176 protein-coding genes, 9 tRNA genes, 3 riboswitches and 1 other annotated feature are annotated in these 176,405 nt (G+C 38.3%); of the genes, 139 read left to right on the top strand and 46 right to left on the bottom strand.

What is annotated here, in order from left to right; translation table 11 throughout:
• The first annotated feature begins 73 nt into the window (after positions 1 to 73).
• The 7 genes from lysA to RZ55_RS05425 all read left to right on the top strand — a co-directional run bounded on the left by lysA (position 74) and on the right by RZ55_RS05425 (position 7,292).
• Entirely contained in the window at positions 74 to 1,390 is a 1,317-nt protein-coding gene (gene lysA, locus RZ55_RS05455) for a diaminopimelate decarboxylase (RefSeq protein WP_057175926.1), read from the top strand.
• 5 nt (positions 1,391 to 1,395) lie between these two features.
• Positions 1,396 to 2,100 (top strand): 2,3,4,5-tetrahydropyridine-2,6-dicarboxylate N-acetyltransferase, encoded by a 705-nt coding sequence (dapD, locus tag RZ55_RS05450; RefSeq protein ID WP_053792934.1) that lies wholly within the window; start codon positions 1,396 to 1,398, stop codon positions 2,098 to 2,100.
• A 4-nt stretch (positions 2,101 to 2,104) separates the two neighbouring features.
• The gene (locus RZ55_RS05445) at positions 2,105 to 3,250 is read left to right on the top strand and encodes an N-acetyldiaminopimelate deacetylase (protein ID WP_057175925.1); all 1,146 of its coding nucleotides are present in this window, start codon (positions 2,105 to 2,107) and stop codon (positions 3,248 to 3,250) included.
• 1 nt (position 3,251) lies between these two features.
• Complete coding sequence (gene dapA / locus RZ55_RS05440; RefSeq protein WP_057175924.1) at positions 3,252 to 4,166, top strand: 4-hydroxy-tetrahydrodipicolinate synthase; 915 nt, start codon at positions 3,252 to 3,254, stop codon at positions 4,164 to 4,166.
• The gene (gene dapB / locus RZ55_RS05435; RefSeq protein WP_057175923.1) at positions 4,166 to 4,924 is read left to right on the top strand and encodes a 4-hydroxy-tetrahydrodipicolinate reductase; all 759 of its coding nucleotides are present in this window, start codon (positions 4,166 to 4,168) and stop codon (positions 4,922 to 4,924) included. Before dapA ends, dapB begins: the two co-directional genes overlap by 1 nt.
• Positions 4,925 to 4,935: 11 nt before the next feature.
• Complete coding sequence (locus tag RZ55_RS05430) at positions 4,936 to 6,117, top strand: aminotransferase class I/II-fold pyridoxal phosphate-dependent enzyme (RefSeq protein WP_057175922.1); 1,182 nt, start codon at positions 4,936 to 4,938, stop codon at positions 6,115 to 6,117.
• Positions 6,118 to 6,215: 98 nt separating this feature from the next.
• Positions 6,216 to 7,292 (top strand): aspartate-semialdehyde dehydrogenase, encoded by a 1,077-nt coding sequence (locus RZ55_RS05425; RefSeq protein ID WP_057175921.1) that lies wholly within the window; start codon positions 6,216 to 6,218, stop codon positions 7,290 to 7,292.
• Between the two features lie 53 nt (positions 7,293 to 7,345).
• On the opposite strand, the gene RZ55_RS05420 is transcribed toward RZ55_RS05425, so the two are convergent.
• The 4 genes from RZ55_RS05420 to RZ55_RS05405 all read right to left on the bottom strand — a co-directional run bounded on the left by RZ55_RS05420 (position 7,346) and on the right by RZ55_RS05405 (position 10,673).
• The gene (locus RZ55_RS05420; RefSeq protein WP_225351435.1) at positions 7,346 to 7,807 is read right to left on the bottom strand and encodes a Fur family transcriptional regulator; all 462 of its coding nucleotides are present in this window, start codon (positions 7,805 to 7,807) and stop codon (positions 7,346 to 7,348) included.
• A gap of 84 nt (positions 7,808 to 7,891) precedes the next feature.
• Positions 7,892 to 8,311, bottom strand: coding sequence for a hypothetical protein (locus RZ55_RS05415; RefSeq protein WP_057175920.1), 420 nt, complete (start codon positions 8,309 to 8,311; stop codon positions 7,892 to 7,894).
• A 75-nt stretch (positions 8,312 to 8,386) separates the two neighbouring features.
• Positions 8,387 to 9,307 carry a homocysteine S-methyltransferase gene (gene mmuM, locus RZ55_RS05410; protein WP_057175919.1) on the bottom strand — a complete coding sequence of 307 codons (921 nt, stop codon included), beginning with the start codon at positions 9,305 to 9,307 and terminating at the stop codon, positions 8,387 to 8,389.
• Positions 9,300 to 10,673, bottom strand: a complete 1,374-nt coding sequence (locus tag RZ55_RS05405) for an amino acid permease (RefSeq protein ID WP_034532622.1) — start codon at positions 10,671 to 10,673, stop codon at positions 9,300 to 9,302. The genes mmuM and RZ55_RS05405 overlap by 8 nt, the downstream gene beginning before the upstream one ends.
• Before the next feature lie 41 nt (positions 10,674 to 10,714).
• Positions 10,715 to 10,960, bottom strand: a binding site (T-box leader).
• A 140-nt stretch (positions 10,961 to 11,100) separates the two neighbouring features.
• On the opposite strand from RZ55_RS05405, the gene RZ55_RS05400 reads away from it, so the two are divergent.
• Complete coding sequence (locus tag RZ55_RS05400; RefSeq protein WP_057175918.1) at positions 11,101 to 12,135, top strand: lactonase family protein; 1,035 nt, start codon at positions 11,101 to 11,103, stop codon at positions 12,133 to 12,135.
• Between the two features lie 40 nt (positions 12,136 to 12,175).
• Here RZ55_RS05400 and RZ55_RS05395 read toward each other — a convergent pair whose 3' ends face one another.
• Positions 12,176 to 14,539 carry an ATP-dependent DNA helicase gene (locus RZ55_RS05395; protein ID WP_057175917.1) on the bottom strand — a complete coding sequence of 788 codons (2,364 nt, stop codon included), beginning with the start codon at positions 14,537 to 14,539 and terminating at the stop codon, positions 12,176 to 12,178.
• Between the two features lie 111 nt (positions 14,540 to 14,650).
• Between RZ55_RS05395 and RZ55_RS05390 the strand changes: the two genes are divergently transcribed.
• Entirely contained in the window at positions 14,651 to 15,124 is a 474-nt protein-coding gene (locus RZ55_RS05390; protein WP_053796845.1) for a DUF2798 domain-containing protein, read from the top strand.
• 134 nt (positions 15,125 to 15,258) lie between these two features.
• Positions 15,259 to 16,107, top strand: coding sequence for a DegV family protein (locus tag RZ55_RS05385; protein ID WP_057175916.1), 849 nt, complete (start codon positions 15,259 to 15,261; stop codon positions 16,105 to 16,107).
• Here RZ55_RS05385 and RZ55_RS05380 read toward each other — a convergent pair.
• Positions 16,082 to 16,792, bottom strand: a complete 711-nt coding sequence (locus tag RZ55_RS05380) for an MIP/aquaporin family protein (protein WP_034532633.1) — start codon at positions 16,790 to 16,792, stop codon at positions 16,082 to 16,084. The genes RZ55_RS05385 and RZ55_RS05380 overlap by 26 nt on opposite strands.
• A gap of 97 nt (positions 16,793 to 16,889) precedes the next feature.
• Positions 16,890 to 17,150, bottom strand: coding sequence for a hypothetical protein (locus RZ55_RS05375; RefSeq protein WP_057175915.1), 261 nt, complete (start codon positions 17,148 to 17,150; stop codon positions 16,890 to 16,892).
• A 219-nt stretch (positions 17,151 to 17,369) separates the two neighbouring features.
• Between RZ55_RS05375 and RZ55_RS05370 the strand changes: the two genes are divergently transcribed.
• Positions 17,370 to 18,869, top strand: coding sequence for an MFS transporter (locus RZ55_RS05370; protein WP_057175914.1), 1,500 nt, complete (start codon positions 17,370 to 17,372; stop codon positions 18,867 to 18,869).
• A 27-nt stretch (positions 18,870 to 18,896) separates the two neighbouring features.
• Here RZ55_RS05370 and RZ55_RS05365 read toward each other — a convergent pair whose 3' ends face one another.
• Both RZ55_RS05365 and RZ55_RS05360 read right to left on the bottom strand, forming a co-directional pair.
• A complete protein-coding gene (locus RZ55_RS05365) occupies positions 18,897 to 19,268 on the bottom strand; it encodes a hypothetical protein (RefSeq protein ID WP_053791993.1) in 372 nt (123 codons plus the stop codon).
• 62 nt (positions 19,269 to 19,330) lie between these two features.
• Complete coding sequence (locus tag RZ55_RS05360; protein ID WP_034535235.1) at positions 19,331 to 20,638, bottom strand: nucleobase:cation symporter-2 family protein; 1,308 nt, start codon at positions 20,636 to 20,638, stop codon at positions 19,331 to 19,333.
• 71 nt (positions 20,639 to 20,709) lie between these two features.
• Positions 20,710 to 20,809, bottom strand: a riboswitch (purine riboswitch).
• A gap of 121 nt (positions 20,810 to 20,930) precedes the next feature.
• Here RZ55_RS05360 and RZ55_RS05355 point away from each other — a divergent pair.
• Together RZ55_RS05355 and RZ55_RS05350 are read left to right on the top strand one after the other, a co-directional pair.
• Positions 20,931 to 21,911 carry an asparaginase gene (locus RZ55_RS05355; protein ID WP_272946543.1) on the top strand — a complete coding sequence of 327 codons (981 nt, stop codon included), beginning with the start codon at positions 20,931 to 20,933 and terminating at the stop codon, positions 21,909 to 21,911.
• Between the two features lie 14 nt (positions 21,912 to 21,925).
• Positions 21,926 to 23,086 (top strand): hypothetical protein, encoded by a 1,161-nt coding sequence (locus tag RZ55_RS05350; RefSeq protein ID WP_057175913.1) that lies wholly within the window; start codon positions 21,926 to 21,928, stop codon positions 23,084 to 23,086.
• Between the two features lie 38 nt (positions 23,087 to 23,124).
• Here the strand turns inward: RZ55_RS05350 and RZ55_RS05345 are convergent, their stop codons facing one another.
• The 4 genes from RZ55_RS05345 to RZ55_RS05330 form a co-directional block, all read right to left on the bottom strand.
• Positions 23,125 to 23,307: an LBP_cg2779 family protein gene (locus RZ55_RS05345; RefSeq protein WP_034530908.1), complete on the bottom strand. Its 183-nt coding sequence runs from the start codon at positions 23,305 to 23,307 to the stop codon at positions 23,125 to 23,127.
• A 72-nt stretch (positions 23,308 to 23,379) separates the two neighbouring features.
• Positions 23,380 to 24,015 carry an energy-coupling factor transporter transmembrane component T family protein gene (locus RZ55_RS05340; RefSeq protein ID WP_053792919.1) on the bottom strand — a complete coding sequence of 212 codons (636 nt, stop codon included), beginning with the start codon at positions 24,013 to 24,015 and terminating at the stop codon, positions 23,380 to 23,382.
• Positions 24,015 to 25,427 (bottom strand): ATP-binding cassette domain-containing protein, encoded by a 1,413-nt coding sequence (locus RZ55_RS05335; protein WP_054483772.1) that lies wholly within the window; start codon positions 25,425 to 25,427, stop codon positions 24,015 to 24,017. Before RZ55_RS05335 ends, RZ55_RS05340 begins: the two co-directional genes overlap by 1 nt.
• Positions 25,428 to 25,442: 15 nt before the next feature.
• On the bottom strand, positions 25,443 to 25,997 hold the full coding sequence (locus RZ55_RS05330) for an ECF transporter S component (protein WP_054483771.1): 555 nt from the start codon (positions 25,995 to 25,997) through the stop codon (positions 25,443 to 25,445).
• Between the two features lie 77 nt (positions 25,998 to 26,074).
• Positions 26,075 to 26,169, bottom strand: a riboswitch (TPP riboswitch).
• 149 nt (positions 26,170 to 26,318) lie between these two features.
• On the opposite strand from RZ55_RS05330, the gene RZ55_RS05325 reads away from it, so the two are divergent.
• From RZ55_RS05325 to RZ55_RS05315, 3 genes are all read left to right on the top strand, one after another.
• On the top strand, positions 26,319 to 27,329 hold the full coding sequence (locus RZ55_RS05325) for a D-alanyl-D-alanine carboxypeptidase family protein (protein WP_057175912.1): 1,011 nt from the start codon (positions 26,319 to 26,321) through the stop codon (positions 27,327 to 27,329).
• A gap of 88 nt (positions 27,330 to 27,417) precedes the next feature.
• Positions 27,418 to 28,035 carry an LVIS_2131 family protein gene (locus tag RZ55_RS05320; RefSeq protein WP_054483769.1) on the top strand — a complete coding sequence of 206 codons (618 nt, stop codon included), beginning with the start codon at positions 27,418 to 27,420 and terminating at the stop codon, positions 28,033 to 28,035.
• 131 nt (positions 28,036 to 28,166) lie between these two features.
• On the top strand, positions 28,167 to 29,540 hold the full coding sequence (locus RZ55_RS05315; RefSeq protein WP_057175911.1) for an MFS transporter: 1,374 nt from the start codon (positions 28,167 to 28,169) through the stop codon (positions 29,538 to 29,540).
• A 35-nt stretch (positions 29,541 to 29,575) separates the two neighbouring features.
• On the opposite strand, the gene RZ55_RS05310 is transcribed toward RZ55_RS05315, so the two are convergent.
• Complete coding sequence (locus tag RZ55_RS05310) at positions 29,576 to 30,976, bottom strand: APC family permease (RefSeq protein ID WP_057175910.1); 1,401 nt, start codon at positions 30,974 to 30,976, stop codon at positions 29,576 to 29,578.
• A 107-nt stretch (positions 30,977 to 31,083) separates the two neighbouring features.
• Here RZ55_RS05310 and RZ55_RS05305 point away from each other — a divergent pair, with 107 nt between their 5' ends.
• A complete protein-coding gene (locus RZ55_RS05305) occupies positions 31,084 to 31,953 on the top strand; it encodes a LysR family transcriptional regulator (protein WP_034530914.1) in 870 nt (289 codons plus the stop codon).
• 30 nt (positions 31,954 to 31,983) lie between these two features.
• Here RZ55_RS05305 and RZ55_RS05300 read toward each other — a convergent pair whose 3' ends face one another.
• Entirely contained in the window at positions 31,984 to 33,840 is a 1,857-nt protein-coding gene (locus RZ55_RS05300) for an FAD/NAD(P)-binding protein (RefSeq protein ID WP_057175909.1), read from the bottom strand.
• 122 nt (positions 33,841 to 33,962) lie between these two features.
• Between RZ55_RS05300 and RZ55_RS05295 the strand changes: the two genes are divergently transcribed.
• Positions 33,963 to 34,292 (top strand): hypothetical protein, encoded by a 330-nt coding sequence (locus tag RZ55_RS05295; RefSeq protein WP_034531427.1) that lies wholly within the window; start codon positions 33,963 to 33,965, stop codon positions 34,290 to 34,292.
• A 37-nt stretch (positions 34,293 to 34,329) separates the two neighbouring features.
• On the opposite strand, the gene RZ55_RS05290 is transcribed toward RZ55_RS05295, so the two are convergent.
• Together RZ55_RS05290 and RZ55_RS05285 are read right to left on the bottom strand one after the other, a co-directional pair.
• Entirely contained in the window at positions 34,330 to 34,839 is a 510-nt protein-coding gene (locus RZ55_RS05290; RefSeq protein WP_057175908.1) for a YbhB/YbcL family Raf kinase inhibitor-like protein, read from the bottom strand.
• Between the two features lie 11 nt (positions 34,840 to 34,850).
• Positions 34,851 to 35,312, bottom strand: coding sequence for a hypothetical protein (locus RZ55_RS05285; protein WP_057175907.1), 462 nt, complete (start codon positions 35,310 to 35,312; stop codon positions 34,851 to 34,853).
• Positions 35,313 to 35,442: 130 nt separating this feature from the next.
• Here RZ55_RS05285 and RZ55_RS05280 point away from each other — a divergent pair, with 130 nt between their 5' ends.
• Entirely contained in the window at positions 35,443 to 36,306 is an 864-nt protein-coding gene (locus RZ55_RS05280; RefSeq protein WP_057175906.1) for an NAD(P)-dependent oxidoreductase, read from the top strand.
• 38 nt (positions 36,307 to 36,344) lie between these two features.
• On the opposite strand, the gene RZ55_RS05275 is transcribed toward RZ55_RS05280, so the two are convergent.
• The 5 genes from RZ55_RS05275 to RZ55_RS05255 form a co-directional block, all read right to left on the bottom strand.
• Complete coding sequence (locus RZ55_RS05275; RefSeq protein WP_034531433.1) at positions 36,345 to 37,115, bottom strand: ABC transporter ATP-binding protein; 771 nt, start codon at positions 37,113 to 37,115, stop codon at positions 36,345 to 36,347.
• Positions 37,108 to 38,004, bottom strand: a complete 897-nt coding sequence (locus tag RZ55_RS05270; protein WP_057175905.1) for an ABC transporter permease — start codon at positions 38,002 to 38,004, stop codon at positions 37,108 to 37,110. Before RZ55_RS05270 ends, RZ55_RS05275 begins: the two co-directional genes overlap by 8 nt.
• Positions 38,001 to 38,996, bottom strand: coding sequence for a tryptophan ABC transporter substrate-binding protein (trpX, locus tag RZ55_RS05265; protein ID WP_057175904.1), 996 nt, complete (start codon positions 38,994 to 38,996; stop codon positions 38,001 to 38,003). The genes RZ55_RS05270 and trpX overlap by 4 nt, the downstream gene beginning before the upstream one ends.
• A gap of 375 nt (positions 38,997 to 39,371) precedes the next feature.
• Positions 39,372 to 41,012, bottom strand: coding sequence for an APC family permease (locus RZ55_RS05260; RefSeq protein WP_057175903.1), 1,641 nt, complete (start codon positions 41,010 to 41,012; stop codon positions 39,372 to 39,374).
• Between the two features lie 166 nt (positions 41,013 to 41,178).
• Entirely contained in the window at positions 41,179 to 41,553 is a 375-nt protein-coding gene (locus RZ55_RS05255) for a VOC family protein (RefSeq protein WP_034535202.1), read from the bottom strand.
• A gap of 197 nt (positions 41,554 to 41,750) precedes the next feature.
• Here RZ55_RS05255 and RZ55_RS05250 point away from each other — a divergent pair, with 197 nt between their 5' ends.
• Both RZ55_RS05250 and RZ55_RS07240 read left to right on the top strand, forming a co-directional pair.
• Positions 41,751 to 43,304, top strand: coding sequence for an ABC-F family ATP-binding cassette domain-containing protein (locus RZ55_RS05250; RefSeq protein WP_081034518.1), 1,554 nt, complete (start codon positions 41,751 to 41,753; stop codon positions 43,302 to 43,304).
• Positions 43,305 to 43,368: 64 nt separating this feature from the next.
• Complete coding sequence (locus RZ55_RS07240; RefSeq protein WP_143444197.1) at positions 43,369 to 43,551, top strand: hypothetical protein; 183 nt, start codon at positions 43,369 to 43,371, stop codon at positions 43,549 to 43,551.
• A 41-nt stretch (positions 43,552 to 43,592) separates the two neighbouring features.
• Here the strand turns inward: RZ55_RS07240 and RZ55_RS05245 are convergent, their stop codons facing one another.
• The 3 genes from RZ55_RS05245 to RZ55_RS05235 form a co-directional block, all read right to left on the bottom strand.
• Positions 43,593 to 44,402: a hypothetical protein gene (locus RZ55_RS05245; protein ID WP_034535201.1), complete on the bottom strand. Its 810-nt coding sequence runs from the start codon at positions 44,400 to 44,402 to the stop codon at positions 43,593 to 43,595.
• A gap of 134 nt (positions 44,403 to 44,536) precedes the next feature.
• On the bottom strand, positions 44,537 to 45,448 hold the full coding sequence (locus RZ55_RS05240; protein WP_057175901.1) for a proline iminopeptidase-family hydrolase: 912 nt from the start codon (positions 45,446 to 45,448) through the stop codon (positions 44,537 to 44,539).
• A gap of 36 nt (positions 45,449 to 45,484) precedes the next feature.
• Positions 45,485 to 47,905, bottom strand: coding sequence for a Xaa-Pro dipeptidyl-peptidase (locus RZ55_RS05235; RefSeq protein WP_054483760.1), 2,421 nt, complete (start codon positions 47,903 to 47,905; stop codon positions 45,485 to 45,487).
• Between the two features lie 141 nt (positions 47,906 to 48,046).
• On the opposite strand from RZ55_RS05235, the gene RZ55_RS05230 reads away from it, so the two are divergent.
• On the top strand, positions 48,047 to 48,463 hold the full coding sequence (locus RZ55_RS05230) for a bis(5'-nucleosyl)-tetraphosphatase (RefSeq protein ID WP_034535195.1): 417 nt from the start codon (positions 48,047 to 48,049) through the stop codon (positions 48,461 to 48,463).
• Positions 48,464 to 48,466: 3 nt separating this feature from the next.
• Positions 48,467 to 49,021, top strand: coding sequence for a guanylate kinase (locus tag RZ55_RS05225; RefSeq protein WP_057175900.1), 555 nt, complete (start codon positions 48,467 to 48,469; stop codon positions 49,019 to 49,021).
• A 33-nt stretch (positions 49,022 to 49,054) separates the two neighbouring features.
• Here RZ55_RS05225 and RZ55_RS05220 read toward each other — a convergent pair whose 3' ends face one another.
• Genes RZ55_RS05220 through hflX form a run of 3 tightly spaced genes read right to left on the bottom strand, consistent with a single transcriptional unit; the run spans position 49,055 to position 51,375 of the window.
• Positions 49,055 to 49,378, bottom strand: coding sequence for an AzlD domain-containing protein (locus RZ55_RS05220; protein ID WP_054483758.1), 324 nt, complete (start codon positions 49,376 to 49,378; stop codon positions 49,055 to 49,057).
• The gene (locus RZ55_RS05215) at positions 49,365 to 50,072 is read right to left on the bottom strand and encodes an AzlC family ABC transporter permease (RefSeq protein WP_053792899.1); all 708 of its coding nucleotides are present in this window, start codon (positions 50,070 to 50,072) and stop codon (positions 49,365 to 49,367) included. Before RZ55_RS05215 ends, RZ55_RS05220 begins: the two co-directional genes overlap by 14 nt.
• Before the next feature lie 25 nt (positions 50,073 to 50,097).
• Entirely contained in the window at positions 50,098 to 51,375 is a 1,278-nt protein-coding gene (gene hflX, locus RZ55_RS05210; RefSeq protein ID WP_431354842.1) for a GTPase HflX, read from the bottom strand.
• A 312-nt stretch (positions 51,376 to 51,687) separates the two neighbouring features.
• Here hflX and RZ55_RS05205 point away from each other — a divergent pair, with 312 nt between their 5' ends.
• The 5 genes from RZ55_RS05205 to RZ55_RS05185 all read left to right on the top strand — a co-directional run bounded on the left by RZ55_RS05205 (position 51,688) and on the right by RZ55_RS05185 (position 57,401).
• Positions 51,688 to 53,313: a peptide ABC transporter substrate-binding protein gene (locus RZ55_RS05205; protein ID WP_053792897.1), complete on the top strand. Its 1,626-nt coding sequence runs from the start codon at positions 51,688 to 51,690 to the stop codon at positions 53,311 to 53,313.
• Positions 53,314 to 53,441: 128 nt separating this feature from the next.
• Positions 53,442 to 54,371 carry an oligopeptide ABC transporter permease gene (gene opp3b, locus RZ55_RS05200; protein WP_053792896.1) on the top strand — a complete coding sequence of 310 codons (930 nt, stop codon included), beginning with the start codon at positions 53,442 to 53,444 and terminating at the stop codon, positions 54,369 to 54,371.
• A gap of 1 nt (position 54,372) precedes the next feature.
• A complete protein-coding gene (locus RZ55_RS05195) occupies positions 54,373 to 55,392 on the top strand; it encodes an ABC transporter permease (protein ID WP_057175898.1) in 1,020 nt (339 codons plus the stop codon).
• Positions 55,393 to 55,401: 9 nt separating this feature from the next.
• Positions 55,402 to 56,448: an ABC transporter ATP-binding protein gene (locus tag RZ55_RS05190; protein ID WP_057175897.1), complete on the top strand. Its 1,047-nt coding sequence runs from the start codon at positions 55,402 to 55,404 to the stop codon at positions 56,446 to 56,448.
• Positions 56,449 to 56,459: 11 nt separating this feature from the next.
• Positions 56,460 to 57,401 carry an ABC transporter ATP-binding protein gene (locus RZ55_RS05185; protein ID WP_057175896.1) on the top strand — a complete coding sequence of 314 codons (942 nt, stop codon included), beginning with the start codon at positions 56,460 to 56,462 and terminating at the stop codon, positions 57,399 to 57,401.
• 45 nt (positions 57,402 to 57,446) lie between these two features.
• Here the strand turns inward: RZ55_RS05185 and RZ55_RS05180 are convergent, their stop codons facing one another.
• Positions 57,447 to 58,109 carry a histidine phosphatase family protein gene (locus tag RZ55_RS05180; protein WP_318531782.1) on the bottom strand — a complete coding sequence of 221 codons (663 nt, stop codon included), beginning with the start codon at positions 58,107 to 58,109 and terminating at the stop codon, positions 57,447 to 57,449.
• Positions 58,110 to 58,261: 152 nt separating this feature from the next.
• On the opposite strand from RZ55_RS05180, the gene helD reads away from it, so the two are divergent.
• The 3 genes from helD (at position 58,262) to guaA (ending at position 63,228) form a co-directional block, all read left to right on the top strand.
• Complete coding sequence (gene helD, locus RZ55_RS05175; RefSeq protein ID WP_057175895.1) at positions 58,262 to 60,562, top strand: RNA polymerase recycling motor HelD; 2,301 nt, start codon at positions 58,262 to 58,264, stop codon at positions 60,560 to 60,562.
• A 117-nt stretch (positions 60,563 to 60,679) separates the two neighbouring features.
• Positions 60,680 to 61,603 (top strand): type I pantothenate kinase, encoded by a 924-nt coding sequence (gene coaA / locus RZ55_RS05170; RefSeq protein ID WP_057175894.1) that lies wholly within the window; start codon positions 60,680 to 60,682, stop codon positions 61,601 to 61,603.
• Positions 61,604 to 61,680: 77 nt separating this feature from the next.
• A complete protein-coding gene (gene guaA, locus RZ55_RS05165; protein ID WP_081034517.1) occupies positions 61,681 to 63,228 on the top strand; it encodes a glutamine-hydrolyzing GMP synthase in 1,548 nt (515 codons plus the stop codon).
• A 52-nt stretch (positions 63,229 to 63,280) separates the two neighbouring features.
• Here the strand turns inward: guaA and RZ55_RS05160 are convergent, their stop codons facing one another.
• Both RZ55_RS05160 and proB read right to left on the bottom strand, forming a co-directional pair.
• Positions 63,281 to 64,525: a glutamate-5-semialdehyde dehydrogenase gene (locus RZ55_RS05160; RefSeq protein WP_057175892.1), complete on the bottom strand. Its 1,245-nt coding sequence runs from the start codon at positions 64,523 to 64,525 to the stop codon at positions 63,281 to 63,283.
• A complete protein-coding gene (proB, locus tag RZ55_RS05155; protein WP_241772053.1) occupies positions 64,518 to 65,333 on the bottom strand; it encodes a glutamate 5-kinase in 816 nt (271 codons plus the stop codon). Before proB ends, RZ55_RS05160 begins: the two co-directional genes overlap by 8 nt.
• Before the next feature lie 129 nt (positions 65,334 to 65,462).
• On the opposite strand from proB, the gene RZ55_RS05150 reads away from it, so the two are divergent.
• The 4 genes from RZ55_RS05150 to RZ55_RS05135 all read left to right on the top strand — a co-directional run bounded on the left by RZ55_RS05150 (position 65,463) and on the right by RZ55_RS05135 (position 69,414).
• The gene (locus RZ55_RS05150; RefSeq protein ID WP_057175891.1) at positions 65,463 to 66,368 is read left to right on the top strand and encodes a DMT family transporter; all 906 of its coding nucleotides are present in this window, start codon (positions 65,463 to 65,465) and stop codon (positions 66,366 to 66,368) included.
• A 175-nt stretch (positions 66,369 to 66,543) separates the two neighbouring features.
• Complete coding sequence (gene adhP, locus RZ55_RS05145; protein WP_034535094.1) at positions 66,544 to 67,560, top strand: alcohol dehydrogenase AdhP; 1,017 nt, start codon at positions 66,544 to 66,546, stop codon at positions 67,558 to 67,560.
• A gap of 76 nt (positions 67,561 to 67,636) precedes the next feature.
• Entirely contained in the window at positions 67,637 to 69,025 is a 1,389-nt protein-coding gene (locus RZ55_RS05140) for a flavocytochrome c (protein ID WP_057175890.1), read from the top strand.
• A 32-nt stretch (positions 69,026 to 69,057) separates the two neighbouring features.
• Positions 69,058 to 69,414, top strand: a complete 357-nt coding sequence (locus RZ55_RS05135; protein WP_051592270.1) for a hypothetical protein — start codon at positions 69,058 to 69,060, stop codon at positions 69,412 to 69,414.
• 28 nt (positions 69,415 to 69,442) lie between these two features.
• Here RZ55_RS05135 and RZ55_RS05130 read toward each other — a convergent pair whose 3' ends face one another.
• Positions 69,443 to 70,075, bottom strand: coding sequence for a carbonic anhydrase family protein (locus RZ55_RS05130; protein WP_057175889.1), 633 nt, complete (start codon positions 70,073 to 70,075; stop codon positions 69,443 to 69,445).
• Between the two features lie 97 nt (positions 70,076 to 70,172).
• On the opposite strand from RZ55_RS05130, the gene RZ55_RS05125 reads away from it, so the two are divergent.
• From RZ55_RS05125 to RZ55_RS05105, 5 genes are all read left to right on the top strand, one after another.
• The gene (locus RZ55_RS05125; RefSeq protein WP_057175888.1) at positions 70,173 to 71,063 is read left to right on the top strand and encodes an RluA family pseudouridine synthase; all 891 of its coding nucleotides are present in this window, start codon (positions 70,173 to 70,175) and stop codon (positions 71,061 to 71,063) included.
• On the top strand, positions 71,056 to 71,817 hold the full coding sequence (locus RZ55_RS05120; RefSeq protein WP_057175887.1) for a DUF1003 domain-containing protein: 762 nt from the start codon (positions 71,056 to 71,058) through the stop codon (positions 71,815 to 71,817). Before RZ55_RS05125 ends, RZ55_RS05120 begins: the two co-directional genes overlap by 8 nt.
• Positions 71,817 to 72,215: a hypothetical protein gene (locus tag RZ55_RS05115; RefSeq protein ID WP_054605736.1), complete on the top strand. Its 399-nt coding sequence runs from the start codon at positions 71,817 to 71,819 to the stop codon at positions 72,213 to 72,215. Before RZ55_RS05120 ends, RZ55_RS05115 begins: the two co-directional genes overlap by 1 nt.
• Before the next feature lie 175 nt (positions 72,216 to 72,390).
• Positions 72,391 to 72,933 carry a GNAT family N-acetyltransferase gene (locus tag RZ55_RS05110; protein ID WP_057175886.1) on the top strand — a complete coding sequence of 181 codons (543 nt, stop codon included), beginning with the start codon at positions 72,391 to 72,393 and terminating at the stop codon, positions 72,931 to 72,933.
• A 74-nt stretch (positions 72,934 to 73,007) separates the two neighbouring features.
• The gene (locus RZ55_RS05105; protein ID WP_057175885.1) at positions 73,008 to 73,922 is read left to right on the top strand and encodes a cation diffusion facilitator family transporter; all 915 of its coding nucleotides are present in this window, start codon (positions 73,008 to 73,010) and stop codon (positions 73,920 to 73,922) included.
• A gap of 70 nt (positions 73,923 to 73,992) precedes the next feature.
• On the opposite strand, the gene RZ55_RS05100 is transcribed toward RZ55_RS05105, so the two are convergent.
• Complete coding sequence (locus RZ55_RS05100) at positions 73,993 to 74,337, bottom strand: hypothetical protein (RefSeq protein WP_053792884.1); 345 nt, start codon at positions 74,335 to 74,337, stop codon at positions 73,993 to 73,995.
• Positions 74,338 to 74,495: 158 nt separating this feature from the next.
• On the opposite strand from RZ55_RS05100, the gene RZ55_RS05095 reads away from it, so the two are divergent.
• From RZ55_RS05095 to RZ55_RS05085, 3 genes are all read left to right on the top strand, one after another.
• Positions 74,496 to 75,152: a metal-dependent transcriptional regulator gene (locus tag RZ55_RS05095; RefSeq protein WP_034531476.1), complete on the top strand. Its 657-nt coding sequence runs from the start codon at positions 74,496 to 74,498 to the stop codon at positions 75,150 to 75,152.
• Positions 75,153 to 75,237: 85 nt separating this feature from the next.
• Positions 75,238 to 76,002, top strand: a complete 765-nt coding sequence (locus RZ55_RS05090) for a threonine/serine exporter family protein (protein ID WP_167540462.1) — start codon at positions 75,238 to 75,240, stop codon at positions 76,000 to 76,002.
• 6 nt (positions 76,003 to 76,008) lie between these two features.
• Positions 76,009 to 76,470 carry a threonine/serine exporter family protein gene (locus tag RZ55_RS05085; RefSeq protein ID WP_176589803.1) on the top strand — a complete coding sequence of 154 codons (462 nt, stop codon included), beginning with the start codon at positions 76,009 to 76,011 and terminating at the stop codon, positions 76,468 to 76,470.
• Positions 76,471 to 76,494: 24 nt separating this feature from the next.
• Here the strand turns inward: RZ55_RS05085 and RZ55_RS05080 are convergent, their stop codons facing one another.
• Positions 76,495 to 76,863 (bottom strand): DUF1634 domain-containing protein, encoded by a 369-nt coding sequence (locus RZ55_RS05080; RefSeq protein WP_034531479.1) that lies wholly within the window; start codon positions 76,861 to 76,863, stop codon positions 76,495 to 76,497.
• 11 nt (positions 76,864 to 76,874) lie between these two features.
• Positions 76,875 to 77,720 carry a sulfite exporter TauE/SafE family protein gene (locus RZ55_RS05075; protein WP_057175884.1) on the bottom strand — a complete coding sequence of 282 codons (846 nt, stop codon included), beginning with the start codon at positions 77,718 to 77,720 and terminating at the stop codon, positions 76,875 to 76,877.
• Positions 77,721 to 77,875: 155 nt separating this feature from the next.
• Here RZ55_RS05075 and RZ55_RS05070 point away from each other — a divergent pair, with 155 nt between their 5' ends.
• Positions 77,876 to 78,544 (top strand): phosphatase PAP2 family protein, encoded by a 669-nt coding sequence (locus RZ55_RS05070; RefSeq protein ID WP_034531481.1) that lies wholly within the window; start codon positions 77,876 to 77,878, stop codon positions 78,542 to 78,544.
• 32 nt (positions 78,545 to 78,576) lie between these two features.
• Here RZ55_RS05070 and RZ55_RS05065 read toward each other — a convergent pair whose 3' ends face one another.
• Complete coding sequence (locus RZ55_RS05065; RefSeq protein WP_054483727.1) at positions 78,577 to 79,386, bottom strand: alpha/beta hydrolase; 810 nt, start codon at positions 79,384 to 79,386, stop codon at positions 78,577 to 78,579.
• A 55-nt stretch (positions 79,387 to 79,441) separates the two neighbouring features.
• Here RZ55_RS05065 and RZ55_RS05060 point away from each other — a divergent pair, with 55 nt between their 5' ends.
• The 16 genes from RZ55_RS05060 to rpoC all read left to right on the top strand — a co-directional run bounded on the left by RZ55_RS05060 (position 79,442) and on the right by rpoC (position 95,657).
• Positions 79,442 to 79,939, top strand: coding sequence for a GNAT family N-acetyltransferase (locus RZ55_RS05060; RefSeq protein WP_057175883.1), 498 nt, complete (start codon positions 79,442 to 79,444; stop codon positions 79,937 to 79,939).
• A gap of 39 nt (positions 79,940 to 79,978) precedes the next feature.
• Positions 79,979 to 80,158, top strand: a riboswitch (Lysine riboswitch).
• Between the two features lie 105 nt (positions 80,159 to 80,263).
• Positions 80,264 to 81,721, top strand: coding sequence for an amino acid permease (locus tag RZ55_RS05055; RefSeq protein WP_034531484.1), 1,458 nt, complete (start codon positions 80,264 to 80,266; stop codon positions 81,719 to 81,721).
• 117 nt (positions 81,722 to 81,838) lie between these two features.
• Entirely contained in the window at positions 81,839 to 82,480 is a 642-nt protein-coding gene (locus RZ55_RS05050; RefSeq protein WP_034531485.1) for a deoxynucleoside kinase, read from the top strand.
• Between the two features lie 276 nt (positions 82,481 to 82,756).
• Complete coding sequence (serS, locus tag RZ55_RS05045; RefSeq protein ID WP_054605729.1) at positions 82,757 to 84,040, top strand: serine--tRNA ligase; 1,284 nt, start codon at positions 82,757 to 82,759, stop codon at positions 84,038 to 84,040.
• Between the two features lie 232 nt (positions 84,041 to 84,272).
• A tRNA-Val gene (locus RZ55_RS05040) sits at positions 84,273 to 84,345 on the top strand.
• A gap of 3 nt (positions 84,346 to 84,348) precedes the next feature.
• A tRNA-Lys gene (locus RZ55_RS05035) sits at positions 84,349 to 84,421 on the top strand.
• A gap of 35 nt (positions 84,422 to 84,456) precedes the next feature.
• Positions 84,457 to 84,540: transfer RNA gene (locus RZ55_RS05030), tRNA-Leu, on the top strand.
• 21 nt (positions 84,541 to 84,561) lie between these two features.
• A tRNA-Thr gene (locus tag RZ55_RS05025) sits at positions 84,562 to 84,635 on the top strand.
• A 4-nt stretch (positions 84,636 to 84,639) separates the two neighbouring features.
• Positions 84,640 to 84,711: transfer RNA gene (locus RZ55_RS05020), tRNA-Gly, on the top strand.
• Between the two features lie 13 nt (positions 84,712 to 84,724).
• Positions 84,725 to 84,810, top strand: a tRNA-Leu gene (locus RZ55_RS05015).
• Positions 84,811 to 84,834: 24 nt separating this feature from the next.
• Positions 84,835 to 84,908 (top strand) — tRNA-Arg (locus RZ55_RS05010).
• Between the two features lie 12 nt (positions 84,909 to 84,920).
• Positions 84,921 to 84,994 (top strand) — tRNA-Pro (locus RZ55_RS05005).
• 125 nt (positions 84,995 to 85,119) lie between these two features.
• On the top strand, positions 85,120 to 85,587 hold the full coding sequence (locus tag RZ55_RS05000) for a CtsR family transcriptional regulator (protein WP_034531487.1): 468 nt from the start codon (positions 85,120 to 85,122) through the stop codon (positions 85,585 to 85,587).
• 15 nt (positions 85,588 to 85,602) lie between these two features.
• A complete protein-coding gene (locus RZ55_RS04995) occupies positions 85,603 to 88,101 on the top strand; it encodes an ATP-dependent Clp protease ATP-binding subunit (protein ID WP_054605728.1) in 2,499 nt (832 codons plus the stop codon).
• Between the two features lie 267 nt (positions 88,102 to 88,368).
• Positions 88,369 to 91,977 carry a DNA-directed RNA polymerase subunit beta gene (locus RZ55_RS04990; RefSeq protein WP_034531489.1) on the top strand — a complete coding sequence of 1,203 codons (3,609 nt, stop codon included), beginning with the start codon at positions 88,369 to 88,371 and terminating at the stop codon, positions 91,975 to 91,977.
• Positions 91,978 to 91,994: 17 nt separating this feature from the next.
• A complete protein-coding gene (rpoC, locus tag RZ55_RS04985) occupies positions 91,995 to 95,657 on the top strand; it encodes a DNA-directed RNA polymerase subunit beta' (protein ID WP_034531490.1) in 3,663 nt (1,220 codons plus the stop codon).
• A 38-nt stretch (positions 95,658 to 95,695) separates the two neighbouring features.
• Here rpoC and RZ55_RS07355 read toward each other — a convergent pair whose 3' ends face one another.
• Positions 95,696 to 96,331 carry a prepilin peptidase gene (locus RZ55_RS07355; protein ID WP_424580158.1) on the bottom strand — a complete coding sequence of 212 codons (636 nt, stop codon included), beginning with the start codon at positions 96,329 to 96,331 and terminating at the stop codon, positions 95,696 to 95,698.
• Positions 96,332 to 96,527: 196 nt separating this feature from the next.
• Here RZ55_RS07355 and rpsL point away from each other — a divergent pair, with 196 nt between their 5' ends.
• From rpsL to RZ55_RS04785, 39 genes are all read left to right on the top strand, one after another.
• On the top strand, positions 96,528 to 96,941 hold the full coding sequence (gene rpsL, locus RZ55_RS04975) for a 30S ribosomal protein S12 (protein ID WP_034531492.1): 414 nt from the start codon (positions 96,528 to 96,530) through the stop codon (positions 96,939 to 96,941).
• Positions 96,942 to 96,981: 40 nt separating this feature from the next.
• On the top strand, positions 96,982 to 97,452 hold the full coding sequence (gene rpsG / locus RZ55_RS04970) for a 30S ribosomal protein S7 (protein WP_034531493.1): 471 nt from the start codon (positions 96,982 to 96,984) through the stop codon (positions 97,450 to 97,452).
• Positions 97,453 to 97,560: 108 nt separating this feature from the next.
• On the top strand, positions 97,561 to 99,651 hold the full coding sequence (gene fusA, locus RZ55_RS04965; protein ID WP_034531494.1) for an elongation factor G: 2,091 nt from the start codon (positions 97,561 to 97,563) through the stop codon (positions 99,649 to 99,651).
• Between the two features lie 444 nt (positions 99,652 to 100,095).
• Entirely contained in the window at positions 100,096 to 100,404 is a 309-nt protein-coding gene (gene rpsJ, locus RZ55_RS04960) for a 30S ribosomal protein S10 (RefSeq protein ID WP_034531495.1), read from the top strand.
• A 34-nt stretch (positions 100,405 to 100,438) separates the two neighbouring features.
• Positions 100,439 to 101,074, top strand: coding sequence for a 50S ribosomal protein L3 (gene rplC, locus RZ55_RS04955; protein WP_034531496.1), 636 nt, complete (start codon positions 100,439 to 100,441; stop codon positions 101,072 to 101,074).
• Positions 101,075 to 101,091: 17 nt separating this feature from the next.
• Positions 101,092 to 101,715 (top strand): 50S ribosomal protein L4, encoded by a 624-nt coding sequence (rplD, locus tag RZ55_RS04950; protein WP_034531497.1) that lies wholly within the window; start codon positions 101,092 to 101,094, stop codon positions 101,713 to 101,715.
• Positions 101,715 to 102,002: a 50S ribosomal protein L23 gene (rplW, locus tag RZ55_RS04945; protein ID WP_034531498.1), complete on the top strand. Its 288-nt coding sequence runs from the start codon at positions 101,715 to 101,717 to the stop codon at positions 102,000 to 102,002. Before rplD ends, rplW begins: the two co-directional genes overlap by 1 nt.
• Positions 102,003 to 102,027: 25 nt before the next feature.
• A complete protein-coding gene (gene rplB, locus RZ55_RS04940; RefSeq protein WP_034531499.1) occupies positions 102,028 to 102,867 on the top strand; it encodes a 50S ribosomal protein L2 in 840 nt (279 codons plus the stop codon).
• 63 nt (positions 102,868 to 102,930) lie between these two features.
• Positions 102,931 to 103,206 carry a 30S ribosomal protein S19 gene (gene rpsS, locus RZ55_RS04935; RefSeq protein WP_034531502.1) on the top strand — a complete coding sequence of 92 codons (276 nt, stop codon included), beginning with the start codon at positions 102,931 to 102,933 and terminating at the stop codon, positions 103,204 to 103,206.
• Positions 103,207 to 103,222: 16 nt separating this feature from the next.
• Positions 103,223 to 103,570, top strand: coding sequence for a 50S ribosomal protein L22 (gene rplV, locus RZ55_RS04930; RefSeq protein ID WP_034531503.1), 348 nt, complete (start codon positions 103,223 to 103,225; stop codon positions 103,568 to 103,570).
• 12 nt (positions 103,571 to 103,582) lie between these two features.
• On the top strand, positions 103,583 to 104,254 hold the full coding sequence (gene rpsC / locus RZ55_RS04925) for a 30S ribosomal protein S3 (RefSeq protein ID WP_034531504.1): 672 nt from the start codon (positions 103,583 to 103,585) through the stop codon (positions 104,252 to 104,254).
• A gap of 2 nt (positions 104,255 to 104,256) precedes the next feature.
• Positions 104,257 to 104,691, top strand: coding sequence for a 50S ribosomal protein L16 (gene rplP / locus RZ55_RS04920; RefSeq protein ID WP_034531505.1), 435 nt, complete (start codon positions 104,257 to 104,259; stop codon positions 104,689 to 104,691).
• Positions 104,681 to 104,875, top strand: a complete 195-nt coding sequence (gene rpmC, locus RZ55_RS04915) for a 50S ribosomal protein L29 (RefSeq protein WP_034531506.1) — start codon at positions 104,681 to 104,683, stop codon at positions 104,873 to 104,875. Before rplP ends, rpmC begins: the two co-directional genes overlap by 11 nt.
• Positions 104,876 to 104,899: 24 nt before the next feature.
• A complete protein-coding gene (gene rpsQ / locus RZ55_RS04910; RefSeq protein WP_034531507.1) occupies positions 104,900 to 105,160 on the top strand; it encodes a 30S ribosomal protein S17 in 261 nt (86 codons plus the stop codon).
• A gap of 52 nt (positions 105,161 to 105,212) precedes the next feature.
• Positions 105,213 to 105,581: a 50S ribosomal protein L14 gene (gene rplN / locus RZ55_RS04905; RefSeq protein ID WP_034531509.1), complete on the top strand. Its 369-nt coding sequence runs from the start codon at positions 105,213 to 105,215 to the stop codon at positions 105,579 to 105,581.
• 32 nt (positions 105,582 to 105,613) lie between these two features.
• A complete protein-coding gene (gene rplX / locus RZ55_RS04900; protein WP_034531511.1) occupies positions 105,614 to 105,922 on the top strand; it encodes a 50S ribosomal protein L24 in 309 nt (102 codons plus the stop codon).
• 28 nt (positions 105,923 to 105,950) lie between these two features.
• On the top strand, positions 105,951 to 106,493 hold the full coding sequence (rplE, locus tag RZ55_RS04895; protein ID WP_034531513.1) for a 50S ribosomal protein L5: 543 nt from the start codon (positions 105,951 to 105,953) through the stop codon (positions 106,491 to 106,493).
• An 18-nt stretch (positions 106,494 to 106,511) separates the two neighbouring features.
• Complete coding sequence (locus tag RZ55_RS04890; protein WP_034531514.1) at positions 106,512 to 106,697, top strand: type Z 30S ribosomal protein S14; 186 nt, start codon at positions 106,512 to 106,514, stop codon at positions 106,695 to 106,697.
• A 33-nt stretch (positions 106,698 to 106,730) separates the two neighbouring features.
• Complete coding sequence (rpsH, locus tag RZ55_RS04885; RefSeq protein WP_034531516.1) at positions 106,731 to 107,129, top strand: 30S ribosomal protein S8; 399 nt, start codon at positions 106,731 to 106,733, stop codon at positions 107,127 to 107,129.
• Between the two features lie 31 nt (positions 107,130 to 107,160).
• On the top strand, positions 107,161 to 107,700 hold the full coding sequence (gene rplF / locus RZ55_RS04880; RefSeq protein ID WP_034534417.1) for a 50S ribosomal protein L6: 540 nt from the start codon (positions 107,161 to 107,163) through the stop codon (positions 107,698 to 107,700).
• Between the two features lie 54 nt (positions 107,701 to 107,754).
• Positions 107,755 to 108,111 carry a 50S ribosomal protein L18 gene (gene rplR / locus RZ55_RS04875; protein ID WP_080695536.1) on the top strand — a complete coding sequence of 119 codons (357 nt, stop codon included), beginning with the start codon at positions 107,755 to 107,757 and terminating at the stop codon, positions 108,109 to 108,111.
• Positions 108,112 to 108,131: 20 nt separating this feature from the next.
• Complete coding sequence (gene rpsE, locus RZ55_RS04870) at positions 108,132 to 108,635, top strand: 30S ribosomal protein S5 (RefSeq protein WP_034531520.1); 504 nt, start codon at positions 108,132 to 108,134, stop codon at positions 108,633 to 108,635.
• A 14-nt stretch (positions 108,636 to 108,649) separates the two neighbouring features.
• Complete coding sequence (gene rpmD / locus RZ55_RS04865) at positions 108,650 to 108,832, top strand: 50S ribosomal protein L30 (RefSeq protein ID WP_034531522.1); 183 nt, start codon at positions 108,650 to 108,652, stop codon at positions 108,830 to 108,832.
• 25 nt (positions 108,833 to 108,857) lie between these two features.
• Positions 108,858 to 109,289: a 50S ribosomal protein L15 gene (gene rplO, locus RZ55_RS04860; protein WP_034531523.1), complete on the top strand. Its 432-nt coding sequence runs from the start codon at positions 108,858 to 108,860 to the stop codon at positions 109,287 to 109,289.
• Positions 109,290 to 110,606 carry a preprotein translocase subunit SecY gene (gene secY / locus RZ55_RS04855; RefSeq protein WP_034531525.1) on the top strand — a complete coding sequence of 439 codons (1,317 nt, stop codon included), beginning with the start codon at positions 109,290 to 109,292 and terminating at the stop codon, positions 110,604 to 110,606. It abuts the gene before it with no gap.
• A 30-nt stretch (positions 110,607 to 110,636) separates the two neighbouring features.
• Positions 110,637 to 111,290 (top strand): adenylate kinase, encoded by a 654-nt coding sequence (locus RZ55_RS04850; RefSeq protein ID WP_277813667.1) that lies wholly within the window; start codon positions 110,637 to 110,639, stop codon positions 111,288 to 111,290.
• 156 nt (positions 111,291 to 111,446) lie between these two features.
• Positions 111,447 to 111,665: a translation initiation factor IF-1 gene (gene infA / locus RZ55_RS04845; RefSeq protein WP_034531529.1), complete on the top strand. Its 219-nt coding sequence runs from the start codon at positions 111,447 to 111,449 to the stop codon at positions 111,663 to 111,665.
• Between the two features lie 33 nt (positions 111,666 to 111,698).
• Positions 111,699 to 111,815 carry a 50S ribosomal protein L36 gene (gene rpmJ / locus RZ55_RS04840; RefSeq protein WP_034531530.1) on the top strand — a complete coding sequence of 39 codons (117 nt, stop codon included), beginning with the start codon at positions 111,699 to 111,701 and terminating at the stop codon, positions 111,813 to 111,815.
• Positions 111,816 to 111,842: 27 nt separating this feature from the next.
• Entirely contained in the window at positions 111,843 to 112,208 is a 366-nt protein-coding gene (gene rpsM, locus RZ55_RS04835) for a 30S ribosomal protein S13 (RefSeq protein ID WP_034531532.1), read from the top strand.
• 23 nt (positions 112,209 to 112,231) lie between these two features.
• Positions 112,232 to 112,621 carry a 30S ribosomal protein S11 gene (gene rpsK / locus RZ55_RS04830; RefSeq protein ID WP_034531534.1) on the top strand — a complete coding sequence of 130 codons (390 nt, stop codon included), beginning with the start codon at positions 112,232 to 112,234 and terminating at the stop codon, positions 112,619 to 112,621.
• 73 nt (positions 112,622 to 112,694) lie between these two features.
• Entirely contained in the window at positions 112,695 to 113,645 is a 951-nt protein-coding gene (locus tag RZ55_RS04825) for a DNA-directed RNA polymerase subunit alpha (protein WP_034531535.1), read from the top strand.
• Between the two features lie 21 nt (positions 113,646 to 113,666).
• A complete protein-coding gene (gene rplQ, locus RZ55_RS04820; RefSeq protein WP_034531537.1) occupies positions 113,667 to 114,050 on the top strand; it encodes a 50S ribosomal protein L17 in 384 nt (127 codons plus the stop codon).
• A gap of 176 nt (positions 114,051 to 114,226) precedes the next feature.
• Positions 114,227 to 115,054, top strand: coding sequence for an energy-coupling factor transporter ATPase (locus RZ55_RS04815; RefSeq protein WP_081006663.1), 828 nt, complete (start codon positions 114,227 to 114,229; stop codon positions 115,052 to 115,054).
• Positions 115,024 to 115,899, top strand: coding sequence for an energy-coupling factor transporter ATPase (locus tag RZ55_RS04810; protein WP_057175882.1), 876 nt, complete (start codon positions 115,024 to 115,026; stop codon positions 115,897 to 115,899). Before RZ55_RS04815 ends, RZ55_RS04810 begins: the two co-directional genes overlap by 31 nt.
• A complete protein-coding gene (locus tag RZ55_RS04805) occupies positions 115,892 to 116,686 on the top strand; it encodes an energy-coupling factor transporter transmembrane component T family protein (protein WP_054605724.1) in 795 nt (264 codons plus the stop codon). Before RZ55_RS04810 ends, RZ55_RS04805 begins: the two co-directional genes overlap by 8 nt.
• Before the next feature lie 9 nt (positions 116,687 to 116,695).
• On the top strand, positions 116,696 to 117,496 hold the full coding sequence (truA, locus tag RZ55_RS04800; RefSeq protein WP_054605723.1) for a tRNA pseudouridine(38-40) synthase TruA: 801 nt from the start codon (positions 116,696 to 116,698) through the stop codon (positions 117,494 to 117,496).
• 121 nt (positions 117,497 to 117,617) lie between these two features.
• Complete coding sequence (rplM, locus tag RZ55_RS04795) at positions 117,618 to 118,061, top strand: 50S ribosomal protein L13 (protein ID WP_034534424.1); 444 nt, start codon at positions 117,618 to 117,620, stop codon at positions 118,059 to 118,061.
• A gap of 13 nt (positions 118,062 to 118,074) precedes the next feature.
• Positions 118,075 to 118,467, top strand: a complete 393-nt coding sequence (rpsI, locus tag RZ55_RS04790) for a 30S ribosomal protein S9 (protein ID WP_034531546.1) — start codon at positions 118,075 to 118,077, stop codon at positions 118,465 to 118,467.
• Positions 118,468 to 118,605: 138 nt separating this feature from the next.
• Positions 118,606 to 119,205 (top strand): ECF transporter S component, encoded by a 600-nt coding sequence (locus RZ55_RS04785; RefSeq protein ID WP_054605722.1) that lies wholly within the window; start codon positions 118,606 to 118,608, stop codon positions 119,203 to 119,205.
• 19 nt (positions 119,206 to 119,224) lie between these two features.
• Here the strand turns inward: RZ55_RS04785 and RZ55_RS04780 are convergent, their stop codons facing one another.
• Entirely contained in the window at positions 119,225 to 119,494 is a 270-nt protein-coding gene (locus RZ55_RS04780) for a hypothetical protein (RefSeq protein ID WP_034534428.1), read from the bottom strand.
• A 240-nt stretch (positions 119,495 to 119,734) separates the two neighbouring features.
• Between RZ55_RS04780 and RZ55_RS04775 the strand changes: the two genes are divergently transcribed.
• The 17 genes from RZ55_RS04775 (at position 119,735) to RZ55_RS04695 (ending at position 143,166) form a co-directional block, all read left to right on the top strand.
• The gene (locus RZ55_RS04775) at positions 119,735 to 120,301 is read left to right on the top strand and encodes a glycoside hydrolase family 73 protein (RefSeq protein WP_080997743.1); all 567 of its coding nucleotides are present in this window, start codon (positions 119,735 to 119,737) and stop codon (positions 120,299 to 120,301) included.
• Complete coding sequence (locus RZ55_RS04770; protein ID WP_053792870.1) at positions 120,282 to 120,857, top strand: xanthine phosphoribosyltransferase; 576 nt, start codon at positions 120,282 to 120,284, stop codon at positions 120,855 to 120,857. Before RZ55_RS04775 ends, RZ55_RS04770 begins: the two co-directional genes overlap by 20 nt.
• Positions 120,858 to 120,963: 106 nt before the next feature.
• On the top strand, positions 120,964 to 123,225 hold the full coding sequence (gene pcrA / locus RZ55_RS04765) for a DNA helicase PcrA (protein ID WP_143444194.1): 2,262 nt from the start codon (positions 120,964 to 120,966) through the stop codon (positions 123,223 to 123,225).
• Positions 123,226 to 123,236: 11 nt separating this feature from the next.
• The gene (ligA, locus tag RZ55_RS04760) at positions 123,237 to 125,255 is read left to right on the top strand and encodes an NAD-dependent DNA ligase LigA (protein ID WP_054605720.1); all 2,019 of its coding nucleotides are present in this window, start codon (positions 123,237 to 123,239) and stop codon (positions 125,253 to 125,255) included.
• A gap of 18 nt (positions 125,256 to 125,273) precedes the next feature.
• A complete protein-coding gene (locus RZ55_RS04755; RefSeq protein WP_081034511.1) occupies positions 125,274 to 126,374 on the top strand; it encodes a CamS family sex pheromone protein in 1,101 nt (366 codons plus the stop codon).
• A 63-nt stretch (positions 126,375 to 126,437) separates the two neighbouring features.
• Positions 126,438 to 126,743: an Asp-tRNA(Asn)/Glu-tRNA(Gln) amidotransferase subunit GatC gene (gene gatC, locus RZ55_RS04750; protein WP_034531556.1), complete on the top strand. Its 306-nt coding sequence runs from the start codon at positions 126,438 to 126,440 to the stop codon at positions 126,741 to 126,743.
• 5 nt (positions 126,744 to 126,748) lie between these two features.
• On the top strand, positions 126,749 to 128,209 hold the full coding sequence (gene gatA, locus RZ55_RS04745; RefSeq protein ID WP_053791924.1) for an Asp-tRNA(Asn)/Glu-tRNA(Gln) amidotransferase subunit GatA: 1,461 nt from the start codon (positions 126,749 to 126,751) through the stop codon (positions 128,207 to 128,209).
• Positions 128,209 to 129,630 carry an Asp-tRNA(Asn)/Glu-tRNA(Gln) amidotransferase subunit GatB gene (gene gatB, locus RZ55_RS04740; RefSeq protein ID WP_034531560.1) on the top strand — a complete coding sequence of 474 codons (1,422 nt, stop codon included), beginning with the start codon at positions 128,209 to 128,211 and terminating at the stop codon, positions 129,628 to 129,630. Before gatA ends, gatB begins: the two co-directional genes overlap by 1 nt.
• A 19-nt stretch (positions 129,631 to 129,649) precedes the next feature.
• Positions 129,650 to 130,630, top strand: a complete 981-nt coding sequence (locus RZ55_RS04735) for a diacylglycerol kinase (RefSeq protein WP_053792865.1) — start codon at positions 129,650 to 129,652, stop codon at positions 130,628 to 130,630.
• An 84-nt stretch (positions 130,631 to 130,714) separates the two neighbouring features.
• Complete coding sequence (gene rlmD / locus RZ55_RS04730) at positions 130,715 to 132,082, top strand: 23S rRNA (uracil(1939)-C(5))-methyltransferase RlmD (protein ID WP_054605716.1); 1,368 nt, start codon at positions 130,715 to 130,717, stop codon at positions 132,080 to 132,082.
• A 139-nt stretch (positions 132,083 to 132,221) separates the two neighbouring features.
• Entirely contained in the window at positions 132,222 to 135,416 is a 3,195-nt protein-coding gene (locus RZ55_RS04725; RefSeq protein ID WP_057175880.1) for a helicase-related protein, read from the top strand.
• Entirely contained in the window at positions 135,417 to 135,977 is a 561-nt protein-coding gene (locus tag RZ55_RS04720; RefSeq protein ID WP_054605714.1) for a hypothetical protein, read from the top strand. It abuts the gene before it with no gap.
• A complete protein-coding gene (locus RZ55_RS04715; RefSeq protein WP_054605713.1) occupies positions 135,977 to 137,827 on the top strand; it encodes a site-specific DNA-methyltransferase in 1,851 nt (616 codons plus the stop codon). Before RZ55_RS04720 ends, RZ55_RS04715 begins: the two co-directional genes overlap by 1 nt.
• 32 nt (positions 137,828 to 137,859) lie before the next feature.
• On the top strand, positions 137,860 to 140,964 hold the full coding sequence (locus RZ55_RS04710) for a type III restriction-modification system endonuclease (RefSeq protein ID WP_054605712.1): 3,105 nt from the start codon (positions 137,860 to 137,862) through the stop codon (positions 140,962 to 140,964).
• A 133-nt stretch (positions 140,965 to 141,097) separates the two neighbouring features.
• Complete coding sequence (locus RZ55_RS04705) at positions 141,098 to 141,763, top strand: type 1 glutamine amidotransferase (protein ID WP_054605711.1); 666 nt, start codon at positions 141,098 to 141,100, stop codon at positions 141,761 to 141,763.
• 77 nt (positions 141,764 to 141,840) lie between these two features.
• Entirely contained in the window at positions 141,841 to 142,200 is a 360-nt protein-coding gene (locus RZ55_RS04700; RefSeq protein ID WP_054605710.1) for a VOC family protein, read from the top strand.
• Between the two features lie 48 nt (positions 142,201 to 142,248).
• Positions 142,249 to 143,166: a helix-turn-helix transcriptional regulator gene (locus RZ55_RS04695; protein ID WP_054605709.1), complete on the top strand. Its 918-nt coding sequence runs from the start codon at positions 142,249 to 142,251 to the stop codon at positions 143,164 to 143,166.
• A 34-nt stretch (positions 143,167 to 143,200) separates the two neighbouring features.
• Here RZ55_RS04695 and RZ55_RS04690 read toward each other — a convergent pair whose 3' ends face one another.
• Together RZ55_RS04690 and gntK are read right to left on the bottom strand one after the other, a co-directional pair.
• Complete coding sequence (locus RZ55_RS04690) at positions 143,201 to 144,529, bottom strand: APC family permease (RefSeq protein ID WP_041152898.1); 1,329 nt, start codon at positions 144,527 to 144,529, stop codon at positions 143,201 to 143,203.
• A gap of 87 nt (positions 144,530 to 144,616) precedes the next feature.
• Positions 144,617 to 146,167 carry a gluconokinase gene (gntK, locus tag RZ55_RS04685; RefSeq protein WP_053792862.1) on the bottom strand — a complete coding sequence of 517 codons (1,551 nt, stop codon included), beginning with the start codon at positions 146,165 to 146,167 and terminating at the stop codon, positions 144,617 to 144,619.
• 220 nt (positions 146,168 to 146,387) lie between these two features.
• On the opposite strand from gntK, the gene RZ55_RS04680 reads away from it, so the two are divergent.
• From RZ55_RS04680 to RZ55_RS04630, 11 genes are all read left to right on the top strand, one after another.
• Positions 146,388 to 147,137: a GH25 family lysozyme gene (locus RZ55_RS04680; protein WP_054605708.1), complete on the top strand. Its 750-nt coding sequence runs from the start codon at positions 146,388 to 146,390 to the stop codon at positions 147,135 to 147,137.
• 75 nt (positions 147,138 to 147,212) lie between these two features.
• Positions 147,213 to 148,532: a DEAD/DEAH box helicase gene (locus RZ55_RS04675; protein WP_054605707.1), complete on the top strand. Its 1,320-nt coding sequence runs from the start codon at positions 147,213 to 147,215 to the stop codon at positions 148,530 to 148,532.
• 51 nt (positions 148,533 to 148,583) lie between these two features.
• Positions 148,584 to 148,656 (top strand) — tRNA-Arg (locus RZ55_RS04670).
• 143 nt (positions 148,657 to 148,799) lie between these two features.
• The gene (locus RZ55_RS04665; RefSeq protein WP_054605763.1) at positions 148,800 to 149,663 is read left to right on the top strand and encodes a phosphate ABC transporter substrate-binding protein PstS family protein; all 864 of its coding nucleotides are present in this window, start codon (positions 148,800 to 148,802) and stop codon (positions 149,661 to 149,663) included.
• A gap of 156 nt (positions 149,664 to 149,819) precedes the next feature.
• Positions 149,820 to 150,677 (top strand): phosphate ABC transporter substrate-binding protein PstS family protein, encoded by an 858-nt coding sequence (locus RZ55_RS04660; protein WP_057175928.1) that lies wholly within the window; start codon positions 149,820 to 149,822, stop codon positions 150,675 to 150,677.
• Positions 150,678 to 150,691: 14 nt separating this feature from the next.
• Positions 150,692 to 151,606 (top strand): phosphate ABC transporter permease subunit PstC, encoded by a 915-nt coding sequence (gene pstC / locus RZ55_RS04655; protein WP_053792859.1) that lies wholly within the window; start codon positions 150,692 to 150,694, stop codon positions 151,604 to 151,606.
• A 2-nt stretch (positions 151,607 to 151,608) separates the two neighbouring features.
• On the top strand, positions 151,609 to 152,496 hold the full coding sequence (gene pstA / locus RZ55_RS04650) for a phosphate ABC transporter permease PstA (protein WP_054605706.1): 888 nt from the start codon (positions 151,609 to 151,611) through the stop codon (positions 152,494 to 152,496).
• A 12-nt stretch (positions 152,497 to 152,508) separates the two neighbouring features.
• Positions 152,509 to 153,303 (top strand): phosphate ABC transporter ATP-binding protein PstB, encoded by a 795-nt coding sequence (pstB, locus tag RZ55_RS04645; RefSeq protein WP_041152893.1) that lies wholly within the window; start codon positions 152,509 to 152,511, stop codon positions 153,301 to 153,303.
• A gap of 9 nt (positions 153,304 to 153,312) precedes the next feature.
• Positions 153,313 to 154,068 carry a phosphate ABC transporter ATP-binding protein PstB gene (gene pstB, locus RZ55_RS04640; protein ID WP_054605761.1) on the top strand — a complete coding sequence of 252 codons (756 nt, stop codon included), beginning with the start codon at positions 153,313 to 153,315 and terminating at the stop codon, positions 154,066 to 154,068.
• An 11-nt stretch (positions 154,069 to 154,079) separates the two neighbouring features.
• Positions 154,080 to 154,787, top strand: a complete 708-nt coding sequence (gene phoU, locus RZ55_RS04635) for a phosphate signaling complex protein PhoU (RefSeq protein WP_054483684.1) — start codon at positions 154,080 to 154,082, stop codon at positions 154,785 to 154,787.
• A 15-nt stretch (positions 154,788 to 154,802) separates the two neighbouring features.
• Positions 154,803 to 155,510, top strand: a complete 708-nt coding sequence (locus tag RZ55_RS04630; RefSeq protein WP_054483682.1) for a winged helix-turn-helix domain-containing protein — start codon at positions 154,803 to 154,805, stop codon at positions 155,508 to 155,510.
• A gap of 47 nt (positions 155,511 to 155,557) precedes the next feature.
• Here the strand turns inward: RZ55_RS04630 and rbsU are convergent, their stop codons facing one another.
• Positions 155,558 to 156,442, bottom strand: coding sequence for a ribose/proton symporter RbsU (gene rbsU / locus RZ55_RS04625; RefSeq protein ID WP_053792856.1), 885 nt, complete (start codon positions 156,440 to 156,442; stop codon positions 155,558 to 155,560).
• Positions 156,443 to 156,728: 286 nt separating this feature from the next.
• Between rbsU and RZ55_RS04620 the strand changes: the two genes are divergently transcribed.
• The gene (locus RZ55_RS04620) at positions 156,729 to 158,084 is read left to right on the top strand and encodes a gluconate:H+ symporter (protein ID WP_034534841.1); all 1,356 of its coding nucleotides are present in this window, start codon (positions 156,729 to 156,731) and stop codon (positions 158,082 to 158,084) included.
• Positions 158,085 to 158,137: 53 nt separating this feature from the next.
• Here RZ55_RS04620 and RZ55_RS04615 read toward each other — a convergent pair whose 3' ends face one another.
• Positions 158,138 to 158,557 (bottom strand): GtrA family protein, encoded by a 420-nt coding sequence (locus RZ55_RS04615; protein WP_051592250.1) that lies wholly within the window; start codon positions 158,555 to 158,557, stop codon positions 158,138 to 158,140.
• Positions 158,557 to 159,492 (bottom strand): glycosyltransferase family 2 protein, encoded by a 936-nt coding sequence (locus RZ55_RS04610; protein WP_034531593.1) that lies wholly within the window; start codon positions 159,490 to 159,492, stop codon positions 158,557 to 158,559. Before RZ55_RS04610 ends, RZ55_RS04615 begins: the two co-directional genes overlap by 1 nt.
• A gap of 188 nt (positions 159,493 to 159,680) precedes the next feature.
• On the opposite strand from RZ55_RS04610, the gene wecB reads away from it, so the two are divergent.
• Both wecB and RZ55_RS04600 read left to right on the top strand, forming a co-directional pair.
• Positions 159,681 to 160,808, top strand: a complete 1,128-nt coding sequence (wecB, locus tag RZ55_RS04605; RefSeq protein WP_057175927.1) for a non-hydrolyzing UDP-N-acetylglucosamine 2-epimerase — start codon at positions 159,681 to 159,683, stop codon at positions 160,806 to 160,808.
• Positions 160,798 to 161,688, top strand: coding sequence for a YihY/virulence factor BrkB family protein (locus RZ55_RS04600; protein ID WP_057175879.1), 891 nt, complete (start codon positions 160,798 to 160,800; stop codon positions 161,686 to 161,688). Before wecB ends, RZ55_RS04600 begins: the two co-directional genes overlap by 11 nt.
• A gap of 46 nt (positions 161,689 to 161,734) precedes the next feature.
• Here RZ55_RS04600 and RZ55_RS04595 read toward each other — a convergent pair whose 3' ends face one another.
• Entirely contained in the window at positions 161,735 to 162,190 is a 456-nt protein-coding gene (locus tag RZ55_RS04595; protein WP_176589797.1) for a flavodoxin, read from the bottom strand.
• 79 nt (positions 162,191 to 162,269) lie between these two features.
• Between RZ55_RS04595 and recX the strand changes: the two genes are divergently transcribed.
• The 4 genes from recX (at position 162,270) to RZ55_RS04575 (ending at position 166,348) form a co-directional block, all read left to right on the top strand.
• Positions 162,270 to 163,073, top strand: coding sequence for a recombination regulator RecX (gene recX / locus RZ55_RS04590; protein ID WP_057175878.1), 804 nt, complete (start codon positions 162,270 to 162,272; stop codon positions 163,071 to 163,073).
• Positions 163,074 to 163,104: 31 nt separating this feature from the next.
• Positions 163,105 to 164,214: an AI-2E family transporter gene (locus RZ55_RS04585; RefSeq protein ID WP_034531601.1), complete on the top strand. Its 1,110-nt coding sequence runs from the start codon at positions 163,105 to 163,107 to the stop codon at positions 164,212 to 164,214.
• Positions 164,215 to 164,251: 37 nt separating this feature from the next.
• Entirely contained in the window at positions 164,252 to 164,662 is a 411-nt protein-coding gene (gene tagD / locus RZ55_RS04580; protein WP_034531602.1) for a glycerol-3-phosphate cytidylyltransferase, read from the top strand.
• 108 nt (positions 164,663 to 164,770) lie between these two features.
• Positions 164,771 to 166,348, top strand: coding sequence for a peptide chain release factor 3 (locus tag RZ55_RS04575; protein ID WP_053791907.1), 1,578 nt, complete (start codon positions 164,771 to 164,773; stop codon positions 166,346 to 166,348).
• Positions 166,349 to 166,367: 19 nt separating this feature from the next.
• Here RZ55_RS04575 and RZ55_RS04570 read toward each other — a convergent pair whose 3' ends face one another.
• Together RZ55_RS04570 and RZ55_RS04565 are read right to left on the bottom strand one after the other, a co-directional pair.
• Positions 166,368 to 167,405: a MucBP domain-containing protein gene (locus tag RZ55_RS04570; RefSeq protein ID WP_057175877.1), complete on the bottom strand. Its 1,038-nt coding sequence runs from the start codon at positions 167,403 to 167,405 to the stop codon at positions 166,368 to 166,370.
• 101 nt (positions 167,406 to 167,506) lie between these two features.
• Positions 167,507 to 169,678, bottom strand: coding sequence for an ATP-dependent Clp protease ATP-binding subunit (locus RZ55_RS04565; protein WP_057175876.1), 2,172 nt, complete (start codon positions 169,676 to 169,678; stop codon positions 167,507 to 167,509).
• A gap of 479 nt (positions 169,679 to 170,157) precedes the next feature.
• On the opposite strand from RZ55_RS04565, the gene RZ55_RS04560 reads away from it, so the two are divergent.
• The 5 genes from RZ55_RS04560 to RZ55_RS04540 all read left to right on the top strand — a co-directional run bounded on the left by RZ55_RS04560 (position 170,158) and on the right by RZ55_RS04540 (position 176,000).
• Positions 170,158 to 170,424 (top strand): phosphocarrier protein HPr, encoded by a 267-nt coding sequence (locus RZ55_RS04560; RefSeq protein ID WP_034531608.1) that lies wholly within the window; start codon positions 170,158 to 170,160, stop codon positions 170,422 to 170,424.
• Positions 170,425 to 170,663: 239 nt separating this feature from the next.
• Entirely contained in the window at positions 170,664 to 171,851 is a 1,188-nt protein-coding gene (locus RZ55_RS04555; RefSeq protein ID WP_034534830.1) for a glycosyltransferase family 4 protein, read from the top strand.
• A gap of 8 nt (positions 171,852 to 171,859) precedes the next feature.
• On the top strand, positions 171,860 to 172,882 hold the full coding sequence (locus tag RZ55_RS04550) for a glycosyltransferase family 4 protein (RefSeq protein ID WP_053792851.1): 1,023 nt from the start codon (positions 171,860 to 171,862) through the stop codon (positions 172,880 to 172,882).
• Positions 172,883 to 172,884: 2 nt separating this feature from the next.
• The gene (locus RZ55_RS04545; RefSeq protein WP_057175875.1) at positions 172,885 to 173,898 is read left to right on the top strand and encodes a lysylphosphatidylglycerol synthase transmembrane domain-containing protein; all 1,014 of its coding nucleotides are present in this window, start codon (positions 172,885 to 172,887) and stop codon (positions 173,896 to 173,898) included.
• Between the two features lie 41 nt (positions 173,899 to 173,939).
• On the top strand, positions 173,940 to 176,000 hold the full coding sequence (locus tag RZ55_RS04540) for an LTA synthase family protein (RefSeq protein WP_053792849.1): 2,061 nt from the start codon (positions 173,940 to 173,942) through the stop codon (positions 175,998 to 176,000).
• The last annotated feature ends 405 nt before the right edge of the window (positions 176,001 to 176,405 follow it).

Genomic DNA, 176,405 nt, shown 5'->3' with positions numbered 1-176,405 from the left:
TTTTTTTTTTTTTTTTTCAATCTGTCGAGTTTAAAACGACCTAAAAATCATTCGATTAGAAAGGCTGTTTATTATGACAAATCAAATTACAGATAATGACATTAATGCAGATGGACATTTGCAGATAGATGGTTGCGATGCAGTTGAACTTGCTCACCAATTTGGAACTCCATTGATGGTTTACAACGTTTCAGCTATCCGCGATCAATTCCATCAGTTCAATAAGATTTTTGAACAAAACGATATTGATTACGAGATCTCATATGCCAGCAAGGCGTTTGCCAATACAGCGATGTACCAATTGGTGAACCAAGAGGGCGGACACATCGATGTTGTTTCCGGAGGTGAAATTGCAGTTGCTTTGCATGCCGGTTTCCCAGCCGCAAAGATGAGTTTCCACGGTAACAACAAGTCTTTAGAAGAATTAAGACTAGCGATAAGAAATCACGTTGGCGTCATCATGGTTGATAACTTCCATGAAATTGAACTAATCAACCAAGTGGTTGAAGAATTGGATGAAACCACCAACGTCATCATGAGAATTACTCCCGGAATTACAGCTCATACTCATGAATTTATCCAAACCGGTCAGGTTGATAGTAAGTTTGGTTTTGATCTTGCATCTGGCCAAGTTGAAAAAGGGTTTGAACTACTGCATAAGAACCCACGAGTTCACTTATTAGGTTTCCATGCTCACATCGGTTCACAAATTTCATCACCAGATGGTTTCAATGCATTAGCCGTTAAGATGATGCAACTAGCTAACAAGTTCAACACTGAACACGACTTTACTACAGAAGTCTTGGACTTGGGTGGCGGATTTGGAATTCAATATGTTTCAACCGATGGCTACCTAGCTCCTGAAAAGTTTGTTGAAAGTATCATCAACACCATCAAGGAACAAGCCAGTCAATATAACCTACAAATTCCAGCTATCTGGATTGAACCAGGTCGAAGCATTATTGGCTCAGCCGGTCTGACACTTTACACCGTTGGATCACAAAAGAGAGTCGACGGCATCAAGCCATACGTCGCAGTCGACGGTGGAATGGGCGATAACATCAGACCAATGTTATACGACGCTGAATACGAAGTTGTTTCAGCAAACAATCCACGCGCACAACCCGTTGAAAAGGTTCGCTTAGTTGGTAAGTACTGTGAATCAGGAGACGTCCTAATCAAGAACGCATCCGTTCCTAGTCTAAACGCCGGAGACGTTGTCGCTGTCTTAGACACAGGGGCTTACGGATACTCAATGGCTTCCAACTACAACTTGAACCTAAAGCCAGCAATTGTCTTTGTTGAAAAGGGCAAGGCTCAATTAGTCACAAAGCGTCAATCATTTGAAAACTTATACGAACTAGATAATAACTTAGAATTAGGAGATTAATTATTATGGCAGAATTAAACGCACAAGAAATCATTAGCTACATTCAAAACGCAGAAAAGAAGACACCAGTTAAGGCATATATTAATGGAAGAATTGCACAAATTGATTTTCCGCAATCAGTAAAGGTATTCGGAAACGATCAAAGCGCCACAGTATTTGGTGACTGGAAAGACATCGAACCAATCCTGAAGTCAGATTTAGTGACTGAATACGAATTGGAAAACGATGCTAGAAACTCAGCCGTACCATTATTAGACATCAAAAACGTTAACGCTCGTATCGAACCGGGTGCTACTATCAGAGACCAAGTTAAGATTGGTGACCGAGCCGTTATCATGATGGGTGCCGTTATCAACATCGGTTGTGAAATCGGTGAAGACACCATGATTGATATGGGAGTTGTCATGGGTGGACGTGCCATCGTTGGAAAGCACAGTCATATTGGTGCCGGTGCAGTCTTAGCCGGAGTAATCGAACCAGCTTCAGCTACTCCAGTTCGCATTGACGACAACGTATTAATCGGTGCTAACGCCGTTGTAATCGAAGGAGTTCACGTTGGTGAAGGTGCCGTTGTTGCAGCCGGATCAATTGTTTTACACGATGTTGAACCAAACACATTAGTTGCCGGAAACCCAGCACGAAAAATTAAAGATATTGACGATAAAACCAAGGGAAAGACTCAATTAGAAGACGCACTAAGAAAGTTGTGATGATATGACCTTAGATTTAATTGCGGTGAGACGCCACTTGCATCAGATTCCAGAATTGGCGATGCACGAAAGTCAAACCCATCAATACCTATTAGAATTAATCAACGAATTTGCTACAGATAATATGGAAGTTTTTACTCCTGAACAATTACCAACTGCGATTTTGGTAAAGATTAAAGGAAGCAATTCAAGTAAAACTATTGGTTACCGTTGTGATATGGATGCCCTACCGGTTAGTGAAAAGACTGGATTAGAGTTTTCATCAAAGCACGAATCGGTGATGCACGCATGTGGACATGATATCCACATGACGGTTGCAATCGGATTGTTGGAACACTTTACTCAACACCAACCAATCGACGACTTGATTTTCTTCTTCCAACCAGCCGAAGAAAGTGAAAGTGGCGCCAAGGTAGCAGTCGACAGTAACCTATTTTCAGGTGACTGGCATGTCGATGAATTCTACGGACTACACGATACGCCAGAGCTACCAGCCGGAACCATTGGCTGCTGTTATCCAACCTTGTTTGCCGGAACCAGTGAAGTCGATATTACCTTAATTGGTAAGAGCGGCCACGCTGCTTATCCACACCAAGCAAACGACATGGTGGTAGCTTCAGCAATGCTAATTACCCAATTACAAACCATCGTTTCAAGAAACGTTGATCCAATCCAAGGGGCAGTATTAACCTTTGGCCAAATCAACGGTGGAACAATCAGAAACGTAATTGCCGGTAGGGTAGATATTAAAGGAACCATTCGTGGTTTGAACCAAGAAATGATTCAAACCGTTAAGACCAGAATTATTGAAATATGTAAGGGAATTGAAGTTGGGTTCAACTGCCAAGTTAAGGTTGATATCAACCAAGGTGGTTACTACCCAGTTAACAATAACCAAAAGTTGACCGACCGTTTTATGAACTTTATGCAAGCAAATCCAGATGTGGATTTCACAGTCACAATGCCAGCAATGACCGGAGAAGACTTCGGCTACATTCTTCATCACTTCGATGGAACCATGTTTTGGTTAGGTGTTGGTAACACTTCAGCACTGCACACCGACACATTCAATCCTGACGAAAGCTGCATTGAAAAGGGGATTAACGCAATTAGTTCATTTTTAGAATTCGAAATGAGAGAAGACGATTAAAATGACACAAAATATTGATATTATGACCGCCATCATCACACCGTTTGATGACAATGGCAACATTGATTACGCTGCATTAGAAAGAGTCACTCAACACTGTTTAGAAAATGGCAGTCGTGGATTTGTGATTGGTGGAACCACAGGTGAAACACCAACACTAACCACTGAAGAAAAGATTGAACTATACACTCGCTTTGGTGCCATGGTTGGCGATAGCGCATACGTAATCGCCGGAACCGGTAGTAACAACACAGAAGCGACCATCGAATTTAATCGCCAAGTGCAAACCATCGACGGTATCGACGCCTTGTTAGTAGTCGTACCTTACTACAACAAGCCCGACCAACGTTCAATGATTGCTCACTTTACGTCAGTTGCTGATCAAGCAAACCTACCAATTTACATCTACAATATTCCAGGTAGAACCAGCGTTACCATGGCTAACGACACCGTGGTTGAACTATCACACCATCAAAACATCATCGGTGTAAAGCAATGTACATCAATGGAAGACCTGGAATACTTGGTTGACCATACCGAAGATGATTTCCACGTCTACAGTGGTGAAGATGCTCAATCACTATTCGCCAAAGCCATCGGCGCAGACGGAATCATCTCAGTAGCTTCTCACATCTATGGCGCTCAAATGCGTGAAATGTATGAAGCACTAGAAAATGGTGACTACCGTCATGCCGGTGAACTACAAAGATGGTTAACCCCACGTATGAACGCATTATTCATGTATCCTTCACCATCACCAGTTAAGGCCGTGTTAAACGCACAAGGATTTGCAGTTGGGGGATGCCGTCTACCAATCTTGCCATTGAATGACGAAGAACGCAGAAACTTAGCGCGTCACTTGGAACTACCAGAAGACGCATTACTACATGACTTAGGTTTGGAGATGAGAAACTAATGAATATTTTTCTAGCAGGAGCAACCGGATCAATGGGCCAAAAGGTGGTCCATTTACTAGCGGATAAACCAGGATACGACATCACAGGAATTCTAACCACTAAAACTGATGTGAACCCAAGTGAATACAACCTATCTGACGACGTGAATGTCTTTAACAGTTTAGATGCGATTGAAGGTGACTACGACGTCTGGATTGACTTCACTCAACCAAATGTCGTCTTTGATAACGTCAAATACGCAATTGAACACCAGATCTCACCAATCGTTGGTACCAGTGGATTATCAGAAGATCAAAAACACGAACTAATCATCCTAGCTGATGGTGAAAACGTCAACGGACTAATCGCCGCTAACTTCGGTTTATCAGCAGTGCTATTAATGCAATTTGCTCAACAAGCTGCTAAGTACTTCTCAGACGTAGAAGTCATCGAAATGCACCATGAAGACAAGACCGATTCACCATCAGGAACTGCCATTCACACAGTCGACATGATGAGTGAAACCAAACAAGGTGACAACATCAACCAAGAAGACGAACCAGCTAGAGGGATGTACTACAAGGGTGTTCCCGTTCACGCTGTTCGCTTGCCAGGTTACGTGGCCCACGAACAAGTATTATTCGGTGGACCCGGTGAAGCATTAACCATTCGACAAGATTCATTTGATCGTGAATCATTCATGCAAGGGGTATGGGTAGCATTAGAAAAGCTTCCTGAACTACACGGATTAGTCGATGGTCTAGAAAATATTTTGTAGGAAGTGATTGTATGCCAAGAACCAATCCACAGCTTTTGAGAACTTATAACCACCGTTTGAACGGAATCGCACCATCCGGAATTCGTCATTTCGATGAAACGATTTCTAAGAACAAGGACCTAATCAAGTTAACTTTAGGGGAACCTGATTTAGACACCCCGGAACATATCAAACAAGCTGCGATTCAAGGAATTAACGACAATGACTCACATTACTCAGCCCAAGCTGGGAAGGTCGAATTAAGACAAGCAATTACCAATTACTTATCTACCCGCTGGAATCTAGAATACGATGCTGAAGAAGTCGTGGTTACCAACGGTGCGACTCAATCAATTTATTCAGCACTACAAGCAATCGTGAACCCAGGGGATGAGGTTATCATTCCAACCCCAATCTTTTCATTGTACGAACCAATCATTGAAATCTTGGGTGGTCACGTGATTGATGTTGATACCAGTGATACTGATTTTAAATTGACACCATCATTGCTAGAAGATGCCCTAAAACAACATCCAGGCGTCGTTGCATTAGTAATTAACGACCCTAACAATCCAACCGGTGTGTCTTACACCGCAGACGAAGTTAAACAGTTAGGACAAGTTATCGCAAAATCACCAATCTGGGTACTTTCAGATGAAATCTACGGTGAATTAACCTTTGATCACGACCATTACTCATTAGCACGCGAAATTCCAGACCAAGTGCTATACATCAATGGTTTATCAAAATCACACGCGATGACCGGATGGCGTTTTGGATATATATGTGGTCCAAGCGAAATTATGCAACGAGTAAAAATGATTAACGCCTACATGGTGACCTGTGTCGCTGATAACGTGCAAGACGCAGCGCTAGAAGCAATGGCAAATGGTCAAGAAGACGCTTATGAAGCCAAGGCGATTTATCAAAAACGTCGTGACTTAGTCTCAACTAAGTTAGATGAAATGGGTGTTGAATACGTGATGCCAACATCAACATTCTATTGTTTCATCAAAATCGATGATAGTTATGGTAAAGATGACTATCAATTTGGTTTAGACCTAGCCGAAAAGGTTGGCCTAGGGGTAATTCCTGGTCGCATGTTTGGTAAGAGTGGGGAAGGCTACATCAGAATTTCCTTCGCCGCTAGTGAAGCAAAACTAAGAGCCGGTCTCGATCGACTAAATAAATTTATTCAATTATTAGAAAAATGAATTGACAAATCTGAAAAATAAAGTATATTAATAATAAAGTGTATGCATATAAAAGACAGATGTCTATTCAAAATAGATAAAAAGTGAGGTTTGTAAAAATGAGAGAGTATAACGTAGCAATTTTAGGAGCAACAGGTGCAGTAGGTATGAGAATGGTCAGACAATTAGAGGACTCCACCGTCCCAGTTAAGAATTTGAAGTTACTTGCTTCAAGCCGTTCAGCTGGAACTAAGATTGAATTCAAGGGTGAAGAAATCGAAGTTGAAGAAACTACTCCAGATTCATTTGAAGGAGTCGACATTGTGCTAGCTTCAGCCGGTGGTGGTACTTCCAAGAAGTTCCTGCCAGAAGCTGTAAAGCGCGGTGCCGTATGTATCGATAACACCAGTGCATACCGTATGGACCCAGACGTCCCACTAGTTGTTCCAGAAGTAAACGTTGATCAATTAGCTAACCATCGCGGAATTATCGCCAACCCTAACTGTTCAACCATTCAAATGGTGGTTGCCTTACAACCTGTCTTTGAAAGGTTTGGTTTAAACCAAATTGTTGTATCCACTTACCAAGCCGCTTCAGGTGCTGGCCAATCAGCATTAAATGAATTTTATGGCCAGGCTCAAGACTACCTAGATGGTAAGGAAATGAGCGCAGACATTTTACCTACTAAGGGTGATGAGAAGCACTATCCTTTAGCATTTAACCTATTACCACAAATTGACGTCTTTGAAGAAGACGGTTCTACTCATGAAGAATGGAAGATGGTTCATGAAACTAAGAAGATCATGTTAAACGACATGGATGCAACTGACATCAAGGTCAACGCTACCTGTGTTCGTGTACCGGTTGCCATTTCTCACGGTGAATCCGTATACTTCGAAGTAGAAGACAAGTCAGCTACTAAGGAAGATATTCAACGCGTTATCGATCAATTCGATGGTGCAGTTCTACAAGACGATCCAGATCATCAAGTATATCCACAACCAATTACCGCAGAAGGCAAGCGTTCAACTTTCGTTGGTCGCATTCGTGCAGACCAAGAAAATCCTGGATGCTTTAACATGTGGGTGGTAGCGGATAACTTGTTAAAGGGTGCCGCTTGGAACACTGTTCAAAACGCCGAAGAATTAGTAAAGCGTGATTTAGTGCGCGTCCCCGAAGACTACTATCGTGGTTAAAAAGGGTAAATAAAAAGAGTCGCATTCAACCGAATGTGACTCTTTTTTTGTTGTTATTGATTATCTTTTTTAGCTAATTCTTCTCGGCAATTTTTGCAAAGGCCAAAGACTTCAATATGAATCTTGTTGGTTTGAAAACCAGCTTGATCCATCGCTTCCTTGGCTAATTCTTGTTTTAATTGCTTATAGTTAGGGAAGTCGATATCTTCGATTTCACCACAATTATCACAAATAGCGTGGAAGTGAGGAGAACCAAAGAAATCGTATCTAATTCCACCATCTTCAGCAGGTAGTGCAATGATAATATCTAACTTTTCAAATAATTGTAACGTGTTGTAAATGGTTGCAATACTTAGGTTAGAAAATTCTTGCTTCAAAGCTTCGTAGATAGTGTCTACGGAAGGGTGATTATCATGATTAATTAAATACTTTAGGATAATCTGTCTTTGAGGTGTAATTCTTACATTATTGTTGCGTAAGGTTTCTAAGGCCTTTTCGTACATTTCGTTAGACAAACACTCTACCTCCTTTGATTATTACTTTATAACTATTCTATCTTAATAATAAGATTAAAAAGCCCAGAAAGCAAATAAAATCAACTATAAAGCGTCAATTGCAGCCTTAATTTTATCATTTGATGGTGAAATGTTGAATTGAGCTGTTTTATCTGGCCAGTATTGATGTTTGAATTGGACAATTCGTCTAATTAATTCCAATTCGGCATCGGTAGAAATGTTTAAAACATTCACGTATACAATGGGGGAATCGCTTTGTAGGTTTGAGATACCCGAGACACCGACGAAATGTTTAGTTTCCTTATCCATGACACCCCATAACAATCCCTTTTGACTCATGATGTCGTTCATGATGGCATTGATGAAGTTGGAAGTGCTCATAATGTCTGCTTTTTCATCTTGTTGCTTTTGGAAATCGATTACTGATTGAAGCTTAAATTCTGTTAACCAATCCATGTAAAAGTGTTCAGTGATGATTGGTCTTAATCCTTCAAAACTACGCATAATAAGTCTCCTTAAATTTACTAGACTTTATTATAGTAGAGAAAAACTAAATTTGAAAGAAATCAGTCGCGAAAACTACTTGAAAAACTTGTCGTAGATGTGTTGTTCTTGGGCTTCTGTCATGCAACAACAGCCACCGACAAACTTAAGATCTAAGTCGAACCATTGAGCAATTAGTTCGTCGAATTCTTCAAATGATAAATCATCGTGATTCCATTCCTTAATTTCTGGGTTGTAGGTCGCACCGGAATTAGGGAAGGCAATGAAAGGTTTGTGAGCAGGGTGACTTTGTTTCAACACCTTTAATGCAGGAATAACTAGTTGTGGCTTGGTACAGTTCAAACCATAAGCGATTACGTGTGATTGGGATTCTAAAAATGATGCCACTTCAATTAGTGAGCTGCCATCGGCTAGGTGGGATTCGTCTCTCAATGACGCGGCCACAATCACTGGAATATCGAATTGCTTAGTGTATTCGGTAATCGCCTTTAATTCATTGATATTAGGGAAGGTTTCCAATATTAATACATCGATGCCTGCTTCAACCATGGCCTTGATACGACCCTCGTGAAAAGCGATGTATTCTTCATCAGTCAATGAATAATCCCCGGTGTATTCGGAACCGTTGGCTAAAAAGGCACCGTAAGGGCCGACACCACCCAATAACCACTTGGGGTTTGGATTAGTTGCTTCATTACGGCCGCGGTCTGCTAATTTGACAGCTTTTTTAATTAATGCGATGGCTTGATCTTCACTGTAGCCGGCCTTGACTAAACCAGGCACACTGGCTTGGTAGGTGTTAGTTGTAGTCATTGATGAACCGGCGTTAAAGTACTTCTTGTGAACGTCGACAATTAGGTCTTCGTGTGATTCTAAGGCAGCTGCGGTCCATAGGTCTGAGTTTAGTTTTAAGCCACGTTCTTCCAAACCTGTTGACATTGAGCTGTCGATTAAGATGTGGTCTTGTTGATTAATCCAATTAGTTACTTTATTCATGATGATCCTTCTTTCTATATACTAATGCGTGCCAGATGTAGCAAATGATGGCAAATGGCACTCCGATGATGATGGCAATGCGTTGGTTAGGGTCAAACGCGATTCCGACCAATGAAAGCAAACAAATTACGATGACTAGAATTGGTAAGAGTGGGAATAGTGGTGCCTTGTATTTTAACTCGCTAGTGGAGTGACCAGCCTTAATAAATTGGCGTCTGAAGTTGAAGTGCGCCCAACCAATTACCAACCAGACGAAGACAACGGCAAACGCTGAAATCGCGGTTAACGCAAGATAAACGGTGTTTGGTGCGTAGATACTTGAGAATAATGCTAATAGTCCACCGGCAATAGTTAGGATTAGTCCATAGACGGGAATTCCGTTCTTGGATAGTTTTGCCAATCCCTTTGGTAGGGTGTTCTTGTCGGCCAGTGACCATAGCATTCTAGAAGCAGCATAGACTCCTGAGTTAGCACCAGAGAAGATGGTGATAAATAGGATTAGGTTCATTATGTCGGATGCGTATGGGACGTTGATGTTAGATAAGATAGTGACAAATGGACTTTGCGCAAGTGATGAATCACTTTGTGGCAAGATGGAACCCAACGCCACGATGGTTCCGATGAACAAAATTACCAAGATGATTAGGGTGTGCTTGATTGATTGTGGCACGGTCTTTTCCGGATTTTGACTTTCACCAGCACCGACGGCAATCATTTCCGCTCCTGAAAAGGCGAAGTTGGCTGATAGCACGATTGAGATGACTGGAATTAAACCATTTGGAAAGATGCCGTTAGCGGTTAGTTGACCGAAGAATGGTTTGAAATGGGTGTGGTGAATTGGGATGATCTTAAAGATGATTAGAATCCCAAGCCCTAAAAATACGACCAACGCTAATACCTTAATCAATGACATCCAGAATTCACTGGAAGAAAATAGGTTCATGTTGATGATGTTTAACAACAAAATGATGACGGTGAAGATTAGGCTGAAGCCCCAAACGGGGATGCTTGGGAAGTATTGTTGACCAATGGTTGAAAGAGCGATGAACTCGGAACCCAGCGCAATCGTCCAGGTTAACCAATACATCCAGGCGGTGATAAAACCGACACCGGGATTTATGTATTTACTTGCGTATGTATGAAATGCTCCCGTGTTTGGATCGTGAACGGATAATTCACCCAGACAAGCCATTACCATACAGACTAAAATTGAACCAATCACGTAGGCGAGAATGGTCCCGATTGGACCCGCCGTTTGGATTGAGTATCCGGTACTCATGAAGATACCAGTTCCAATCACACCACCAAGTGACATGGTGATAAGATTTCTGGCCTTTAGACTTTTTGAAAAATGATGCGAACTCATAAATAAACCTCCTTAGAAATAAAAAAAGCATCCGCCCTTACAAAAAGGGCGAATGCTTCGCGGTACCACCTTAGTTTTATAGCTGAAATGATACATTAATATCATTAACTATCTTATCCAGAACCTGTTGATTCCTTCGTGTTGTAACATACACAAATGTCGGGAGCTAAACAATTCACCCCCGAAGGTTCAGAGACCATTTTCGATAACTTCGAAACGTTCATTTCCACCAACCATGAACTCTCTTGGCAATCTCCGTTATGTACTTTTTTCATCAAAACCTAATATATTATTATGTATTTTTAATTATAGATACATTATAAAATTTTTCAAGGGAAAATTTTTGAATTAACTGTTTAGCATTATTGGCAAAATATGCAATAATAGAAAGGAGATATTAAATTTTAAGCGAAAGTGAGATTTAATTATGACTGAAAAATTCTTAATTGGTACTTACACTAGAGATACAAGTGAAGGAATCTATGAAATCGAATTAGATGAAAACAAAAAGCAATTACAAAACCTACAATTGGTTGCCAAAGCCGGTAACCCAACATATGTAGCCGTTTCAAAGGCCAACCGTTTATACGCCATCGACAAGGGTGACAACGGTAAGGGTGGTGCACTAGCACTAGATAACTCAACTCGTCCTGCTAAGGAAATCAACGTTTGTCTAAACGAAGATACCAACCCTGCCTACATCACAGTTGATGAAGGTCGCCAATTCGTTTACACTGCCAACTACCACACCGGTGAAGTAATGGTATACAAGATTGAAGATGACGGATCACTAACTTACCTAAACAAGGTAGTGCATGAAGGAAACGTGGGCCCACGTCCAGAACAACAAAGTGGTGCTCATCCCCACTACGCTGACCTAACTCCAGATGGTCGTTTAGCCGTTGTCGACTTAGGCCAAGACATGGTTTACGTATACGACATCGCAGATGATGGTGCCTTAACCGAAGTTTCTACATTGAAGATGGAAGCCGGCTTTGGTCCTCGTCACGTTGTCTTCGACGAACAAAAACACGTTGCATTCATCGTTGGTGAATTAAGCAGTAAGCTAGCCGTTGTGAACTACGATAAAAATGATGGTAGCTTCCACCTAGACCACATCGTTGCCACTATTCCAGACGACTGGACTGAACACAACGGTGCCGCTGCCATCCGTTTATCAAGTGATGGTAAGTTTGTCTACGTTTCAAACCGTGGTAACAACAGTATTGCCGTCTTTGAGGTTAAAGACAACGGTAAGGTCGAACTAATTCAATTAGCAAGCACTGAAGGTGACTTCCCACGTGACTTTAACTTCAGTAGCGATGAAAAGTTCATGGTTGTTATTAACCAAAACACTAACGACGCTACCTTATACGAACGCGATGCTAACAGCGGTAAGTTAACCGTTGTGCAAAAGGATGTTCATGTTCCAGAAGGTGTCTGTGTCGCACGCGAAAAATAATTAATTAAAAAAAGACTTACGGATTTTCCGTAAGTTTTTTTTAGTGTTGTTGCCAAAAGTGATTCAATTTTTGTTTGGTCTGATTAATGTTAAACGCAGTCGATAACTGACCCTGGTGCCAATTTCTTGGGAATAACTTTTGGTAACGATTTTGTTTGAATCGTTGATCCATTAAGACGACGTTTCCGACATCCTGGTTGGTTCGAATGAGTCGACCGGCGGCCTGAAAGACATTGTTTAATCCCGGTAGTTGGTAGGCAAAGTCAAAGCCATGACCGTTTTCGGCATCGAAGAAGTACTTGATTAGGTCGTTTTCCGGGTTTAATCCTGGGAGGCCAACCGAGACTATCCCGACACCAATGAGGTGACTACCCTTAAGGTCGATTCCTTCACAGAAGATGCCACCCAGTAGGGCAAAGCCAACCAACGTGTCATCGTCATCACGTTTAAACGTATTGATGAATGATTGACGTTCCTCGGGACTCATGTCACTTTCTTGCACGAGGACGTCGACGGTTGGATTTTGTTTTTCAAACGCTTCGACAACATCGTTTAGATACTTACTAGAGGGCAAGAAGATGAGGTAATGACCACTCTTGCTGTTAATCATGGCATTGATAGTATCAACAATTGGTTGAATGCTACTCTTTCGCTTGGCGTAGGTGGTTTGAATGTAGTTGGTAATAATCACCTGTTGGTTGTTTGGATTAAACGGCGAATCGATTTCATAAACTAAGCTGTCTTCTTCGTCCCCTAAGACTCGTTGATAGTAGTCCATTGGTGAAAGGGTGGCCGAGAACAAGACGGCACTACCACCGAGCTTGAGTGATTCACCAATAAACGGACTGGGGTCCATGCAAAATAGTTTGATGATGACGTTTTGATCACAGTCGTAAAACATTCTGGTCTTAAACGTGTCGTCGTATAGTTCGGCAATTCGTTGAAAACTAAGGAGGGTGAAGTAGTAATCGACAATCGCGTTGTTTAACTCTTCATCCTTTTCGTCCTTACCGAGCCAATCGGAAATGACGTCGCAAAGCTTGTTGAGCTGTTTAACAAACGCACTTGGCGGATTATCCAAGTGGACGTATTCCTCGTCACTTTCGGTCAGCGGCTTAACGTTTAATGTGAATGAACGACGGAATGATTTCAATGCCTTATGCAGTCTTTCGTTGTCCTCTTGGTCCTTGGTGGCCTTGATTAAGTCGGGCAACACCTTGTTGGAGATTGCCGCCGAGTACATGTCACGGGAACGGTTGACCAGATTGTGGGCTTCGTCGATTAAAAAGATGTTGTCGGGCTCTTCGACCGTGAAGAAACGTTGGAGGTGCACCTGTGGATCGAATAGGTAGTTGTAGTCACAAATGATTACGTCACAGAATTGACTGAGGTCGAGTGAGAATTCAAACGGGTCAATCTTGTACTGCTCGGCGTATTGTTGAATGACATCGAAGTCGATTTGATCGACATGTTCCAACACGTCCTTGATGGCTGGTTTCAAACGGTCATAGTACCCAATCATGTATGGGTTATCTTCGGGTTTCAAATCCTTTTCGGCTTCAAAGGTAATCTTTTCCTTGGCGGTTAATGTGATGGTCTTGGCCTTTAGTCCTTTATCCATCATTAAGTCCATTGCTTCCTTGGCAACAATACGCGTACTTTGTTTAGCGGTCAGGTAAAAAATGCGATTAGACAATTCTTGGCCCATCGACTTAACGGCGGGAAAGAGCGTCGAAATCGTCTTCCCGGTTCCAGTCGGTGCTTGGGCAAACAAGTGCTTGTGATTGGCAATCGTCTTGTAGACGACCGCGGAGAAGTTGCGTTGGCCGTGTCGAAATTCCTTAAACGGAAAGGCCATTTGATTGGCGGTCTTGTTTCTTTCCTTAATAATATCGGTTCTAAGCTTTAGCCATTCTTCGTATTCGCTGATGAGGTCATCGAAGAACTTTTGGGCCTCATCTCGACTGATGGTGATTTCGTTATCAGTGATGATTTCATCGGGCGTTTGAACGTAGGTGAGAGTTAGTTTAACCGCATCTAGCTCATCGAATTTTTGCATCAAGAAATAGGCGTAGACCTTCACTTGGCCCCAGTAGAGCGCCATGATGCTTGCCGGTAAGTCATTAAATTCGACGTCGGACGTCTTAATCTCTACGATTTCGGCATCCTTACCATCGATTAAGACACCGTCGGCACGACCTTCGACGTGAAAGTCGATGTCATTGATCTTTAGTTTGGTATCCAGATAGTATTCACTTTCAAAGTGCATGTACTTGCTCTTTTGGAGTTTGCGGTGAATTTGGGCGCCTTTTCTTGCGGTATTGGAGCTATTCAAACGGGCGTTTAAGTCACCGCTTCTCAGTGTGAACTCAACTAGGTCTCTGATTCCAATTCGATTCAAGATGGTTCCTCCTTTCGTTTAGCATTGATATGTAATTTGTAACAGAATTGTAACTTATGAAAAAATTTTTGATGTGCTAGGCTAAATAATAGAGATAAAAGAAAGGGGTATATTATGCCTAGAGGATTTAAAGAAGAATTAATGTTTACAGGGATGATGGCCGGACTTATGGTTATCGTTATGGAAGCATATAACATCGCGATGGCCAGCGGAATTCACGCCGGTTTTATCGTCGAAGTATTAGTGGGATACCCACTAGCATTAGTAGTTGCCGCCATCTTAGATTTAGTGTTGGTTGGCCCACTCGTTAAAGCTATCTTTTTCAATTATATATTCAAACCAGAATGGGAACAAACACCAATTAAGATTGCGCTATGCATTTCAACCATGATGGTACTTGGCATGGTGACCTTAATGTCACTATTTGGTATCATCGTTACCTTTGGTTTTGAAAACATCACATGGGCAATGTATGGTCGTGCATGGATCTTAAACCTATGCCTAGCATTACCACTACAATTAGTGATTGTTGGCCCAATCTGTCGCTTACTATTAGGTAAGATTCAAGCCGCAATTGATGAAAAATAATCATGAAAAGCTACCGGTTATACGGTGGCTTTTTTTATTTCCTAGAATAAATCTAAATTTAGATAAATAATTACTGAAAAATATTCAAAATACCGTTATTATATAGGTAGAATAAGAATTCGAGGAGATATAACATGATTAAAATTGTGACGGATTCAACAGCACTAATTCCAGAAGAAACTGTTAACAAGTACGACATTAAAGTAATTCCATTGAACGTCAACATTGGTACTCAAGCTTACCAAGATGGCATTGATATGGATGGTCAAAAACTAATTAAATACATCAAAGACAATCCAAAGGGTGACTTTCCTACTACCAGTCAACCTTCAATCGGTCAATTCGTTGAAGTATACAACGAACTAACTAAGGACGGTGACACTGTTTTGTCACTACACATGACCGATTTATTAAGTGGAACTGTTCACGCCGCCAGCCAAGCTAGTGAAATCGCTGACGGAGACGTTAAAGTGGTTAACACTCACTACATCGACCAAAGTTTAGGTTTCCTAGTGGTTGAAGCAGCTAAGATGGCTCAATCAGGTGATTACACTCGTGATCAAATCATCGACCACGTGAACCACGACATTGAAAACTCCGAACTATACATCGGTGTAAGTACATTGGAAAACCTAGTAAAGGGTGGTCGTATCAGCAAGGCAACTGGTATCATTTCAAAGATGATGAACTTACACGTTGTCTTCCAACTACTACCAGATGACCTAAAGCTACAACTAAAGGGTCGCGGTAAGAAGACCATTACTAAGTGGTTAGACCAATTCTTTGAAACTAACGTTAACACCAACTACAAGTTCATCGGTATCAGTTACACTGGTAGTGACGAATTTGCGATGGCATTAAAAAAACGTCTGGAAGAACAATTCCCAAACGTTAACGTATTAGTTCAATATACTTCATCAATTGTTTCAGTTCATACCGGTGAAAATGCATTTGCCATCATGACTTGTAAACAAGATGACTAAAGACAACTGAAAAGATAATTCCTAAAATGGCACCAATGATAGGTCCTAAGAAAGGGACCACCGCGTATCTCCATTGTGATAGACGTTTGTCGTAAGTTCTAGAAAAGAAGAAACGAGGAACCAAATCACGAGTGGGGTTAAATGCGGCCCCAGTGATTGGAGCAACGATACTTATGATAATCATCATTAATAATGATGAGAATAAGGTCTTGATCCACCATTGGGCATTGATGTCATTTTGCATTTCTGTATTAACGATAATCAAGAAGGTCCCGATGATTTCCCACTTGAAGTTGCGCTTCCAATTATTGACGTCACGAGGGACGGTCGCATAGAAGTTCAAGTTCAAGGGAAGACTAGCCAACCATTTTGACCAAACGGCCTTAACGGTTAGTGATGCTAGCCAAGCACCGAGGATTTGGGTGATTACTTCACCAATCATTAGCCACCAGTGAATTTGGTGGTTAACGGCTAGGGTGAGTGAGACGACCGGATTGTATTCGGCGGTTCCAAAGAAGAAAGTCGTTAGCAGGGATGGAAGCAGGATACTGATACCCCAGTAAAAGCCGGTAATAAAACGGTTTTGTCCTTTGGGGAATAAGAAGTAGTTAATGATAACACTGGTTACTAATCCCAAGGATAACATTATGTAGGTTCCGATAAATTCACCTAATAGTAGTTTCATTTCCATCCCTCCTTTAGCTGTCTACAACTGATAGATTATCACTTATTGAAATAAAATTAAAACCATATCAGATAAAAAGTGAAATCATTTTTTGGTTTCACTTTTTGTTTGTGTTTAGTTGGTTAATGATGTTGATAACGTCTTGTTTGTTCACGAGACGGTGTTCTAAGGTGTTATAAAACATGGGTTGGTGCTGTTCGATGATTTTGCAATCGGACTCGTTTCCTGATAGATAGGCGACGTCACAGGCATCCTCAATGTTGTCGATTTTTGGAAAACCAGCCGCACTCATGACACTACCTAAGACAGTATCGGCATCTTCGTAGTTTAAATCATCCAAGTATTTATCGTAATTCATCAATCCACCACCTAATCTTTAATAGAAGATTATTATACAAATAGGTGGAACAAGTTGCTAGCAAATAGCTTTTACTAGTCTAAAATATAATAATACGGTAATATATTATATTAGTTAAAACAGTATAGTATTCCTCGGCGGGAACAATCGATAGGCATATCGACAGGTGGGCTCGCGTTAGATAGGCGCGAAGGAAATACTATACGAAGGAGACTTGTTATGCAAAGTCGAAATAAATGGTTTGCATTGGTCGCAGTCTGTCTAGGTTTCTTTATGGGTCTATTGGACGTGACCGTTGTAAACGTTGCTCTACCAACCATTCAGACTAGCTTTAACAGTAGTTTTAGTCAGTTACAATGGGTCATTAATGCTTATACATTAATGTTTGCGGCCGTGTTGTTCCTAATTTCTAAGTTAGGGGACTTAATAGGGAGAAAACGCATTTTTATCATTAGTTTGGTACTATTCTCTGCTTTCTCACTAGCATGTAGTGTCGCACCAAATATTACTTGGTTAATCATCTTCCGTGGTATTCAAGGAATCGGTGGTGCCGGAATGCTTAGTCTTTCTATGAGTATCATTGCTGACATCTTTGAAGGCCCATCAAGAGGACTAGCTCTTGGAATCTGGGGAAGTGTCGCTGGACTATCCACCGCACTTGGCCCATTGTTCGGGGGAATTCTACTTAGCTTCTTTAGTTGGGAATCCATCTTTTGGATGAATATCCCAATCGGAGTGATCGCACTATTCATGAGTGTTAGATACATTCCAACTTCCAAGACATTCAATAGTGGCAAAATTGATTTTATTGGAATGCTATTATCATTTGCCTTTATGTTCTGCATTATTTTAGGTTTAATTCAAAAAGAAACCCACTATGGTTACTCTTGGTTCGATATGCACGTATTTGCCTTATTGGCTGCTGGTGTTATTCTAATCGCGATTTTTGCCGTTTGGGAAAAGCACTTTTCAAGTCCAATGCTAGATCTTAGTTTGCTTAAAAACAGACAGGTAGTTGGAAGTGCCATTTCCAATTTAACATTGGGAATTGCCATCTATGCAGCATTTAGTTACATCATCGTGTTATCACAAAACTACATGGGATATTCCGCACTACAAAGTGGGGCGCAACTAATGTTAATTAGTGCCTTTTCACTTGTGATTGGCCCCATCTCAGGAAAGATTGCCACTAAGATTAATCCGGGACTAATCATCAGTTTCGTATTAATTCTAGCCGGTGTCGGAATGTTCGTTCTACCAGTCTTCTTGGGTAACCAAAACCACTGGTACGGTTTGATTCCTACCTTTGTCACCCTAGGTTTGGCCAATGCATTTGTTAATCCACTATCATCTAACATTGCCGTTAGTTCCGTTGAACCAAAGGAAATTGGGATGACATCTGGATTACTAAACGTCGGTAAACAATTCGGGACTAGTCTGGGACTTGTCGTATTAGGATTAGCCTTGACCGATAGCTACAACGATCACTTAGTTACATCTAAGATGGGTGATTCCTTGATGCACGTGTTCCAAAACGCTGGACCATTTTCGGGGAGTGAAATCGCTGAAAAGATGTACAACTCATCGTTGTTATCTATCGTGCACAATGCCTTTTATCGAGGTATTGATAGCGTGGCGGTTACAGATGGTTTCATCTTTATCGTTGCCGGAATTCTTTGCTACATCTTGTTATGTATGAGAAGCAAAAAGAGTAAATAAAAAAGTCGCTTGTAAAAGCGACTTTTTTTAGTGGCGACTTGATTGGTGACCACCGTTATTTGAAAGTTTGATGTTGTTTCGCTTGAACTTTTGTTGGGCTGAGTCTGGTTGGAAATCAAAGTGGTGCATACGACCGTTATAAGGCTTGCCGGCCATCTTGATTTGAACCCAGTCAGCCATGATGCGTTGCATGTTTTGCGCTGCTTTAACGCGGCTTTCAATGCCTTCGGTCTTAGCAGCTGGTTCGATATTATCTCTCAATTGATTGATCAACTTTTGGTGGTAGACCAATAGTGATTGGGTCAAAGGAGAGTCCTTGTATGAGTTGAATAGGCGTTCGATAAAACGCATCGCGTCTTTTGAGTTTTTGGGTTCGTAAAATCTTTCGTTATTATCCATAATTGCCTCCAAAAAAATAACCATCATGCATATTATACATGATGGTTATCATTTTACATTGATTAGTCTTCCAATTCAATTTGACCAGTTAAGCTGAATAAGAAACTTAATAGGACGGCTAGGAAACCACCAACAACGATACCGTTGTCTAAGATGATTTGAGCAGCTTGTGGAAGTGATCTGAAGATTTGTGGATAAACTGTTACACCAATCCCAGTACCAACTGATAGGGCAACGATTAATAGGTTTGCATTCTTGCTGAAGTCAACGTTTTGTAGAATACGGATACCTTGAACCCCAACCATACCAAACATTACGACCATAGCACCACCAAGCACTGAACTTGGAATTACTGTTGCCACAGCACCTGCCTTAGGAAGTAGACCTAAGATTAATAGGAATAATCCGGCGTAGTAAATTGGGCGTTTAGTCTTAATACCTGATAATTGAACCACACCAACGTTTTCTGAGAAAGTTGAGTATGGGAAGGTGTTGAAGACACCACCAAGCATAGCGGCGATACCTTCAGCACGGTAACCGTTAGCTAGGTCTTTTTCGCTTAGCTTACGACCAGTTAAATCACCCAGTGCCAAGAAGACACCGGTTGATTCCACCATGGTAGTAAGTGATACTAAAATCATGGTTAGAATAGCTGACCAACTAAAGTGTGGTGTACCGAAGTAGAAAGGTTGTGGGAAGTGAAACCAGCTTGCTTGTGCGACTGAAGCAAATGAAATCATGCCAAGTGCATAAGCAATCACGGTTCCGACTACCATCCCAACCAATACAGAGATTGATCTGAAGAAACCCTTTCCAAAGATGTTAATCAAGATAATAACGGCCATGGTAATTAGACCGACGATTAAATCGTGAGGGTCAGCGAAGTTCTTAGCTGAAGCATTTCCACCACCCAAGTTTTGAACGGCAACTGGTACTAATGAGAAACCAATGATGGTAATTAGTGAACCAGTAACCACTGGTGGAAAGAACTTACGTAGTTTTGCGAAAAGCCCTGAGATTAGAAATACGAATAAACCAGAACAAATAATAGCTCCATAAATATATGCGACACCTAAAGTACCACCGATAGTTTCAAGTGGTGTAATAACTTGTACCGCACATCCCAATACAACGGGAAGACCAATCCCAGTAAGTGGGGTCTTCTTAAGTTGTAGTAGTGTGGCAATCCCACACATAAAAATATCTGCAGAAACCAGGTAAGTCATTTGAGCTGCATTGAAGTGTAAGAAAGCACCGATTAGCAATGGAACGATAACGTCACCTGAATACATTGCTAACAAGTGTTGGAAACCTAAAATGGCAGCCTTGAATTGAGATACCTGTTGCAAATTGCTTTCATGATTATCCAAACAAAATTCCTCCTAATATTTAATTATTACCCTGAAAAATAAAAAAGCCTCAATGCTAGAAAAAGCAAAGAGACCTTCATCTTTTTGCTTATAGTCCGAACTTTACGGTTCCGGGTAGAAACTTACCAACCTTATTATGGTAAATATATAGGCAATAACTGATTTAATTTTGTAAATTCAATATTAGACGAATTTTGCGAAAAAAGCAATCCTTATAATGAATATAATTGTTCAGTTTCACAATTATAAGGTACAATGGAAAGTACTATTTGATAGATACGAGGGGGGAATAATCTTGAAGCATATTTTAGCAATTCACACCGGTGGAACTATTTCAATGTCTCAAGACGAAAGCGGGGAAGTTGTTCAAAATGAACAAAATCCAATCGCTAATCAACAAGATAATTTATTAGATCAAGGAATCGATATTACAAATGAGGAGATTTTTAACTTACCATCTCCACATATGACCCCTGATAGAATGCTTGAAATCGCTAATCGAATTAAGGAAGCAAGAAAGCAAGGATACGACGGTGTCGTAGTTACCCATGGTACCGATACCCTAGAAGAAACTGCATACTTCTTGGACTTAACTTTGGCCAACGATTTTCCAGTCGTCGTAACTGGTGCCATGCGTTCATCAAACGAAATTGGTTCAGATGGTCTATACAACCTATTGAACGCTGCAGCAACCGCTGCTAGCCCACAAGCTAAGAACAAGGGTGTCTTGGTGGCAATGAACGATGAAATTCACACCGCCAGATACGTTACTAAGACCCACACTACTAACGTGGCGACTTTTAGAACACCAACATTTGGTCCAATCGGAATTATTTCTAAGCATGAACCAACATTTTACCAAGAACTAATCCAAAGTGAAGTCGTCGACGTTGATTCTCTAGTTGATCACGTTTACTTAATCAAGGCCTTTGCCGGAATGGACGGCACCTTGTTTGACGCTTTAGATAATGATCAAACTAATGGTCTAGTAATCGAGGGACTAGGTGCTGGTAACCTACCTCCTGAAACATTAGATTCAGTAAAACGTTTAGTCGACAGAAATATTCCTGTCATTTTGGTTTCCAGATGTCTAAGTGGGGTTGCCCAAGACATTTACGCCTACGAAGGTGGAGGAATCCAACTGGAAGAAATGGGCTTAGAATTCTGTCACGGTCTAAACGGACAAAAAGCACGTATTAAATTAATCATTGCGTTAAGTGCGCACAAGTCTGGTGAAGAGTTAGCTAGATTTATGAGTAACGCAATATCATAGAGTGAGGGATGTTTATGAACTCTATCATTGCAGATTTAAATGCAGCAATGAGCAAGAAACAACTGGTGAATATCTACCTAAATACAGGTGATATTTTCTATACCGGCTATATTCAAACTTATAACGATGAAGAGGTCATCATTGCCACATACGAATCAAGCGGTTTGGCCGATGGATACGTCGCTATGAAGACCGCCATCATCGAGAGTGTGGAACGTCAAAGTGAAGACCTAGACAGCATCAAAGAAAAAATGTTAATCGCCAAGGATGAAGGATTAATGGAATCCAAACCCAGCGAATTACACTTTGATTCCAATAACAACTTGTTCCCACAAATTTTAATTCAAGCATACTTAAACCAAGAGGTTATCCTAATTCACGACAATGAAGCGGAACGTTTCTACACAGGGATGGTTAAGAAAATCAGCAATGATTCCTTTAAGTTCTTACGCATTAACAAGTTTGACTTCATGCAAAATGAATTGGTCACCATGGGCTTTAACCAAAGCATGATTATTGAATTCCAAGGTCGTGAACTAAGTGTCATGAGCAAAGTAATGGGCAAGGTCAAAGAGCAAAACATTGCCAAGACCGCCGAATCAATCAACAACATCATCGATTTGTTGAACGATTCATTCCATCATCACAACCTAGTCGAAGTACGTTGTAGATACAATGACCACTTCTTCTATGTCGGGGAGGTCATCATGTTAAACGACAGTGGTGCCATCCTGAAGGTGGTCGACATGTCTGGTCAATTTGGTGGCTATGTCTTCATTCGAATGAATGGCATCCAACGAGTCACCGTTGGCAACGACTACCTTGAATTGGTTCAATTAATGAAGGACCAAAACATTGCTGATCATAATGCATCACAACCGGTATTAAACGATTCAAGAGAATTCGACAGTACCGAAGATAATTTAAATGCTATCTTGACGCAATCAATGAACAAGCATCAATTGATTCGTTTACAATTGAAGTCCGGTAGTAACTTCTTAGGTTACCCGGAAAAGATTGGCCCCGAATCAATGAAGTTCAGTCTATTGGATGAAACAGTCAACTTCTTCATTTACGGACAAAAGATTCCGTTAAATGACATCGTTGAAGTTGGTTTTGAATACATCTATGCTTATTTAGATGAACAACGTCTAAGAAGAAAAGGCGATATGTAATAAAAAAAGGAACCCGATATTTCGGGTTCCTTTTTTGCTTAGCCTAATTTTTGTTTGATAATATCTACTTCATCTTGATTTGGGGATCTGCGCATGCTCTTAATGTCATGCAATTCCTCTACACTAAAATGTAGGTTATAAGCCAATAATGTATCTGGCATATCATTATTCTTTTGATAAGTAACAATTTCTTCAGCAATCTTATTCAATTTACGATTCATAAGAACCCTCCTAACAAAATCCATCCGACAACTACATTATAACTTATTTTAGTATAAGAAGAAAAATAAAGTCTAAAAAATTAGGATAATTTGGATAGCGACAACCACAACAACGAAGATTAGATAATCGGTTGCTTTGATTGTGATCTTTTTGAAATGGGTTCGGCTGTTTCCTTCAACGAATAAATGTGAATTCATTCCTTGAGCTAGTAGGGTGGACCAGTTCATGGCAGCTAGGATTGACTTGAAGTAAAGGGTTGGAGAAACATAGGATAGATGCACGTTTCTCATTTTAGCGGATAACTTGATGTCGACAATCTCTTGTTTGATGGTTTCAATCAAGTTAAAGGCGCCCATTACTCCGTAGGCAAACTTGCTGGGTACGTGAAAGTTTTGTTCCAGACTACCAGCCAAATCCTCGATGGAGGTCTTACATGTGTAAGTTCCACCCAGTGTGACAAACGCGTATAGACGAGTCACCAATAAGATACCGTATTGATAGTCGCCATTTATCTTTTGGGCGAAATAGATTCCGACCGCAGGAATTAAAGTGACGAATAATAAGTATAGAATTCGCTTAAATGAAGCGAAGAAGATTAGATAGATTAGACTAACAACGAAGATAACTAGGTTTAGTCTAACTGATGTTGTAAATGAAATCTCCAAGGCAATCACTAACATCATCAGTAGTTTTAATACGGGATTCATTAAAAGGCCTCCTGATAAGTTAGTTTGTGATCATCAAATGCTAAATGATAATCAACTAGGTTCTCTAGACCATGAGTTTGATGAGAGATTAGTAGTTGTGTTTGACCCTTATCCTTTGCGTGATTCAATAAATCAACGACAACGGTAACATATTCAATGTTGATACCATTAAAAGGTTCGTCTAAAAGAAGAAGTGAGTGCCCCATCATGACCATGCTTAGGATTTGTAGTCGTTTCTTTTGGCCATCACTTAAAGAGTAGATGACACGATCAGATAGATCATCTAGACCGAGTTTGCAAGTGTATTCAGCGATTTGGTCTTCGTCCAACCAGTTGTTGAATGCATTCTTCTTGGATAGTTCTAGTTCGTCGTCGACGGTGATTTTAATGAATTGCTTGGTTGATTCTTGGAAAATCATTCCAACACTTTGTAAGTACTTGTTTAAACGGATTTTACGAATTGATTTGTGGTTTAAATTAATTTCTCCATCAAAATCATGTTGCTTGATAAATGTTTTGAACAGACTTGATTTACCACATCCGTTGGGACCGGTAATTAAGGTCGTTTTTTGTTTCATCAAGTCTAAATCTAAATGATTGATTAATTGCATGTCGTAGTTGGCAATTGATAAATCTGCACAGTTAATAATTGGTTCTCCAACAACTTCGTTTGATAGTGGACGATTTGTGGAATCATTGAATTGATTGAACAATTCTTTGGCCGCCGCATCATCTAAAGGCTTAAACGTTGTGTTGTCTTCATCGAAACCAATTAACTGGTCGATTTGATTTTCGTAGCCCATAAGGTCGTGATCGATACCGATGACAATCTTGCCTGATTCCTTTAGCTGGCTCAATAGACTAATCAGTTCCAGACGAGACTTGATATCGACATTGGCAAATGGTTCATCCAATAGAATAACAGGAGCGTTAATTGCTACGATGATACTTAGTGCAACCTTTTGTTTTTCACCACCGGAAAGAGTCTTGAATTCGCGCTTTCTTAACTCATTGGTATTGGTGAAAGAAAGGGCATCTTCCATAATTTGATCCATTTTATCAGGTTCAACTTGAAGATTTTCTAGTGTGAAGATGAATTCATCTTCCACGGTAGCCATACAAAATTGTTGCATTGGATCTTGGAACATCATGGAAATGGTTTGGCGTAATTTCCATTCTGAAAATTCAGCGATGTTTTGGTGATTAAAATTGATAACGCCGTCGATTGTACCGTCGTTATATTGTGGATAAAATCCTGCGATTGTTTTCAAAAGCGTTGATTTACCAGACCCAGAAGGACTGTATATCAATGCCATTTGATTAGATTCGAAATCCAGGCTAACCCCTTTAAAAGTCGGCTTCGAACTACCAGTATATTGGTATGTCAAATTGTTAATTGATAAGTTATTCAAAAAGTGACACTCCTATTATTTGATAACGTGACTCTTTTCTAACATGTTGGCGATTAGTTTTGATAACACGCCACCAAAGATGAAGATTGAAATGAATCTTGCGATGAATAAGATGATTAGCATGTTGATGGCATAAGCATTGTAACCACTCTTGAACCAGTCATAGATAAATGTGATGACAGTAGTTGAGATGGTAGTAGCGAATACACCTAACCAATCGAAGTGCTTGTATTTAGTAGCAACGAAACCTAATTCAGTTGCGATACCTTGTTCAATACCAGAGATGATGGTTTCAACACCCCATTGTCCACCTAAGAACATTTCAACGATGGCACCGATTACCTCAGCTAGTAATGGAGCACCTGGACGTTTGAAGATAAAACCAGCAAGTGGAGCTGCCATTACCCAAAGACCAAGTAGTAAATCGTTAGCAAGAGGTGCTAGACCATAAGGAGTAAGTGCAAGACTTACTGCGTTGTATAGAAAACCTGTGGCAAAAAAGATAATTCCACAGATAATTGAGATTAATGTAAGTAAAATGATGTTTCTAAGTGACCATGTGTTTTTCATAGTTTCCTCCAGAAAAAAAGGACCCCAAACAACACGTGTTTGGAGTCCAATTTATTTTTATAATTTGTAAAGCATTAAAAATAAAAGGGTTGTTTTCCTTCGCAGGGATTATCCTGAATCAGGTACTATGGGTATGAATCTCAGCCGAATTCCGGCACCCCAAACATTAATTATCAATTTAAATTAACTATACTATTGATTAAATTTAAATTCAATGCTTATATTTTTATTAACATTTTTAAAAAACTGAATACCTTGTCGTAACGGCGATTTCGTGGTAACTTTAGATAGTGAAATTATGATAAATGGAAGTAAAAATGAATGAAGAAATCAGTGAAAAGACTAACAATAATATTCGTCGCGGCGATTGGATTAGGAGCTTACGAACAATTCAGTAATCCATTCTCATTTATTCGCGAAGAATACACCAAAATTACAAATGCAAAACATGGTTATCAACCAGACTACCAACAAGATCAACAAACTTATAAGACCGACTTAATTAAGGTGTCACAGGATAAAGTAAAGAATGCGAGTGCTGCTGTGGCATTGGATGCTACCAAGAATAAGGTAGTTTATTCCCAAAACGGGGACAAGAAGATTAAGGTCGCATCATTAGCCAAACTAATGACCTTATATCTAACGATTCAAAAGGCCGAAAATACCAACGGCTGGAATCAAGTAGTCGACACCAGTAACAAGGGACTAAAGAAACTAGGTGACGACGTTGAACTAGGTGGATTTAAGTTCAAGGACGGCCACAAGTACACCGTCAGAGATTTATATAAGGCCGCTTTAGTCCAATCATCCAACAATGCGGCAATTGCATTGGGTCAATGGGTGGCAGGCTCTAACGTTAAGTTCATCAAGATGATGAATGAACAAGCCAAGGCATGGCATCTAGACGCTAATTTTGTGTCATCATCAGGACTAGAAAATAGTGACTTAGCTAAATTTGGTTATGCTCAAGTTGGTGGCGAGGACGATGCCAACATGATCTCAGCTAAGAGTATCGCAATCATTGCCGACCACGTCCTATCAATTTATCCAAAGGCAATCGATGACGCCAAACAAGTATATGAAAAAGTTGACGGTCAAACTTTATTTAATGAAAATAGTTTACTACCCGGTAGACCATTCTACGATGAAAGTTTGCATGTCGATGGATTAAAGACAGGATATACTGTTGCCGCTGGATTATGCCTAGTTTCGACAGCTCAACAACCAGGAAAAGATCGAGTTATCACCGTCGTGGTTAACGATTATGCCGAATTTTCCGATACTGCGAAATTGATAAAACTGGTTAATAACCACGATTCAGCATTGAAATAATAATAGTTAGCATAAGAATTTTGTATTTTTTCCAAAATAGTGTAGAATAGTAAAGTATCTTTGATTACTAGTATAAAGGAGAAGATTTATGGAATCGGCCTGGAATATAGTTGGCCTACTTCTTTGGATAATTTTGGTTATTTATGCAATTTTTATTATTCATAACATCGGGGTAAGAAGAAGTAGACTAATCATAAATGGGCACTACGACTTTTCATTAACTCACCATTTAAAGACGGTTGCACAAATCGTCGTGTTATTTGCTGGGATTGGATTCATGTCTTTTGAGACATTCTATCCAAACGTTAATGGATCAAACGTTGTCACAACACGTGACTTCAAGCCATTAATTTTGGATACCAATGGTAACAGCTCTTACTATGTGAAGGTCAAAAGTGGGAATAATTCATCTTTGAATCAGTCTTACTCATATTTGGTTAATGGACAACGTCTATCAGTATCAAGTTCAGCATCAAGTGTGCTAGTCGGTACTAATAGCGAAATTAATGTTCAAAAGTCAGCGGTTAGATGGAATGATAATGAAGCTAAGACGCTAGACAAAAAATACCAAAGAGCGTGGGTTGCCGACGTAACCGTTACGTATAAAGACAGTTTTTGGAATGGAATCGGATTACACGCTGGACGTCAGTTCAAGAGTTATACTCTAATCCGTATTCCTGATAATTCATTTATTTATAACGAATAATAAAAAGCCGCTGGATTTAATCCAGGGCTTTTTTTCGTCATAAGTTTGCTTTTTTATAATTTTTCCATTATACTTTTTAATCGTTATCATTTATACAAATTTTATAGGAGAAGAAATATAATGATTATTTAATGAAAGATAGAATTTCTAGAAGTGTATTATTATCGATTTTAGCCGTTGGGGTAATGACGTTTGGTGGGGTCACTGTTGAGACTTCCATGAACATCACTTTCCCAACCTTGATTAATGAATTCCACATTGGTTTAAATGTGGTTCAATGGATAACAACTAGTTATCTACTGGTCTTATCAAGTGTTATTCCAATCTCTAAGTTTTTAAAGGAACGTTATACCGTTAAATCACTATTTGTATTTTCCGGGATTATGTTTTTGATTGGTTTAATTGTTGATGCCACCGCACCATCCTTTGCGTTTATATTGTTAGGTCGAATCATCCAAGGAATTGGAACCGGGATCGCTTTACCATTGATGTTTAACATCATTTTGGATAATGTTCCTGTAAGTCGACTAGGTTTTATGATGGGAGTGGGATCGTTAATCACAGCGGCTGCCTCTGCCATCGGGCCAACCTTTGGAGGAGTTATCGTAAATACGCTGGGATGGCGTTATATTTTTATTTTCTTAATTCCAATACTATTGATTGCTTTGGCATTGGGAATTTATTCAATTCCTAAGATTAATCAGGGTGATTTAGCCAGGAATCGTTTTGACTATGGAGGCTTCATTTTAGTAGTGATTACATTCTTTGGTTTGATTATCGGAATCAGCAACATCAGTACTGCTGACATTATTAGTGTGAACACACTATTGCCAATCTTGATTGGTATCATTTCATTGGTAATTTTCATAAGAACCCAATCAAGAAAACACCAACCATTATTAAACGTTAATATCTTGAAGAATGGTGCTTATTCTAAGTATCTATTAGCATTCTTCATTAACCAATTAATTATCTTGGGCCTTGCTTTTATAGTACCAAACTATGTGCAAATCATTAACCATAGTTCATCTAGTGTTGCTGGTTTAATCCTGCTACCTGGTGCCATTTTGGGCGCAATTATTTCACCATTATCTGGTGCATTGCTTGATAAACTAGGTGCCAAGAAACCAATTCTTTCTGGATCTGGACTTATCATCATTTCATTGTTGATTTTAACGTTTACATCAAGTCACATTAGTGATGGCATGTTTTTAGCATTGTATTCACTAATCATGATTGGAATTGGTTTGTCATATGGGAATATTATGACCAAGGCGTTGAGTTTCTTACAAAACGAGATTCAAGCCGATGGAAATGCAATCCTAACTACGATCCAACAGTTTGCCGGTGCAATCGGAACGGTGATTGTCGCTACCATCATTACCAAGGTGGACAACCTAAACTTGGGTAGTGCTACGATTGGGTTTGCGGTCGCATTATTATTCTTATTAATAATTATGATTATTCAATTCGTGGTTGTCTTAACAACACGAGATAAAAAATAAAAAAAGACCAAGTCGATTCGACTTGGTCTTTTTGTTTAGTCTTGTTTTTGTAGTTTAGAATGGTGAACTCCGTAAACGAAGTAGAAGATAAATCCAATCACAATCCAGATACCAACTGAAATCTTGGTGACGTCTGGAAGCATGATGATAAAGAAGATGCTGAATACACCAGCTACAATTGGTAGGAATGGATACCATGGCATCTTGAATCCTGTGTTTTTAATATCTTTTCTACGACGAAGTTTAATAACACCAAATGAGATGAATGCGAATGCAATCAATGTTCCGGCGTTAATCAATGATGCTAGTTGAGTCAATGGAACCAAACCAGCAAAGAAAGCTTGAACGATGGTTGCGATGATAATCGCATTCTTTGGTACTGAGTGCTTAGAGTTAACACGACCGATGAATTTAGGCAAAAGGCCGTCTCTACCAAGTGCGTATACTAGGCGAGAACCACCGATGAACATAGTCACCATGGCGGTGAAGATTCCAAACAAAGCACCGATAGTAATTAGTTTGTTAAACGCTGACAAGTGAATGATTTGAAGAGCGTAAGCGGCGGGATCGTCAACGTTTAGTTCCTTGTAGTTAACGATTCCAGTAAGTACCATTGAAAATGCGACATATAGAAAGACGGCGAAAACCACAGTTCCGATGATTCCCTTGATAACGTTCTTACCTGGGTCAATGGTTTCAGCGGAGTTAGAAGCTAATGCATCAAAACCGATGAAAGCAAAGAAGACAGTGGCAGCTGCTGTGAAGATACCACCCATACCAAATGGAGTTGAGTGGAATTGAGCAGGGTAGAAAGGAATATAGTTACTTGTCTTAACGTAGAAAGCACCGATGACGATGAAAATAATGATAATGGCGACTTTGACGATTACGGCGAAGTTTTCAACTCGTTTAGACATTTCTGAACCCATTAGTAGAATTCCGGCGATGATTACCACAATCACGACGGCTGAGATGTTAATCACGCCACCTTCCATTGGACTAGCTTGTAGCGCAGCTGGTAAATGAATGCCGATGGCGGCTAAGATATTATTGTTAAAGTAAGCAGCAAACCCGGTCGCTTCAGCCGATACTGCTAAGAAGTATTCAAGGATTAAGGCCCAACCCAAAATCCAACCAACAATTTCACCGTAAACAACGGAACCAAATGAGTAAGCAGATCCAGCTATTGGCATGGCTGATGAAAATTCAGCGTAGGCCATACCAACTAATCCAGAAACGATGGCTGCCATTAAAAAGGCAATCGCAACGGCAGGACCAGCATGACTGGCAGCTTCATGGCCGGGAAGGATGAAAATTCCGGTACCAATCACGGCACCGATACCCAAGCCAATTAAGTCTTTAGTGGTCAAAGACTTGGATAATCGTGAATCGGCCTCTAAATAATTGCTAACCGATTCCTTTTTAAAAATTTGCATAGATATCAACACCTTTTCTTGTTTATTTGTACTATTAACTATATAATGAGTACCAACATAAGTAAAATTAATAAATTCAATATTTACATAAGAAAAGATGATATAAGATGAATCGATTTATTGTACTAGAAGCAGTATTACAGAATAAGAGTTTCACCAAAGCAGCAGAACAACTAGGGTATACCCAATCTTCCGTCAGTCAAATGATGTCCAATCTGGAAAAGGAATTCAACATGCACATTCTAAAACGTTCCAGATCTGGGGTGGAATTGACACCGGATGGGGAAAAACTTTATCCACACATCAGACAAGCGCTTCGTCAATACCGTGGATTAATCGACACCGCCAACGCCATCAATGGCCTTCAATCAGGAACGGTCAGAATCGGGGCAATTACCAGTGTTAGTTGTTACTGGTTGCCAGACCTCTTCAAAGAGTTTAAGGCGCTTTATCCACAGATTAATTTCGTTTTAAACCAGGGTGACTATGGAACCATCATCGATTGGTTGAAAACCGACCAAATTGATTTCGCCATCATGACTGCTGAATACGGAGAAGGTTTTAATAAGACAATTGTCCACAACACTAACATGAATGCATTTATTCCCGTTGACCATCCATACGCCAACGCAGATGCTGTGCCAATTGAAGCACTCGCCGATGATCCATTCATCCTAGTTGAGGGTGGTGGCTACAGTGAACCGCTTGAAGCATTTAAAAAAGCCGGTGTTAAACCCAACGTGCGCTATAAGATTCAAGATGACTACACCATCATGGCGATGGTCGAAGCAGGACTAGGGGTCAGCATCCTATCTGAACTAGTTTACCGTCGAACCGATTTCAATATCGTCAGCAAGCCAGTCGAACCCAACGTGACTAGACCGGTCGCAATTGTTTATAAGAATAAGGATGAACTACCAATCGCCAGCCAACATTTTGCGAAGTTCATTATCGATAGAAAAGAAGAACTAAAATAAAAAAGCCATTCGATTGAATGGCTTTTTTGTTTACATGTAAATGGTTGGGTTTTCAACAGGGATGTCTAATAGCCCTTTTGCGATATCGTCTCCGGCGAGTAAGATTGAATCATTCACACCTGGACGAGGGATGGCTGAGGTAACGAAGTATAATCCTTCGGTATTTAATCCCCATGTGTATAAGTTTGGTTGGCCGACCACTTGGTCAGTCTTAATGTCGATATCCACAGATGAGTTATCCACTGTTTCACCATCAGATAAGGTGATTGGAAGTGGCTTGATTAAGCCTTTGTCCATCATGCTAGTGATAACAGGGTTTGCGGAAACCTTGGTAACAGGAGCGTTGGTACGTGCTTCGATTAAAGCATCACCGTGGATAATTTCTTCACCGTAGAATGCTGAACGGGTGATGAACTTGTGGTTGGCACCGATGACTTGCATTTGAGGACCGATAATCTTGACGATACCAGCATCCATCAATGCTAGGATTTCTTGGCTTCGAACGGCTGGAGCACCTTGGGATAGGAACTTCATGTCAGAAGAGAAACGTCCTAGGTACTTGTGCACTAAATCATCGTTTGTGAATAAGTGATTGGATAAGACGTAACGGATGTTGTCACGAAGATCACGTAGCATTTCTAGTGAACCGATGACAGGACCGGTCTTAGAGCCTAGTAGGGCGTCGTCAATCATTTCTTTTAACCAAGTCTTGATGTGTTTTTGATAGTTATCCAGTGTGGATATCTTTACACCAGCAACTGGGTTTAAAATCTTATCCCAATCAAAGACTTCTTCAGTTTGTAGGTGGTAACTACCGATTAAAGCGTTGTGGTTGTAAGTTTCTCTGAACTTCTTTTGGAAGTCTTCAACATCAATTTCGGGATGTTGAAGACTGAATAAGAAGCTGTAGTAACGATATTCGATGTCCAATCTTAATAACATGTGGAAATCTTCAAAGGAGATGTGACCATCCTTTAGATGTTTATCCACATTTTCGTTGGTTAGAAAGACTGCTGGATAGTTTTCATTGAATGCCTTTTGGCTAATTGCCTTAGGATAGTAAGGTACCCCACGTCTAGAACCAGCGTAAATAGTAGGTTCATCACCTGATGCGTGGTAGGTTAAGGTGTCGTCACCGTTGTCGGTAAAGTATCCACCGCGACCTTCGGTTAGACGGGATACGAAGTCATTAAAACTAAGACCCATTCCACGGATAATCACATTTTGATTACTGGTGATTGTTGATAAGTCTGCCTCATCAGCTTCACCGGGTAGAATGTAGGTTAGACCGTAGTCCTTAGCGTATTTTTGCAGTGATTCTTGGTCTTTGGTTAACTTGTTTTCTTGTTGACCTAGACTGAATACTAGCTTATCAACAGGGTAATCCACATCACCCACAGATACGACGAAAGAATCATCCTTGACCTTTTCGACGTTATCCACATTTTGGTTGAAGTGAACAGCCAATTTGATGTTGTCGTAGTCCTTGATTTGTTCAACTAGTTGTTGGAAGAACCATTGGCAGTATGCACCGCAAATGGCACGAGGCACGTAACTTCTGTCGTTAATCTTATCAACAGCTGTTAGTAACTCGTCTTTGTTATCAACATCGAGACTGTTGATAAATTTGTTTGAGATATCTGATTGGCACCATTCTGAGACACTTAGTGCGTCTTCTTGTCCATCATCGAATAATGAAAGTTCATTGGCAGGGGTATTCATAATTAGACTAATTGGTTGTTTGACTTTCCAGACACGGCCACCTGCAACGGCACGGTCGAAAAGATGAATTGTTAAATTGTCATGATCAGATGATTCAAAGTTTTGAATCAAATTGTTAAGCATTAACAGACCACGAGGGCCTGCACCGATAATTCCGATTTTCATTTCGAACACTCCTTTATAATAAGATAATAACATGATTGAAAAAGTGATTTCATTTTTAACGCATTATTTTCTAAAAATGATTATGGATTATGATAAAATAATAGCTAAGGATGGTGTTAATAATGAGTGAATTAATTCCAGAAAACATGGACGAAGTAAAATTAAAGATGGCTCGTATGTTAATCGACGGACATAAGGTAACCGAAGAAGAAGTAATTTTCCAAGCGGTTGCAGATTTATTCCAAGATTACCTAGAAGAAGCAGAAGAAGGTCACTACGACACTTCTAAGCTTGCTGATGATGGAGTAACTTTCACAGTTACCGGTATCAGTGGTCGTCAAATTGCTGAATTTAAATCAAATGGAGAAAGCTTTGTTGAGGACTTCAGAAAAGACGCATTAGACTTGTGTTTTAGACTAGAAGACGAAGCCCAACGAATTGCTCGACTATAAAAATAAAAAGCGTTGCCAAATCGGCAGCGCTTTTTTATTAGTTTTCAACAGGCAAATCGACTTTTACTTGTTCGATAATGTGACCATCAATGTTATGAAGTAGTTCGTTGTACCAGAAGCCATCCTTGAAGTTTAGTTTTTGGTCTAACGCATAAACTGTCAATGTGTAGTCATGAACACCACTTGGTGGTTTAGGGCCCATGTACTTATGACTAATAGGTTGATCACCTAGGTTATAGATGTGACCGGCTGAACTGTTGTTACCTTGAGTCCAATGTAATGGATTTTCTTGACTGGCGTTTTCAGGAACAACCACGTCCTTACCATCTAGTCCAGCGACTAACCAGTGAATCCATTCAAAACCACATACGGGAATTGAATCTAAATCGGTTAGCGCAAAGGCGATTTCCTTGGTGTCGGCAGGAACATTCTCAATTGAGAAGGGAAATGATACGATTGGAAAATCGTTTTGCTTAAATTCCTCAGCCGCATGACGAGTGTACTTGTCGGGTAGACGGTTGTTGTCTAACTTAACGTTTACTTTCATGAATATTCCTCCTATCTAACGAATTTTAAGATGTAATAACCTTGTGAATCGGCTGAAACAGTATAGGTTTGATAACCAGCCTGGATCCACTGACTTTGCGTTGCCTTAGCGTAGTTTTGCGCATCAGCAACGGAACTAAAGATGTGAGTACCATCAAACATAGTTTTCTTCTTTGATTGGTTTGATGAGTTACTCTTAGTTTGGTTATTCTTACTTTGTTCGGATGTGTTTGATTCATCCATACTTGAACTACTTTGATTACTTGATTGAGTCATCTTAGTGGTTTGATTGTCATGGCTGCTAGTGAAGTAGGTAACGGCTTTTACCCCGCCTAAGATTAGCGCTGCCACAACGACGATAAAGATAATAATTGGCCAAATGTGATTTGAATTTGACTGATTATTTTCGGAGTTCATAAATGTATCATCGAAAGTATATTTACGAATACGGTTGTCATTGTCACCATTATTCATAATAATAATCCTCCATTCGGAAAAAATTTACATATCTATTATAACAAATATTGGACCTGATAGGAATTAAGCTAAATGTTTGAAGATATCGATAAATAGCTATAGTGTTTTATTTAAGGAGGGATGAAACATGACAATTGGATTTATCGGAACCGGTGTAATGGGTTCCTCAATGATTAATATTTTATTGAAAGCAGGATATGAGGTAAACGTATTTAACCGTACCAAGGCGCACGCACAAAGCGTAATCGATAACGGAGCTAAGTGGTTAGATACGCCTGAACAAATTGCTCAATCTTCAGATGTTGTGATCACAATTGCTGGTTTCCCTGATGATGTAAAAGAAATTTACTTTGGTGATAACGGATTATTTAAGGGTGCAGATTCAGACACTATCTTGATTGATTCAACTACTTCAACACCAAAATTAGACGAAGAAATCTTTGCTGAAGGACAAAAGAAGGGTATCGAAACATTGGATGCACCAGTATCCGGTGGTGACGTCGGTGCCAAGAATGGTACCTTAACCATCATGGTCGGTGGTAATCAAGAAACCTTTGATAAGGTCAAACCAATTCTAGATACTATGGGCGGCCAAGTAAAACTATTTGGCGGTGCCGGCAAGGGTCAACATACCAAGATGGCAAACCAAATCATGATTGCTGGTACAATGACTGGAATGGTTGAAATGTACGAATACGGTAAGGCAGCCGGATTGGACTTAGCTTCCATGATGGACACCGTCTCAAGTGGTAGTGCTGACAACTGGAGTCTAGACAACTACGGTCCTCGTGTGTTGAAGGGTGACTTTAAGCCAGGCTTTTCAGCTAAGCACTTCTTGAAGGACTTACGAATCGCTCTTCAAGGTGCTGAAGAAATGCACATTGATTTACCAGCTACAAAATTAGCTAAACAATTATACGACAAGATGGTTAACGATTATCAATTAGGTGATGACGGAACCCAAGGCCTTGTCAAAATTTACGAAAAATAAGCAAAACAAAAAGAAGGCACCGATTGATGCCTTCTTTTTTATTGAATATCGTTGAAGAATGTAAGTAGTTCTTCTTTGGTTAGTTTTTGCTTTTCTTCACCTGAGATGTCGTATGAAATCTTTCCTTGGTGTAGTACCAATAGGCGGTTTCCATACTTCAATGCATCTTCTAGGTGGTGGGTAATCATAAGACAGGTTAGGTTTTGTTCCTTGATGGTTTCATCGGTAATGTCCATTAGGTTTTGGGATGTCTTAGGATCCAATGCAGCGGTATGTTCATCTAGTAGTAAGATGCCAGGCTTTTTGATGGTTGCCATTAAAAAACTCAATGCTTGTCGTTGACCACCAGATAGACTACCGGTGGCGGTGTTTAAACGATGATCTAAGTTGTTGTTCATCTTAGCGGTGATGTCTTTGAAACGTTTCATTTCACCTTTTAGCTTACGAGGTACTAGGTGATGGTGATCACCACGTTTTTCCGCAAGCAATAGGTTTTCAGCAACTGTCATACGAGGAGCAGTTCCTAGTTTAGGGTCTTGGAAGACACGGCTTAAAAATGATGTCCGTTTAACAACTGACATGTTAGTGATGTCTTTATCCTTGTAGATAACTTGACCAGAAGTAGGGCGAAGGTTACCACCAATGGTGTTGAATAATGTTGATTTACCAGCACCGTTGGAACCTAGAATTGTGATGAAGTCACCTTCATGAATGTCTAGGTCAACGTGATCTAAGATGTTTAATTCTTCTGGAGTATCTTCGTTAACAGTCTTTACGACGTCTTTTAATTGAAAGATTGTCTTAGTCATTTTTTAGCCCCCTCTTCAAGACATGTTTTAGATGGAAACGACTTTCGAATGCAGGAAGACCCATGAAAATCGCAAGTAGGATTGATGAGATTAAGTTCAAGTCGTTGGCGTTGAAACCAAGTTGTAGAACTAGTAGTAATACTAGACGGTATAAAATACTACCGACGATTACGGCAACTAGACGTTGGTTCATGGTTAAGTCACCGAAGATAACTTCACCAATGATGATTGATGCTAGGGCAACAACGATGATACCGATACCCATGTTAACATCTGAGTAACCGTTGTTTTGGGCAACTAAAGCACCTCCTAAGGCGATTAGACCGTTAGATACACTCACACCCATGATTTTCATGTTATCTGTGTTGATACCTAGTGATTCGGCCATGTTTTCGTTATCACCAGTGGCGATGAAGGCTTGTCCTAAATCAGTTTGTAAGAAGTAAATCAAAATTAAAGTTACGACGGTGATGACGATAAAACCAACGAAGACACCATCGAAGTAAGGTGGTAATGATTCTAGGAACTTACCACTTAGTAAGGTAGGTAGACCTAATAGCGATTGGTTAGGCTTACCCATGATGCGAAGATCGATTGAGTATGAAGCAGTCATTACTAAGATTCCGGCAAGTAGTACAGGAATTTTTGCTTTAGTGTATAAAAGACCGGTAACAAGACCAGCGACACATCCAACCAAGAAGGCTAAGATGGTAGCTAAAACAGGATTGACACCATGAGCAATTGCTGTAACAGCGGTTGCAGCACCCATTGGGAAAGTTCCTTCAACGGTCATATCAGGGAAGTCTAGAATTCTAAATGTTAGGTAAAGACCAATTCCGATTACGGACCATAATAGTCCTTGTCCGATTGCTGAAATAATTAAACTCATTTGTAAATCACTCCGTTTCTTTTGGCTTCCTTAAGAAGGTAGTCAGGAATCTTGATACCAAGTTTCTTTGCTTGGCCTAAGTTGATTGCTAGGTCACCATGACTTAGTTTTTCGATTGGCATGTCTGCTGGGTTCGCACCCTTTAGAACACGAGCGGCCATCTTACCAGTTTGCACACCTAACTTGTATTGGTTCAAACCAATGGTAGCTAATGCACCTTGCTTAACAACAGTTGAAGCAGTAGGGAAGACTGGCACGTTCTTAGTGTTCGCAACGTTTACTAGTGTTTGGATTGCTGAAGCAACGGTGTTGTCGTTTGGTACGTAGACAGCATCAACGTTTTGCACCATTTGAGTAGCAACCTGGTTTAAGTCGTTAGTGTTTGAGATTGAGTATCCCTTAACGTTAACGTGTTCCTTCTTGCATAGTTCAACGAATTGATGGTATTGAGATGTAGCTGAGTCATCGCTTGATGTGTAAATTACCCCTAGAGTATGTAAATTAGGCATAATTTCCTTGATTAGTTTTAATTCTTCCTTCATTGGAGGAAAATCTGAAACACCGGTAACTTGGCGGCCAGGGTGTTCGTTTGAATCAACCAAGCCAGCTGACTTAGGATCAGTAATCGCACCTAGAATAAGTGGGGCGTTTTTAACTGTGTTAGCTAGGACCTGTGCTGATGGTGTGGTGATACCGATTGACATGTCGACGTTTTCGGTCGCGAACTTAGAACTCATTGTCTTTAAGTTTCCTTGGTCACCTTCGGCATTTTGGAAATCGATGTTGATGTTCTTACCTGGAGTATAGCCAGATTCCTTTAATCCATCGATAATTCCCTTATGAATAGCGTCTAGTGCGGGATGTTCTGTAAGTTGTAAAATCCCAACAGTAGGGGTGTGATCACGACTGATCTTATGCGGTTGTTTTTCTTGGTAAAAACCAAATCCTAGTAAGACGACTAGGACAAAGATGACTGTGTAAAGTCTTTTCATAACTCATTCTCCTTTTGGTATAAAGTTTAAATGGTAAATAAATGCAATAAAAAAACGGATAACCCAGACACTACAGGTTACCCGTTCTTATGGCCTGTGGTGTTCGAATCATATCCGCACAGGCTTATTTATTCGTGAGAAAGAAGCCGGTACAGATGCGCTTAATGATTGCATCATAAGTCGCATCTATACTAGTAATGCGACCTATAGGCACCAGCTTTGCCAACGAGAACTTAGACTTGTTGATAAAATATTCTTCATTGGTTCTTTCTCCTCTCAATTTAAGTTAAGTTCATTTTAAGTTTAAGAATTACAATTGTCAAGAAATAAAACATCGAGCAAATAAAAAAGAACACCAAATGGTGTTCCTATGCTTTATTTGTCTTCTTTATTTTCGTCAGTTGGTTCGTCTTCATATGCGTCTAGATTGATTTGGTCATTGACCACTTTTGCATTATGAAGATCAGTACTTACCATTGAACTGGAAATTCCCCATCTGTAGAAGGCTAGGGAAACAATAATAATCACAACGAAGTCCAATGGATATGGAATCCAGTTTTGACCACCGAATGGTGCTGAACCTACGTATGACATTACTGAGATGAAGATTAGGTAACCAATCATCCAGAAACTACCGGTGAATTGGGTCTTAGTCTTCTTCCAGTTAGTTTTCCATTCGAAGTAGAAGTAGAATGGAAGACCTAATAGAATAACTAGAATAACTTTAACAGTTGTTGGCCACATTGCCCAGTATGCAGCTAAACTAGCTAATACGAAGGCGAAAGGTGCCATGAATTGTAGCATTCTCATTCTAATTGGACGTTTGAAATTAGGTGCCATCTTTCTCAATGATGTTACTGTAACTGGACCAGTTAAGTAAGCAATCAAAGTTGAAGTAGAGATAACACTAGCAAGTGTACCCCAACTTCTGAATAGAGAAACTAATAGAACAGAGATGATCATATTAACAACCATCGCAATTCTTGGGACACCCCAACGTTCATTCATTTTACCTAAGAACTTAGGCATGTGTTCATTTTGTACCATGGCAGCAAGAGTACGACTTGTTTGAGCAACAAATGAAACCCCTGTACCGAATGGTGAAATGAATGCGTCAAAGTATAGCAATACGGCAAGCCAGTGTAGGCCTAACATGATTGCTAAGTCGGCAAATGGTGATTCGAAGTTGATACCATGCCAACCTACCTTGGCAAGTACTGATGGTTCTACGGCACTAATGAATGTAAATTGTAGGGCAACGTAGATAACAATACTAATAGCCAATGAAATGGTAATACCTAAAGCGATATTACGTTTAGGGTTCTTAATTTCTTTTCCCATGTTAATAACAACTTGGAATGCATTGTATGAGAAAATAATTCCTGAAGCTGTTGTTGCTGAGAAAATAGCGGCGCTACCATAAGGCATAAAGCCTTGTGATGCGAAGTTTCCACCATGGAATCCTGATAGGAGTAACATGATGATAGTAAGTAGCGGAATTCCTAGTTTGAAAATTGAAATGAAACTAGTGAATTTAGCTAGTAAATTAACAGACCAATAATTTAATAGCGTGAAGACTAATATGAAAAGAAAAACGACAAATAAACCTAGATTAGAAATTTCTCCATTTACGATAAAACCGTGAGTCCAATGAGCCCATTTCCATGGCCATGAACCCATGTATTGGGTTGCGGCAACGGCTTCGATTGGAATCAAGGTAACTAATGATACCCAGTTAGACCAGGCAGCAATAAAACCTAATAGAGACCCGTGGGTGTATTGAGCGTACTTACTCATACCACCACTTTCGGGGAACATTGAACCTAGTTCGATGTAGTTAAAGGCGATAGCACCGATAACAATAGCACCGATTACCCATGAGATGATAGCGGCTGGACCAGCAACACGGGAAGCTTCCCATGAACCGAATAACCAACCTGAACCAATAATGGAACTAAGTCCCAACATTACAATTTGAAATAAACCTACTTTTCTTGATTTCTTATTTTTTTTCATAAAACTCCTTTCATGGTCTTTGAGTATACTAACAAAAATCCATGTCCATGTAAAATGTTTAAAGACCTACCATGACACAGTTTTTGCTGCTTATCGGGCATAATAATAACGTTTGTTAGCACTTAAAAATAATTAAAAAAAGTGTGATATTGATTATAATTCTTAATTAATATTCACAAATCTCAATTACGTTTTTTTCTGGATCATTTATGAAAAGTGAATTCATTGGTCCATTTGAACCATGAATTTTTTTAGGGCCGTCGATGATGGTGACACCATAGTTGGCTAAATGGGCACTTAAGTCCGTTAATGAGTCCTTCACAATGATGCAGAATTTAGATGAACCCGGCGTAGGATTTTCCGGGACATTATCGTCACTGTCATTTTGAAGGAAGATTAGTTTTTGTTTGCCAAGTTGAAATTCAAGTCTGTCATCTGTGAATTCAATGATTGGTAAATCTAAAACTTCATGGTAAAAACGCATGCATAGCTTTAGATCATTGGCAAAGATTGTAATATGGTCAATATCTTTGACCTTCATTATGATCATTCCTTTTTTTAATTTTTACACATTCAATTATACCATTATCGATGGCTTTGCAACGATTTAATATTGCTGAAAACGCCGAAAAATTGACGTTTAGCCCTAAAATGTGTTAATTTTGTAATTATATATAAGTACGGAATAGAAAAAAGGAGAAAAAGACTGTGGCTTTATTAGATGTTAAAGATATCAGTATGGGTTTTGCCGACAAAAAGCTATACGATGAAGCAAGTTTTACCCTTAATAAGGGTGAACATATGGGAATTGTTGGACAAAACGGGGTAGGAAAGTCTACATTGATTAAGATTATTACCGGAGTGGAATTGCCAATCTCAGGTTCAGTGAAGTGGCAAAACAATGTGAGCGTTGGTTACTTGGACCAATACGCTGATATTCCAGAAGGAATGACATTGATTGATTTCTTGCACACTGCTTACCAAGACCTATACGATAAATCAAAGCACATGCAAGAATTGTATGAACAATATGCGGAAAACTTTGATGACAAGTTATTGGAACAAGCGGGAAGAATTCAAGAAGAACTAGAAGCAAAACGCTTCTATGATATTGAGACCGAAATTGAACGAGTAATCACTGGTTTAGGTCTAGATGATGTCGAACGTGATCAACAAATCACCAACATGTCAGGTGGACAACGTTCAAAGATTATCCTAGCTAAGTTAATTCTAGAAGATCCAGACGTTATCTTACTTGATGAACCTACTAACTACCTAGACGTTGCCCACATTACGTGGTTGGAAGACTACATCAATGGCTTTGACGGTGCCGTAATGGTAATTTCCCATGATTACGACTTCTTGGAAAACGTTACTAACTGTATCGTAAACATTGCCTTTGGTAAGATTACCAAGTACCGTGGTGACTTCAAGTCAGCCATGCGTCAAAAAGCTGAACGTGAAATGGTTCAACAAAGAGAATACGATAAGCAACAAGTTGAAATTGAAAAGGCCAAAGCCTTCATTAGAAAGAACAAGGCCGGTTCAAGATCAACAATGGCTAAATCAAGAGAAAAGATGCTATCACATATGGAATTGGTTGATCCACCTTCGACTAACATCCATGCATCATTTAACTTCCCATACGAAGACACTGGTTCACAAAATGCGTTGGTCGTCGACGAACTATCAGTTGGTTATGACAAACCACTACTAAAACCAGTTAGCTTCTCAGTTAATACTGATGAAAAGGTTGGTTTCCAAGGATTTAACGGGGTGGGTAAGTCAACTCTAATCAAATCCATTTTAGGAATTCTAGAACCAAAGGGTGGAAAGGCAACATTCTCACCATCAGCTAAGGTTAGTTACTTTAGCCAAGATTTGGTATGGAGCAATAACAATGAAACTCCAATGCAAATCATTCAAAACAAGTTCCCTAAGTTGGAACAAAAAGAAATCAGAACAAAACTTGCTAAGTGTGGTTTGGACTCAGCAAATGCTTCCAAGCCAATCGGTGAATTATCCGGGGGAGAACAAACCAAGGTTAAGTTAGCGATGTTGGAATTCACTCCATCTAACTTCTTGATCATGGATGAACCTACTAACCACTTGGATGACGAAACCAAGGAATCATTAAAACACGCAATTAATAATTTCCCAGGAAACGCAATCATCGTATCTCACGAAACTAGCTTTTATAATGGACTAGTGGACAAGGTCTTAGATGTTGAAAAACTAAGTCTAAGGGATGCCGACGAAATTGCAAAAGCACAAGGACAAGTAAATAACTAATTAAAATAAGGAGGCGGACAACATCTATAATAGTCGAAAAGTATGGCTGATCATCGCAGATATTATGATGTTGATTTGGGCGCTTATATGTATCGAATGGTTAACCGTTAAAATTATTTTCATCGCCTTAGTATTATTCTTCGGCGGTCGCAATTTATACATTGACGATGGCCAATTAATTGATACAAGATACAGCGTCATAACAGCTGCCTGTTTTGCTTTATTTATCTTAATTAGTTTGTTTTAAACCAAAAAAAGAACCTACCAGAATATGGTAGGTTCTTTTTTTTACATAAAGTTGCTTGGCTCGTCAGCGTAGTCATTCATGAAGTTCTTAGCGTCACTGTATGAGGCGAACTGACTGATGATGGTGATATCTTCTTTGTGTTGTCTGTCGTTTCGATAGTTGACCTGTTTAACCAAGAAGTATTCCTTAATATCATCTAGTGCCTGTGATTCATTATTTCTTACGTAAATTTGGAGGTAAACGTGTTGGTTGGAGAATTCCAATTCGCGTTTTGATAGCTTGATGTATCCCTTGGAATTCAATTGATTTTGACGGGGATGCTTTTCTGCAAGGGCGTTATCGCTGTTACAGAAGTAAACTAAGAACCAGTAAATATTTAAGAAGAACATGAATAAAGCAAAGCAGTTTCTAAATAGGGTTGGCCAGAAGTTAGAACCGGCCGCAAATGATCTTGCTTCGACGATGAACTTGAAGTCGATTAGACTTTCCAAGTTAGTAGCAAGCAAACAAACGGTGAAGACGATAATCCACACGTATTTGTATAGCTTGATTAGTTGGCGCCAGAAGTTGTGATGCAGGTTATCAAGATAGCGATGGTGCATCGAGGCTTCCGATACCAGGAATAATCCGCACAATAGAATGAAACAGATTAATGGGATTTTATAACTTGTAATTAAGTAGAAAATACTTAATAGGAAGTTATTCATTGAATTAGTTAGAAAAGACGGTACTCGATATCCAAAGATTTCAAGGACAACAAGGATAATTGCGCCTTCTCTGAATAAGTTGATGAATCGTTCAACGCTGTTGCTGTTGGTTCGATTCAACACGATATTATAGACGTTTTGCATTTTGATGAACTCCTTTAATTCATTAAAGATAGTTATACCACGAAAACATTAAAATTAGTATAAAAAAAAGACCTAGTAGGTCTTTTTTTCAGAACCCCGTGGGTTCTTTTTTCAGACCCGTTGGGTCTTTTTTATTACTTATTAAATGTATAGTTTTCCACTTCACGAATGAAAGTAGCCAAGTGATCGTAGTAAACGGGAGCATTATCAATCATGTGATGATGACCAGCATTAGGAGTTGATACAAACTTAGCGTTTGGAATCATCTTAGCCATACGTTTACCAGTTTCAACAGGCATTGATTCATGTTCACCGAAGGTAACTAGGGTAGGTACATGGTTTTCTGATAGGTAATCAGTGTTGTGCCATTCACCTAATTTACCAGTGATAACGAATTCGTTGTCACCTTGGAACTTGTTGTAAATATCAGTGTTGGATACGCCAATTAAGTGTTCCAACTTAGATGGTTGTTTACGGTCGATGTAACCCTTGTTTAGTTGGTCAACATCGTTTTGGTAACGTTCGTTGTCGTAGTCGTTTTCGGCTTCGCACTTCTTCATGAATGCTAATTCGTCTGGAGCAAATTCCTTTTCACGAATTTCATCTAAGTGCTTAGTGTAATCATCAATGTCATCAACCATTGATGAGATGATGGCACCCTTTAGGTGGTCACCATATTTTTGTGCGTATAGTTGAACTAACACACCACCCCAAGATTGACCGATTAAGTAGAAGTCATCTAGACCTAATTTTTGTCTAACTTCTTCAACTTCGTCAACGTAGTAGTCGTAAGTTAAAATCTTGTCAGCAACCTTAGGGTCTGAAAAATCAGGGGTATCGGAGTACCATGAACCTAATTGATCGTAGTAGGTAACGGCAACATCTAGACCTTGCTTCTTCAATTGGTCAGCTGAGTCTTCCCAGTATTCGTGGGTTCCACCAGGGCCACCGTGTAGGGCAAGTAAGTTAATCTTACCTTCACCAGAAGTGTGGGTCCATAAATGATAGCCATTATCTAAAGTGATAATTTTTGTTTGTTGTTTCATGACAATCCCTCGTTTCAATCTAAATTATTATTAATCTTAGTCCTTGTTGAAGGGTAGTTCAACCGCTGAGTCTGATAAATCGATGGTGTACTTCACATCTTGGTTACCACGAATTGATTTGTCGAAGTCGGTTGCGTAGATGACAACAGCTAATTGATGACCGGCCTTAACCTTGTAGACGTTTGGTTGTAAGTCAAAGTTAACTTCGTAGAATTCGTCAGCCTTTAGATCACTTACTTGGTAAGCGTTGTTTCTGTTTTGCATGTTGATGTGACCTTCAGCAATCTTCTTGAATGGAGTCTTCTTACGACTCATCTTGAATTCGCGAAGGGTATCTTCACGCCATAGGTAGCCTAATTGAATCTTAGCGTGGTCAACGGATTCTGGTTGAGCGTTTAATCTGAAGTCTTCACCTAAATCGATTAGTTGAGCACTCAACATACCGAAGTCTTTTGATGATGATGCGGTCAAGTGGATGTGAGCCTTACCATTGATAGTTACATCCTTTAGGAGTTTGTCGAAGGTAAAGATGACACGGTTGTCGTTGATAGGAGCATCGCTTCCGCCGATTACCAAGTCGTTTTCCCACTTGTTGACGTCATTGCAGTATGCTTCAAAGTCCTTTTCATCTAGTGAGTCTGAGAAACTAACCTTGTCGTCAGTAACTTCAGAATCATCTGATGGTTTAGCTAATTCGAAACGTTTTAGGTTTTCATCTTCGTCGAATTCATCGATTGCATACCAGTTTTGGTCGGTCGCATTGTCTTGAACCAAGATGTTAGGGATTAGGTTGTCGGCGTCGTTTTCAACTTCCATCAACTTGTTGGTGAACCATAGGTTGACCATGTCAGTGAAATCAAGTGATTGGAATGCGTTGATGTAGATGTGTTGACCTTGATGTAAAATCATCTTCTTTGAGATGTTTAATGGGTCAACGGCATGCCAGATGTTTGCGACGTTAATTGGTTTGACGTTTTCGTCGTTTAAACCGTGAATGAAGAACATGTCAGCCTTAATCTTCTTAGCGTCGTTTAGGTAGTTACGCTTGTTCCAAAAGGCGTTGTAATCACCAGAATTACGATCTTGTTCATTAGTGATGTTAGTTAGTTGGATTTCCCATTTCTTTTCGTTCTTGATGTCTTCGGCAGCTGACTTTTTACGACTGTAAGTTTCGGCAGCTAATACATCGGCATCTTCACCTTGGAAGCCACCAGGAGCCATTACTAGTCCGTTTTCACGGTAGTAGTCATACCAACTAGAAATAGCGGCTTCAACTAGGCAGGCCTTTAGTCCTGCAACACCGGTTGTGGCAGCGGCGATTTGTAAGGTACCTAGGTAAGAACGGCCAGACATTGCGACGTTTCCGTTTGACCAGTATGCTTCGATTTGGTTGTTGTCGGTACGGTTGGTAAATGCAACACGGTTGCCGGCAAGCCATTCGATAACGGCAGTTGCTGAGATGGTTTCATACTTATCACCAGTGGTTCTAAAGCCATCTGATTCGTAAGTTCCGATTCCAGCGGAGTAGACAATGGCGTATCCACGAGCCAAGAAGTAATCGTTTAGAGTGTATGATTGTTCACGGCTAAATGTCTGTTCAGCCTTTCTAGTCTTACCTTCAACGTTACGTGCGGCAGGTAGTTCGGGTTCTTTTTCCTTCTTATTAATGTCCGATAGAGACACAGTGTTAGGTTCTTTGTGCTTAAGACCTAGGTTAACGTTGTGGGTTAACTTTTCACCGTCGGCATCGTTGGTGCCTTGGTTGTAAGGACTAGCAGTAAAGATGACCGGAACGGTTTTCTTGTTGCTTTCTTTTGGGCGAACGATTTCAGTCTTTAGTAGGTCTAACTTACCGTCATTGTCGGTATCCATTGGTGCTTCAACGTAGACAACTTCACGAATTAGGTTGTTAGTGTCATAGACTGGCATACTCTTACCGTTGAAGATAAGTGGTTTGTCGAATTGGTTGTAGTTTTGGGCGAAGTAACCTTCACCGGCTAGGTGGTCGATTAAAGTCACACCGTATTTAGTGTGGGTATTCAATAGAAGATACCATGCACAAATCACGTCGTATAGGCTCATTGGATCGTGAACGTCGGCGACTGGTAGGTTTAGAGTTTGCATCTTAGTGATTGAGTTATCGATTAAGAAGTCTTCACCGACTGTGAATTGTAGAAGTTGTAACGCAATGTTGTAAAACGCAATCTTGGATAGTGGGGCGTTTTTGTCTAGGTAGGTTAATGCGTCATCTTCAAAACTAGCCATGATTTGTGAAATTTTTTGTCCTCGGATGGCTAAACTTTGTGAATCTAAAAAGTAAGTCATCAAGAAGTGTTTTAATAATGCTGATGGGTTGTCAATTTTATCAGTTTCTTCATCTAAGAAATGAATAGCGCGTAATTCGTTCTTAGCAACTTTTAAATTGTAATCAGCAATTGCATATTGATGATTTTTCATAATTATTCTCCTAACTTATGTATAGGTTTGTTTTCATTATATCAGATTAAGCGAAACATCTATTCAGTTTTACTGATAAATACTTAATGATAATCTATCAAAATGATATAATGATAGCAAATCAAATGTGGAGGGATGATTATGGTAACAGAGATTGACGGAGGTGCCATCGTGTACCGCGTAGTTGATAATAAGCCAGTCTACCTATTAGAAAAAAGTGCTACTAGTGACTTCTGGGGATTTCCTAAGGGACACGTCGAAGGCGATGAAACTCTAGAACAAGCAGCAATTAGAGAAATTAAGGAAGAAACCGGCATTGACGCCACTATTGATACCGAATTCAGTATTGATGCAAACTATGACATGAAAAATGGTCACCATAAAGTGGTTACTTTCTATACTTCTCAAGTTGATAGTGATAAAGTAACGCTACAAGCTGAAGAAATCAGCGACTATGTCTGGGCTCCTTTTGATGAAGCAATGAAGATCGTTACCTTCGATAACCTAAAAGACATTTTGAAACATACTAACGAATACATCGTAGAAAAGCTGGGATAGCCAATGGATGCAAAGAAATTAATAGTGATTACCGGTCCGGCGGGAAGTGGTAAGACTTCTCTTCGCGACTACGTGATTGACAAATACCACGCAGCTAAAGTAATTACGCATACCACAAGAGCGCCACGAGATGGTGAACAAAATGGTATTGATTATTATTTTGAAAATAACGAATCATTTAATCAATTGCATTTATTGGAACACGTTGAATATTCACATGCCAAGTATGGATCCTCAATGGAAGGGATTAACGAAGCATGGACTAAAAATGATTTAGCAATTATTGTTTTAGATACATTGGGTGCAGCTACATATAAGGAAAAACTAGGGGATCAAGCAATCGTTTTGTTTGTCCAAGTCAACGACCCAGTTATCTTACGTGAACGAATGATTAAACGCGGTGATGACATCGAACGTGTCAATCAACGAATTCGCAGTAATGAATACAAACGCGATATTGAAATCCCAGACAACTTAAAAGATGTAGCAACCATCATTGAAAATAATGATTGGCAAAAAGCACAAAACCAAGTTGATGAATTAATCAAAACAATCTAAAAAAAGACCTAACGTAAAGTTAGGTCTTTTTATTTATATTAATCGAATAATTGCTAATGAGATAATTCCGACAATCACGACCACCAATAAACTCTTGGTGAGAATGGCAGCAATAACCGATGGAATTGATGCGATTAGGTTTTCCCAGTTGATTGAAGGTAAGTGGCCCAGGTGTTGGACGAACAGTTGTGAGAACCACAACGTTGCCATGATCACGATAGGGACGAAACTTAGAAACTCTTCAACCGGTTTCGATAGTTTAAATTTCTTTAATAGGATGAACGGCATCACACGTGACAACCAGGTAACTAGCATACATCCAATCACGGTTAGTAGGACGAAATTAAAAGAAGACATGTTTGATAATCACTCCAATCAGACAAGTAATTAGTGTTACTAGTAGGATTAATAGGTTGCTTGGAATAAAGATTAATCCAATAAATACCATGATGAAGGTGATTAAAATCATCAGTAGTTTTAATTTCAATGGCATACCGTTTTTGGCAATCACTTGTAGGTATAATAACCCGATAAACATAGCGACAAGGGCAAAGTCTAACCCAATCGCGTATGGATTATGAATGAAACTACCGGCGATGGCGCCGACAAATGAAGCACCGGCCCAAGTTAGGTAAGAAACGATGTTAGCGGTATTGAACCAGGTAAACGTTAACTGATTATCGGTGTAGTTGACCTTATTCATACCCAACGCAAAACTCTCGTCGGTTAAAAACGAGCCGATTAAGATGTTTTTGAGCATTGAATCGTTTTTGAAATATGGCGCCGTGGTAATGCTCATTAGGATCATTCTGGAGTTGACCAGAAAAATCGCTAGCACAATCGAGAAAACGGGATTGTGTAAAGCCATCATTGAGACCAAAATGAATTGCGCTGATCCAGCATAAACGGTCAACGATAAGATGGCCACTAGCCATGGACTAAAGCCAAGGGACTTCCCAATAATCCCAAAGGCCAGACCAATTCCGATGTAGCCAAACATGGTGGGAATACTATCTTTGATTGCTGCTCTTGCAGTTAGCTGATTGTCGATACCTCATCACATCCTTATAAAAAAGTTAGTTGTTAATAAGATATTGTTTAAAACGTTGACTGTCAACTGCGGTTAGTTCTGCTTTAACCTTGGTTCCTTCGGCAACATATTCTGTTGAAAGCACGTTGGCCTTAGTGTTTAGGTAGTTGACGATGTCACCTTTATCAAACGGAATTAAAAATTCTTCGGTGACATAATCCTTGTAGCTGTTTTCTCTAATAATTTGAACCAATTCATCGATGGAGTCTTCTTCAAGGGCGGCCATGATTAGGTTGTCACCGGCACGTTGTGGACGGGGTTCATCTAGGATGTCGGCCTTATTGAAGACGGTAATCATTGGAATGTTTTCAACCCCGATTTTCTTCAATGTTTGTTCAGTGGTCTTCATCATTAGTTCCTTATTTTCATCGGCTTCGTCGACTACTTGGACCAATAGATCTGCGTTGGCTGCTTCTGCTAAAGTAGAACGGAAGGCCTTTACTAATTGGTGAGGTAACTTACTTACGAAACCAACGGTGTCAGATAACAACATTGTTTTGTTGTCGTCGAAAATTAGTTTTCTAACGCTGGTATCCAAGGTAGCAAACAACATGTTTTTAACCATGACTTGCTTTTCTTGGTTTTCGCCGTAGCGGTTAACCAGTTGGTTCATGATGGTTGACTTACCAGCATTGGTGTATCCAACTAGGGCAATAGTAGGGATGTTTTTACCATCACGTTGCTTTCTTTGTGTTAAGTCTGATTTTTGGATATCCTTTAGTTCTTGTTTAATGTGAGAAATATCCTTTTCAATCACACGACGGTTTAATTCCAGTTGAGATTCACCGGAACCACGGTTGGTGAATCCACCACCACCGCTACCAGTTTGTTGATCTAGTCGTTGACTAGCACTGGTGTGCAAACGGGGTAGCTGGTATTGCAACTTGGCCAATTGAACTTGAAGTTTGGCTTCGTGAGTTCTGGCACGGTTGGCAAAGATTTCCAAAATTAGACCTGTACGGTCGATGATTTTTGTTTCAGTTTGCTTTTCTAGGTTTCTAATTTGGCTAGGTGATAGTTCATCGTTAACAATGACCATGTCAGCGTCTTTATCCAAGACGGTCATCTTTAGTTCTTCAACTTTACCTTTACCGAAGTATGTGGCTTTATCGGGATGATCTAGCTTTTGAACCAGACGAGCCACAACTTCTAGGTTATTAGCTTCAGCTAGGGCAGCTAATTCAGTCATTGAGTACTCGAATTGCTCATTGTCTAGGTTTAAACCGATGATAACGGCAGTTTGTTGTTCTGTATCCAAATGAATACCTCCTTGTTATTTTTATCCATTATACCATTTACGTATCATTAATAAGAATGGTTATAAAAAAAGAGAAAATCTAACAAAAATTAGAGAGTTTTAATATAATTATGAGCATATCTTTTATAATGATTAGATTATCTAAACCATTCATATACCTTGATATCTTAAGATTTTCTTTACTTTTGAATTTAAAAAAATTCAACTAAATTAGAATTAAATTAGAAAAAGTATTGCATTTTATAATGAGATGGTGGTATTATTTTCTCAATCCTTTTAAACAAAAACTTATTAGTAAGGAAATTGGGGGTAATGGAAATGAAAATGAAATCCGTAGTAAAGCTAGGGGTTGTTGGTGCAGCATCAGCATTCCTACTAGCAGCTTGTGGTAATTCTTCAAAAGAATCTACAAGTAAGTATATTAACTGGCAAGAAAATTCACAGTTACCTACACTAGATGCTTCAAAGGCAACTGATACACTTAGTTTTAGTACATTAAACAATAGTAATGAAGGACTATTACTTAATGCTGCTAACAACAAGGTAAAACCTGGTGTAGCCGAAAGTTACAAGGTATCAAAAGACGGTAAGACATATACATTCAACTTACGTCACTCAAAATGGAGTGATGGTAAGCCTGTAACTGCCAAAGACTTCGTCTACGGTTGGCAACGTACTGTAAACCCTAAGACAGCTTCACAATACTCATACCTATTCTCAGATGTTAAAAATGCTGATGCAATCGGTAAGGGTAAGGCACCTGTTTCATCATTAGGTATCAAAGCTGACGGTGATTACAAAGTTGTAGTTACATTAGACAAACCTCAAGATTACTTCAAGTACTTAGTAACCATGGCACCATTCTTACCACAAAGCGAATCAGCTGTTAAGAAGTTCGGTTCAGCTTACGGTACTACAAGTAAGGACATGGTATACAACGGACCATTCAAGGTTGAAGGATGGACTGGTACAAACAACTCATGGAACTTAATCAAGAACAAGGACTACTACAACGCAAGCAAGATCAAGGTTGCTGGTATTAAGATTAATGCTCAAAACGATGCTAACACTTCACTAAACCAATATGAAACTGGCCAATTTGATTCAGTTCAATTAGCTGGTGCACAACAAGTTGGTAAGTACAAGAACTCAAGTGAATACCACGCATTAAAACAAGCGTCAACTTTCTACATCGAATTAAACGAAAAGAAAGATCCTATCTTTAAGAACGCAAACATTAGAAAAGCTATCTCATTAGCAATTGACCGTAACGAATACACTAAGAACACCTTAGGTGACGGATCAATCTCTGCTGTTGGTTACGTATCACCAGGTATGTCAAAACGTGACGGTAAGGACTTCACTGAAGATGCCGGTACTAAGACTGGTGTAACTTACAACTTAGCAGAAGCTAAGAAATTATGGGCTAAGGGTCTAAAAGAAGTTGGTAAGAAGTCAGTTAACTACTCAATCCTATCTGATGACACTGATTCAGGTAAGAAGACTACTGAATTCCTACAAACTGCTCTAGAAAAACTACCTGGCCTAAAGGTATCTACACAAAACATTCCATTCAAGTCAAGATTGAACCGTTCACAAAATGGTCAATTCGACATGGTTGTTAGTGCATGGGGTGCTGATTTCCCAGACCCAATTTCATTCCTACAACTATTTACTTCTGATGGTTCATACAACAACGGTAAGTGGAGTAACGCTAAGTTCGACGCAGATGTTAAGAATGCTGAAGGCGTAGACGCAAACAACCCTGCAAAACGTTGGAACGATCTAGTAAATGCTGAAAAAGAACTAATGGCTGACCAAGGAATTATTCCTCTATACCACCAAGTTCAATCACGTGTTATCAAGCCTCGTGTAAGTGGAGTACAATTCTTCCCTACAGGTGCATCTTACGACTTTAGAGATGCTACTATCTCAAAGAAGTAAAAAATAATTAAATTTAGTTTTTTCATTGTGAAGAGTTTTAGATAGCTACTATAATGGATGTAGTCGAATCTAAAACTCTTCCGTACATAAAGGGGAATTTTCCCTGAAAGATTGTGAGGATAAAAAATATGGTTAAGTTTTTAGCAAAGCGAATTTTCTACTTGTTATTAACGTTATTCATAGTTGTCACTGTGACATTCTTCTTAATGAAGTTAATGCCAGGGACTCCATTGACTAACGAAGCCAAGCTTTCTCCAGCCGAACGTTACATGGTGTTAAAACAATACGGCTTGGATAAACCAGTTTGGCAACAATACATTAGTTACCTAGTGAACGCCGTTCAAGGTAACTTTGGAACATCATTCCAATTCAGTGATCAACCAGTTTCATACCTAATCTCAAGTCGTATGGGACCATCACTTCTATTGGGTGCTCAAGCAATGGTTGTCGGTGTTATCGCCGGTATCATTGTTGGTGCTGTCGGGGCAATCAAGAAGAGCACATGGGTTGATACTTCAACTACTATCATCTCAATTCTAGGAATTTCAATTCCTTCATTCGTCTTCTCAGTATTACTACAATACGTAATTGCTTTGAAGTGGAACTGGTTGCCAATTGCCGGTTGGAGTGGATTTGCATACACAATCCTTCCAACATTAGCATTGGCAGCAATGCCATTAGCCGAATCAGCGCGTTTCGTACGTACTGAAATGGTTGACGTTTTAAGTTCAGACTACATTGAACTAGCAAGAGCCAAGGGTCTAAGCAAGTTCGGTATCATCTACCACCATGCTTTAAGAAATAGTTTAATCCCATTGGTAACAATCATCGGTCCATTGGCCGTAAACATCATGACTGGATCACTAGTTGTTGAAAACATTTTCGCAATTCCAGGTATTGGTGAACAATTCGTTAACTCAGTGTTAACAAACGATTACCCAACAATTATGGGACTTACAGTTATGTATTGTTTCCTATTATGTGTCGTATTATTAATCACCGACATCGTATACGGAATAATCGATCCAAGAATCAGAGTAGCAGGGGGAAGAGAATAAAATGGCAGATAAAGCAAAACAACTACCAAAAGACGCCTTTGAACCATTATCAGATGGTGCACATTTAGATAATGAAAAAATCGCGACTCCTTCTCTTACTTTTGTGAAGGATTCATGGCGTCGTCTAAAGAAAAATAAAGCGGCAATGATTTCACTATACATTTTGATTTTCTTATTTGTCGTATCATTTGGATCAGCATTGATTCCTGCATTCAGCAGCATTTCAACTCATCCAAACTTAAATAACTTACCACCACGTATTCCTGGAATTGACATTCCTGGATTTAACGGAACTTTAGTGCAAGGTGGAGCACGTGTTAACGCCTATACAGGTGCTGCTGCTAACCATTACTTCTGGTTAGGAAGTGACTACTTAGGTCGTGACTTGTTCGCAAGAACATTATTCGGTACTAGAATTTCACTATTAATCGCCGTTGTCGCAACTTTCTTCGATTTAACTATCGGGGTTGCCTACGGAATTATCTCAGGTTGGATTGGTGGAAAGGTTGATACTTTCATGCAACGTGTCATCGAAATCCTACTATCAATTCCTAACCTAGTTGTTATGATTCTTCTACTATTGGTATTAAAACCAGGTATTCCTGCAATCATCATTGCGATTGCATTTACTAGTTGGATTAACATGGCTCGTTTGGTTCGTGCACAAACACTTGAACTAAAGAGTCAAGAATTCGTGCTAGCTGCACGTTCACTGGGTGAAAGTTCATTTAAGATTGCTTTCAAGCACTTATTACCAAACTTAACTTCAGTGATTATCATTAATACTATGTTCACTATTCCAAGTGCAATCTTCTTCGAAGCATTCCTATCATTTATCGGAATTGGGGTTCCAGCTCCAGCTGCTTCATTAGGTACATTGATTAGTAACGGTCAAAAGTCATTCCAATTCTTACCATATCAAATGTGGGTTCCAGCAATCGTTCTTTCATTATTAATGATTGCATTCAACATTTTAGGTGATGGTCTAAGAGATGCATTTGACCCTAAGTCAAGAGAGTAGGTGACAAGAATGGAAAACAAGGAAAACATCCTAGAAGTTAGAAATTTATCAATTAATTTCAAAACTTACGCGGGTACTGTTCAAGCCATTCGTGACATTAGTTTTGATTTAAAGAAGGGTGAAACCCTAGCAATCGTTGGGGAATCAGGTTCTGGTAAATCAGTAACTACTCGAAGCATTATGGGTTTGAACGCAACCAACGCTGATGTTGTCGACGGAAGCATCGAATTCGATGGCCAAGACATTTTAAAACTAGACGAAAAAGAATTAAGTAAATTACGTGGTAGCAAGATTGCTGAAATCTTCCAAGATCCAATGACTTCATTGGACCCAACTATGAAGATTGGTCGCCAAGTTGCTGAACCACTAATGATTCACCAAGGTCTATCCAAAGAAAAAGCAATGGATAAAGCCTTGGAAATGTTAAAACTAGTAGGTATTACTAATGCCGAAGAACGAATCAATGACTATCCATACCAATTCTCTGGTGGGATGAGACAAAGAATCGTGATCGCGATTGCGTTAGTAAACTACCCAGAAATCTTAATTGCTGATGAACCAACCACTGCGTTGGACGTTACCATCCAAGCTAAGATTCTAGAATTAATGAAGGAATTACAAACCAAGATTAACACTTCAATCATCTTCATTACCCATGATTTAGGGGTAGTTGCAGGTATGGCTGATCGTGTTGCAGTTATGTATGCGGGTAAAATCGTTGAATACGGAACTGTTGATGAAATCTTCTACAATCCAAAACACCCATACACTTGGGGGCTATTAGGCTCAATGCCTACTTTGGATACCAACGAAGATGTATTACCATCAATCCCAGGTACTCCTCCAGACCTATTGGAACCACCAGTAGGGGATGCATTTGCTGCTAGAAATAAGTATGCATTAAAGATTGACACAATTGAACAACCACCATTCTTTAAGGTTTCTGACACTCACTACGCAGCAACATGGTTGTTAGATGATAGAGCTCCTAAGGTGACTCCACCAGCTGACATCGTAAAGCGTCAAGAACACTTTAAAAAGACTAAACAAGGATAGGTGGTGACAATATGTTAGATAAAGATGCACCAAAAATTTTAGAAGTAAAAAACTTAAAACAATACTTTAACGTTGGTCGTAAAGACGAAGTTAGAGCTGTTGATGATATTACCTTCAACGTCCATGAAGGGGAAACCTTCGGACTAGTTGGTGAATCTGGCTCCGGAAAGACAACCACAGGTCGTGCAATTAGTCATTTGTATGAACCAACAGGTGGCGAAATCATCTTTGGAGGCAAAGATGTTTCAAAGCTAAAGACTAAAAAAGATGAAAAAGAATTCAGAAGTGATATCCAAACCATCTTCCAAGATCCTTACGCATCATTAAACCCTCGTATGAAGGTTAAAGACATTATTGCCGAAGGTATCGACATTAACCACTTAGCTAAAGACAAGGCTGATCGTGATGCTCAAGTCGAAGAATTATTGGAAACTGTTGGTTTGAACAAAGAACATGCCAACAGATATCCTCATGAATTCTCTGGTGGACAACGTCAAAGAATTGGGATTGCCCGTGCCTTAGCTGTTAAACCTAAGTTCATCATCGCCGATGAACCTATCTCAGCATTGGACGTGTCAATCCAAGCCCAAGTAGTTAACCTACTTAAGGACTTACAAAAGAAACGTAAGCTAACATACCTATTTATTGCCCATGATTTATCAATGGTTAAATACATTAGTGACCGTATCGGTGTTATGCACTATGGTCGTATGTTAGAAATCGCTGATGCCGATGAACTATACGCCCATCCGTTACACGATTACACCAGAAGTTTACTTTCAGCTGTTCCGGTACCGGACCCTGAATTTGAAAGACAACGTGAGATTGTAGATTACGATGCAAGTGTTGAAAGTGATGGAAAGCAACGTAAGTTAGTTGAAATTGCTCCTAACCATTATGTTCGTGCTGCCGATGACGAAATTCAAATGTACAAGGATCGCTTAAACAGCTAAAAAAATAACCGTTACTTTATTAAGTAACGGTTATTTTTACGTTGATTAGACGTTTTCACTTAGGTTGTTGTAGTATTCAACGCTGATTTCACTGGCGTCAGCATTTGATACTAGTTTTGAAACACTGCCGTTTTCGATAGGTTCGGAAACGTCGATGGTGTCATCCTTGAATTGGTCAACAGCCCATCTGATGATGGTACCGTGAGCCGCAATCATAATGTTGTCACCGTCGCTAGCGTTTTGAATGACTTTCTTTAATCCAGGGATGAAACGATTCAATAAGTCTTGATTGTTTTCAGCATCACCGTAAGGATCATGGGCAGCGATTAAATCGGCTGTGCCACCCATACCTAGTTTGCTAATCATCTTGGCGTAATTGTCCATGCCGTCTGGTCCACCAATTTGGTGCCATGCAGCTTCACTATCGTTTCCTTCAAAGTAACCAAAGTTTTCTTCACGGAAAGCTTTATCTGCAATAGGTTCTTCAATATCTGAGGGATTTTGTTGCAATACATATTTTCCAGTATCAAAAGCACGTGGCATATCACTGGAATATGCATGATTGAATGTAATTGAGCTTAATCTTTTTCCGGCATCAATGGCATCAGCAATACCCTTTTCAGTAAGAGGGGCGTTGGCGATTCCTTGAATACGGTTGTATTTATTTAAATAAGTTTGTCCATGACGAACAAGATAAATGTTAATCATCAGAAAAAACCTCCTGACATATTTGTATGTCTACATTTTATCATATATGGCAGGCGTAGAGAAAAGATTAGGTTAAGCCTCGATTTGCTTTTCTTTCTTTCATATATGTGCTAAAATTAATAACCAAATTTTAAGATAGGAGCGTAGCTCAAATGTCTGAATCAATTAAAGAACAAGAACAAAAACACTTAAATGATGTTTTAGCCAAGGTCGAAGTTGCCAAAGCTGAAGCCGTTAAGAAAATTAATCGTGCCGAAAAAGATGAACATGATATTAATAAAAACTTCTATAATGATGTGCGTTTGAAGACCAGTACTTATTCTGGAATGATGGAAACATCAGTCTCCATTCGTCAACAACAACAAATGCTAGAAGAACGTGAAAATAGTTGGAAACATGCAACTAAGGAATACGACAAACTTGCTAAGATGCAAGAACGTCCTTACTTTGCTCGTCTAGACTTTGAAGAAGAAGGCGAACACAAGGCAGAAACTATTTATATCGGTTTAGGTTCTTTTGCCGATAGTCCAGATCACTACTTGATTTATGACTGGCGTGCTCCAATTTCGAGTATCTACTACGATAGTAAAATTGGTAAATTGACCTACCACACACCAATGGGTGAACAAACCGTAAACGTGACTTTGAAACGTCAATTCCAAATCAAGGATGGAAAGATTGAAACAATCTTTGATACCGACCAAGTGGTTGGGGATCAAATGCTATTGGATAACCTAAATGGTAAGTCCAATACCAAGATGAAGAGTATCGTTACTACCATCCAAAGAGAACAAAACAAGATTATCAGAGATACCAATTCAGATTTGTTATTCGTACAAGGTGCTGCCGGTTCTGGTAAGACCGCTGCGGTATTACAACGTGTTGCATTCCTATTGTACCAATACAGAGGAAAACTAAGCTCAGCGCAAGTTGTATTGTTCTCACCTAACCAATTGTTCAACGATTACATCAACCAAGTGTTGCCTGAATTGGGTGAACAAAACATGGTGCAAATGACTTACTACCAATACAGTAGTTTGCGTGTGCCTAAGTTCAAGGTTGAAACTCTTTCTGAACGTTTCGAAGAAGATAATTCAGAAGATAAGAAACTAAGAAACATCAACAACCTAAAGAACAGTCTAGAATTCTTCAAGGCTGAAACTGCCTACACTAACCACTTGAACAGTGAAGACATGAAGTTCAAGAATTTGAAGTTCCAAGACGATATCTTTATCTCAAAGGAACAAATTGCAGAAATCTACTACAGCTTCAATGAAAACTACAACCTAAGAAACCGTCTAGACGCTACCAAGGAACGCTTGATTAAGATTTTGAACCGTCGTGTTAAAGTTGAAATGAAGAAGCCTTGGGTAGAACAAGCGGTCCAAGACTTGAGTAGAGAACAAATTCAAGCCGTGCAAAACGCCCATCCAGACGAATTTGAAAACGCAGATAAGGAATTCGACTTCCTAGCAAGACACATCGTTATCGGTGCCTTCAAGCGTATTAGAAAACAAATCGTCCATGGTCGTTTCCTAGGGGTTAACAACCAACTAGTGCACTTCTTAAGAAACGTGCCAAACCTAATCGACTTATCCAAGTACGACCTAACCAAGGAAGACTGGACCAAGTCAGTTGATGCTTCAATCAACCAAATGAAGAACGGTCACATCTCAATGTCAGATGTTTCAGTATACCTATACCTATTCGATCGTATCTCAGGTAAACGTCCAAAGACCGACATCAAGTACCTATTCATTGATGAAGTCCAAGACTACACCGCATTCCAAATGGCATTTATGAAGTTCACCTTCCCACGTGCTCGTTTCACATTACTAGGGGACTTGAACCAAGCTATCTTCACTCATGAAAATAGTCATACATTGCTATCAGAACTATCAACCATGTTTGATCCTGAAAAGACTAACGTCGTGCAACTTACTAAGTCATACCGTTCAACTGAACAAATCACTGACTTCACTAAGCACATTCTAGAAGGCGGTAGCCAAATCGAATCATTCGCGCGTGTCGGTGATAAACCGGTCATGCAAGTGGTTGAAAATAGGGATGCTGCTCTCGATAAGTTAGTCGCTAGAATCGATAATGATAAGGAAAAACACGATACAACAGCCATTATTGTCAAAACTTTGGCTGATGCTAAGTTATTATCCGAACAATTAGACGACAGAAACGTAAAAAATACGCTTATACAGACCGAAAACCAACGTTTGACTACTGGAACCCTAGTAATACCTGCTTACCTTGCTAAAGGGCTAGAATTTGACTCTGTGGTCATGTTTGACGCAGATGACAAACATTTTGGTGACGAAGCAGACCGTCAATTGGTTTACACAATCTGTACTCGTGCCATGCATGAACTAACAATTATCGCTGAAGGAAAGCCAACTCACTTGTTTGATGTTGTGCCTAGCGATTTATATGATTTACAATAATCGCAATTAGTAACAAATAAAAGCGCCTATCCATAGGGATTAGGCGCTTTTTTGTCGTTTCTAAGATGTTCGGTGGTATTATGGACGTACTACTTTTATTTGAACGGAGGCGTAAAATTGTCAGATCCAATCAATTACTACGCATTTAAGAAAGACGAGTGGAAGGACTTATACAAGTTACGCTCGATTCCCGTTACTACCGACGGGCTAAAACAAATCAAGGCCTTTAACGATGAGATTTCCATCCAAGACGTGCGCGACGTCTACATTCCCATCGTTCATTTGTTGGACCTATGTACCCAAAACTTCAACCAATGGCAAAAGACCAAGACGGCCTTTTTGGATAAGCAAGACAGAAAGGTGCCATTTATCATCGGGATTTCTGGAAGTGTGGCCGTTGGTAAATCAACTACCGCCAGACTATTGGAAGTATTGCTATCAAGATACTTCGAAGACAAGAAAATCCAATTAATCACTACCGATGGATTCTTGTACAATTCAGCTGAATTAAAGCGTCGTGGCATCATGGACAGAAAAGGATTCCCTGAAAGTTATGACATGAAGTCATTGATTAACTTCTTAAACGAAGTGAAGTCAGGAAAGCACAACGTCAAAGCGCCGGTTTACTCACATGACGTCTACGACATTATTCCAGACAAGTTCGATATCATTGACCAACCTGATGTTTTGATTATCGAAGGAATTAACACATTACAACTACCAAGTAACCAACAAATCTACGTTTCCGACTTTACTGATTTTTCAATTTACATTGATGCCGATGATGATTTGATTGAACAATGGTACATCGAACGTTTCGAACAATTAATGGATACTGCATTCCAAAATCCATCTAACTACTACTACGAAATGGCCCACACCGATCGTAAGAAGGCCATCGAGACCGCCAAGGATGTTTGGCAACAAATTAATTTACCCAATTTGTTGGAAAATATTAAGCCTACCAAGACTAGGGCAGACCTAATTATTCACAAAACGGACAATCATCGCATCGATAAAATTTTATTAAGAAAGTACTAGATTTAATTTGACGGCATTCTCTTTTCTATGTATGATAAATACAATTTAATGATTGGAGAGTGAATGGTTTGGCTGAAATGGATTTATCATCGTTTGATAAAATCTTGGTGCTTGACTTCGGAAGTCAATACAATCAATTAATCACCCGTCGTATTCGTGATTTTGGTGTATATTCTGAACTAAAGCCCCATGATATGACCATCGACGAAATCAAGGCTTTTAACCCTAAAGGGATTATCTTCTCTGGGGGTCCTAACAGTGTGTATGCAGAAGATGCATTAACTGTTGATCCTAAAATTTTCGAAATGAATATTCCAATTCTAGGTATCTGTTATGGTATGCAACTAATGGCATATAACCTAGGTGGAGGACAAGTTGATGGAGAAGACCATGGACAATATGGTCACGCTGATATCGACATTACCTCTGATAATGCGGAACTATTCAAAGATTTGCCTAAGGAAGAACCAGTTTGGATGAGTCATGGAGACCTTGTTCGTAAGGTTCCAGATGGCTTTGAAAATGTGGCAACTGCAGAAGGTTGCCCAATTACTGCAATGCAAGATACCGCTAGAAAGTTCTATGGAATTCAATTCCATGCGGAAGTTAGAAATACCAAGTACGGTACTGACATCCTAAAGAACTTCGTGTTTAACGTTTGTGGCGCAGAAGCTAACTGGTCAATGAATGACTTTATTGACTTACAAATCAAGCAAATCAGAGAAGAAGTTGGCGACAAGAAGGTTATCTTAGGTCTATCCGGTGGAGTAGATTCAAGTGTAACCGGTGTGTTATTGAACAAGGCCATTGGTGATCAACTAACTTGTATCTTTGTTGACCACGGTCTACTTCGTAAGAACGAAGTTAAGGAAGTAATGGATAGTCTAGAAGGCAAGTTTGGTCTAAACATCATCCAAGTTGATGCAAGCAAACGTTTCTTAGACAAGTTATCCGGTGTTACTGATCCTGAACAAAAGAGAAAGATTATCGGTAATGAATTTATCGAAGTCTTCAATGAAGAAGCTTTGAAGCTTAAGGATGTTGATTTCTTAGCTCAAGGTACTCTATACACTGACGTTATTGAAAGTGGTACTAACACTGCTGAAACTATCAAGTCTCACCATAACGTTGGTGGTCTACCAGAAGACCTACAATTCAAACTAATCGAACCAGTTCGTTCATTATTCAAGGACGAAACTAGACGCTTGGGTGAAGAAATGGGTATGCCAGACTACTTAGTATGGCGTCAACCATTCCCAGGTCCTGGTCTAGGGATTCGTGTTATCGGTGAAGTTACTGAAGACAAGCTAGAAATTGTTAGAAACAGTGACTACATCCTACGTCGCGAAATTGCCGCTGCTGGCTTAGATAAGGATATTTGGCAATACTTCACCATTCTACCTGGTTTTAGAAGTGTTGGTGTGATGGGTGACGGTCGTACTTACGACTACACCATTGCTATCCGTGCCGTTAATTCCATTGATGGAATGACTGCTGATTTCGCTAAGATTCCTTGGGAAGTCTTATCAGAAATCTCAACTAAGATCACAAACGAAGTAGAAGGGGTAAACCGTGTAGTATACGATATTACTAGTAAGCCACCTTCGACAATTGAATGGGAATAATCAGTTCCTAAATAAAAAGAGCTCAACAATTGCTGTTGAGCTCTTTTTGTATTTACTTTCTTGTTTGTCCGTCACCGTTAATGACGTATTTATATGAAGTTAATGCTTCTAGTCCCATTGGACCTCTGGCGTGAAGCTTTTGAGTCGAGATACCGATTTCGGCACCGAAACCAAATTCGAAACCATCGGTGAAACGAGATGAGGCGTTGACGTAAACACAGGCGGCATCAACTTGTTGTTGGAATGAAACCCCGGCAGCGTAGTCGTTAGAAACGATTACTTCGGAGTGGTGGGTTCCATGTTCGTTGATGTGATCAATGGCTGCTTGTCTGGAATCAACTACCTTAATGGAGATGATTAGGGCATTGTATTCTGTGTCCCAGTCCTCTGTAGTAGCGGGGATTACGTCGTCTACGATTGAACGAGTGGCTTCATCACCACGGACTTTAACACCGCGTTCTCGTAAATCGCTGATGATATCTGGTAGGTAGTCATCAGCGACATCTTTATGGATTAATACCTTTTCGGTGGCATTACATACGGAAGGGCGTTGCACCTTACCATTGATGATGATGTTTCGTGCCATTTGTTTGTCGGCATCCTTATCAACGTAGATGTGGCAGTTACCAGCACCGGTTTCAATCACTGGAACAGTGGCGTTGTTTAAAACGGTTTGGATTAAGCGGGCACTTCCGCGGGGGATTAAAACATCAACGTAATCGTTTAGTTCCATGAATGATTGAGCCAGTTCATGAGATGGATCATCGATGACTTGAATCATGTTTGCGTCTAAGCCGTTTTGTTTTAAGACATCACGTAAGATATCGGCCAAGATGACGTTAGAGTTGATTGATTCTTTCCCACCACGTAGGATGACGGCGTTACCGGATTTAAAACAAAGTCCGGCGGCATCGATTGTGACGTTAGGTCTGGCTTCATAGATAATACCGACGACACCAAGTGGGACACGTTGTTTGACGATACGAAGACCGTCTTCGGTTTCCCATCCGCCATCAATCTTAGCGGTAGGATCAGCTAGTCCGACCAATTGTAGTAGTCCGTTGGCCATGTCTGAAATACGTTTTTCGTCTAGTTTTAAACGGTCGATGAACTTGTATTCGATTTGAGGATTTTGTAAATCCTTTTGGTTGGCAGCGATAATCTCATCGGTCTTATCGACAATCGCCTTGGCGAATTGCTTTAAGATATCGTTCTTAGTAGTGGTAGATAGACCAGCTGATTGGAAACTGGCTTTTTTAGCGTTTTTGCCTAATTGAATTAATTCTTGTTTATTCATTTGTACGACCCTCCATAGCTTCGGCACCAAAGTAGGTACCAACGGGACGACCAGAAATGAAGTCGTTGATGATTGCTGGATCATCACCATTTAGAATTGCCATCTTACGGTGGTTATCTAAGATGATTTTGGCGGCGTTTAGTTTGGTTTGCATACCACCGGTTCCGTATTGTGAACCGTGGTCACCGGCAACTTGCATCAAGTCATCGCTAATTTCTGGTACCCATGATAGTAGTTTTGCGTTCGGATTGTCCTTCGGGTTGGCATCGAACAATCCGTCGATGTCGGATAGGATGATAAGTAGGTCGGCATCGACAAAGTTAGTCACAATGGCGGCTAGTTGATCGTTTTCACCAAAGCTGGTTTGGTGATTGAATTCGTCGACCGAGACGGCATCGTTTTCGTTGATGATGGGGACAACCTTATCTTCCAAAAGGGTGTTAATGGTTTTAAGTACATTTTCACTGCTCTTAGGATAGTCAACCACGTCGCGCGTTAATAGTAGTTGCGCCACAGTTTGGTCGGATTCTTTAAAACTATCGGAGTACAAATCCATTAGTTCACTTTGACCAATCGCGGACAATGCTTGTAGTTTACCGATATCGGTAGGACGCGTCTTTAATCCAATGGTGTTCATACCGACACCAACGGCTCCGGAAGTAACCAAGATAACTTCGTGGCCGCTTTGATTTAATTGACTCAACACGGATGATAATGTGTGAATTGTTTTCATATTAATACTGTTGTCAGAATTGATGATGGAGCTAGTCCCGATTTTGACAACGATTCGTTTATATTTACTTGTCATATTCATGATCTCCTGTTCTTTAAAACTAGTTTACTTTAATTTGAAAAAAGTAACAATATGTAAATTAAAATTGCATTAGAGATAGATTAGATGTATTGTAATCGTTAATATAAATTAAGGGGGTTAATTATGGCAGGTAAGGGAAGATTAACTGGGCTTTTATTGGTAATTGTAGGTAGTATTTCATGGGGAGCATCTGGAACTGTCGCGGACTACATGTTCTTAACGCAACACGTACCAGTTCTTTGGGTCGTCGGTATTAGAATGTTTTTAGCAGGAATCCTACTATTATTGACATACAAGATTACCGTTGGTGGCTCCATTTTTATGATTTGGCATGATAAAAGTCAGGCAAGCTTATTAATTTGTTTTGCCATCTTTGGAATGTTGATGTCGCAATTCAGCTACTTATCAGCTGTCAGGTTTGGTAACGCAGCGACCGCAACCGTCCTACAATTTACTACCCCTGTCTTTATTATCATCTATTATTCGATTTCTAGGCGCAAATTGCCTGTTAGATTGGATGTTATTTCAATTATTTTAGCCGTAGTTGGTACATATTTACTGGCGACAAAGGGAGATTTTGGATCATTAACCATCTCTAAGTTGGGATTATTCTTCGGTATCTGTGCTGGAATCGCGGGTGCAAACTGTACGCTGATTCCCATCAAACTTTTAAACAAGTACGATCCAAGATTAGTCTGTGGATGGGCAATGTTACTTGGTAGTTTACCTATTCAACCAATCGTCGTAATTGACACACCGCAAGTAAACATAAACGAAACATTAATATTTGAATTGATTTTCATTACAACCGTAGGAACCATGGTTGCATACTTATTCTATGTCGCTAGTCTAAATTATTTAGAACCTGCGGTAACCGGAACATTAAGTTCGTTTGAACCTCTAACTGCTGCGATTTTATCTGTATCTTTTTTACATCTAAAGCTAACCTTTGTTGAAGTAATAGGAGGGTTATTAATTTTGATGATGGCATTTGTTCAAGTGTTACCACAGAAAAATAAATTAGAATAGAAATTTTATAAAATGATAGAACCCTTATGAATAGTGATATCTTTCACAATGTTAGAGTAAAATGATAAAAATGTCATTAAAAATTTATTATTTTTCGCTTTATTATCGGACGATATGGTGTTACATTATATGTGAAAACAATATCAAGTTTGTATTTATGAAGGAGATTTTATCAATGAAAGCTGCAGTAGTAAGAGACAACTCAGATGGATATGTAGATGTTAAAGATGTTGAACTTCGCCCAATTGAAAATGGTGAAGCTCTAGTTCAAGTTGAATACTGTGGTTTATGCCACACCGACTTACACGTTGCCAACGGAGACTTTGGTGACCAAGCTGGCCGTATTATCGGTCACGAAGGTGTAGGTAAAGTTATTCAAGTTGCCGATGATGTAGATAATCTAAAAATTGGTGATCGTGTATCAATCGCTTGGTTCTTCAAGGGATGCGGTCATTGTGAATACTGCCTAAGTGGTAGAGAAACATTATGTCGTGAAGTTAAGAATGCTGGTTTCACTGTTGACGGTGCTATGGCTGAACAAGTAATCGTTGATGCTAAGTACGCTGTTAAGGTTCCAGAAGGTTTGGACCCAATCGAAGCTACTTCATTAACTTGTGCCGGTGTTACTATGTACAAAGCACTAAAAGTTGGTCACACTAAGCCAGGTCAATGGGTTGAAATGGTAGGTGCCGGTGGTTTAGGTAACCTAGGTGTTCAATTCGCCAACAACGTATTCGGTGCTAACGTTATTGCCGTTGCTCGTGGTAACAACCTAGAAAAGGCTGAAGAATTAGGTGCTAAGAAGGGTATCGACTACCGTTCAGAAAACCTATCAGAAAAGGTTAAGGAAGAAACTAACGGTGGTGCTCACGTTTCAGTTATCACTGCGGTTAACCCAATCGCCTTTGATCAAGCTATCAATGCTTTACGTCCAGACGGTCACTTAGTTGCCGTTGCGCTACCAAAAGGTAACATGGACCTAAACATTGCCCAAACTGTATTGAACGGAATCCACGTTGAAGGTTCACTAGTTGGTACTAGAGAAGACCTACGTGAAACTTTCCAATTCGGTGCTGAAGGTAAGGTTAAGCCAATCGTTCACACTAGAAAGCTATCAGAAATCAACGATGTTATCGACGAAATGAAGAACGGTAAGATTGTTGGTAGAATGGTTATCGATTTTACTAAATAATTTTTAACTAATTAAAGCATTGTCTTTTGGACAATGCTTTTTTTGTACTAAAATAATGACATTAGGAGGTTTGGTTATGGCTAAATATATTTTTCATCCAAATGACATCAAAGAACTAAAAGATCAATACGATGTAGCAATCGTTGGTTCAGGTGCCACAGGATTAATTAGTGCAATTCAAGCTGCAGAACTGGGTCTAAAACCAGTCGTATTAGAAAAGATGGACAAGTTAGGTGGTAACTCGACCAGGGCTTCTTCTGGAATGAACGCTGCTGAAACTTCCGTTCAATTACAACACCACGTGGTAGATAGTTTTCAAGACTTCTACAACGATACATACATCGGTGGTGGCAAACAAAATAACGTTGATTTATTGAAATACTTTACCGAACACGCTGCGTTAACCGTTGATTGGCTAGCCCAACATGACATCAAACTAGATGACTTAACAATCACCGGAGCGATGAATACTAAACGTACTCACCGCCCAAGTTCACAAGCGCCAATCGGAGCTTACTTAGTCACTAGTTTCCTACAAATCATCGAAAAAATGGGCATCGAAGTTTACAACAATGTCGATGTTACAAAAATCGATAAGAATGGTGCCAACATCTCAGGTGTCGAAGTTAAGGATGCCGATGGTAATGAACATTTAATCAATGCTGGTGCGGTCATTTTAGCTACTGGTGGTTTTGGTGCTAACAAGCAACTAATCGGTCAATACCGTGATGACTTGACTCACTACCGTACCACTAACCAAGAAGGAGCAACCGGGGATGGCTTGAAACTAGCCACCGACATTGGTGCTGCCTTGGTCGATATGGACAAGATTCAAGTCCATCCAACCGTTCAACAAGACAACGATCATGCATTCTTGATTGGTGAAGCCATTCGTGGTGAAGGTGCCATCTTGGTAAATACCAAGGGTGAACGTTTCGTCAACGAATTGGACACGAGACAAAAGGTGACCGACGCAATCAACCAACAAGACACTAAGCATGCATACCTAATCTTAGATGAAGAAGTTGTTAACCACGCTCAAGCAGTGAAGTTCTATGACTCCATGGGAATGGTTATTCACGGCGATACAATTGCAGAACTAGCAGAAAAGATTGGTGCCGACGAAAAGACGTTGGCAGATACGATTGCTAAGTGGAATCAAGCCGTTGAAAGTGGCAAGGATGACCTAGGTCGTACCACTGGAATGATCCGTCAATTAACTCACCCAGATTACATGGCCATTCACATTGCACCAGCCATTCACTACACCATGGGTGGAATTAAGATTAACCACTTCACCCAAGTGCTAGATGATAACAATGACGTGATTAATGGTTTGTTTGCGGCGGGAGAAACATCAGGTGGTTTGCACGGTAACAACCGTATCGGTGGTAACTCAATCGCCGAAACCGTTGTCTTTGGTCGCCAAGCTGGTCAACAAGTTTTCAAGTATTTAAACAAATAAGATAGATAAAAATAAATAAAGGAGGTTTACATATGCACAGTGGAGAGATTGCAGAATGGGTCGCAGCGATTGCCGAAGCATCTTCAGTCGTGGTCGCATTATTTCTTCCTTACTACAACCAACACGTTGAAAATAAGCGTAAGTTACGCAACGTTAAGATGTTGATTCATCGTATGGGTAAACGTGCCATGAATGGTGATGAGGATGCGATGGAACATCTACAAACCATTCTAATGACCGCTTATCTAAAGAACATGAATTCTAAGACAGAAGACGTCATCAATGATGGTCAACAAATCCTAGATATCATGAATATCAGTGATGGGAAACCTAACGCTGAACAAAAGGGTCAAATCAAAAAGCTACTACGCGAAATTGATGAAATCTAAAAAAAGAAGCCGTATTAACGGCTTCTTTTTATTTGTTGTAATATTGAACGTTTCTTTCGTTTAGCGGTTGGCAATCACGATTATTTTTACCGAATTGAGCGATGAACCAATCGACTTGTTTTGGACTCACCGTTAGTTTGGAATTATCGATGACTAACCATTCGATTCCTTCGGTTAAAGGTGGGGTGGTTAGTGATCCTTGGTAATGAAAACCGGTAGAAAGACTGGAAATCCAGTTGGTTAATTTTAATGACACACTGTGGCGATTGCCTTCTTCAAAGTTATTGATGATATCTTGTAACTCAGAATTAGCATTACCTAAGGTAGGAAATATTGCCACCACAACGGTCTGGCCGATTTCATTTTCATGAACTAAATGGATTTCAATCGGATTAACCTTACCGTCGACGATATGTTCTGCTGGAGCATGGAAGTGCACCTGTTTGAACTTAAAGTCACGATTAAATATGGTTGCATAGCCCATTCCTGTCAAACGAATGGTAGTGTGGTCATCAATTTCTGTATTTAATTGGTAGAACTCATTGGCATGAATTGGCAGATAATCAGCAAAATGTTGACTATCATGAGTTGATAGCATAATTGGTGATTGGAGGTGACCAAAGTTATTCTCCCAATTATTTTGTTCATTATAATCTAACATATGATATGTATCTTCTTTCCATTAATAATATGAGTTTGCTTTTCTAGTATGTTAATATAACATACATGGTAATTAATACAACTCGGAGGAAACTATTGTGCAATTCACATGGCAAAATCAAGATGAGCAAAATGCTGGTATCAAGAAGTTTTTAGGTACCCATGGTGTCTCGCATCGGATGTATAATGATGTTAAATCAACTGGTACAATTCTAGTGAATGGTAACGCAGTTGGTTTGGATTATAAACTTGTCGTGGGCGACGAAGTGACGGTAATCTTTCCACCGGAAACAAGTGATGATGAGGTTGCATTCAGCGATGAGCCAATCGATGTCATCTATGAAGATGATAATTGGCTGGTGGTGAACAAACCAGCGGGCTTAACCAGTGTGCCGGGACCATCTAATCGTGTCGATACGTTGGTCAACCGCATTAAGGGCTATTTGAAAAAAAAGGGTAGTACCGATTTAAGACCACACCTGATTACTCGATTAGATCGTTTTACATCTGGCATCGTCTTGGTTGCCAAGAACCGTTTGGCCAATAGTCTAGTTAACCAACAGGTGGCTCAACACAAGATTGATAAGATGTATTATGCTGTCGTTGATGGTACCGGTCTAGATGAACATGGGATGATTGATAAACCAATTGGGCGTGTCGGTGACAACTTCAGAAGAGAGGTCATCGAGGACGGTCAAAATGCCAAGACCGAATACTGGAAGGTCGAAGAATTTGATGATTCCACATTGGTGCGTTTGAAACTCCACACGGGACGAACCCATCAAATCAGAGTTCACATGACATCACTAGGTCATCCGTTATTGGGAGATGAATTATATCAAGGCCCACTTGATAGGGGAATTGACCGCCAAACACTTCACGCTTACTACTTACAGTTTAATGATGAACTAGCAAATCAAGTTCGCACTTTTGAAATTGAATTACCAACGGATATGAAATCTGTGGTGAAGGAGGATCATAATGACTGAAAAAGCCAAATTAGTACATTGTATTGTCGATGATGCACAACTATATTCTGATGAAGGTTTCTACCTAGGAGACTTGGCCCAATCAATGTCCAATTCAATTAAGGCCGATTACCCAGTCGCTAAGGTCACCAGTTTTATTTGTGCTCACCATCTGTTGAAATATCGCATGTCTCGCGTTGATGCATTAATCAATGCTGACTTAAAACAAAGTCAAAAGATTAACCGTAAGTTGACCAAGGCACTCCAAAGCGATAACTATGAAATTAGAGACGTCAACGAGGCCTTGCAACAAAGCTTAACCTTTGGCCAAAAGATTTCCGATGCCGTCGCTAGATTCGGTGGTAGTTGGACATTTATCTTCATCTTTATCGTCATCTTGATTATTTGGATGGTTATTAATGGTTTGGCACTATTTGGTGTCCACTTTGATCCATATCCATACATTCTATTGAACCTATTCTTGAGTTGTTTCTCAGCAATTCAAGCACCCATCATCATGATGAGTCAAAACCGTGCCGCTGAACGTGACCGTTTACACTCAGAAAATGATTTTCATGTTAACTTAAAGTCTGAACATGAATTAAGAATTATTCACGCTAAGTTAGATCACTTAACCCAAAACCAATTACCTCATGATTTGGAAGTTGAAAAATTACAACTACAAATCCTAGGTGAAGTCAGAAGTGAGCTAGCCAAGTTGCGTGATGAAAACACTAAATTAAAAGAAAAACTAAAACAACAGGAGAATCAATAATGGAAGATAACATTCAATTAGGTGCAGACGTTTTCAACAAGATGATGTTTGTCCTAGATACACCAGTCACACAAGACAACCACAAGTACTACAAATTCATGAATCAAGAAATGCAAGAAATTGCTGACAACATCTGGGCAATGCCTGCATATATGAAGGAAGACGATGACTTTTCAATGTTCTTCATCATCACTGAAATCGAAAGTGGTGAAACAGTCGTTGCGTTCTCAGAAGGTAGCTTACAAGATGGTAACTTCTCATTAGGAGAACCAATGGTTTCTGGAAAGGGACTTAATATTTTAAACGAACATGATGAAAAAAGAGCAGCCTCAGTTCTTCATTTTCTAAACCAAATTTCCAAAGCAGCTGAAGGAAATTGGCGAATGATTGAGGACTAAAATTATCGATTTTTAACATGTTCTCAAGGTGCGTCATGATGGGCTTTATGAGAGTTTTCATAAAAGTCCATTTTTTTGTAAAAAAGTCTTTGCTTTTTGGAAAAATGGTGGTAATATTTTCTAGTTGCTAAAATGCTAAATATTTAAATCAAACACAAAAAGGGGGGCTTAGATCATGTTAATGAGAAGAGCACAAATCGAAGATTTTAACGCAATTGAACAAATTATTTTCGAAGGGAAGGAATTGCTTGCCAAACAGGGTGTGAACCAATGGCAAACAGGCTACCCAAATGCAGAATCATTAATGAACGACATCGTAAACGGATGGACTGTTGTACTTGAAGAAGATGGTGAAATCTTAGGCACAGCTGCCGTGATTGACGGACTAGACACTAGTTACGAAAATCTTGATGGTCAATGGTTGACTGACGGCCCTTACCTATCAATTCACCGCGTTGCAGTTTCCAACAGACACCACGGCAGAGGATTGGCTCAAAAGTTATTTGAAGGCATCTTCAATGCAGTGGAAAAAATGGACAACGTTCAAAGTGTTCGTATTGACACAAACCCACTTAACTTGGGCATGCAACATGTCATCAAGAAAGCTGGCTTTGTAGAAACCGGCAGAGTAGTTCCAATCTCTGCAACAGACCCATCAAACGTCGTAATGAACTTCGCATACGAAAGAGTAATTAAACAACCAATGTTAATTGCCTAAGCTGATTTTTTTAAATCAGCTTTTTTTGTTTTCAGACAAAAGGTATAATGAAATTGAGAAGGGGAGGTGGCATCATGCACGAACATGAACATAACGATGTTAACGCCATGTCGCAACGTCGTTTCTTTACGGTGACAATTTTAAACTCATTAATTACTTTAATTGAGTTTTTAGGGGGAGTTTTTTCAGGAAGTTTGTCACTATTATCAGATGCTTTTCACAATTTTGCGGATTCAGCATCAGTAGTCGGTAGTTATTATGCGCACCGAATTAGTCAAAGACCCCAAAATCAATTGAATACCTTTGGGTACAAGCGAGCTCAGATTATCTCAGCGTTTTTAAATTCACTATTTCTAGTGATTATCTCCGTTGTACTAATCGTTGAAGGGGTACAAAAACTATTTAAACCAGAACAGATTAACGGAAACTTAATGCTAATTGTTGCTGTGGTTTCGACAGTTGCTAATTTGGTATCCACACTACTACTAAGTCGTGGTTCAAAGCATAACCTAAACATTCGAGCTACATACCTACATCTATTGAGTGATACTTTAGCTTCACTTGGTGTTATCCTAGGTGGGATTTTAATTAAGTTATTCGATTGGGTACTAGTCGATCCAATCATTACCATCATCGTGGCACTATACATTTCAGTTGAAGCATACCCAATCATCAAAAAGACCGTTAAGATTTTGATGCAAGGTTCTCCAACGGTGGATTGCTATGCAATTCAAAAGGACATGATGAACATTGAAGGAATTACCGGAGTTCACCACGTTCACATCTGGTCGGTAGATGAAAATAGTATCGTATTCTCAGCCCACATTAACATGCAAGACATGCTAATTTCTGAGGCCGAAAAGATTTATGATCCTGTTGCCAAACTATTACATGATAAGTACGGCATCGAACACGTTACACTTCAAGCTGAGGTGGAACGCGGGAAGAAAGAGGATTTATATCTCGATTCAAGAAACGATATTGATTAATAGATGAAATAAAAAAGGCGCTTTTCAAAACGAAAAGTGTCTTTTTTGTTTTGAAAAACGTCCTTTTAAATTATACCCCGTGAGGAGCAGCTACAAATTGTTTGTCATACCACTCATCCCAAGTTATTTCGCTATTACCATTGGCGAAGTATTGCATATCCAATTCACCCAATAACTTGGCATAGCTATGACTACAATAAATGATGGTGTCCTTAGCAGCATGTTCTACTGATTCGAACTTGTTGCGGTAGACCTCCTGATTGATTTGCCATAACATCGATTGGTCAGGAACCTGACTTAAAATCTCCATGTTTTGGCTTCTGTAACAACGAACATAAAATTCGCTGAAAGACTTGATACTAGTAACTTTGGCTTGTTCGCTAAGCTCATCGAAATGGAATAACTTTTCTCCCATAAAAACGCCTCACTTTCGTATCGTAGATATTTAATATTTAATATCTCGCCCTAATTATATAATTTTCCCCGAAAAATAGAAATAAAAATGGTAAAATAGTATATAAAGTTGTAAGATACTCTTTAGTAGATTTGAATTTAGGAGACATGGATATAAAAATGACCCCAAAAAAAGAGGACTATTTAAAAATTATTTTTGAGCTAGGTGGAACCAAAGAAAAGGTATCCAACAAGAGGATTGCCATTAGTTTGGACATTGCACCAGGATCAGTTACTGAAATGGTTAATAAGCTATTAGATGAAGGATTAGTTGAACACGAACCATACTCTGGAGTGTCCTTAACTGACGACGGAATCAAGTTAGCTGAAGTCCTAGTTAGAAAACACCGTATTTGGGAAAGTTTTTTAGTAAACGAACTAGGATATCCACTTCCAGATGTTGATAAAGAAGCTGAAGTGTTGGAACATTCTACCAGTGGTAGATTGCTAGAAGCAATGTACAAAAAATTGGGGAACCCATCTCACTGTCCACATGGAGGAGTTATTCCGAACATGTCAGGACACTATAAAGAAGATAGCCATCGCCTATTAAATGATGCTGATGACGGCGAAACAGTCGTTGTTGACCGTTTCATCGATAATCACGACCTACTAACATATTTAGGCGACATTCAATTAGATATTGGCGACAAGCTTAAGGTAATTAAGCATTCACCATTCGAAGGACCGGTAACAGTCCAAAATCTAACTGATAATCAAGAAAGTGACATTAGCTACAAGGCTTCTCACTACGTATTTATAAGAAATGCTGATTAATTAAAAGACTGAATTGAAAAATTCAGTCTTTTTTATTATCATCATAATCAATGTTATAATTAGAAAAACATTAGATGACACGGAGGTGAGATGGTTGAACGAAAGACAAAGAAGTAAGTTAGTCGTTGAGACCTGTCTACTTGCTGGAAAGATTATGATTGAAAATGGATCTGAAATGGTCAGAGTCACCGATACCATTGATCGGATTTCAAGAAATGCCGGGGCCACCGAGGCTAGGGCGTACGTTACTTTGACTGGGATTATCATGTCAGCAACGCCTGACATGGGTTCACAGGTCACAGCAATTGATAAAAGAACGTTTGATTTGGAGAAGGTATCAACGGTTAATGATTACTCTCGTCAGTTCGCTGATAAGAAAATCTCACTTGGTGAATTCTATCGCCGTTTAAAGAAAATGGACAAGGATGTTAGACCATTCCCATTCTGGCTTCAAATGATTGGTGCGTTTATGGTTAGTTCCACTCTGGAAGTGGTATTTAGAAGTAACTACACCGATTTCTGGGCAGCCGGATTCGTTGGAATGATGGGGTGGTGCATCTATTGTTTGACCGATCACTACACGGACATTCGTTTCTTAAATGAATTCATTGCGGCGATTTGTATCGGCTTTATGTCGATTCTAATTATTCGAGCGGGAATCGCCAAGAGTGCCGATGATTTAATCATCGGGGGTTTGATGCCACTAGTTCCCGGGGTACCAATTACCAATGCGGTAAGAGATACGTTATCTGGTAACTTGGTATCGGGTCCATCTAGAGGAATTGAAGCGATTATGAGCGCCTGTGCACTAGGCTTCGGTGTGGCAATGGCAATTAAGATTTTGGGGTGATTTATATTGGTAACCGTAATTATTTATAGTGTGTGCGTTTATTTCGCCACCATCGGATTTGGTTTATTAATTAATCTACCCAGAAAAGCATTGAACATGGCCGGAATCGTTAGTTTGATTGGCTGGTTAGTCTTTCATATCGTTAACGTTCACATGGGCGGATACTTAGCCGCAGATATTTTAGGAACCTTCACCGTTGGGATATTGAGTATCTTTGCATCACGCTACAAGAAGATGCCAGTCATTATCTTCAACATTCCAGCGCTGGTGCCACTAGTTCCTGGAGGGCAGGCTTATCAAGTTATGAAGTGCCTAGCAATTGGTAACTATGCGCTAGCCAAGTCCAACTTGATCCAAGTCATCTTCATCGCTGGTGGAATCGCATCCGGTTTCTTGTTTGCTGAATTTTTAAACCAACTATACTTAAGATTGAAAACATATTTGAGAACAAAAAAAGCAACGAGATAATCTCGTTGCTTTTTATTTTGCGTTTTATCCGAAGAAGAAACTGATGATTAAAACGATTAGAACGAATGTGGTAATCCAAACATATAGCATATCTTTTTCCTTGTAGAAGGAATAGATTGATACGATTACTCGTAATACGGGAGTAAGGATTAGACAGAAGATTCCAAGCATCATAATCGCGTATGGTTTTAATGTCGCAATGCCACTAAAGATGGCTTTAAAAGTAGTAGGGAAGGCGTCGTGAGCATATCCAGACTTACCGGTGATTAGAAGTAGTAATAATCCAATAATCATGATGGTAGCTGAGATGACAACACCGACACGTAGAATTTTTCCAATAACTAATTCGATACGATTCATTTCTTCTTTAGTTGCTGGTTGTTGTGTATTCATGATCTAACCTCCTAGAATAATCCATTGAATCCTTTGAATAACATGCTACATGCGATGTAGAACATGATAGGGACAAAGATAATACGAATCCATCTGGCAGGTAGAACTTGCATGATGCGTGAACCGATGGTAGCACCAACTAGAATTCCTAATGCTAATGGCACGGCCACTTGTGGCAAGATTGAACCGTTGAAGAAGTAGACAGTTGCTGAAGCAGCAGCGGTAACTCCCATCATTAGGTTACTAGTTGCACTTGATGGTTTTAATGGCATTTTCATGAAGGTATCCATTGCGATAACCTTGAAGGCACCTGAACCAATTCCAAGTAGACCGGAAGCGATACCGGCACCAAACATTACTGATAGACCACCAGGAATGTTTTCCACCTTGTAGTCGATTTGTTTCTTTTCAGCTTTATCGTAGTAACTGGAATTAAGACGAAGCTTTTCAGCTAATTTATCATCTTTGGTGCTTAGATTGGACTTGTTTTTGTTCAATAATTTCTTGACCATGTTAAATGCGGAGAATAGTAGTAATAGTCCAAATAGTATGTAAAGGTATTTAGGCTCTAGAATTCCTGTAAGTAAGGCCCCAGATAATGCACCAATGGTAGTGGCAATTTCTAAAAACATTGCAACACGTAAGTTTAAGACTTCATCTTTTAGATAAGCGATAGTAGATCCAGAACTAGTGGCAATAACCACGACGATACTGGCTCCGATAGCGTATTTAATACCTAAATGGAAGAAGAGGGTTAGGACAGGGGTGACGATAATTCCACCACCCAATCCTAGGACAGCGCCACCGATACCGGCTAGGACACCGATGGCAATCATTAGAATGACTGTTTCAATCATTTGTAGCTCCTCCTAAAATTATAAATTACTTAATATTATAACAATTATTAGTTTCTTTGCACCTATTCCAAGTTCCAAAATTAGAAAATACCCTTAAGAATAGCGTTAGCTGTGGTATAATGGCATTAAAAAGTGATTAGGAGGATCGATGCATTATGATCATCGATAAGGATTACACCCGCGGTATTAGGCTTTTCGTTGGGTTAGTTTTATCATTATTTATTACTGCATCGGTAATGATTGACTCAGGCTACCTAAGATTTCTTGACTCAATCTTTATCGGTCAAATCCAAAAAACTACTGGCGGATTCAAGGATACAATCATGCACATGGCTACCACTTTAGCTAGTCCCAAGATGGATATCATCTGGATTTTCGTTTTGGCATTCTTTATGTGGGGATTCAAGTTTAAGCTTCAAGCTTTATGGGGAATCTTTACTTTAGCTGGTGCTGACGTAATTGGATTCATCGTTAAAAACATTGTTAGACGTGATCGTCCAGTATTCCACAGCGCATCTGATACCGGATTTAGTTTCCCAAGTGGACACGTATTAGGTATCTTCATCGTCATTGCGGTTGTATGGATTGTCATTCTTCCACATATCCAAAGTAACTTAATCAGAAGACTACTATATGTACTAACATTTTTATTTGTCCTATTGGTAATGGTATCTAGAATTTATCTAAATGCTCATTTCCCAACAGACACTGTTGGTGCCGTAGTTATTGGCTACACTTGGGTACAAGTATCTGAAATGTTATATGTAAGATATGCGCCAAGATTAAAACAACACTGGCGTCCAGTTTTACATTCATACCTATAATAAAAAAGAACTGATGAATTTCATCAGTTCTTTTATTTTGCCCAAATCTCGTCTAACCAGGTAATGGCTAGGTCAAACCATTCGGCGACACGGGCGTTATTGGAATCTTTGTTCCAGGATGTAATGTTATTGGCGAGTCCCATTCCGTGAGGGCCATGGTGGAAGATGTGGAGTTCGTTATCCACATTGTATTCGTTTAACTTGATGGAATACTTAAGGGCATTTTCCACAGGTACGAATGGATCGTCGGCTGTATGCCAGATAAATGTTGGCATGTTTTTAGCCGAGACGTGTTCGTCAGCCTTTATTTGTTGGTCATCCGATACCCAGTTTAGGATGCTTTCCTTATCCTTGGGGAAACCACAGGTTAAGTTAGTCACAGGGTAGCTTAGGATAACCGCATTTGGTTTTAAAATATCGGCGTTATCCGCATCAGCTAGTTTTTTCATCCAATCGGTGTGGTAAAAGTCATTGTAGAGACTACAGATATGACCACCAATGGAGAAGCCGGCAATCACGATTCTATTTTCATCGATATTGAATTCGTTGGCATGTTCTCGAATGTACTTGATGCTGTTGGCCAATTCCTCTAGTGGATTGGGCATTAGTGGCATTGCTTCTTGTTCGAATGTGTATCTTAGATAGAAGCTTTGGTAACCGTTGGCACTGAAATTAAGTGCGAAGCTTTCTGCTTGGTGGAGTGAAATGTGGGTATAAGATCCACCGGGAACGACGATTACGGCAGGATATTTATATTGATTAGTTTGCACATCTGCGGATTTAAGATATCCTTGAAGAAAAGCGTTTGAGTTTTGACGAATCGATTCTTTGATGATTCTCATGTAAGCACCTCTCAAATATGTTTTACATATATTTTAACGCAAGGAGATAATGATTGTGGATAAAAAGAATAATTCACCTGAAAAAGAAATAGAAGTAACCGAGTTACGCAAAGATGACTTTGATGACTATTATAAAATGATGCGCGATGAACAACTAGCTAAAAAGACCGGATTTGAGCCAGTTAACGATGAGAAAAAGGCACACATGTTGTTTGAATCCGAAAATGATACCAATAAAACCTACGCAATTCGACTTATCAACGGTGGAAAACTAATTGGAATTATCAATATTTTTCCGGAAATTGGGGATAACTTCGAACCGGATTATGAAAATATCGAATTAGGTTACTTTATTAACACAAGTTATCAACAGCGTGGATACATGACATATGCATTGGGTGAAGTTTTAAATCACCTAAAGGCACCCGTAAAGGTAGTCGAAGCAACGGTTGAAGCCCGCAATTTACCTTCACAAAAAGTTTTACACAGTTTAGGTTTTGCACAGGTGGATGAATACGATGACAATCTCGTTTTTGAAATGAAAGTAAAATAGTATTGTAATCAAGTCCACATTAATATATAATGTTCTAGAAATCTAAGAAGAGGCGCAGCTGACATTAGTAGCCATCATGAGTCGATAAAGCGACTATGATTGAGGGTGAAAGGGGATGCCTGCCGAAACGACCGTTTCCTTTATGAGACGAAGTTGTTGGGTTCTAGCTTAATAGGCTAGAGACTGTCGTGGTTAATTCCACGGAGTGCTTTGTGATCAATAATTAAAAGAAATTATTATGGTCTCTTCTTGTATTTACAGGAAGGGACTTTTTTAGTTATTATCGGCACCTCTTAGAAATACTTATAGAGGGTGAAATACATCATGAGTGAAAACTCAAATAATCATGTAAAGAGAGGCTTGAAGACTAGACACGTTTCTATGATTGCCTTAGGTGGTTCAATCGGTACCGGTCTATTCGTTGCCTCTGGTTCAGTTATTAGTCAAGCTGGACCTGGTGGAGCATTAGTTGCTTACTTATTGATGGGACTAATGGTTTACTTTTTAATGACCAGTTTAGGTGAAATGGCAACCAACACACCTATCTCTGGTTCATTCGCGGCTTACGCAGGTAAGTACGTCGACCCAGCTCTTGGTTTCGCCATGGGTTGGAACTACTGGTTCAACTGGGCCATTACCGTTGCCGTTGATATCTCAACTGCAGCTCTAGTAATGAAGTTCTGGTTACCACACATGCCAGGTTGGATTTTTAGTGCGATTACCTTAGCACTAATCCTTTGTGTGAATGCATTATCAGTTAAGTCATTCGGTGAAACAGAATTCTGGATGTCATTGATTAAGGTTATTACAATCTTTATCTTCCTAGCCGTTGGTGTTTTAACTATTTTCGGTATTATGGGTGGTCACTACATTGGTCTATCCAACTTCACTTACAAGCAAGCACCGTTCGTTGGTGGTCTTCCAATGATCTTAGCGGTATTCGTTGTCGCTGGTTTCTCATTCCAAGGAACTGAATTGGTTGGGATTACTGCTGGTGAATCAGATAACCCAAGAGAAGCTGTTCCACGTGCCATCAAGGATGTTTTCTGGAGAATTATCTTATTCTACATCCTAGCAATCTTCGTAATTGGTGCAATCATTCCTTACACTAGTCCTGATCTATTAGGTTCAAGTGCTACCGATGTTGCAATTAGTCCATTTACAATCGTATTCAAGCGTGCTGGTTTAGCAGCCGCTGCATCTGTTATGAACGCTGTTATCTTAACTTCAGTTATTTCATCAGCTAACTCAGGGATGTACGCTTCAACTAGAATGCTTTACTCAATGGCTCACCAAGGATTCGCTCCTAAGTCAATGGGTAAGACTAACCGTCGTGGTATTCCAATTGGTGCCTTAGCGGTTACCACTGTGATTGCCTTACTTACTTTCATTACAAGTATCGAAGGTCCACAAATTTACCTATGGTTAGTTGCTGCATCTGGTCTTACTGGTTTTATCGCCTGGGTCGGAATTGCACTATCACATTACCGTTTCAGAAGAGCCTTCATCAAGCAAGGTCATTCACTAGACGAATTGAAGTACCATGCTACTTGGTTCCCAATTGGACCAATCATTACTTTAATTCTATGTATCCTAGTTATTTGCGGTCAAAACTTAACCTCATTTGCTAACTGGGATTGGGAACAAATCGGAATTACTTACATCTCAGTACCACTTGTATTAATCCTATACATTGGTTACAAGATTAAGCACAAGACTCATTTAATTCCTTTAGACAAGGTTGATGTTTCTCCTTCTGATTTAAGAGACGAAGAAAAATAATATAATGAAGATACCGTTTTAACGGCATCTTTTTTGTTTGCCATCAATTTCTTCATATTCAAAACGACTCGAATGTATTAGAATAGTATATTAGAAAACGAAATTAAGGAGATTATTATGATAGTACTTGCTGGAACCATTGGAGCCGGAAAAACCTCTTTAACTAAGATCCTATCTGCTCATCTTGATTCAACTGGGTATTACGAATCAGTAGATGATAACGAAATTCTTCCATTGTTTTACAAGGATCCTAAGAAGTATGCCTTCTTATTGCAAATCTACTTCTTAAATACCCGTCTAAACAATATTGAAAAGGCCCACAACGAAAAGCTAAGCGTTATGGACCGTTCTATCTACGAAGATTCATTACTATTCAGATTGAATGCTGATATGAAACGTGCCACTTCAACTGAAGCTGATATCTACGATTCATTGTTGGAAAATATGATGGAAGAAATTCCTGGTTCATTGAACCAAAAGAATCCTGATTTATTAATCCACATCAACATTTCATTCGATACCATGTTAAAACGAATCAAAAAACGTGGTAGAAGTTATGAACAAGTGGATAAAGATCCAGAACTATACAACTATTATCAAGACTTAAATAGTCGTTACAACGACTGGTATGACAACTACGACTTATCTCCTAAGATGCAAATCGACGGTGATAAGTTTGACTTTATCGAAAACGAGGAAGATTTAGCTGCAGTTCTAAAACAAATTGATGAAAAAATTGCTGAATTGAACTTAAAATAGTTGCCAATCACATTTTTTTATAATATTATTGAGTCAACAAATAAACGCAAGGTATGTTTTTAAGTAGACAACAAAGAGATGCAATGGTTGGTGTGAATTGCAAGTCGAAATTCCGGCATACGCAAAAGCGGGTAGGTAATGCTACACGGCAGGTGACCGTTATCTCCAAACGAGTGTTTAGCATGTGCTAAGAACTTGGGTGGTACCGCGAAAAGAAGACCTTCGTCCCAATGGATGGAGGTCTTCTTTTTATTTGCAAAATTGGAGGTATTTACTATGTTAGATATGAAAATGATTCGTCAAAACGCTGACTGGGTAAAGGAAAAGTTAGCTACTAGAAATATCAAAGCTGAAACAATCGATGAACTATTAGGATACGATGAAAAGCGTCGTGAACTAATCGTAAAAAGTGAAGGATTAAAAGCTAAGAAGAACGAAGTATCAAAGAAGATTGCGGAAGCAAAGCGTAACAAGGAAGACGCTGCTGATGCCATCGCTGAAATGCAACAAGTAGGTAAGGAAGTTAAGGAATTAGATGAACAACTTGAAAAGGTTGAACAAGATCAACAAGACTTAGCTGCTCACTTACCAAACATTCCAGCTGATGATGTTCCAGTTAGTTTAACTGAAGAAGGTGCCGTCGAACTAAGAAATTACGGTGAACCTCGTAAGTTTGACTTCGAACCAAAACATCACTGGGACTTAGGTGAAAAGCTTGGCATCTTAGACTTCGAAGCAAGTGCTAAGGTTGCAGGTAGTCGTTTTGTTTACTACATGGGTGCAGGTGCGCAACTAGAACGTGCCATCTACAACTTCTACTTAGACCAAAACGCTAAGGCTGGTTACAAAGAAGTATTACCACCATACATGGTAAACTCAGCATCAATGTTTGGTACTGGTCAATTCCCTAAGTTTAAGGAAACAAAGGCCGGTTTCGAAATTGCTGACAGTGATTTAACAATGATTCCTACTGCCGAAGTTCCATTGGTAAACTACTACAGAGATGAAGTAATGGATGCAGACAAACTACCAGTTAAGTTCACTGCACTATCACCAGCATTTAGATCAGAAGCTGGTAGTGCCGGAAGAGACACAAGAGGTCTAATTCGTCTACACCAATTCAATAAAGTAGAAATGGTTCAATTCACTAAACCTGAACAATCATGGGATGCACTAGAAAGCATCACTGCCCATGCAGAAGACCTATTGAAAATGTTAGGTATTCCTTACCACGTAATTACACTAACTACTAGTGACATGAGTTTCACTGCTGCAATGACTCATGACATCGAAGTATGGATGCCAGCTCAAGGTCGTTACCGTGAAATCTCAAGTTGTTCAAACACAACTGATTTCCAAGCACGTCGTGCACACATCCAATACAGGGATGAAAACGGTAAGCTACAATACGTTCACACTCTAAACGGTTCTGGCTTAGCTGTTGGTAGAACTGTAGCTGCTATCTTAGAAAACTTCCAAAATGAAGATGGATCAATCAACATTCCAGAAGTCCTACAACCATACATGGGTGGTAAGACTAAGATCGAAAAAGAAGACTAATTGAATAGTTGAAACTAAAGCGATAATCGAAAGATTGTCGCTTTTTTATTTTTTTGAAAAAAGGGGTAGACAGACAGCGGAAATTTAGATATAATATTTTTTGTTGAGTTAAAGAGAACGGCTCAGAAGCAAGTCATATCAACAATTAAGTAAAATTTCTTGTTGACATTGATTGCTAGAAATGATATTATTAAATAGTTGTCTTGTTAAGAGATAACTTGAAAGACCTCATGGAGGATTAGCTCAGTTGGGAGAGCATCTGCCTTACAAGCAGGAGGTCACAGGTTCGAGCCCTGTATCCTCCATATGAGCCGTTAGCTCAGCCGGTAGAGCATCTGACTTTTAATCAGAGGGTCGGCAGTTCGAACCTGCCACGGCTCATTGGCTCTATGCCATATACATTTTAATATAATCATGCGGGCGTGGCGGAACTGGCAGACGCGCTAGATTTAGGTTCTAGTTTCCTTATGGAAGTGGGGGTTCGAATCCCTTCGCCCGCATTTGCAATTTGCATAATTGCTGCCGACTTAGCTCAGTTGGCTAGAGCGCTTCACTAGTAATGAAGAGGTCGGGTGTTCGAATCATCTAGTCGGCATTATGCGGAAGTAGTTCAGTGGTAGAACATCACCTTGCCATGGTGGGGGTCGCGGGTTCGAATCCCGTCTTCCGCTTTTGCATAGTTCTGCCGGGGTGGCGGAATTGGCAGACGCACAGGACTTAAAATCCTGCGGTTAGTGATAACCGTACCGGTTCGATCCCGGTCCTCGGCATTTCAAATAATTTAATACTATTATGCACCCATAGCGCAACTGGATAGAGTGTCTGACTACGAATCAGAAGGTTGTAGGTTCGACTCCTACTGGGTGCATTTTTTTATTTTCGGGAAGTAGCTCAGCTTGGTAGAGCACCTGGTTTGGGACCAGGGGGTCGCAGGTTCGAATCCTGTCTTCCCGATAATATAACCAAAAGAGAAAACATTAATTTGTTTTCTCTTTTTTGTTTTTCGTTAAAAATCTTTGCATTTTCAATATAAGTCCGTATAATTATAGTCAGAATTAGTCAAAGAAAGAGGTGGTATTATGCAGGGTAAGAATATTTCAGATATTATTGAGAAGTATTTAAAGGAAATGATTGCTGAAGACGAGAGAGTCGAAATAAGTAGATCTGATATTGCTAGCCATTTCGATGTTGTTCCATCACAAATTAACTATGTTATTAAGACTAGGTTTACCATTCAAAATGGATACGTAGTCGAAAGTAAACGTGGTGGCGGTGGATACATTCGCATTGAAAAGGTGAAACTGCTTGATAATATAGATATTTTAGATACGCTGATTAATGCCATTGGCGACGGTTTAACACAACGTGAAGGTAAGGCAATTATCAACACTTTGGTGTTAAATAATCTAATTACTGACAATGAAGCCGATTTAGTGTTAGCATCTATTAACAAGCAGACACTAGCCGTTGGCAACAAACTACTTGAAAATGAGATTAGAGCGAATATAATGGTCGCAATACTTGATCATTTAAGATACAAAAGCTAGAAAGTGAGGCACGATATGGATAACATTTTTACTCCAAGCGCAAAGAACGTATTGATTTTGGCACAAGAACAAGCCAAAGTGTTTGGCCACCAAGGAATTGGGACAGAACACTTATTACTAGCTTTATCAATGGAAGATAACGGCATCGCAAAGTCAGCCTTAAAGCAATGCGACGTTCACGAAGATGATATTAAAGGCGAAATGGAAATCTTGGTTGGATACGGTAACCTAACCGATTCAGACAAGGACACATACCTACCATACTCACCTAAGGCTGAAGCAATCTTGACCTTATCTGGCCAAATTGCGAAGAAATACGGTGCAATTAAGATAGGAACAGAACACTTATTACTTGCCATCCTAGATACTCCAGACACTTTAGCTGCTAGAATTCTAGTGGCGCTAAACGTGGTCGAAGTAAATGATGTAAAGAAGGTACTATTACGTAAGATGGGATTCCCAGGTGATTCAAGTTCAAACTCAAAAAACATTCCACTACCAGGAAGCAGAGCAGCTCGTAACAACGGAACTACTCCTACATTAGACTCACTTGCCACTGACCTAACTAAGTCAGCCAAGGATGGTCTAATCGATCCTACTATTGGTAGAGACGATGTTATCAAACGTGTAATTCAAATTCTTAGTCGTCGTACTAAGAACAACCCAGTGCTAATCGGGGAAGCAGGGGTAGGTAAGACTGCCGTTGTTGAAGGTTTGGCATTAAAGGTTGCTCACAGACAAGTTCCAGAAGACATGCAAAACAAGCGTATCATGATGCTTGAAATGGGAACTCTAGTTGCTGGTACTAAGTACCGTGGTGAGTTTGAAAAACGTCTAATGAAGATTATCAGTGAAATCAAGTCAGTGGGTAACGTAATCCTATTCATTGACGAACTACACACTCTAATGGGTGCCGGTGGTGCTGAAGGAGCTATCGATGCTTCTAACATCCTAAAGCCGGCACTTGCTAGAGGAGACCTTCAAACAATCGGTGCTACTACTTTGGATGAATACCAAAAGTACATCGAAAAAGACGGTGCATTGGCTAGAAGATTCGCAACTGTTTCAGTTGATGAACCTACCAGAGATGAAGCTGTTGAAATTCTAAAGGGAATTCGTCCTAAGTACGAAACCCACCACCAAGTAAAGATTACTGATGACGCAATCGAAAAGGCCGTTGATTTATCAAGCAGATACATCAGCAACCGTTTCCTACCTGATAAGGCAATCGACTTGATGGATGAAGCTGCCGCAATGGTTAGAATTAACAACCTAGACGAAAACAATCCATTAGAAGAACTAGAAAACAAGATTAACGAATACAGTACTCAAATGGAAAGCGCCATCGAAGAACAACGTTTCGAAGATGCCGTTTCACTTCGTCAAAAGGAACAAGAACTACAAGAAGAACTAAAGACTAAGCGTCAAGAAACCGCTAATATCAAAAAGCAACGTCAAGAAGACCACAACTTTGATATCGAAGAAACCGGTGAAGATGTTGCTAAGGTTGTCTCAGAATGGACTGGTGTTCCAGTAACTAAGATGACTAAGGCTGACAGCAAGCGTTTGGTTAACCTAGAATCAATCTTACACAAGAAAATTATTGGTCAAAACGAAGCCGTTTCTGCTGTATCACGAGCAATCAGACGTGCTAGAAGTGGTATCAAGGATCCAAACAGACCAATCGGTTCATTCATCTTCTTGGGTCCTACCGGTGTTGGTAAGACTGAATTAGCTAAGGATTTAGCTGAAGAAATGTTTGGTTCAAAGGACGACATTATCAGAATTGATATGTCAGAATACATGCAAAAGGAATCCGCTTCTCGAATGGTTGGTTCAGCTCCAGGATACGTTGGATACGACGAAGGTGGCCAATTGACCGAAAAGGTAAGACAACACCCATACTCAGTTGTCCTATTCGATGAAGTAGAAAAGGCTCATCCAGATGTCTTCAACTTGTTACTACAAGTATTAGATGATGGATACCTAACAGATTCTAAAGGTAGACATGTTGACTTTAGAAACACTGTCCTAATCATGACTTCTAACCTAGGTGCTAGAACCCTACGTGATAAGAAGACCGTTGGTTTTGGTGCAGAACTAGATCATGACGACGAAAGCTACAAGCTAATGAGAAAGACAGTCGAAGAACAAATGAAGAGATTCTTCAGACCAGAATTCTTAAACCGTATCGATGAAACAATCATCTTCCACGAACTAAACGAAAAACAAGTTCAAGAAATTGTTAAATTAATGTCTAACGATTTATTGAAACGAGTTCACGACTTAGGCATCAATGTGAAGATGACTCCAGCAGCAATCGAATTAATTGCTAAGAATGGTTTCAATCCTGAATACGGTGCGCGTCCAATTCGTCGTGCATTGCAAAACGATGTCGAAGATAAAGTTTCTGAAGAAATTCTTTCTGGTGAAATTAAACCAGGGGATGACGTTTCAATCGGAGCATCTAAAGGCAAGATTACAATTACTAAAAAAGAGGCCGTTAAGGCATAATAAAAAAGAGGGAATTATCCCTCTTTTTTTATTGTCTAAATCTTGACTTTATATACCTTCGAGAGTATCATACTAAATATATAACTACGAAGTGAAATGTGTGTCGGCGATCTATTGTCCGTCAGACACGCCTATATTAACCAAAAATAAGCTTCAATTTGAATTGCTTATTTTGGTTTTTTTTTGCTCATTTTTAGAAAAAAAGGGTAAAAAAATGCATTTGTAACACAATTGTAATATTTCACTTGCGTAGAAATTTTTGGAGGGGTGAAGAACTTGGCAGGACATTTAGTTAAATATGGTAAACACCGTATTCGTAGAAGTTACTCTCAAATCAAGGAAGTTCTTGATTTACCTAATTTAATTGAAATTCAAACCGATTCATACAAGTGGTTCTTAGATGAAGGTTTGCGTGAAATGTTTAACAGCATTATGCCAATTGATGATTTCCAAGGAAAACTATCCTTAGAATTCGTTGATTACCAATTATTAGAACCTAAGTACACTGTTAATGAAGCAAGAGATCATGAGGCTAACTACTCAGCTCCACTTCATATCACATTGAAATTGACCAATCATGAAACTGGTGAAATTAAGACACAAGATGTATTCTTTGGCGATTTCCCATTGATGACTGATCAAGGTACTTTCATTATTAACGGGGCAGAACGTGTAATTGTTTCACAATTAGTTCGTTCTCCTGGTGTATTCTTCCACAAAGAAGAAGACAAAAATGGACGTATCAGCTATGGTACTACTGTAATTCCTAACCGTGGTGCCTGGATGGAATTCGAAACTGACGCAAAGAACTTATCATACGTTCGTATTGATAGAACTAGAAAGCTACCAATTACTGAACTAGTTCGTGCATTAGGTTTCGGTTCAGATGACGAAATTACTCAAATTTTGGGTAGCAATGATAGTCTTTCATTGACTCTTGAAAAAGATGTCCACAAAGACACAGAAGATTCACGTGTTGAAGAAGCATTAAAGGACATTTACGAACGTCTACGTCCGGGTGAACCTAAGACTGCTGATTCATCTCGTAGCCTATTGACTACTCGTTTCTTCGATCCAAAACGTTACGACATGGCTCCTGTTGGTAGATACAAGACTAACAACAAGTTAAGCCTAAAGACTCGTTTGCTAGGATTAACCCTTGCTGAAACTTTAGCTGATCCAGATACTGGTGAAATTATTGCTAAGAAGGGTACTGTAATTGATAAGAATGTCATGAAGGAATTAGCTCCATACTTGGACCGCGAAGACTTCAAGGCATACACTTTCAACCCTTCAGAACAATCAGTTGTTCCAGAACCAATGACTGTACAAATCATCAAAGTACAATCAGAAAAAGACCCAGATCATGTTGTTAACATGATTGGAAACGACAACATCTCATTGGATTACCATCACATCACTCCAGCAGATATCATTTCTGCTATCAACTACTTCTTCAACTTGCAAGAAGGAATTGGTGAACCTGATGATATTGACCATTTAGGTAACCGTCGTATCCGTTCTGTTGGTGAATTACTACAAAACCAATTCAGAATTGGTCTAGCAAGAATGGAACGTGTAGTAAGAGAACGTATGTCAATTCAAGACACTACTACTGTTACTCCACAACAATTAATCAACATTCGTCCTGTAGTAGCTTCAATTAAGGAATTCTTTGGTTCATCACAATTGTCACAATTCATGGACCAAACTAACCCATTGGGTGAATTAACTCATAAACGTCGTCTATCTGCATTGGGACCTGGTGGTTTGACCAGAGACCGTGCCGGATACGAAGTTCGTGACGTTCACTACACTCACTATGGTCGTATTTGTCCAATTGAAACTCCTGAAGGTCCTAATATTGGTTTGATTAACTCACTTTCAAGTTATTCTAAGGTTAACAAGTACGGTTTCGTGGAAACACCTTACCGTCGTGTATCATGGGATACTCACAAAGTAACTGATAAGATTGATTACTTATCAGCTGACGAAGAAGATAACTTCGTAGTTGCTCAAGCTAACTCTCCATTAAATGAAGACGGATCATTCAAGAACGATGTTGTTATGGCTAGATACAAGTCAAACAATATTGAAACTAAGATTGAAAACGTTGACTACATGGACGTTTCTCCTAAGCAAGTAGTTTCAGTTGCCACTGCATGTATTCCTTTCTTGGAAAACGATGACTCCAACCGTGCCTTGATGGGTGCCAACATGCAACGTCAAGCTGTTCCTTTGGTTAACCCACATGCACCACTAGTTGGTACTGGTATCGAATACAAGGCAGCTCATGACTCTGGTGTTGCTTTAATCTGTAAACACCCAGGTACTGTTGAATACGTTGACGCTGACGAAGTACGTGTTAGAAGAGAAGACGGTTCATTAGATACTTACAAGCTAATGAAGTTCCAACGTTCAAACGGTGGTAAGAACTACAACCAACGTCCAATTGTTCGTGTAAACGACAAGGTTGACGCTGATGAAATTCTAGCTGACGGTCCTTCAATGGAAAACGGAGAACTTGCTTTAGGTCAAAACCCAGTTGTTGCGTTCATGACTTGGCAAGGTTACAACTTCGAAGATGCCATTGGTATTTCAGAAAGATTAGTTCGTGAAGATGTATACACTTCAATTCATATTGAAGAATACGAATCAGAAACTAGAGATACCAAACTTGGACCTGAAGAAATGACTAGAGAAATTCCTAACGTTGGGGAAGACGCTTTAAGAAACCTTGACGAAGAAGGAACTATCAGAATTGGTGCTGAAGTACATGATGGTGACATCTTAGTTGGTAAGGTTACTCCTAAGGGTGTAACAGAATTATCAGCTGAAGAACGTTTACTACATGCTATCTTCGGTGAAAAATCTAGAGAAGTCCGTGATACTTCACTACGTGTACCTCACGGTGGTGGCGGTATCGTTCAAGACGTTAAGGTCTTCACTAGAGAAAATGGTGATGAATTAGCACCAGGTGTAAACAAGATGGTTCGAGTTTACATTGCTCAAAAACGTAAGATCCAAGTAGGGGACAAGATGTCTGGTCGTCACGGTAACAAGGGTACTGTTTCCATTGTTATTCCTGAAGAAGATATGCCTTACTTACCAGATGGTACTCCAATTGATATTCTATTGAGTCCCATGGGTGTGCCTTCACGTATGAACATTGGACAAGTTCTTGAATTACACTTAGGTATGGCTGCTAGAAAACTAGGTATCCACGTAAGTACTCCGGTATTCGATGGTGCTCGTGATTCAGATATCTGGGACGCTGTTAAGGAAGCTGGTATGGCTTCAGACGGTAAGTCAATTGTTTACGATGGTAGAACCGGTGAACCATTTGATAAACGTGTTGCAGTTGGTGTAATGCACTACTTGAAACTTGCTCACATGGTTGACGATAAGATCCATGCTCGTTCAATTGGACCTTACTCACTAGTTACTCAACAACCACTTGGTGGTAAAGCACAATTTGGTGGACAACGTTTTGGTGAAATGGAAGTTTGGGCCCTAGAAGCTTATGGTGCCGCATACACACTACAAGAAATCTTGACTTACAAGTCAGATGACGTTGTTGGTCGTGTTAAGACATACGAAGCTATTGTTAAGGGTGAACCAATTCCTAAGCCAGGTGTTCCTGAATCATTCCGTGTTCTTGTAAAAGAACTTCAAGCTCTTGGATTAGACATGAAGGTTCTTAACGAAGACAACCAAGAAATCGAACTTCGTGACTTAGACAGCGAAGAAGACGACGGTGTTGTTAACGTTGATGCTTTAAGCAAACTAGCTGAAAAGCAAAAGAAAGAACAAGAAGACAAAGATGAAGAAAAGTCTGAACAAGACGACAAAGCAAACACCAACTTTAAGGAATAAAGAAAGGGGACTATCCATTGGTCGATGTAAACAAATTTTCAAGCATGCAAATTGGATTAGCTTCTTCTGATAAAATTCGTAGTTGGTCATTTGGTGAAGTTAAAAAGCCAGAAACTATCAACTACAGAACTTTAAAACCAGAAAAAGATGGTCTATTCGACGAAAGAATTTTCGGTCCTACAAAGGATTGGGAATGTGCTTGTGGTAAATATAAACGTATTAGATACAAGGGTATCGTCTGTGATCGTTGTGGAGTAGAAGTTACACGTGCTAAAGTACGTCGTGAACGTATGGGTCACATTGAATTAGCTGCTCCAGTAACTCACATTTGGTACTTCAAAGGAATTCCAAGTCGTATGGGTCTTGTATTAGACATGAGCCCACGTGCTTTGGAAGAAATTATCTACTTTGCTTCATACGTTGTTACAGATCCTGGTGATACTCCACTAGAAAACAAGCAACTAATCTCAGAACAAGATTACCGTGAAAAGAAACTTGAATACGGTAACCGTTTTGAAGCTAAGATTGGTGCTGAAGCAATTAGAACTTTATTGAACAATGTTGATATCAATAAAGAAGTTGCTGAACTAAAAGATGAACTAAAGAAGGCTACTGGTCAAAAGCGTGTTAGAGCGGTTAGACGTCTAGATATTCTAGAAGCCTTCCTACAATCAGGTAATGACTTGTCATGGATGGTAATGGAAGCAATTCCAGTTATTCCACCTGACTTAAGACCAATGGTACAACTAGAAGGTGGCCGTTTCGCCACTTCTGACTTAAATGACTTGTACCGTCGTGTTATTAACAGAAATAACCGTCTAAAGAGATTATTAGATCTACATGCTCCTGGTATCATCGTTCAAAACGAAAAACGTATGCTACAAGAAGCTGTTGATGCTTTAATCGATAATGGTCGTCGTGGTCGTCCTGTTGCTGGTCCTGGTAACCGTCCACTTAAGTCACTATCACACATGCTTAAAGGTAAGCAAGGTCGTTTCAGACAAAACTTACTTGGTAAGCGTGTTGACTACTCTGGTCGTTCTGTTATTGATGTTGGACCATTCTTGAAGTTCAACCAAATGGGACTTCCAGTTCCAATGGCCATGGAATTATTCAAGCCTTTCATTATGAAAGAACTTGTAAAACGTGGTAGTGCTTCAAACATTAAGTCTGCTAAACGTCAAATCGAACGTAAAGATGAAGAAGTATTCGATGTATTGGATGACGTAATTAAGGAACATCCAGTATTACTTAACCGTGCACCTACATTGCATAGATTAGGTATTCAAGCATTCGAACCAGTATTGGTTTCAGGTAAATCAATGCGTCTTCACCCATTAGCTTGTGAAGCTTACAACGCCGATTTTGATGGTGACCAAATGGCCATCCACGTTCCTTTATCAGACGAAGCACAAGCTGAATCAAGACTATTGATGCTAGCTGCTACTCATATTCTTGCCCCTCGTGATGGAAACCCAATCGTTGCTCCTTCTCAAGATATGGTTATTGGTAACTACTACCTAACTATGGAAGAAGAAGGCCGTGAAGGTGAAGGTATGATCTTCAACACACCTGAAGAAGCAAGACTTTCATACCAAAGTGGTTTAACTCACTGGCACACTCGTGTTGGTATTGCCGCTTCATCAATGAGTGAAAAACCATTCACTGACGAACAAAAGGACAAGATTTTGGTAACAACTATTGGTAAGATTATCTTCAACGGTATTCTTCCAAAGACATTCCAGTACTTGAACGAACCAACTGATACTAACTTACATGGTCACTTATCTGACAGTTTCTTCCTAGAACCTGGTGAAGATATCCATGAACACTTGAAGAATGCTCCTCTAAACGGTGCCTTCAAGAAAGGTTTCTTATCAGACATCATTGCTGAAGTTTACAAGCAATACAAGGTAACTGAAACTTCACAACTACTAGATAGAATGAAGGACTTAGGTTACAACGAATCAACTAAGTCAGGGTTAACTGTTGGTATCACTGATGTTACTGACCTTAAGTCAAAACCTCAAATTATTGCTGATTCCCACAAAAAAGTTGAAAACGTTACAAAACAATTCCGTCGTGGTTTAATTACTGACCAAGAACGTTACGAAAGAGTTATCGGTATCTGGAGTGATGCTAAGGATGAAATTCAAAACGACTTGTTGAAGAACTTCGATCCTCAAAACCCTATCTTTATGATGAGTGACTCTGGTGCCCGTGGTAACATCTCTAACTTTACTCAATTAGCTGGTATGCGTGGTTTGATGGCCGCACCTAATGGTGAAATCATGGAACTACCTATCACTGCTAACTTCCGTGAAGGTCTATCAGTTCTTGAAATGTTTATTTCTACCCACGGTGCCCGTAAGGGTATGACTGATACTGCCTTGAAGACTGCCAACTCAGGTTACTTAACTCGTCGTCTAGTTGATGTGGCTCAAGACGTTATTATCAGAGAAGAAGATTGTAACACTGACCGTGGAGTTATCGTTGCTGCATTGAAGCAAGGTAACGAAATGATTGAACCTCTATATGACAGAATCATTGGTAGATATGCTATGAAGACAGTTAAGAACCCAGAAACTGGTGAAGTAATTGTTAAGCATAACCAAATGATTAACGAACCTGAAGCTGAAGCAATTGAAGCTGCTGGAATTGAAGAAGTTGAAATTCGTTCAGCATTCACTTGTAACACAGTTCACGGGGTTTGTGAAAAATGTTACGGTCGTAACTTAGCTACTGGTTCACCTGTAGAAGTTGGTGAAGCAGTTGGTACTGTTGCTGCTCAATCAATTGGTGAACCTGGTACTCAATTAACTATGCGTAACTTCCATACTGGTGGGGTTGCTGGTAACGCCGATATCACACAAGGTCTTCCTCGTGTTCAAGAAATCTTCGAAGCTAGAAATCCTAAAGGTAAAGCAGAAATTACTGAAGTTACAGGTACTGTATCTCTAATTGAAGAAAACCCTGCTGAAAGAGTGAAGGAAGTTACTGTTAAAGGTGACGCCGACACTAGAACTTACAAGGTTCCAATTAATGCTCGTATGAACGTGGCTGAAGGTGACTTCATCCGTCGTGGACAAGCTATTAACGAAGGTTCAATTGATCCTAAGGAACTAATCAAGGTTCGTGACTCACTATCAACTGAAGTATACTTGCTAAGTGAAGTTCAAAAGACTTACCGTATGCAAGGGGTAGAAGTTAGTGATAAGCATGCTGAAATCATGGTTCGTCAAATGCTACGTAAGGTAAGAATCATGGACTCAGGTGACACTGAAGTTCTACCAGGTACTTTAATGGATATTAACGACTTTAAGGAAGCTAATGCTGACGCAGTTATTTCTGGTAAGATTCCAGCAACTGCACGTCCAGTTATCTTAGGTATTACTAAGGCTGCCCTAGAAACTAACAGTTTCTTATCAGCTGCATCATTCCAAGAAACTACTCGTGTTCTAACAGATGCTGCTATCCGTGGAAAGAACGATCCATTAGTTGGTCTTAAGGAAAATGTTATTATTGGTAAGCTAATTCCAGCTGGTACTGGAATGAAAACTTACGGTGAAATCAATGCTAAAGTTGAAGAACAAGAATCACCAAAAGTTGATTCAAACGACGTTTACTCAATTAGTCAAATTGAAAAACGTATGAATGAAGAAGACGTAAATAACCAATAATTTACAACTCAAAAATAGCAATCGCTGAATAGCGGTTGCTATTTTTTTATACATAGAAACATCAAATATGATAGATATATAAATGGAATGAACGGGATTTTTCCGCTGACTTGTTTGATAAACGGATAGGCGACTAAGGCAAACATACTAGCAACAAAGATGATTAATAGAATATGGTTACCAATTAATAAAAACAAAATTGCAAATAGATCGATATCTGCTTCACCAATAAAATGATAGTTGTAGTTTAAAAGATAGAAGAAAAAATAAATCGGCATTAATATCAAAATTCTAGAGAAGGGAAGAGTGATAACAAAAACAATTAATAGCAGTGAGTGTAAAATAATACTTGAAACCATTTGCTTGTGCATATCTTCTAAACTTAAGTAGAAAAGATAGACAATGATAAGCAATGGCAGCATACTTCTGGTTTCAATAAATATTAATGGAAAGATTGTACTTAAGAACACTTCGTTTACAAACGATAAACTTGAGTAGGTCTTATGACAGTACCTGCATCTACCATGATTAAGTAGATAAGAGAAGATAGGGATTAAATCAATCACTTCTAGTCGGTGTTTGCAGACATCACAATGGGAAAATCCGACCAGACTTTCTTGATGCTCTAGTCGATAGAATAGGGCAGTAAGAAACGATCCAAAGGAAGAACCCATGATAAATAAAATGAATAAAAACATATTTAAAACCTCCAATATTATTTACGAAAGAAATCCTAAGTTTCATTGACACAAATGAGACGTCGTGATAATATTATTAAGTGCTTATTCATCCGGTGAACTTTTACATAAAAAAGAACCACCTGGATGTGTGGACTTAAAAATAAATTTTATTGGAAGGAGGAATTTTTAGATGCCTACTATTAACCAATTAGTACGTAAAGGTCGTCATTCTAGAAGTTCTAAATCAAAAGCCCCAGCTTTAAACCATGGGTACAACAGTTACAAGAAGAAGCAAACTAACAACCCTGCTCCTCAAAAACGTGGAGTAGCTACCCGTGTTGGTACTATGACTCCAAAGAAGCCTAACTCAGCTCTACGTAAGTACGCCCGTGTTAGACTTTCAAACTTGATTGAAGTTACTGCATACATTCCTGGTATTGGTCACAACCTTCAAGAACATAGTGTTGTTTTAATTCGTGGTGGTCGTGTTAAGGATTTACCTGGGGTACGTTACCACATCGTTCGTGGTGCTCTAGATACTGCCGGTGTTGCTGACCGTCGTCAAGGTCGTTCAAAATACGGTACTAAGAAGCCTAAAGACTAAAACATTTATTCCGCTATAAGAAAACAAGGAGGATTTTTAAATGCCAAGAAAAGGAAATGTTCAAAAACGTGAAGTTCTTCCTGATCCAATCTACAACTCAAAATTGGTTTCAAGCTTAATTAACCGTTTGATGTTAGATGGTAAGAGAGGAACTGCATCAGAAATTTTATATGGTGCATTTGATCTTATTAAGAAAGAAACTGGAAATGACCCAGTTGACGTATTCGAAGAAGCTATGAACAACGTTATGCCTGTACTAGAAGTTAAGGCTCGTCGTGTTGGTGGATCAAACTACCAAGTTCCTATCGAAGTACGTCCTGACCGTCGTGTTACTCTAGGTTTACGTTGGATTGTAAACTACGCACGTCTACGTGGTGAACACACAATGGTTGAACGCCTAGGTCGTGAACTTATGGATGCTGCTAACAACACAGGTGCTTCAGTTAAGAAACGTGAAGACACTCATAAGATGGCAGAAGCTAACCGTGCATTTGCTCACTACCGTTGGTAAAATAAACGTACAAACTTATTTGTACATTTAATTGAGTGGCTAATGTGTTATTATATTAGCCACTTTTTTACAAAAGAGATTTATTTTTGAGAGGAGAAACTTTTTATAATGGCTAACAAACGTGAATTCCCATTAGAAAAAACTCGTAATATCGGTATCACTGCTCATATTGATGCCGGTAAGACTACTGCTACTGAACGTATCTTGTACTACACTGGTAGAATCCACAAAATTGGTGAAACTCATGATGGTGCTTCACAAATGGACTGGATGGTACAAGAACAAGAACGTGGTATCACTATCACTTCAGCTGCTACTACTGCACGTTGGAAAGATACTCGTATCAACATCATCGATACACCAGGACACGTGGACTTCACTGCCGAAGTTGAACGTTCACTACGTGTTCTAGATGGTTCAATTACTATCTTGGATGCTGCTGCTGGGGTTGAACCTCAAACAGAAACTGTTTGGCGTCAAGCTTCAGAATACGAAGTTCCTCGTATCGTATTCGCTAACAAGATGGATAAGCTAGGTGCTGACTTCGAAGCTTCTGTAGAATCTCTACACGAACGTCTAGATGCTAACGCACACGCTATCCAAATTCCTATTGGTAAGGAAGACACTTTCCAAGGTGTTATCGACTTAGTAGAAATGAAAGCATACATCTACGATCTAGATGAAAATGGTTCAAACTACGATATCGTTGATATTCCTGACGAATACAAGGAAAAAGCTGATGAAGCTCGTGCTAACTTAATTGAATCACTTGCTGACATCAACGACGGAATTATGGAAAAATACCTTGAAGGTGAAGAAATCTCTGTACCTGAAATCAAGGCTGCCATCCGTCAAGGTACTCTTAACCTAGAATACTACCCAGTATTAGCTGGTTCAGCATTTAAGAACAAGGGTATCCAAATGTTAATGGACGCCGTATTGGACTTCTTACCATCACCACTTGATGTTCGTCCATACAAGGCTACTGATCCTGAATCAGGTGAAGATGTTGAACTTAAAGCTGATGACAACAAGCCATTTGCTGCCCTAGCATTTAAGGTTGCAACTGACCCATTCGTTGGTCGTTTAACTTTCATTCGTGTATACCAAGGTACTCTAGAATCAGGTTCATACGTTCTTAACGCAACTAAGGACAAACGTGAACGTGTTGGTCGTTTACTACAAATGCACTCAAATGATAGAACTGAAATCCCAGAAGTATTCTCTGGTGATATCGCTGCCGCTATCGGTTTGAAGAACACCACTACTGGTGACTCACTAACTGATCAAAAGCACCCATTACACCTAGAATCAATGGTATTCCCAGATCCAGTTATTTCTGTGTCTGTTGAACCTAAGACTAAGGCTGACCAAGACAAGATGAACATTGCCCTACAAAAGCTATCAGAAGAAGATCCTACATTTAAGGCTGAAACTGATAACGAAACTGGTGAAACTATTATCGCCGGAATGGGTGAACTTCACTTGAACATCATCGTTGACCGTATGAAACGTGAATTCAAGGTTGAAGCTACTATTGGTCAACCACAAGTTGCCTACAGAGAAGCATTTACTAAGCCAACTAAGGCTCAAGGTAAATTCGTTCGTCAATCTGGTGGTAAAGGTCAATATGGTGACGTTTGGATTGAATTTACTCCAAATGAAACTGGTAAAGGTTTCGAATTCGAAAATGCTATCGTTGGTGGGGTTGTTCCTCGTGAATACATTCCTTCAGTTGAACAAGGTCTAAAAGAATCAATGGCAAACGGTGTTCTTGCTGGTTACCCATTGATTGACGTTAAGGCTAAGTTATATGATGGTAGTTACCATGATGTCGATTCATCAGAAGCTGCATTTAAGGTTGCTGCATCATTAGCATTAAGAAATGCTGCTAAGTCAGCTGGCCCAGTTATCCTAGAACCAATCATGAAAGTTGATATCGTGGTTCCAGAAGAATACATGGGTGATGTTATGGGACAAGTTACTGCACGTCGTGGTAACGTTGATGGTATGGAAGTTAGAAACAAAGCTCAACTAATCCATGCTATGGTTCCACTATCAGAAATGTTCGGTTACGCAACTACATTGCGTTCAGCATCTCAAGGTAGAGGTACTTTCTCAATGACATTCGACCACTACTCACCAGTTCCAGCCGCAGTTCAAGAAGAAATTATTGAAAAGAACGGTGGAAACAAGTAATTAGTGTTTCTAAATTAAGAAGTGTTGATTAATTTCAACGCTTCTTTTTTTGTACATAAAAAAGGGGAATTTCTTCTATAAATATAGATAAAGAATAAATTTGATAATATTTTTGAAATTTGTTATTTAATTTAATAAATTATTTTTTGATCAAATAAATATAATATGGAAGAAAAAATAAAAAAATTTCAATTTTTTTGAAAAAATTTGAATAAAAAAATTTGAAAATAATTTTAACAAAATGAGTGAAAACCCTTGAAACACCGCAGGAAATCTAGTATTATATACAAGTACCTGTTCGAGGGGTTAGTATGCTCTCAAGCAGATATGAGAAAAGCGTTGATGTGGGAGGTTGCGACACACCCGGCCACTTTGTCATGAAGGGTGCGCCGGTAATTTCCACGGAGTTAGTCGTATTTAAAATACAGACGAGGAGGGAAAATAATGGCAAAGCAAAAGATTCGTATCCGTTTAAAGGCATATGAACACCGTACTTTAGATCAATCAGCTGAAAAGATTGTGGCTACTGCGCAAAGAACTGGTGCTAGTGTTTCTGGTCCAATTCCATTGCCAACAGATAGAACTGTTTATACTGTTCTAGCTTCACCACATAAGTTTAAGAAGTCACGTGAACAATTTGAAATGTTGACTCACAAACGTCTTATCGACATCTTAAACCCAACACCAAAAACAGTTGATTCACTAATGAAGCTTGATTTACCAAGCGGTGTTGATATCGAAATTAAACTATAATTAATCAAAATTACAATATATCGGAGGTGTACTCATGACCAGAAAAGGAATCTTAGGTAGAAAAGTCGGAATGACTCAAGTTTTCACTGAAAACGGTGAATTAGTACCAGTTACTGTTGTAGATGTAACTCCAAACGTTGTTCTACAAACTAAATCAACTGAAACTGATGGATACAACGCTATCCAACTTGGTTACGAAGACAAACGTGATGTTTTAAGTAACAAACCAGAAAAAGGTCATGTAGCAAAAGCAAATACAAATCCTAAGCGCTTCATTAAAGAAATCAGAGATGTTGAGCTTAGCGATTACAATGTAGCAGACGAAATCAAGGCAGACATTTTTGAAGCCGGTGACATCGTAGATGTAACAGGTATCACAAAGGGTCATGGTTACCAAGGTAACATTCATAAGGATGGTCAAGCTAGAGGTCCTGAAACTCACGGTTCTAGATACCACCGTCGTCCTGGTTCACTTGGTGTAATTATCAACCGTGTTACTAAGGGTATGAAATTACCAGGTAGAATGGGTAACAAGCAAGTTACCATTCAAAATCTTGAAGTAGTTAAGGCTGACGTTGACAACAACGTAATCCTAATTAAGGGTAACGTTCCTGGTGCCAACAAGTCATTCCTAACTGTTAAATCTGCAGCTCGCGGATCACAAAAATAAGAAAGGAGGAACCATAAATGACAAGCGTAGCATTATACAAACAAGATGGTAGCAAGAATGGAAACGTTGAATTAAACGATGAAATCTTTGCTATCGAACAAAACGACAGTGTTGTATTTGACGTTGTTTTGATGCAAAGAGCATCAATGCGCCAAGGTACACACGCTGTAAAGAACAGAAGCGCTGTTAGAGGTGGTGGTAAGAAGCCATGGCGTCAAAAGGGTACTGGACGTGCTCGTCAAGGTTCAATCCGTTCACCACAATGGCGTGGGGGTGGAATTGTCTTCGGACCAACTCCTCGTTCATACAGCTACCACTTACCAAAGAAGGTTAGCCGTCTAGCTATCAAATCTGTTCTATCAGAAAAGGTTGCTAACGACAACTTCGTAGTTGTTGACTCATTAAGCTTCGATGCTCCTAAGACAAAAGACTTCTCAGAAGCACTAAACAAGCTAAATGCTTCAACTAAGACATTAGTAGTCTTGGAAGAAGACAACAAGAACGCTGTATTATCAGCTCGTAACCTAAAGAACGTTGAAATCGTTTCAGCTAAAGGTTTAAACACATTGAGCGTTGTAAACAGTGACAAGATTGTCATCACAAAGGCTGCTCTTTCTCAAGTAGAGGAGGTGCTCGCATAATGGAATCACGTGATATTATCCTACGTCCCGTTATTACAGAACAATCAACTGCTATGATGGACGAAAAGAAATACACTTTTGATGTTGACTTACGAGCAACTAAAACACAAGTGAAGAACGCAATTCAAGACATCTTTGATGTTAAAGTTGCAAATGTAAATATTATGAATCTTAAAGGTAAGCTAAAGCGCCAAGGTCGTTTCTCAGGTTACACTAAGAAGCGTCGTAAAGCGATCGTTACTTTATCAAACGATTCAAAAGAAATTAACTTATTTAGCAATAAATAAAATATCAATTTAGGAGGAAAACACCGTGGCTATTAAAAAATACAAGGCAACCAGTAATGGTCGTCGTAACATGACTAGCATTGACTACAGTGTTTTGACTACTTCAAAACCTGAAAAGTCATTATTGGCTCCTAAGTCACACACTGCTGGTCGTAACAACTATGGTCATATGACTGTTCGTCACCGTGGTGGTGGTAACAAGAATCAATACCGTATTATTGATTTCAAGCGTAACCATGACGACGTTGATGGTATCGTTAAGACTATCGAATACGATCCAAACCGTACTGCTAACATTGCGTTAGTTGTTTACACTGACGGTATCAAGTCATACATTCTAGCACCTAAGGGTCTAAAAGTTGGCGACAAGGTTCAATCAGGACCAAACGCTGATATCAAACCAGGTAATGCATTAGCATTGAAGGATATCCCTGTAGGTACAGTTATTCACAATATCGAATTAAAACCAGGTAAGGGTGGACAATTAGTTCGTTCTGCTGGTACTTCAGCTCAACTATTGGGTAAGGAAGGAAAATACGTACTAGTTCGTCTAGCATCAGGTGAAGTTCGTATGATTCTTTCAGTTAACCGTGCAACTATTGGTAGCATTGGTAACGAAGAACACTCATTAGTTAACATTGGTAAAGCTGGTCGTAACCGTTACAAGGGCCAACGTCCACACGTTCGTGGTTCTGTAATGAACCCTAACGATCACCCTCATGGTGGTGGTGAAGGTAAAGCTCCAGTTGGTTACCCATCACCATTATCACCATGGCACAAGAAGACTGTTGGTAAGAAGACTCGTAGTAAGAAGGCTCGTTCCAACAAGTTCATCGTTCGCCGTCGTAAGGGATCAAAGATGTAATAAACTAAGTTATACCTTCGGGTATACACTTCCCTATACTGATTTTGAAGAGGAGGTTTCATAATGTCTCGTAGTTTAAAAAAGGGACCTTTTGCCGATAAGCATCTTTTAAAGAAAATCGATGCTCAAAAAGACCAAGACAAGAAAGACGTAATCAAGACATGGTCACGTCGTTCAACAATCTTCCCTAGTTTCATTGGCTACACTATCGCTGTTTATGATGGAAGAAAGAACGTTCCAGTTTATATTCAAGAAGATATGGTAGGTCACAAACTAGGTGAATTCGTACCAACTCGTACTTTCCATGGACATGGAAACGACGATAAGAAAACTGTTTAAGCAAGGAGGATAACAAATGGCTGAACAAGTTACATCAGCAAAAGCTACTGCTAGAACTGTTCGCATTGCCGCACGTAAGGTCCGCCTTGTAGTTGATCTTATTAGAGGTAAAAGCGTTTCAGAAGCAGCTGCAATCTTGAAGTTCACTCCAAGAGGAGCTTCACCAGTTGTTTCAAAAGTTTTAATGTCAGCTGTAGCAAATGCAGAAAATAATTTTGATTTAGATCGTGAAGACTTGGTAGTAAGCGAAGTTTTTGTTAACGAAGGACCAACTTTAAAACGTTTCCGTCCAAGAGCAAAAGGTTCTGCTTCTCCAATCAACAAACGTACTAGTCATATCACAGTTGTAGTATCAGAAAAATAGGAGGGATTAGCCGTGGGTCAAAAAGTAAATCCTACTGGATTACGTGTCGGAGTTATTCGCGATTGGGACGCAAAATGGTACGCTGAAAAAGCTGATTTTGCTAACGATTTAAACGAAGACCTAAAAATCCGTGAATACATTAGTAAGAGACTCGCTGACGCTTCCGTATCAAGAGTTGTTATCGAACGTGCTGCAAAGCGTGTTAACGTTTCAATTCACACTGCTAAACCAGGTATGGTTATCGGTAAAGGCGGATCAGAAGTCGAAAATCTTCGTAAAGAATTAAACAATTTAACAGGTAAGAGAGTTCACATCAACATCATCGAAATCAAGAAACCTGATTTAGATGCAAAACTTGTTGGTGAAAACATTGCTCGTCAATTGGAAGGCCGTGTAGCATTCCGTCGTGCAATGCGTCAATCAATGCAACGCTCTCGTCGTGCCGGTGCTAAGGGTATCAAAACTCAAGTTGCTGGTCGTCTAAATGGTGCAGATATGTCACGTGTGGAAGCATACGCTGAAGGAACTGTTCCATTGCATACACTAAGAGCAGACATCGACTACGCTTGGGAAGAAGCTCACACTACTTACGGATCAATTGGTGTAAAAACTTGGATCTACCGTGGTGAAGTTTTACCACAAGCAGTTAACGATGCTCAAGAAAACGATAAAGGAGGGAAATAAACATGCTAGTACCAAAACGTGTTAAGTTCCGTCGTGAACACCGTGGTAAGTTACGTGGTCATTCAAAGGGTGGAAACACTGTTTCATTCGGTGAATTTGGTTTACAATCAATCGATTCACATTGGATCACTAACCGTCAAATCGAAGCTTGTCGTATTGCTATGACAAGACATATGAAGCGTGGTGGGAAAGTTTGGATTAAGATTTTCCCTCACAAGTCATACACTGAAAAAGGTGTAGGGGTTCGTATGGGTAATGGTAAAGGTTCTCCAGCAGGATGGGTTGCTCCAGTTAAACGTGGAAAAGTCCTATTCGAAGTTGGTGGAGTTTCTGAAGAAGTTGCTCTAGAAGCTTTACGTTTAGCTTCAGCTAAACTTCCTGTTCGAACAAAGATTATTAAACGTGAGGAAGTAGGTGGCGAATCAAATGAAGGCTAAAGAAATTAATGAACTAACCACTGCTCAAATGCATGAAAAAGAACAAAGCTACAAAGAAGAACTATTCAACCTTCGTTTTCAATTAGCTACTGGTCAATTGGAAAACACTGCAAGATTGAAGCAAGTTCGTAAGAACATTGCACGTATCAAAACTGCTTTGCGTCAACAAGAACTAAACAAATAGAATACGATAGGAGGTCAATGTAATATGGAACGTAATATGCGTAAGGTCTACAGAGGCCGTGTTGTTTCAGACAAGATGGACAAAACCATCACTGTTGTTGTTGAAACTTACAAAACACATCCTACTTACGGAAAACGTGTTAAGTACTCAAAGAAGTACAAGGCTCATGATGAAAACAATGAAGCTAAAATGGGCGATGTTGTAGAAATTATGGAAACACGTAAGCTATCAGCTACTAAGAATTTCCGTCTAGTTAATATCGTTGAAAAAGCTGTTATTATCTAACATAAGAATTTTATCGTATTCTGAGTAAATACCGGAAGGAGGGTATTAGCTAATGATTCAACAAGAAAGTCGTTTGAAAGTTGCTGATAACTCAGGTGCTCGTGAACTTTTAACTATTAAAGTTTTAGGTGGATCAAGCAGAAGATATGCAGGTATCGGTGATATCATTGTTGCTACTGTTAAACAAGCAACACCAGGTGGCGTTGTCAAAAAGGGTGACGTTGTTAAGGCTGTAATCGTAAGAACTAAGTCAGTATCACGTCGTGCAGATGGTTCATACATCCGTTTCGATGAAAATGCTGCCGTACTTGTTCAAGATGATAAAAGTCCAAAGGGAACTCGTATTTTCGGACCAGTTGCACGTGAACTACGTGACAACGAATTCATGAAGATCGTTTCTCTAGCCCCTGAAGTACTTTAATTAATCAATGTCAACCAAGGAGGTGCCAAGAAATGTTTATTAAAACCGGTGACAAAGTTCGCGTTATTAGTGGTAAGGATAAAGGTAAAGAAGGTACTGTTACCAAGACTATCGCTTCAAAAGATCGCGTAATCGTTGAAGGCATTAACATTGTTAAGAAACATCAAAAAGCTTCACAAGCTAACCCACAAGGTGGCATTAATGAAGTTGAAGCTCCTATTCATGTTTCAAACGTTATGTTAATTGACCCATCAACTAACGAACCAACTAAGGTTGGATTCAAAATTGAAAATGGTAAGAAAGTTCGTATTTCTAAAAAATCAAACAAATCAATCGATTAAAATTTAATTGAAAGGAGGATACCTTTCCATGTCAAACCGTTTACAAGAAAAGTACAAAAATGAAATTACAAAAGCATTAGTTGAAAAGTTTAACTACTCTTCAGTTATGCAAGCTCCAAAAATTGAAAAGATCGTTCTAAACATGGGTGTTGGTGACGCTGTTACTAACGCTAAGAACTTAGACGAAGCTGTTTCAGAATTAACTCTAATTTCTGGTCAAAAACCTCTAGTAACTAAGGCTAAGAAATCAATCGCCGGCTTCCGTTTACGTGAAGGTATGTCAATTGGTGCCAAAGTTACTCTACGTGGTGAACGTATGTATGACTTCTTAGACAAGTTAGTTAACGTTTCATTACCACGTGTTCGTGATTTCCATGGTGTTAACAACCGTTCATTCGACGGTCGTGGTAACTACACTCTAGGTGTTCGTGAACAATTAATTTTCCCAGAAATTAACTACGATAACGTTAACCGTGTACGTGGATTAGACATCGTTATTGTTACAACTGCTAACACTGACGAAGAATCCAAAGAATTGTTAACTCAATTCGGTATGCCATTTGCAAAATAATAGGAGGGTATAAATAATATGGCTAGAAAAGCATTAGTTGTAAAAAGTGAACGTCCTGCTAAATTCTCAACAAGAAATTACACTCGTTGCGAACGCTGTGGTAGACCTCATTCAGTTTACAAGAAGTTTCATTTATGCCGTCTATGCATCAGAGATCTTGCGCACAAAGGCCAAATCCCTGGTATGAAGAAGGCAAGTTGGTAAAATTAACTATAATTAGATAGGAGGTCTACGTTAATGTCCATGACAGATCCAATCGCTGACTTATTAACTAGAATTCGTAACGCCAACATGGCTCGTCACGATTCAGTTGAAGTTCCAGCTTCAAAAATCAAAAACAACATTGCTGAAATCTTAAAACGTGAAGGTTTCGTTCGCGATGTTGAATACGTTGAAGACGACAAACAAGGCGTTATTCGCGTATTCCTAAAATATGGTAAGAACAATGAACGTGTTATCACTGGTTTGAAGCGTATTTCAAAACCTGGTCTACGTTCATACGTAAAATCTGATTCAATTCCTAAGGTATTAAATGGTTTAGGTATTGCAATTATCTCAACTTCTGAAGGTGTTATCACTGATAAAGAAGCTCGTGCTAAAAAAATTGGTGGAGAAGTATTAGCTTACATTTGGTAATACTTTTTGCTTGAATTGGAGGTGTAATGAAATGAGTCGTATTGGTTACAGAAAGATTGTTTTACCTGAAGGTGTTGAATTATCAACTGAAGGTAACAACGTAACTGTTAAAGGTGCTAAGGGTTCACTAACTCGTGAATTCTCACCAATTATCAAGATGAACGTTAATGATAACGTTGTAACTTTTGAACCAGCAGTTAGATACGATAACAAGACCCGTGCAATGCACGGTACTATGCGTGCTAACTTAAACAACATGGTTGAAGGTGTATCAAATGGTTTTACTAAGACACTTAAGCTAGTCGGTGTTGGTTACCGTGCTCAAGCTAAAGGTTCTGTCCTAGAATTAAACGTTGGTTACTCCAACCCTGTTGAAATGGAAATCAATGATGATCTTAAGGTTGAAACTCCAGACAGTTTAACTATTACTGTCAGCGGTATCAACAAAGAACACGTTGGTGACTTTGCAGCTCGTGTTCGTGCTGTTCGTTCACCTGAACCTTACAAGGGTAAAGGTATTCGTTACGAAAACGAAGTTGTTCGTCGTAAGGAAGGTAAGACAGGTAAGTAATGAGTTAGATTTCATTGCTTAACTATTTTAATTAATATTTAAGAGGTGACTATTTTGATTAATAAACCAGATAAAAACAAGACACGTCAACGTCGTCACTTGCGTGTCCGTAACAAAATCTCTGGTACTGCTGTGTGCCCACGTTTGAACGTTTACCGTTCTAACAAAAACATCTACGCTCAAGTTATTGATGACGTAGCGGGTGTTACGCTTGCTAGTGCCTCAACTCTAGACAAAGAAGTTAACGGTTCAAACAAGACTGAACAAGCATCATCTGTTGGTGCTTTAGTTGCCAAGCGTGCCGTTGAAAAAAATGTTAAAAATGTTGTTTTCGACCGTGGTGGTTACTTATACCATGGACGTGTACAAGCTCTTGCTGAAGCTGCACGTGAAAACGGACTAGAATTTTAATAAAAGGAGGAATAACCGCAATGGCTGAATTTATTGATCCAAATAAATTAGAACTTGAAGATACTGTCGTATCAATCAACCGTATTACTAAGGTTGTTAAAGGTGGACGTCGTCTACGTTTTGCTGCTTTAGTTGTTGTTGGTGATAGAAATGGTCACGTCGGATTCGGTACTGGTAAAGCTCAAGAAGTTCCAGATGCTATCCGTAAGGCTGTTGAAGATGGTCGTAAGAACTTAATTAGTGTTCCTAAGGTTGGTACTACTATTCCTCATGAAATTATCGGTACTTATGGTGGTGGTAAGATCATGTTAAAACCTGCTGAAGAAGGTTCTGGTGTTGCCGCTGGTGGTGCCGTTCGTTCAGTTATGGAATTAGCTGGTATTGACGATGTTACAAGTAAGCGTTTAGGTTCAGATACTCCAATCAATGCTATTCGTGCTACTTTTGAAGGACTAAAAGCATTGAAGAGTGCAGAAAAAGTTGCTACTTTACGTGGCGTTTCTGCTCAACATTTAGCAGAATAAGGAGGGGTTAGAAGATGGCTCAATTAAAGATTACTTTAACTCACAGTGCAGAACACCGTCTCCCCAAACAACGTAAAATTGTTAAGGCGCTAGGCTTAGGTCGTATTAACAGTACTGTTGTTAAACCTGACAACGAAGCAACTCGTGGAGCATTGTTCCATATCGCACACTTAGTTAAAGTTGAACAAGTTAAGTAATAAATAACAAGGAGGTGCACTTCAAATGAAATTACATGAATTAAAAGCTGCCGAAGGTTCACGTTCATCAAGACAACGTCTAGGTCGTGGATTAGGAAGTAAAGGTAAGACTTCTGGTCGTGGACAAAAGGGTCAAAAGGCTCGTAGTAAGACACGTGTTGGATTCGAAGGGGGCCAAATGCCTTTCTACCGTAGAATTCCTAAGCGTGGTTTCACTAACATTAACCGTAAGGAATACGCTATCGTTAACTTATCTACTTTAGATCAATTTGACGACGGTGTTGAAGTTACACCAGAAACTTTAATGGAAGCTGGTATCGTTAAGAGTGCCAAGGATGGAATTAAGATTCTAGGTAACGGTGAACTTAACAAGAAGCTAACTGTTAAGGCTAACAAATTTTCTGATGCTGCTAAATCAGCCATCGAAAATGCTGGCGGTAAGATCGAGGTGATCTAGATGCTATCAGCCTTGAAAAACGCTTTTAAGGTAAAAGATATTAGAAATAAAATCATGTTTACTTTGGGAGTATTAATTGTTTTTAGATTAGGTGCTTATATTACAGTCCCTGGTATAAATGCTAAAGCACTCCAAAGCGTTGCTTCATCTGGCTTGGTTAGCATTTTAAACACCTTTAGTGGTGGTGGATTAACTAACTATTCACTATTTGCTATGGGTGTTTCACCATATATTACTGCGCAAATCATCGTTCAACTATTACAAATGGACATCGTTCCTCGTTTTGTTGAATGGAGCAAACAAGGTGACGTGGGTAGACGTAAGTTGAACCAAGTTACCAGAATACTTACAGTATTTCTTGCTTTCGTGCAGTCTATTGGAATTACAGCCGGATTTAACACTTTAAGCAGTTTGAACCTTGTTCAAAATCCTGGTCCTGCTACTTATTTGAGTATCGGTTTAATTTTAACCGGTGGTTCAATGTTAACAACTTGGATGGGTGACATGATTACTGATCGTGGTATCGGTCAAGGTGTTTCAATGATCATCTTCGCCGGTATTATCGCAAGAATTCCTACAGGAGTTCAGCAATTATATAAGGAATACATCGTTGGAGATACTTCTTCACAACTATGGCCTTCTATCTTATTCTTAGCTGCGCTATTCGTTGTAATTCTAATAATTGTTACTTTTGTTACCTGGTTCCAACAAGCTGAACGTAGGATTCCAATTCAATATACTAGAAGAGAAACAGGCGCGGGTGACAATAGTTACCTACCTTTAAAGGTTAACGTTGCCGGTGTTATCCCTGTTATCTTCGCCAGTTCGTTTATCTCAACACCACAAGCGATCTTGCTTTTCTTTGCAGGTAAACATTCTGGTGATGGTTGGTACCAAGTATTGAGTAATGTATTTAATATGCAAACTCTTTCAGGTGCTACTCTATATACTGTATTAATTGTTGTCTTTACATTCTTTTACGCTTTTGTTCAAGTTAACCCTGAAAAACTTTCAGAAAACTTGCAAAAACAAGGAAGCTATATTCCAGGTGTTTGGCCAGGAAATGGAACTCAAACTTACGTATCAAAAGTCTTAATGAGACTTAGCGTAGTTGGAGCCCTATTCCTAGGAATAGTTGCTTTAATTCCTTTAATTGCACAAAACGTTTGGAGCTTAGACGAATCCATCGGTTTAGGTGGTACTAGTTTACTAATTGTTGTTGGTGTTGCCATCGAAACAATTAGACAAATTCGTGGTTTAATGATGAAACAAGAATATGTTGGATTCATTCAATCACCTCGTCCAAATGATTTATAAAAGTGTGAATGGAGGTAATTAAATATGTCAATGAACTTAATCTTAATGGGGCTTCCTGGAGCTGGTAAAGGTACACAAGCTGAATCCATTATTGAAAATTATGGTATTCCACATATCTCTACTGGAGATATCTTTCGTGCCGCTATAAAAGACCAAACTGAAATGGGATTAAAGGCAAAACAATATATTGACAAAGGGAACTTGGTTCCTGATGATGTAACATGTGGAATTGTTAAAGATCGTCTTGCACAAGATGATACTAAAAAAGGATATATGTTAGACGGTTTTCCTAGAACTATCGAACAAGCAAATGCTTTACAAGAAATTTGTAAAGAGCTTGATCGTCCATTGGATGCTGTTATAAATATTGACGTTGACCCTAAAGTTCTTGTTGATCGACTTTCTGGTAGATTCATTTGTAAGAACTGTGGTGCCACTTACCACAAGCTATACAAAATGCCAAAAGTTGAAAATACTTGTGATATTTGTGGTGGCCATGAATTTTATCAACGTAGTGATGACAAGCCTGAAACAGTTAAGAATCGTTTAGATGTAAACATCAAGATGAATACACCATTAATTGATTTTTACAAAGAACGTGATTTATTATTCACTGTTGATGGTGGTCAAGATATTGATGATGTTACTAAAGACATTGACAAAATACTTAAGCAATTCAAGTAATTGCTTCTGCGGCTAGCATTTGTTGCTGGAAGTATGTTTGTGTGATAAACTAACCCATGTGTATTTGCGATTAGCTACATGGCGGTCTTTGTCGATAATATCTTGGCATTTGGCTACCTTTATGTAGTAATCGTATTTTTCGAGGAGGAAAATTCTTTGTCTAAAGATAATGTTATTGAAATTGAAGGTAAGGTTAGCGAAACCTTACCAAATGCTATGTTTCGTGTTGAACTAGAAAATGGTCACGAAATTTTAGCTCACGTTTCCGGTAAGATCAGAATGCATTACATTCGTATTTTACCTGGTGATCGTGTCACAGTTGAAATGTCACCATATGATTTAAGCAAGGGACGTATTACTTACCGTTATAAGTAAGGATACTGTCTTGAAGTATAGGAGGGTTATATAATGAAGGTTCGTCCATCAGTAAAACCAATGTGTGAAAATTGTAAAGTAATTAAGAGAAAAGGCCGTGTTATGGTCATTTGCTCAAATCCAAAACATAAACAAAGACAAGGTAAGTAATTTTATATAAACAGGAGGTGTGTTTGAATGGCTCGTATCGCCGGAATTGATTTACCACGTGATAAGCGTATCGTTATTGGTCTAACTAGCATCTTTGGAATCGGTCAAAGCAGAGCTGCTGAAATCCTTTCAAAGGCTGGCGTTTCAGAAGATGTTCGTGTTCGTGATCTAACTCCAGACCAAGAAGATAAAATCCGTGAAGTTGTTGACAATTACAAAATTGAAGGTGACTTACGTCGTGAAGTAAGAATGAATATCAAGAAGCTTCAAGAAATTGGTTCTTACCGTGGAATGCGTCACCGTCGTGGTTTACCTGTTAGAGGTCAACACACAAAGAACAACGCCCGTACTCGTAAGGGTAAAAAAGTAACTATTGCTGGTAAGAAAAAATAATAAATAAAGGAGGTTAGTAAATCATGGTTCAAAAGAAAGGTTCTCGTAAGCGTAGAGTAAAGAAGAACATCGAATCTGGTGTTGCTCACATTCACTCTACTTTTAATAACACATTAGTTATGATTACCGACATGCAAGGTAATGCAATTGCTTGGTCATCTGCTGGTGCTTTAGGATTCCGTGGAAGTCGTAAATCAACTCCATTTGCTGCTCAAATGGCTTCAGAAGCCGCTGCTAAGACAGCTATGGAACATGGTATGAAGACTGTTGAAGTTGCTGTTAAAGGTCCTGGTTCAGGTCGTGAATCAGCTATCCGTGCACTTCAATCAACTGGTTTAGAAGTTGCTGCTATTCGTGATGTTACTCCAGTTCCACATAATGGATCTCGTCCTCCAAAGCGTCGTAGAGTTTAATTTATTCTCATCTCTGTATGATGGACTAATTAATATTTAACTCAGAGCGTTTTGAAAGGGGTAGAAGATAAGAATGATTGAATTTGAAAAACCTAATATTCATAAGATTGATGAAACTGATAATTATGGAGAAGTTGTTGTTGAACCACTAGAACGTGGATACGGAACAACTCTTGGAAACTCGTTGCGTAGAATTTTACTTTCATCTTTACCTGGTGCAGCCGTAACTAGCATTCAAATTGATGATGTTTTACATGAATTTTCTACAGTACCTGGTGTTGTAGAAGACGTAACTCAAATTATTTTAAATGTTAAGAAGATTTCATTGAAGTTGGATGCCGAAGATGGCGAAGACAAAGAAATGGAAATCAATGTTACAGGTCCAGCTCAAGTAACTGCTGGAGACATTCAGGCTGATGGTGATGTAACTGTCTTAAATCCAGACTTACACATCGCTACAGTTGCTGAAGGTTCTACATTCCACATGAGAATGACTGCAAACAAGGGTCGCGGATATGTTTCTGCTGATGAGAATAAGGCTCGTAATGATGGAATGCCAATCGGTGTCTTACCAGTTGATTCCATTTATACCCCAATCGAACGTGTTAATTATCAAGTTGAAAACGCACGTGTTGGTCAAAGATCTGACTTTGATAAGCTAACTCTTGACGTTTGGACTGATGGTTCCATCACTCCTAGTGAAGCAATTAGTTTAGCAGCCAAGATTCTAAACGACCATCTTGCTATGTTTGTTGATCTTACCGATGAAGCCAAGAACACTGAAGTTATGGTTGAAAAGGAAGAAACACACAAAGAAAAGATGCTTGAAATGACAATTGAAGAATTGGACTTATCAGTTCGTTCATACAACTGTTTGAAGCGTGCAGGAATCAACACTGTTCAAGAATTAACCAACAAAAGCGAAGCAGACATGATGAAGGTTCGTAACTTAGGACGTAAGTCACTTGTTGAAGTAAAGAATAAGTTAGAAGCCCTTGGATTGTCATTGCGTAAAGAAGATTAGTATAAAGGAGGATATCCATTTATGAGTTACCGTAAATTACAACGTACTAGTGCACACCGTCGTTCATTACTACGTAACCTAACTACTGACTTGTTAGTAAACGGTGAAATTAAGACCACTGAAGCTCGTGCTAAAGAAGTACGCTCAACTGCTGAAAAGATGATTACTCTTGGTAAGCGTGGAGATCTTCATGCTCGTCGTCAAGCTGCAGCATTCCTACAAAACGTAGTTGCTGACGCTAAAGAAGATGGTGATGACGTAACTGTTACTACTGCATTACAAAAGCTATTTGATGAAATTGCTCCTAAGTATGCAGAACGTAACGGTGGTTACACTCGTATTCTAAAGACTATGCCTCGTCGTGGTGACGGTGCATCAATGGTTATTTTACAATTAGTTGATTAATTAATCGTAAACTTAATTAAATAGTAACAACAAATCACTAGGGCTATTGATATAAAGCGTTATGATGATGGGCAAGCCCCAAGTCTAGCTTGAATGGAGCTTTGCTTCGCATCAATAGCCTATTAGTGATTTTTTTATACATAATTTTAAACGGGGTGAATGAAGTGTCTAGTAAGATTATCAATGTATCAAACCTAAAATTTAAATATACTGATTCAACCAACTTTGCTGTAAATGATTTATCCTTTGATATTAATGAAGGTGAATGGGTATCCATTATCGGAAAAAACGGTAGTGGAAAATCGACACTAATTAGCTTACTAGATGGTTTATTAAAGGCCCAAAGCGGCAGTATCAAAGTTGATGGAATTGAATTAAACGAAGATACTGTTAATGACATAAGAGATAGAATTGGAATTGTTTTCCAAGATCCTAACAACCAATTTGTGGCATCAACAGTTCAAGACGATATCGCATTTGGTTTAGAAAACAGAAACATGCCACAAGACAAGATGAAGACTGCCGTCGAAAAGGCATTAACCGACGTTGATATGCTGGACTATGCTGAAAAGGACCCAACTAGATTATCAGGTGGACAAAAGCAACGTGTTGCGATTGCGGGGATTCTAGCCATTAACCCCAAGATTATTATCTTGGATGAAGCCACTAGCATGTTGGATCCGAAAGCAAAATACTTAATAACAAATTTGATTAATGAGGTTAGAACAAAGTATAATCTAACTGTATTATCGATTTCACACGATATTAACGAAATCGAAAAATCAGATCGTACGATTCTAATTCGTGACGGTAAGATGGTACTAGATACCACTCCACAAAAGCTATTCACTGAATTAGACAATGTCGAGGAATATGGTTTGAAGCTACCTTTCTCAGAACAACTACGTTTGAGATTGAAGGAAGAGGGCTTTGATATTTCTGATGACTATTTGAATGACGAGGAGATTGTAGAATGGATAACGCAATATTATTCAAAAATGTAAGCCACGTATATCAAGAAAACACGCCATTAGAATTTCATGCTCTAGAAGATGTCTCATTGAAGATAAAGAGTGGTTCTTTTGTTTCAATTATCGGTAAGACTGGTAGTGGAAAATCGACATTGATTAAACATATTAATGCCTTATTAAAACCAACTAGTGGTAGTGTCACAATCGGTGATAAGGAAATAACAAGTCGTACTAATAACAAGCACCTAAAGCCACTCCGTCAAAAGATTGGCATGGTATTCCAGTTTCCAGAACAACAATTGTTTGCGGAAACAGTGGAGGAAGACATTGCCTTTGGTCCAAGTAACTTTGGCGTTACCGGAGACGAACTAAACGATACTGTGATGCATGCAGCTGACCTGGTTCATTTAGACCATGACCTATTGAAGAAGTCACCATTTGATTTATCAGGTGGTCAAAAGAGAAGGGTAGCGATTGCTGGTGTTTTAGCAATGAACCCAGAAATTCTAGTGTTGGATGAACCAACTGCTGGTTTAGATTTAGAGGGACAACAATATATCCTCGATTTAATTAGAAGACTTAATCGAGAAGAAAACATGACAATCGTTTTAGTTAGTCACCAAATGGATGACGTCGCCAAATATTCTGATCGAGTAGTCGTGATGAGTGGCGGTAAGGTTGTTAAAAAATGTTATCCTGACGAGCTATTCACGGACGTAGATTTCTTGAATAAGTATGATTTACAAGTACCTGAGACTGTTAAGATTACCAAGGATTTGGCTGATAAAGGTGTAACACTAGATAAGTTATCTTTAGACGCGGACGAATTAATTAACGGCATCATTAATAAATTAAGGAATGAAGATAAGGATGAATAACTTTATATTTGGAAGATACCTTCCTGGTAACTCACTAATTCATAAAATGAATCCAGCCGCCAAGATGTTAATCGCATTTGCCTATATCATCATGGTTTTCTTTGCCAACAATTTAATTACATACGTCGTGATGGCAGCCACTGTGTTGTTATTCGTCTTGTTATCAAAGTGTTCCTTTGGATACTTCATTAAAGGATTAATGCCAATGCTGTGGGTGATTATCTTCACAGTCATGATTCAGGTATTCTTTGGATCAGGTGGTCACGTTTACTTTTCATGGGGAATTGTTAAACTAACAAGCTATGGAATTTTAAACGCAGTCGTATTAACAATTCGTTTTATGCTAATTATTGCGATGTCGACAGTGTTGACACTAACGACATCACCACTTGAAATCTCACAAGGCATTAGTGCGCTATTGAAACCACTAAAGCGATTTAACTTCCCGGTTGAAACTTTCTCTTTGATGATTTCAATCTCATTGAGATTTGTGCCAACTTTAACGGATGAAACTAAATTAATCATGGATGCACAACGTTCTCGTGGTGTCGACTTCGGTGATGGGGGACTAATCAAACGTGTTAAGGCGTTTGTCCCATTATTGATACCTTTGTTTGTCAGTGCCTTTAAGCATGCCGATGATTTAAGTATCGCAATGGAAGCAAGGGGATATCAGACTAATAAGGAACGTTCTCACTTTCATACATTTAAATGGAAACCAAATGATTTTGTATGCATGCTATTAATTTTAGTCATGGCGATAGTTATATTTATATATAGGAGTTAGATAATAGAAATGTCATATCGTTATAAAATCACGATGGCTTATGATGGAACCGACTTTTACGGTTTCCAACGTCAGCCAAAGAAAAGAACCATCGAAGGAATCTTAACCAAGATTGTTAATAAGATGGCTAAAGATCCGGACCCAGCAATTACTGTGTATGGATCAGGTAGAACAGACGCAGGGGTTCATGCATTAGGACAGGTCGCTCATTTTGACTTTCCATACGACCTTCCTGAAGAAAACATGCTAAAGGCATTGAACAGCATGCTACCTTTGGATGTTCAAATTAAAAAGGTAGAAAAGGTTCCAAGTAACTTTCACGCTAGATACGATGTATCAGGGAAACGATACATGTATCGAATGGATATGGGCGAATTCCGTAATCCATTCAAACGAAGATATACAGCGCAATGGAGATTCCCGGTTGATATTGACAAGATTAACATTGCGCTAAAAGACTTGATTGGTGAACATGACTTTACTAGTTTTGTTGCCTCAGGTTCATCAGCTAGAACTAATGTCAGAACCATCTACGAAGCAAAATGTCGAATTGATGAAAAAGAAAATGAATTAATATTCGAATTTTACGGTAATGGTTTCCTATATAACATGGTTAGAATCATAGTAGGGGTCTTAGTTGAAATTGGTTCAGGTTCAAGGGATGTACATGATATTTTAAGACTATACAAAGTTAAGGATCGTACTGAAGCAAGAAGAACGGTTCCCGCTAGCGGACTATACTTAAAACATGTATACTATGAGGGAGATGATCCCGCACATCCTACAAAACTACCTCATCATCAAAGATGATTTTAGGTTGACTTTATAATTAAAAAATTGTAGTATAAAGCATGGTATTGTTTGCCCCACAATAAGCCCCGGAAACTTATATTGGTGTCGAACAAACACAGAAACATGGAGGAAGATTAAAGTGCGTACAACATATATGGCAAAACCAGGTGAAGTAGAACGCAAGTGGTACATCATTGACGCAACTGATATCAGTTTAGGTCGTCTATCAACTGTCGTTGCTTCTATTTTACGAGGAAAAAACAAGCCAACATTTACACCTCATGTAGATACTGGCGATAACGTTATTGTTATTAATGCTTCAAAAGTTGCATTAACAGGTCGTAAAGCTAGCGATAAGCTATACTCCCACCACACAGGTTATTTAGGTGGTCTAAAACAAAAAACTGCTGGTCAAATGTTAAATGATACTCCAGACAAGTTAGTTGAAACATCAGTTAAAGGTATGCTACCAAGTGGTACATTAGCTCACAAGCAATTACTACACTTACACGTATACGCTGATGCTAACCATGCTCACCAAGCACAAAACCCTGAAGTATTAGACATTAATAACCTAATTTAAGGAGGAAACTTAATTGGCTCAAGTACAATATCGCGGCACAGGCCGTCGTAAAGACTCAGTAGCCCGAGTAATTTTAGTACCCGGTACTGGTAAAGTTGTTATGAACAAAAAGGATATTGAAGATTACATTCCATTCCCTAACTTAAGAGCAGTGGTAATGCAACCATTCAATGTTACTGAAACATCAGGTAACTACGATGCTTTAATCAATGTTAACGGTGGTGGTTTCTCAGGACAAGCTGGTGCAGCTCGTCACGGAATCGCTCGTGCATTGCTAGAAGTAGATCCTGACTTCCGTGCTTCATTAAAGAGTGCCGGTTTATTAACTCGTGACGCTCGTATGAAAGAACGTAAGAAACCAGGTCTTAAGAAAGCTCGTAAAGCTGGTCAATTCTCAAAACGTTAAGATACACTTATCTTTTTGTTTTCAAAAGAACTTCCCGTGTGGAAGTTCTTTTTTTATACATAAGTGGACTTATTAATTAAAATAGTGTTTAATATTCAATGTTGTTTTATATGAAAGTAAAATCTCAAAGAGGAGATGATGATCATTAGAAATAAAGCTTATAAGATGAACATCTTATCCGTGTTTATCGCAATAATTATCATACAAACAAGTATCCCTGGATTGGGAAACATTCCAATTGGACCACTTAGTGTTACCATCATTCCAATCACAGTTGTATTAGCTGCAATTCTGCTTGGCACTAAAGAGGGGGCAATTGTCGGTGGTGTTTGGGGATTGATCACATTTGTCCGCGCATTTTGGTGGCCAACTAGTCCATTGGCAATCTATGTATTTACGAACCCACTAGTTTCTGTTCTACCAAGAATCCTAGTTGGTTTAGTCGCTGGATTAATTTTCAAACGATTATACAAACCTAACAAGCCATATCGCATGTATATGTCAATCACTGGGTTCGTCAGTTCACTAGTCAACACCGTTGTGTTATTAGGTTTGGTCTATCTATTCTACCGCGGGGATGCATTTAACATCTACCACATTAATGTTGATCAACTACTACCATACCTATTATTCGTAGCAGCAACCAACGGATTAGTGGAAGCCATTCTTTCTGGTGCATTGGTACCAGTGATTGGTTCACCACTATTGAAAATACGCAAAAAAAGCACCGATGACTAATGTCATCAGTGCTTTTTTATTACTTTTCGTCGGATTCACTATCCTTGTTTTTACCTTTTGAGTTGTGAGGTCCTTCTTTTACCATGGTGATGTTCTTGTTGTTAATAACGATCTTTCCGTGGTATTTGTCCTCTAATGCAGGATCGGTAGTTTGAAAACCAATCATGTATGAGTTGTTGTATCCTTTTTCAATGATTCCTTGGAATTTCTTCTTTTCTAGCATGAATGAAACTTGGTCACCAACATCAAATGGTGACTTGTCATTGCTTGTTAATTTATCTTTTACCAAAAGCATACATCTCCTAACTTATACCTTAAAATTACAGAAAAATGAGTCATTTGTCAATTAAACAATATTTAAGTTAAAATTTGATTTTCTTTTTTTAGCGAATAGTTTAGAATATTAAATAATATAAGGAGAGATTCTGTGAGTAAAAGAAGATATCGAAAAAGAAGAAAGAAGAAAACATCTAACTTTGGATGTCTTATTTTTATTTTAATCGTTGGCGTACTCTTATTCGCAGGCGGGATGAAGATATTTGATCGCATTTACACGTATGATTCATATACACAACAGAATGTGTTAAAGAGGCATCGTAAGTTCATCAATGCTTTATTACCGGCCGCAAATGACGTGCAAAGACGTTACAACATCCTAGTTAGTATCAGTTTGGCCCAAGCAATCCTCGAGTCAGACTGGGGAACTAGTCAATTATCTAGTCAATATAATAACTTATACGGTGTTAAAGCGTCGGGAAACCAACCATCTGTGAATCTTTCTACCCAAGAGTTCGTAAACGGCCAATTTATCACCATCACGGGTCGTTTTAGAGTGTATAACAGTTGGTCCGAGTCAGTCGAAAGCCACGCGCTATTGCTCGTAAATGGGACTGATTGGAACCCAAATCAGTATAAGGATGTAATTGACTCAGATAATTACGTTGCTGCTGCAAAGGGGCTACAAGTTGACGGATATGCGACTGATCCAACATATCGCAATAAGATTATTGAAATCATCCGTAAATACAAGCTATATCAATATGATAAACAAACTACCACTACAGGAGGAACATCAAATGAAACTACTGGAAGATAAGATTAAAGAAGTCGGACGTGTACTACCTGGGGATGTATTAAAAGTTGATGCATTTCTAAACCATCAGGTTGATCCTAAATTGATGGCTGAAATGGGTAAGGAATTTGCCAGACTATTTAAGGATGACGACATTACTAGAATCGTAACTGTTGAATCTTCCGGAATTGCTCCTGCAGTAATGGCTGGATTATATATGGATGTACCAGTTGTGTTTGCTAGAAAACACAAAAGTTTAACACTAACAGATGACGTATATACTAGTGAGGTATATTCATACACTAAACAAACCAGCAACCAAATTAGTATCGATAAAAGATTTATTCAACCCAATGACCGTCTACTAATCATTGATGATTTCTTAGCCAATGGCCAAGCTGTTCAAGGATTATTGGACGTAGCTAAACAAGCTAACGTATCAGTTAATGGAATTGGTATCGTAATTGAAAAATCATATCAAAAGGGCCACGATTTGATTGAAAAGACAGGGATTCATCTAGAATCACTTGCGAAAATTAAATCACTAGATAACGACAAAGTCACTTTTGTAGAAGATTAAAAAGAGTCGGCATAATTTGCCGACTTTTTTATTTGGTGCTAAATGAAAATATGCCCAGCTATGATATAATTAAACTATATATAAATTTGAGAGGATTGTGTTTTTTGTGCCAGTAAACGATTTAATTTCAGGAATGAATGATAAACAAAAAGAAGCAGTATTATGTACCGAAGGTCCTCTATTGATAATGGCCGGTGCAGGTAGTGGTAAGACCCGTGTCTTAACCCATCGCATTGCTTACTTAATCGAAGAAAAAAACGTATTGCCATGGAATATCCTAGCAATTACTTTTACCAATAAAGCAGCTCGTGAAATGAAGGAACGTGTTTCGAACCTACTAGATTACGGTGGAAACGACGTTTGGATTTCTACTTTCCATGCTCTATGTGTCAGAATTTTAAGAAGACACATAGATAAGATTGGTTTTAACCGTGCATTTACCATTGCCGGTAGTAGTGAACAAAGAACCTTGGTAAAGAGAATTCTAAAGGACTTCGATATTGATCCTAAGAAGAACGACCCAAGAGCAATTCTTTCAGCTATTTCAAACGCTAAAAATGATTTATTAGACCCAGTTCAATACAGTGAATCAATCGACCACAACAGCCCATTTGAAGAAACTGTATCAAAGGTTTATGACGAATACCAAAAACATCTTCACGGAAACCAAGCATTGGACTTTGATGATTTAATCATGTTAACCATCCAATTGTTTGAATCAGATAAGGAAACATTGGAATACTACCAAAACAAATTCCAATACATTCACGTCGATGAATACCAAGATACCAACGAAGCTCAATACAAACTAGTTACTATGCTTGCTAAGAAGTACAGAAACATCTGTGTTGTTGGGGATTCTGATCAAAGTATCTACGGTTGGCGTGGTGCCAACATGAACAACATCTTGAACTTCCAAGATGACTACAACGATGCTCACACAACATTGCTTGAACAAAACTACCGTTCAACTAAGAACATCTTAAGTGCTGCTAACGACGTTATTCAAAACAACGTTGCTAGAAAGGCCAAGAACCTTTGGACTGAAAACAAAGAAGGGGACAAGGTTTCATACTACCGTGGCCAAAGCGAAATTGATGAAGCACGTTTCGCAGTTACCCAAATTCAAAAGATTATGGAAGAAAAGCATTACTCATACAATGATTTTGCTATCCTATACCGTACCAACGCTCAATCACGTATCATTGAAGAAACACTTCTAAAATCAAACATTCCATACAACATTGTTGGTGGACACAAGTTCTACGACCGAAAGGAAATCCAAGACATCTTGGCTTACCTAACACTAGTTGCTAACCCAAGTGATTCGATGAGTTTAGAACGTATCATCAATGAACCTAAACGTGGAATTGGTGCATCAAGTGTTGATAAACTAAGAATTTTCGCCGGTGAAAACGGCTGGTCAATGCTAGAAGCTGCCAAGAACGTTGATTTAAACAACACACTTTCAAGTCGTGCTAGAAACTCAATTGCTGACTTTGCCAACGTGATGACTAAGATTCAAAAGGTTGCCAAAGAAGGTAGCGTAACAGATGTTGCCCAACACGTATTGGATGACACTGGTTACCTAGCAGAACTAAAGAAGACCAACTCACTTGAAAACAAGGCCCGAATTGAAAATATTGAAGAATTTATTTCAGTAACTCAACAATTCGATACCAACAGAAGCGAAGAAGACAACGAAGATGGTAACGAACCATTAACTGACTTCTTAGCAGATCTAGCCTTAGTTTCCGCACAAGACGACGTCGAAGAAAACTCTCCACAAGTTACCCTAATGACACTTCATGCTGCCAAGGGGCTAGAATTCCCAGTCGTATTCTTAATGGGAATGGAAGAAGGAATCTTCCCACTAGGTCGTTCAATGGAAAACGAAAAGGAACTAGAAGAAGAACGTCGTTTAGCATACGTGGGAATTACCCGTGCGCAAGAAAAACTATTCTTAACCAACGCGTTCTCAAGAATGTTATATGGTCGTCGTCAAACTAATCCTGAATCACGTTTTGTAAACGAAATTTCACCTGAATTGATTGAATCAGAAAACAACTTTGCACAAAGCAGCACTGTAAAGACACCATTTGATTCAAACAGAAGCCAACGTAATGCGCGCTTTGCACAACAACGTGCTTACAAGCAACCAGCTAAGAAGGTTCAAAAACCTGAAGGGACTGGTGCTGACAAGAAGGCATGGACCGTTGGTGACAAGGTTGAACACAAGGCCTGGGGAACAGGCACTGTCGTTAAAGTTAACGGTACTGGCGAAGATATGGAACTAGATATCGCCTTCCCAGACAAAGGATTAAAGAGACTATTAGCTGCATTCGCACCAATTCAAAAAGTTCAATAGAGGTGAGCTAATTGACTGATCAAATTAACGATATTCAAACTGAATACAATAAATTAAAAGACCAACTAAAGACATGGAGTCGTCAATACTATCAAGAAGATAGTCCAAGTGTAGAAGATCATGTTTATGATATGAGCTACCGTCGACTTCAAGAAATCGAAGCTAGTCATCCAGATTTAATCGCTAGTGATTCACCAACCCAAAACGTTGGGGGCCAAACCTTACCCGGCTTCAATAAGGTCAACCATGAAATTCCAATGCTTTCTTTAGGGGATGTCTTCTCTGAAGAAGAACTAAAGGACTTCATCGACCGATTGGATAAGAACTATCCAGAAATCACCGAGTACAACTGTGAATTAAAGATTGATGGTTTAGCAATTTCACTTCGCTATGAAAACGGGATTTTAGTTCAAGGTTCAACTCGTGGAAACGGAACAATTGGTGAAGACATCACCAACAACCTAAAGACGATTGAATCAATTCCACAAAAGTTAACTCGTCCAATCGACATCGAGGTGCGTGGCGAATGCTACATGCCTAAGTCATCTTTTGTGAAATTAAATGAACAACGTGAAAAAGATGGTGAATCAGTTTTTGCCAATCCACGTAATGCGGCAGCCGGAAGTCTAAGACAATTAGACTCAAAGGTTACCGCTCATCGTAAACTAAGTACCTTTATGTACAACGTTGCTAACTACGATGATCTAGAAACTAATACCCAAGCAGGATTATTGGAAGAACTCAAGGATTTAGGTTTCACCATTAATCCCACATACCGTGTGATTAAAAATATAGATGATGTTCATGACTACATTGAATATTACACACAACGTCGTGATGAACTAAGCTATGGTATCGATGGAATTGTTATTAAGGAAAATGATTTATCCTTACAAGAACAAATCGGAACCACTGTGAAGGTGCCAAAATGGGCGATTGCTTACAAGTTCCCACCAGAAGAAGTGGAAACTAAGCTATTAGATATCGAATGGACCGTTGGTAGAACCGGTGTGGTTACACCAACTGCCATCATGAATGAAGTTCAACTAGCAGGTACTAAGGTTTCCAAGGCATCATTGCACAACCCTGATTACTTAGAAGAAAAGGGTGTCCGCATTGGTGACACTGTTAAGTTGCACAAGGCGGGCGATATCATTCCAGAAATTTCTGAATATATTCCAAGCAAACGTCCAGCTGACAGTGTGGAATATGTCATTCCAACCACTTGTCCATCATGTGGTGATAAGCTAGTTCACTTGGATGATGAAGTTGCTTTGAGATGTATTAATCCAAAGTGTCCAGCTCAATTGAGTGAACAAATTAATCACTTTGCTTCCAGAAATGCGATGAACATTGATGGATTGGGTCCAAGAATTGTCCAACAACTATTTGATCGTCACATGTTAGATGATGCGGCTAGTTTGTATAAATTAACTCAAGAAGAACTTGAAACCCTAGATAAGTTTGGTAGCAAGTCTGCTACGAATTTATTATCGGCAATTGACAATAGCCGTAGTAATTCCGTTGAAAGATTATTATTTGGTTTAGGAATCAGACACGTCGGTGCCAAGGCCGCTAGAATTATCTCTGAACACTTCGGTGACATGGATAAACTAATGGCAGCCAGTGCTGAAGACATTTCTGAGATTAACGGAATGGGTCAAACAATCGCTGACAGCATTGTGACTTACTTCGAGAATCCGGAAGCACAAAAACTAATTGATGAGTTCAAATCAGTTGGCGTGAACATGCAATATCTAGGAGCTACCCAAGAGGATATTGATACTTCTGATTCACCAGTTGCTGGAAAGACAATGGTCTTAACTGGAAAACTTTCAGAATGGACACGTCCAAAGGCTAGTGAATGGTTAGAAAACCATGGAGCTAAAGTTACCGGAAGTGTTTCTAAGAAGACTGATGTTTTAATCGCCGGTGAAGATGCCGGAAGTAAGTTAACAAAGGCCCAAAGCCTCGGCGTAGATGTATGGACCGAACAAGATTTTATTGCTGTAGTTAATGAAACTAAGTGATTTGTGGAGGAAAGCAAATTGAAAAAATTAAACGTTTTATTTGTAGCACTACTAAGTGCATTAGTGTTAGTAGCTTGTGGAAGCAATGATAACAGTAGCAGTTCATCTGGTACTCAAGTTATTTCCCAAACTAATAGCAATTATTATCAAGGTGTAATTAAGAATGGTCATTACTTAACAAGTAAATCCAGAGGGGTTTCTGTTCAACAAAATGACAACCAATTGAACCTAAAAGGGTTTGAAAATGGATTACTAAGTATCTCAAAGGATCAATTCCCAACAGATACATACATCCTACAAGAAGGCCAATACATCGACACTAGCACTGCCGAAGATTGGTTAGGTCGTAAGAGTAAGAACAATCCTGATGGTTTAAACCCATCAGGTAGTGATACTAAGGAACCACTTTACTTACAACAAATGGACGAACAAGATTTCATGGAACAAAGTCATGGTTCTCTAAAGATTAAGGGAATGACCGTTGGTCTTGGAATCAACTCCGTTTACTACTACCGTAAGGAAGCTTATGGTGCCGTTTATCAAAAGAAATTAAGCGATAGTGATATTGAAAAACAAGGTAAGGAAATTGCCGACAAGGTATTACAACGCTTAAGACAAAAGAAGGACCTAAAGAACATTCCAATCGTGATTGCTTTATACAAACAAGCATCTAACGATAGTTTAGTCGGAGGTAACTTCTACTCATACTCAGTTAATAAGGCCGGATCAACCAGTGTTGATAACTGGAAGTCACTAGATATTAAGAACTATGTCCTACCAGATAGTTCAACTAGTGAAGTTAACAGTAATGACGAAGATGCTTTTGAAAACTTCAAGAACCAAGTACAAAAGTTCTTCCCTAACTTAAGTGGTGTTACCGCTCAAGCTCATTACGTTGATGGAAGTTTACGTGGTCTACACGTTAACATCACCACTCAATTCTATGGCCAAAGTGAAATCATTAGTTTCACTCAATACGTCGCTTCTACAGCTAAGAAGTACTTACCAAACAACATTCCAATTGATATCCAAGTTAGTTCTTCAGAAGGAATTCAAAGTTTCCTATCAAGAAAAACTGGATCAAAGAATTTCTATACTCACGTTTTTACCAGTTACTAATGTGAATGTGTTAAAATACTGATAGCAGTATTATCAAATATATATAAGAAAGAGGGAACAACGATGTCTGAAAAAATTAGTAAAGAGACAGTAAGTCACGTTGCATCATTGGCTAAGCTAGAATTAACCGATGAACAACTACCATACTTTACTGACCAATTAGGTAGTATCATGGGAATTTTTGATTCCTTAAATGATGTAGATACTAGCAATGTCGAACCAACATTTAGTGTTACAGATCAAATTAACGTTATGAGAGAAGATGTTGCTGATAATTGGGGACAAAGGGATGCATTACTAGATAACGCACCAGACGTTTCCGACGGATTAATTAGAACACCTACAATCATTGATGAAAGCGGGGACTAGTGAAGATGGACTATTTAGGAAAAGATATTTTTAGCATTCACGAAAGCCTAGTTAATGGTGATATTACCGCCGAAGAATTAACAAGACAAACAATTGAAAATGCTAAGAAGAACGATGAAGATATTAACGCTTTCGTCGTTTTCGATGAAGAAAATGCAATTAAGCAAGCCCAAGAAATTGATAAGGCCGGAATTGACCCAGATAACGTATTATCAGGTATTCCAGTTGCAATGAAAGATAACATGTTAACCAAGGGTGTATTAACATCTGCAGGTTCAAAGATGCTATCAAACTTCAAACCAATCATCGATGGTACAGCCGTTGCTAAAATGAAAGAAGCAGGTACTATCAACATTGGTAAGACCAACATGGACGAATTCGCCATGGGTGGTTCAACTGAAACTTCATTCCATGGTAAGACTAAGAACCCATGGAACCTAGACAAGGTACCTGGTGGATCATCAGGTGGTGCCGCTGCTGCAGTTGCTGCAGGGGATGTCTTAGTATCACTAGGTTCAGATACCGGTGGTTCAATCAGACAACCAGCATCATTTAACGGTATCGTTGGTATGAAACCAACATATGGTCGTGTATCTAGATGGGGATTAATTGCATTCGCATCAAGTTTAGACCAAATCGGTCCATTGACTAGAACTGTTAAAGACAACGCCGTCGTTCTAAATGCCATTGCCGGTAAAGATGAACATGATATGACAAGTTCAAACAAGGAAGTTCCTGACTTTACTGCAAACATCGATAAGGGTGTTAAAGGTATGAAGATTGCTTTACCTAAGGAATACTTAGGCGAAGGTGTTGATAAGGATGTTCAAGACGCTATTTTAGCCGCTGCTGACAAGTACCGTGAATTAGGTGCAACTGTTGAAGAAGTATCTCTTCCAAACAGTAAGTACGGTGTAGCAGCTTACTACATTATTGCTCCTTCAGAAGCATCATCAAACTTACAACGTTTCGATGGTATTCGTTACGGTTACAGAGCGCAAGATGCTAAGAACCTAGAAGAACTATACGTTAAGAGTCGTTCACAAGGTTTTGGTGATGAAGTTAAGCGTCGTATCATGGTTGGTACTTACTCACTATCAGCTGGTTTCTTTGATGCTTACTTCAAGAAGGCCGCTGAAGTTCGTACTTTAATCATTGACGACTTCAAGAAGGTTTTCCAAGATTACGATGTGATCTTAACTCCAACAGCTCCTACGCCAGCTTACAGCTTGAAGGATGAAAAAGACCCAATCACTATGTACATGAATGATATTCTAACCATTCCTGTTAACATGGCTGGTCTTCCAGGAATGTCAGTTCCTGCAGGTTTCTCAGACGGACTACCAATTGGTATGCAATTAATCGGTAAGCCATTTGATGAATCAACTCTATACCAAGCTGCTTACGCTTTCGAACAAAACACTGATTTCCATAAGCAAGATCCAAAGATGGGGGGAGCACAATAATGAACTTTGAAACTACAATTGGACTAGAAGTCCACGTTGAATTAAAGACTAACTCTAAGATTTTCAGTCCATCTCCCGTACAATACGGGGTTGACCCTAACTTAAACACCAACGTAATCGATTGGGGATACCCAGGGGTATTGCCATCAACCAACAAAGGTGTGGTTAAATCAGGTATTATGGCTGCTTTAGCACTACACGCTGAAGTTGAAAAACACCCTCACTTTGATCGTAAGAACTACTTCTACCCAGATAATCCAAAGGCTTACCAAATCACACAAAAGGATACTCCTGATGCGCATGATGGTTGGATTGAAATCGAAGTAGACGGCAAGAAGAAGAAAATCGGTATCGAAGAAATGCACATTGAAGAAGATGCCGGTAAGAATACCCACGGGAACAAGTTCTCTTACGTTGACTTGAACCGTCAAGGTACTCCACTTATCGAAATTGTTTCAAAACCAGATATTGCTTCACCTGATGAAGCATATGCTTACCTTGAAGCTTTACGTGAAAGAATCCTATTTACAGGAATTTCTGACGTTAAGATGGAAGAAGGTTCAATGCGTGTGGACGTTAACGTTTCAATTCGCCCATACGGTCAAAAAGAATTCGGTACTAAGGTCGAATTAAAGAACTTGAACTCATTTAACTACGTAAGAAAAGGTCTTGCATACGAAGAAAAACGTCAACAACGTGTAATTATGGCTGGTGGCGAAATTCAACAAGAAACTAGACGTTTCGATGAAACAACTGGTAAGACTGTCCTAATGCGTGTTAAGGAAGGTGCGGATGATTACAGATACTTCCCAGAACCTGACCTACCGGCACTAGACATCACAGACGCATGGATCAACGAAATTAACGATTCAATGCCTGAAATGCCAGCTAGTCGTCGTCAACGTTACGTTAACGACTTTGGTTTGAAGGACTACGATGCAATGGTTCTTACTCAAACTAAGGAAATGGCTGACTTCTTCGACGCCATGATTAAATTAGGTGCAGATCCTAAGATGGCATCTAACTATTTACAAGTTAACGTTAACGCTTACTTGAATGATGAACAAAAAGACCTATCTGAAACTGAAATCACACCTGAAAACTTAGCTACAATGATTAAGCTAATTGAAGATGGTACTATTTCATCTAAGATGGCTAAGAAAGTCTTCAAGGGTATTACTGAAGGTAAAGAACCTAAGAAGTTTGTTGAAGACAACGGAATGGTTCAATTATCTGACCCAGCACAATTACAGCCAATTATTGACGAAGTTCTATCAAACAACCCACAATCTGTGGAAGACTTCCATAATGGTAAAGACCGTGCTATTGGTTTCTTAGTTGGTCAAATTATGAAACAAACTCGTGGTAAGGCTAACCCACAAGTTGTTAACAAGTTATTAATGGCATCCATTAATAAATAAAGTTTAGGAGAATTTGGAAATGCAAAAAAGGGCACGTGTAATATACAATCCAACATCTGGCCGTGAGGCTTTGAAACGCAACCTGATTGATATTCTCGCTGTTTTCGAAGAAGCTGGTTATGAAACTAGTGCATACGCAACCACTCCTAAACCTAACTCAGCACGCGATGAAGCCAAGAGAGCATCACTAGATGGCTTTGACTTGATTGTTGCTGCTGGTGGGGATGGAACTATTAACGAAGTCGTTAATGGGATTGCACCACTAGAAAAACGTCCTAAGCTAGCAATTATTCCAGCTGGGACCACCAATGACTTTGCCCGTGCATTGCATATTCCAAGAGAAGATCCAGTTGAGGCGGCCAAAGTTGTTTTGAAAGGCCAAACTTTCAACATGGACATTGGTAAAGCTGGAGAAAAATACTTCATGAATATTGCTGGTGGTGGTTTGTTAACCGAATTAACCTACGATGTTCCTTCAGATTTAAAGACCATTTTTGGTTACTTGGCTTACCTAGTTCGTGGAGCTGAATTGCTTCCAAGAATTAAGCCAATCGAAATGGATCTTGAATATGATGGTGGAGAATTCAAAGGTAAAGCTTCAATGTTTTTACTTGCTATGACTAACTCAATCGGTGGTTTGGAACAAATTGTTCCAGACGCCAAGTTAGACGATGGTAAGTTTACAATGATTATTGTTAAGACCAGTAACATCGTTGAAATTGTTCAACTACTTGCGAAAGTCTTAAGTGGTGGTCGCCATATCAATGACCCTCGAATCATTTACAAGAAGACCAGCAAGTTAGTTGCTAATCCTGTTCAAGACAAGATGCAAATTAACTTGGATGGTGAATATGGTGGCGACGCACCAATGACGTTTATTGACTTAAAGCAACACATTGAAATGTTTGCTAATGTCGATGAAATGCCAAAGAAGTCTATCAGTTTTGATGCTGAAAAGGTGGAAAAAGAATTCGTCGACAAAGTAGATAAATTATCATAGTGGAATTTAAAAACGAAAAGTTTTGTTGTATGATTATTTTAGAAGATTACAACAAAACTTTTTTGTTTAGAAAAAGGGGTAAATATGAAATTTAAAGCACCAGTTACAAAGAACGAAGAATATGAAGTCGATATTATCGACTTAACTTACCAAGGCTTGGGAGTAGCCAAGATTGAGGATTATCCTTTGTTTATTGAAGACACTCTTCCAGGCGAAAAAGCTTTGATTAAGGTAATCAAAGTTAACCAAAACTTTGGTTTCGCGAAGTTAGAAAAATTACTAACTAAGTCACCAGATCGTGTAGAAAACATCGACAGAAACTACACTCGTACAGGAATCGCTCCATTACAACATCTAAAATACGATGCACAATTGGAATTCAAACAACATCAAATCCAAGAACTTTTTGATAAATCAAAGATGGATGTTGAAGTATTGCCAACTATTGGCATGGATAACCCAACTCATTACAGAAACAAGGCCCAAATTCCAGTTCGTTCAATTAATGGAAAGCTACAAACTGGTTTCTTCCGTAAGCATTCTCACGACCTAGTAACCATTGAAGATTTCTACATCCAAGATCAAGAAATCGACAAGGCGATTGTTGTCGTAAGAGACATCTTACGTAAGTACCACATCGAACCATACAATGAAAATAAGCACAGTGGTGTGATTAGAAACATCATGGTTAGAAGAGGTCACTACACTAACGAAATGATGATTGGTTTGATTACTCGTACCAAGAAGATTCCAATGGTTGATATTATCGTTCGTGAAATCAAGGAAGCCTTACCAGAAGTGACAAGTATCATGCAAAACATCAACTTGTCAGATGGTAACGGTTTGTTAGGTAAGAGTACCGTTTGCCTAGATGGTAAGAAGTACATCGAAGATAAGTTACTTGGTTTGAAGTTCGCTATTTCATTGAACTCATTCTACCAAGTTAACCCAGAACAAACTGAAAAGCTTTACTCTTTAGCAATTGAAAAGGCACAACTAGATGGTACTCAAACAGTAATCGATGCTTACTGTGGTATTGGTACTATCTCACTTGCTGTTGCTGAACATGCTAAGAAGGTTTACGGTGTGGAAATTGTTAAGGAAGCTATCGAAGATGCTAAGATTAACGCCCAAAAGAACCACATCAACAACACTACTTTCGTAACCGGTAGTGCTGAAGACCAAATGGAAAAATGGCAAGCACAAGGATTGAAACCAGATGTTATCATGGTTGATCCTCCACGTAAGGGACTTGCATCATCATTCATCGACAGTGCTGCTCAAGTAGCACCTAAGAAGATTGTTTATGTATCATGTAACCCATCAACATTAGTACGTGATGCTCGTCGTTTAGCTGAATACGGTTATGAAATCACTCAACCAGTTCAACCGGTTGACCAATTCCCACAAACTGTTCACGTTGAATCAGTGACTGTTTTTGAAAAGAAATAGGTAAGAGAAAAGACACCCTGCGATAGGGTGTCTTTTTTTAGTTTAATATTAAAATCATATAACTATTTATTAAATGCTGTTGTTTAAGCTCGATATTACATTTATACTTTAAATATAACTACTGAGAGGATTTTTTGGAATGAAGAACTTTGATAACGTTACGGAAAGAGTTATAGATGATCTAAAAAAAGAAATTAAATCACATAGCAAAATAAAGATAGCGGCTGCATCCTTTTCAATATACGCTTATGAATCGTTAAAGAAAGAACTTGAGAAGGTAGAGTCTGTTCAATTTTTGTTTTCGAGTGATTTGTTTACAAAAGAACAAATTCCAAAAAAAGAAAGAGAATTTTACATTCCTAGGTTAAATCATGAGAGCAAGCTTTACGGTGATGAATTCGAAATTAAGATTAGAAACGAATTAACACAAAAAGCGATTGCAAAGGAAGCTGCTGAATGGATAAAAAATAAAGTAACCTTTAAATCTAACGTTTCAGGTCAAAGAATGGACAATTTCATGACTATTGAAAATGGAAGTGAGAGTTCAGTTTACGCACCCGTCGATGAATTCACAACAGCAGATCTGGGGGTTACAAAAGGCGATAAATTAATTTATAACATATCTAAAATAGAAAATGAAAACACCAAGAGATTCTTAAATGCTTTTGATGTCGTCTGGAATAACCAAGAGTACATAGATGAGGTTACAGATAATGTATTAGATAATATAACTGCAGCATATCAAGAGAATGCTCCAGAGTTTATTTACTATGTTGCACTATATAATATTTTTAGTGAATTTTTAACTGATTTGGATGAAGACTACATACCTAACGATAGAACGGGATTTAAAGAATCAAAAATTTGGTCATTATTGTATGATTTTCAAAAAGATGCTGTTATCGGAGCAATTAGTAAACTCGAAAAACATAATGGTGTTATTCTAGCCGATTCAGTTGGTCTGGGTAAGACTTTTTCGGCAATTGGAGTTATAAAATATTACGAATCCAGAAACAAGAACGTTCTCGTATTATCTCCAAAACGACTAAAAGACAATTGGAATAACTATAAGAACAACTATAAAAATAATCCATTGGCTGAAGACCGATTAAGATATGATGTTTTATTTCACACTGATATGGATAGAGAAAATGGTGAAAGTAACGGAATTGATTTATCTAAAATAAATTGGGGTAATTATGACTTAGTTGTTATTGATGAAAGTCATAATTTCAGAAACGGTGAAGGAACAACGCATAAAAAACACGATGATTCAGAAAATCGATATCAAAAGTTGATGAGAAAAATTATTAAATCAGGTGTTAAGACAAAAGTTTTAATGCTTTCGGCTACACCAGTTAATACTGATTTTTCTGACTTAAAAAATCAATTAATGTTAGCTGCTGAGGGAGATAGTGATAATTTAAGTGAAACATTAAACACTGAAAGTAATGTTACAGAGATATTTGCACAAGCACAACGAGCATTTAAGGATTGGTCTTCTTTAGATGCTGTAGATCGTACAACAGAAAAACTTTTAGATATGTTAGATTTTGATTTCTTTGAATTACTGGATAGTGTCACAATTGCAAGAAGTCGCAAACATATTGAAAAATATTATGACAATGCAAAAATTGGAAAGTTTCCAACTAGATTGTCACCAATAAATAAAAGTCCTAAATTAACTGACTTGGAAATTTCTTACGATGATCTTTTCGGTTTCATAGATCAACTTAATCTAGAAGTTTATAATCCGCTACAATATGTTTATCCATCTAAATTGGATAAATACATTGATTCCTCGCAACCTAATGCATCAACTTGGAGTAATAGAGAAAAAGGTCGTAATCAGTTAATGATTACTAATTTATTAAAAAGGGCTGAAAGCTCAATATACTCATTTAGAAAAACCAGTCAGAATATTTTGAATAACATTAACGGAAAGCTTCAAGTAATAGATGAATTCGAAAAATATAATCATGGATCTGTGGATAATTTTTCTTCAGAACTTAGTGATGATGATTTTGTCGTTGGTAAAGATTTAAAAATAAGCATAAAAGATATGGATTATGTGTCATGGAGAAAACAGCTTATAAACGATAAAGAAGTATTTAACAACATGCTAGATGTAGTAAGCGAAATTACTCCTAATCATGATACTAAGATGATGGAGCTACAGAAACTAATTAAGCAAAAAATTGAACATCCTATTAATAAGGATAATAAAAAAATTCTGATTTTTACTGCTTTTGCTGATACAGCTAATTATTTATATGACAATCTATCTGGAGTTTTATTGGATAATGAAAATATTAATACAGCACTGATTTCTGGAGATAGAACGGCATCTACAATTCCAAATTTGAAAAATGATTTTAATCATTTGCTTACATTATTTAGTCCTAAATCCAAAAACAGGGATGCTTTAGGAATCACCGGAGATATTGATGTTGTTATAGCGACTGATGTTATTAGTGAAGGACAAAATCTACAAGATGCTGATTACCTAATAAACTATGATATACACTGGAACCCAGTTAGAATAATTCAAAGATTTGGTAGAATTGATAGAATTGGATCTGATAATTCAGAAATACAAATGGTTAATTTTTGGCCAGATATTTCATTAGATGAATATATTAATTTGAAAGCAAGAGTGGAGAATCGTGCTAAGTTAATTGCAATATCATCAACAGGTGAAGATACTATTGACAATACAGACCCTGACATGGCCTATAGAAAGAAACAATTGGAAACATTACAAAATGAGGTTGTTGATCTAGAAGATATGTCTAGTGGTGTTAATATCATGGATTTAGGACTAAATGAATTTCAATTAGATCTTCAACAATTAAGAGAAAAGTATGGAGACTATGAGGCAAAACCATTTGGAATTCATGGAGTTGCAAAAGCTGATGACAATCATCCAGAAGGAGTAATATTTGTACTACGTAATCGAAATAATGCTATGAATATTGACAAGCAAAATCGATTACATCCTTTTTATTTGATTTATATTTCTGATGAGGGACAAATTATTTCCAGTCATTTGAATCCTAAATCAATTTTAGATGACATGAGATTTTTGTCTAAAAATTATGATGAACCATTATATAAACTAACTGATAAATTTAACTCAGAAACAAATAACGGAAAGAATATGAATAAGTATTCTATATTACTTAATTCTGCTATTGATTCAATGATTAGTAAGAAGGAAGAGAATGACATTGATAGTTTATTTACAAGTGGTGGAACAACAGCACTAGAGAATGACGTAAATGGATTGAATGATTTTGAATTAATAGATTTCCTAGTAGTTAAAGGTGATTAAATGATATTAGATATACCAAACTCAGCAATTATTAATAGAATTATTCCAAAGGATAGGTTTAATTTTAAAAATCCAACCAGTATAGAAAGAATTAGATGGATTGCGAAATTATCGACAATTACAATTAATGTTCTATCGAATAACGTTAATGAAATTGAAGTTATCAGTGTTGATATACCTGATTTTGATATTAATGTAATTAAAGAAATTAAGGATAAGATTCCGCAAGAAATACTTTTTATCGTTAACGAAGATATTGCTGTAATGGAATACAATAAACAATTTTTTTCTAAAAAAATAGATAGTAAACTATCCATGACAGGAATATCAACAGATGATATTAGAGATAACTTTGTTAGACAAATATTGGGAATAGGAGGTACATCCGTTCCTTTAACTGATCAAATAAATAAATATAATAAATTGAAACAGCTAGAAAAAAACATCACTGATATTAATAATAAAATAAAAAATATTTCGCAATTGAATAAAAAACAAGAATTGGCTAGAAAAAGATATGTATTGGAGCAAAGCAAAATAAAGATTGAAGGAGAATTATAATGACCAATAGACCAGAAAAAATAGACCTCTCTGATATTAAATCACGTAAGGTTGATGAAAATATGTTAAATGAATTACGTGATTTATTTGAAAAGGCTGATGAACAAAAAGAAAGATATGATTTCACATGGAATGGGAAAGCTAAGGCATATTTTGAAGCAGCTTCTCCATCGACTAAAACATTAAAGCCAGATGAAAAAGAAAGTGTTGATTTTAAAAATTCAGAAAATTTATTCATTACAGGTGATAATTTAGAAGCACTAAAGTTAATGCAAGAATCTTATTTAGGAAAAATTGATATGATTTATATTGATCCTCCTTATAACACTGGAAAAGACTTTGTATATAAGGACGACTTCAGAAAAAGTAAACAAGAAACAGATCTTTCCGAAGGTAATGTTGATGAAGAAGGAAATAGGTTGATAAAAAATGATAAAAACAGTGGCAGATATCATTCTGATTGGCTTTCAATGATGTATCCAAGACTTAAGTTAGCAAGAAATCTTTTATCGGATAATGGTGTTATCTACGTGTCCATAGATGATAACGAACAATCTAACTTGAGAATGATAATGGATGAAATTTTTGGAGAAAATAATTTTATTGGTGATTTTATAGTTCGTTCATCACCTAATGCTAGGGATTACGGTCATATAGGGCAACAACATGAATATGCTCTTTTTTACAGCAAAAATAAAGAGGATACAATTACAAATAAGTTACCAGTGAAAGATAAAAAATTTAAGTACAATGATGATGATGGCGGTTTTAATTTAATAGGTCTTTATAATAGTAACGAAAAATTCACTCCAGAAAATCGTCCCAATTTATATTATCCTTTCTATGTGTATACAGATAAAAAAATAGATAATGATTTTTTTGAAATTGGACTAGAAAAAAAAGAAAATAGTATAAAAATATATCCACCAAAGTCTGTTAAGAATAATGTGCAATTTGTTTGGAGATGGGGAAAAGAAAAATCTGCAGAAAACTTAAACAAAGATATTGTTGCGTATTATGATAAAAATGGTGAGTACAAAATAGTACAAAAGCTTCGAAATAAAGAAAGACTTATTAGAAGTATTCTATATGATGCAAAATATGCTAGTGCCACTGGAACAACAGAAGTTGAAAAACTTTTTGACAATAAAATATTTGATTTTCCAAAACCAACTCCATTAATTAAGGACTTTCTAGAAGTTGGAACAAACAAAAATAGCTTGGTATTGGATTTCTTTGCTGGATCAGGGACAACTGCCGAAGCCTTATTCAAATTAAATAAAGAAGATAATGGAAATAGAAAATTTATACTAGTCACATTAGATGAAAAAATTGATGAATCATCGTTAGCTTATAAAAATGGTTATAAAACAATTGATGAGATTTCAAGAGACAGAATAAAACGTTCAGCTAGTAAACTTGATGATAATAGTGGCTTCAGAGCTTTAAAGGTAGAAAATACAAATCTGGATGAAAATGTTTTTAAGAAAGCATCTGACTTGAAACAGGGTCAGTTAATCATGGATATTGAAAATAATTCAGATAATCGTTCTGATTATGAATTACTTTATGATGTATTAATAAGTAGTGCTTTTGAATATAATCGACCTATTTCTATTGATACTTTAGATGGTAAGAAAGTTATTAAGTACGATTATTTTGGAGTTCTTTCTGGAGTGGTTGCATATTTTGGAGATGATTTGTCTGATGATTTAATTCGTAAAATTGCTGACTTAAAACCTTTAATTGCTGTGTTCAAAGAATCAACTTTCGATAAATCATCACAAAAAGTGAACTTATTAGAACAATTTAGAATTACAAGCCCTGATACAAAAGTTAAGGTAATTTAAGATGGTTATTATGGATATAATGGAGGATTAATATGAAACTTCAATATAAGAATCAACAGTTTCAAGTTGATGCCGTTGATGCTGTTACATCTGTATTTGAAGGTCAACCCAAACAAAGTAAAGCATCATACATGATGGATACAGGAAATGATAAAAACATAATTTTAGATATATCTGAAGGATTTAAAAATGAATTTATAAATCTTTCAAATGATGAAATACTAAAAAATATAAAATCTGTTCAAAAGAAAAATGGTCTATTACAAGATTCCAAATTAAATAAGATGGATATTGGTGGAAAAGACAAAGATACCAAAGTCGATAATTCTAGAAGTAGTTTAACTCTTACTGTTGAAATGGAAACTGGTACTGGTAAAACATATACTTATATTAAAACCATGCTGGAATTAAACCAAAAATATGGATGGTCAAAGTTTATTATTGTAGTTCCAAGCGTGGCAATTAGAGAAGGTATTGCTAAAACTTTTGATTCGACATCCGAACATTTTAAAAGAGAATATGGAAAGTCAATTAGATCATTTATATATAATTCTAGTAATTTAGAAAAAATTGATGCTTTTGCTAGTGATTCTGGAATCAATGTAATGATAATAAATACTCAGGCTTTTAATGCCAGAGGGGCAGATGCTAGACGTATCGATATGGTTCTTGATCAGTTTAGGGGTAGAAAGCCAATTGACATAATTGCTGCTACAAATCCAATTATGATTATTGATGAACCACAATCAGTACTTGGTGGAACAAAATCACAATTAAATGCCACCAGAGTTGGTCTTGCAAAGTTTAATCCGCTATTTTTCATTAATTACTCAGCAACTCATAGAGAAAATTACAATATGGTCTATCGTTTGGATGCAGTGGATGCATATCAAAAGAAATTAGTAAAAAGGATTTCAGCTAAAGGAATCGAGATGGTAGGCTCTAATGCATCCAATGGATATCTATATTTGGAATCTATTAAAGAAAGTCCTTCTTTGAAAGCTAGGGTTAATTTTGAAAAAATATCATCTAAAGGACAAGTTGTTAAAACGTTTAAGTTACTTGATAAGGGTGATAGCATATATGATCTTTCCGGTGAGATTGAATCTTATCGCAATGGATTTGTTATTTCTGAAATAAATGCTACTGAACAATTTATAGAATTTATAAATGGTATTAAACTTAGCGTGGGACAGGTTATTGGTGATGCTAATGAAGATGATCTTAGAAGAATTCAAATTAGAGAAACTATAAAATCTCATCTTGATAAAGAAGAAAGCTTATTTAAAAGAGGCATTAAAACACTATCATTATTCTTTATTGATGAAGTAGTTAAGTATAAAGATTATGACTCTGAAGATAATAAAGGGAAGTATGCTCATATTTTTGAAGAAGAATATGAAAAGTTAGTCAAAGGTAAACTTAATAATAGTTTTCTGGACGACAAATATCGAGAATATCTAGAAAGAGACATTGATAATCCAGAAATGGTCCACGCGGGATATTTTTCAGTAGACAAAAAAGGAAAATCTGTTGATAGTAAGGTTAAAAGAGGAAGAGAATCAAGCGATGATATTTCTGCATATGATTTAATTATGAAAGATAAGGAAAGATTATTATCTTTTAAGGAGCCTGTTAGATTTATATTCTCTCATTCCGCATTAAAAGAGGGATGGGATAATCCAAATGTATTTCAAATAGCTACCTTACGTCAATCCTCTTCAGAAATTAAGAAACGACAAGAAATTGGTCGAGGACTTAGATTATCTGTAAATCAGAATGGTGATCGTCAAGATGCAGAGGCACTCGGTGAAAATGAAGTTCAACAAGTTAATGTTTTGACTGTAATTGCAAATGAAAGCTACGAAAATTTCGCCGCAGAATTACAAAAAGAAATCTCAGAGTCAGTAAAGAATCGTCCTAGGTTTATTGAACCTAAGTTATTTGAGGGACAAGAATTTGAAGCTAAGGATAGTGATGGAAACGTTATTGATAGAATGACTGTTGATAATTCACAAGCTGCTGAGATTTGGTCTGACTTAAAATTAGGAAGTATTATTGATAGTGATAAGCAATCAACAAGCGCATACAAGTCATTGTCTAGTGAAAATCAAAAGCTAAAGATAGAGAACGTATTAAATGAGGACTATAAAAAGTATGCAAACTCAATCCAGCACTTAATTAACAGTGTATATGATCCTAAGGATGTAATTGTTGATAATGCTAACAAGAGAACGAAGTTAAAACTTAATAAGGAAAGATACGCAAGTAAAGAGTTTAAGGAACTTTGGTCTAAAATAAAGCATAAGTCTTATTACACAGTTGATTTTGATGATCAAGAAATTATTGATAAGTCCATACAAGTTATTGATAAGAGCCTTACTGTAACAACCTTAAAGGCGCGTATAACAGAGGGAAATATGAGCGCTAATGATAATGGCACATCTTTCAAAGTTGACAGTAAAGAGTTTGAAAAAATCTATAATCCAGTTAATGAGGTTAAGTATGATTTAATTGGAGAGGTAGCTGATAAAGTAGGATTGCTAAGAAAAACTGTAGGACACATATTAGCTGGAATTAATTCACAACAATTTGATAAATATAAGTTAAATCCTGAAAACTTTATTGCTCAAATAAGTAACATAATTAATGGTGTAAAAGCACAAAATATCATTTCACATATCGTCTATAATAAACTTGATGAAGTTTGGGATGAAGATGCAATATTTGCTAACAGCGATATACAAGGAATCATGGGTGAAAATGTTTTTGAAGCTAAGAAGCACCTTTATGACAAGATTAGAATAGATTCTAAAGTAGAAAAGAATTTCTACAACGAATTAGATGAAGAAAATAATGTTGGAATGTATGTAAAGCTTCCAGGGGGATTTTATATCAATACTCCAGTAGGTAGATATAACCCGGACTGGGCTATCGTATTAAACGAACCTGAAAGAAAGCATGTTTACTTTATTGCCGAAACAAAAGGAAATTCTGATAATATTGAGTTGAGTCTAAAGGGTGTTGAAAATGCGAAAATAGAGGCAGCTCGTCAACACTTCAAGGTTATTTCCAATAGCGAAGTAACTTATGACGTTGTAGATAGTTACGAAAAAATGATGGATAAATTGTCATAAAAAAATAAAAAGATACCTAATGGTTAAGGCCAACTAGGTGTCTTTTTTTGCACTCCCTACATTTTAGGTATATATTAATCCCTATTAAAAATATCAAACATAAAAAATTAAATATAGAAGTAGGCGAAAAATTATGCGTATTAATATTATTCAACATACTCCAAACGAACGACCAGGTTCGATTTTGGATTGGGCACATGACAGGGGACATGATGTTTACATTTATCATCCATACCAATTTGGTATCCTACCAAAGGTAGATGAAACTGATATGTTAGTTATCATGGGCGGTCCAATGAGTGTTAATGATGATATTGATTGGATTGAATTCGAACGCGATATTATAAAAGAACTTGCTGAAAAAGATGTGCCAATCTACGGTGCCTGTTTTGGTGCGCAACAAATCGCCAAAACATTTGGAGCTAAAATTACTGTTTCACCAGCTAAGGAAGTGGGTTGGGCACCGGTATATTTAAGATCAGAACGCATTCCTGGAATTTACAACAAACTTACTGCAATGCATTGGCATGGTGAAATGTTTGAAATTCCAAAGAATGGTGAATTATTATTCTCAAGTGACTTAGTAGAAAACCAAGGATTCATCATTGGCGACAAAATTGTTGGTTTACAATTCCACTTTGAATTGGGTACTGACGAAGTCAGAGAGATTGTTACAAATGATAACAAGTACGTTGCTGGATCAGCGTTGAATCAAACTAATGAAGATATCCTAGCTAGACCAGTACCAAAAGAAAATAAACAAGTGATGTATGCAATCTTAGATTACATTGCAAAATAAAAATTATAACATGAAGTAATGTGTCATATTTATCCTCTAAAATAAATTTTGAAATTATAGAAAGAGGTATTGTTAATATGGCAAACCCAATTACTTTTATTGAAATTACTTCAAATAATTCAAAAGAAATGGTAGATTTTTATCAAAATGTCTTTGGATGGAATGTTTATCCACCAGCAGGTGAGATGGAATATCGAGTAATGGACCCTAAAAGTCCTAACCATATGCTAGCGGCAATTGCAGATCCATACTCAAAGGATAAAGAAGAATGGGTCGCTTTCTACATTGGGGTTAACAGTGTTGATGAAACTATAGAAGATGTTTTAAAGAATGGTGGTAGTATTGTTGTACCTAAGTTCACAACTGACACTGGTTTTACCCAATCACTAGTAAAAGATAATAAGGGACATGTTTTAGGAATCCAAGAACAACAATAGTAAAAAGGAGATGGGATTTCATCTCCTTTTTTATTAGGAGGAGCTAGTTTGCAACAAACTGAAAGAATCATCAAAATTTGGTTATATATTTATATGCATCGTCAATTCACTACAACTGAGTTGTCAAAACACTTTGATGTTTCCACTAGGACGATTTTTCGGGACTTAGAGACGCTTTCATCTTTAAGTGTGCCCATTTATGCCGAAAAAGGTAAAAACGGCGGATATCGCGTTTTAGACAGTATAAAACTTCCACCGATTGCTTTTTCATCAGATGAAGCAAAAGCAATATTATTCTCCTTGCAAATGTTAAATAAAGTAATTGACACACCTTTTTCTACAACTTCAGAACGAATTCAATTAAAAATCAAAGACTGGTTTGAAAAATATGATGTTGAAGAAGATATGGGGGTTAAATTTATTTATCCAAATCGAGGATTGAAAGTAAAAAATATAAAACAAATATATGATTATATTGGCAAAAAAATGCTAATTATGATTAATTATAAAAATGAACAAAGAAAGATAGTGCCGATTGGACTATACGCATGGAATGGATATTGGTATATGGTAGGATATGATATCAATGACGGTACATATCCAAACGTTAGAATTGATCAGATTAAAGTTTTAAATGAATATCCTGGTTACAAAATACCAAATGACATCATGACGTTTAATGAGTGGTATCAAAAGGGACTAGATGATGATGAATGGATAAAGATAAAAATAATCGTTAATAAAAGAAGTAAAGATGATATAACTAATCATTGGCTATACAATGGAATATATTCCAAATATGACAAAGATAAGCTAATGTTAAAGGCATCATTTCCCAAAAGACATTCAAAGTACGTTGTTTCAGATATTTTACGTTTAGGAGTCAATGCTAAGGTGATATCGCCAAGCAGCATAGTTGAGAAGGTTAAAAGCGAAATTCAAAAAATGAATCATTTATATAAATAAAAAAAGCATTCGAACTTAATCGAATGCTTTTTTATTATTTACTGTTTTTCAAGTGTCTTTGTTGTAGGTAGTAAACCGGAATACCGATTAATGTTAATAGTAATCCGACTAATGCCAAACCAGTTTGAGTAATCAATGTTTCAGCAAGGATGAAGATACCACCAACTAAGGCGATGATTGGTACGATTGGGTACCAAGGCACCTTGTATGGACGAATCATTTCAGGTTCCTTACGACGAAGCTTGAATACGGCAACGAATAGTAGACAGTTAAAGATCCACATAACAAACACTAACATGTCGGTTAATAGGTCAAAACTACCAGCAAAAATCATTAGAATTGCGATTACAAATTGGAAGATTCCTGAAGTGTAAGGGACGCGAGTCTTCTTTGAAAGTTTAGCGAACCAATCACTGAATGGAAGTGACTTGCTTTGACCCATGGCATAAGGAATTCTCATACCTGATAGGGTGTAACCGTTCAATGAACCGTAAACAGAAACTAGGATACCGATAGTAACTAACTTACCACCGAATTCACCGAATAGCTTGATAGCAGTTTCTGATGCGGTGTTTTGGTTACCAGCGATGTGATCAATTGGAAGTGTCTTTAGGAAGGCAACGTTTACCAATGTGTAGATAACCATAATCAAACTTAGACCGATAATGATGGCCTTTGGTAAGTTCTTCTTAGGGTTCTTAATTTCACCGGCAACGTCACAAACACCAATCCAACCATCGTAAGCAAACATAGTTGCTAGTAAACCTGAACCGAATGCAGTCCAGACATTGGCGTGATCACTTGGACTAATTGGTAAGAATGAAACGTGAACAGCACCAGGAATAAATAGACCAAAAATAGCAATTAGAATAATTGGAATTAGCTTACAAATAAGGGCAACTGTTTGAACGTTTCCACTAATCTTTGATCCCAATAAGTTAATGAATAACACACTCAATGCCACAATGATTGCCATTGGGTTTAGGATGTTTGGGTTTAAATGGAATAGGTTAATTAATTGTGTTGAGAAAATAATTGCTTCAGCGGCAATATTGGCAGGGTAGTAGACCAAGATTTGGGCCCAACCCATTGAAAAACCAGTTAGCGGACCATAAGTATAATCAAGGTACTTGATGGCTCCACCGGTCTTAGGAATGGCAGCTGCTAGTTCAGATACAGTCAAACCGGCACAGATAGTTAGTAATCCACCAACAATCCATGCTAATACGGTTAGTGTAAATGAATGAGTACTGTTAACAACGCTGGCGGTCTTAAAGAACACACCGGCACCGATAACAGTTCCCATAACTGTTGAAAGAGCAGCCATCATGCCAATTCCACGTTTTAATTCGTTTTCATGCATGACGAATATCCTCCTAGATAATTTTTAATATAAAAAAGGAAGGGGTCTAAATAGACACCCAACCTTTTTCGTAAATAATATTAGTTATTATTTGTCTTCGCTTTCAACATCGTGTTTACGTTGGAATTCAGCAATGTTCTTGTATTCAGTTTGAAGTTGACGACTCAAACGAATGTAGATAGGAGCTAATTCACGGTAAACTTTGTAGTTGTCAGGATTTGGCTTGTGGGCGTTAGTTACTCCAACGAAGTCCTTAACCTTTTCTAGGTCATCGATGATACCTAATGAGTACATACCTAATGTGGCAGCACCTAAAGCAGTACCTTCAAAACTTTCTGGAATAGTAACATCTTGTTCGAAGATGTCAGCTAACATTTGACGCCATAGTTCTGAACGAGCAAAACCACCAGTAGCTTGGATACTTGTTGGCTTACCGATAACTTCTTCTAGGGCAAGACTAACAGTGTATAGGTTAAATACGATTCCTTCTAGAGCTGATCTAATCATATGAGCACGAGTGTGGATACGAGTTAAACCAAAGAATGAACCACGAGCGTTAGCGTCCCAGATAGGAGCACGTTCACCACCTAAGAATGGGTGGAATAGTAATCCATCAGAACCGGCTGGAATTTGTGAAGCAATTTCAGTTAATAAGTCGTATGAATCCATGTGCATTTGTTCGGCAGTAACCTTTTCAGGTGCACATAGTTGATCTCTTACCCAACGGAAGACGATACCACCGTTGTTAACAGGTCCCCCGACAACCCATTTGTCTTTTGATAAGTAGTAACAGAAAACACGACCTTTAGGATCAATAACAGGTTTGTCAGTAACGACACGAACGGCACCAGAAGTACCAATTGTAACAGCTAGAACACCTGGCTTAATAGCGTTAACACCAAGGTTAGCTAATGGACCATCTGAAGAACCAATAACGAATGGAGTATCTTCATCGATACCAATTACGTTAGCGTAAGCTTTGTTTAGTCCCTTGAATTGGTATGTAGTGTCAACTAATTCAGGAAGTTGGTCACGTGATACACCAGTTAATTCAAGTGCTTCTTCGTCCCAATCCATCTTGAAGATGTTGAACATACCAGTAGCATTGGCAATTGAGTAATCTTCTTTTAATTCACCAAATAGTTTGTATAGGATGTATTCCTTGATACCTACGAAGTAGGCAGCCTTGTCATATACATCTTTTCTTTCATTTTTCAACCACATTAACTTGGTTAGAGGAGTCATAGGGTGAACTGGAGTACCAGTCTTTTCGTATAATTCCTTAGCCTTACCGCTTTCCTTTAGTTGGTCAGCGTAGTTAACGGCACGGTTATCAGCCCATGTAATAGCACGAGTTAATGGTTTGTGGTTTTCATCAAGTAAAATCAAACTGTGCATAGCACATGAGAATGAGATACCCTTCAATGTACCATTCTTTAGGTCAGCCTTACGTAAAACTTCAGTTAGACCTGCAAGCATGGCAGAGAAGATTTCTTCTGGATCTTCTTCGGCCATATCTGGAGTATCTTGGTATAAAGGATAACCATCGTTTGAGTATCCCTTAACTTCTCCATCGGTATCGTACAAAACAGTTTTTACACTGGTTGTTCCAATATCAACACCAATGATGTAGTTCATAACATAACTTCCTTTCGATCTAAAAAGAGAGACTTAATTTATTTTTTAATAATGTTAACTATTATAATAAAATCCGCATAAAAAGTCATCACTAATTTATTTAGTTACCGCTTTCATTATATTGAAAAAAAAAGGCCGATTCAAGTCTTTTAACGCGTTTTATAGTAATTTGCAGTCATTATGATTATAATAAGGTTAATTGTATAAAAGAGGTGAGTGAATGGATACCAGAATGTCTTTGTATCATCAAAAATCAAAGCCTACTAAAAACTACGGTCGATTTTTCAAAAAATATGCATGGCTAATTGCAGTCTTAATTGTATTATTAGGATCAATCTTCGGCTATATTGGATACCAAAGTTATGAAAATAATATGATTAATAAGTATCAAGTTAAGGGAATCATGATTAGCCAATCAAATGGGTATATCGATTTCGTGACCCTAGCCAATACCGGCCAAAAGTTTGTTTACATTCGTGCCAGTCAGGGTGCTACATATACAGATGATGACTTTAGTGATAATTTCCAACGCAGCCAGGGGTCTGGTTTGCAGGTTGGCTCCTACCATGTTTTTAGTACGCAAACCGCGATTAAGGATCAATTGAAGAACTTCACACGAGAAGTTGGCGATGATTACGGAACATTACCACCATTAGTAGAGGTGACTTCACCTTTATCAGATGATCAGGTTCACCGACTTTCTGAATTCATTTACATGGTGCATAAATACTATGACACCAATGTGGTTGTTAGAAGTAGCACGAGCGTTTTCAATCGATTAGATAAAAAGATTGCGCACGACGTGCAGTTCTTCAGTGGCAACGTGAATAACAAACGCGCTAATTTTATCGAAGTGAAGAATAATCGAAAGATTAGTATTGATGGTTCAAACGTCTACGTTAACCAGATTGCATTTAATGGCAACAATAAGGGTTGGCAACAGTATCTATTGAAGAATCAAGACCGTTAATAAACATCGATATTAATGAAGATATTTGCTAAAATAGAAGATATATTAATTCGAATTTAAGTAGGGGAACCCAGAATGTTAGAACAATTTCAAAAGTATTTTAACAAGCTTGGATATGACAAACAGACGCTAATTCAAGAGCGTGTCTATCCAATTATCAAGAACCACGATAGTGTCTTAGGGCTATCACCAACCGGATCTGGAAAGACAGTTGCATTTTTAATTCCAAGTATCGAAATTCTAGAACCTGAAGGTGGTTCACAATTACTAATCATCGAACCATCTCAAGAACTAGCAATTCAAACCGCAAAGGTAGCCAGAAACTGGGCTAATTTGCGTGGAATGAAAGTGTTGGCTTTAACCGGTGGTGCCAACATCAAACGTCAAATGGAACGTTTGAAGAAGCATCCTGAAGTAATCGTTGGTACAGCAGGTAGAATCAAGAACTTAATCGATGACAAGAAACTAAAGACTCATCTTTTTTCTACTATTATAATTGATGAAGCTGACGACCTATTACAAGGTGAAACTTTGACCACAGTTAGAGACATTGTTTCTTCCATGATGTCAGATGTTCAATTGGAATTCTTCTCAGCCACAGCGACACCAATTCTAGACCAACTATCCGGTTGGTTTGGTAACCGTGACATTCAAAAGGTCGACGTGCGTGCAGAAGACAAGACCCAAGGTCACGTCGAACACGGCATGATGAATGTCCTACGTAAGAACAGAAACAAGATGTTGGCACGTTTACAACACGTTGCTGGTTTCAAAGCATTGGTATTCTTCAATCAAACCGTTGATTTGAATAAGACTTACAGTTTCTTCGTTCATAATCACTATCAAGGTGTGGCTAAACTAACATCTGATCAAAATCAAACCAAGCGTCAAAAGGCGATGGATGATTTTAGATTAGGTCGCATCAAGTTATTATTAACTACTGATGTTGCTGCGCGTGGTTTGGATATTGCCAAACTACCGGCCGTAGTTAACTACGATTTACCTGATGAAGCCATTGACTACGTTCACCGTGTTGGTAGAACCGGTCGTATGGGTGAAGACGGAATGGTAATTAACTTTGGTGATGACCATGATTTAAGGGACTTGAAGAATCTATTATCTGATTATGATTTTGACTTCCAACCAAGTTACTTCTATAAGAATAAGATTGTAAAGTCTGTTCCAAAGACCGCTGAAAAGGTCGTTGAAGTGGTAGAAAAGCCAGCTAAGAACGACAAATTTTCTAAGGACGAACCAAGCAAAACTCGTGTTAAGAAGGTTAAAAAACAAGTGGTCTCTAACCCAGCCCCTAAAAAACGCGTCAAGAAAAATAAGCATACCAAGAATAAGGGAATGCGCAACAAATGGCGTAAAAACAACAATAAGCAGGGTTAAAGAACTTTACATTAATTTACTAAAATGCGACAATATTAATTGTCGTTTAATGACTCCATAGCACAACTGGATAGGGCGACCGCCTCCTAAGCGGCTGATCTCGGTTCGATTCCGAGTGGGGTCATAAAAAAGTACTCACATTTATTACGTGAGTACTTTTTTTATATTTACATAACTTTTACATTAAAATAACTTTAACTTTACAAACCGTCGATATACTAAGCTTGTAACATAAAATATTGGTTAGGAGATATTGATATGATTAAAATGAATAAGGTTCTATCAATTGCTTCAGTTGTTTTAGTTTCAGGTTCACTATTAGCTGCCTGTGGTAGCACAAGCGGTTCACAAGCTAGCGGTGATGTATCAGTTGTCGGTTCAACTGCTTTACAACCATTAGTCGAACAAGCTGCAAAGGATTACCAAAAGGATAATTCAGGTGTTAACATTTCTGTTCAAGGTGGCGGATCTGGAACAGGATTAAGCCAAGTTCAATCCAAGAGTGTTTCAATCGGTAACTCAGATGTGTTTGCCGAAAACCAAAGTGGAATTGACGCTAGCAAGTTAACAGATAACAAGGTTGCAGTAGTCGGTATGGCACCAGTTGTTAACAAGGGTGTGGGTGTTAAAAACATTTCACTAGAAAACCTAAAGAAGATTTTCACTGGTAAGATTACCAACTGGAAAGAACTTGGTGGTAAGAACCAAAAGATTGATGTTATCAACCGTGTAAAGGGAAGCGGAACTAGAGCTACTTTCGAAAGTAACGTTTTGAAGGGTGCTTCAGCTATCCAAACCCAAGAACAAGATTCTAACGGTGCAGTAAAGAAGATTGTTTCAACTACCCCTGGAGCAATTAGTTACCTAGCATTCTCATTCATTGACAGTAGTCTTCAACCACTATCAATCGATAATGTTGCCCCAACAGACAAGAATGTTGAAACCAACGCTTGGAAGATTTGGTCATATGAACACATGTACACACCAAAGAAGGCCGACAAGAACGCTACTAAGTTCATCAAGTACGTTGAATCTGGTAAGGTTCAAAAGACTTTAGTTAACAAGCTAGGTTACATCAGCATTTCAGACATGAAAGTAACCAAGGACAGTAACAACAAAATCGTAAAATAAACCAATGACAAGAGATTAGTTTAATCAAACTGGTCTCTTTTTTTGTGCCAATTTCTAAAATTTACATAAAATTTACAAAAAATCTAAATTAGATTTACATTAAATCGGTATACTTATGTTTGTAAATTAAAAAAGGATGATTGTATTATGATAAAAATTAAGAAATTAGCGATGATGACATCGGCAGTCTTATTCGCTGGAACAGTACTAACTGCGTGTGGAGTAAGCTCTTCATCGAACGATAAAATTACAGCGGTTGGATCAACTGCTTTACAACCGTTAGTAGAAGAAGCAGCAAACGATTACCAAAAGGAACATAAAGGACTTTCAATTACAGTTCAAGGTGGGGGTTCTGGTACCGGTTTGAGTCAATTACAAGCAAAAGCCGTTACAGTTGGTAACTCAGACGTGTTTGCTGAAAACCAAAAGGGAATTAAAGCCAAAGACATCGTCGATCATCAAGTGGCGGTAGTCGGAATCACACCTGTTGTTAACAAGGGTGTTGGAGTTAAAAACATCAGCATGAAAAATTTACAAAAGATTTTCGAAGGTAAGATTACCAACTGGAAACAAATTGGTGGTAAGAACCTACCAATCGAAGTGATTAACCGTGTTAAGGGTAGTGGTACCAGAAATACATTTGAGGCAAATGTGATGGACGGCCACAGCACCGTTAAAGCACAGGAACAAGACTCAAACGGAACAGTTAGAAGAATCATCGCTACCACTCCTGGAGCAATTAGTTACCTATCATTCTCGTTTGTCGACAAGACCATTCAATCACTATCAATTGATAACGTGAAACCAATTGATAAAAACGTTGAAACCAACGCTTGGAAGATCTGGTCATATGAACACATGTACACAGCTAAGAAGGTTAGTGATAACACTAAGAAGTTCTTGGCATACATGAACTCAGAAGAAGTACAAAAAGGTTTAGTAAAGAAATTAGGTTACATTAGTATCAGTGATATGAAAGTGAAAAGGGATGCTAACAATAAAGTAATCAACTAATTGGAGGAAGACTCATGGAAATTAATAAGAAAATATTAATGCCATCCAAGGAAACACGCCAAGAAAAATTTGGTCGTACTTTAAGTTTTATCAGTATTTCAGCAATTGTCGTCTTGGTGGCTTTGATTTTATACTTCATCATCTCAAAAGGGATTTCTACCTTTACTGACAACCACGTTAACTTGTGGGACTTTATCAGTAAAAAAGATTGGTCACCTTCAACCATCGGTAAAGATGGCAAACCAGAAGTAGGGGCACTACCTATGATCGTGACATCATTCAGTGTTACTTTCCTATCTGCCTTACTAGCAACACCATTTGCGATTGCCGCAGGAATTTACATGACAGTCATCGGTCCTAAGAAGAGCCGTGGTTTCCTACAAACTGTTATCGAATTACTAGTTGGGATTCCTTCAGTTGTTTACGGTTTTATCGGTTTAACCATCATCGTTCCAATCGTAAGAACTTTATTTGGTGGAACTGGTTTTGGGATTTTATCAGCAACCTTGGTATTGTTCGTCATGGTTCTTCCAACCATCACATCACTAACTGTTGATAGTCTAAATGCCGTACCAAAGCACTTATCTGAAGCATCACTTGCTTTAGGTGCCACTCGTTGGCAAACAATCTACAAAGTTATTTTAAGATCAGCAACACCAGGTATCTTAACAGCCATCATCTTTGGAATGGCCAGAGCATTCGGTGAAGCCTTAGCCGTACAAATGGTAATTGGTAACGCCATCTTGATGCCTAAGAACTTGATTACACCATCATCAACATTAACCAGTCAATTAACTACCGGAATCGGTAACACAGTCATGGGAACTTTAGGGAACAATGCCCTATGGTCATTAGCCTTGGTTCTACTTCTAATGTCACTATTCTTCAACATCTTGGTTAAGTTAATTGGAAAGAGAGGTAAGTTCTAATTATGAATCCAAAAGTAGTTAATAAAATTGCGACCGGCGTGATTTACGGTCTAGTAATTCTAGTAGTTGCAATTCTAGCAGCCTTAATCGGTTACATCTTAGTAACCGGTGTGCCTCACATCTCATGGCACTTCTTAACCAGCCCAGCTCAATCATTCTTAGCTGGTGGGGGAATTAGAGATCAACTATTTAACTCAATCTACCTATTAGTTCTTACATTAATCATTTCATTTCCAATTGCATTAGGTGCCGGAATTTACTTAGCTGAATACGCTCCTAAGAACTGGTTTACTGAAATCATTAAGACAACCATCGAAGTATTGAGTTCACTTCCATCAGTGGTTGTTGGACTATTCTGTTACCTATTATTCGTTGTTCAAATGAGAATGGGATTCTCAATCCTATCAGGTGCGATTGCACTTACATTCTTCAACTTACCGCTATTAACAAGAAACATTGAAACATCACTAGAATCAGTTTCATCACTACAAAGAGAAGCTGGATTATCACTAGGTCTATCACAATGGAAGACAATCACTGGTATCATCCTACCAGCCGCAGTTCCTGGAATCATCACTGGGATTATCCTAAGTGCTGGTAGAGTATTCGGTGAGGCTGCCGCATTGATTTACACAGCTGGTCAAAGTGCTCCATTCGTGGATTACACTAACTGGAACATCTTCTCAGACACTAGTTTCTTAAACCCACTACGTCCGGCAGAAACACTAGCCGTGCACATTTGGAAGGTTAACTCAGAAGGAATCACTCCTGATGCTAACGCCATCTCAAGTGGATCATCAGCCGTATTAATTATCGTAATTCTACTATTTAACATTTTCGCGCACTGGGTTGGAAACCGTTTGTACAAGAAAATGACTTCTAGTAAGTAAGGAAGGTTTAACATGAAAAACTACAATTTAAATCAACAATATGTACGTGACTTCGCAGTCGAAAACGCAATTGAAGCTCACCATGTAAACGTTTCTTATGGTGAACACCAATCAATTTTTGACGTATCACTATCATTTCCTCGTTTTAAAGTAACTGCCATGATTGGTGCTTCTGGATCTGGTAAGTCAACTTTCTTACGTTCTATCAACAGAATGAATGATAACGTAGCGACTGTCGACGGCGACATTATGTATCGAGACGTTAACATCAACGACGATAAGATTAACGTTTACGAATTAAGAAAGCACATCGGAATGGTGTTCCAACGTCCAAATCCATTTGCTAAGTCAATTCGTGAAAACATCACTTTTGCACTTAAGAAGCACGGTATCAAGGACAAAAAGGAATTAGACCAACGTGTTGAAACCAGTCTAAAAGAAGCTGCTTTATGGGATGAAGTAAAGGACAAACTAGACGAAAGCGCGCTATCACTATCAGGTGGACAAGCTCAACGTTTATGTATCGCACGTGCGATTGCCATGAAACCAGACGTGTTACTACTTGATGAACCAGCATCAGCTCTAGATCCAATCTCAACTTCAAAGATTGAAGATACACTAAATCGTTTGAAGGAAAAATACACAATCATCATCGTTACACATAACATGCAACAGGCTTCTAGAATGAGTGATTACACTGCATTCTTCCACCAAGGCCACTTAATTGAATTCAACAAGACTTCTCACATCTTTACCAGACCAAAGATGCAAGCAACAGAAGACTACATTTCAGGAAACTTCGGGTAGGTGAATTACATGACTTCTATTTTAAAAACAGAAAACGTTCATTTGTACTACGGTGAAAAAGAAGCACTACATGGCTTTGATATCGAGTTTGAACAAAATGAAATCACTGCTTTAATCGGACCATCCGGTTGTGGTAAGTCAACATTTTTAAGATGTTTAAACCGTATGAATGACTTAAGAAACAACACAACAGTTACTGGTAGTTTTAAAATTGGTGATCAAGACATCTATGCACCAACTACTGACATGACCGAATTAAGAAAAGAAATCGGAATGGTATTCCAACAACCAAACCCATTTCCTTTCTCCGTCTACGACAACGTGGCATACGGTTTAAGAATTGCTGGTGTTAAAGACAAAAAGGTTCTAAACGAAGTAGTTGAAAAGAGTCTAAAGCAAGCTGCCGTTTGGGACGAAGTAAAGGATGAACTAAACAAGAACGCCTTGTCATTCTCAGGTGGTCAACAACAAAGAATTTGTATCGCCAGAGTGTTGGCTGTAAAACCTAAGATTATTTTGATGGACGAACCTACCAGTGCGCTAGACCCAATCTCAAGTGCCAAGATTGAGGATACTCTGTTAGAATTAAAGAAAGATTTTACAATCATCATCGTTACTCACAACATGCAACAAGCATCAAGAATTGCTGATAAGACAGCATTCATGCTAAACGGGGATTTAATTGAATACAACAAGACTTCTAAGATGTTCTTAAATCCTGACAAGCAACAAACTAGTGACTACTTAAATGGAGAATTCGGATAGGAGAGCTGACTATGAGTCAAACATTTAACGACAAACTAAAAGTACTACAAAAGACCTACATGAAGATGGGAATTAATGTTTCTGATCAAATTTACCAATCAATCAAGGCCTTCACTGAAAACGACCAAAAACTAGCTACCGAAATTGTTAATCGCGATAGCAAGGTTAATGACGAAGAAGTGGACCTAGAAAAAGAAGCACTAAACTTAATTGCGTTAAGACAACCAGTTGCTTCTAACTTTCGTTCAATCATTACTTTATTAAAGGCTAGTTCTGATTTGGAACGAATTGGTGATCACGCATCATCAATCGCCAGAGAAACTCTTCGTATCAACACAGAAAGTCGTATTCCAGAAGTGAACGAAACTATTAACCAAATGTCCTTAAAGATTAGGGGAATGCTAGAATCATCATTAGATGCTTACGTTCATTCTGATCAAGAAGCTGCAAAACTAGTGGCTCAAGAAGATATCTTGATCGATAAGAAGTTTGTTTTAGCTAAAAACCTAATCGTTTCAGAAATGGAAAAGAATAGTGATAAAATTGAATTAGCAACTATCTATCTAATGGTAGTTCGTTACCTAGAACGTATTGGAGATCATATCGTTAACTTATCAGAATGGATTGTATATAATGCGACTGGTAAGATTGTTGAATTGAATCCTGGTAAGATTGAACCAGAATTGATTGCCAAAGAACTAAAAAACAATCCAAAATAGGGAGGTTTAGATGGGATGCAAAGTCTGTTGCTAGTAACAAAACAATTAAGATTAGCCGCTGATGTGAGTCAATTGGCGTTGCAAGATGAATATTTTGTTAACAGCGTTAGTGATGATGAAGATATCGAAATCATGGCTAAGAAGGATAACGTCTTTGCGGTCATTATTGATTTATCAATCTTTGATGACTTTAATCATGTCAAAAGGTTGATTGAACAAGTTACTAAGACATTCTCAGGCCCTATTGTTACTTTTGATGACCAATACGATGATCAAAAAGAAAGAGATTGTTTTGAACTAGGGGTAAACGATTACTTCAGTGATTACGTTGACGCCCAAAGAATCATGTTAAGAACATTAAAACGTGTCAAAATTTACGATGAGATAATGGAAGATACCGACAAGGCTAAGCGTAAAGAGCATTTTAAGGACTTTGAGATTAGTTTGAAGCATTTCCAGGTAAAGTATCATGGTGAGGTTTTAAACTTTACACCGAAGGAATTTAACATCTTCTATTACCTAATCAGACATCATGACCAGGTATTAAGTAGAGAACAAATCTTTAACGGTGTCTGGCGTGAAGATCGAGACGATGGGGATTCATTTATATCATCTCGTATCGTTGATATGCACGTTAGTCACGTTAGAGATAAGCTCAAAGACTTACCCGGAAACGACGTTGAAATTAAAACTGTTCGTGGATTCGGATACGTACTACAATAAAAAAATCCCACTTGGATATTCCAAGCGGGATTTTTGTTTGGGTTTTATTAGTTTAAGAATGCAGTAACTGCAGCTGCTAGAATAATGATAATTAAACCGATTATTGTAACAACCATTTCTTTTTTAGTTTTGTTTTGGTGTAGGAAGTAGATACTAGTTAGTGTAGCTAATACAACAGAAGTTTGTGATAGTACGAAACCAGTAGCTAGACCATTCATTTTAGGTTCTGCAGAGATTAGGTAAGTTAAAGCTGCAAATCCGAAGAAGAAACCTGAAATGATTTGTAGATAAGAAGACTTAGTAGCAAATACATTGTTACTCTTAACGTGGAACAAGCAGTATACAACAGCAACTAAGAACATTCCAAGAGCTTGTGGGAAGAACGCATGCATACCGTCTAAGTGACTTGATGCTTGAGGTGCAGCTGAGTAACCCCAGTAACCAATAACACCGATAACTAAAAGACCAATGGCTTTTTTTAAGTCAGCCGAGCTTTTAGTATCTTTATGTTCTTGCCAAGCAGTCATAGTAGCACCAATGATGATTACGATTAAAGCAATGAAACCAATGATACGGTGTGATTCTGAATGCCAGTTACCTAATGCGAATACACCCCATAAAGCAGTTACAATTAATTGTAACGCAGTAGTGATAGGCATTACTCTAGAAGATCCAACTAATTCAAAAGCTTTAAATGACATGATTTGTCCGAAAGCCCAACCAGCACCTGATAGTAATGCTAGTGCAAAATCCATACCAGTCGGAATTGAATTACCTGAGATTAAAAGAAAAATAGCAGCGAAAATAAGTGTTCCTAGAGTGGAACCATAAATTTGGTTAGTAGGTTTGCCTCCAAATAATGAAGCAATTGTAGGGTATAGACCCCAACCTAGAACTGGACCTAGTCCAATTAATAAAGCAACAGCGTTCAAAGCGTGTCCTCCTTATCCTTATATATTATTTCTATAATTAACAATTTACCACAAGTGTTGGTAGCATAGTTAGAAATCGAGCGAATTTCATTTAAACTTAAATAAATCTTAAGTTTTAAAACGCCTAAAGTAATATAACATATTTATTAGGGACTATGTTTTAAAAAGTGTAATGAAATCGTTTTCATTTCCCAAAAAGTATGGTATATTATTTCTACGGAAAAGTAAAGCGCTTACATTCAGGAAACATAAAAAATATTTTTAATAAAAGAAGGGGTATTAAAATATGCCATTTGTTGTATTAGTATTAGGGATATTATTGCTTTTGTTCCTAATCATTAAATGTAAATTAAATACATTTATTTCATTAATTGTTACATCTGTTATTGTTGCGTTAGGTTTAGGAATGAACCCAGCACACATCGCTGTTTCCATTAAAAACGGTATCGGAAGTTCTTTGGGGGAACTAGTTATCGTTTTTGGATTTGGTGCAATGATTGGTCGTTTAGTTGCTGATGCCGGTGGTTCTTACAGAATTGCCAGAACACTAATCGATCTATTTGGTAAAAAGAAACTTCAATTCGCAATTGTTGTTGCTTCATTTATTATTGGTATGTCATTATTCTTCGAAGTTGGATTGGTTCTATTAACTCCAATCGTATTTGCCGTTGCACTTGAAGCTGAAGTTCCATTCGTTTACCTAGGTATTCCAATGGCAGCTGCATTATCAGCTACTCAAGGATTCCTACCACCACAACCAGCTCCAACTGCAGTTGCTACTGCTTTAGGCGCAAACATTGGTCAAACACTTCTATTAGGTATTATCGTTGCTATTCCTTGTGTGATTGTAGCCGGTCCGCTATATACAAAGATTGCTAAGAAGGTTGCTCCAGAAACATTCGTTGTAAAGACTTCTCTACCAGCCTTTGGTGAAATGAAGAAGTATGATTTAAAAGACACTCCAAGCTTTGGAATTGCCGCATTCACTTCATTACTACCAGTTATCTTAATGGCCATTTCAACTGTTTACGACATGGTATTTAACGGTGGTAAAGCCGTTGAAAATCCACATGGTATTGGTGCTGTTGTTGCTATGTTTGGTAACCCAGTTATCGCCATGATCGTTACTTTACTATTTGCTATTTGGGCAATGGGCTTCCACCGCGGTAAGAAGATGGAAGATATCACAAATACTGTTACTGAAGCCATTAAGTCAATCGCTATGCTACTAATGGTTATCGGTGGTGGATCAGCATTCAAGCAAGTATTAATCGACGGTGGTGTTGGTAAAGCCGTTCAAAACGTAATGGGCCACGCTAACCTATCACCAATCATTTTAGCTTGGTTAATCGCTGTTATCCTACGTGTTTCATTAGGTTCAGCTACTGTTGCAGGTATGACTGCTGCTGGACTAGTAACTCCATTAATGCACTCAATGAGCGTCAGTCCCGTATTAATGGCACTAGCAATTGGTGCCGGTTCACTTGCCGCATCACACGTTAATGATGCCGGATTCTGGATGTTCAAAGAATACTTTGACTTAAACGTAAAACAAACATTAAAGATTTGGACTGTACTAGAAACTATCATTTCCGTTACTGGATTATTGATGGTACTTCTATTAAGTCTATTCATTCACTAATAAATATAGATACGAAAAAAGCGATGAGATAAATTTTTATCTCATCGCTTTTTTTATTTTTCTTTATGATTAACAAAGACCACTAATTTTGACCAGAAGTAGTTGAAAATAATTACAACTAATTGAGCGAAGATTTTTAGTAGATCAAAGTTATTTTCGCTAATAATTGAAACACCAATCATTAGGATGATTTCTTCTAAAATTAATGAAGCCACACGGCCAAGGAAGAAAGAAATCATTTCTGTAATGTATTCTTTAACAGTGTTCGCCTTAGATTCGAACACCCATTTACGATTAGTAAAGTAAGCAAATAATACACTGGCTACCCAAGCGATTAGTGTGTTCCAGAATACGTCCATGTTTGGTAGTAGGTGATAAAGCACTAATGCAACAGCAATGTCGATAACAGTGGTTAATACACCCCAAAACAAGTAAGCAATTACTTGCTTGTATTTATTCCACAAGTTTTTCATTATTTTTTCTCTTTCACAATATATTTAGGACGATGCTTTGTTTCTAGGTAAATCTTTCCGATGTAGTTACCAACGATTCCTAGACAGAATAGTTGAACACCGTTGATTAATAGAATGATTGATACTAGTGATGGCCATCCAGATACGGATCCGCCGAATAAAATAGCTCTTAGAATAACAAAGATTAGTCCAATCAATGATAGGAAGAATGAAACACCACCGACCCAGGTTGCCACTTTAAGTGGGACGTCTGAGAAGTCGACGATTCCTTCCAGTGAATATTCAAGTAGTTGGTATAGTGACCAGTGTGATTCACCGGCAGCTCTTTCAACACCATCGTATTCGATGTATTTAGTTTTAAAACCGACCCAACTAAAGATACCCTTAGTGAAACGGTTGTATTCAGTTAATTTCAAAACATTGTCAACGTATTGACGAGTCATTAGACGGTAATCTCTAACGTTTTGTTTGATTTCAACGTCAGACATTTTGTTGATAACCTTGTAAAAACTTGAAGATAGGAAAGCTCTCACAAAGTTTTGTTTTCTACTCTTTTGCACACATCCAACGACGTCGTAATCGTCTTCTTTTATGTACTTAATCATTTGAGGAAGTAATGCAGGTGGATCTTGTAAGTCCACGTCCATAACGGCGACATAGTCACCACCAACGTTTTCTAATCCAGCTGACATTGCAGATTCCTTACCAAAGTTACGTGAGAATGATACGTAATGAACGTTTTCATCATTTTCGCGTAGCTTCTTAATTTCTTCTAAAGTGTTGTCAGAGGAACCATCATTAATAAACCAGTATTCATGATTGTAGTCAACGTGGTTAGCGTGCATTTCGCTGAAGACACGTTCGACTTCATCATAAAAGATTTTAATGGAAGGTTCTTCATTATAACAGGGTACAATTAAACCAATAGTTTCCATAATTGTAACCTCCTTCATTAATCCATAATTATTTATATTTTATCATAATACTTCAAAAAGGTTTTCATAGATAGCACTAAATTTTTATTAAGATGTATTTATGGTCGGCAACCGCGGCATTATTTTGTTATAATTAGATAAATATACTTTTTTGTGGAGGCATAATCTTGAAAAACCCGATTAAAGTGATGACCATCTTTGGAACTCGTCCAGAAGCTATTAAGATGGCTCCAATCATTCTAGAAATGAAAAATAATTTAGATGAGTTTCAACCCATCACAGTTTTGACTGGCCAACATAAAGAAATGCTAGATCAAGTTATGGATATTTTCCATATTGAAGCTGATTACAATTTACACGTAATGAAAGCACAACAAACCTTAAGCTCAATCACAACCACTGTCATTAACAAACTAGACAGTATTATTAACGAAGCTAAACCAGATATTATTTTGGTCCATGGTGATACCACAACTACATTTGCTGCTGCAGTCAGCGCATTTTATCACCAAATTCCACTAGGTCACGTTGAAGCGGGACTTAGAACCTGGGACAAGTACTCTCCATATCCTGAAGAAATGAACCGTCAAATGACCGACATCCTTTCAGATGTGTACTTTGCACCAACTGAATTAAGTAAAGACAATCTATTAAAACAAAACCTAAAAGAAGACCGTATCTATATTACAGGGAATACCGCAATTGATGCGTTAAAACAAACCGTTGATAGAAATTATCACCACAGCGTGTTAGATGATATCGACAAGACTCACAAGATTATTCTATTAACCATGCACCGTCGTGAAAACCAAGGTGAACCAATGCGTCGTACCTTTGAAACAATCAAAAACGAAGTATTGAACAGAAAGGATATCGAAGTCGTATATCCAGTTCACTTGAGCCCAGCAGTTCAATCTGTTGCTCACAGCGTGTTTGATGGGGTGAACAGAGTGCACCTAATCGAACCATTGGATGTTGTCGATTTCCATAACATGGCAGCCCGAAGTCATTTCATCATGACTGACTCTGGTGGGGTCCAAGAAGAAGCTCCTTCATTAGGTAAACCAGTATTGGTACTAAGAGAAACTACCGAACGTCCAGAAGGAGTAGATGCAGGAACACTAAAACTTGTGGGAACTGATCCAAAAAAGATTAGTGCAAGCATTGACCAATTACTAGACGACACCGAAGAATACAAGAAGATGGCCACTGCCAAGAATCCTTACGGGGATGGAACTGCTTCTAAGCAAATCCTAGACGCGATTAAAGAAGTATTTGCTACTAATAAACTAAGTGGTGATCATAATGAAGCTTAGTAAAGACACCGCAAGGAAATGGAAGCACTTCTTTTTAGTCGTAAAGAAGCATTATAAAGAATCCAACGTGTCTGATTCAGCGGTCGTGATTGCCTTTTATTCTTTGCTATCACTATTTCCAGCAACAATCATTGTTGGAAACCTACTAGAATTGTTGCACGTTAACCAATACGAAATTCTAGACTATCTAGAACCATTGTTACCATCAACGGTTTTCAAGACCGTTAGTCCAATCGTTATTTCCGCTTTGAAGGGCGCCAATGCCGATAAGTTATCGATTGGTTTAATCGTTGCCATCTGGTCAGCTAGTCGGGCCTTAGCAGCGTTTCAACGTGCGGTTAATTCATCGTATGGAATTAAAAACGAAAGTAATCTGATGAATCGAATCGTTTCGTTTATCTGGATGCTATTGTTGGTAATTTCGTTAGGGATTTTCCTATTATTCTTTGGTTTTGGAAAGGTCATCATTAGCTACTCAGCTTATCTAATGGGATTATCCAAGATGAATGTGGGACTATTTATCCTGTTGAGATATCCATTGACCGTCATTGGGGTATTCCTATTGGTACTATTGATGTATTACTTCGTGCCAAACGTTAATACCAAGTGGCGTTATGTTTGGATGGGATCATTAATCGTGACAATCGGTATGATTGTTCTATCCAAAGGATTCTCCATTTATCTTCACTACTTCTCACGTAGTGTTGATGCCTATAAAGCATTAGGAACCTTTGTTATTTTAATGCTTTGGTTATACATCATTGGGATGATATTGATTCTAGGGGCAGTCATTAATGCATCCGTGCAAGACGTTAAGAACGTCGAAATTAAGGGCAGAAAGCCTAGCATCAAATCATTTATTCCAAACAAGAAGAGATAAGATTGCAAAACAAAAAAATCGTTGATAAACATCAACGATTTTCTTTTTAACCATTTATTTTTTTGTAAGTATCAACTAAACTTGAGGCAAATTCGTCAAGTTTTTCAATGTCGTCTTCATCTGGTTCCAAGTTGATTTTAACACCTTCAAAACCTTGAGTGGCGTTAGTCTTCTTGAATTGGTTGATGAAGTCATCAACTGAAGTATTGAAGAATTCTTCGTAGAAGATATCACCAGAACCGGCAACACCAAAGACCTTGTTTGAAAGATCTAAGTCACCTAAGTCATCGAAGAAGTCTAATCCTTCTTCTGGAAGATGACCTTCGTTGTAGGTGTATGCACAAACGACACAGATATCCGCATCTTCAAAATCTTGTGCATCTGTTTGTGAAATTTCAGTTTGGGTAACTTCAGCGCCTAAATCTTCTAGGCCTTCAGTAACGATATCAGCGACGTCTTCGTTGTTACCTGTGATGGTTGCAAAAACTACATGTGCTTTCAAAGTAATATACGTCCTTTCGCAATCTGATAACTAATTATACCAAATGTAAAATGGGATGTTAAATAAAGGAGTGAGAGTAATGGCATCTAAAATCACCATGATTGAAGCCCAAAAGAGAAAAGGGCGTTTTAATGTATACGTAGATGGGGTATACGCGTTTCCAATCAGTGAAAACGTAATGATTAAATATCGTATCTTTAAGGGAATGGAAATCGACGATGAGCTAAAAGAAGAACTAGTCAATGCTGATGACATTTCTAAACTTTACAGTAAGGCGATTAACTTCTTATCCCACCAATTAAGAACTGAAAACGAAGTCGTAAAGAAACTTCAAACCTATAGTGAAAATGAACAACACATTGCTGCGGTCATGCAAAAACTGGTTGAATTAAAGCTAGTCAATGATCAAAGCTACGCTGACAGTTACGTGCGAACAGAAGTAAAGAAGCAGGATAAGGGACCATCCAACGTCTTTTATAAGCTAAAGGAAAAACAAATCAACGAAAACTTGATTGAAAACGCCTTGAACAACTTCTACTCACACGATGAAATGATTGAAAACTGCCAAATTCAAGCCGATAAAATTTTTAAGAAGCATAAGCGCGACGCATACAAGAACCGTTTGGATAAGACCAAATTAGCATTGATGAAGAAGGGCTATCCAACCGACGTCGTTTTAAGCGTCATGGAGGATATGGACTTTCAAGTCGATGAAGAAGATCAATTGGATTTATTGAGACAACAGGGTGACAAGATTTGGTATCGTAATCGCAAGTACGACGGGATGCAAAGAGTCATGAAGACCAAGCAAGCACTTTACCGCAAGGGGTTTGATATGGATGATATCAATTCATTCATAGATGATAAAAATATGGATGAATAAAATGGTATAATGATTATTGGAGGTTTCGAATATGTTTAATAAAATTAAAAATTCCTCGATAATCCTATGGACAGTGGAGTTGCTACTGGTCGTAAGTATTATCTGGATATGTACAAAACTTGAGTTTATTTTCAGCCCAATTGGGATGTTTATCTCAGCAGTATTCATGCCAATCCTAATTGCTGGGGTATTGTTCTACATGCTAAACCCAGTGGTTAACCTAATAATGAAAATTAAAATTAGTAAAACCAAAAGAATTTCCCGTAACTGGGCAATTTTGATTGTATACATATTTCTAATTGGAATAATCGTATATCTATTCTCATCATTTCTACCACGTTTGGTAACCCAGGTAACCAACTTGGTTACTAACCTACCAAAGATTGCAGACGACATTAACCACTATGTGGAAGTGCACAGTCAAAAGGGTATCTTTAAGAAATTCTATTCATCTGAATACATTTCTTCATTACAAAATTACGTTTATAACTACTTCCAACACAGCTTAGGTGGAATTACTTCTAGTGTCGGATCAATCATTTCAACCGCTGCTTCAGCTGTGATTGTGATGATTACCGTTCCAGTGGTATTGTTCTACATGCTAAAGGATGGTCACAAGATGATTCCAAACATCGCTAAGATGTTACCACCAAGAAGTCGTCGTAGAACCATCAAGCTATTAGGCAAGATGAGTGACACCATTTCTCACTACATTGGTGGTCAAATGATCGAATGTTTATTCGTTGGTGTATTCACATCCATCGGATACGTTCTAATCGGCCAAAAGTATGCACTACTATTAGGGGTGTTTGCCGGAATCTGTAATATCATTCCATACGTTGGTCCATACATCGGAATCATGCCATCAGTATTCGTTGCACTTTCTACCAGTGTCAGCGAATTAGTATGGGTAGTAATCGTGGTAATCATTGTTCAACAACTAGACGGTAACTTGGTTTATCCAAATGTAATCGGAAAGTCTTTGAATATTCATCCACTAACCATTATAATTATCTTAATGGCTGCCGGAAATATTGCTGGTTTAATGGGAATGATTCTAGCAATTCCACTATATGCCGTTGTGAAAGTGGTCGTGCAATACATCTACAGTATTTGGATGATTGAACAATCACACAAGTGAGTTAGCAAAAACAAAGAGAGACAAAGCAGGAGATAATATGACAAAAGTAATTACTTATGGAACATTTGACCTACTACACAAGGGTCATGTTCGTTTATTAAAACGTGCCAAGGAATTAGGGGACGACTTAACAGTTTGTGTTTCTACCGACGAATTTAACGCTGAAAAGGGTAAGAAGGCTTACACTTCATACGAAGACAGAAAGTATGTTTTAGAAGCTATTCGTTACGTTGATCACGTTATTCCAGAAAATAACTGGGACCAAAAGATTAAAGACGTTGTTGATAACAACATCGACATCTTCGTTATGGGAGATGACTGGGAAGGCAAGTTCGACTTCCTAAAGGACTACTGTAAAGTCGTTTACCTACCAAGAACTGAAGGTATTTCAACTTCTAAGATCAAGAAAGACTTAGGTCTTACTGACGAAGACGATTGGAAGAAATAAAAAAGACATCCTCGATTTAATCGGGGATGTTTTTTAATTCACATATGGAAGATTGTTTTAATATGTTACAATTGTATTTATATATTATAAAACGGAAGGATTCGAATAATGGGTAATAAAAAAATAGAGCAAAGCGTCGATAAACGTCGTACTTTTGCCATCATCTCTCACCCGGATGCTGGTAAGACTACAATTACTGAACAATTACTATTGTTTGGTGGAATTGTGCGTGAAGCCGGTACTGTTAAGGCTAAGAAGTCAGGTAACTTTGCAAAATCTGACTGGATGGAAATTGAAAAGAAACGTGGAATTTCCGTTACTAGTTCAGTGATGCAATTTGATTACGCTGGTAAGCGTATCAACATCTTGGATACCCCAGGGCACCAAGATTTCTCAGAAGATACTTACCGTACTTTGATGGCCGTTGACTCCGCAGTCATGGTTATTGATGCTGCCAAGGGGATTGAACCACAAACTAAGAAATTATTCCAAATTTGTAAGATGCGTGGAATTCCAATCTTTACTTTCATGAACAAACTTGATCGTGATAGTCGAGACCCAATGGAATTAATCAGTCAACTAGAAGATGTCTTGGGAATCGAAGGATACCCAATGAACTGGCCAATCGGTTCAGGAAAAATTCTAAGAGGACTATACGATCGATACAACAAACGTGTCGAACTATACCGTCCAGAAGATGAAAACAATCCATACTTACCATTGGATGAAGACGGTAACTTGTTAGAAGACAACAAGTTAGCTGACGACAGTGTTTACCAAGATGCTAAAGAAAGCATGGATCTAATCACTGAAGCAGGTAATCCATTCGACGAAGAAAAGATTAAGAATGGTGAACAAACTCCTGTATTCTTCGGTTCAGCCTTGGTTAACTTTGGGGTAAAGACTTTCTTAGATGCATATCTGAACTTTGCACCAAAACCAGGTGAACACGAAACTGAAAACGACGTTGAAGTAGAACCTGAAGATGAACAATTCACTGGTTTCATCTTTAAGATTCAAGCTAACATGAACCCTAAGCATAGAGACCGTATCGCATTCGTGCGTGTATGTTCTGGAATGTTTGAACGTGGAATGGACGTTACTTTGGAAAGAAACCAAAAGAAACTACGTCTATCTAACGTGACTGAGTTCATGGCTAACACTCGAGAAAACGTTGAAAATGCCGTAGCCGGTGATATCATTGGTTTATACGATACTGGTAACTTCCAAATCGGTGATACCATTTACTCTGATAAACGTGATGTTAAGTTCACCAAGCTACCTCAATTTACACCTGAACTATTCATGAAGGTTTCAGCTAAGAATGTTATGAAACAAAAATCATTCCACAAGGGAATCCAACAACTAGTTCAAGAAGGTGCGGTTCAACTTTACACATCTTACACTACCGGTGACTACATCCTAGGTGCCGTTGGTCAACTTCAATTCGAAGTTTTCCAATTCAGAATGCAAAATGAATACAACTCTGAAGTTGTAATGGAACCAATGGGTAGCAAGACTGCTCGTTGGATTAACCCAGACCAACTAGACGAAAAGATGTCTTCATCAAGAAACATCTTGGTAAAAGACGGTCATGGCGATCCATTGTTCTTATTCGAAAACTCATTTGCTGAACGTTGGTTCAAGGAAAAGTATCCAGATGTAGAACTTACTTCAAAACTATAAAACAAAAAGAGCTTAGATATTATCTAAGCTCTTTTTTTACGTCATCATAAACGATGTAGTGAAGGTTATTAATTTCGACCCATTGAACATTGTTTTGATCAACAATTTCTTGGGTAACGATGAATGAGTTGCCATTGTGGAGGAATCCGATACAGCTACCGTAAGGGAAGTTGTAAACGGCCACACTCTGGTGGTTATCATTTTCAATCGTTGCAGGGTAGTTAACTTGTTTAATCTTCCATGAATCGGTATTAGTTAGTTTTTTAGCGAATGGATATTGCATTCTAAAGAAGTTTCTATCGACAATCCATTGGTTTGGACCGATGTTTAACCACAGAGCGTCGTCAGTGGTGACTTGATAGAATACCTTCCAAATACTTTTCTTTGGTAATAAGACGTGAAGCACATCACCGTTAGTATCGTTGTAGACTCTGGTGTATTCTCTTAAACGAATGTAGAACGTGTCCTTTTGGACGCTGTGCCAATCGTTTCGACGGTAGTAGATGATTAAATGCTTCATGTAATCATCGAAGATACCGTTTGAATTACCTGAATAGTTGATTAGTTTAAAACCAGATAGTTCTGGGATGTTAATTTGAAATTCGTTGTTATATTTACCGATAGCCATTTGAGGAAGACGAATCATTGAATATGTATCATAGTTAATGAAGAAAATATTAACTGGTTTTCCATTCAATCGATTATATTGAAGGGTGACTTCGTTATCTTCTTTTTGCATGTAGGTGGAAACACCCATTATTTTGAATAAAACGTAGTGATCAAAATCGGGGATGATGAAACTGACTGGATCACCGACGAATCCGTGAATTACGTTGAACTCATGAAGATAGTGACCGTCTTCATCTACATAGTAGATAGTCATCTTTGCCCTTGGTTTAGGAGAAGGAGAAGGGGGTTCTTCAATATTATCGGTTGGTGCTTCGATGGGTTCATCAACGGTTTGCGTTGTAAAATCTGTGAAGTCATTTGCTTGTGGTTCATCTGGTTGACGTTTGGGTTTAAACAAACGAATGATGTCATGAATAAAATGAAACATACCTTTTCCTCCTCTCTAATAACCATATTAACATATGATAGTACAAAAAAAGTTAAAAAAACAGCTAATAATAAGTCTTAGCTGTTTTTATATCTGTTCAATTATTTTGCGTTAACGAATACTTTGTTTTCATCGTTGACCTCAACGCTTAGGTGCTTGCTACTTGGATTGTTTAGATAATAGTCAGCGACCTTATCTTCAACTTCTTCTTGGATTACACGGCGAAGTGGACGTGCACCCATTTCTGGGTTGTAGCCTTTTTCGACTAGTTTATCCTTGGCAGCATCAGAAACATCGATGGTGATACCACGGTTTTCAAGCATCTTGTTAACGTTGTCTAGCATCAAGCTGACAATCTTCTTCAAGTCATCCTTGCTTAGTTGGTTAAATTCGACGATGTCATCGAATCTGTTTAGGAATTCTGGTTTGAAGTAATCACCCAACTTATTCAATACTGAATGAGTCTTGTTATTAGCTTCAGCACCAAAACCAACACTAGCGGTGGAGGCACCGGTACCGGCGTTACTTGTCATGATGATGACAGTATCCTTGAATGATACGGTTCTTCCCTTAGAGTCGGTCAAACGACCATCGTCTAGGATTTGTAGGAAAGCGTGGAGAACGTCAGGATGAGCCTTTTCAATTTCATCGAAAAGAATTAGACTGTAAGGATTTCTTCTTACCTTTTCGGTTAATTGACCGGCTTCATCGTAACCAACGTAGCCAGGAGGTGAACCGATTAGTTTAGAAATGGAATGTGGTTCACGGTATTCGGACATGTCGAATCTAATCATTGCTTCCTTGGAACCGAATAGTTGCTTAGCTAATTGCTTTGCAAGTTCAGTCTTACCAATTCCGGTAGTTCCTACAAATAGGAATGATCCGATTGGACGACCGGTTCCGTTGAAACCAATTCGATTACGTTTGATAGCACGAGCAACTTTTTCAATTGCTTGGTTTTGTCCAATGACGCTACCAGCAAGTTTCTTGTCTAAGTCCTTTAGATTATCCTGTTCTTGTTCTTGCAATTGACCAACAGGAATCTTGGTGATCGATTCGATAATTCCTTCAATATCCTTCGTAGATACAGTAGGGTAGGTATTATCGGATTCGTCGAAGTCCTTTAACTTGTAGTTAAGTTCTTCAATCTTATCACGATAGAAAGCGGCCTTTTCATAGTCTTCCTTTTGTAGGGCATCTTTCTTTTCGCTTTCACACTTGCTTAGTTCTTCCTTTAAATCATCAGGTGACTTAACGTCTGATTTGATATTAAGTTTAGAACCGGCTTCATCGATCAAGTCAATAGCCTTATCTGGCAAGAAACGATCTTGGATGTAACGGTTTGATAGGTAAACCGCAGCCTTGATGGCATCATCACTGTATTTAACGTGGTGATACTTTTCGTAGCGACCCTTGATACCGTTTAAGATATGAAGAGCTTGTTTTAATGAAGGTTCATCAACTTGGACGGTTTGGAAACGACGAGCAAGTGCTGAATCTTTTTCAATCCCACGGTATTCGTTTAAGGTAGTAGCACCAATTAGTTGGAAACTACCACGAGCTAAAGCAGGCTTTAAAACGTTTCCTGCATCCATGGCACCGTCGGCATTACCGGCACCCATAATTTCATGAATTTCATCAATGAATAAAATGATGTTCTTGTTGGATTGAACTTCCTTGATTAGTTCTTGCATTCTTTGTTCGAATTGACCACGCATGGATGTTCCTTGAACAATGGATACAATATCTAATCTGATGACACGTTTGTTCTTTAATTTATCTGGAACTTCGTGATGGGCAATCTTTAGCGCTAGTCCTTCGACGACAGCAGTCTTACCAACACCGGCTTCACCAATTAGAACAGGGTTGTTCTTGGTTCTTCTGTTTAGGATTTCAATCACACGATCGATTTCCTTATCACGACCGATAACAGGATCAATCTTGTTCTTTCTTGCTAAGTCGGTTAAATCATATCCATACTTTGCTAACACAGAGTTGGAATTGTTGTTATTGTTATTTTTTTGCTGATTGTTCTCAGGACGGCGGATAGAATTTTGATTGTTTTGATTCATCGCGTTAAATAGGTCATCTAAGCTACTGAAACCAAATGGATCATTCATCATATCAACACCTCCATTGTTACGATATTGTTCGGATTGTTGACTCAATTTTTGGTAACAGTCCTGACAAATATCAATATGTCTTTTTTCGCCATTGAAATTGACGAGTAAATGAATGGTTGCCTCATTTATATGGCAGTTTTCACATTTCATACGACTGCTCCTTTCTGAAAACAACTAAATGGTTAAAGGTTGTTTTGACCTTTACTGACCATTTGTAAAAATATTATAACTCATCGTAAATTTAGTGCAAGCAATTTGATTAGATTAAAATAATGTCTATTTTTTTCATATTTTTTAATTATGATATGTTTTAATTAGTAGCAATCGTATATAATATATATTGAAAGAGGGAATATAATTATCGCAGATAAGAATTATACTGAATTATTAAATGACCTAAAAGACAACAAAATCAAAGAATTGGTAGTCAAACCCGACGAGTTCACTGAGTTTCAAGTTGCATACATGAACTTTGATACCAGAAAGCGCGTGATAGGGAAGGCCGATCAGAACGGTGTAATTACGTATACTTACCTATCTGATAGTGGTACCAATAGTTAAAAATGTTGAGTTTTATCACATTAATTGATATTCTAAAATTAGTATAAGAATAAAAGGAGATTTTCAAAATGGAAAAACGTCAATTTAAAGTTGTTTCTGAAACTGGAATCCATGCTCGTCCTGCAACACTTTTAGTTCAAACTGCTACTAAATTCAAATCAGAATTAAAACTAGAATACCTTGGCAACACTGTTGACTTAAAGTCAATCATGGGTGTTATGTCATTAGGTGTTGGTCAAAACGCCGAAGTAACTGTTATTGCTGATGGTCCTGACGAAAAAGACGCAATTGAAGCAATTGCAAAGTCATTCAAAGATGAAGGATTAACTGATTAATTACAAGTTATATATGGTACGTTTATTAAAATAATGAGTCAGAAATATTTTATGTTTGGTTGTCATAATAGTTCATTGTCATTATTGAACGAATATGGAAACAACTACTTCGATAGAATTGTTCTGGCTCGTTTTTTTTATTAAAATAGGGAATTATGGCATTCACATGAGTTTGCAATGCAAACAGCAAAACAATATAATTACAAATAATTAATAATAAACGAAAAGGAGGTGCTACTATGAATATTGGAATTTTTACGGATACTTATTTTCCACAGGTCAGTGGGGTTGCCACATCCATTAAGACATTAAAAGATCAATTGGAAAAAGATGGTCATCAGGTGTATATATTTACTACAACTGATCCTCACGTTGATAAGGCCACATACGAAAAGAATATTTTTAGATTTTCCAGTATCCCCTTTATTTCTTTTACTGACCGCAGAATCGCGGTAAGGGGAATGATCCAAGCTTATCAAATTGCTAAGAAACTTAACTTGGACATTATTCATACACAGACTGAGTTCTCAATGGGAATCATCGGTAAGTTCGTTGCGAAGTTCTTAAGAATCCCATGTGTACATACTTATCACACCATGTATGAAGACTACTTGCATTACGTAGCCAAGGGTAAGCTATTAAGACCGGTACATGTTAAAGATGCAACCTTAGCGTTTTGTCACAACATGTCAGGGGTAGTGGCGCCAAGTAAAAAAGTATTAGACACGTTAGTTAGATACGGGGTAAAGAGTCCGATTAGGATTATCCCAACCGGAATTAATATCAATAAATTTGCGACTCAATCTGATTTTGATTTACGTAAATATTTAGGGGTAGATAAGGACGCTCCTGTGTTATTATCAGTGAGTCGTTTGGCTTACGAAAAGAACATCAAAGAATTAATTAATTGCATGCCAACAATCTTGGCTGACAAACCATTAACCCAATTAGTGATTGTGGGGGATGGACCAGCCGGAGAAGACTTGAGAAAACAAGTCGATGACATGAAGCTAAATGCCAATGTTAAATTCGTTGGTGAAATTAATAACGATGAGGTATATAAATATTACCGAGATGCCGACTTGTTTGTATCGACATCTAATTCTGAATCACAAGGTTTAACTTATATTGAAGCAATGGCTGCCGGAGTTAAGGTAGTGGTTGCATCAAGTCCATATACTGAGGACCTATTAAGTGATAAGGCACTAGGGATGACCTTCTCAAATAAAGATGGCTATGTTTCAAGCGTATTGGAATACTTGAATCAAACTAAAGCTAAACCAGATCAATCAAAGGAAGAACTTAGACAAACTAAGTTACATGAAATATCATCTGAAAACTTTGCCAATCGAATTGTGGCCTTTTATAAGAGTGCCCAATTAGATTTCAACAAAGAATTTAGCGATGATAATGGGATAAGCGACTAGGAGGATTTATGATAAAAATAGATATGTTTTCAACTGCCGACAAGGTAAAGGGACAAGGAGTTGGTAGTGCCTATCTAGAGTTAATTAAATTAATGGAAAAGCGTTTTTCAGATGAGTTTGACATTGAAATCAATGATCCGAAGAAATCTGATATTACTCACTACCATACAATTAATCTAAGATATTACTTCTCTACATTCCAAAAGAAACGTGGAAGAAGAATTGGGTATGTGCACTTCCTACCAGAAACATTGGAAGGAAGCTTGAGTTTGCCCAAACCAATCAAATGGATTTTTTATAAATATGTAATTGCGTTTTACAAACGAATGGAACATATTGTAGTAGTTAATCCAACTTTTATACCTAAGTTGGAAGCATATGGGATTAATCGTGATAAAATTACTTACATTCCAAACTTTGTTAGCAAGAAGGAATTCTATCCTTTCACCGAAGACGAAAAGTTGGCTGCTAGAAAGGAACTTGGTATTGATAAAGACAAGTTCGTCGTAGTTGGAACTGGTCAGGTGCAAACTAGAAAGGGAATTCTTGATTTTGCTAAACTAGCTGAAGAAAACCCAAATGTCGAATTTATTTGGGCAGGTGGTTTTTCATTTGGTAAAATTACTGATGGATACAAGAACTTAAAACTCTTGGTAGACAATCCACCCGCAAACCTTAAGTTCCCAGGAATCGTGGATCGTGATAAATTAGTTCAATACTACAACGTTGCTGATTTATTCTTACTACCATCATTTAACGAATTGTTCCCAATGTCAGTACTGGAATCATTCTCTTGTGGAACTCCAGTAATGCTTAGAAGTTTAGATTTATATAAAGAAATCATCAGTGGTTACTATGAACCATTTACTACTTTTGAAGAAATGAATGATAGTTTACATCGCTTAATTGATAATCGAGATGAACTAAAAGAATTGTCTGATAAAGCACTAGCTGCATCTGATTACTATTCAGAAGATCATCTAGCTTCAATTTGGCATAAATTTTATAAAGGTCAGATAAAAGAGGGATAGTAATGTCGAAGAGAAATGTAATAACGTTCTTTATGATGTTTCTAATCGGGATACTGATTTTTTGGTATTTCATCAGAGATATCAATATGGATGTATTGATTGCAGATTTTTTTACTATTAATTGGTGGTGGATTGCCGTTGCCTTCCTATGCATGTTGCTATATTTAGGATTAGAGGCGGTGGTTACTAAGACAATCGTCGATACCCAAGTTGATCACTTTACTTGGTGGGATGCGATTAGAGTTCCATTGGTAGAACAACTATTCAACGGGATCACACCATTCTCATCAGGTGGACAACCAGGACAACTATATGTAATGGTTCAAACGGGCGTGGATGCTGGTAAGGCCAGTTCAACGCTCTTGATGAAGTTTGTTGTCTTTCAAACCATGATAGTAATTAATTTCATTTTGAGTCTTATTGTCGGTTTTCAATACGTGGAAGAAAAGCTACACTATCTAGCTTTGCTGGTATTGTTTGGCTTCTTCGTTCACCTATTTGTCATTGTCGCCTTGTTATTAATCATGTATTGGTATACATTTACTAAGAAACTGGTTGATAATTTGGTAAAACCACTTAAAATCTTTATGAAGGATGAAAAGTATCTTTCATTTAAAGAGATGTTAGACAACAAAATCGATACATTCCATATGGAAAGCATCAGAATCGCTAAACAATGGAAGCTAATGTTAAAGATTATTGTTATTACTTTCTTCCAACTAGCTTTCTACTACCTAATTCCATACTTCATCATCTTGGCATTAGGATTTGATCAAGTTAACATCATCATGATTGTTAGCTTACACGTATTAATCTTTATGATAATCTCACTATTCCCAATTCCAGGAGGAGCTGGGGGAGCAGAGTACAGTTTTGAAACTTTGTTCAAGAGTTTTATCACCAATAACACAAAGTTAATTCTCGCGTTAATTGCTTGGCGCTTGATAACTTATTACTTAGGAATGATTTTAGGGGCGTTAGCATTCTTTATTCGTCCCAATAAGATTGATAAGTAAATTTACTAACACTTTATATTTTTTATTTTGGAGGCATAGAAATGTCTAGTCATATTAAGAACACCAGAAAGTTCTTTAATACAAAATTTGGCTTTTTTGTATTAATTGTGGCCTTATTCTGGTTGAAAACATATATTTCATACCGTATTGATTTTACCTTAGGTGCAAAGGGTGGCATTCAACAATTCCTATTGGCTGTTAACCCACTACCAGCTGCATTACTAATATTTGGGATTGCTTTGTACTTTAGAGGTAAGCTAGCTTACTGGCTAATGATTATTATTGATTTAATCGAATCAATTTGGATTTTTGCCAATGTTTTATACTACCGTGAATTCTCTGACTTCCTATCATTTGGAATCATCAAGGGTTCTGGTACTGTTCAAAACAACCTTGGTAAGAGTTTAGCTGAAATCTTACATCCATTAGATTTCTTCGTATTTATCGATATCATTGTATTGATCTTATTACTACTATTCAGAGTAATTAAGGTGGACCATGCTCCATTTAAGAAGAGAAACGCCTTTGCAATCACCATATTATCTTTAGTATTGATGTTTGCTGAATTTGGTGTATCTAATGCAGATAGATCAGGTCTATTAACAAGAACTTTTGATAACAACTACATTGTTAAGTACCTTGGTTTAAATGAATATGCAGCATTTAATGCATATCAAACACACAAGGAAAGTCAAACTAGAGCTGAAGCTAAACCATCTGATTTAAATAGTGTCCTTACATATCTAAAGCACAACCGTAGTAAGTCTAATATCGAATACTACGGTAAGGCTAAGGGTAAGAATGTCTTTATCATTCATTTGGAAAGTTTCCAACAATTCTTAATTGATTACAAAGTTGATGGTAAGGAAGTAACTCCAAACCTTAACAAGTTCTACCATAACCAAAACACATTATCATTTGATAACTTCTACCACCAAGTAGCACAAGGTAAGACCTCTGATGCTGAAATGATGCTAGAAAACTCACTATTCGGCCTACCAGAAGGATCAGCAATGGTTACTTATGGTACTCAAAACACATACCAAGCTGCACCAGCTATCTTAGCTCAAAAGGGTTACAGTACTGCTGCATTCCATGGGGATGTACCTAGTTTCTGGAATAGAGATAATGCATACAAGTCATGGGGATACCAATACTTCTTTGATTCAAACTACTACACTGAAAAACCATCATACAGTGTTGGTTACGGTTTGAAGGATAAAATCTTCTTTAAGGATGCTGCACAATACATCCAACAATTACCACAACCATTCTATGCAAAACTAATTACATTAACTAACCACTATCCATACGAATTGGATAAACAAAACGTATCATTCCCAGCAACTAAGACTGGTGACAATACTGTTGATCCATACGTACAAACAGCTCACTACTTAGACCAAGCCTTTGGTGAATTCATGAATTACCTAACTAAGACAGGTCTAATGAAGAACAGTATGATTGTGCTATACGGTGACCACTATGGTATTTCAAACAACCATAGACCAGCTATTGCTCAATTACTACACAAGAAGTCTATTAACAGCTTCGACTTAGCACAATTCCAAAAGGTTCCATTCATGATTCACATGGACGGACTAAAGGGTGGAATTGACCACACTTACGGTGGAGAAATTGACGTATTACCTACACTATTACATCTATTGGGTGTAAAAGACGATAATACTATCCAATTTGGTAATGACTTGTTATCTAAGAAGAGAAACCAAGTTGTTGCATTCAGAAATGGAGATTTCGTATCTCCTGAATACACAGTAGTAGGTGGAAGTGTATACCTAACTAAGACTGGTAAACAAATTACACCAAACAAGAAACAAGCTGCTGAAATCAAGAAGATGCAAAACCACGTTACTACAGAATTATCTCTATCAGATAAGGTAGTGCTAGGTGACTTACTACGTTTCTACAACCCTAAGGGCTTCAAGAAGGTAGATAAGAAGTCATACAGCTACAAGTATGCTGATGGAATGAAGCTTCTTAAGGAAATGGATAAAAAGAAGAAGACTGATCTATTGAATAAGTTGAAGAAGAAGGATACTTTGAACTTATACAAGACAGATGCACCTGAATTAAAATAGTTTCAAAACAAAAGGACGACTTTAAAAGTCGTCCTTTTTATTTTTAAATTAATGTTGACGCGGTGTCGATATTTTGATAATATAAATATTGCTGTTGATGAGGCGGTCAAAAACCTCGTTAAAACGTTAAAAAATCAATAAAAAACTGTTGACTTTACGTTAACAAGATGGCATAATATTTATTGTTGTCGATAAGCGACAAACGTTGATGTGAAAACATTCATCAACAAAATAAATAAAAAAGTTATTGACACTGTGTTGATAATTTGGTAGTATTAAATAGTTGTCATTGAGACAACGGTTGATATTAAAAGGTAGATCTTTGAAAACTGAACAAGATTGATAATCGATGATGTGTAAGGAACTTACAACTTGGTTGTAAGAATTAAACATTGCGAAGTCAAT

Source organism: Apilactobacillus kunkeei, assembly GCF_001421115.1.
Taxonomy (GTDB): domain Bacteria; phylum Bacillota; class Bacilli; order Lactobacillales; family Lactobacillaceae; genus Apilactobacillus; species Apilactobacillus kunkeei_F.
Note: the sequence above shows the minus strand (reverse complement) of the source record. Positions and strands in the feature narration are given on the sequence as shown.

Excerpts from the sequence above, each read along its gene's own strand:
- lysA (WP_057175926.1), top strand. The coding sequence starts at position 74 with ATGACAAATCAAATTACAGATAATGACATTAATGCAGATGGACATTTG.
- dapD (WP_053792934.1), top strand. The coding sequence starts at position 1,396 with ATGGCAGAATTAAACGCACAAGAAATCATTAGCTACATTCAAAACGCA.
- RZ55_RS05445 (WP_057175925.1), top strand. The coding sequence starts at position 2,105 with ATGACCTTAGATTTAATTGCGGTGAGACGCCACTTGCATCAGATTCCA.
- dapA (WP_057175924.1), top strand. The coding sequence starts at position 3,252 with ATGACACAAAATATTGATATTATGACCGCCATCATCACACCGTTTGAT.
- dapB (WP_057175923.1), top strand. The coding sequence starts at position 4,166 with ATGAATATTTTTCTAGCAGGAGCAACCGGATCAATGGGCCAAAAGGTG.
- RZ55_RS05430 (WP_057175922.1), top strand. The coding sequence starts at position 4,936 with ATGCCAAGAACCAATCCACAGCTTTTGAGAACTTATAACCACCGTTTG.
- RZ55_RS05425 (WP_057175921.1), top strand. The coding sequence starts at position 6,216 with ATGAGAGAGTATAACGTAGCAATTTTAGGAGCAACAGGTGCAGTAGGT.
- RZ55_RS05415 (WP_057175920.1), bottom strand. The coding sequence starts at position 8,311 with ATGCGTAGTTTTGAAGGATTAAGACCAATCATCACTGAACACTTTTAC.
- mmuM (WP_057175919.1), bottom strand. The coding sequence starts at position 9,307 with ATGAATAAAGTAACTAATTGGATTAATCAACAAGACCACATCTTAATC.
- RZ55_RS05405 (WP_034532622.1), bottom strand. The coding sequence starts at position 10,673 with ATGAGTTCGCATCATTTTTCAAAAAGTCTAAAGGCCAGAAATCTTATC.
- RZ55_RS05400 (WP_057175918.1), top strand. The coding sequence starts at position 11,101 with ATGACTGAAAAATTCTTAATTGGTACTTACACTAGAGATACAAGTGAA.
- RZ55_RS05390 (WP_053796845.1), top strand. The coding sequence starts at position 14,651 with ATGCCTAGAGGATTTAAAGAAGAATTAATGTTTACAGGGATGATGGCC.
- RZ55_RS05385 (WP_057175916.1), top strand. The coding sequence starts at position 15,259 with ATGATTAAAATTGTGACGGATTCAACAGCACTAATTCCAGAAGAAACT.
- RZ55_RS05380 (WP_034532633.1), bottom strand. The coding sequence starts at position 16,792 with ATGAAACTACTATTAGGTGAATTTATCGGAACCTACATAATGTTATCC.
- RZ55_RS05375 (WP_057175915.1), bottom strand. The coding sequence starts at position 17,150 with ATGAATTACGATAAATACTTGGATGATTTAAACTACGAAGATGCCGAT.
- RZ55_RS05370 (WP_057175914.1), top strand. The coding sequence starts at position 17,370 with ATGCAAAGTCGAAATAAATGGTTTGCATTGGTCGCAGTCTGTCTAGGT.
- RZ55_RS05365 (WP_053791993.1), bottom strand. The coding sequence starts at position 19,268 with ATGGATAATAACGAAAGATTTTACGAACCCAAAAACTCAAAAGACGCG.
- RZ55_RS05350 (WP_057175913.1), top strand. The coding sequence starts at position 21,926 with ATGAACTCTATCATTGCAGATTTAAATGCAGCAATGAGCAAGAAACAA.
- RZ55_RS05345 (WP_034530908.1), bottom strand. The coding sequence starts at position 23,307 with ATGAATCGTAAATTGAATAAGATTGCTGAAGAAATTGTTACTTATCAA.
- RZ55_RS05340 (WP_053792919.1), bottom strand. The coding sequence starts at position 24,015 with ATGAATCCCGTATTAAAACTACTGATGATGTTAGTGATTGCCTTGGAG.
- RZ55_RS05330 (WP_054483771.1), bottom strand. The coding sequence starts at position 25,997 with ATGAAAAACACATGGTCACTTAGAAACATCATTTTACTTACATTAATC.
- RZ55_RS05325 (WP_057175912.1), top strand. The coding sequence starts at position 26,319 with ATGAAGAAATCAGTGAAAAGACTAACAATAATATTCGTCGCGGCGATT.
- RZ55_RS05320 (WP_054483769.1), top strand. The coding sequence starts at position 27,418 with ATGGAATCGGCCTGGAATATAGTTGGCCTACTTCTTTGGATAATTTTG.
- RZ55_RS05315 (WP_057175911.1), top strand. The coding sequence starts at position 28,167 with ATGAAAGATAGAATTTCTAGAAGTGTATTATTATCGATTTTAGCCGTT.
- RZ55_RS05310 (WP_057175910.1), bottom strand. The coding sequence starts at position 30,976 with ATGCAAATTTTTAAAAAGGAATCGGTTAGCAATTATTTAGAGGCCGAT.
- RZ55_RS05305 (WP_034530914.1), top strand. The coding sequence starts at position 31,084 with ATGAATCGATTTATTGTACTAGAAGCAGTATTACAGAATAAGAGTTTC.
- RZ55_RS05300 (WP_057175909.1), bottom strand. The coding sequence starts at position 33,840 with ATGAAAATCGGAATTATCGGTGCAGGCCCTCGTGGTCTGTTAATGCTT.
- RZ55_RS05295 (WP_034531427.1), top strand. The coding sequence starts at position 33,963 with ATGAGTGAATTAATTCCAGAAAACATGGACGAAGTAAAATTAAAGATG.
- RZ55_RS05290 (WP_057175908.1), bottom strand. The coding sequence starts at position 34,839 with ATGAAAGTAAACGTTAAGTTAGACAACAACCGTCTACCCGACAAGTAC.
- RZ55_RS05285 (WP_057175907.1), bottom strand. The coding sequence starts at position 35,312 with ATGAATAATGGTGACAATGACAACCGTATTCGTAAATATACTTTCGAT.
- RZ55_RS05280 (WP_057175906.1), top strand. The coding sequence starts at position 35,443 with ATGACAATTGGATTTATCGGAACCGGTGTAATGGGTTCCTCAATGATT.
- RZ55_RS05275 (WP_034531433.1), bottom strand. The coding sequence starts at position 37,115 with ATGACTAAGACAATCTTTCAATTAAAAGACGTCGTAAAGACTGTTAAC.
- RZ55_RS05270 (WP_057175905.1), bottom strand. The coding sequence starts at position 38,004 with ATGAGTTTAATTATTTCAGCAATCGGACAAGGACTATTATGGTCCGTA.
- trpX (WP_057175904.1), bottom strand. The coding sequence starts at position 38,996 with ATGAAAAGACTTTACACAGTCATCTTTGTCCTAGTCGTCTTACTAGGA.
- RZ55_RS05260 (WP_057175903.1), bottom strand. The coding sequence starts at position 41,012 with ATGAAAAAAAATAAGAAATCAAGAAAAGTAGGTTTATTTCAAATTGTA.
- RZ55_RS05255 (WP_034535202.1), bottom strand. The coding sequence starts at position 41,553 with ATGAAGGTCAAAGATATTGACCATATTACAATCTTTGCCAATGATCTA.
- RZ55_RS05250 (WP_081034518.1), top strand. The coding sequence starts at position 41,751 with ATGGGTTTTGCCGACAAAAAGCTATACGATGAAGCAAGTTTTACCCTT.
- RZ55_RS07240 (WP_143444197.1), top strand. The coding sequence starts at position 43,369 with ATGATGTTGATTTGGGCGCTTATATGTATCGAATGGTTAACCGTTAAA.
- RZ55_RS05245 (WP_034535201.1), bottom strand. The coding sequence starts at position 44,402 with ATGCAAAACGTCTATAATATCGTGTTGAATCGAACCAACAGCAACAGC.
- RZ55_RS05240 (WP_057175901.1), bottom strand. The coding sequence starts at position 45,448 with ATGAAACAACAAACAAAAATTATCACTTTAGATAATGGCTATCATTTA.
- RZ55_RS05235 (WP_054483760.1), bottom strand. The coding sequence starts at position 47,905 with ATGAAAAATCATCAATATGCAATTGCTGATTACAATTTAAAAGTTGCT.
- RZ55_RS05230 (WP_034535195.1), top strand. The coding sequence starts at position 48,047 with ATGGTAACAGAGATTGACGGAGGTGCCATCGTGTACCGCGTAGTTGAT.
- RZ55_RS05225 (WP_057175900.1), top strand. The coding sequence starts at position 48,467 with ATGGATGCAAAGAAATTAATAGTGATTACCGGTCCGGCGGGAAGTGGT.
- RZ55_RS05220 (WP_054483758.1), bottom strand. The coding sequence starts at position 49,378 with ATGTCTTCTTTTAATTTCGTCCTACTAACCGTGATTGGATGTATGCTA.
- RZ55_RS05205 (WP_053792897.1), top strand. The coding sequence starts at position 51,688 with ATGAAAATGAAATCCGTAGTAAAGCTAGGGGTTGTTGGTGCAGCATCA.
- opp3b (WP_053792896.1), top strand. The coding sequence starts at position 53,442 with ATGGTTAAGTTTTTAGCAAAGCGAATTTTCTACTTGTTATTAACGTTA.
- RZ55_RS05195 (WP_057175898.1), top strand. The coding sequence starts at position 54,373 with ATGGCAGATAAAGCAAAACAACTACCAAAAGACGCCTTTGAACCATTA.
- RZ55_RS05190 (WP_057175897.1), top strand. The coding sequence starts at position 55,402 with ATGGAAAACAAGGAAAACATCCTAGAAGTTAGAAATTTATCAATTAAT.
- RZ55_RS05185 (WP_057175896.1), top strand. The coding sequence starts at position 56,460 with ATGTTAGATAAAGATGCACCAAAAATTTTAGAAGTAAAAAACTTAAAA.
- RZ55_RS05180 (WP_318531782.1), bottom strand. The coding sequence starts at position 58,109 with ATGATTAACATTTATCTTGTTCGTCATGGACAAACTTATTTAAATAAA.
- helD (WP_057175895.1), top strand. The coding sequence starts at position 58,262 with ATGTCTGAATCAATTAAAGAACAAGAACAAAAACACTTAAATGATGTT.
- guaA (WP_081034517.1), top strand. The coding sequence starts at position 61,681 with ATGGATTTATCATCGTTTGATAAAATCTTGGTGCTTGACTTCGGAAGT.
- RZ55_RS05160 (WP_057175892.1), bottom strand. The coding sequence starts at position 64,525 with ATGAATAAACAAGAATTAATTCAATTAGGCAAAAACGCTAAAAAAGCC.
- proB (WP_241772053.1), bottom strand. The coding sequence starts at position 65,333 with ATGACAAGTAAATATAAACGAATCGTTGTCAAAATCGGGACTAGCTCC.
- RZ55_RS05150 (WP_057175891.1), top strand. The coding sequence starts at position 65,463 with ATGGCAGGTAAGGGAAGATTAACTGGGCTTTTATTGGTAATTGTAGGT.
- adhP (WP_034535094.1), top strand. The coding sequence starts at position 66,544 with ATGAAAGCTGCAGTAGTAAGAGACAACTCAGATGGATATGTAGATGTT.
- RZ55_RS05140 (WP_057175890.1), top strand. The coding sequence starts at position 67,637 with ATGGCTAAATATATTTTTCATCCAAATGACATCAAAGAACTAAAAGAT.
- RZ55_RS05135 (WP_051592270.1), top strand. The coding sequence starts at position 69,058 with ATGCACAGTGGAGAGATTGCAGAATGGGTCGCAGCGATTGCCGAAGCA.
- RZ55_RS05130 (WP_057175889.1), bottom strand. The coding sequence starts at position 70,075 with ATGTTAGATTATAATGAACAAAATAATTGGGAGAATAACTTTGGTCAC.
- RZ55_RS05120 (WP_057175887.1), top strand. The coding sequence starts at position 71,056 with ATGACTGAAAAAGCCAAATTAGTACATTGTATTGTCGATGATGCACAA.
- RZ55_RS05115 (WP_054605736.1), top strand. The coding sequence starts at position 71,817 with ATGGAAGATAACATTCAATTAGGTGCAGACGTTTTCAACAAGATGATG.
- RZ55_RS05110 (WP_057175886.1), top strand. The coding sequence starts at position 72,391 with ATGTTAATGAGAAGAGCACAAATCGAAGATTTTAACGCAATTGAACAA.
- RZ55_RS05105 (WP_057175885.1), top strand. The coding sequence starts at position 73,008 with ATGCACGAACATGAACATAACGATGTTAACGCCATGTCGCAACGTCGT.
- RZ55_RS05100 (WP_053792884.1), bottom strand. The coding sequence starts at position 74,337 with ATGGGAGAAAAGTTATTCCATTTCGATGAGCTTAGCGAACAAGCCAAA.
- RZ55_RS05095 (WP_034531476.1), top strand. The coding sequence starts at position 74,496 with ATGACCCCAAAAAAAGAGGACTATTTAAAAATTATTTTTGAGCTAGGT.
- RZ55_RS05080 (WP_034531479.1), bottom strand. The coding sequence starts at position 76,863 with ATGAATACACAACAACCAGCAACTAAAGAAGAAATGAATCGTATCGAA.
- RZ55_RS05075 (WP_057175884.1), bottom strand. The coding sequence starts at position 77,720 with ATGATTGAAACAGTCATTCTAATGATTGCCATCGGTGTCCTAGCCGGT.
- RZ55_RS05070 (WP_034531481.1), top strand. The coding sequence starts at position 77,876 with ATGATCATCGATAAGGATTACACCCGCGGTATTAGGCTTTTCGTTGGG.
- RZ55_RS05065 (WP_054483727.1), bottom strand. The coding sequence starts at position 79,386 with ATGAGAATCATCAAAGAATCGATTCGTCAAAACTCAAACGCTTTTCTT.
- RZ55_RS05055 (WP_034531484.1), top strand. The coding sequence starts at position 80,264 with ATGAGTGAAAACTCAAATAATCATGTAAAGAGAGGCTTGAAGACTAGA.
- RZ55_RS05050 (WP_034531485.1), top strand. The coding sequence starts at position 81,839 with ATGATAGTACTTGCTGGAACCATTGGAGCCGGAAAAACCTCTTTAACT.
- serS (WP_054605729.1), top strand. The coding sequence starts at position 82,757 with ATGTTAGATATGAAAATGATTCGTCAAAACGCTGACTGGGTAAAGGAA.
- RZ55_RS05000 (WP_034531487.1), top strand. The coding sequence starts at position 85,120 with ATGCAGGGTAAGAATATTTCAGATATTATTGAGAAGTATTTAAAGGAA.
- RZ55_RS04995 (WP_054605728.1), top strand. The coding sequence starts at position 85,603 with ATGGATAACATTTTTACTCCAAGCGCAAAGAACGTATTGATTTTGGCA.
- RZ55_RS07355 (WP_424580158.1), bottom strand. The coding sequence starts at position 96,331 with ATGGGTTCTTCCTTTGGATCGTTTCTTACTGCCCTATTCTATCGACTA.
- rpsL (WP_034531492.1), top strand. The coding sequence starts at position 96,528 with ATGCCTACTATTAACCAATTAGTACGTAAAGGTCGTCATTCTAGAAGT.
- rpsG (WP_034531493.1), top strand. The coding sequence starts at position 96,982 with ATGCCAAGAAAAGGAAATGTTCAAAAACGTGAAGTTCTTCCTGATCCA.
- fusA (WP_034531494.1), top strand. The coding sequence starts at position 97,561 with ATGGCTAACAAACGTGAATTCCCATTAGAAAAAACTCGTAATATCGGT.
- rpsJ (WP_034531495.1), top strand. The coding sequence starts at position 100,096 with ATGGCAAAGCAAAAGATTCGTATCCGTTTAAAGGCATATGAACACCGT.
- rplC (WP_034531496.1), top strand. The coding sequence starts at position 100,439 with ATGACCAGAAAAGGAATCTTAGGTAGAAAAGTCGGAATGACTCAAGTT.
- rplD (WP_034531497.1), top strand. The coding sequence starts at position 101,092 with ATGACAAGCGTAGCATTATACAAACAAGATGGTAGCAAGAATGGAAAC.
- rplW (WP_034531498.1), top strand. The coding sequence starts at position 101,715 with ATGGAATCACGTGATATTATCCTACGTCCCGTTATTACAGAACAATCA.
- rpsS (WP_034531502.1), top strand. The coding sequence starts at position 102,931 with ATGTCTCGTAGTTTAAAAAAGGGACCTTTTGCCGATAAGCATCTTTTA.
- rplV (WP_034531503.1), top strand. The coding sequence starts at position 103,223 with ATGGCTGAACAAGTTACATCAGCAAAAGCTACTGCTAGAACTGTTCGC.
- rplP (WP_034531505.1), top strand. The coding sequence starts at position 104,257 with ATGCTAGTACCAAAACGTGTTAAGTTCCGTCGTGAACACCGTGGTAAG.
- rpmC (WP_034531506.1), top strand. The coding sequence starts at position 104,681 with ATGAAGGCTAAAGAAATTAATGAACTAACCACTGCTCAAATGCATGAA.
- rpsQ (WP_034531507.1), top strand. The coding sequence starts at position 104,900 with ATGGAACGTAATATGCGTAAGGTCTACAGAGGCCGTGTTGTTTCAGAC.
- rplN (WP_034531509.1), top strand. The coding sequence starts at position 105,213 with ATGATTCAACAAGAAAGTCGTTTGAAAGTTGCTGATAACTCAGGTGCT.
- rplX (WP_034531511.1), top strand. The coding sequence starts at position 105,614 with ATGTTTATTAAAACCGGTGACAAAGTTCGCGTTATTAGTGGTAAGGAT.
- rplE (WP_034531513.1), top strand. The coding sequence starts at position 105,951 with ATGTCAAACCGTTTACAAGAAAAGTACAAAAATGAAATTACAAAAGCA.
- RZ55_RS04890 (WP_034531514.1), top strand. The coding sequence starts at position 106,512 with ATGGCTAGAAAAGCATTAGTTGTAAAAAGTGAACGTCCTGCTAAATTC.
- rpsH (WP_034531516.1), top strand. The coding sequence starts at position 106,731 with ATGTCCATGACAGATCCAATCGCTGACTTATTAACTAGAATTCGTAAC.
- rplF (WP_034534417.1), top strand. The coding sequence starts at position 107,161 with ATGAGTCGTATTGGTTACAGAAAGATTGTTTTACCTGAAGGTGTTGAA.
- rpsE (WP_034531520.1), top strand. The coding sequence starts at position 108,132 with ATGGCTGAATTTATTGATCCAAATAAATTAGAACTTGAAGATACTGTC.
- rpmD (WP_034531522.1), top strand. The coding sequence starts at position 108,650 with ATGGCTCAATTAAAGATTACTTTAACTCACAGTGCAGAACACCGTCTC.
- rplO (WP_034531523.1), top strand. The coding sequence starts at position 108,858 with ATGAAATTACATGAATTAAAAGCTGCCGAAGGTTCACGTTCATCAAGA.
- secY (WP_034531525.1), top strand. The coding sequence starts at position 109,290 with ATGCTATCAGCCTTGAAAAACGCTTTTAAGGTAAAAGATATTAGAAAT.
- RZ55_RS04850 (WP_277813667.1), top strand. The coding sequence starts at position 110,637 with ATGAACTTAATCTTAATGGGGCTTCCTGGAGCTGGTAAAGGTACACAA.
- rpmJ (WP_034531530.1), top strand. The coding sequence starts at position 111,699 with ATGAAGGTTCGTCCATCAGTAAAACCAATGTGTGAAAATTGTAAAGTA.
- rpsM (WP_034531532.1), top strand. The coding sequence starts at position 111,843 with ATGGCTCGTATCGCCGGAATTGATTTACCACGTGATAAGCGTATCGTT.
- rpsK (WP_034531534.1), top strand. The coding sequence starts at position 112,232 with ATGGTTCAAAAGAAAGGTTCTCGTAAGCGTAGAGTAAAGAAGAACATC.
- RZ55_RS04825 (WP_034531535.1), top strand. The coding sequence starts at position 112,695 with ATGATTGAATTTGAAAAACCTAATATTCATAAGATTGATGAAACTGAT.
- rplQ (WP_034531537.1), top strand. The coding sequence starts at position 113,667 with ATGAGTTACCGTAAATTACAACGTACTAGTGCACACCGTCGTTCATTA.
- RZ55_RS04810 (WP_057175882.1), top strand. The coding sequence starts at position 115,024 with ATGGATAACGCAATATTATTCAAAAATGTAAGCCACGTATATCAAGAA.
- RZ55_RS04805 (WP_054605724.1), top strand. The coding sequence starts at position 115,892 with ATGAATAACTTTATATTTGGAAGATACCTTCCTGGTAACTCACTAATT.
- truA (WP_054605723.1), top strand. The coding sequence starts at position 116,696 with ATGTCATATCGTTATAAAATCACGATGGCTTATGATGGAACCGACTTT.
- RZ55_RS04785 (WP_054605722.1), top strand. The coding sequence starts at position 118,606 with ATGATCATTAGAAATAAAGCTTATAAGATGAACATCTTATCCGTGTTT.
- RZ55_RS04775 (WP_080997743.1), top strand. The coding sequence starts at position 119,735 with ATGAAGATATTTGATCGCATTTACACGTATGATTCATATACACAACAG.
- RZ55_RS04770 (WP_053792870.1), top strand. The coding sequence starts at position 120,282 with ATGAAACTACTGGAAGATAAGATTAAAGAAGTCGGACGTGTACTACCT.
- gatC (WP_034531556.1), top strand. The coding sequence starts at position 126,438 with ATGTCTGAAAAAATTAGTAAAGAGACAGTAAGTCACGTTGCATCATTG.
- gatA (WP_053791924.1), top strand. The coding sequence starts at position 126,749 with ATGGACTATTTAGGAAAAGATATTTTTAGCATTCACGAAAGCCTAGTT.
- gatB (WP_034531560.1), top strand. The coding sequence starts at position 128,209 with ATGAACTTTGAAACTACAATTGGACTAGAAGTCCACGTTGAATTAAAG.
- RZ55_RS04735 (WP_053792865.1), top strand. The coding sequence starts at position 129,650 with ATGCAAAAAAGGGCACGTGTAATATACAATCCAACATCTGGCCGTGAG.
- rlmD (WP_054605716.1), top strand. The coding sequence starts at position 130,715 with ATGAAATTTAAAGCACCAGTTACAAAGAACGAAGAATATGAAGTCGAT.
- RZ55_RS04725 (WP_057175880.1), top strand. The coding sequence starts at position 132,222 with ATGAAGAACTTTGATAACGTTACGGAAAGAGTTATAGATGATCTAAAA.
- RZ55_RS04720 (WP_054605714.1), top strand. The coding sequence starts at position 135,417 with ATGATATTAGATATACCAAACTCAGCAATTATTAATAGAATTATTCCA.
- RZ55_RS04715 (WP_054605713.1), top strand. The coding sequence starts at position 135,977 with ATGACCAATAGACCAGAAAAAATAGACCTCTCTGATATTAAATCACGT.
- RZ55_RS04710 (WP_054605712.1), top strand. The coding sequence starts at position 137,860 with ATGAAACTTCAATATAAGAATCAACAGTTTCAAGTTGATGCCGTTGAT.
- RZ55_RS04705 (WP_054605711.1), top strand. The coding sequence starts at position 141,098 with ATGCGTATTAATATTATTCAACATACTCCAAACGAACGACCAGGTTCG.
- RZ55_RS04700 (WP_054605710.1), top strand. The coding sequence starts at position 141,841 with ATGGCAAACCCAATTACTTTTATTGAAATTACTTCAAATAATTCAAAA.
- RZ55_RS04690 (WP_041152898.1), bottom strand. The coding sequence starts at position 144,529 with ATGCATGAAAACGAATTAAAACGTGGAATTGGCATGATGGCTGCTCTT.
- gntK (WP_053792862.1), bottom strand. The coding sequence starts at position 146,167 with ATGAACTACATCATTGGTGTTGATATTGGAACAACCAGTGTAAAAACT.
- RZ55_RS04680 (WP_054605708.1), top strand. The coding sequence starts at position 146,388 with ATGGATACCAGAATGTCTTTGTATCATCAAAAATCAAAGCCTACTAAA.
- RZ55_RS04675 (WP_054605707.1), top strand. The coding sequence starts at position 147,213 with ATGTTAGAACAATTTCAAAAGTATTTTAACAAGCTTGGATATGACAAA.
- RZ55_RS04665 (WP_054605763.1), top strand. The coding sequence starts at position 148,800 with ATGAATAAGGTTCTATCAATTGCTTCAGTTGTTTTAGTTTCAGGTTCA.
- pstC (WP_053792859.1), top strand. The coding sequence starts at position 150,692 with ATGGAAATTAATAAGAAAATATTAATGCCATCCAAGGAAACACGCCAA.
- pstA (WP_054605706.1), top strand. The coding sequence starts at position 151,609 with ATGAATCCAAAAGTAGTTAATAAAATTGCGACCGGCGTGATTTACGGT.
- pstB (WP_041152893.1), top strand. The coding sequence starts at position 152,509 with ATGAAAAACTACAATTTAAATCAACAATATGTACGTGACTTCGCAGTC.
- pstB (WP_054605761.1), top strand. The coding sequence starts at position 153,313 with ATGACTTCTATTTTAAAAACAGAAAACGTTCATTTGTACTACGGTGAA.
- phoU (WP_054483684.1), top strand. The coding sequence starts at position 154,080 with ATGAGTCAAACATTTAACGACAAACTAAAAGTACTACAAAAGACCTAC.
- RZ55_RS04630 (WP_054483682.1), top strand. The coding sequence starts at position 154,803 with ATGCAAAGTCTGTTGCTAGTAACAAAACAATTAAGATTAGCCGCTGAT.
- RZ55_RS04620 (WP_034534841.1), top strand. The coding sequence starts at position 156,729 with ATGCCATTTGTTGTATTAGTATTAGGGATATTATTGCTTTTGTTCCTA.
- RZ55_RS04615 (WP_051592250.1), bottom strand. The coding sequence starts at position 158,557 with ATGAAAAACTTGTGGAATAAATACAAGCAAGTAATTGCTTACTTGTTT.
- RZ55_RS04610 (WP_034531593.1), bottom strand. The coding sequence starts at position 159,492 with ATGGAAACTATTGGTTTAATTGTACCCTGTTATAATGAAGAACCTTCC.
- wecB (WP_057175927.1), top strand. The coding sequence starts at position 159,681 with ATGACCATCTTTGGAACTCGTCCAGAAGCTATTAAGATGGCTCCAATC.
- RZ55_RS04600 (WP_057175879.1), top strand. The coding sequence starts at position 160,798 with ATGAAGCTTAGTAAAGACACCGCAAGGAAATGGAAGCACTTCTTTTTA.
- recX (WP_057175878.1), top strand. The coding sequence starts at position 162,270 with ATGGCATCTAAAATCACCATGATTGAAGCCCAAAAGAGAAAAGGGCGT.
- RZ55_RS04585 (WP_034531601.1), top strand. The coding sequence starts at position 163,105 with ATGTTTAATAAAATTAAAAATTCCTCGATAATCCTATGGACAGTGGAG.
- tagD (WP_034531602.1), top strand. The coding sequence starts at position 164,252 with ATGACAAAAGTAATTACTTATGGAACATTTGACCTACTACACAAGGGT.
- RZ55_RS04575 (WP_053791907.1), top strand. The coding sequence starts at position 164,771 with ATGGGTAATAAAAAAATAGAGCAAAGCGTCGATAAACGTCGTACTTTT.
- RZ55_RS04570 (WP_057175877.1), bottom strand. The coding sequence starts at position 167,405 with ATGTTTCATTTTATTCATGACATCATTCGTTTGTTTAAACCCAAACGT.
- RZ55_RS04565 (WP_057175876.1), bottom strand. The coding sequence starts at position 169,678 with ATGAAATGTGAAAACTGCCATATAAATGAGGCAACCATTCATTTACTC.
- RZ55_RS04560 (WP_034531608.1), top strand. The coding sequence starts at position 170,158 with ATGGAAAAACGTCAATTTAAAGTTGTTTCTGAAACTGGAATCCATGCT.
- RZ55_RS04555 (WP_034534830.1), top strand. The coding sequence starts at position 170,664 with ATGAATATTGGAATTTTTACGGATACTTATTTTCCACAGGTCAGTGGG.
- RZ55_RS04550 (WP_053792851.1), top strand. The coding sequence starts at position 171,860 with ATGATAAAAATAGATATGTTTTCAACTGCCGACAAGGTAAAGGGACAA.
- RZ55_RS04545 (WP_057175875.1), top strand. The coding sequence starts at position 172,885 with ATGTCGAAGAGAAATGTAATAACGTTCTTTATGATGTTTCTAATCGGG.
- RZ55_RS04540 (WP_053792849.1), top strand. The coding sequence starts at position 173,940 with ATGTCTAGTCATATTAAGAACACCAGAAAGTTCTTTAATACAAAATTT.